This window comes from Corynebacterium sp. MSK122 (assembly GCF_030229435.2).
Lineage (GTDB): Bacteria > Actinomycetota > Actinomycetes > Mycobacteriales > Mycobacteriaceae > Corynebacterium > Corynebacterium marquesiae.
Genome location: NZ_JASPHV020000001.1, coordinates 57,672 through 229,101, shown reverse-complemented (window position 1 = coordinate 229,101; position 171,430 = coordinate 57,672). Strand labels below are relative to the sequence as shown.

The following is a 171,430-nucleotide window of genomic DNA, read 5'->3' as shown; positions in this document are numbered from 1 at the left end:
ATTGCGGTACAGGGTCGGAACTAACATGGAAGACAGATCACGCTGAAGGCACATGAGGAGATCATGGCCAGTCAAGAAGTGGGTCATTCCACGTGGTTCCGATCCTGTATTCCCATTATCAGCGTCAGGAAGTTTGTGTGTGAGGCTCTGATCTAGAAGGAGTTTCACCGATAATGACTACGGTGTCACCGAAGAAAAGCCATGACCCGGCGAGGGTCAACGAGATCAGCGAGAAGCTGATGGAAAACCCTGAGGTCGCCAGCTTGATCAGCGAGCTGTCGGCTTCCGCTGATGATGCAAGCGAGCTGGTCAAAGGCCTGTTACAGGCATCGATCAACGCTGGCCTTAAGGCGGAGATGGATGCGCACTTGGGCTATAGCCACTCCGACCGCAACGCCAAAGCCCAGGTCGAAACCTCACAGGAGAATAACCACCGCAATGGGTCGTACATCAAGACCGTCAATTCTGGATACGGCGCGGTGGAAGTAACTGTGCCCAGGGATCGTGCCGGCACGTTTATTCCCCGCATGGTGCCCAAGGGCGCACGCAGGCTCACAGAGCTCGACGACATGATCGTCTCGCTCTACGCCGGCGGGATGACAGTGCGCGATATGTGCCATCATCTCGCGACCACCCTTGGGGTGGATATGAGCCCCGATACGATCAGCACCATTACCGATGCGGTCTTGGAAGAGGTCATGATCTGGCAAAACCGCCAGCTCGACGAGTTTTACCCGGTGATCTTCCTCGACGCCCTACGCGTGAAGATCCGTGACGGCCACCGCGTGGTCAACAAGGCTTGCTACATGGCAGTTGGTGTCGACATGGACGGCATCAAGCACATCCTGGGATTGTGGATCGCTGAAAGTGAAGGCGCCGCATTCTGGGCATCGGTGTGCGCAGATCTGGCCAACCGCGGGGTCCAGGACGTGTTCATCGTCTGCTGCGACGGGCTCAAAGGCCTGCCAGAAGCCGTGGAGGCAACCTGGCCGAATTCCATGGTGCAGACCTGCATTGTGCACCTGATTCGAGCTGCGAACCGGTGGGTGTCTTATCAGGACCGCAAATCTGTCTCCCGCGCGCTGCGTGAGGTCTACACCGCCACCAATGAGGACACCGCACGCGCCAACCTGGATGCTTTCGAGGCCAGTGAACTGGGCCTAAAATACCCCAGTCGGTCAAAGTCTGGCGCGACGCCTGGGAGCGGTTCGTGCCGTTTCTACAGTTCCCGCCTGCGGCCAGGCGAGTGCTCTACACCACCAATTCGATCGAGTCACTCAACGCGCAACTGCGTAAAGCTACCCGTGACAGGGGCCAATTCCCGAACGATACCGCGGCGCTGAAGACGCTGTGGCTGATGATCTGCAACATCGAAGACAAGCGCGCCGCCCAGCGAGCGAAGAAAGCCAAGCGCAACATTGAATGCAACGGCTATATTGAAGGAGCGAAAGCCACCGGGTGGAAACAAGCCATCAACCAACTAGCCGTGGCTTACCCCAACCGATTCGCGGACTACTTGTAAACCAAGCCCCCGCACACAAACCATCAGACACTCTCCTTAAGGCCGCTACTATGACGGCAGAACTTGCGACCGAAGCCACCCGTGGCTGCCGTGTTATCAGCTCGTACCCATTGCCGGGGAAGAAAAGAAAGCGTAGGGAAGCCGGCGTGGAATCCGCACACGCCGATACCACGCACAAAGCTAGCGTGAGCAGTGCTGCGAGTAACGCGGCGAGAAACCGGCGCCGGACAAAGACACCCAAACCCGCACCGAGAACCGCACACAGCACAACTCACACAAGGCTGCTAATGATGACGAGGAACCATGGCGAGCCGCCCACGGGTGCGGTATAGACAAACCCTGCCAGGATTATGAAGTCGATAAGAATGCTGGCCAGTCCCCATGCCAGCGCTAGGCCGACGAGAAGTACTGCTGTGCGGGCGCGCGAGGTGGATGTGGAGCGTAGAAACGTGGCGTCCTGGCTTCCTGCGTCCCATGCAGCAATACTTGCGAGAAGTACGCCCGTAGCCGCGGCGACAACCGCGCAGATTGCGGTGGCCTCTGGCCAGGAACCGTCGACGTTACTGCCCCGCGCAGAGGCAAAACTCAGCAGTGCGGTGAAGAGTACAACAGGAATGAAGCGAACGTGTCTCACAAAACAGCCCCTCCCCGTGCTCCGTCGGTAGCTTGTTCGGTGACGGCGCAGAATCCTTGTTCTACGGAGCCGTATCTTTCGATGAAATCTGCAACAGAAGAATCGACTGCGATGCACCTACGGTGAAGAATGAGCGCGCGATCGGCGGAGTCCATATCAGCTGCGACGTGCGTAGACATGAGGACAGTGGTGCCGTTCGAGGCCATGTCACGCAGTGCGCGGATGAGTGAGGATCGTTGGTGTGGGTCGAGGCCTGCGGTGGGTTCGTCGAGAAGCAGCACATCTGGCTCGTGGACAATGGCCCGCCGCGACCATGGCGCGGCGCTGCATTCCACCGGACATCGCGCGCAGGCGGGTAGTGCTGTGGTCCTCTAAGCCAATTATCCGCAAGGCATTTACCGCGTGCTGGCGTGCTGTCGCGCGGTCTAGTCCGCGCAGCCAGCCAACGTCTGCTACGAAATCCACTGCGCGTTGCGCCGGATCAAACACACTGCGTTGCGGAACCCAGCCGACACGTTGCCGCCACGAGTCGGAACGGCGGACGTCTTCACCGCCCACGAAGATGGTTCCTGTTGGCGGGCGTAGCTCACCGGCGATGAGCTGCATGAGCGTGCTTTTCCCCGCGCCATTTGCGCCGAGAAGGACGGTGAGCCCTGGGGCGAGGTCGAAGGATATATCGCGAACAACCTTAGTGCGGGCGGAGTAGCCGTAGCTGAGGTGCTGGACAGACAGGAAGGGTGTCATTCCCGCCAGTTTTTCATAAGTGAAAAGTGATTGCAATTGGTTGCTGAAGATCAGGGATTCACCTGCGGTGCGTGCGGCGGAGTACGATACAAAGGTCTCTGAAATCTGAACCGTACGAGGTACTTGATGTCCTTGAATGATGCTGCCGCAGCAGCCGTGACGAAGAAGGTCACGCTCCTAGAGCAATCTTTCTCCCGCTTTGCTGTCCGTTCTACTTTGGCCGGCGTGTACCTGGCGGTCGGTACGGCATTTGCTGCGGTGATGGGTATGGGCGTCGAGAAGCATGTGGAAGGCCTCGGTTCTCTGGTCTTTGCCTGCCTGTTCGGTTTGGGCCTTTTTGCCATCGTCATTCTGGGCGCGGACCTAGCCACCGGCAACATGATGTACATGGTCTACGGCGCCGTGAAGAAGCAGGTGGGCTGGGGAAAGGCGCTGTGGCTCCTCGCAGTCACCACGCTATTCAACCTAGTTGGCGCCGTGCTTTTCGCCGCAGCCATGGGTATGTCCGCCAAGCTCGGCGGCATCGACCCAAATCACCTTATCGTCGACCTCGCGATGGGCAAGCTCCTCAAAGGACCAGGCGGCATGTTCGTGGAGGCCATACTGGCCAACTTCGTGGTCAACATGGCGATTATCGGCGCTATCTTTGCCAAAGACATTGCCTCCAAGTTCTTCGTCATCGTGCCGATCATCGCCTGCTTCGTGGGCTTGGGCCTCGAGCACGTCATCGCGAATTTCTGCCTGATGACCCTGACCTTCTTCTGCGCCAGCCCGCTACCGGAAGGTTTTACCCTTTGGGTGGTGTTGGCCAATTGGTCCATCGTGTGGGTAGGAAACCTCATCGGTGGTGGCTTCCTAATTGGTGGCGTGTACGCCTGGCTTAACTCTGGCCCGGAAGCGTATCGCGACTAAGCTGCGGCGTAGTACGCGAGAAGGCCAACCCCGCACGAGCGGGGTTGGCCTTTACTTATCGCGCCGTCGATTCTGGAGAATGCAACGGGTTGTCCATGTCCCCGGCGTAGATGAGCGAGGACTCCTGGTCGCCCAAGTTCACCATCGATAACGGGTTGCGTAACTGCAAGCGGTTGAGGCACGAGTGCTTGAACTGCGGCGCGAGCACCGGAAGTTTCTCCAGCGTGCCGGGGAAGCGGCGTTCGTAATCCAGTACGACTTCACGGCAGGTGAGCCAAAATTCGGTCTCAGTGAGCAATCCCTCCCGGTCGAAGAGCGCGGCGAGGTGGCGCAGCACGCCGTCGAGGACGTCGGTGTGGATAGATAGCGCGCGCTGGGCACCGGTGAAGTCGCCGTGATCGACCTGCAGGCGCTCTAGTCCCGCAGGCATGTCCACGCCGGCGTCAACGACCGCGGCCTCTTCCCCCAGGTCCTTGAAAAACGCGCCGACGGGCGCGCCGTTGTCGAGCTCGAGGATGACATTCTCGCTGTGCGGCATGAACACGATTCCGTACTGGGCGAGCGCGTGGAGGACTGGGACAAGGTACACGTCGAGCAGCTGACGCAGCCATTCTTGCGGCGGTAGACTCGATTGCGCGATCCACTCGGCGGCGAGTGACTCTCCTGCCGGGTCGACGTAGAGGCAGCCCGCCAGGGTCACGGCCACGCTCGTGGCGGATAGCTGCGGCACGGGCGAGTCGCGCCACAGCGCGGAGAGCATTTTCTCTCGCCCGCTTGTTGAGTCCGCGGGCAACGGGTGGCGGTGGTAGGTGTCGCCGCGGTAGCCTACGGCGACGATTTCTTTGAGCAGACGCACGTTGCAGGCCCGGAATTCCGGATCGACATTGAGCTGTTGGGCTAACCAATCGTTGATGGCGGGCGTGGTTTCCATGTACGCCGGCGAGAGCCCGCGGACGAACCCCATGTTGCGAATGCCCACGGCAGTCTTGACATAGGGCAGCGCCGGGCGCGAGTGGTTGAAGAACGTCCGCAGCGACTGCTGGGGGCGAAATAGGTCGCTGCTGGTGCCGATGTACACCAGATCTCGGGAAATGAGCTGGGCGAAAAAGATCGTGGAGATGCAGTTGTCCCACTGCCACGGGTGCAGCGGCAGCGGCACATAGTCATCCGGGTCGCAGCCCAATTCTGCGAGCGCCTGCTCATAGCGCGGCTCGAGGTCTCCGAGCTGTTCGGCGAAGAACCCGGCTAGGTCCGCGACGTCTTCTGATGTCGCCACCACGCAGTGCTCCCGCTTGGCGGCGAGCCACACGATGTGTACGTCGGCTCCCGCCTCCGGCGCGTAGGCGTGTAGCTCGGTAAGGCTCATCCCGCCGCGCCCCGAATTCGCGAGGAACCCGGGGTGCCCCTCATACATTGCTGACTCAGCGGAGACGAGATAGTCCGCCTGGGCATTCGCGCGCTCCTGGGCGCTGGCGGCGAGCTGCGGTGCGCGCAAGCTTTGCGCGGCGGGGCGAGTCGCGAGGGCGCGGGCACGGCCGGCGAGGGTCGCCTGAATTTCTTCGATGTAGGTGTGCAGGAACCCCGGTTCTATGCCCAGCTGTTCTGCGGCCCCGGCGATGAGCTCGGCCAGGTGCAGCGGGGCGGCATCGGCAGCTTCGATGCTTTCGGGGACGACTTCGAGATGCTCCAGCCCGTACTGGTGGGCCGAAAAGCTCAGCTCCCGCGGCCCCAAGTGGACCGACCATCGTTCTGAGTCCGGGTGAAAGCTCGGCGTCAGCAGTCTTTCATGGCTAAATTCGCGGATGGCCTTGGCGATGAGCTGGCGCTCAGCGGTCTCGGCCGCGCACAGCGCATTCGCCACCGGCGACAGCGAGGCGCGCGCGGCAGCCGCTGAGGAATAGAAGTCTGAGGCAGTACAACGCTGCACCCGTGCCGTCTTCGTGTGCCCGCCTTGAAGCAGGCGGACCTCGTTAAGTCCCGGCACATCAAGGAAGCCGGCCTCGGCGTTCTTGCGGTGAATTGCGCCATTGGCTACGTCGGGCTCCACGAGGAGTTCGCGGAAACCCCGGCAGTCGATGAGCCAGCGGATGACCGCGGCGAAAAGGCTGCTGGTTAGCCCAGAAACGTGGGCACCGGCCGGCGGGGCGACGAGGAAGTGCAGTCCGCGTAGTGGCTCTTCCAGCGTCAACTCCCTGACACCAGCAGCCTCCGAGCTAGCAGCCCCGGCCAACACCGAGTCCAGCACCACGCGGCGCGGGTCGTAGTCCTCGACGATGCCCATCGGTCTGCGCGGGGCGGCAGGGTACGGGCGCAGCTCGAGGATCCAGGCTTCTTCGTGCGGGGAGGCGCGGAGCCGGTCGTATTCGACGGCGACGTCGTTGACGCTGGCCTGTTGCATGCCCCAGAACGCGCAGTGAGGATCGGTGAGCCACCCGTGAACGAGCTCGGTGTCGCCGGGGGTGAGCGGGCGAAGGCGCACCGTGCCGTGGGGAGTGAAGATTTCGTCACGTTCGGTATTGAGCATTACTGACCCCCGAAGGTCTGGAAGGCGACGGAACGCTCGATGGGATAGTACTCGCGGCCGGTGATGGCCTTGAGAATAATGGAGTTCCTCCACGGTCCCATCCCGAGATCCGGCGCGATGAGCGAATGAAGGTGTTCCTCGGCGTTTTGGACGAAGAGCGACTGGGCGGCGTCGATGGCGAACTCGGGATCGATGGCCAGGCGCCCGGCCGTGTCGAACTGGACTTCTTCGCGTGCGGTCTCCAGGAAGCTGGGGAAGAGCGGGGCCTTGTAGCCGGTGGCGAGCACCAGCGCGTTTGTCGCGTGCGTGCGGGTTTCGCCGGTCTCGCCGTGGGTCAACGTCAGCTGGAACGGGGCGGACGCGTCTGCGTCGCATAGCGCCGCGCTCCAGCCGGCTAGGAGCGTCGAGGCGAATGGGCGCGGCAGGCCCTTCGTGATGGACAACCGGTAGTAGGTGTCGTAGATGTGATTGACGAGCTGGCCGGAGATTCCCTTGTAAAGATTGCGCTGCTCGCGGTTGAGCCGGTCGCGCGTCGCGGCGTCCAGGCCGCGGAAGAACTGCGCGTACTCGGGGCTAGTCATCTCGAGGGTGAGCTTGGTGTATTCCATGGGGAAGAAGCGCCCCGAGCGGGTGACCCAGTCCAGCCGCGTGCCCTGGTACGCGGCAGGTTCCATGAGATTGGCGTAAATCTCGGCCGCGGACTGCCCCGACCCGATGATGGTGACGGACTCCTGGGCGAGCAACTCCTCCTTGTGCTCAAGATAGTCCGCCGAGTGTACGGCGAGCCCGGCTTCCGGCGCAGCCCGCAGCTCGGCGGGAATAAACGGTATGGTGCCCACTCCGACCACGACGTTGCGGCTGAGCACCGTGCAGGTGTCCCGTGGCCCGTTGACGGTGACCTCCCACAGATCGTCGACGCGGCGCACCGACGTCACCGTGGAGTTCCACTCGAGCGTGCTCAGCTGCTGGGAGACCCAGGTGCAGTAATCGGAGTATTCCTCGCGCAGCGGGTTGAAATCCTCCTTGATGTAGAACTGGTGGATGCGCCCTTGCTGCTTGCAGTAGTTGAGGAAACTGTACGGGCTCGTGGGGTCGGCGAGGGTGACCAGATCGGCCATGAACGGAACCTGGATCGTCGTCCCAGGAATCATCATCCCGGGGTGCCAGCAAAATTCCGCGCGCGAATCGAAGAACGCCGCGCGCAGCGCGCCGCCGTCAACCAGCGGCTGGCTCAGCGCCGCCAGGCCCAGGTTGAACGGCCCGATCCCGATGCCCACCAGGTCATAGGGCTTAATGCTAGATTCGGCATCAGCGGCGGCGGCAGTGCGGGCGGTGGTGGAAGAAGACATTACAAACTCCTGTTTTAAGTTTCTGTGGGTCGTGGTCTAGCGCGCGGGTTGTACCGCGAGAGCGCTGGGGCTCGGTTGAGCGTTGGCTTGGTCGACGGCGTCCATCTCACGCTCGATGAGCCCGAGGATCGCGTCGATATCTGTGCCACGCAGCTGCGGATCGAGAATGGTGAACTTCCAGCACGGCGCGCCCTCGAAGGTGGTGGTCGCGACAATCACGTCGCCCCGCTCGAGCAAGCGCTGGCGGACGATGTGGACGAGGCTGGCGGGGGCATCGGCAGGCGTAAACAGCACTGTGGAAAGCTCCGGTGTGGCGCGCAGTGCAAAGCGTGGATGGGCGTCGACGCGCCGGGCGGCATCGCGGGCCGCGGCGCAGCAGGCGTCGAAGGCCTCCCCGAGGGCGTCGGCGCCGTGGGTGCGCAGCGTCATCCAGAGCTTGAGCGCGTCGAAGCGACGCGTGGTTTGGAGCGAGAAGTCTGCGAGATTGTGGTCGGTGGCGTCTTCGGGGTTGAGGTAGTCCGCGTGCCACGACACGAGGGCGCAGTCGGCGGGATCGCGCAAGAGAATCGCGCTGCAGGCCACCGGCTGGAAGTAGCCCTTGTGGAAGTCGACGGTGACGCTATCGGCTGCGTCCATGCCGCGCAAACGGTGCCGTTGCGTGGGTGAGAGCAGCAGGATGCCCCCGTACGCGGCGTCGACATGCAAGTGCACCCCTGCGTGGTGGCAGACCTTGGCGATGCTCTCTAGCGGATCGATGGTGCCGCGGTCGGTTGCCCCAGCGGTGGCCACGACGGCCATCGGCGTGTAGCCGTCCGCCACGTCGGCCGCGATGCGCCGGGCGAGATCAGCCGCGTCGAGTCGGTGTTCGGCATCCGATTCGATAGTGATGACGGCGGTGTCCGCGAGCCCAAGGAGGTGGGCGGCGCGCAACACGGAGTAGTGGGCGTGGCTGCTGGTGTAGAGGCGCAACTGGGAAAGTCCCTGCACGCCTTGGGCGCCCAGCGCCTTTTCGCGCGCAATGTAGAGCGCCTGCAGATTGGATTGCGTACCACCGGAGGTAAAGACCCCGCGGGTGCGGGAATGCGGGGCTTCCGGCCAGTGCAGCTTGCGCGCGAAGAACTCGAGGAGGTGGCCTTCGATTGCGGCGGCGCTCGAGGCCTGATCCCAGCTTTCGACCGCGGTGTTAACTGTGGTGGCGAGCAGATCCGCGCCCACGGCGGTGGCGGTGATCGGACAGTTGAGGTGGGCGATGTAGCGCGGGTGGTGGTACCACACGGCGTGGTCGAGCCAGAGTTCGCAAAGCTCAGCCAACGCGGCGTCGAATGTACCAATTGGGTTCTCGAGGTCAACGCGTGTGACGGCCGCTGCTGTCTCATGGGCGTTGCGACCGGAGCGTGGCGCGTCGCCCTCGGCGAGATACTGCGTGAGGGTGTGCTGGCTGTGGTGGATGATTGTGTTTAATGCAGTCGGATCGGCTCCTACGAAGGAATTGACGAAAGGGGTCGGTCTCTCGTGACGAATTTTGTGCATGTTAGGGTACCCTAACATAAAGTAGGCTACGGTAAAAGTATTTAATGGAAAGTGATGCCGCGCGCGGGCACGCTGCGGTGATCCGTGGTCACGGCGGGATGTGTTTGCTGCACCGGCTCGGGGAAGGGTGCGAAAGCACTGGTCTGATGCGCAGTGCGCGGGGTCGACGGCTGAGGTCTCGGGCATAGCAGGAGCGGCACAGGGGTGAGTAGAAGGAATGGGCGTGCGGTGTATTTCTACGGGTTGGTTGCGGGCGCAGGACGTGGCGAGGGTGGGATGTGGAAAAGCGTCTTTCACTCCGGACAAGGCCGAGGCGGGATAAATCAATTCTTGTAGACCTTTTGTGTGGCGGTGGCCATACAACAAACCGTGTGGCCGCGAGCCAGAAGGCCCAGGCTAAAAAACATGAAGACAGCATTGCTTGTAGGTGGCGGCCTGATCGGTTTCTCGTTTGCCCAGCGCTTCGTCGACGCGGGGTGGCAGGTGCGCATGACGGACGTGCGCGCAGAACTCGCGGACGCGGTGGCGCAGGAGTTTGGGGACAAGGTTCGGTTCTCGACAAACCTGGAGGATCTCACGGACAGCGTCGATTTCGTCCAGGAAGCAGGGCTGGAGTCGCTGGAGTTCAAGCACAAGATCTTCGCACGGCTGGCGGGACTTACCGATGCCGCCATCCTCGCCAGCTCGACCTCAGCCATCCTTCCTTCCAGGATCGCGGCAGACAATCCCGCAGCCGAGCGGATCGTCATCGGTCACCCGTTCACCCCGCCGGCACTCATGCCGGTTCTCGAAGTCGTGCCGGGACCGGAGACCGCGCCGGAGACGGTCGAACGCGCGCTGGAGGTCTACCGAGAGCTCGGCTTCGAGCCCAGCGCGATGAAGAAGGAAATCCCCGGATTCGTGGGCAACCGCATTCAAAAGGTCGACATGTGGGAGGCGATCTCACTCGCGCAACAGGGGATCATTGACGCGAAGGACCTCGACACGATTTTGCGCAACTCGCTGGGGCTGCGCTACGCGGCCACAGGCCCGTTCGAGTCCAACCGTTTGGGCGGCGGCCCCGAGGGCATCAAGTCGACTACCGAACATATCGCGGGAGCCTGGGACACCGAGCCTGTCGCCGGAGTGCCCGACATGTCGCATCTCGACGAGGTGTACGCGCAAGTCGATGCCGCCTACGGCAACGACGCCGAGACCTTCGAGTCCGGCACCCGCCGCCGCAATGCGCTGCTGCGCGGCTTCCTCGACGTGCGCGCTGCACACTAGCGTTTACTCGGCGCGCGGAGTTATTCGGGGCGCAGGATGCGCTGGGCGACCTCGACATCAGGGTTCGCCGCGCGCAGGGCGTCAAGGATGCCATCGGCCGCCAGGCGCAGATCGTCGTCCGTGAGCGGATTCAAGGCCTCGAGGATATAGAGCACGCTGGTGGTCTCCGGCGTGGGCTGGACTCGGTGCTCGGGCCGGAAGCGCCGCGCGGCACTACCCGCGGCATCGCGCACCGTAGCGGTGCCTACCTCGATGCGCGCTAGGCCCGCGAAGCCATCGAGGGCGAACGCCGTGACCGGCAGCTCGAAACGGCGGGCGACGGCGTTGCCGAGGGCAACTACAGGGGCATCGGAAGGCTGGGCGCCCAGATCAAAAAGCGCGGGATCGAGCCCGGCGTTCTGCCACGCCGTGCGCCACGCGGCGACATGGGGCTGGAATGCTGACGGGGCGGCGGGGGTTTCGGCAACCGGGGAAGTGACGTTGCGTGCGGCGATGAGCAGCGCGCGGTAGTCGGGGCGCGGGGTGTCCAGCTCGACGTTGACAAGGAAATCGATAAGGCTCATTTCAGGTCTCCCGAGTAAAGGTTGAAGCGGTCGCCGCGTGCGAAACCGACGAGCGCCATGCCGGTTTTGCGGGCAGTGTCGACGGCGAGCGAGGAGGCTGCCGATACCGCCACGAGCTGGCCGAAGCCCGCCATCGCAGCCTTCTGCACGAGCTCGAAGCTGGCGCGCGAGCTCATCACGAGGATGAGATCGCTGGCCGGAAGCAAGCCCTCCATGAGCAGGTGGCCGATGACCTTGTCCGCGGCGTTGTGGCGGCCGACGTCTTCTCGGATGACGATGGGCTCGCCACCCAGCGTGAAGGCGCCAGCGGCGTGGATGCCGCCGGTCTTGCGGAACTGCTTCTGGCCCTCGCGCAGCCTATCCGGCAGCTGGGCGATAACGAGCGGGTCGACCGGCACGTGGGGGATGGGGTAACGGGTCTTCTTGGCTAGCTCCTCGATGGACGAGGTACCGCACACGCCGCATGCGGAGTTGGTGAGTGTTAGGCGCAGCTCTTTGAGTGAGATGACGTTGTCGTCGCGCATCTCAATGTCGAGGAGGTTGTAGGTGTTGACACCGTCGCGGGTGGTGCCCTCGCAGTACTTGGCGGACTCGATGTCGCGGGCGGCCTGGATGTGGCCCTCGGAATGGAGGAATCCATGGGCGAGCTCAACGTCGTGGCCCGGGGTGCGCATGGTCGTGGTGAGAGTCTGGCCATCGACGCGGATTTCGAGCGGCTCCTCGCCAGCGACGGTATCGGCGCGGGTATCGACCTGGGTGACCTGCGTGCGCTCCTCGTTGAGGTGGACCTTGATGACCGCGAACTTGGAGGTGGTGCGGCCCGCCACTACTGCACGGCTTCCTTGAGCTTGGCGATGTTGGCGCGGGCTTCCTCCACGTCTTTGCTGGCCAGACCGACCACGAAGGCGGTGAGCGGGGCGGCCGGGCGGGAGCGATTGTGCGCGACGTCCTTGGTGAGATTGAGCAGCTCGCGCACCAGCGCCGTGGCGTCGTGCGGATCGAGATCCAGCGTCGTTGCGACCTCTTCAAGCCACTCGTGCGCGGTCTGGATGGGGTCTTTGTCTTCAGTCATGAACTCAACTGTAGTCGCGGCCCTGTCTACAACCGCGAAAGTTCCGCTCGCGGCGGGACTAACGGGGGTGCGGCGACTTAGAAGTCGTTCGCGTTCTTGCCGGTCGGTTCCAGACGGACAATGAGGGACTTGGAAACGGGAGTCTCGGCTTCCTTAGTCATCTCTTCCACAGGCACGAGGATGTTGAGCTCAGGGAAGTAGCCGCCCACGTAATCCTTGGCGATGTCGTACTCGACCAGACGGAAGTTCGGCGCGACGCGGCGGCCCGAGGCGTACTCGGAGACAACGTCGACGATGTCGCCGTCCTTGAGCCCGCGCTCGGCCAGGTCCTTCTTACGGATGAAGATGACACGGCGTCCACCGCGCACACCGCGGTAGCGGTCAACCAGGCCATAGAAGATGGTGTTGTACTGGTCGTGGCTGCGCACCGTGGTCAGCAGCAGCTGGTCGCCCTCAAGCTCGATGGTGTCGGTGGCATTGATGGTCAGCTGGGCCTTGCCGTCCGAGGTGTTGAAGATGTGCTCGCGGGCCGCGTGCGGGAGCATGAAACCGCCGGGGCGTTTGAGGTGCTCGTTGTAGTTCTCAAAACCAGGGATGACGTTCGCGATGTGATCACGGATGACATCGTAGTTGTCCATCATCGGGCGCTAGAAGGCGTCGCCGAATGCACGCTCGCCGATGCCGCAGATGAGCTGCATTTCGGAGTGGAGATTCAGGTCGCGGTTTCCGCGGCGCTTCGGGAAGGACGCGGAAACCTTGGAGTCCGATGCCTCGACAGAGACCTTCTGCGGGCCCGAGGCCTGAATGTCGACATCGGTGCGGGAGCGCACTGGCAGGATAAGCGACTTCTCACCTGGCCACGCACACGTGCGGTTGAGCTTGGTGAGCATGTGGGCCGACAGATTGGTGGCAGAAATGCCTTCTTCAAGCGCCGTCGTGTCCGACATCGCGCGGATGTAGTTTCCGCCCAGTGACAGGAAGAAATCGACGTTCTTTTCGCGCAGCTGGATACCCGCGCCGGTGGAAGAAACGCCGTGCTCGCGCGGAACGTCGAAGCCAAATTTTTCTTCCATGTTGGCCAGGAACCACTCCGGCATCTTCTACGAGATGCCCATCGTGCGGTCACCCTGGACATTGGAGTGGCCACTGAACAGGCCGGAGCCCGCGCCGGGCTTGCCGTAGTTGCCGGTGAGCAGCAGGAAGTTCATCATTTCCTGGATGGTGGCCACCGCGTTGCGGTGCTGGGACACGCCCAGCGTCCACGTGAGAACAACCGTCTCGGACTTCTCCACGTATTCGACGATGTTCTTGACCTCGGCCTGGGAGACTCCGGATCCGCGGGAAAGGGCGGCATCGTCAAGCGAATTAAGGTGCGCGATGGTCTCGTCGACGTTGGAACAGAACTCCTCCAAGAACTTGCGGTCGAGCAAGTCGCGGCGAATGACCTCGCGGTTGATCTGCTGAAACAGCGCGCGGTCGCCGTCGAGGCGAACCTGGACGTACTCGTCGCTAATCTTGTCGGCCACGCCGAGGGCGCCTTTGACGGACTGCGGCTCCTTGAACTTCATTAAACCAGTCTCTGGCATGGGATTGATAATGATGAACCTGCCGCCGTTTTCCTTCTGCTTCTTAAAGGCGGTCAGCGAGCGCGGGTGGTTGGTACCCGGGTTCTGGCCCACGGAGATGATGAGTTCCGTGTTGTATATGTCTTGCATGACGATGGAGCCCTTGCCCACGCCCGCGGTTTTGGCGAGCGCGACACCCGTGGAGTCGTGACAGAGGTTCGCGCAGTCCGGCAGGTTATTGGAGCCGTGGCGGCGGCCCAGCACACCGAAGATGAAGGCGGACTCGTTGACGGCCGTGCCGGAGGTATAGAAGATGGCGCGGTTCGGGTCCGTGGCCTTGAGCTGCTCCGCGATGAGGTCGTAGGCCTCGTCCCAGGAGACGGGGTGGTACTTCTCGTCGCCGAGGGAGCGGTCGCGGAGCATGGGCTCGGTGAGGCGGCCGAGCTGGTTGCGCTCCTAGTCCGGCATCTCGCGCACCTGCCGGACGGTGGTGTTGGCGAAGAACTCGCGGGACACGCGCTTGGACGTGGTCTCCTGGGCGATGGCCTTGGCGCCGTTCTCACAGAACTCGACGAAGTTGATGTCGCCCTGCCCCGGATCCGGCCAGGCGCAGCCGGGGCAGTCAACGCCGCCATGCTGGTTCATTTTCAGCAGCGGCACGAGGCCGTTGTTCGGGATTGCCTTCTCCATCGCGTGGTATACGCCGCCCACGCCTGCAGGCGCGGTGACGCGGTGGCCGATGCGTGGGTTGTCGAAGCGGTTAGCGACGGGATTGGCACGAGAAACTGTAACGTTTGGGGTCATGCCGGCAAGCTTGCCGATAAGCAGGGAGAATTTTGGAAAAGGCCAGGTCGACGTGTAATGTAAATGCTTGGACTCGTGCCCGCACGCTGTTTATGCAGCTCACATGGGGGATGAGTACCCGCAATTCAAGAATTTCATTTCAACTTTGTTGTAGGCCCCTCGCCGTAGATAGCGGACCGTTGTCTGAATCAAAGGGTGGCGAGCGCCTTACGGTATTGACCGTAGGGAGCGTGAGTAGCCCGAAATCACACGGAGAACGCTTTGGTGAGCACGGGAACCGCAACGAGAAAGGTACACGGTCACTCATATGACTATGACTGATCCTATTGCCGACATGCTGTCGCGCGTGCGCAACGCAAGTAATGCGCACCATGACACCGTGTCGATGCCTACCTCCAAGCTGAAGGCAAACATTGCTGACATCTTGAAGCAGGAAGGCTACATCGCTGACTACACCGTCGAGGGTCACACCCTGTCCCTCGAGCTGAAGTACAACAACCGCGAACGCTCCCTGTCTGGCCTGCGTCGCGTGTCTAAGCCGGGTCTGCGTGTGTACGCAAAGTCCACCGAACTGCCACAGGTCTTAGGCGGCCTGGGCGTGGCTATCATTTCCACGTCCCACGGCGTGCTGACTGACCGTCAGGCTGAGGAGAAGGGCGTAGGCGGAGAAGTTCTCGCCTACGTCTGGTAAAGGGAGGTTTGACACATGTCTCGAGTCGGTCTAGCACCAATCGCCGTACCGAACGGCGTCGAAATCAAGATCAACGGCCAAGACGTTGAGGTGAAGGGCCCTAAGGGCACCCAGAGCGTTAACGTTCCAGAGCCTATCGCCATCAACCTGGAAGACGGCGTCCTGTCCGTCTCCCGCCCTGATGACCACCGCAAGCACCGTGCTCTGCACGGTCTGTCCCGCTCCCTGCTGAACAACGCCGTTGTTGGCGTGACCGAGGGCTACACCATCAAGATGGAAATCTTCGGTGTTGGCTACCGTGTCCAGCAGAAGGGCAAGGACCTGGAATTCAGCCTGGGCTACTCCCACCCGATCCTCATCGAGGCTCCGGAGGGAATTACCTTCGCAGTGGACGGCGCAACCAAGCTGTCCATTACCGGTATTGACAAGCAACTAGTCGGACAGATCGCCGCTAATATCCGTCGTCTGCGTAAGGACGATCCTTACAAGGGCAAGGGTATTCGCTACGAAGGCGAGCAGATCCGTCGCAAGGTCGGAAAGACGGGTAAGTAAGCAATGGCAAACACTGAAAACACCAAGCGCACTCCAGTCGGCAAGGACATTTCCTCTCGTCGTCGCGAAGCACGCGCACGCCGTCACTTCCGTATCCGTAAGACTCTGCGTGGCACCCCTGAGGCACCGCGTCTGGTTCTTCACCGCTCCTCCCGTCACATGCACGTGCAGGTCATCGATGACCTGGCAGGCCACACCCTGGTCTCCGCATCCTCCATGGAGGCGGACGTTCGTGCACTCGAGGGCGATAAGAAGGCCAAGGCTGCCAAGGTAGGCGAGTTGGTTGCCGAGCGCGCTAAGGCCGCTGGCATCGAGCACGTCGTATTTGACCGCGCAGGCTACAAGTACCACGGCCGCGTCGCTGCGCTGGCTGACGCTGCACGTGAAGGTGGTCTGAAGTTCTAATGATCATCGTCAACGGAAACATCAACGGAAGGAACGCCTAATGTCGGACCGTGAACAGCGTGACGGCGGACGCTCCGCCGAGAACAACAAGAACAACCGCGGTGGCAACGGCCGCCGCAACGATCGTCGTAACCACCAGGACAGCGAGCGCGATAAGTACATCGAGCGCGTTGTGACCATCAACCGCGTCTCCAAGACCGTTAAGGGTGGCCGCAATATGTCCTTCACCGCCCTCGTCGTCGTAGGTGACGGCCAGGGTCAGGTTGGCGTTGGCTACGGCAAGGCCAAGGAAGTCCCAGCCGCAATCCAGAAGGGTGCTGAAGAGGCTCGCAAGAACTTCTTCCGCGTTCCGATGATTGCCGGCACCATCACCCACCCGGTTGAGGGTCGCGACGCAGCTGGCATCGTCATGATGAAGCCTGCCGCACCTGGTACCGGTGTTATCGCTGGTGGTGCTGCTCGTCCAGTGCTCGAATGCGCTGGCGTGCAGGACATCCTGTCGAAGTCCCTGGGCTCCGACAATGCACTCAACGTCGTCCGCGCTACCGTGGACGGCCTCAAGCAGCTGGTCCGCCCTGAAGAGGTTGCCGCACGTCGTGGCAAGTCCATCGAAGAGGTCACCCCGGCCCGTATGCTGCGCAAGCGCGCAGGTCAGGAGGCATAAGCAATGGCTCTGAAGATTACACAGGTAAAGGGCCTGGTAGGCACCAAGCCGAATCACCGCAAGAACATTGAGGCTCTTGGTCTCAAGCGCATCGGTCAGTCCGTAGTTAAGCAGGACACCCCGATCGTTCGCGGTATGGTTCACAAGGTTCGCCACCTGGTCACCGTCGAAGAAGTGGCAGGGGAGTAAACCATGGCTGATATCATCAAGCTGCACGACCTGCGCCCAACCGCAGGAGCAAACAAGCCTAAGACCCGCGTTGGCCGCGGTGAGGCATCCAAGGGTAAGACCGCTGGTCGCGGTACCAAGGGCACCGGTGCTCGTAAGCAGGTTTCCGCTGCTTTCGAGGGTGGCCAGATGCCGATCCACATGCGTCTGCCTAAGTTGAAGGGCTTCAAGAACCCGAACCATGTTGAGTACCAGGTTGTTAACGTTGCTGACCTGGCTGAGAAGTTCGCAGATGGCGGCGACATCACCGTTGCTGACATCGCAGCTGCTGGCCTGGTCCGCGCTAATAAGCCGGTCAAGGTTCTGGGCAACGGCGACATCAACGTTAAGTTGAACGTCACTGCTGATAAGTTCTCCAAGTCTGCTGTAGAGAAGATCGAGGCTGCTGGCGGATCCGCCAACACCAAGTAATCTCTTTCAAGTAGACTTTCGTCCCCCTCTCCGAACCAGTGGAGCAGGGGGACGATTTCGTTTGGTGGGCGCCCTGGTGCCGGTATAGAGCGCAGTACCTTGGTTATGACCACAATTGGTGCTGGAAATAGCTGACAGGAAACCTTTATTAATAAATAAGGTTGCCGGTATGGCCATATATATTCATGAGTGTTAAAGTCGATCTTAGTTGAAAATCATCTACCGTTAAGGAGACTCTTATGTCGTCTATTTCTTCCCTGCTCGCAACCGCAGTCGCTGCCATCATGCCATTTGCCGGCTCTACCGGCCCGGTCGACGCCCAGGAACAGCTCTCCCAGCCGGATCCTGCTGAGACCACTCAGACCGCGCCTGCCGAAGCTGGCGAGCAGACCACTCAGGACCAGCAGCCGGGCGCTCACGCTGAGAAGGGCCGTATCACCGGTGGCGAGGAAGACGTCATCAACGGTGACGCAGAGGGTACCGAAGAGGTCGATCCAGGGTTCAACGGTGGCAACCTGCAGAGCGGTAAACTGGCCGTGCAGCGCGAGCTCGCCCTGGCTACCCAGGAGGCCGGCCACGAGTTCATGAACATCGAGTTTAAGGATGACCACTCTGCTCACCTGACCTTCCCGGAGACCTACAACCCGGAGAAGGATGAGGCAGCTGTGCAGCGCGTCATGGAGGCCCTGAAGATCAACGGCTACGACAACATCACCGCTGCCTACTAAAGCGCGGGTGTCCCAAGACATCGGGACGAAAAAGAGGGTGGAACGCTCGGGGAGGGCGTTCCACCCTTTATGCTTTTCCGACCAGGGTAGGCGCGGGGGAGGAAAGGCCTACGCCTCGTCTACGGCTTTTTCGTACAGGCCAGGGAAGCGGTCATCCGGATCGGTAACCGCTTTGATGGTGGCGGGAAGATTGCCGCCGTAGAGTTCCTCGAACTTTTCCCGGGAATAGAAAGCCTCGGAGTAGAGGGACTTGTGGCCGCCAAGCTCATTGACCTTGGATTCAATGACGCGGTTGAATGCGCCATTATTCGGAGCGGAGGGATCCACATGATCGCCATCCACACCGGACCAAAAGCCAACGTTGACCCAGGTCTGCCCGGGGCGAAGCGGGTAGAGCGGCCAAGGGTCGCTCGGGCTAGAGGCGAGGTCGCCGGTGCCTACCAGCTCGTCCACACCATCGCGCAGTCGGATGGGACAGAGCCACACCGGCTGGATATCGGAAGCATTAAAGAACCAATGGAGGAATTCCGGCAGGTTTTCTGGAGTGACCTCGATATCTTGGACCACGCGTTCAGCACGTGGCTTGCCGTGGGGCTTTTTGATGAAGTTATATTCCAGCTCGTATTTGCGGTCGAGCCGGACCAATTTCCAATAAAAAGAGCTGCGGCGTAATTCGCGCGGCCACACCTTGCGCACCTTCGGGTTCTGCGCACCAAAGGCGCGCGAGCACCAGAACCAGTCGGTATCCCAGCGCCAGATATAGTCGCGGATAGTGAGGCGATCGCGGCGGATGCCAGAGGCGTGCTGGAGGCTGCGGTAGTAAATCTTATCCCGCGTGTAGTCGGAGGTTGGTCCCTCCTCATCGGTAAAGCGGGCAAAGACAAGGTACGCCTCGTCCTCGGAGAAGACCACGCCGTCGAGGCCATGGACGGGCTCGCCGCGGTGGGTGTGGGAAGAGGCGGCGTCGGCAAGCACGCGGCTCGCTTCCTCCACGGTGTGGAAACGCTCCTCGCGCAGCTCTACATAGGCGGGCACGGGTTCCAGCTCAATCTTGAGGCGCACCGCGTAGCCCAGCGAGCCATAGGAGTTGGGGAAGAGGCGGAAGAGATCGACATTTTCTTCGCGGGAGCAGGTGAGAATCCCGCCGGTGCCGGTGAGAACATCCATCTCGAGGACGGACTCGTGTGGGAGACCGTTACGGAAGCTGGTGGATTCCACGCCCATGCCGGTGACCGCACCGCCGAGCGTAATGGTCTTGAGCTGCGGTACGACGAAGGGCATGAGGCCATGGGGCAGGGTAGCATCCACGAGGTCCTCATAGGTGCACATGCCCTGCACATCGGCCGTGCGGGCTATCGGGTCGACCTCGATGACGCCGCCGAGGCCCGAAACATCTAGGCCCGCTTGCTCCTCGCTGCGGCCGCGGAAAAGGTTAGAGGTCTTCTTAGCCAGGCGCACGCGCTTTCCGGCCGGGACAGCACGGAAGCTCGCCAGCAGCTTGTCGACGCCCTCTTGGTGCGCCGTCCATCCCACCGGCTCGATGGGCATGGCATCCACCGGCCGCGGCTGGGCAGCGGCGAGGCGTTGGCGCAGATTATCAATGAGAGTCATAGCACCCCTCCTTAAAAGCGGCTATCTTCCCACCAGCGGCGCTCAGGCACACCGGCGCGGGAGCCGGCCTCGCCCAGCTTGACGCCGAGGAAGTGATACAGGTTGATGATATTTCGCTCAAAGCCCCATTCGGATCCGGCCATATAAATGCCGTACAGGCGGGCGGTTGGCAGGCCCACGGTGGCGCAGGCCTCATCCCAATTTTCCTTCAGATTCTCGCACCAATCGTGCAGGGTGCGCATGTAGTCAAAGCGGAGGGATTCGGTGTGGATGACTTCGAAGCCATTGTCTTGCATCGCCTTGGTGACATTGCCGGAACCGGTGAGCTCGCCGTCGGGGAAGATATAGCGGTCAATGAAGCCGCCCTTGGGAGTCTTGTGGTTATCCGGGTAGGTGATGTTGTGGTTGAGCATCAAGCCGCCGACCTTCAATTTGCCGTGGAGGAACTTGAAGAAGTCGTTGTAGTTCTTCACACCAATGTGCTCGATAATGCCGATGGCGGAGATAGCATCGAAGCCCTCTTCGGTGATATCGCGGTAATCCATGAAGCGGACTTCCGCCAAGTCTTGGAGGCCTTCCTCCTCAATCTTGCGCTGGCCCCACTCGGCCTGTTCCTTGGACAAGGTGACGCCGATGGACTTCACGCCGCGGCGCGCCGCGTAGCGCACCATACCGCCCCAGCCGCAGCCCACATCCAAGTGGCGGTCGCCTTCCTTGAGGCGGAGTTTGTCAAAGATGAGGCGGTACTTATTCTCCTGCGCTTCCTCTAGCGTGGCGTCTGGGGAGGGGTAGTAGGCGCAGGTATAGGTCATTGAATCGCCCAAGAAGAGCTCGTAGAAATCATTGCCCACGTCGTAGTGATCAGAAATGACATCGGCATCGCGCTGCTTCGAGTGCTTGGATAGGCCGTCGTGTAGCTTGCGGCGCAGCCAGGAAGCGCGCTCCACCTCGGGGACCGGCTGGATCTGGAAGGCGCCCATGGATGCGAGGGAACGAACAACGCGGGCCAGGGTCTTGGCGTCCGGCTTTTGGAATTTGTCATACATGGCATGCAGCGCGTCAAAAATGCCATAGGGGTGGGCCGGGTGATCGCCATGCACCGTGATGCCGTCTGTGACATATGCACGCGCAAAACCCACGTCGCCGGGATGGGTGGCGATAAAAGAGAGGCCCTCAAGGCTATTAATAGTCACTTTGTACTGGGAGTCTTCCGGTCCGGTCGCGGACCCGTCGAAGGCCTCCCAGCGGAAGGGGTTGGGGCTAGGGACAAAAACGTCGATGATCTCAGCAACGGTCATCGGCGTGAATTTCTTGCTCATAATTACTTCTTTCGAAACATTAGGTTCACACCAATAACGGCCTCGTGGCGCAGGGACCCGCGAGGTCGGAGACTAAAAAGGGATTTGCGCGCTGGCAATGCCCCCATGGTAAACCCCGCATACAAAAGGTGCGAACGAAGAAGCAATCATGGTCACACTATTGGGGCTTAATGTGGCTATGTGGGGTAAGGCTGGTAGGGTAATGGGGTCATAAGTGTTCAACCGTCCCTGAAGGAAACCTGAAATTCCCCTAAGCTTTCTGGCTCAGGGGGTGTGGTTTCCTAGGGGTAGATGAGTTTCCACCTCCGTGTGTGAACGCGAAACCCTCCCTAGATTTCGCGTTCGGCAGCGGTAGGCCAGGAGGATTTTGTAGTGTCCGCCATTGTCCAGGCTTTCAAGGATGCCGACCTACGTAAGAAGATCATCTTCACCATCGTGATGATCATTGCGTACCGCGTCGGTGCACAGATCCCGTCTCCGGGTGTTGACTATGCGTCTATTGCTGGCCGCTTGCGCCAGCTGACCGAGCAGTCCGGAGACCTTTACTCCGTCATCAACCTCTTCTCGGGTGGTGCGCTGCTACAGCTGTCGATCTTCGCTATCGGCATCATGCCGTACATTACGGCGTCGATTATTGTGCAGCTGCTGACCGTGGTCATTCCTCGCTTTGAGGAATTGAAGAAGGAAGGCCAGTCCGGTCAGGCCAAGATGACCCAGTACACCCGCTACCTGACCCTCGCGTTGGCGTTGCTGCAATCCTCCGGCATCGTCGCGCTGGCAGACCGCGAGCAGCTGCTGGGCCAGGGCGTACCGGTCTTGGCAGAAGACCGTAACTTTTTCACCCTCATCGTCTTGGTCATCACCATGACCTCCGGCGCCGTACTGGTGATGTGGATGGGCGAGCTTATCACCGAAAAGGGCATCGGTAACGGTATGTCCCTGCTCATCTTCGCTGGTATCGCAACCCGCCTGCCAACCGATGGTGTAAGCATCCTGCAGAACAATGGTGGACTCGTCTTTGCCATGGTTGTAGCCGGCCTGGTCATCCTGGTTGTTGGCATTACCTTCATCGAGCAGGGCCAGCGCCGCATTCCGGTTCAGTATGCAAAGCGCATGGTCGGCCGCCGCCAGTACGGTGGTTCCTCTACCTACCTGCCGCTGAAGGTCAACCAGGCCGGCGTTATCCCGGTCATCTTCGCTTCCTCCCTTATCTACATGCCGGTTCTCATTACCCAGATTGTGAACTCTGGCTCCCCCGGCACCCCGGATAACTGGTGGCAGCGCAATGTCATCGCGCACCTGCAGGCACCTTCCTCCTGGCAGTACATCGTGCTGTACTTCGTCCTGACCATCTTCTTCGCTTACTTCTATGTTTCGGTGCAGTACGATCCGGCAGAGCAGGCGGATAATATGAAGAAGTACGGTGGCTTTATCCCGGGCATTCGCCCGGGCCGTCCAACCGCGGAGTACCTTGGTTATGTGATGAACCGTCTGCTGTGCGTGGGTGCCCTGTACCTGGCAGTTATTGCCATCCTGCCGAATATCCTCTTGGATCTCGGCGTGGGCCGCTCCTCCGCCAGCGGCACGTCCGCCTTTGGTGGTACGGCCATCCTGATTATGGTCTCCGTCGCTTTGACTACGGTCAAGCAGATTGAGTCCCAGCTACTGCAATCCAACTACGAAGGACTACTTAAGTAATGCGTCTTGTACTTCTAGGACCTCCCGGTGCCGGCAAGGGTACCCAGGCAGCTATCCTCAGCGAGAAGCTGAACGTTCCGCACATTTCCACCGGCGACCTGTTCCGCGCCAATATCGGCGAAGGCACCCCGCTGGGTGTAGAGGCAAAGTCCTACATCGATGCAGGCAAGCTGGTACCTACCGACGTCACTGCCCGCATGGTCGAGGACCGCCTTAACCAGGATGACGCCAAGAATGGCTTCCTGCTGGACGGCTTCCCGCGTACCACCGAGCAAGCAGACATCCTGGAGGAGCTGCTGTCTAAGAAGGGCGAGAAGCTCGACGGAGTTCTCAACTTCGAGGTCTCCGAGGATGTTGTGGTTGAGCGCATGATGGCCCGTGGCCGCGCTGACGACAACGAGGAGACCATCCGCACCCGCCTCGGTGTCTACCGAGAGGAAACCTTCCCGCTTATCGAGCACTACGGCGATGCCATCATCTCCATTAAGGCCGAAGGCACCGTGGAGGAAATCAATGCCCGTGCGATGGAAGCACTGGGTAAGTAAGCATGGCTTTTCGACGCCGCAGTAAGCGCATCCCCGCTCGCACTCCGGGAGAACTAGACGCCATGCAGGCCGCCGGCGAAATTGTTGGCAAGGCACTGCAGGAAGTCCGCGCTGCTGCGGCGTCTGGCGTATCTACCCTCGAGCTGGACGCGGTAGCTGAGCAGACCATTCGCGATGCCGGCGCCTATCCCACCTTCAAGGGGTACGAAGGATTTCCGGGCTCCATCTGTGCTTCCGTTAATGACGTCATCGTGCACGGCATTCCGGATAAGGAAACCATCCTGGCAGAAGGCGACTTGGTGTCCATCGATTGCGGTGCCACGCTCGATGGTTGGGTAGGCGATAGCGCTTGGTCCTTCGCAGTGGGCGATCTCGATGCTGATGTCGCGGCCCTCAACACGGCCACCGAGTATGTCCTTATGGAGGGCATGCAGGCTATGGTTCCGGGCAATCTGCTTACCGACGTCTCCCATGCCCTCGAGCAAGCCACCCGCCACGCAGAGGAAAAGTTTGGTGTGGATCTTTTCATTGTGGACGGCTATGGTGGCCACGGCATTGGCCGCACCATGCACGAGGATCCTTACCTGGCTAATGAGGGCCGCCCAGGTCGCGGCCCGCTGATCCAAGAAGGCTCTGTACTGGCCATTGAACCCATGCTAACTTTGGGCACAGAGGACTCTGCCGTGCTGGAAGATGACTGGACGGTCGTTACCCTCGACGGTTCCTTTGCCGCCCACTGGGAGCATACGGTGGCCGCGACCGCCGATGGGCCCCGTATCCTCACCCGTCGCTACTGACATCTATTCCCCAATACTGCCTGTTGCACTAGGCATATGCCCCTGAAAGGTTTATACTCACAGTTATGTCTAAATTTAGCTTCCGCAAGATCCGTGCCACGGTTGCAGCGCCCGCAGTTGCTGGCGTGATGGCCTTGAGCACCACCGTTGCGGCTCCTGCCGCTACCGCCCAGGAGATTCCTAGCCTGGAGCAGCTTGGCTCCAAGGCAAACTCCGACCTCGCTAAGCTCTCTTCCCAGTCCGGCCTAGATAACCTCACCGCCGAGGCAAAGAAGCAGCTGGATAACTTCTACGGCCAGAGCCGCGAGCAGGCCTGGAACACTCGCAACCAGATTCTCGACCAGGTAGAGAAGTTCTCCCCGGAACTGGCACCTAACGTCCAGACGGCTGTGGACGGCGCCGTAGAATTCCTCTTCCCAGGCTTGATTGCACAGAAGAACGAGGAAGCACGTAAGGCCCGCGAGGCCGCTGCTCGCGCCAACGCTGAGCGCGTTGCTGCTGAGAAGGCTCGTTCTGAGGCTGCAGCGCGCAAGGCGGAAGCACAGCGCCGCGCTAACCAGTTCGACCGTGGCCCGTGCCCGGCTGACGCGAAGGTTTGCGTTGACCTTGACGGTCGCCGCACCTGGCTGCAGGACGGCGGCAAGGTGTCCTATGTGTCCCCGGCCATGTCTGCTGGCATGCGTGGTCAGGAAACCCCGCGCGGCACGTTCTACGTTGGCCGTAAGGTAGAGCATGACATCTCCCGCGAGTTCAATAACGCGCCGATGCCGTACTCCATTTACTTCACCAACAACGGTCACGCCTTCCACCTAGATGACCCGGCCGTTGATTCCAATGGCTGCGTTCACCTGCCGCCAGAGGCTGCAAAGCGCTACTGGGATAATGTCCAGGTTGGCGATAAGGTCTTTATCTACTAAGGCCCGCGCTTAAGCGCAATCCTCATCCCCCGAACTGAGCTCCCGAAGAGGAGAGTTGGTTCGGGGGATTTTGCCGGCTTAGGGTGAGGGGGCGTGCGAGCTAGCGGGGCGTCGGAAAGCGCAGCGGTTTGGAAAACGTGTCGCTGCAGCGTATGCTGTTAAGTCGGTGTATAGCGTCAGCGAGGCTGGCGTGGATACGCCACCGCAGTAGACAACAAACATGCAGGTGACGGCGCACTTGACCGTCGCCAGAAAAGTAGAGGTTATGGCTAAGGAAGGCGCAATCGAGGTAGAGGGCCGCATTATCGAGCCTTTGCCCAACGCAATGTTCCGTGTCGAGCTCGACAATGGACACAAGGTTCTTGCACACATTTCTGGCAAGATGCGTCAGCACTACATTCGCATCCTCCCAGAGGACCGCGTGGTTGTAGAGCTGTCTCCTTATGACCTGACCCGCGGACGCATCGTCTACCGCTACAAGTAAAAACAGTAAGCCTCCTCACCCAAGGGTGAACCCGTAGGTTCACTCTGTCCACCTCAGGCTACGGTGGCCTGAGCCCGCACTGGTAAGCAACCCAAGGATTCCCGGCACGGCCCGGGCGAAGCGTTGCATGGAGCGGGACGGATGGGGAGAAAACCGCCGTAACAACCCGAAAGGACACGCCATATGGCACGTCTAGCTGGTGTTGACCTCCCCCGCAATAAGCGCATGGAGGTCGCTCTCACCTACATCTACGGCATCGGTCCAACCCGTGCCAAGGAACTGCTAGAAAAGACTGGCATTTCTCCTGACCTGCGCACTGACAACCTGGATGATGACCAGCTGTCGGCGCTCCGTGACGCAATTGAGGCTACCTGGAAGGTTGAGGGTGATCTCCGCCGTCAGGTTCAGGCTGATATCCGCCGCAAGATTGAAATCGGAAGCTACAAGGGCCTGCGCCACCGCCGTGGCCTGCCTGTACGTGGCCAGCGCACCAAGACCAATGCGCGCACTCGTAAGGGTCCGAAGAAGACGATCGCAGGAAAGAAGAAGTAATTCATGCCTCCAAAGACTCGTTCCGGCGCGCGCCGTTCCGGCCGTCGCGTCGTAAAGAAGAATGTGGCTCTCGGCCACGCATACATCAAGTCCACCTTCAATAACACCATCGTCTCGATCACCGATCAGACCGGTGCTGTTATCTCTTGGGCATCCTCCGGCCACGTTGGCTTCAAGGGATCCCGTAAGTCCACTCCGTTCGCCGCTCAGATGGCAGCCGAGAACGCTGCTCGCAAGGCAATGGATCATGGCATGAAGAAGGTTGACGTATTCGTCAAGGGTCCGGGCTCCGGCCGCGAGACCGCCATCCGTTCCCTGCAGGCTGCAGGCCTCGAGGTTTCCTCGATCACGGATGCAACCCCACAGCCGCACAACGGCTGCCGTCCGACCAAGCGCCGCAAGGTTTAAGGGAAAGGAAGAGGTAAGAAAATGGCTCGTTACACTGGCCCCGCTACCCGCGTATCCCGCCGTCTTCGCGTCGACTTGGTCGGCGGCGATATGGCATTCGAGCGCCGCCCGTACCCACCAGGACAGGCTGGCCGCAACCGCATCAAGGAATCTGAGTACCTGCTGCAGCTCCAGGAGAAGCAGAAGGCAAAGTACACCTACGGTGTGCTGGAGCGTCAGTTCCGTCGCTACTACGCAGAGGCCAACCGCCTCCCGGGCAAGACCGGCGATAACCTGGTTATCCTGCTCGAGTCCCGCCTGGATAACGTAGTTTACCGTGCAGGTCTGGCACGCACCCGCCGCCAGGCTCGCCAGCTTGTCTCCCACGGTCACTTCACCGTGAACGGCAAGAACATCAACGTTCCTTCCTACAAGGTCACCCAGTACGACATCATCGATGTCCGTGACCGCTCCAAGAAGATGGAATGGTTCGAAGATGCTCAGGACGCCCTCATCGATGCCAACGTACCGGCATGGCTGCAGGTTGTTCCTGATACCCTGCGCATCCTCGTGCACCAGCTGCCCGAGCGCGCTCAGATCGACATTCCGCTGCAGGAGCAGCTCATCGTCGAGCTTTACTCGAAGTAAACTGTTATACCGCACGGCCTGTAATGGCCTGACGGATAACCAGGAATCTTCAATCCCGAAGATTTTTACCCCTCTACCGGCGTCAAATAGCGGTCGCCGAAAAGGAGAATTTCAATGCTCATTTCCCAGCGTCCTCAGCTCACCGAGGAATTCATCGACTCGTCTCGTTCCAAGTTCGTCATCGAACCGCTCGAGCCGGGCTTTGGCTACACCCTCGGTAACTCGCTGCGTCGTACCCTGCTGTCCTCCATCCCGGGTGCAGCGGTAACCTCCATCAAGATCGATGGTGTTCTTCACGAGTTCACCACCATCAACGGTGTGAAGGAAGACGTTTCCGAGATCATCTTGAATATCAAGAGCATGGTGCTTTCTTCCGACTCTGATGAGCCGGTTGTTATGTACCTGAGCAAGGAAGGCCCGGGCGATGTCACTGCGGGCGATATCCAGCCGCCGGCTGGCGTGGAGATCCACAATCCGGATCTGCATATTGCCTCTCTGAATGACACCGCCAAGCTGGACATTGAGCTCGTCGTCGAGCGCGGCCGTGGCTACGTCCCAGCCGCTCCTACCTCCGGTGAGATCGGCCGCATCCCGGTCGACCAGATTTACTCTCCGGTCCTCAAGGTCTCCTACAAGGTCGAGGCAACTCGTGTTGAGCAGCGTACCGACTTTGACAAGCTGACCATCGACGTCGAAACCAAGAACTCGATTTCTGCCCGCGATGCCCTGGCTTCCGCTGGCGGCACCCTGGTCGAGCTCTTCGGCCTGGCTCGCGAGCTGAACAACGCTGCCGAAGGCATTGAGATCGGACCCTCCCCGCAGGAGACCGAGTACATCGCTGCCTACGGCATGCCGATCGAGGACCTGAACTTCTCCGTCCGCTCTTATAACTGCCTGAAGCGTCAGGAGATTCACACCGTGGGCGAGCTCGCTGAATGCACCGAGTCCGACCTGCTGGATATCCGCAACTTCGGCCAGAAGTCGATCAATGAGGTAAAGATCAAGCTGGCTAACTTGGGCCTGGCTCTCAAGGACACCCCTGAGGACTTCGACCCAACCCAGCTCGAGGGCTATGACGCAGAAACCGGTGACTTTAAGGATCCGGCTGCTGAGGATTCCGAGTAAAGAACCCCGCTGACTTGCGGCAATGACCTAATTGCCGCGCGCTCAACTTTTACCGCATACGAGGAGTACACAATGCCAACCCCTAAGAAGGGTGCCCGTCTCGGCGGCTCCGCCAAGCAGCAGGCTCACATGCTGAGCAACTTGGCAGCCAGCCTGATCGAGCACGGCGCTATCAAGACCACCGATGCCAAGGCGAAGGTTCTTCGCCCGTACATCGAGAAGATCATCACCAAGGCTAAGTCCGGCACCATCGCTGACCGCCGCGCAGTCCTGAAGCTCATCCCGCGCAAGAATGTTGTTTCTTACCTGTTCGACGAGGTTGCGCCGAAGTTTGAGAACCGTGAAGGTGGCTACACCCGCACCATCAAGCTGGACAACCGCACCGGTGACAACGCCCCGATGTCCCAGATCTCCCTCGTTCTCGAGGAGACCGTGACCTCCGAGGCTAACCGCGCTACCCGCGCTGCCGCATCCAAGGCCGCTGAGGCTGAGGAAGCTAAGGCAGACGAGGCTGCTGAGACCGAAGCACCTGCCGAGGAGACCGCAGCTGAGGAGTCCGAGGAGAAGTAATTTCCCTTCGGCCCTAGCGCCTCGCCGCCGCCCTTCCCCATCTGTGGGAGGGCGGCGGCTTTTTCATGTCCGCATCCAACCAAGGCTCAGCGCACGAACGACCCAGACCTAGCGCCGTTAGGCAGAAAACACTCCGGTAGCATAAAGCCCACTATGACAGATGCAGCATCGACTTCCACCGCAGGGCCCGCAGACGGGTTCGTTCGCCTGCGCTTGGACTTGGCATATGACGGCACGGATTTTCATGGCTGGGCCAAGCAGAAGGGCGGTCTGCGCACGGTGCAAGGCGTGTTGGAAGAAAAGCTGGCGATGATTGCGCGCACGGAGGTGCCGCTAACGGTCGCGGGTCGGACGGATGCAGGTGTTCACGCTCGTGGCCAGGTGGCGCACGTGGACGTTCCAACTGAAATGCTGGCGCAGCGCTCGGTGGCAGGGGAGCCGGGGAAGCTGGTGCGTCGGCTAGCAAAGCTTCTGCCAGAAGACGTTCGGGTACACGGGTGCGAGTTCGCATCCGCAGGCTTTGATGCGCGGTTTTCGGCGCTGCGGCGGCACTACGTCTACCGGATTACCACCAACCCGCGCGGCGCGCTGCCGACCCGGGCGCGGGATACGGCCGAGTGGATTAAGCCGGTGGATATCGATGCCATGCAAGAAGCCGCCACCGCCCTGGTGGGCCTGCATGATTTTGCGGCTTTTTGTAAAGCCAAGCCGAATGCCACGACCATTCGTGAATTGCAGGAATTTTCTTGGCGCGACGTCTCTACGCCCGAAGAACCGGAGCTTTTTGAGGCCCGCGTGAGCGCCGATGCGTTCTGCTGGTCGATGGTGCGCTCGTTGGTGGGCTGTTGCCTGCGCGTGGGGGAGGGGCGGCGCGATGCCGACTTCGCCGCGGGACTGCTGCAGGAGACGAAGCGCTCTTCCCACATCCCCGTGGCCCCGGCCAAGGGACTCTCGCTCGTCGCCGTTGATTACCCGGCCGCGGATCAACTGGCGGCGCGCGCCGAGGTCACCCGCGAAAGGCGCAGCGCCGACTAGCGCCCAAGTGGCAGCGGTCGCATGCCTGGGATAACCTGTGTGCTGGGTGTACACAGACTTTTCGGGGGAAAATCATGGCACGTCCGCTGCCTACTACCAAGGCCCAGGTATCGGGCCATAAATTCTTGCGTCGCCGCGTCGAGCATGGGCTCGTGCTGGGAGATATCCGCATGATTCACGATCCTTTGGCAAGACGCCGAAAAGCGCTACTTTTCGGTGGCGTCGGCGTCGCCTTCCTTGCGGTGGGGTCCGGTATGTTGGCATGGCTGCAGCCGAGCCCGCAGCCGGGTGATGCGCCGATCGTGCGCTCGGAGCAGGGCCAGCTCTTCGTGGATGTCAATGACACCTACCATCCAGTCTTCAACCTGGCCTCTGCGCGCATTATCGCCGGGCAGGCGGCCGAGGCGCAGGCCATTGGGGATGAGCACCTGCAAGAGGCGCTACTGGGCTCACCGGTGGGTATCTCGGATGCCCCTGGTTACCTCGCGGCAGCAGGCGAGACTCCCCAGCAGCGTTGGGCAGCGTGTTTAGCCGGCAAGGATGAGGCGCCGACTACAGAAAACCCAACTAGTATCGGCGGCCACCAGGTTGCGTCGCAGGAGGTTATTGTTCTCGCCGAGCCCGAGCAGAAAAGCCTCGGTGAGGAGCGCGCCGCACTGGTGGAATCCGAGGGCGCGCAGTGGCTTATCACAGAGGAAGGCCGCGTGGCGTTGCCAGATTCCTCCAGCACCGAAGGGCGCGTCGTGCGCCGGGCGCTGGGCGTGGACGATAGTACCCACACCTGGCCCGTGCCGCCCGAGCTGCTCAATGCCTTTGCGGAGCTGCCGCCGCTGAACTTTCCGGCTAATCCGCCCGAGGTTGTCGATACTGGGCAGAGCCTGTGGGCGCGTACGCCCGAGGGTGTAGCGGAGCTCACGCCTACGCAGGCGGAGATGCTCACAGGCGTGGGTGCCAAGGAGATGACAGCCACGCCGCAGGAGATTGCCGCGCTTGCCGACGCCCCCTTAAACCTCAACCTTCCCTCCACGTCCTTCCGCTTCTTAAGCCCGGACGATGGCTGGATGTGTGCTGCTAACGAGGGCGGCGGGGTAGTGGTACCTGCCCAAGCAGGCACCGTCGCCTTGGCAGGTGAGTCGGTGGCCCATCGCTTTGGAGGGCTCAACGCCGGTGGCGTAGGCGTAGACAGCGGCCATGGTTATCACGTGGTCTCACCCACGGGGCAGCGGCACGAGGTCAAGGACAAAGAGACTTTGGAAGCCCTTGGCACCGGCGTGGGCGCGCAAGTGCCGTGGGAGATCCTGCGCTTGCTGCCGGAAGGCTCCGCGCTAAACCGTGAGCAGGCGCTGCAGGTTAGTTCTTAGGCCTTAGCCCGCGCCACACGGCCCACGCAGCAAGCGCCAGCGTTAATCCACCTAGCACCCAGGCACTGCGTGTGGGGGCGTGGGAGTCGCCTTCGTCAGTGGGGCGGATGGTCATAGCTCGGGTATCGACGTCCGCGCCCGCTTCCACGTGGGTGAGCACAGTGAGCGGGTCGATGAAGCCATGTCCCGGTTCCGCGGCGTCCTCCAAGCGTTTACGGAGGGCGGCCGGGCTATCGTCGGGAAAGCGCTGCGCCAAGAGGGCAGCGGTGCCGCTGACCACCGGCGCGGCAAAGGAGGTGCCATGGAACTGCGCCGTTCCGTCCGTTCCCTCCTTACCATCGGCCCATCCACCCGCGGGGTTGAGCGCTAGCGGAATGAAACCTTGCGCAGCAAGCTGGGGTCCGTCGGCTGAATTCAGTGAGTAGTCAGCGAGTTCGTGTGAATCCGCTAGGGCGCTTACTGAGAGCACCGTGGGTGAATCCGCCGGAAAGACGCGGTCACCCATCTCGCAGCTGCCAGAGGACGCATTGCCCGAGGCAGCGATCACCACGGCGCCGGAGTCTTCCGCATACGCCAAAGCGCGTTCCAATCGGGAAGTATCGACCTGCGCGGCCACATCCGGCGGAACGCAGGAAACAACCGAAATGTTGATGACGCGGGCACCGGCAGCGGCGGCGTCATCGATGGCGCGGGCCAAGGTGTCCAGGGAGCCGGTGGTACTGTCTTCGGCTTCTTGGCGGTAGTGCGCGCTGGTCTGGCGCACAGCGTAAATCTCTGCTCGCGGGGCGATACCGATATCGTGACCGGCGATGACACCGGCCACGACGGTGCCGTGCAGGTCGCAATCGCGATGCGGCTGCGGTTCCTCTGGCGCGACAAGATCCGCGCCACTGCTGAGATGCCGCAGTTGATTGTGACGGGCCACGCCAGTATCGATAACGGCTACTTTGATGCCTTCCCCGGTAGCAAAGGAATGTAGACGGGCCCGGTAGTCTAGCTGCTCCTGGCTTGGTTGGGGCGAAAGCGGTGAGGAATGTGCGGCGGCGCATTTGCGGTCCGGTTCGCGCGCGGCCGCGTAGGGAGCAGCGGTCAGTCCCGCCGCGAAGGAAATAACCAAAGCGGTAGGTAGCACACGCATTATCCGAGCCCCCTAATGAGCACGAAGATACCGGCTAGGTGTGCGGCCAGCGGCAAGCTAGCGGCAATGGCCAGGGATTCTATGCGCTCAAACCACGCGATGGTGGTGGGCTCGAGCCCAGCCACTTTGGGTGCCCACAGCGGGGCGCTTAGCATGGCGAGGAGAACCAGGCAGGCAACAAGGCTTGGCGCCCAGGCATCGGCAAGCCCGGAATCCGCCACCGCGTGGGTAGCGCACAAGCATGCAGCGAGACAGGCGGCCATCGCCAGCAGCATCAGGGCCCAGCTAGCCAACGCACGACCGTGCCGGGCGGCATGCAGGACCACGGCACCCGCTGTGGTCACGCAGAGTGCTTGGACGAATCCCGCGCCGGTGTGCTCAGCGCCAAAGAGCACCGCAACGTACTCGGCGAGAGCATCGGGCGCGCCGCTCGTCGGCGCTAGAGCCGGACCGCTACCTGTAAGCGAGAGGGCGATAAGTGCCGGGATGAGACAGAGTGCCAGCCCGCAGCACACTCCCTCATAGGTACTGCCGGCGCGTCGGGCACGGATATCGACATCCGGTTGGACGGCATCCGAAACCGCGAGGTCTTGGCCGGCCGTGGGCAACTGCGGGACTTTGAGCCCAGCGGTGGCAACGGTCAACGCAGGAGCTGCGGCCAGCAGGATAATGCCGGCGATCACCACACAGGCGGCTGCCGCCGTACCGTGGCTGCCCTGGAGACCCGTCCCTGGTCCGGGCAGCAGGTAGCCCAATGCTGCGACCAGCAACAGCACTGAGACGGTGAGTGCCACGGCGGTAGTGCGAACCGTGCTCAACCCGGCGACGTGGCAGGCAAGCAGCACGATGAGGAGGGCGACGCAGGCGGTGAGTGCGGCAAAGGGGGCTTCGCCAAGCGAGGGCGAAATCACCACCCAGCCACACGCCATGCCGGCTACCAGGCTAAGGTGCACCAGTGATAGGGCACGGGTCCACAAGGCGAGCAACAGGGCTCCAGCGCTCAACGCCGCCCACGCAGTTAGGGGAAGGGTGCTAACCCACACTAGGGCGAAGGCGGCAAGCAGCCCTGCCCAAGCCCAGATGGTGGGAAGGGCGGCGGTAGTATCCTCTTCAGCCGCGGCGGCGAGCGATTCCGCCGCATCCCGAATCACCGGTGCAGGCCGGCGCTCGCGCGGACTAATAACAAGAATTGAGCCTTCCGTGAGCGCAGTGGTAGCCAACGGGGCGGTGAGATCGATGGCGCGGCCGGAGGCTGTACTGGCGTGCCAAGGTTCAGAAATGGTGGGCGCATCCACCAAGTCAGTGATCTCCGCCAAAAGCTCGCCCACGCTGGAGCTTAGCGGTAGCGCCACGTCTGCCTCCTTGTGGAAGGCGCCGGCATGAATGCGAACGGTAAGGCGCAGATGATGCGCCGTTGCAGTAGTCATGGTGTCCCCCGAAAAATGTATGGATTGTGGGCGTCCCCCTTGCCCAATGCCACATATTGTGGCTTACTAGTGGCGACGTGTCCACCGCAGCGCGGGGAATCTTGGCAGGGGGCCAAGGGCGCTTGGCGCGTGGCTCGGGGGAGGTTATTTAGGCATGCTTGGGATCGGGGATGCCCGCGTCATTGAGCCGTTGACCATGCCATTGCGGGATGCTGCGCCGCCGCTGCCCACCGGCAGCATCGAGGCCGAGGAAGTCCCGGAGGCGGTGCGCCCGCAACCGGTGCCGCTGGTGCGGCTGCTGCTTCCGGTGGTGATGATTGCAGCTATGCTCGGCATGGTCGCCCTCATGGTGTTAGGCGCTGGGGAATCCCGGCAGATTAGCCCTATGGCCTTGATGTTTCCATTGATGATGCTGGCGAGCATGGCCATGATGTTTGGGCCCAATAACAGCGGGCAGGATCCGGATGAAACCCGGCGCACTTACCTGCGCCACATCAAAGCTTTGCGAGAAAAGGCGCTGCGCAATGCCTCGGCGCAGCGTGCACATGAAAGTTATCGCCACCCGGCACCGGTGGAACTCAGCACTCTAGTCGGCTCGCGCCGCATGTGGGAGCGTGGCCCGGATGACTCGGACGCCCTCGAGGTACGCGTGGGAACTGGCCCAACGACTTTGTGCACCCCCATCAACGTGCCGGATTCGGGCGCCACGGAAGACCTGGACCCGGTGTGTGCGGTGAGCATGCGCCAGACCATTAAGGCGGTGGGCACCGTTCCCGATATGCCGGTGGTTATCCAACTGCAGGCCTTTCGCTTCTTGTCCGTGTCCGGAATGGCGTCGACTCGGGGCGAAGAGCCCGCAGATCCCTCCCGCGATATGGTGCGCGCAATGGTGCTGCAGATGGCGTTGGCGCATGGCCCGGAAACCTGCGGTATCGAGGCCATCGGTGGCCAGTGGGAGTGGCTGAAGTGGCTGCCCCATGCGCGCACGCCGGAAAAGGCGCGCTTTCGCATCCTCATCGTCGATGGCGTGCTGACCACGGGAACCGAAGACTTTTTCCACGATGACTCCTATACCACCATCATTGAGGTTGGTGGGGCGCCGTCTTCGGCGCTGGGGGTACGCGCCGAGCACGAAGGGCTAAGCCTCGTGGCAGGGGAGCAGCTGCAGGTGGTCACCGCGGCAGGGGTGGAAGACCTTGGGTCTCCCGACGGGATGAGTGTGGCCGGCGCGACGTTGCTCGCGCGCAGTATGGCCTCTTACCGCCGCCCCGATAGCACTTCTGGCCGGCGCGGCAGTGACCTTATGGGCCTTCTGGGCTATCGCGATGTGGAAGAGCTAGCGGCTAGCGGCATGTGGCATGGCCGGGAGGGCTCGGCGCGTCTCATGGTGCCCATCGGCATCGATACGGCGGGCCAGCCCGTCACGGTGGATCTCAAGGAATCTGCCCACGGCGGTATGGGGCCGCACGGCCTGTGCATCGGTGCGACTGGCAGCGGAAAGTCAGAGCTGCTGCGCACCCTTGTCACCGCGTTGGCGGCTACCCATAGTCCGGACGAGCTTAACCTCGTGCTCGTGGATTTCAAGGGCGGCGCGACATTCTTAGGATGCGACCGCCTGCCGCATACTTCCGCGGTGATTACCAACCTGGAGGAGGAATCTACGCTGGTAGAGCGCATGTACGATGCCATCTCCGGCGAGATGAACCGACGCCAAGAGCTGCTGCGTACCGCCGGAAACTTTGCCAATGTCAGTGAGTACAACGCTTCTGCCACCGCCGTGCGTGACCACGGGCCCTTGCCGGCCTTGGTTATCGTCGTCGATGAGTTCTCGGAGCTTTTGGGCCAGCACCCAGACTTCGCGGAACTCTTCGTCGCCGTCGGCCGCTTGGGGCGCAGTCTCCACGTGCACCTGCTTTTGGCCTCCCAAAGGCTCGAAGAAGGCCGCTTGCGGGGGCTAGATTCCCATTTGTCCTACCGAATCGGCCTGAAAACCTTCTCCTCAGCGGAATCCCGCCAAGTATTGGGCGTGACCGATGCGTATCACCTGCCCGGCCAGCCCGGCGCGGGCTACCTCAAATCCGATGCTGAGGCCTTGACCCGCTTCCAAGCCTCCTACGTGTCTGGGCCCCTGCCGCGCCGGGCGCTTGCCGACGCCTCCGTGGACCACCCCGCCTCAACCCGCGGCCGCGTGCAGCTCTTCCATGGCTGGTCCCAGGAAGAGGACAATACTAGCGCTGCGGTGGTTCTCGATGACTCCACCACTGTGCTTACCGAGGTCGTTCGCGCCGCGGCGGAAGAGGCCCACATGCGTGATCAATCGGCGCACCGCATCTGGCTGCCGCCGCTACCGCCGGTCATTGAGCTATCCGCGCTGCCAGGGCTTTCCGGTGTACATGCTGCGGGTGCAGTCTCGCCCGCAGCGGACCAAAGGCAGCTGTGCGCGCCCATCGGCATTATCGATAGGCCGTATTACCAACGCCAGGATGAGCTGATTATTGATTTCACCCAGCACGGTGGACACATGGCACTGTGCGGTGGTCCACAGTCCGGTAAATCGAGTGCGCTGCGCACGATCGTCTCTGCGCTAGCTCTACGGCATGACCCGCAGACGGCACGCTTCTACGTCATCGATCTTGGTGGCGGTCAGCTAACGTCCCTAGAGCGCCTGCCCCACGTGGCCGGAGTTGCCGGGCGCGAGGAGGGCGAAAAGGTACGGCGCATCGTTGACGAAGTAGCTGGGTTTATCCGCCGCCCAGAACGGTGCGCAACCTTCCTTGTCATTGATGGCTGGCACCACATTGGTACCTCCAACGCCGAGTTTGAAGACATAGCGGAGAAGGTCACCGAGATCGTCGCCGATGGTGCCTCCGCCCACGTGCATGTCATCATTGCCACTTCGCGGTGGACCACGATGCGCCCGGCTATCCGCGACCTCATTGCCAATCGCCTCGAGCTGCGCCTGGGTGAGGCTTTGGATTCGCTCATCGACCGCAAACTACAGCACAAGCTCCCCAGCGCGCCGGGCCGCGGGCTCACCTTGGCGGGTGAGAATATGCTCTTAGCTCGCACCTCCAACCAGGATATCGCCCACATCTGCCGCGCGCATGCTGCGGCTGACCCAGTTCCACAGCTCAAGATGCTGCCCGCCGTGCTTACTCCGTCCGCCCTCGCGGCTCAAGAGGGCGTGCCCACCGGCGAGATCGCCTGGGGCATCGGCGGGCGCGACCTCGATACGCTGACCTGGAATCCGTCTCGTGAGCCGCACCTTGTGGCAATCGGGGCGCAGGGCTGTGGCAAGTCCACCTTCCTGGCGCAGATCATGCGCGGCATTAGCGCCTTTGCGCGGGAAGACGCCCGGCTCGTCGTCATCGACCAGCGCCGAGCCCACCTGGGAACCTTGGACCAGAACATGGTTGCTGCCTACGCCGCGACGCAGTCGAGTGCGCAAGAGGCCATTGTCAATACAGTCCGGACCCTGGAATCTCGCCTGCCTGGCCCGGACATTACCCCGGCGCAGCTCGCCGCACGAGATTGGTGGCAGGGCCCAGACATTTACCTAGTCATCGATGATGCGGACCTGCTAAGCGATATCGCTCTCTCGCCGCTATTGGAGTTGCTTCCCCATGCCCGCGACATTGGCCTGCACCTTGTTATCGCTCGCAAATCCGGCGGCATCGGCCGTGCCCTCTTTGGCCAATTCTTTTCCGCGGTGCGCGATCTGCAGCCGGCGCTGCTGCTTTTCGACGCCGACCGGGACGAAGGAACCATCTTCGGACTCAAGCCCTGCCACCAACCACCCGGCCGCGGTCAGTGGAGCATCCGCGGTGAAAACCTCGGCGTCGCCCAAGCGGTGTACCTAGAAGGAGAAAAGTAAATGACCACCAATCTCAGCGCGAATGCGCCAACCGACACCCCTATCCCTACTGGTGGGGAGACCACCGCCAGCCCCATTACCGTCACCATCCTAGATGCGGCCACCATCTTTGAAGGGCCCGAAACGGTCTACCGCTATGACCTACCGGGAACCGGCATTGTGGAAGGCTGGGCCTTAGGTCAAGTCATGGATCAGATATCCAAGATGGCGGGATCGTCCTGGCCCGACGTGGAAGTCTGCGTGGTGGCAGACTCTTCCGGCACGGGCATCGCGCAGGAAGCTACCACCATCATCTGCCGGCAATTGGAAGTCACTGGGGTGCGCCTCATCGACCCAGAACCAGCCATCTCCCTGCTAGCGGCCCCGAGCCCAGTCGGTCCGCCTCCTCACCCGGTTCCTGAAGTCACGGATTCGGCGCCTCCTACTACGGTGATGGAGTCGCCTACCTACGACGAGTCAGTAACCCCACGTTGGGCCGACCGCCTGCGCGGTTGGCTCGGGGCTATTGATATCTTTCATGTCGCAATCGCGGTGGTCATCATCGCCGTGGCTGGAGCTTCCTGGTGGGCTATCGGTGCCCAGGCTTCCGGCGATGGCGACGCCGCTTCGGATACAGTGCGCCCGCAACCGCGCGCCGCCGAGCCAAGCCGCGAGAACGCAACAGAGTCCGCGTTGGCCTCGCCACAGCCGGGTACGACGACGGGTGCGCCGGAATCCGGCAGTGACGAATTGAGACCAGGTGAAAAGCGCCTAGACGTGGAGGGAATGTCAGTAGTCGTCCCCAGTGGGTTCCACACCAAGGTGGAAGATGGCCTGGTCACCGCCACCGGGGAAGACCCGAACCTACGCATCCTGCTGGCGGCGGATGAGATGTTTAACGTGCCGACGGATGCCTTGTTTAAAGAAATTCACGCGCAGGTGGACGAAGACCCGGCGCTTCGCGATGCCACCAATGAGGCCGGACGACTGACCTACACCGAAGACCCCGGGGACGGCTCCTTGGTGGAATGGACTACCTGGGAAGACCGTGGGCACCAGATGTCCGTGGGATGCCATACCCGGCATAACTCCAACGACGTTCAAAAAGCGGCTTGCCGCATGGCCACAGAAAGCCTAGTCAAAAAATAGTCTCAAAAACTTTGCCTCAGCCAGGAACCGTTTGGCGGAAAGTTCAGTCCAATAAAAGTGAGAAAGCACAGATGCGAAGCACAGCTGCTTTTTCGGGGGAAATACACACAATCTCATCCGCCCTAAGGAGGGGCGCACTCTTATGTCTCAGACTTTCAAGACACAAGCCGATGTCATGATCGCCACCGCCGGCAAAGTCGATAACACCAATGATGAAGTCCAAGGCGAGCTCAGCCGCCTGCAGGGCGTCGTCGACTCCGTCCGCGGCAGCTGGGTTGGCCAGGCCCAGGTCTCCTTCGATGACCTGATGCAGCGCTACAACACCTCTGCACAGCAGCTGCGCGAGGCCTTGGCCTCAATCTCTGACAATATCCGCAGCAACGCCCACAACTTCGACAACGTGGAAGCCGAAAACACCCAGGCCTTCTCCAACGTGGGCGGCGGCCTCGCTCTCTAAACCGCACCGCACACTTCACTAGTCCGCAGCCTCAAAGCTATAGATTCACAGAAGGGAATCCACCACCACATGTCCGAGATCAAATACGAATTCGGTGCCATTTCTTCCGCCGCAGCCGATATCAACGCCACCTCTGGTCGCATCAACAGCACTCTGGCAGACCTGAAGGCGCGCCTGCAGCCGATGGTGAGCACCTGGGAAGGCGAGTCCGCCGTGGCTTATAACCAAGCACAGGCCAAGTGGGATAAGGCGTCGCAAGAACTCAACACCGTGCTCGCCACCATCTCCAAGACCGTCTCGCAGGGCAATGATGCAATGAGCGACGTCAATCGTCGCGCCGCCGCAAGCTGGGGCTAAATCCACACCTTGTTCGCACGGTTCTACGCTGTCCCCGTCGGGGCTGCGGTGCCACTGACCACACCCGCGTGGCAGGAGGCGGACGCAGCCGCAGCCTCGACCAAGAAGCCAGCGTGAATACTCCTTTTCTAGTTCTTTTCTCTTGCTATCTCTTCCATTCTTTGAAGTCGTACCTTTCTAGTCCGTACCCACGAGCCGGCACCTCCCGTTTGAGCCGCGGAAGGCGCCGGTTTCGATGTTTTGGTCTTTGGGCAGGTGAGCAAGTAGGGTAGGAAACCTATGTGTTCGCTCGTCGGCAAGCAGCTGGCGAAGCGCTCCCTGCAGGTCTCCACCGGCCGCTGTACGGGAGTGAATGGATGCTTAGCGCTGGCCGGCAGTTCCGAGACAGACTTTCAAGGAGTCAAATTGTCTACTTTCCACCCAAAGAGCGGTGACATCACCCGCAAGTGGTACGTCATCGACGCTACTGATGTGGTGCTGGGCAAGCTCGCTTCCACCGTTGCAGACCTGCTGCGCGGCAAGCACAAGCCACAGTTCGCACCGAACGTTGACGCTGGTGACCACGTCATCATCATCAACGCTGACAAGATCCACGTTTCTTCCAACAAGCGCGGCCGTGAGATGCGCTACCGCCACTCCGGTTACCCGGGCGGCCTGAAGTCCATGACCCTGGGTCAGTCTTTGGACGCCAACCCGGTTCGCGTTATCGAAGAATCCGTTGCCGGCATGATGCCGCACAACAAGCTCTCCCGCGCTTCCATCAAGAAGCTGCACGTCTTCGCAGGCGAAGAGCACCCGTACGCCGGCCAGAAGCCGGAAACCTTCGAGTTTAAGCAGGTGGCACAGTAATGTCTGAGCAGAACATCGACAACAACGTAGCCGACGCTGCTGACATCGCTGCAGCAAGCGCCGCTACCGAAGAGTTCACCAACACCATCGGTGATTCCATTGCACCGGCCGAGACCGAAGAGGTCGAGGCTGCCGCTCCGGTACACGAGGGCCCGATCCAGACCGTCGGTCGCCGTAAGCGCGCCGTCGCACGTGTTCGCCTCGTTGCTGGCTCCGGCCAGATTGTGGTTAACGGCCGCGAGTTCGGCGAGTACTTCCCGAACAAGCTGCACCAGCAGGACATCCTCACTCCGCTGACCCTGCTGGAGCGCGAGAACCAGTTCGACCTCAAGGTCACCGTTAACGGCGGCGGCCCAACCGGTCAGGCTGGCGCCCTGCGTCTGGCTATCGCTCGTGCACTGAACATCTACAACCCGGCTGACCGCACCGCCCTCAAGAAGGCTGGTCTGCTCACCCGAGATGCTCGTGCAGTTGAGCGTAAGAAGGCCGGTCTGCACAAGGCACGTCGCGCACCGCAGTACTCCAAGCGTTAATCTCGCTTCTACTGCGCGCGCAAGCGCTACGCAAAGCCGCTGCTTCCTTTGGGAAGTAGCGGCTTTCGTCGTTTTGAGCTTCGGCAGAGGAGAAGGACACCTCTACATGGCAGTACTATATGTGTTACTGAATAAATGTGAGGAGCAGCGTAGAAGAAATCTTGGCCAAAATGAAAAGAAGCCCAGCAAACGCCACCTTTCGGAACTTCTTAAAGCTGTACAAAACTACAAACCGAGCAAGAAAGAAGATAAAAGATGGACGTCAGCAAATACACCTATCAAGTCTTCTGGTCTGAAGAGGATAATGAGTTTGTGGCGACGGCTGCCGAGTTTTCTTCACTATCCTGGCTGGCTTCTGACCGTAGCTGTGCAGAGCAGGAACCTCTGATGTTGGTTGCGGAAGTAGTAGAAGATATGCAGGTTTCAGGGGAAGTTATCCCACAACCGTTGGGGCTCGGTCATAATCGGGAAAATTCAACGTTCGAACCTCCCCGACGCTGCATCGCAAGCTAGTGATGGAAGCAAGGAAGGAATTTCACTCAACGCATTGATAAACCAGAAGCTGGCCTTCGCCTAAACCGCCCCAACAGTTAATCGATAGGCACAGGAGTGCATAATTGACTGCATGATTCGACTTTTTGGAACCGATGGCGTTCGCGGCCTCGCGAACAAGAAGCTGACCCCAATTCTGGCCTTGCAACTAGGCCAGGCCGCTGCGGAGGTATTTACCGCCAAGCGTGAATCCTACGAGCGCCAGCCGCTAGCCATTATCGGCCGCGACCCACGTGTCTCCGGCGAGATGCTGGATGCGGCGATTGCGTCCGGTCTGGCTTCCCGCGGCGTGGACGTGGTGCGCGTGGGCGTGCTGCCAACCCCAGCAATTGCTTACCTGACGGATGACTATGGTGCAGATTTGGGCGTGATGATTTCCGCCTCCCACAACCCGATGCCAGACAACGGCATCAAGTTCTTCTCCGCAGGTGGTAAGAAGCTGCCGGACGAGGTAGAAGATCAGATTCAGGCCACCATGGAAAACCTCACCGAGGATGGCCCGACCGGCACCAAGCTGGGCCGCATCATCTCGGAGGCCCCGGACGGACGTGAGCGCTACCTCAACCACTTGAAGGAAGTGGTCTCCACCGACCTCAGCGGCATCAAGGTGGTCGTGGACACCGCCAATGGTGCGGCCTCCAAGGTTGCTCCGATCGCCTACGAGGCGGCTGGCGCAGAGGTTATTGCTATCCACAACAAGCCGAATGCCTTCAATATCAATGAGGACTGCGGTTCGACGCACATTGAAAAGGCGCAGGCGGCCGTCGTCGAGCATGGCGCCGATCTGGGCCTGGCACACGATGGCGACGCCGACCGTTGCCTGGCTGTGGATGCCGAGGGCAATGTTGTTGACGGTGACCAGATTATGGCACTGCTGGCCGTAGGCATGAAGGAGGATAATGATCTGCGTTATAACACCCTGGTAGCAACTGTCATGTCTAACCTGGGCCTGAAGCTAGCCATGCAGGAGCAAGGCATCGAGGTGCGTCACACCGCAGTAGGTGACCGCTATGTTCTGGAAGAGCTCAACCGCGGCGATTTCTCCTTGGGCGGCGAGCAGTCTGGCCACGTCGTGTTGCCAGATGATTGCACGACTGGTGACGGCACGCTTACTGGCCTGTCCATCATGGCGCGCATGGCCAAGTCCGGGAAGTCCCTAAAAGAATTAGCATCGGTGATGACCGTGCTGCCGCAGGTGCTCATTAACGTGCCGGTTTCTGATAAGGGCGTCATCATGGACGCCCCCGAAGTACAAGAAGCCATTGCCCAGGCCGAGGAAGAACTTGGCGAAACCGGCCGCGTCCTGTTGCGCCCCTCCGGCACTGAGGAGGTTTTCCGCGTCATGGTGGAGGCCGCCGATAAGGAGCAGGCTCGCAAGGTTGCCGGGAGGCTTTCCGCCATCGTTTCCTCGGTCTAGGACAACCGCCGGGGCGGAAGAATTTTGGCCTCCTAGGGAACCATTTGGCGTAATCCCCAGTCCAATGAAGGTGAGAACTTTTACCGCATATGGATTTGGGGGAATACACCAGTGTCTGAGGTTTTTCTTCGCCCCTCGGAGGCGATGTCCGCACTACGGCAGGTCGTAGCCGATAACGACGAGCAACGCGATGCCCACTGGGCCGAGGTACCGGATTTTCCGGTGGCCGCGGCTGGACGCAACTTTGGCGGCCACGGTGAGCGCATTCGTGATGTCTTGGCGCGCATCCATGAGCGTGGCGGGCAGAGGTTGGATAATTTATCCGCCACCGCCCACGCCGCCCATGAACAGGTGCGCGCCTTTGCCGATTTTGATGAGTCCTTTGGCAGCTCCTTTGCGCGCGGCGGGGAGGCGAACAGGTGAGTACGCTGACCAAATCCTTGTTGGGGGATTATTCCAACGCGATTTCCCAATTCCAATTCGCATGCTTGGGAAGCTACCCGGGCCCCAGCATGCCGATGAATTTACTGGGGGAGTTAGTCGGTGCGGTCGATGGCATCGCGCCCGAAAACCTGGTGAAAAACACCGTCGCGGCGGTGGGCGGCAGTCGCCCGAAGGCAGGCGGTGCTGGACTAGCGGGCTATTTGCAGCAGGATGATTCCGCGGTGGCTCAGGGCGCCATGCGGGAGCACCTGTGCGGCGTACAGGAAGACTTCGACATTGACCGCCAAGATGCCGCACATCTCACCAGCTCGGCGGAGCAGTGCTCAGGCGCTATTGCCGACGTCGTCGATGTCTCCGACACTGCCCTTACCGAGCTCATCTCTGCGGTCATCCCATTGCTGAATATCCTGTCCATGGTGGCCACCAAGCACCCGCTGGCCCGGTTTATCATCCCGATTCTTTCCACCATCGGCGGGCGCGTTATCGAAGAGACGAATCACAATATCGCTAGCACCTGCCGCGACCGCGATGATGCGATTGAGTCCTGCTATAACGAGTTTGAATCACGCTGCGAATGCGTCTGTGAGCGTCCGATGCCGGAAGAATGCCCGACGCCGGCTAAACCTGCAGATGGTGCCTGCCCTGCACCGGTAGAACAATGCCCGGACACTCCTATTCCCACTAAGCCGATGCCGAAGGAAGAATGCCCGCCTCCGCCCTCGCAGCCCACCGAGCCGGCTCAAGTGGAGTGCCCACCAGAGCCCACGCCCATGCCGGAGCCTTACTCAAAACAAGAATCGAGCCACATCACTTCCGCGCCGCCACAGCCGACGCCTCCTTCGCCACCACCAGTTCCACCAAGGGAATGCCCCGAACCGGAGCCGGAGCGGACTAGCACACCTACTCCCGAGCCTTCAGCCAAGCCGGAAGTGCACATGGAGACCACTGCAGAACACGGTCTCGGCTGCCATTGCCAAGAGTGCACCGAGCAATCATTTACCGAGCGTCCATCGCAGTCCCAGCGCGAAGTAGAGATCACTAGGCCGGCACAGGCGGAGATCATTCCGCCGCAGGAGCCGCCAGAACAGCCACAGCAAGTAGAAGAACCGTGCCCGGAACCTGAACCTCAGCCAGAGCCGAAACCTAAACCAGACTTGGATACGGAGCCCGCTTCTGAATCGGGCGCAGGCGAGGAAACGCTCTGCCCGGAAAGTACCGAAGAATGTGTGGAAACGACCCAAACCAGCTCAGAAGGCTGTGGAATTGAATCCTCTTGCAGCGGCAGCCTCGGCATGGTGGGGGCCGGAATCGCTTTGGTAGGCGTGGGACTCATTGTGGAAGGCGCCGCGCAGTGCTTGGAGATCATGTCGGAGGCGGATTGCCCAGTGCAGGAACCTGAACCGGACCCCGTTCCTGAGGCGGAGCTTGAGCCAGAACCTGATCCCTGCCCGGAACCTAAACCAGAGCCAGAGCCAGAGCCCAAACCGGAGCCAACTGGTGATGATGGCGTCATGACTCCGCCTCCTGAGCTGTCTCAGGTAGAGGAGCCAACGCCGCCGCCAGAGAAGGCGGCACACCTCCCGGCGTCCGGTCCAGCGGAGGCACCGCCACCAGCCCCAGTTCCTGAACCAGCACCGGCACCGTCACCACAGCCGGCACCGCAGCAGGAGGCGGCGCCCGCTCCAGAAGAACCAACCATTAAGGCACGAAAGGCAGGTCAGTGGTAATGAATAATGACTTCGCAGAATTTGCGCAGGGCTTTCGGGAAAGGACGGCTAAACGCCTGCTGGAATTTGAAAAAACGCTGGCGAAAGCGCAGGACGAGCTAGAAAAGTCTGCGGATAAAGCCATGCAGGAGGCGCGAAGGGAGGAGGGCCAGGTGGGGCGTCGGCAAGCGGCGGCGGTACCAAGGCCCCGATATGGCGCTGCCCCGGCGCGCTCACGGAACGCGTCGGGGCAGGTGCAATCTGTGCTGCGGCGGGGCTAATACTTAGGCGTCGCGGGTTACGCCGGCGCGCTCGGCCAGGTCTTCGCCTACCAGGCTTTCTACCTTCTTCGCGCTGGCCTCTGGATCTGCAAAGGCGGCGTAGGTGGAATCGTCATTGAGGGTGGCTAGGAGGAAACCGGTGACCAAGCCGCGGGCGGTTTCGGTGGGGCCGGATTGGAATGCGGCGGTGCCGATGGCCAGCTTGCGCAGGCGATCTTCGGTAAAGCCAGCGTGGGTGCCCTTGTCGATGGCGCGGAAGCAGACTGGGCCATTCCAGTTATGGGCCAGCTTGGCGGGGTTGCCGGCATTGAAAATGTCTTCCTGACCGGCGCCAATGACCAAGCCCGGGGCATTAATGCGGCGGGCTGCCTGCACCGCAGATGGCGCGGTGATGGAAGGATAAATGGCGGCGACGGCGGCGACCTTCTGGTTATCCAAGGCGCCAAGCACGGCCGTACCACCGCCCATGCCGTGGCCAATCATGCCGAGCTTGCCCGGGGAGACCGTAATATTTCCGGCGCCGAGCTTTACCCCGGCGGCAATCTGCAGCGCGGATTCCATATCCGCGGCCAGGTTGCGGTGGTTGGGGAAGGGGCCGGTCTCGGAATCGGGGGCTACCACGACGATGCCCCAGCTGGCTAGGTGGCGCAGGGTGGCGTGGTAATCCTTAATCTTGTGCATCCAGTCATGGCCAAAGGCCACGGCGGGCAGGCTTTGGCCCTCCGCGGGGGTATAAACCTTGCCAGTGATTCCGGCATAGTCAAGGTCGCCAACCAAAACTCGGTTGCGACCACGCTTCGACAACGTTGCTAGATGTTTATTCAAATTCGCAGACACGCATTCCAGGATAGATGAAGATCACCCGCTAGGCGGGAAAGGGTGCGGGTTTATCTGAGAAATGTCTGCGCAGTATCCAGCCGAGCCACGGGTGTGGTGGAAAGGCTTTCCTAAGCCCCTCCTAACTTGCACCTGTGCGCGCAGGGGAGTGCAATGTGTGAACAACTACGTACTCTTTTATTTCTGGGAAGGCAGGCTACGGTACATGACTACCGGTGTCGTTGATGTGGAAGAACTTTCTAACCGCTACGGGATGGAGGTAAAAACCGAGGTTATTGACCGCGTGGCGCATGCCTCCGATGCCTCGCACTACCTGTACACCCCCAAGGCAGTCATCGAGGCTCGCTCCGCCGAGCACGTGGCCGCCATCTTCCGTGCGGGCCGACAGCAGAATGTTCCGGTAACCCTGCGCTCCGGCGGCACGTCCCTTGCCGGCCAGGCCTCTGGCGATGGTTACCTGGTGGACGTGCGCAAGCACTTCCGCGGCATCGAGGTATTGGATGAGGGCAAGCGCGTGCGCGTCCAGCCTGGTGCGACGGTGCGCCAGGTTAATGCTCGGTTGGGCCTGCGCAACCGCAAGCTCGGCCCGGATCCGGCGAGCGAGTCTGCCTGCACCATTGGCGGCGTGGTAGCCAATAACTCTTCCGGCATGGCCTGCGGCACTGAGCTCAATACGTATAACACCCTGGAATCGCTGACCTTCGTGCTGCCCACCGGCACCGTGATTAACACCGCCGATCCGGATGCCGACCGGCAGTTCCAAGAGCAGGAGCCGGAGCTGGTGGACACGCTTATCCGCCTGCAGCGCCGCGTGCGCGATAATCAAGAGTCCGTGGATATTATCCGCCGCCACTTCCAGCTGAAAAACACGATGGGCTATGGCCTCAATTCCTTCCTGGACTTTGATAGCCCGGTCAAGCTCTTTGAGCACTTGCTTATCGGGTCGGAAGGAACCTTGGCCTTTATTGCGGAAGCGGTTTTCCGCACCGTGCCGATTTCTAAGCTGACCACCACCACGGTGGCGGTATTTGATGATCTCACCGCTGCCACCAAGTCCCTGCCGGCTCTGCTGGATACCGGGGCGGCCACCCTGGAGCTAATGGACTCCGCCTCTATTCGCGTGGGCCAAGGCTTTGACAAGGTTCCGCAGGCCATCACCGGTTTCGATGTAGGCAAGCAGGCCGCACTGCTCATTGAATACCATGCGGATGCAGAAGAGGAGTTGCGCGATAAGGAGGGCAAGGGCTCGCAGCTCTTGCGCGAGCTGCCATTGCAGTCCCCGGCCGCTTTCTCTGCAGACACCGCCGCTCGCAATGCCGCGTGGAACTTCCGCAAGGGTCTCTACGCCCAAGTAGCAGAGGCACGCCCCTCCGGTACGACGGCCCTTTTGGAAGACATCGTGGTACCCGTCGGCGATCTGGCTGATACCTGTTCCTCGCTGCAGGAACTCTTTACCCGTTATGGCTATGACGATGCCGTCATTTTCGGCCACGCCAAGGACGGCAATATCCACTTCCTGCTCACGGACCGCTTTGAAGGCGATGACGCCATTGGTCGGTATAACGACTTCAACGAGGGCATGGTGGACTTGGTCCTCTCCGCCGAGGGCAACCTCAAGGCCGAGCACGGCACCGGCCGCGCCATGGCGCCGTATGTGCGCCGCCAGTACGGCGACGAGCTCTATGCGGTCATGCAGGAACTCAAGCGGGCCTGCGATCCCACCAACACGATGAACCCGGGCGTCATCTTGGATGATGATCCGGATGCGCACATTAAAAACATCAAGCTCAATCCCACCGTGGAAGAGGAAGTGGACCGCTGTGTGGAGTGCGGCTACTGCGAGCCGGTTTGCCCGTCGCGCGATCTCACGCTGACCCCACGCCAACGCATTGTGGTGCGGCGAGCCCGCAAGCGCGCGGAAGAAGCAGGCGATAGCCAGCTCGTAGCCGAGCTGGATGAGGCGTACGAGTACATGGGTATCGAGACCTGCGCGGTGGATTCCATGTGCCGCACCGCCTGCCCAGTAGGCATCGATACCGGCAAGTTCATCAAGCGCCTGCGCCGCGAGGAGGCGCAACCAGCGCAGCAGAAGCTATGGGGCGCGGCCGCCAAGAATTGGCAGGTGGTTAGCCAAGGCGCCGGGCTGGCGCTGACCGGCGCGCACTTGCTTCCCACCGAGCTGGTCAAGAAGGTTACCGACGTGGGCCGCAGCCTCATCGGCACCGATAACCTGCCGCAGTACCAGCCGGAGCTGGGCAAGGGCGGCAAGTCCCGCGGGCGCTTGGCCGGGCGCGTGGGCGACCGCTACGCGCAGACCACCGGCATCTACCTGCCAGCCTGCGTGAACACCATGTTTGGCCCGCAGGGCGACGGTAAGGGCACTACCGATTCCTTCGTGGCTCTTCTGGAGCGTGCCGGGGTAGCGCTGGAGGTTCCGGCGGGCATCGACAAGCTCTGCTGTGGCACCCCATGGGCTTCTAAGGGCATGCAGGCCGGCCACGATGCAATGGAACAGCGCGTGCGCGATGTCGTTATGGAGGCCACCGATGGTGCGCGCCTGCCGGTCATCGTGGACGCCAGCAGCTGCACCGCCGGATTTAAGGACATGCTGGAGTCGGTAGGCATTACCGTCATCGACGCCATTAGCTTTACGGCCGATACCCTCCTGCCACAGCTTGAGGTTAAGAACCCCGCGGCCTCCGTGACCGTGCACCCCACCTGCTCTGCCTTCCAGCTGGGCATGATGGAGGACGTAGAAAAGGTAGCCCGCGCCGCCGCGGCCGAGGTCCACATTCCTACTGACTGGAATTGCTGTGGTTATGCTGGCGACCGCGGCATGCTCCACCCAGAACTTACAGAAGCCGCCACCCGCGCCGAGGCAGCGCAAGTCAAGGAAATCGGGGCGCAGTATCACGCCTCGACCAACCGCACCTGCGAGCTCGGCCTGACCCGTGCTACCGGCGAGGATTACCACCACATTCTGGAGCTTTTGGAGCAGGCGACGCGCTAGTTTTCCCAGCGCACTAGCGGGTGGGGTGTTAGGCTTCGCTTGCCGACGCCCCGCCCGCCTAGAGGTTCGCCCCTCGTGCTGTAAAATCAGCAACCATGTGTGGAATTGTTGGATATATTGGTCACGCTGGTGGTGACCGTGATTACTTCGCCCTCGACGTAGTTCTGGAAGGGCTGCGCCGTTTGGAATACCGCGGCTATGACTCCGCTGGCGTAGCAATGTACGCCGACGGGGACATTAGCTGGCGCAAGAAGGCCGGTAAGGTCGCTGCGCTGGATGCTGAGATTGAGGCCCGCCCGTTGCCAGACTCCGTGCTGGGCATTGGCCATACCCGCTGGGCTACCCATGGTGGCCCTACCGATCTGAATGCGCACCCGCACGTGGTCGATGGTGGCAAGCTGGCCGTGGTGCACAACGGCATCATTGAGAACTTTGCCGAGCTCAAGTCCGAGCTTTTGAATAAGGGCTACAACTTCGTTTCCGAGACCGACACTGAGGTTGCCGCTACGTTGCTGGGCGATGTCTTCCACAACGAGGCCGCTGGTGACCTCACCAAGGCCGTGCAGCTGACCTGTTCTCGCCTGGAGGGCGCATTCACCCTGCTGGCCATCCACGCCGAGCAGGCCGATCGCATCGTTGCCGCTCGCCGTGACTCGCCGCTGGTTATCGGCCTGGGCGAGGGCGAGAACTTCCTCGGCTCCGATGTATCCGGCTTCATTGACTACACCAAGTCCGCCGTGGAGATGGACAACGACCAGGTCGTGACCATCACCGCCGACGAGGTAGAAATCACCGATTATGAGGGCAACCCTGCACAGGGCAAGCCATTTGAAATCAAGTGGGATGCCGCCGCTGCCGAAAAGGGTGGCTTCGATTCCTTCATGGAAAAGGAAATCCACGATCAGCCCGCCGCTGTGCGCGATACCCTGCTCGGCCGCTTCGATGAACAGGGCCAGCTGGCTCTCGATGATCTGCGCATCGATGAGACCGTTTTGAAGTCCATTGACAAGATCATCGTCATTGCCTGCGGTACGGCCGCTTACGCCGGCCATGTGGCGCGCTACGCCATCGAGCACTGGTGCCGCATTCCTACCGAGGTCGAGCTCGCCCACGAGTTCCGCTACCGCGATCCCATCGTGAACGAGAAGACCTTGGTCGTCGCACTTTCCCAGTCCGGCGAGACCATGGATACCTTGATGGCCGTGCGCCACGCCCGCCAGCAGGGCGCCAAGGTCATTGCCATCTGCAATACTCAGGGCTCGTCCATCCCGCGCGAATCCGATGCCGCGCTCTACACCCACGCCGGTCCGGAAATCGCCGTAGCCTCCACCAAGGCCTTCCTGGCGCAGATCACCGCCACCTACCTGCTCGGCCTCTACCTGGCCCAGCTGCGCGGCAACATGTTCGCCGATGAAATCCAGAGCGTTCTTGCTGAGCTGCGTCACATGCCGGACAAGGTCCAAAACGTCATCGACGAAGAGGACCAGGTGGCCAACCTGGCCAACTCCATGAAGGATGCGGAATCCGTGCTCTTCTTGGGCCGCCACGTCGGCTTCCCTGTAGCGCTTGAGGGTGCGCTGAAGCTCAAGGAGATCGCCTACCTGCACGCCGAGGGCTTTGCCGCCGGCGAGCTCAAGCACGGCCCGATTGCGCTGATTGAAGAAGGCCAGCCGGTCTTCGTCATCGTGCCGTCCCCGCGCGGCCGCGACTCCCTGCACTCCAAGGTCGTCTCCAATATCCAGGAGATCCGCGCCCGCGGTGCCATCACCATCGTGATTGCGGAAGAAGGCGATACCGCCGTGGAGGATTACGCTAACCACGTCATCCGCATCCCGAAGGCGCCGACCCTCATGCAGCCGCTGCTGGCCACCGTGCCGCTGCAAATTTTTGCTGCCCATGTAGCAAAGTCCAAGGGCTACGACGTGGATCAGCCGCGTAACCTGGCCAAGTCCGTGACCGTAGAGTAATCCACACCGAACGGTACTAGCTAAGCCCCCTTACTTGCCGCGTTTCTTGCGTGGGAGGTAAGGGGGCTTTGGCCTTTCTTTGAAGCTTGAAACTGTTATGCTATGGGGAGCAATTGTTGTCGGTGAAAGGAGTAGGCAATGCTCATCCGTCGTGTTTTTGCATAAAACACTAAAGGAAGAACGGATTTAAGCATGCCTATTTTATTGAACGACCTTTCCCTAGTATGGCCCGATGGCACAACCTGCTTCAGTGGCCTAAACGGTGCCTTTTCCAGCCCTTTAACTGCGCTCATTGGGGATAATGGTGCAGGAAAGACAACTCTGTTAAGCGTCATCCTTGGTAAAATCTTGCCCACTGCTGGAACGGTGGAAAAGCCGGAATCGATAGCGTACCTGCCACAAGACCTTGCTTGGAATGAAACTGATGTAGTAGCAGACATCTTCGGTGTCACCCAAGTGCTCGCGGCGATTTCCGCGGTCGAAGCCGGTGAGTATGAACCAGAACTCTATGAGTTAATTGGGGAGCAATGGGACGTCGGTGAGCGCATTACCGTTGCCCTTTCTGCTGCCGGATTGGATATCCCGTTGGACCGCCCTATCGAAAGTCTCTCTGGAGGGGAAGCGGTCCGCGTCGCTTTGGTGGCGGTGTTCTTGTCTGAGCCAGATTTCATTATCCTTGATGAACCGACCAATAACCTCGACGAAACTGCGAAGAAGCATCTGAAAGATATGTTGGTAAGTGCCGCGGCGCCGGTGTTAGTGGTAAGCCATGACAAAGATCTGTTGGATGTAGTTTCCGAGGTAGCGGAATTAAGGGATGGGAACCTACGCTTCTTCCAAGGCAACTATTCTAACTACCTTGCCACGATTAATGCAGAACAGGAAGTAGCTCAAAAAGCAGTATCTACCGCCAAGGCGACTTATAAGCAGCAACTCCGCGAACGACAAGCAATGCAAACACGGATTGAGCGTGATGCGCGCCGTGGAAAGAAGTTCGCGGAGTCGAAGCGCAAACCAGGCATGACGATGAAGCTTGATATGCAGCGATCCGAAAAGACGGCATCGCGCAGAGCGCAGCTGCATTCAGGCGCAGTTGAAGCGGCCCAACGCTCTTTGGCCCGAGCTGAGCGAAACATACGAGATGATAATTCGGTGTATATCGAGCTGCCACAAACTGAGCTGCCGGAAGGAAGGCGGGTTATTTCGATTCCTGGGCTTTCAATTGTCGGCTCAGAACGGGTGCGTTTGTCAGGACCAAATGGAAGTGGCAAGACCACGCTCTTAAACCGAATTAACTCCGGTGAGGCGGGCTACGTGATCGACAATTCAGGATACTTGCGTCAACGAATTGGATTAGATCCTTCTTTAAGCGTATGGGACGTGGTTACTAACGCGAATCCACAAGAGAATCCGCAGTTCATCCGTGATCAGCTTGCTCAGTTGTTGTTTCAATCTGACTCGGTTCATGCGTTGACAGGGACCCTCTCGGGAGGCGAAAGATTTAGAGCGGAATTCGCCAGAGTGCTCTTAGCGGATCCGGCGCCACAATTTCTAATGCTCGATGAGCCGACTAACAACATTGATATTTCAACTGTTGATTGGTTGGTCTCGGTCTTGAAAAACTATCGGGGCGCGTTGCTAGTGGTGAGCCACGATGAAGATTTCTGCTCGCGGATAGAACTTACGAGACAAGTTTCCATAGAGGACATTGGATGAGCCAACTCCAAGGTGGAGGTATCGCGAGTCAGTGCGCCGCACCCTACCCGAATTCAGCACAAGGGTGAACAGTGGCACAATGGTGGGCATGCTGAAAACCACGATTGATCTCTCCGCTATTGCGCACAACGTCCGCCTCATCAAGGAAAAGGTGGGGCCTGAGGTCAAGCTGATGTGCGTGGTCAAGGCCGATGCCTATGGGCATGGCGCGGCCAAGGTTGTTCCGGTGATGGCGCGCGCCGGCGCGGATTGCTTTGGCGTGGCCACCCTGCGGGAGGCCGTGGACCTGCGCCGCGCGGGCGTGGATGCGCCCATCGTGGCGTGGATTTGGCAGACGGAAGAAATCCTCGAAGAGGCGCTTGCCTGCGGTATTGAGGTGGCGGTTAACTCTCTCGAGCAAGCGCATCAATTGGTCAAGTCCGAAATTCCCGCGGAGATTTACGTCAAGGTGGAAACCGGCATGCACCGCTCCGGTGTGGATGAAGAGGATTGGGCAGAGACCTTTAAGGTGCTGCGCGATGCCCCACACATCAAAGTGCTCGGGCTCATGTCTCACTTTGCGTGTGCCGATGAGCCGGATAATCCGCACAATGATGCCCAAGAGGAGGCGTTTCGCGCGGCCCTGCGGCTCGCGCGCGAGATTGGCCTGGAGTGCCCAGTCAATCACCTGGCCAATTCGCCTGCCGTGCTGACGCGCCCTTCCTCTTATTTCGAGCAGGTGCGCGTAGGCGCCGCCTGCTATGGCTTGGAGCCCATCGAAGGCCGCGAGCACGGCCTGCGCCCCGCCATGACCTGGTCCGGACAGATTTTCAACGTCAAGCCCATTCAACCAGGGGAGGGCACGTGCTACGGATTGACCTGGAAGGCGGATAAGCCGGGATTTTTGGCCACAGTGGACTGTGGTTATGCCGATGGCCTGCCGCGCGGCTATCAGGGCGACCTGCGCGTGGGCATTGGTGGGCACCTCTACCCACAGGTAGGAAGAATCTGCATGGATCAGATCGTGGTGGACTTAGGTGAGAACCCGCATGGCGTGGACACGGGGCAAGAAGCCGTGATCTTTGGCAACGGGGGAGTATCGGCCACGGATCTCGCCGCGGCAGCAGGCACCATCAACTATGAGGTGGTGTGCCTGCCCGATGGCCGCACCGAACGCGAATATATAGGTGAAGATGATGCGCAGTAGTTTTCCGGAATCCGGCAGCCGCGACCTATCCACGGTGGAAGAAACCTATGCCTTTGGTGAAGAGCTGGGTGCGGCGCTTGAAGCCGGCGATGTAGTGATCCTGGATGGGCCGTTGGGGGCTGGAAAGACGACGCTCACGCAGGGTGTCGCCAAGGGCATGCAGGTTAAAGGTCGCGTTACCTCGCCGACCTTCGTTATCGCCCGCGTGCACCGCTCAACGGTGGACGGACCGGACCTTGTGCACGTGGATGCCTACCGCGTGCTCGATGAAGGCGGTGCTAATTCTGGGGATCCGTTAGGGGAGCTTGACGCCCTCGACCTGGACACGGAGCTAGAAGACGCCGTGGTTATTGCCGAATGGGGCGGGGGACTAGTAGAGCAGATTACGGAGCGCTACCTATTTATCAGCATTGACCGCGAGCCGGCGGACTATGCCGGCGCAGATGAGGATGTTCGCCGCTTCACATGGTCCTGGCAAGGTGTTGCTTAGCACATATCTTAGCCTCAGGGGGATAAAGTGATCATTAACACTGAGTGGTTAACTTGATCCGGGTATAACCACTACGTAATTCTATTACGGTGTTGAATTTTCTCGCCTCAAGTCCTTTGCTATCTCTCTTCGTCATCATGGCGGTGGGTCTAGCGATTGGCAAGATCAAGATCTTCGGCATCTCCCTCGGTGCTGCGGCTGCGATGTTCGTGGCACTGGGTCTATCTACTGCCAATCCGGATATCCAAATTCCGCCGCTGGTCTATCAATTCGGTCTGGCTATCTTCGTCTACGCCATTGGCCTTAGCTTCGGTCCTTCCTTTGTCCGCGAGTTTAAAACCCGCGGTTGGAAGCTCACCGTCTTCATGCTGGGCATGTTGGTTGTCTTGGTTGCGGTTGGCTATGGCCTCATCCGTGGCTTTGGTCTAAGCGTGCCAGAGGCCGTCGGTATGTTCGCCGGTTCGCTCTCCTCCACGCCGGGTATGGCCGCCGTGGTGGAAATGGTGGGCGATTCCACCCCGGTCGTTGGTTACTCATTGGCTTATCCAGGCGCGGTAATCGGCGCGATCCTCGTCGCCGCCATCGGTGCCAAGGTGCTCAAGGTCAACCATGAAGAAGATGCCCGCACAGAGGGCATGATTCCCGCCGAGCTTGTGGCCAAGGGCGTGCGTTTGACCAAGAACTTTAATGATACCGCTGGCCATATCTACCGCGTTACTGGCCAGACCGTGGTGGCTACCCGAATCATCTCTGATGAGGAGCGTCACCGCCTAGCTGTTCCGGAAATGCCGTTGTGCGAGGGCGAGGCATACCTGCTCAACGGCTCCGAAGAGGCCGTCGATAAGGCCATTGAGATCTTGGGTGAAGAATACCCGGTGGAGCTTACTGAGGATGCCGGCCTAAAATACGCACGCATTACCGTGTCCAACCCGGATATTGCTGGCAAGTCGGTCCGCGAGATCAAGGCTCTTGATCACGGTTTTATCATCGCTCGTGTCCGCAAGGGTGATAATGACATTGTTCCGCACCCGGATACGGTGCTTAACTATTCGGACCGTGTTCGCGTAGTAACCAGCCCGATCCGCCTGCCGTACGTGCGCAAGTACCTCGGTGACTCTGAAGCGGCTTTGGGCAACGCGGACCTGCTGTCCATGTCTATCGGTCTGTCGCTGGGTATGTTGCTCGGCCTCATTCCGATTCCGATGCCGGGCGGTTCCACCCTGCAGCTGGGCTTTGGTGGCGGCCCCGTGGTTGTCGGCCTGCTCTTGGGCTACCTCAACCGGACAGGTCCGCTTAACTGGCAGATGCCATTTCACACGCGCGAAACCATTTCTAATATGGGACTGACCCTCTTCCTCGCTGGCGTGGGCACCTCGGCCGGCGCCTCTTTCCGCGATGCCCTGATGGATCCATCCTCCCTGACCATCATGGGCGTGGGCCTTATCATTACGCTGGTCTCCGCCATCCTGATCGGCGTCATCGGCATGCTGGTCCTGAAGCTGAAGTGGGACGAGGCCATGGGCTGTGCGGCCGGCATGACCACCAACCCTGCAGTCTTTGCCTATATTCGTGATCAAACCGGCACCGAGCTGGCCGGCCGCGGATGGGCCACGGTCTATCCCACCACAATTATCGGCAAGATCATTGCCTCGCAGGTGCTGCTCCTGCTGTTGCTATAGCGGCAATATCTCGCGTTAATTACTCACCCACAGGGTCGCCCGCCTACACTGGCAGGCACTACCCTGTGGGTTTTGTGTTGCGGTTAACCAGGTAGCATCGATTGCCAGAATTACCGCCGCCCGCCTGAAACTTAAACATCTTTTCAAGGAGCCATACTCACCCCATGACTAAATTCGCTCGCAACCTCACCGCCGCCATCATCGCCATCTTTATCGTTGTCATGATGGTTCTTCTTGCCTCCGCCACGCTGCGCGAGGATGACCACTTGGAGGGAAACCTCGCCTCCACGCTGGACAAGGCACCAAATAACTTGGAGTTTATGACCCTCATGCCCACCGATGTTTATGGTGAGGAATACCCCGCCATCGGTTTCATCTGCCCGGGCATGCGCGAGGACAAGGTCAAGGAAGCACAGATCGACACCGAGAACATCACCTTTGAAGATGGTGCGGTGCCTGAAGGCAAGAGCTACGCAGTAGCTATTTCCCAGAGCGCTAAGCCCTTCATCGAAGAGCTGGATCCGGAAAAGGTCGAGGTGTGCGAGATGATTGACATGCAGGTCAAGGCCATGGAGCAGCAGGGACAGAGCCTTGATGGTGGCGTGCCCATGATCCAGGGCACCCAGCCGCTGGGCTTCCAGCGCGCGGATGGCACCTGGAAGATGGTCGCCTAATGCGCGTCCTCGCGATCGATACGGCTACCACCGCCCTGGTTACCGGGGTAGTGGATACCGCAACTGGGCAGAGCACCGAGCGCGTGTTGGAGGATACCCGCGCGCATAATGAGCTGCTCATTCCTACCATCACTGAGGTCCTCGCAGAGGCGGGCATGGAGTATTCCGACCTCGAAGCGGTGGTCACCGGCGTGGGCCCGGGTCCATTTACCGGGTTGCGCGTGGGTATGGCAACTGCCTCCGCGCTTGCCGACGCCCTTTCTATCCCCCTCCACGGCATCTGCACGCACGATGCCATCGCGGCCGCTGCTGAGCTACACCTAGATCCTGCCGCCGCAGCCGACGAGGCGACCGCCTTGGTGGCCACCGACGCCCGCCGCAAAGAGATCTATTGGGCCACTTACCGTGCCATCGACTCCGGTGTGCAGCGCATTTCTGGCCCCGCGGTGACGAAACCGGCCGAACTCAAGGTGGAACTTGCCTCCACCGCGCAGGTCATTATTCCCGATCGCCTTGCTGAGCAGCTCCCCGAGAAGCTCGCCGCCCTGCCGCACCGCGCGGCCCATCCAACCGCAGCGGCCCTCGTTGCCGCGGCCGACCTAGAGGCAGAACCGGCTCCCGTCGTGCCGCTGTACCTACGCCGCCCAGATGCGGTCCCGCCAAAGCAGCAGCAGCTCTCTGCCGCCATTCCCAAGGTTGAGCTGTGAAGCTGCGCGAGCTGACCCCGGCCGATGCACCCCGGTGTGCCGCGCTGGAAGAGGTCCTTTTCCCCGGAGAGACACCCTGGTCCAGCCGGATTTTCCGGGAAGAAATGGCCCAGCCCTTCAACTTCTATTTCGGGGTGGAAGGTGCGATCGAGGAACCGGAACCCTTGGAACTCCTAGGCTATGCGGGCATCGGCATGATGGGGCCGGCCGCGGACCCGGAGTTTGAAATCCACACCATCGGCGTCGATCCCGCCGCGCAACGCCGCGGCATCGCGCGGATGATGATGGACAATATCTGCCATATCGCGGATCTCAAGGATGCCCCGGTCTTCCTCGAGGTTCGTGTGGGCAACGATCCTGCTATTGGCCTGTATGAGCGCTACGGCTTTGCCAAGCAGGGGATTCGCAAGAATTATTACCAACCCTCCGGGGCGGATGCGCACGTGATGGTGCGCCCGCGCCAGTCCGAGCGCCCAGAAGATAGCCAAGAAGATTAAGGAGTAGTCATGAAGATCATGGGCATCGAGTCCTCCTGCGATGAAACCGGCGTGGGCATCGTCGAGCTGCGCGAGGACGGTCACATGGAGATCCTCGCTAATGCTGTCGCTTCATCCATGGAGCAGCACGCGCGTTTCGGTGGCGTCGTCCCGGAGATCGCCTCCCGTGCCCACCTTGAGGCCATGCCGCAGGTGATGCAGGCGGCGCTGGATGAGGCGGGCATCGCTAAGCCAGATGCCATTGCCGCCACCGTAGGGCCCGGCCTGGCCGGTGCTTTGCTGGTGGGTGCCTCGGCCGCCAAGGCCTATGCCGCGGCTTGGGGCGTGCCTTTCTACGGCGTTAACCACCTCGGCGGCCACGTTGCCGTGGCCAACCTGGAAGGCGAAGAGCTGCCGCACTCGGTGGCCCTCTTGGTCTCGGGCGGGCATACGCAGCTGTTGGAGGTTGAGGCCGTCGGCAAGCCCATGCGAGAGTTGGGCTCTACGCTTGACGACGCCGCAGGTGAAGCCTACGACAAAGTCTCCCGCCTCCTCGGGCTGGGCTACCCGGGCGGCCCGGTGATTGATAAGCTCGCTGCCCGCGGCGAAGCTACCATCGATTTCCCGCGCGGCATGTCCCGCGCCGAGGATCTGCGCGGTCCGCACCGCCACGATTTTTCCTTCTCTGGGCTCAAGACCTCCGTGGCCCGCTACGTGGAGCGCGCCGAAAAGGCAGGGGAGACCATCAGCGTGGAAGATGTCTGCGCCAGTTTCCAAGAAGCCGTGGCCGATGTCCTGACCGCCAAGGCCGTGCGTGCCTGCGAGGACACCGGCGCCCGGGTGCTGCTACTGGGAGGCGGCGTGGTCGCTAATTCCCGCCTGCGCGAGCTGGCCGCCGAGCGCTGCGCCGCGGCCGGGGTGGAGCTGCGCGTGCCGCGCTTTTCCCTGTGCACCGATAACGGCGTGATGATCGCGGCCATCGGTGCGCAGCTCATCCACGAAGGTGCCCAGCCCTCTGGCCTCGGCGTAGGCACCGATACCCAAATGGACGTGGAAGAGCCGCAGTTAACCTAAAGTTCTTCTCGCTCGCGCTGCAGGTGGGGCGCGGGGCCGGTACTCTAAAGGCGTTCATGCCCTCTTGGCTTTCTGAAGGAGCTTTCTCTCATGACCGTCGGTTTCCTTGTCAACCCTGATCTCACCCGCCGCAAGCTCGAGTTCGAGCTGGAGGATGCCAACCAGTTCCTGGGCGGCACCACCGAGGATCGCGTCTCCGTTGTATTCCAAGAAGATGGCACCACCTACGCCGCGCTCTACAACCCCGAAGCCAAGGCCGAAGGCGCCGAGCCTAACCCGGTAGCCTCTCTGGCACGCAACGCGGCCGCCACCGGCAATGCCGCCTTCCTGCAGGACCCCATCCGCTCCATCTGCGGCCCGGTCATTTTCGTCGACGCCCAGGGTGAAGATACCACCATCGATGCCGTTATCGAGTCCGTGGAACAGGGCATTCGCGCCGTCAAGAACTACCGCGAAGATAACCCGGAGGAATACACCCTCTGGCGCGCGGCCGTTATCAACTCCGATAAGAGCCTCTAATCCCCGCCTCTCACAGGTAGGGTTCAAGCGCTTTTCGCACGCCCGTAATACGGTGTTCACATTCTTATGGTGTTCTAGGGAGCCGTACCGCTTCTTCTAAGACTCAAAAGGTGAAAACTGTATGCTCCGTTCATCGCGCTTCGTTGCCTCCTTCGCCACCGCCCTCGCTGTGGGTAGTGCCGCCGCCATCGTGCCCGCCGCTCCGGCGCTGGCTGCTGATGTGCCCATCTACCGCACCATCCTGCAGCCGGGCGAGGATGAATCACAGGTCATGGTTACCTGGCGCACGAAGTCCAAGGCAGACGAGTTCCTCGAGGTTACCGGTCCAGAAGGCACCAAGACCTTCCGCGCCGACGAGCGCGATTACGGCGCCCTGCTGTATAAATCCCAGTTTGCCACCGCTACCGATCTGCAGCCGGATACCGAGTACTCCTACCGCGTTGGCTCCGAGGAAGGCGGCTGGTCCGAGCCAGAGACCTTCAACACCGGCTCCAATGGTGATGACTGGTCCTTCCTTACCGTCGCAGACCCACAGATCGGCGTAGATCTCAAGGTGGATGACCAAGCCGAACAGTGGCGCAAGACCATCGGCCACGCGGCTTCCCATGTACCGAATGCCAGCATGATCTGGTCCCTGGGTGACCAGGTTGAGGGCTGGGGCGCGAAGGTGCCGCAGTACGATGCGTACTTCTCCGCCCCGGAGATTCGCCACATCCCTACCAATACGGTCCCGGGCAACCACGAGACCTATAACCTCACCATGAAGCACCATGATGAGCACTTCTCCAACCCGCACCAGGCGCACGATATCCGCGACCACTACTTCGAGCGCAATAACGTGCTCTTCATCGGTTTGGACTCCAATGCTTCTTCCGACGCCGATATCGCCCGCCACGAGCAGTTCTTGCGCGAGGCCATCGAATCCCGTGGCGCGGATAATGACTGGATCGTCATCGGCATGCACCACGGCCCATACTCCCAGGGCACCCATTATTTTGATAAGGACGTCACCAACCTGCGCGAGAAGCTCACCCCGGTACTCTCTGAGCTCAACGTCGATGCCGTGCTCTCCGGCCACGACCACATCTACACCCGCAGCCACCTGATGAAGAACAATAAGCCGGTCCTGCCGGAAGAAAAGCCGCAGCGCGGCGATGTTCTCGAGCCCAAGAATGGCGAGGCGCTGTACCTGACCACCACCACCGCAGGTGGCGGCAAGTATTACGACTTCACCGATGTCAATAATAAGAAGCACAAGGGCGCGCGCATGGAGACCATCGATCCGAAGCTTGCCCACGAGTCCACCGCCATGTGGCGCCAGGACTACACCGAGGACTACATGCGCGTGGATGTCTCCGATGACACGCTCACCTTCACCACCTTCAACGAAGCCAATAACACGCTGGTGGATAAGGTTTCGCTCAAGAAGAAGGACCGCGGCGCTGCGCCTGCCGACGACGCCACCGACCCCGCCGATTCCATCGAGCCGGACGCTCAAGAGGTGCCCAAGGACCCGCAAAGCGGCAGCTCCCTGAGCTCCAGCGATATTTTCGGTGGGCTCAGCTCGAAGAAGTAACTAGCGTCGGCCCACTGGCTAGCGCTCGGTATGGCGCAGCCACGTCAATACGGCCTTGACCCGCCGGTTAGAGTCCTCGGGCCGAAAGCCGAGCTTCATAAACACATTGGAGACATGCTTGCTTACCGCTCCGGCGGTAAGAACAAGCGTGTCTTCAATTTCTTTATTGCTCAATCCTTGGGCCATAAGCCCCAGTACCTCCCGCTCGCGGGCGGTGAGCTGGGCTAAACCAGTACGCCGCGCTGACAGCAGTGCAGTGACCACCTCGGGGTCCACCACGGTGCCGCCGCGCGCGACCTCGTCTAGCGTGCGCACGAATTCTTCCACAGCAGAAACGCGCTCTTTAAGCAGGTATCCGAATCCGCCGTGCTCCAAGAGCCGGTCGAGGTAGCTTGCCGCTACGTATTGGCTGAGCACCACCACCGGCTGGGTGGGATTGGCCGCTCGCAGGTCATGCACGGCGCGCAGGCCGTCGTCGGTCATGGTCGGTGGCATGCGCACATCGGTGATAATCAGGTCAAAATCTTCCTGCTCGGCAATAGCGCGCAGTTCTTCGGCATCCGTGGCCGCCGTAACGCTATGCCCCAGAGTGCTAAGTAGCTGCTCGAGCCCCGCGCGCAGCAGCGCGGAATCTTCCGCCAGTAGTAGTTTCATTCGGCCTCCTTCAGCGGCAATTCGACCTGCAGCCGGCCACCGCGTTCACCCGCAGCCGCGTCATGTGCGGCGGCAAAGCTCACCGTGCCGCCCAGTGCAGCGGCGCGTTCGCGCAAACCGGCGATACCGGTGCCGGTCTCAGCCGGCTCCTTGGCCGTGGGACCGAGGTCAGCTTCGGGGCCAAGTCTGGGGCCGGTGCCATTATCAACGATGTCTAGGTGCAGCGTGTCCCCAAAAGCAACTATTACCGTCGCCTGGGTGGCCGCGCCATGCTTGGACGCATTGGTAAGCGCCTCGGCCACCGCGTGGTAAGCCAGCAGGGCAGTGGTCTCATCCACCGAGCGCTCGGCACCTTCGACGTGTAGTTCGGTCTCCAGTCCGGAGTGGGCGAGGAGTTCGTCGAGGGCGGGGATTAATCCGGTGTCGAAAAGCACCTGCGGGGCAATGCCGCGCACCGTCGCGCGCAGGGAGGCCAAGGCCAATGAAGCATTATGCTCCGCATCGGCCAAGGCCGATTGCGCCTCGGGAGGAGCTTGCAATTTTGCCGCAGCCAAGTTGAGCTTGAGCGCGGTGAGGTACTGCTGTGGACCATCGTGCAGTTCGCGCTCGATGCGGCGGCGCTCGCCGGAGAAGGCATCGATAAGCGTGGCACGCGAGGCCGCCAACTCCTCGGCCGAGGGGCTCAATGCCAGCCGAGTCAGCGAGGTCGATGCCAAGACCAGCAGGCGGTTGAGCCCCACCAATAAAGCCACCAGCAACGAAGCGGTCAGCCAGCAGGTGAAGAAAATGAGCGGCCGGTTGGATGTAGACCACTCGCCAAAGGAGAATTCGGTCTTTGGCACGAATGGCGCAATTACCAGCACGCCCGCCGTAAACCCCAAGGCAGTCCACGCGGCAAAGCAGGCAGCTGAAAGCAATAGCTGCACAATAAGGTGATAAAACTGCTGCCAATCAAACCAGCGGCCCGCACGCCGGGGTGGGATCTCCACGCCCATCCACTGCGCACCCAACCGGCCGACAAATTCCGCGGCGCGTCCTACCAGCGGAACCCACGGCAGCATCAGCACCGAAACCACCAACGCCGGGATAAATAGCGCGCCGAGGACAAGGCTCCACGCGCAGGCTTTGAGGGTTCGCATAACCCATGAGCCTAGCCGCCTTAGCCAGGGTGAGTCAGTAGAGCTAGCTCTACCATTTTCCGGGTAGCCCGCCCCATGTCTTTCTTCTGCGCGGCCGAGTGGAATCAAAGGCATGTTAAAAGCAGATAGCCTCAGCAAGCGCTACGGCCGCCACACCGTGCTCAACCGCGTCACTGTGTCCATCGCCCCAGGCGAATTCGTCGCCATCATGGGGCCTTCCGGCAGCGGTAAAACCACGCTTCTTAACCTGCTATCCGGGCTGGATAATCCCACCTCCGGCCGAGTCAATGCGCCGGGGCGCACGCAGCGGGCATTTGTATTCCAGGACTATAACCTGCTGGAAGCCCTCACCGCGCAGCGCAATGCCACCTTGACCGCGCGCTTTTCCGGCCGGCGCCCTACACGCGGCCAGGTGGTAGAGGTCTTTGACTCGCTCGGCCTTGCTGGCTTGGAGCGCCGCCTGCCCGGGCAGCTTTCCGGCGGGCAGCAGCAACGCGTGGCCGTCGCCCGGGCACTGCTGGCCCAGGCGCCCTATATATTCGCTGACGAGCCTACGGGCGCGCTTGACGACGCCACCGCATCCACCGTCCTTTCCCACCTGCGCGCCGCCGCCCGCGATGGCGCCAGCGTGGTCATGGTGACTCACTCGCACCTCGCCGCCGAAGCGGCCGACCGGATCATTTCCTTAGAGGAGGTGGCCCATGCTGGTGTGGCTTAAGGACTTACAATCCAATTGGTTATCGTGGCTGGCCGTGGCGCTGACACTGGTGGTGTCTTCCACCTCGTGCACGCTGGCGCTAGCCATGCTGGTGGCTTCCTCCGGAACCGAAGGAGACCCCGCCGGCCCGCTGGGTGGCACGGTGCTGGGCATGGCCCTGTGCGTGGTGGTATTGGTGACGCTATCGCAGATGCGCCTTATCATTGCCGAGCGCGAGCCGGTCTACCGCTCCTGGCGCATGGTGGGCATGCCCGGGTGGATGATCCTCGCGTTCATCCTGGGACAAGTCGCCGTGGTCAGCGCGGGCGCCGGGCTGCTCGGCGTGCTGCCTGCCCGCTCGCTGCTTGCCCCGTGCGTGCGCGCCCTACGCAGCGATGGCATCCCCATGCCAGACATTGCCATTACCGGCCAGGTCGTTGTCATTGCGGTAGCCGTCTGCATGTCCGCGGCCCTGGTTGGTGCGCTCCCTCCACTGCGCCGTGTATTCCGGCCGCGCGCCGCCGCACACCCGGCCTGGCTTCTGGTGAAATTCGCGCTTGCGGCCGCGGCCATTGGCGGCACGGTCTACGGGTGCCTGCACATCGAGGACCCCGGCGACCTCCTCTCGGCCGAGATGGGCTTGGTCATACTCGTCGCCCTCTTCTTACCTTGGCTCATGCCCGGCATCGACCAATGGACCCGCGCGGCCGGCATCGCTGGGGCTAATGTGCGCGTGCGCCGCAACTTTTCCACCCCACACATAGTGCCCTGGGTGCTCGTCGGCGGCTTTATTGTCGCCGTCGGCTCGGGCCTGCGCTTTGCAAGCGACGCAGGCGCCGGTGGCACCTTGTCCTCGTGGCAGGTCTTCGTCGCTCTTTTAGGTCCGGTCTTTGCACCCAGCATCGTGGGCGCTGTGCTTACCTCGCTGCTCATGCGCGGGCGCATCGCCTCCGATATCCGCGGTCTCACCCTGGCCGGCGCCACCGCCTCAGCCTGGGCCCGCGTGCAAGTGGGGGAGGCGGCATGCCTCACCCTGACTGCGGCCAGCGTGGTCTGGGCGCTGTGCTTGGCGACGCTCCTCCCGCTCCACCACCTGCTCATCCCACAGGCTTCCTTCGGCCGAACGCTGGCGGAGGAGCTGTGGTGGTCGGCCTTCACCGTGATTTTTGGTGCCATGTTTATCGCTCTGGGCGTCGTCAAGCTGGCGCTGGCCGGCTTTGTACGCGCCGGGCAACGAGAGCGCTGAAGGGATCGCTGAGGGCGTAGGAATGTGGGCCGGGTCATTGTTGAGGGTTAGCAGTCACGAGGGTAGAGTGCTAATCAGGTTGTTTGACCCACAGTTGTTCACCCGCGACGACGGCTGTGCTGGACATCCACAACCGGCACGCGCGCGCCATACCGGCGTGCATACGAACACTACGGAGGAAACATCATGGCAAACATTAAGCCTCTCGAGGACCGCGTCCTCGTACAGATCGTAGAAGCTGAAACCACCACCGCTTCCGGCCTGGTTATTCCGGATTCCGCCAAGGAAAAGCCGCAGGAAGCTACCGTCGTTGCCGTAGGCCCAGGCCGCACCAACGACAAGGGTGAGGTCACCCCGGTAGGCGTCAATGAAGGCGATACCGTGGTCTTTTCCAAGTACGGCGGCACCGAGCTGAAGTACAACGGTGAGGAGTACTTGCTGCTGTCCTCCCGTGACCTGCTCGCCGTCATCGAGAAGTAGGCCCACTTATGGCAAAGCTGATTGCATTCGACCAAGAAGCCCGCGAGGGAATCCAGCGCGGCGTCGATACGCTGGCTGATGCCGTCAAGGTCACCCTCGGCCCGCGCGGCCGCAACGTCGTGCTGTCCAAGGCCTTCGGTGGCCCCACCGTCACCAATGACGGCGTGACCATCGCCCGCGATATCGACATCGAGGAGCCCTTCGAAAACCTCGGCGCGCAGCTGGTCAAGTCCGTTGCGGTCAAGACCAATGACACCGCAGGTGACGGCACCACCACCGCTACCTTGCTGGCCCAGGCGCTCATCTTCGAGGGCCTGCGCAACGTCGCGGCCGGCGCCAACCCCATTGAGCTCAACCGCGGCATCGCGGCGGCGGCCGAAAAGGCCGTCGAGGAGCTCAAGGCCCGCGCCACCGCGGTCAACTCTTCCTCTGAAATCGCCCAGGTAGCCACCGTCTCCTCCCGCGACCCAGAGGTTGGCGAGATGGTTGCCGGCGCCATGGACAAGGTGGGCAAAGACGGTGTGGTCACCGTCGAGGAATCCCAGACCATCGACTCCGCCGTCGACGTCACCGAGGGCATTTCCTTTGATAAGGGCTACCTTTCCCCGTACTTCGCTACGGAGGAAGAGACCTACCACGCCGTGCTGGACGACGCCGCAGTATTGCTCGTCCGCAACAAGATCTCCTCCCTGCCGGACTTCCTGCCGCTGCTGGAGAAGATCGCCGAGACCAATCGCCCGACCCTCATCATCGCGGAAGACGTCGAGGGCGAGCCGCTGCAGGCGCTCGTCGTCAACTCCATCCGCAAGGTGCTCAAGGTCGCGGCCGTTAAGGCTCCGTACTTTGGCGAGCGCCGCAAGGGATTCATGGATGACCTGGCCGTCGTTACCGGTGCCACCGTCATCGACCCAGAGGTGGGCGTCAACCTCAACGAGGCTGGCCTCGACGTGCTCGGTTCTGCCCGTCGCGTGACCATCACCAAGGATGACACCGTCATCGTCGATGGTGGCGGCACCGCTGAGGCCGTAGAGGAACGCCGCGAGCAGATCCGTCGCGAGATCGAGCGCACCGATTCCACCTGGGATAAGGAAAAGCTCGAGGAGCGCCTGGCTAAGCTCTCCGGCGGCGTGGCCGTCATCCGTGTTGGTGCGGCTACCGAGACCGAGGTCAACGAGCGCAAGCTGCGCGTCGAAGACGCCATCAACGCGGCCCGCGCGGCCGTCGAAGAGGGCGTCATCGCCGGCGGCGGCTCAGTGCTGGTCCAGATTTCCAAGGAACTCGAGTCCTTCGCCGAGGGCTTCGAGGGCGAGGCTAAGGTCGGCGTCCTCGCCGTCGCCCGCGCCCTGACCCGCCCGGCCTACTGGATCGCCGAAAACGCTGGCCTCGACGGCGCCGTCGTCGTCTCCCGCGTTGCCGAGATGTCCAACGGTGAAGGCTTCAACGCCAATACCCTCGAGTACGGCAACCTCATCGATAACGGCATTATCGATCCGGTGAAGGTCACCCACTCCGCCGTGGTCAACGCTACCTCCGTGGCCCGCATGGTTCTTACCACCGAGGCCTCCGTGGTGGAAAAGCCACAGGAAGAGCAGCCTGCTGACGCCGGTCACGGCCACCAGCACTAAACGGCTACCAACATCACCCGCCCCGCTTCCCGCGTGGCGGGTTTTGTTGTACCTGGCTAGGGTCGTGGAATACATCAAGGTCACCGCTGATACCGACCCCATTCGCAAGGCCCTCGCCAAGGCCAATGGCGTTAAACCTGCACTCTTTTCCGCGTATTCCGAGAGTGCCTGCCCCAAGCGCAGCGGTGCGGGTGTGGTCTACGTGGAGCAGGGCGTGATGAGCGGGTGGACTCCGGCCACTCCGTCATCTGCATCGATCACAACTTGGCCGTAATCGCGCATGCGGAGCACGCCATCGGCTTGGGCCCTGGCGCCGGTTCAGCCGGTGGCCAGCTGGTCTATGGTAGCTCACCAGCTGACTTGGCACAGCAGCGTGATTCGGTGACAGGGCGCTTTCTTGCCGACGCCCTCGTCTCCCCCTAGTTTCCCGTCCTAAGCGTTGACAGGGGCAGTGGCGCGGCGGCGCTGGCGAAGCTCTACGACGCGTTCGGATTCGCTCATTCCGCCCCATACACCATAGGGCTCGGCGGATTGCAAGGCATGCTCGCGGCACAAATCAATGACCGGGCAAGAATTGCAGATGGCTTTGGCGCGATTCTCGCGCTGGGCGCGGGCGCGGCCGCGCTCGCCATCTGGGTGATAAAACACATCTGAGTTTTCTCCGCGGCAGGCGCCTTGTAGCTGCCAATCCCACAAGTCAGCGGTGGGACCGGGAAGCAAATGAGGCTGAGACACGTTAATAAGCTCCTTTGTAAGGGCGAGAATTCTTGTGCGGCTTCCGCAGTGTCGCGGAAAGCAACCTCACGTAGTGTTTCGCGCGTGGGTAAACGGTGGGTTACCGATTTTTGACTTTTAAGTATTGTTCTCGCCATTCCTCTTCCTACACCATGGTTTACCAGCGCAAACGTCGAAGGTTAACGGTTTGTGAATTTTCTGTCTCTCAGATTGCATAGGTAATGGGGCTGCGCGTTGTCTTTGCATAAACTTCCTGTGTGCCAATATGGTTAGTTACCGGTCGAAAACATCTCAGAGGGTGCATACGTGAGTGATAAAGAACAGGAGCTAGCGGATCTCGTCCCGCATGCCGTCGACGGCAGCCGTCGAGCGCTGCAAAAAGTCCTGCGGATCATTCACCCGCAGGTGCTGCGCTACTGCCGCGCCCGCATCGGTGGCGGCCGTCAACCCACCGCGGAGGATGTAGCCCAAGAGATCTGTCTTGCAGTGGCCACCTCTATTGGCTCCTACGAGGACAAAGGCCGCCCGTTTATGGCCTATGTCTATGGCATCGCTTTCAATAAGGTCACCGATGCCCACCGCGCCATGGGGCGCGATAAGTCCACCCCTACCGAAGAAATTCCAGAAGACTCCGCGCGTGACGCCACCCCTGAAGAGTGGGCGCTGGAGACCGACGGTAGTAACAGAATGCGCGCCTTGCTCGATACGTTAAGTGACAAGGCGAAAAACATCGTTATTCTGCGCGTGTTCAACGGTTTGTCGGCAGAAGAGACCGCGGAAATTGTGGGTTCCACCCCAGGCGCGGTTCGTGTCGCACAACACCGAGCACTCGCTCAATTGCGAAAGACCCTCCAGGCCGCCCAGGAAACTGCGCGCTAAGGGCCTAGCGGCCGACTCTTACAGCAGATATTTCATAACAGAAAGGAAGGGGGAGAGACACCATCATGGCACCGAAGCACCACGGCGATAACGACGACCTAGCGGAACAGCTCCAGCCCTTGGTCGATGATGATGCATTCCTCACTGAGCTTTCGAAGGGGAACGCCCCTTCCGACCGTCAGGATGACCTGGCGGAGCTGCTGCTGGAGTTAAAGGGGGACGTCGATAAGCAGATGCCTCCAGCTCCGCTGGTAGAAGGCGCCGACGCTGAGCCTGAGGTCATCGACCTAGGCCAGGCCCGCAAGCGCCGCCGCGGCGGCCCGTTCGTACATGGGCTCATCGGCGCTGCCGCCGCAACCCTAGTCATCGCTGGCGCTGGTGGTGCGATGCTGCACGCCGGAACCTTTGACAAGGGTGATAAGACCCGCAACGTGGAGCTGGCCGGGACGCTGGAAGAGATGGAATCTCGCGCGGCCGAAGGCGATATTGAAGGCGCTCGCGAACTGATGAAGGACGCCCGCGCCAAGCTGGACGAGGCCGAAGGCAAAGAAGAAAAGGCCATCGCTGCCAACCGCGAGGCGGAACAAAAGCGCTCTGCGCACCCGAAGCCTACCCCGCACACCGTGACGGAGACCGCCACCGAAACCGTGGCGGAAGAGGCTTCGCAACCGGAACAGCAGCCGGAGCAGGTCACCGTGACCGAAACTCAATACGCTACCGAAACCGTGGTGGTCACGGAACAAGGGCAGCCAAACCCGCAGCCCAACCCCAACGTTGAGGATGGGCCGACGACCACCATCGAGTTGGGCCAGCAGCAGTAGAAGCTAGCGGCCCTCTAGGCCATCCAAGTAACCCAAGGCGTAGTCCCAAGGCACGTAGCGGGAGGGATCTGGCTCGGCGCTTGGCTCGTGCACCGGTGCTAGCTCGCCTTCAAGGGTGGCGCGCATATTGGCGGCCATAATGTCCCACTCATAAAAGTGGTTTTCCTGGCAATCCTCGCACAAGAAGAAGATGCCATCGATGCCGCGCGGGCCGAGGATGGACGCAAATTTCTGCACCAGCGCGAGGTCGTGAATGATGGCGATCCGGTCGTCGTCGGTAAGCGGCATGACCTGCTCGTCTTCCTCCAAGAAGGAGGCGGGGTCATTCGGATCATCGGCGAAAGGATCGCGGGGCATATTGGCGAAGAAGTTCACGCCTGCGAGCCTATTGAACTTACCCTCCCGAGGCAATTTACCCCCTGCCCAAATGGTGTCTTCGGCCGGCAACGCACTACAGTTAGGTTAGCCGCTAAACCTGTTAAGGAGAGACCTCGATGAGCGAGAACCGTATTCATACTGGTGGAGATGACCCGAACAAGGTAGCCCTGCGCGGCCTGACCTTTGATGATGTGCTCCTTTTGCCCGCCGAATCCAATATCGTGCCCTCCGAGGTCGATACTGGCGCGCAATTTACCCGCAATATCCGCCTCGGCGTTCCGCTTGCCTCGGCCGCCATGGATACCGTGACCGAGGCCCGCATGGCCATTGCCATGGCCCGCCAGGGTGGTATCGGCGTGCTGCACCGCAACCTGTCCACCGAGGACCAGGCCGAGCAGGTAGAGATTGTGAAGCGCTCCGAGTCCGGCATGGTCACCGACCCCATCACTGCCCGCCCGGATATGACCATCGGGGAAGTAGACGCGTTGTGCGCCCGTTTCCGCATCTCCGGCCTGCCGGTGGTAGACGAGGACGGCACCCTGGTGGGCATTTGCACCAACCGCGATATGCGCTTCGAACCTGACTTTGACCGCAAGGTCAGCGAGGTCATGACGGCCATGCCGCTCGTCGTTGCGCGCGAGGGCGTATCCAAGAAGGAAGCCCTCGAACTGCTCTCGGCCAATAAGGTGGAAAAGCTGCCCATCGTCGATGCGGATAATAAACTCACCGGCCTGATTACCGTCAAGGACTTTGTCAAGACCGAGCAGTACCCTAACGCGTCCAAGGACTCGGCCGGCCGACTGTTGGTTGCAGCCGGCATCGGTACCGGCGAAGAGTCCTATCAACGCGCCGCCGCGCTTGTCGACGCCGGCGTGGACGCCCTCGTCGTCGACTCCGCCCACGCCCACAACAACCGCGTGCTGGAAATGGTCGCCCGCGTCCAAAAGGATTTCGGTTCCAAGGTCGATGTCATCGGCGGTAACCTCGCCACCCGTGAGGCCGCCCAGGCGATGATCGATGCCGGCGCCGACGCCATCAAGGTCGGCATCGGCCCAGGCTCCATTTGCACCACCCGCGTCGTCGCCGGCGTGGGCGCGCCGCAGATTACGGCCCTGATGGAGGCCGCCGCAGTAGCTGGCCCGGCCGGTGTGCCGGTTATCGGTGATGGTGGCATGCAGTACTCCGGCGACGTCGCCAAGGCCCTGGCGGCCGGCGCCGATACCGTCATGCTGGGCTCCATGTTTGCCGGCACCACCGAAGCCCCCGGTGACATCGTGGTCTACCAGGGCAAGCAGTACAAGCGCTACCGCGGCATGGGTTCCATGGGCGCCATGCAGGGTCGCGGACTTTCCGGCGAGAAGCGCTCCTATTCCAAGGACCGCTACTTCCAGGCCGATGTCCGCAGCGAAGACAAGCTGGTTCCGGAAGGCGTCGAGGGTCGCGTGCCCTTCCGTGGCGATATCGATGCCATCGTGCACCAGATTATCGGCGGTCTGCGCGCCTCCATGGGCTATACCGGATCCGCCACCCTGGCCGAGCTAAAGACCAAGCGCTTCGTTCAAATCACCGCCGCGGGCCTGAAGGAATCCCACCCGCACCACCTGCAGCAAATCGCAGAAGCACCAAACTACCGCTAGGAATATCATGCGTGAATACGCCGAAATCGGCATCGGCCGCGAGGCCCGCCGCACCTTCGATCTAGAGCAACTATCCATCGTGCCGCAGCGCCGCACCCGTTCCTCCAAGGACGTGGACACCACCTGGCACATCGACGCCTATACCTTCGACATCCCCTTCGTATCCCACCCCACCGATGCGCTCGCCACCCCTGAGTTCATCATCGAGATGGGCAAGCAAGGTGGCCTCGGCGTCATCAATGCCGAGGGCCTGTGGGGCCGCCACAAGGACCTCGAGGGAGCTTTAGCCCGCATTTACTCGCAGCCGGGTGATAACTCCATCATCCAAGAGTTGCACGCTGCACCGCTTGACGACGCCCTCCTCACCGAACGCATCTCCCAAGTCCGCGACTCCGGAGTTACCGTCGCTGTGCGCGTTTCTCCGCAGAATGCGCGAGAGATGGCCCCAAAGGTCATCGCGGCCGGTGCCGAATTGCTATTTATCCAGGGCACCTTGGTGTCGGCCGAGCACGTGGCTACCGGCGGTGAGCCGCTGAACCTCAAGGAGTTCATTGGCTCTCTTGACGTTCCGGTCATCGCCGGCGGAGTCACCGACTACACCACTGCGCTACACCTGATGCGCACCGGTGCGGCCGGCGTCATCGTTGGCGCAGGCGTGACCACTAACGCCGAGACCGTAGGCATCGACTCGGCCATGGGCACCGCGATTGCCGACGCCGCCGCAGCCCGCCGCGACTACCTCGACGAGACCGGCGGCCGCTACGTACACATCATCGCCGATACCGAGTTTGAAAACTCCGGCAATATTGCCAAGGCCTTTGCCTGCGGCGCTGACGGCGTTGTTCTCGGCCCACTGCTGGCTCAGGCCCGCGAGGCCGGCGGCAAGGGCTGGTACTGGCCTGCCACGGCCGGCCACCCGCGTTTCCCACGCGGTTTCGTTCAGTTCTCCGGGGCCGATACCGACTTGGACGTCGATTTCCTCACCACCGGTACCCCGGCCGAAGCCACAGAAGAGTCGGCCACCCCGTCGCTGGAAACCGTGCTGCATGGCCCCTCCAGCGAGCCTTTCGGCCGCACCAACTTGGTCGGCGCGCTGCGCCGTTCCATGGCCAAGTGTGGCTACACCGACCTGAAGTCTTTCCAGAAGGTCGAACTCGCCGTTCGCTACTAATCCGTGCGAGAGTTTCCGACGCGGCTGTGCCTTCTTGGCGCAGCCGCGTTTCTTTGCCCTATTACTTCCTTCGCCGCTGAACAGATGCCAGGTGGCGAGGTAGGAGAGTGATTAGGAAATCAATTGCCAGCCGCCTTCGCGCCTCCACGTGGTCTTGCCCGCCGTTGGCCGCCATTGCCCTGCGTTGTGGATTGGGCACACGCGTACTCCCGAGGGATTGAGCTCTACAACCTTCTCTTCGCCGCTCGCGCGTAGAACCACCGAATTTTGCGCTACTTCTGGATGCCCCGCGCGCTCTGCCTGCTGCGTGCCGCACAATGGAACCCACTCATCCCACTCGCTTCCAAAGACTTCCGCGGCCGGAAGTGTCACCTGTTGCGGGCCTTGTTCATCCAGCGTAGACGCCACCTCCGCCGTAGTTGGGGTGGCGTCACAACCGCACAACAACAGGCTCGCGGCGAGCACAATAGCCAAGCGCTTCATAAGCTATCAGTTTAGTGGGTTAGACTATGGGACGTGACTAAGCCAAATACTACCCCGCGCCCCGTCCTCGTTGTGGACTTTGGCGCTCAGTACGCGCAGCTTATTGCCCGCCGCGTGCGCGAGGCCAAGATTTACTCCGAGGTTGTCCCTCACTCCGCGTCTGTGGAGGAAATCAAAGCTAAAGACCCCGCCGCGCTTATTCTGACGGGCGGTCCGTCCTCTGTCTATGCTGACGGCGCCCCGGCTCTGAAGCCGGAGCTGCTTGAGCTCGGCATCCCAGTCTTCGGTATCTGCTATGGCTTCCAGGCCATGAACCATGCGCTTGGTGGCACCGTGTCGTCGACTGGCGAGCGTGAATACGGCCGTACCGATATAAATGTCAAGGGCGGCGTACTTCATGAAGGCCTGGAGGCTACCCACAAGGTGTGGATGTCTCACGGCGATGCCGTATCTGCCGCTCCCGAAGGCTTTGAGGTTACGGCCACGTCGGCCGGTGCTCCGGTTGCAGCAATGGAGTGCCTAGACAAGAAGATGGCCGGCGTGCAGTACCACCCTGAGGTACAGCATTCGCCGCATGGCCAGGAGGTGCTTACCCGCTTCCTTACTGAGGTTGCTGGCCTAGAGCAGAACTGGACGGCCGATAATATCGCCGAGCAGCTCATTGCCGATGTCCGCGCCCAGGTGGGCGAGGAAGGCCGCGCTATTTGCGGCCTGTCCGGCGGTGTGGACTCCGCTGTAGCGGCCGCTCTGGTGCAGCGTGCTATCGGTGATCGTCTCACCTGTGTTTTCGTTGACCACGGCCTGCTGCGTGCTGGCGAGCGTGAGCAGGTAGAAAAGGACTTTGTCGCCTCCACCGGCGCGAAGCTGGTGACTGCCGATGAGCGCGCCGCCTTCCTGGATAAGCTGGCAGGAGTTAGCGACCCAGAAGCCAAGCGCAAGGCTATCGGCGCGGAGTTTATCCGTTCCTTTGAGCGGGCGGTTGCAGGCGTGCTTGACGACGCCCCTGCTGGCTCCACCGTCGACTACCTCGTCCAGGGCACGCTGTACCCGGACGTCGTCGAGTCTGGCGGCGGCGATGGCACGGCGAATATTAAGTCTCACCACAATGTCGGCGGTTTGCCGGATGACGTGGAGTTCGAACTGGTCGAGCCGTTACGCCTGCTGTTTAAGGACGAGGTTCGCGCCGTCGGCCGTGAGCTGGGCTTGCCAGAAGAGATCGTTAGCCGTCAGCCATTCCCCGGCCCAGGCTTGGGTATCCGCATTATCGGTGAGGTGACCGAGGAGCGCTTGGAGACGCTGCGCGAGGCAGACCTCATTGCCCGCACCGAGCTGACCAATGCCGGCCTGGATGACCAGATTTGGCAGTGCCCGGTCGTGCTGCTGGCCGATGTCCGCTCCGTCGGCGTGCAGGGCGACGGCCGCACCTATGGTCACCCGATTGTGCTGCGCCCGGTGTCCTCGGAGGACGCTATGACCGCGGACTGGACCCGTTTGCCTTACGAGGTGCTGGAGAAGATTTCTACCCGCATCACCAACGAGGTAAAGGACGTTAACCGTGTGGTCTTGGATTGCACCTCCAAGCCACCGGGAACCATCGAGTGGGAGTAAAACGGCAGGCGTAGAAGGCGCTCAGTCTAGTGCTGAGCGCCTTCTCGCTCGTTTTAGTGGTGGTACTTACTCGCGCGCGGTAAACGGTGGGCGCCACACAATGCGCCCGCCCACCCGCTCGAGGCGGCCGCGCCGAGGTGGGGCGTTGGGGTCATCGTCGTTGACGCCATTATGGTAGGCGCAGCACATGACCAGGTTTTTCATATTCGTCTCTCCACCGTTTCTCCAGGCTTTGAGGTGGTGGACTTGGGAGAGGTCGGCCGGTTGGTTGCAGCCCGGCCAGGCACAGCGTGGATTTTCTGCAGCGGCCATAATGCGTTGCTTGTCATTGGCCACACGTGCAGTCCGGTACAAGTTGACTGGGCCTTCTTCGGGGTGCACGAGCGTGACGTAGCCGGTTTCTTTATCGCCAGAAAAGCCGACGTCGTTGAGCACACGCCGCAAATATTCTGTGCCGGTGATGGTGGCGCCGTTGGTCAGATCGAGCTCGATATCATCGCCGCGGCCATTGCGGATGCGGATGAATTTGTCCAAGGGCACGATGGCATTAGTGACCACTTTTGCCCGCGCGGCTGCAGCTTGGTCAAAGAATATCTTTTCCACCGCCTCGAGCGATTGCTTTCCGGTCGCAGCCAGCGCGGCGTTGAGATCTGCGATGAAACTAGAGGTTCCGGTGATGGCCAGCGTCCAGTAGTCATTGGGGCGTCGGTAAGTGCGCACGCCTGGGGTTACGGTGTTGTCTTTCATCTCGCGCAGGCGCCGTCGGGCGTGTTTAAGGATATGGCTCATCGAGCCGGTCATCGCGCAACATTCCGCGCGAAGTTGCCAGGCCTGCTTCTTGCTGGGCGCGCGGTTAACAATGCGCTCTAGGGCGGTAAGCGTGGCAATGGAATGGGTGTTGCGGCGGGCGTCGGCAATAGCGCGGCGCTGCAGGCGCGTAAATTTGGTGCGGCCGAAGTAGCTTTCGCACAAAAGAAGCAGATCGGCGGCGATGGCATCGGGCGCGCCGCGGTCCATAAGCTCGGACCCAGACATGCCTTGGCACCCGGCAATGATGTCCATGCCGGGGCCCAAGGCGGTGAGGTAGGTCTCGAGTGCGTTCATGCCTGCAACGCTACGGCGCGCACCTTCACCGGTGCACGGCCGGCGCAACCGCTACAGCGAATTCTGTGGATAACCCGCCCCACCCCCGGCACTAGGGCCGGAAAAGCTGTGGATAACCCCGAAAAGTGTCGTATAGATTAGGCAAACGCGAGCCGGCGCGTGCCATCCACGTGGGGGAAGACGAAAAAGCTCAGCCCAAAGACCACTAGCCACACCAGACCGGCGCCCCAGGCGGGCAGGGCCACGATGGGTGCGAGCATCACCATAAGCCACAGGATCATCAGTGGCACGAGCTGTGCGACGGTGGGAACCAGAGCGACATTGCGCTTGTCGGCATAAGCGCGCATCGCGCGGCGGTAGGGGTGGGCAAAGACGAGAACGAAGGCCGCCACAAGGCATACGAGTGCCCCAACTAGTGCGGCAAAGATATGCGCGCGGCTAGCCAAGAGTGCCACGGCCGCACCGATGAGGATGGACGAGCCCAAGCGCACCCATGGCGGAGTGGGGATGGGGGTGGTGTGCTCGCGCATGGCGCTGTAGGCAGCGTTGAAGTTCATGCCGTTAAGGCTACCATTCGAACATACACTTGCATGTGTCCGGGTGAGAGTTCATACTATTTGGGTGAGTCAAACGAGCGTTCGCCTAGAAAAAGCGGTGACCGGGCTAAGCAGGTCAGACCGTGTGGCGATGCTGCGTACCCGCATGCGCGCTATGGAGCGTGGCTTGGAAGAAGAGCTGGTAGATACGCTCCCTAGCCTGGCACGCTTGCTTCCTGCAGGTGGGCTGGCGCGCCGGCAGGTGGTGCACTGTGCGAACTGTCCAGCGCTTATTGTGGAGCTTATCTGTCACCTCACCGCCCGTGGTGGGTATGTGGGAGTGGTGGGGTGGCCAGATCTCCTCCTCGCACAAGTGGCCGATAAGGGTGATATCGAACGCGTGGTAACCGTGCCGGATCCGGGCCTGGAATCTTGGATGGTGACGGGAGTATTGGCGGAAGGATTGGACCTTGTCATCCACCGTGGGCCGCCCGGCGAGGTGAGCCCCACCAAGGCTCGGCCGGTGCTGGCGAAGGTGCGCGGCGGGCGTGCGGCGGTACTCACGGTAGGAACCCGGCTGCCGGGTACGGCGGTGGGGATAGGGGCGCGGGTGAGTGCTTACCGGGGCGTCGGCAAGGGCAGTGGGCGCATTCGCGGTGTGGACATGGACGTGGAGGTGACCTCGAAGCAGGGGGTCTCGCGTGGGGTGCTTACGGTGGGTGAGCGCCGCCGGTTGGAGGCCGTATGAGGGTAGCGGCCGTGTGGTTTCCGGATTGGCCCATCCAGGCCGCCGGCGGGCAGGGCCCTATGGTTATTGCGCGCAACCACGCGGTGGCGGTGTGCGATAGAGAGGCGCGCCGGGCGGGGGTGCGGCGCGGGATGCGCCTGCGCCAGGCCCAAGCGCTGTGCCCCGAGGCGGCAGTGGTGGAGGCCAATCCGGACCGGGATGGCGCGGCGTTTGCAGAGGTTGCGGCTGGTTTGGACGCGGTGGCGTCCTCGGTGGAGGTGCTGCGCCCGGGCCTGGCGATTGTGGATGCGGGCGCGGCGCTGCGCTACCACGGGGAGAAAGCACTAGAGATGCTTGTCGACGCCTCTTCGTACGCCGGCTTCGACTCCACCCTCGGCGTCGCCGACGAGATTGCCACGGCCGTCATCGCGGCCCGGCATCGTGGTGTGGGCGCGGTGGTGCCAGAGGGCGGCTCGCGGGAGTTTTTGGCCACCCAGCCCATAGAGGTACTGGCGGCCGATGAGGCCTTGGGCTTTGAGGCTGGGTTTATCGCACAACTGGATAAGCTGGGTGTGCGGCGCCTGGGTGACTTGGCTGCGCTGCCGTTTAAGCAGGTAGCCACCCGGTTTGGCGAGCCGGGCCGGCGCGCGCACGAGCTGGCCCAGGCCCGTGCGGATAGGCGCGTGGCACCAGAGCTGGCGCGCCCAGACCTGGCCGTAGAAATGGAAGAGCGCATCGAGCGCGTGGACGCGGCGGCCTTCGCGGCCCGCCAACTCGCGGCCCGGCTGCATGCCCGCTTGGAGGAGGCCGGCAAGGTATGCCTGCGGCTGCGCGTGGTGGCGGAGTTTGGCACCGGTGAGGAGCTGGCGCGGGTATGGCGCACACAGGAAGCGCTGACGGAGCAGGCCACCGCGGACCGCGTGCGCTGGCAGCTCGATGGTTGGCTCACGCGCGCTACTGGTGAGGGTGCGGCCATTCGCCGCCTAGCGTTGGAGCCGGTGGAGGTTGCCGCCCCGTCCGCCACCGGCCTGTGGGGTGGGGAAGGTTCGCAGGAGCAGGTCAAGCGCGTGATCGCCCGCGTGCAATCACAGCTGGGGGTGGATCGTGTGCTGCAGCCGCGGGCGGTGGGCGGCCGCGGGGTGGCCGAGCGCATCGAGTATGTGCCCTATGGTGAGCAGCGCGACGCCCCGCCGGACGGCGAGTGGCCCGGCCGCATTCCCGCGCCCCTGCCCGCGCGGTTGGGTGGTGGGCCGAACCACCCGGCCGCGCGCATTCGGCTTGTCGACGCCGCCGAGCACCCCGTCTTCGTCACCGCTGAGGCACTTCTGTCCGGGGTGCCGGTGGCCTTGAGCTGGGGTGCGCGTCGTTTCCGCGTGCTGGGCTGGGCCGGCCCCTGGCCGGTGGATACGCAGTGGTGGACCGATACTCCACAGCACGTAGCGCGCCTGCAGGTGGTGGGCCAAGCCGACCACGAAGAGCATCAGCGGGCGTGGCTGTTGGTATGGTCCGGTGGCCGCTGGCGGGTTGAGGCGACTTACTAATTGCGAATATCGACCACGAGGCGGGTGGGGTTATTGAGCACCTGCACGGAATAAGGCTTGCGAGAGGTCATGCCGATGACAAATTGGCAGCGGCCCTCGTAGGTGCCGCCGTTGACCACTTGGGTGACAACTCCCTCCGTGGGGGCATCCACCACGCCGATGCGGGGGTCCTCCTTGCCGGCCTCGAAGGGGTAGACCACGCCGTCGATATTGACATTGAGTGCGGTCTCGCCGGAGTAATCAATGGTCTTGCCGGAGCCCTGCTGTGTGGGCGTGTCGGCGTAGTCCACGAACCAGCCGGGAGCGCCGCCGCCGTCGAGTTCGAAGACGACGCGCTCAAAGCCCTCGTGTCGGCCGATGCGCACGTCGGTCACCGTGAGCTCGGAGGGCGCCTGCGGCCGGAGGGTTTTCATCTCCATATTGGCCTGGCCCAGCGGATTGAGCTGGGAGTTATCCGCGGACGCGGCCATGGTGGTGCGGTCCGTCTCGTGGGCGGCGCAGCCGCTGAGAGAAGCAGCGACGAGAAGCGTTGCGGCGAGACGGACTTTCAACATGTCCCCTAGGTTATATTTTCGGTCGTGAACTGTATAGCTGAGGGGGTACTTCGTGGCCGAATTGTTGCCAAGGGTGTGAGCTGAAAAGCAGAAAGGTTAGGCTTAGGTATATGACCGAGTTCTGTTCAGATATCCAGGTAGAGCCGCTGCCAGGCACGGCGAAGAAGGAATCCGTCTATGTGCTTTTCGAGTGGCCGGGCGGATGGTCGCGAGACGTGCTCGACGGCGATACCTTTGGGCCGGAGCTCACGGCGCAGCTCAAGACCAAGCTGAAGGGCGTGGCGGGGCTGCAGCTTATCCGCCGGCCGGGCCGCGACGGCCGCCAGGTAGGCAAGATGCACCGCTGCTACCTGGTGTGGGCCGAGCAGGGCGTGATGGAACTCGTGCTGCTGACGGGCCCGGAGAAGATCCTCGATCTGGACCTGACCGGGCCTGGCCGCAATGGGGGCGGCGCTTTGGACACGCCGCTGGTGCTGGTGTGTACGCATGCGAAGCGCGATACGTGCTGTGCGGTCAAGGGCCGGCCGCTGGCCGCGGAGCTGGTGGCGGATTACCCAGATATGGTGTGGGAGACCTCGCACACGAAGGGGCACCGGTTCGCGCCGTCGGTCATGCTCATGCCATGGGCCTATTCCTTTGGCCGCATGAATAAAGAAGCCGCCGCGCAGATGATTGCGGCGGCGGCGAAGGGGAAGTATTTCTACCCGGTAAATCGCGGGCGCGGTATTTTCGGCCCGCGCGGCCAGGTGGCGGAGTTAGCGGTGGCCCGCTCGCTTATCAACGCCGGCGAGGACCTCTCCTATGGCCAGCTCACCGCCACCGACAGCGGCGAGGTCAGCCACGCTGACGGCCGGCGCTGGCGCGTGGCGCTCGAGGAGCGCGAGGTAGAAGGTGTGGTCTCCTCGTGCGGCGATGCGCCGAAGAAAGGCCAGGCCATCGTAGCGACCGGCGTGGAGCCGGTCGCGGGGTAGGCTGCGCGAAGGCGGCGTCGGCAAGCGGGGGCTAGCGGCGCATGACTTTGGAGGAGAGCCAGTTGCCGAAGAACTGCGCGGCCTGCACCAGCACGATGATGATGAGCGTGGCCACGACGGTGACTTCCCACTCGAAGGCGCGGTAGCCGTAGACGATGGCAAAGTCACCCAAGCCGCCGCCGCCGACGTAGCCGGCCATGGCGGACATATCCACGATGGCGATAAATAGGAAGGTGTAGCCCAGGATCAGCGGGCCGAGGGCCTCCGGAACGATGACGGAGGTAATGATTTTCCACGGCGAGGCACCCATGGAGCGGGCGGCCTCGATAACACCGGGGTCGATGGATACGAGGTTTTGTTCCACCACGCGGGCTACGGAGAAGGTCGCGGCGATGACCATGACGAAGGTGGCCGGTCCGCGGCCGATGGAACCGCCCATCACCATGACGGTCAGTGGCTGAGCAAAAGCCAGCAAGATGATGAACGGGATGGGGCGGACGAAGTTCACCAGCAGGTTGACTATGAAATAGACAAACCGGTTTTGCAGGATGCCGCCCGTGCGGGTGGTATAGAGCAGCATGCCCAGGCCAAGGCCGAGGATGCCGGAGATGATGAGGGTGGTCGAGACCATGATGAGGGTATCGACGATGGCCTCGGCTAGTGAAGGGCCGAGGCGGTCCCAGTTGGCTTGGGCGAGGGTGGTGACGGTCATCGTGCAATCTCCTCAATCTGGGTGGTGGTAGAAAGCGTGCGGTAGAACTCTTCGATGGCGTTATTATCGCCGCTAAGCCGCACAGTCAGCTTGCCAAAGGAATGCTGCTGCAGCGTGGTGATACCGCCGTGGACAACGGCGATAGACACGCCGGCTTCCTTGAGGCGGGCGGCGGCGGTGAAAAAGCCGGATTCCTCGGTGAGGTTGATGGTAAACAGGCGGCCTTCGTGCGCAAGCAGGTCGTCGGTTTCGACAACGTCGGGTTCGTTGCGCAGCGAGGTGGCCACGAACTTGGCGGCCACGGAGGTCTGCGGGTTGGAGAAGACCTCGTAGACGCTGCCTTGTTCCACTACGCGGCCGCTTTCCATCACGGCGACCTTATCGGCGATGGAGCGTACGACTTCCATCTCGTGGGTAATGACCACGATGGTGATGCCGAATTCCTTGTTCACCCGCCGCAGTAGGTCGAGGACTTCCTGCGTGGTGGTGGGGTCGAGGGCGGAAGTGGCTTCGTCGGCAAGCAGTAGCGAAGGGTTGGTGGCCAGCGCACGGGCAATGCCGACGCGCTGCTTCTGGCCGCCGGAGAGCTGCTCTGGGTAGCTCTTGCCTTTGTCTCCCAGGCCGACGAAGTCCAGCAGCTCTTGCACGCGCTTGGCGCGCTCCTGCTTGCCGACGCCCTGCAGCTGCAGCGGGTATTCAATATTGCCGGCTGCGGTGCGCGAGTTCATCAGGTTGAACTGCTGGAAAATCATGCCGATATTGCGGCGAATGCCGCGCAGCTTTTTCTCGGACATGCCGACGATATTGGTGTCATCAAGCAGTAGCTCGCCCGCAGACGGGGTGTCCAAACCGTTGATCATGCGCACGAGGGTGGACTTGCCGGCGCCGGAATAGCCAATGATGCCGACGATTTCGCCGGGCTCGATGGTCATGGAGACATTGTCGAGGGCTTTGACTCGTGCCTTTTTCTGTTTAAAGACCTTGGTGATCTCGCGGAACTCGATGCGGGTGCCGCGTTGAGTGGAATCTGCCACGTGTTTGCGTCCTTAGCTAGGAAAGTGCCAAACCCCGCCGGGGGCTCCGGCGGGGTAAAAGCAAGGGTGATTAGTCCAGATCTGCTTCGAGCTTATCCAGGATCTTCTGCAGATCCTCCTGGCTGCGCTCCACCTCGACGGAGGTACCGGCGGAGTCTTCGTCGACGCCCTCCTGGACGGCGTCGCTGTGCCATAGCTCGGCGAGCTTCTTGATGTCCTCGTTATCGGCGTCTTCCTCGCGGACGGCGAAGACATTGATGTACGGCTCTGCCTCTTCAGAGTTCGGGTCGTCCTGGAAGATGGCAGTGGCTGGGTCGATGCCGGCGCGCTCCAAGAAGGAGTTATTGATAATCGCCGGGGTGCCCTCCCCGTGTGCGGACGTGGTCTGTGCCGCATCTACCGGGGTGACCTTGACCTTGGACTTCGCCTCGTCAATATCCAGCGGGGTGGGCTCCAGGTTCTCCTTGTCCTTCAGAGTGAGAAGGCCGGCCTGAACCAGCACGTTGATGGCGCGTGCTTGGTTGGTGGAGTCATTCGGAATGGCGACCTCTTCGCCCTCGATGCCGTCGAGGGAGTCGTGGTCCTTCCAGAACAGTGCCAGCGGCACGATCTCGGTAGCCACGATAGGCACCAGGTTGGTGCCGTTGCCGTGGTTATACTCCGCCAAGAACTTCAGGTGCTGGAAGTTATTGGTATCCAGCTCGCCTTGGTCCAGAGCCTGGTTTGGGGTGTTGTAATCCGCGAAAGGCTGGATATCGATGTCATAGCCTGCGTTCTTTGCTTCCTGCTCGAACGCTACCCACGCCTTCTTGGCGTCATCGGTGGTGCCGACTGTGATGGTCTTGGAGTCATCGGAGTCGGAAGAGCATGCCACCAGGCTGGTGGCAGCGATGGTTACGGCGGCGGTAGCAGCCACTACGCGACGGATCTGCATGGGGAATCCCCTTCTTGTAGGAGTTGAAATAATTTGTCTGTTTAGCAACTTAGCAATCAGCGAACCGCTTTGTCTATTGCGGGCATCACGTCCCACCAACTTGTCTAGAACAATGATTCGATATTACGCTGTCTGGAGTGGAATTTAATGGCGGAAAGGCACTGTCCTGGTCGCGGGTAGAGCGTATTCTCTCTGGTCGCGAATCTGCTGCGCCCGTGTCGGTTAATCACCTTCATGGGCCAGCGGATTCTGCTCGGTGCGGTCACTCCGCCGTCTCCTTTGCGGAGCTGCACGCGGTAAGTTCTTATAGCTTTCTCGACGGCGCCGCCGAGCCGGAGGAGCTGGTGGCCCGAGCTGTAGAGCTGGGCCTTGAGGGGTTGGCCATCGTGGACCGCGATGGCTTTTATGGCCTGATGAAATTTGCCGAAGCCGCAGCTAAAGCAGGACTTCCCGCCGTATATGGTGCGGAGTTATCGCTCACGGAGGCCCCGGTGACCGTGCTGGCACGCACCCCGGAGGGCTATCGCCGCCTGTCGCGCCTCATCGCGCGTGCTCGGATGGAAGCTGGCGAGAAAGATAGGGTGGTCTATCCACCGTTAGATGAGGTGGCACGCGAACTGGAAGGGGAGTGCTTCTTTCTGGTGGGGCCGGAGGCGCTAGCAGAAATCGATAACTTGCTCGAAAGAATAAAAATAGACAGCATAGTTCTCGAATATTCGTGCAGCATGTCCCCCGAGGATGCGGATCAGCACCGTTTCCTGGATAAATACAATAACCTGCGGGCCATCGCAACCGCACGGCCGGCGGCCGCGACCCGTGACCAAGCACGGCTCGCCGCAGCCAAGCGTGCCCTAGCCCGGCGCGAATCCCTCGCGGCCGCCGCGCCGCACGCCCACCCCATGGGTGCTGGCTGGCTGCGATCCGGCGAGCAGATGGCGCAACTCTTGCCGGATCGGCCGGAGCTCATCGCCGAAACTGTGGCGCTCGCCCGCGAGTGCTCCTTTACCTGGGATGCCCTCGCACCCAACCTGCCGCATTTTCCGGTGCCGGAGGGGCATACCGAAATGAGCTGGCTGGAGCACGAGGTCTGGCGCCGCGCCAAGGGCCGCTATGCTTCGCGCCCGGCCGAGATCCGGCAGGCAGCAAGGAAACAGATTCGGCATGAACTGGGCGTCATCAAGCAGCTGGGCTTTCCCGGCTACTTCCTGATTGTGTGCGACCTAGTGGATTTTTGCCGCCGCGAGAATATTCTGTGCCAAGGCCGTGGCTCGGCCGCCAACTCCGCGGTGTGCTTTGCGCTGGGTATTACCAACGCCGAGCCCATCTCCGCGCAGCTGCTTTTCGAGCGCTTTCTCTCCCCGGACCGCGATGGTCCGCCCGATATTGATATCGACATCGAGTCCGGCCGCCGCGAGGAAGTCATCCAGTATGTCTACCGCACCCACGGCCGTGATCGCGCCGCACAGGTAGCCAATGTCATTACCTATCGCCGCAAGGGAGCCACCCGAGATGCCGCCCGCGCGTTGGGCTACCCGCAGGGCTCGGCCGATGCGTGGTCGAAAGGTACCTCCGAGCCGCCTGCCGATGTCTCCTTATTGGCCGAGCAATTCCTCGGTCAGCCCCGCCACCTAGGAATCCACTCCGGCGGCATGGTGCTGTGCGATCGGCCTATTGCGGACGTCGTTCCGATGGAATGGGCGCGTATGGACAATCGCTCCGTGCTGCAATGGGATAAGGACGATTGCGCGGCCGCCGGCCTGGTGAAATTCGACCTTTTGGGCCTGGGCATGCTGGAGGCGCTACATCACATGATCGACGCTGTGCGCGCCACCACCAGCCGCGAGGTGCACCTGTGGGAGCTCGACCTCGCCGAACCGGAAGTCTATGACATGCTCTGCCGCGCCGATGCGGTGGGCGTCTTCCAGGTGGAATCCCGCGCGCAGCTAGCCACGTTGCCGCGCTTGAAGCCGCGCCGTTTCTTTGACCTGGTGGTCGAAGTCGCGCTCATTCGTCCCGGTCCCATCCAAGGCGGGTCCGTGCACCCTTACCTGCGTCGTCGCGATGGCCTAGAGGAGGTCACCTATGACCATCCCGTGCTGGAAAAGTCTCTGGGTAAGACTCTGGGCATCCCGCTCTTCCAGGAGCAGTTGATGCAGATCGCGGTCGACGCCGCCGGGTTCTCCGGTGCTGAGGCTGATGATCTGCGCCGCGCCATGGGCTCGAAGCGCTCTCCGGAAAAGATGGCCGCGCTGCGCAGTCGTTTCTATGCCGGTCTGCGCGAAACCAATGGCATCGAGGGCGAGGTGGCCGATAAGCTCTGGACCAAGATTGTGGCCTTTGCTGCCTATGGCTTCCCGGAGTCGCACTCGCAGTCCTTTGCCTCGCTGGTGTATTTTTCCGCGTGGTTTAAATATCACTACCCGGCGGAATTTTGTGTGGGCCTGCTGCGCGCACAGCCGATGGGTTTCTATTCCCCGCAGTCACTCATCCAGGATGCCCGGCGCCACGGCGTGCGGGTGCTGCCGGTAAGTATTAATGACTCCGGCGCCCAGGCCCGCGCGACGGGACCTGCCGAGATTCGCTTGGGCCTTAACCTCATCAAAGGGCTGGGGGAGTCCGCCGCCGAGCGTGTGGAGGCGGCCGCGCCTTTTGCTAGCGTGTCCGATCTTTCGCGCCGGGCGGACCTCAGTGTGGAGCAGGTGGAGGCGCTGGCCACGGCCGGGGCGTTGGAGTGCCTTGGGCTGGACCGTCGCCAAGCGTTGTGGCAGGCCGGCGTTGCCGCCACCGAGCGCGAGGGCATGCTGCCCGGCACCTCCGCCCTGGCCTCGCCGCACCTGCCCGGCATGTCTGCTTTTGAGCTTATGGCTACCGACGTCGCCGCCACCGGCGTGACCCATAACCAGCAGCCGATGGAGCTGGTGCGTGCCTCGCTTGCCGACGTCCTCCCTGCCTCCCAGCTCCCCCATATCCCCGATGGCACCCGCGTGCGCATCGCCGGCATTATCACGCACCGCCAGCGCCCGCGTACAGCGTCTGGCCTGACCTTTTTGGGTGTGGAGGATGAAACCGGCCTGATGAATGTGATGGTTTCACCCGGATTGTGGTCGCGGCATAAAGTTCTGGCCCGCACCGCCCGTGCGATGATCATCCGCGGCATCGTGCAAAATGCCACTGGTGCGGTGAGCGTGGTCGCGGACAAACTAGAGCCGCTGGACTTTGGGGAATTCCTCTCCCGCGGCTCCCGCGACTTCCGCTAGTTGCCGCCGCTGCGCAGCTCGTCCGCGTTAAGTTTATTGGCCAATTCCTTGGCTACCGCAAATGGGATCCACAGCAGCTGGATGTAGATGAGCTTGGCAAAGAAGATGGCAATATTAGCCCCGGAGGTTGCCTGCTCCACCGCAACCTGCTCCCCGCCTAAGAAGCGCAGCCCAAATGCGGTGGCGCCGGCGACGAGGAAGAGCACTATGGCCGTGGCCAAGGCAGTTTTAAGGCCTTGGTCGCGGGCGTCGGTATGCAGGCGCAGTTCGTACTCGTCCATCTCCGTGGTGGGAACGTCGAGGTGCCGAATGGACTGGCGCAGCCATGCGGTACAAGTAGTCGCCGCAATGCCAGCTATCGGCCACAGCAGATTAGACAAGCCAAGCGCGAAGAAGTGCAGGGCCGCCGCCATGATGGCCAGGCCGAGAAAAATATCGCCGGCCAGGACAAGGCGCTTGCGGCGAGAAACGGAGGCGGGAATCGGGTTAGCCATTAGGAATTCTTCCTGTAGATTTCAGTGGACATGGGGGAAAATTCCTGGCGGGAAAAGATGGCCTCCACGGGGAGGTCAAAGACCTCGCAGACGCGGAAGGCTAAGTCCAGGCTGGGGGAGTGGTCGCCGCGCTCAAGTGCACCGACGGTCTGGGGGTTGACATCGATGGCCTCAGCCAACTGCGCGCGCGACATGTCCCGCTCGGCGCGCAGCACACGAACCCGGTTATAAATGGGTGCGGAGGGCTTCTTCTTTGGGGACATAAATCAAAGTATTGCATAAACCCAACACGCTGGCAAGGGTTGTTACTCGACGCCGAAGATATCTCCCGGCTGGCAGTCCAGTGCCGCGCACAGTGCTGCCAGGGTGCTAAAGCGTACGGCTTTGGCGCGATTATTCTTCAGGACGGAGAGGTTAACTGGGGTGATTCCTACTTCTCTAGCGAGCGCCGCGCCGGTAATGTCGCGCTCTTGCATAATCCGGTCGAGGTGGCAGACTACTTGGGGTTCATGTATCTCAGACAAGGCCTTCGACCTCCTCTTCCAGCGTGCATCCGCGCTTGATGGCGGCCGAGAAGAGCTGCAAGGTGCAGACAAAGAGGTAGGGCAGGGCGAGCTCGCCAAGGGACGTTCCGTCCTGGCTGGCCCACCAGTCGATTCCAAGCTGTGAGGAGGCCCAGTTATTGCCCAGGCCTTCGAGTACGAATCGTCCGATAAACCAGACGAGGATGCCGGCGGTCATTCCGTTCAGGAGGCGGATATTTTTCGTATTAAAAACCTGCCCGCGAAGCATCGGCTTAACTAGGCGATAGGCAAAGAACGCGATAATTAAGATGGCCGCAATCTTGACGGCGAGCGCTGCGGCGAGCATCCAGAATGGCCCGCCGTCGAGGTTGTGTTTGCCTAGGCCTTCTGGGATGGCCGCGCTCAGTGCGGTGGAAAAGCGGCCGGTGGCAAGGTCGCGCAGGTAGGTGGGTCCGAGGATGATGATGGTGAGGAGGGCAAGACCGGCTGCCGCATTAATTTCGCGGCGCTCGGCCTTAGGGGTGGGTTGTGGGGTGGTCATGACAATCCTTTCCGTCGATAATTTATCGACTTTCGATGTTGTCGTAATTCGATAATATCGAGTAACGATAAGTAGCGCAAGGGGTGAACCCGATTGATACTGTCAATAGCTATGAGCGAAGAAATGAATCCCGTCTCACAGCGACTGGTGACCTCGCGCTATATCCACCACCTGAGCTGGATGTTTCTGCTCGCCGCGGCCGCCGCTGCTGCAGGCTTTTGGTGGACCCCGTGGTTCTATTGGGCGGCCGGAATTTTCGTCGCCCTTTTCTTCTGGCTGCTCTGGCTCATCCCCGCTCAAGTGCGCAACATGGGCTGGCTCGAAACCGACGACGAGCTACTTATCACCCGCGGCAAGCTCTGGTACACCTTCACCGTGGTGCCCTATGGCCGCATCCAGTTCGTCGACGTGACCTCCGGGCCCATCGACCGTGCCCTAGGCTTGAAAAAGCTGGAGCTCCATACGGCCTCGGCCAGCACGGATGCCACCATCAAAGGCTTGGAAGCCCCGCTTGCCGACGCCCTCCGTACCCGCCTTGCCCACCAAGCCCGCGAACGGATGAGCGGCCTATGAGCGATCAGCTCAGCTTCCGGCGCGTCCACCGCCTCACCCCGCTGCTGCGCCTGTGGTCCGTAATCCTAGCCCTCATCGCGGCCTTCGCCCTCAACGTCAACCTGGCAGCCCTGCGCGATATCTTCGCTTTTATTACCGGCGAACACCGCGGCGAGGCCTTGCGCGATACCGCCCTCGCCTTCGCCGGTTTCATCGCGGTCTGCGCGGTGGTGTGGCTCGTCTCAGGCCTATGGTGGCGCCGCATGGGCTATCGGCTCGGCGCAGAAGAGCTTTCTCTGCGCCGCGGCCTATTATCTGTCCAGCTGCGCACCGCACGCTATGACCGCACGCAGGCCGTTGACGTCGTCGAGCCCGTCATCGCCCGACTCTTTCGCCTCGCAGCCGTGCGCGTGGAAACCGCAGGCGGCCAATCTTCTGTCATCGAAATCGCCTACCTGAAGAAGGCCGACGCCGAGGCCCTACGCGATGACATCCTCGCCCGCGTTCACGGAGTTCCCATCTCCCAAACCGAGACACCGGCCGAGGAACCAGCTCTCGTGCCTGAAATCCCCATCGCCCGCTCCCTGATTGCGGCCGCGTTGCGTACATCCACGCTTTTCCTCGTCGGCTTCCTCATCCTCGTGGTGGTTACGCGGTTGCCGCTCTCGACCGCGCTGCCCATCCTCGTTGGCGCGCTTCCCAACGCCTGGAACGTGCTCGATTCTTCCTGGCGCTATACCGCCCACACCGATGGCGAGGTACTCAATATCACCTACGGCCTGGCCGATCGCCGCCGCCAAAGCATTCGCCTCGACCGCATCCACGCCGTGCAAATTACCCAGCCCTTCCTCTGGCGGCCCTTGGGCTGGTACGAGGTACGGGTTTCGGTAGCGGGGTATGGGGCGTCGGCAAGCGGCAAGGCTTCTGGCTCCACCCGCATCCTGCCGGTGGGCACCTTCGCCCAAGCCCAGCAATTCCTCCCGGCCGACGCCGCACCCACCTACGCCTCGCCGGCCCGCGCCAAGTGGGTCTCCCCGCTGGACTACCGCCAACAAACTGTGGCGCTTAACGGCGACTACGTCATAGTGCGCAACGGCCGGCTCAACCGCCGCATCAAGGCCATCCACACCTCCCATATCCAGGAGCTAACCTACCGCCGCGGGCCGATTTCCCAGGCGCTCGGCCTAGCCACAGTCGACCTCGACCTCGTCCAGGGGCCCGTGCGCATGGCCGCGCGCAACCTCACGCTTGCCGACGCCGCCGCACTCCTTGCCCGCCTGCGCTCCCGCCAACTACCGGATTTTAAACCGCCCCGTTAAAGCCCAGCTGGCGCCACGCCTCGAATACGGCCGTCGACGCCGAATTCGACAGGTTCATCGAGCGCCTAGCCGGCACCATAGGAATGCGCACGCGGTCCGTCACGCGCGAATGGTTAATATGCTCCTCCGGCAGGCCGGTCGGCTCCGTGCCAAAGAGTAGGACATCGCCTTCTTGGTATTCGATATCCGTAAACCACTTATCCGTATGCGTGGTAAACGCGAATACGCGCGCGCCCGGCAGCGCGTCCATGCAGGCCTGAAAATCCTTGTGAATCTGCACATCGGCCAGATCGTGATAATCCAGTCCGGCGCGCTTTAAGTGCTTATCGTCGAAATTGAAACCCAGCGGCTCAATCAGGTGCAGGCTCGCGCCCGTCACCGCGGCCGTGCGGATGGCGTTGCCCGTATTAGTAGGAATGACCGGGTTATCAAAGACAATGTGCAGCTGGCTCATGCCTTCAGTCTAGGATGGTGGCTATGAGCGCTACCAAACTAGATGGCACACTGTACCGCGACGAGATTTTTGCTGACCTTGCCCAGCGCGTGGCCGCGCTGAAGGACAAGGGGATTACCCCCGGCCTCGCCACCGTCCTGGTCGGCGAAGACCCCGGCTCCCAGTCCTATGTGAAGATGAAGCACCGCGACTGCGAAAAGCTCGGTATCAACTCCATCCGCAAGGACCTGCCGGCCGACATCACGCAGGAAGAGCTCGAGGCCGTCATCGATGAGCTCAACGCTGATGATGCCTGCACCGGCTATATCGTCCAGCTGCCGCTGCCCAAGCACTTGGATGAAAACGCCATCCTCGAGCGCATCGACCCCGCCAAGGATGCCGATGGCTTGCACCCGGTCAATCTGGGCAAGCTCGTGCTCAACGAGGAGGCGCCCCTGCCGTGCACCCCGAACGGCTGCCTGCACCTTTTGCGACGCTTCGGCGTTGAGCTCAACGGCGCCAAGACCGTGGTCATCGGCCGCGGCGTTACCGTGGGCCGCCCTATTGGCCTGATGCTTACCCGCCGCAGCGAGAACTCCACCGTCACCCTGTGCCACACCGGAACCAAAGACCTGGCCGCTGAGACCCGCGAGGCCGATATCGTCATCGCCGCCGCCGGCCAGCCCCACATGCTCACCGCGGACATGATTAAGGAAGGCGCCGCGCTTCTCGACGTCGGAGTTTCCCGCGTCGACGGCAAGCTCACCGGCGACATCCACCCAGACTGCTGGGACAAGGCCGGATTCGTCTCGCCGAACCCTGGCGGCGTCGGCCCGCTGACTCGTGCCTTCTTGGTGCGCAATATCGTCGAGCGCGCGGAAAAGTTGGCGTGAATCTAGATAACCCGCACGACGCCGGCCTCGCGCCCTCCTCGCTGCCGCCCGCCGCGCAGTGGGCAGCAATCGGCTTCTTCGTGGCCGGCGTGGTTGTCTCCGGTGGCTATGCTGTCTTCGAGTACTGGCGGCGAGCCACATTCCTCCTCGGCTTGGCCTTGCTGTGGCTCACCGTGGTCCGACTGACGTGTGATTCCAGTCGTGTCGGCGTGCTAGCCGTGCGCTCGCGCCGCTTCGACGCCTGTTTCACCGGTCTGCTCGGCGCCACGATGGCCTTTCTGGCCTTTTCCGTGGACTCGCTCGGCAGCTAGTTATCCACAGGTTTTTGTAGAGCCATCACCCATCTCGGCCCTAAATGGTGTAGTTCGGGCGGTTATCCACAGGCCATTGCCCGCCACCGCGCGCTGGGTTGCGCGGCCCACTTAGGCTCGGAGCCATGATTTCGACCTACCTGACAGCCGTGAACTCCCCGATGGTGCTCATCGAGGAGTGTGCTGGGCTGTCGGTAGAAGAGCTCGTCGATAAGGGCTTTAGCGACCGCGAAGCCGCCGAGTTCGCCCGCCTTGCCGATACCTACTTCGGTCGCACCTCCTTTCGCGCCAAGCAGCGCACCGCCCGCCGCACGACGCTGCCGCTCGATGCGCTAAAAATCATCGAGCACTACGCCCAGAAGTTGAAAACTCAGCGTGCGGCCTGGGCGCTGCGCGAAGAACTCTGCGCTCTGCGCGTTGCTACCAGCGAGATTGAAAAGCGCGCCCGCCGCCTTGTGCGCGAGGAACGCACCACCAAGCGCTCCGAGGGCGTGCGCCTAACCCGCCGCCGCGACGACCTGTGGACGCTGACCATTACCGCCGAGTCCGAACTGGTGGCAGAGATTAATAACCATGTCTCCACCGTCGCCGATGCTCGCCGCGTCTTTTCCCAGGGTGCCGCCGCTTCCACAATCACCACCAACGTGGTCCTCACCCTCAATGAGATGGTCAAGGTTACCCACGGCGAGGACGTGACGCTGCAGCTGACCAATGGCGCGCAGATTTCCGGTGCGGACCTTGCCCGCCGTGCGCTTGCCGACGTCGGCCTTATCACCCTCATCCATCCCGTCACCGGACCCGTAAACCTTTACCAATCGCGGCGCCGGGCTACGTGGAAGCAACGGCAGATGGCGATGGCGGAAAATCCAGTGTGCCCGTGGCCCGACTGCCACACGCCAGCGGATGAATGCCAAGTCCACCACCTCACCCCGTGGCTGCTCGGTGGGGACACCAATCCCGAAAACCTCACCATGGCCTGCAAGTATCACAACGGGGTCAATGATGATGACCCCAATGCGCCGCCGCGCCGCGGCCGGCTCGAGCGCCGCCCCGGCGAAGGCATCGTCTGGCGCCCGCCCTGGGCTACACCGCCCGAAGATCGCTGAGCCGCGTCCCGCCTCTGCTCGCCCCGTCAATCCATAGTCCCAGCGCAGCGTGCCGCACCGCTTACCGCTAGTGCGCGCTGCGCGGCTTTGGCGATCCCAGACTTGGCGGGCTCTTAATTGGCGGGTCCTTAAATTGTGTACTCAGTCGGATCGCCGGCCGCAGAATCGATGCGCGGGTCCGGTTGGGAAAGGGTGAGAAAGTTTCGCAAGATGCGATCCATCTGGCGTGACTCGGTAAGAAAGGCATCGTGGCCCACTGGGGAGACAACCTTCGCCATCGCCAACAGATTTCCCAGATTGCGCGAGATGTGTTCTTGCTGATGGTATGGATACAAGATATCCGTGTCGACCCCGACGACCATCGTTGGCACCTCGGACGAGCCCAGCGCGCGGTTGAGGCCGCCGCGGCCGCGGCCGATATCGTGGCGGTTGAGCGCCTCGGTGAGGGTGACATAGGAACCGGCATCAAAGCGATCGGCCAGCTTGGTGCCCTGGTAGTCCAGGTAGGAATTGACGGCAAAGCGCTCATTGCGGCGGCGGTAGGGCCCGAGCGGGTTCTCGCCGGTCTGGGCCTGGACACCGAAGCGCTCGTCGATTTCCTGCTCGCCGCGATACGTCAGGTGTGCAATGCGACGCGCGGCCGCCAGCCCCTCGCGTGGGCGCTGCGCGGAGGCGTAGTAATCGCCGCCATGCCAGAAAGAATCTTGCTCGATGGCCGCGATCTGTGCCGATTGGATACCAATCTGCCAGGCGGAAGCGCGGGCCGATACGGCAATGACGCAGGCCGCATCAACGGCCTCGGGATGCATCAGCGTCCACTCCAGCGTGCGCGCGCCGCCCATCGAACCGCCAATGATGGCGTGGACGTGGGTGATGCCGAGCTCGCGGAGCGCGGCGCGCTCGGCCGAGACGAGGTCGCGCACCGAAAGCGCGGGGAAGCGCGAGCCCCAGGCGCGGCCGTCGTCTGGGTGCGGGGAAGCGGGGCCGGTGGAGCCGGTGCATCCGCCGAGTGCGTTGGTGGCGATAACGCACCACTTCGTCGTATCTAGCGCCTTGCCAGGGCCGACCAGATCGGCCCACCACTCGGCCACATTCGAATCACCAGTCAGGGCGTGTTCAACCACAATGACGTTATTGCGGCCGTGGGGATCGCCGAGGAGGTGGCCGAAGCGGTGGTAGGCAATGTGGGCGTCGGCAAGCGTGGCGCCGGCTTCGGTGCGGAAGTCGCCGATGCTAACTAGCTTCATGCCAGCGCGTTAAAGCCCAGCTCGAGGTCCGCGATGATGTCATCGATGTGCTCGATGCCCACGGACAGACGGATGGTGGACTGGGTAATGCCGGCAGCAGCAAGCGCAGGCTCGTCGGACTGGGAGTGCGTGGTGGTTGCTGGGTGTACGGCCAGGGAGCGGGTGTCACCGATATTAGCGAGGTTGGAGTGGAGCTTGAGGGCGTCGATAAACGCCCAGGCTTCCTCGCGGCCGCCGTCGATGTCGAAGGAGAGGACGGAGCCGGTGTAGGCATAGCCGAGCTTTTCCTTGGTGGCCTTGTACGGCGAAGAATCCAGGCCGGCGTAGTTGACCTTGGTGACCTTGGCGTGGCCTTCCAGGTACTCGGCAACGGCCTGGGCGTTGGCATTGTGCTTTTCGACGCGCAGTCCCACCGTCTCAATTCCATTCAGCGTCAGCCAGGCGTTGAAGGGGGAGATGGCGGCGCCGGTATCGCGTAGCAGGCCGGCGCGGGCCTTGAGCGCGAAGGCTGGGGCGCCGAGATCAGCGTACTTCAGGCCGTGGTAGGCCTCATCTGGAGTGACGAAGTAGGGGAAGACGGGCTCGCCGTTGCGGGTGACGGTCCAGTCGAAGGAGCCGCCGTCGATAATGGCGCCGCCGATGGCCGAGCCATTGCCGGTGTAGAACTTGGTGGTCGAAACCACGACGATGTCCGCGCCGAGGTCCAACGGCCGGGCGAGGGCGGCAGTGGCGATGGTGTTATCCACGATGAGCGGGACTTGGTTATTGTGGGCGACCTCGGCGATGGCCGGGATATCGAGGACATCGGCCACGGGGTTGCCGAAGGTCTCGCCGTAGAAGGCCTTAGTATTCGGCTGGACGGCGTCCTGCCAGGATTGCGGATCATCCGGGTTCTCGACGAGGGTGACGTCGATGCCTAGGCGCTTGAGCGTGACGGTAAAGAGTGTTGAGGTGCCGCCGTAGAGGCGCGGGGAAGTAACGATGTGGTCGCCGGCCGAGGCGAGGTTCAAAATGGCCGCGGTTTCGGCGGCCTGGCCGGAAGCGAAGGCAACGGCCGCGACGCCGCCCTCGAGGGAGGCGAGGCGTTCTTCCAGCGCGTCCTGGGTGGGGTTGGTCAGGCGGGTGTAGATGGGGCCGGCGTCGGAAAGATTGAAGCGGTTGGCCGCGTGCTCGGCGTCGTTAAAGACGTAGGAAGTGGTCTGGTAAATCGGCACGTTGCGGGCGTTGTGGTGCCCGTCGAGGTTTTGGCCCGCGTGTACGGAGCGGGTAGCGAAGGACCAGTTGGAATTGGAGTTATCGTATTTCGTCGTCATGCTTGGCAAGACTAGACCAAGCGGTATGTCTGGCGAACAGATCTTGGAAAACGCGCTGGCAGAACCGAGAATAAAAATAGACCAAGCGGTCGGTGTGTGCTTGGTCTGGTGGGGTGCCTTGCTTAGCGGTGGCGGTCTTGTTTCTCGAGCTGATCAGCAATGCGGCGGGTGTTAGTGCGAGTTTCGTTGCTATTGCGTACGAGCTTGACCACGATGGCGATGATTCCGGCGAGGATAAGAAACGGAATGAGTATGAGTAGGAATTCAAGCGGGCCGAGGGACATGCATTACCTTTCTTTTATGATCCTTGGGGTTACGGTATCACTCGCGTAAGGCGGCCGCGACCGCGGAGAGGCTCGTGCGCAGCTCGGTGTCGCTAAGGTGGCCGAAGCCGAGCACGACTCCGTCTTCGGCGTCGGCGCCTCCCCAATAATCGCGCAGCGGGGTGAGCTTGATGCCGCGGGCGGCGGCGCGGGGAACAACGGCGGGATCACACAACAGCACCGCGTGGAGGCCACCGTGGATGGGCAGGAGTTGCGCGCCATCGATGGTGCCGAGCGTTTCGGCTACCAGGTTGCGGCGGCGTTTATAGGTGCGGCGCATGCGGCCGGTGTGGCGTCGTAAAGCGCCGCTGGCAAGGTAGTGGGCGAGCGCGGCCTGGGGGATGGCGCCGACGGGTTGGCCGAAGACCTCGCGCACGCGGTCCACGGCCGGGCGCAGGCGCGGTGGGACGACGAGGTAGCCGCAGGCAATGGAGGGGGAGATGACCGAGGAGAAGGTGCCCAGCAGCACGGTGTGTTCTGGGGCGAGTGCGGCCAGGGCGGGCAGCGGCTGGCCGACGTAGCGCAGTTCGGAATCAAAGTCATCCTCGATGAGGAGGGCGTCGTGTGCGCGAGCCCATTCGACGAGTTCGGCGCGCCGGGCCGCTGGCAAGGACCCTCCATAGGGGTGCTGGTGGGAAGGAGTAACGATGAGAACGTCGAGGTCAACGGTGGGCACGGTGATGCCTTCGGTGTCGGTGGGGACGTCGACAAGCACGTGGCCCAGGGCCTGGGGGACGCGGCGAAGACTGGGGTAGCCAGGGGACTCCACGCCGACGCGCAAGCGACCGCCCAAGGCGCGCAGCAGCAGCGAGAGGCCGTCGCGGGCGCCGGCGGTCACCACCACATAGGCCGGATCGACGGTGAGTCCACGCATGTGGCGCAGGTGCGCGGCCACCTCGCGGGGGAGATCACCGGAGGGGTCCACTGCGGCCTTGCGCCACGCCGCCCTCCATTCGGGGGTGAGGATGCCGGCGGTATCGGGCAGACCGGGGGTTAGTTCTACACGCGGTGGGGCAGGGGCGGGCCGCGGGGCAGAATGAGACTGCGGCGCGCGGGCGTGGGGGAGGCGCGGGTTGATGACGGTGCCGGAGCCAACCTCCGCGGTGAGGTAGCCCTCGGCCGTGAGTTGCTCGTAGGCGGTGACCACGCTGCCTCGGGAAACGGCGAGCTGCGAAGCCAAGTGGCGGGTCGAGGGAACGCGCTCGCCGGGCAGGAGGACTCCTGCGGCGACTTGGGCGCGCAGGGCCGCGGCAATTTGCACGGGCAGCGGCCGCGTATCAGAGGGATCGAGGCGAAGAGGCACGGGCCCATCATAAGTGGTCTAATCCAACACGCTGAAAATGGCTCTTGTCTTGTACCACTTGTGTGGGCCACTATGGCACCTATGACTGAACAGGTAAATGGACAAGGACGCGCTACCACGCGCGTGAAGCGAGGACTAGCCGATATGTTGAAGGGCGGCGTCATCATGGACGTCGTCACGCCGGAACAGGCGCGCATTGCAGAGGACGCGGGCGCCTCGGCCGTGATGGCGCTGGAGCGCGTGCCGGCCGATATCCGCGCGCAGGGCGGCGTGGCCCGCATGTCGGATCCGGAGCTTATCGAGGGCATCGTCGAGGCCGTCGACATCCCCGTCATGGCCAAGGCCCGTATCGGCCACTTCGTCGAGGCGCAGATCCTGGGCGAGCTGGGTGTGGACTTTATCGATGAGTCCGAGGTGCTCAGCCCGGCCGATTACGTCAACCACATCAATAAGTGGGACTTCGACGTGCCGTTCGTGTGCGGCGCCACCAACCTGGGCGAGGCGCTGCGCCGCATCACCGAGGGCGCGGCCATGATTCGCTCCAAGGGTGAGGCTGGCACCGGCGATGTCTCCGAGGCCGTGAAGCACCTGCGCACCATTAAGGCCGAGATTGCCCGCCTGCGCCACTTGGATCGCGATGAACTCTACGTCGCAGCCAAGGAGCTGCAGGCCCCGTACGACCTGGTCGCCGAGGTTGCGGAGACCGGCAACCTCCCAGTCGTGCTCTTTGTTGCCGGTGGTGTGGCTACGCCTGCCGACGCCGCCCTTGTCCGCCAAATGGGCGCCGAAGGCGTCTTTGTCGGCTCCGGCATCTTCAAGTCCGGGAACCCGGCGGCGCGCGCGGAGGCCATCGTCAAGGCGGCTACCCTCTACGATCAGCCGGCCGAGCTAGCTAAGCTTTCTCGTGGCTTGGGCGAGGCCATGGTGGGCATTAACGTCAACGACGTTCCTGCACCGCACCGCCTGGCTGAGCGCGGATGGTAGCTACCGTCGGGGTCCTGGCGCTGCAGGGCGGCGTCGAGGAGCACCTGCGCATTTTGGACGGGCTCGGTGTGGCTACGCGCCGGGTGCGGGTGCCGCGCGACGTGGACGGGCTCGACGGGCTGGTGATTCCGGGCGGCGAGTCGAGTGTTATCGATAAGCTGGCGCGTAGCTTCGGGCTGGCCGAGCCGCTGCGCGATGCCGTGGCCGCAGGATTGCCGGTGCTCGCGACCTGCGCGGGACTCATCTACTGCGCCCGCGAGCTCGATAACCCCGCGCCGGGGCAACAAACCCTAGGGCTAGTGGACGTGACCGTGCGCCGCAATGCCTTTGGCAACCAGCGCTTTTCCGAGGAACGTACCGTGCCCGTCGCGATGGGGGAGGACACGCTCGACATTGAGGCGAGCTTTATCCGTGCGCCCATCGTGACCCGCGTTGGCGACGGCGTTGAGGTCATCGCGACGGTGCCGGGCGAGAACGGCGACGCGGTGGTCGGCGTGCGCCAAGGCCGCGTGACGGCGCTGAGCTTCCACCCAGAAGAAAATGGCGACGCTCGCGTGCACGCCGCTTGGCTCGAAAGCTTCTAAACCCACGCGCATACTGAAGCCGCCCCGCAGCGAAGCAATCAACGCTGCGGGGCGGCTTTCGCCTGGGAAGACTTACTTCTTCAGGCCGTCGATGATCTCGTTGAACTGAGCAACTGGGCGCATGACGGCAGAGGTCTTCTCGTCATTCGGCCAGTAGTAGCCGCCGAGGTCGGCGGGGTTGCCTTGGGCGTCGACAAGCGCCTGGGCAATCTCGTCTGCCTGGGAGGACAGCTGGGAAGCCACGTCCTTGAACGCAGCGGCGAGGTCGGCATCATCGGTCTGGTTAGCCAGCTCTTCGGCCCAGAAGGTGGCCAGGAAGAAGTGGGAACCGCGGTTGTCGATTTCGCCTGCCTTGCGGGACGGGGATTTGCCCTCATTGAGCAGGCGCTCGGTGGCCTTGTCCAAGGTGGCGGCCAGGACGCCGGCCTTCCCGTTGCCGTTGGTCTGCTTTTCGTGGCGGAAGGACTCTGCTAGGGCTAGGAACTCGCCGAGGGAATCCCAGCGCAGGTGGTTTTCTTCCTCTACCTGCTGTACGTGCTTCGGGGCAGAGCCGCCGGCACCGGTCTCGAAGAGGCCGCCGCCTGCCATGAGTGGAACCACAGACAGCATCTTGGCGGAGGTACCCAGCTCGAGGATGGGGAAGAGGTCCGTGTTGTAGTCACGCAGCACGTTGCCGGTAACAGAGATGGTGTCCTCGCCGCGGCGGATGCGCTCGATGGAGGTCTTGGTAGCGGTGACCGGATCCTCGATGGAGATATCCAGGCCCTCGGTGTCGTGGTCCTTAAGGTACTTCTCCACCAGGGACTTGATATTGCGGTCGTGGCCGCGCTCTGGGTCGAGCCAGAAGATGGTCTTCATGCCGGACAGGCGAGCGCGGTTGACGGCGAGCTTGACCCAGTCCTGGATCGGAGCGTCCTTGGTCTGGCAAGCGCGCCAGATATCGCCTTCCTCCACGTCGTGGGAGATGAGGACCTCGCCCTGGGAGTTGCGGACCTCAACGGTGCCTGCGGCCGGAATCTTGAAGGTCTTGTTGTGGGAGCCGTACTCCTCGGCCTTTTGCGCCATGAGGCCGACGTTCGGCACGGTACCCATGGTGGTTGGGTCGAAGGCGCCGTTTTCCTTGCAGTCCTCGATAACGGCCTGGTAGACGCCGGCGTAGGAGGAATCCGGGATGACGGCGAGGGTGTCCTGCTCCTCGTCGTTCTTATTCCACATGTGGCCGGAGGTGCGGATCATGGCGGGCATGGAGGCGTCAATAATGACGTCGGAAGGCACGTGCAGGTTGGTGATGCCCTTGTGGGAGTTGACCATGGCGAGGTCGGGGCCGTCGGAAAGCGCAGCATCGAAAGCAGCCTTGATTTCCTCGCCCTTATCCAGGTTCTTCAGGCCCTCGTAAATAGCGCCCAAGCCGTTCTCACCGTTGAGGCCGGCAGCCAGCAGCTCTTCGCCGTACTTGTCATAAACATCGGCGAAGAAGGCGCGGACAACGTGGCCGAAGAGGATGGGGTCAGAGACCTTCATCATGGTGGCCTTGAGGTGGGTCGAGAAGAGCACGCCTTCTTCCTTGGCGCGCTTGACCTGTGCGATGAGGAACTCATCCAGGGCCTTGGCGGACATAAAGGTGCCGTCGATGACCTCACCCTTGAGAACCGGTAGCTCCGGCAGCAGGGCTTGTTCGCCATCGGCGGTCTTGAGAACGATGGACAGGGTGTCCTCGTTGTCCAGGATGACGGACTTTTCATTGTGGCGGAAGTCGTTGTCCGCCATGGTGGCAACGTTGGTCTTGGAGTCCTTGGACCACTCGCCCATGCGGTGCGGGTGCTTCTTCACAAAGTTCTTGACTGCCTCCGGTGCGCGGCGGTCGGAGTTGCCCTCACGCAGCACTGGGTTAACAGCGGAGCCCTTGACGGAGTCATAGCGGGCGGCGATGTCCTTTTCTTCCTCGGTGGAAGGATTATCCGGGTAATCAGGCAGGTCGTAGCCGGCAGCCTGCAGCTCGGCGATGGCCTTCTTCAGCTGCACCAGGGAAGCGGAAATATTCGGCAGTTTGATGATATTTGCTTCCGGGGTCTTGGCCATCTTGCCCAGCTCCGCTAGGGCGTCTTCGACCTTCTGCTCCTCGGTCAGGCGCTCTGGGAACTGCGCGGCGATGCGGGCGGCCAGCGAGATATCGCGGGTTTCCACGTCGATGCCCGCGGTGGAAGCGAAGGCCTCCACGATGGGCTTGAGGGAGTAGGTCGCCAGCAGCGGCGCCTCATCGGTACGGGTCCACGTAATCTTTGCCATGATTCTCCTATATAACGTTGGAAAATTGTTCAAGTGCCCAGATTACCGATTTTGTGGGCGACATGTGGGCCAGTTTGCTGATAGTGATCCCCCATTTGCGCCCCTTGAAAAGGGTTGCGTGGCCGCTGTCACCCATGCGCGGGAGGGGTGGAGATATTCACGACCACCCGCTGCGGGCATGCTACAGCTAAACGTGGGGTGTACCCTCACTCTTCATGAAAATCATCGACGAGCTCAGCCCGCGCAGCGCACACGAACACCGCATTCGCCGCCGTCCGCTGCCGTTGCAAACGGAGATTACCGCCCGCCGCCGCGCCATCGTCATGGTCGCCATGGCCCTGGGCGCGTTTGCCATTGGCACGACGGAGTTTGTGTCGATGGGCCTGCTGCCGCTTATTGCAGATGATTTTGGCATTTCGGAAGAAAACGCCTCGACGCTCATCACCATCTATGCCATGGGCGTGGTGGGCGGTGCCCCGCTGATTGCGGCCTTTACCGGCAAACTGCCGCGCCGCCGTCTAATCCTGCTGCTCATTGGGTTCCTCGTGGTGGGCAACCTGCTCTCGGTCTTGGCACCGAATTACGCGATCCTCATGGTGGCGCGCTTTATCGCCGGCATGCCGCACGGTGCTTATTTCTCCGTAGCTAACCTTTCTGCCGCATCTATGGCGCCCCCAGGTGGCCGCGGTAAGGCTATGGCTTATGTGGGCATGGGCCTGGCCATCGCCACGGTGATTGGTGTGCCGGCTGCCCAAGCCCTCGGCTCCGCGCTGGGCTGGCAGGCGGCCTACCTGGTGGTCGTGGCCTTGGGCATTGTCACCGCCATTGCGTTGTTCTTCCTGATGCCGCACATGACGGAGATGAAACAGACCGATATCCGCACCGAATTTGGTGCGTTCAAAAACAGCCAGGTGTGGTTTACCGTCATCATGGGCGTGGTCGGCTTTGGCGGCATGTTCTCCGTCTATACCTATATTTCTTGGACTATGACCGAGGTCGCCGGCATGGACCAGAGCCTCATTTGGGTGGTGCTCATGGCCTATGGAATCGGCATGACCGTCGGCAATGCCTTCGGCGGCTGGCTTGCTGACCGCAATCTGGAGTTTGGCATCATTTTTGCCCTGGCCTGCCTTATCGTTATCCTCACGGCCTTCTACTTCCTCTCCGGCCATGCCATCCCCGCTACCTTGTGCTTTGGCTGCGTGGCCTTTATGGGCTCCACGCTGGTGCCTTCGCTGCAGCTGCGTTTGGTGCATGTGGCTGGCGACGCCCAGACTTTGGCCGCCGCTCTTAACCAGTCCGCGCTCAACATTGCGAATGCAGCGGGCGCTACCATTGGTGGCGCCGTCGTGGGTGCTGGACTGGGCTACTCCGCTCCGGCGCTGGCGGGTGCTGGACTGGCGGCTGCGGGTTGCCTGGTGTGGGCTGCGACGATGTGGGATAAAAAGCGCCTTGCTCGCCGCGCCTAGGCGGACCGATATGCTGTTGGCATGACCCTTACCATCGCGAGCGTAAACGTCAATGGAATCCGTGCTGCGTGCAAGCAGCGCAATGAAAATAATCCTGGAATGAATGCCTGGTTAGAGGCGACTTCGGCCGATATCGTGGTCATGCAAGAGGTACGCGCTACCCCGGAGCAGGCCGAAAAGGCCTTGGCCCCAGCACTAGAGGCGGGATGGCACTTAGCGCTTGCCGACGCCGCCGCAAAGGGCCGCGCCGGCGTGGGCATCCTGTCTCGCACCCCGCTGGCCGACGTCGAAGTGGGCTTCGGCTCCTTTAGCGATGCCGGCCGCTGGATTGCCGCCACCACCCGCGATATTCGCGTCGCCTCTCTGTACCTGCCTTCCGGTGATACGGATTCGCCGAAGTTGGATGAAAAATACCGCTTCTTGGACGAGTTCCAGGACATTCTGGCGGATAATGCGGCGCGGACGAACTCCGATGGCAGCCCGGTCGACATGGTGATCGGCGGCGATTGGAATATCTGCCACCGCGCCCAGGACCTGAAGAATAATAAGGCCAATGAAAAGAAGGCTGGCCACCTGCCGGAGGAGCGCGCCTTCATGGACCACGTCTTTGGTGCGTTCCCGGATGACAAGCCGCAGGAAAAGAAGAACCTGGGGCAGTGGCAGGGCGTGGTGGAGTACGCCGGCGGCGAGCCGTGGTCCCCGGCCACAGATCCGCAGTGGTTTGACGTAGCCCGTCGCCTCCATCCGGATGAAGACGGTCCGTATACCTGGTGGACCTACCGCGGCCAGGCGTTTAATAACAACGCTGGGTGGCGCATCGATTATCAGGCGGCTACCCGCCCGATGCTGGAGCGCGCGCAGCGCACCTGGGTGGAAAAGGCCCCCACCGTAGAGCAGCGCTGGTCCGACCATTCCCCACTATTGGTGGAGTACAGCTGATGACGCCACTATTTAGCGTCCTTTACGTAGTCGGCATTACGGCCGAGTCCATGACTGCCGCATTATCCGCTGGACGCCAAAAGCTTGATCTTTTTGGCGTCACCATGATCGCCTCCATGACGGCGCTAGGCGGGGGTACGGTGCGCGATATGATCCTCGATGACCCTCCATTTACCTGGGTTGAGCACCCCATCTATTTGGTGATCGTCATCGTGGCGGCCGTGGTGACGGTGGGCATGTCCTTCCTCATGCACTATTTCCGCCACCTCTTCCTCATCTTGGATGCGCTGGGGCTTGCGGTCTTTTCGGTGCTCGGCACCCAAATCGCGGTCCACCTGGGACATGGGTTCATTATTGCCTCGGTGTCTGCGGTGATTTCCGGCGTCTTTGGTGGCGTGCTGCGTGACCTGCTTTCAGATCGCATTCCGCTGGTTTTTTCCGGCGAGTATTATGCCGCCATTTCGCTGTTGGCTGCGGCACTATTTATGGCGCTGTACCACGGTGGTCTAGCCGAAGAACCGGCTGCGATCATCACCGCCTCAGTGTGTTTCATCGCTCGCTTGGCCGCGATCTACTTCAAGAAAGGCCTGCCCGTCTTCGAATATCGTGATGCCGAACAGCAGATGGACCCGCGCCTGCGTTTGTCCGCGCGCATCGTGCGCGATGGCGCCCGCAAAGCCAAGCGCAAGGCAGGCGCGGCCACGCGCTATGCCAGCCCCATCACGCGCCCGCTGACTAGGCCTTTAAGTCGCCCGTTTAAGAACAAGACACGAGCTTTTTCTACTGCGGCAGAGAGGGCGGACTACGACGATATTTCGAGCAACCGCATCGCGCGCCGGCCGAAGCAACAATCGATTACGCGGCCGAGTGGCCGGCACTCGCCAGGGGCAAGGGGAGTAAACGTGGAGCAGCAGTGGAGCTTTAATAAGGGGGACGTCGGCAAGCGCAAGGCGCCCAAGCACAAGCAGTAGTGCTACTATAGGTAGGTCAAAAAAATCAGTAATCTGCAACGGAGAAAGTTCATGGCTCGCGCAATTATTTCTTTCGTCCTCGGCGCTGTAATCCTCGGCCTGAGCATCTGGTGGTGGACCGTTGTTGGTCCGTCCTTCGCTTTCCTCGGCCCTATCGTGCTCATGGGCGTGGGCGGCGCGCTGATGGTTGCGGGCTTTGCCATCTTTATGGATGTTGTTAGCCCCACCTCCCGCAAGATTTAAGTTCTTGCGCCGCTTCCCCTGCCCTAAGGGTAGGGGATTTTTTCGATCCGAAAGTGCGGCGCCTAAGTCAAGGAGGTCAACCGCGCACCGAGCTTAGGGGGTAGGATAAAGCACCATGACTGCAGACAATTCCACCGTTTCCCGCGTCCTGTCCGGTATCCAACCCACCGCTGATTCCTATCACCTGGGTAATTACTTGGGAGCGCTCAAGCAGTGGATTGACCTGCAGGACGGCTATGACGCCTTCTACTTCATCCCTGACCTGCACGCGATTACCGTGGAGCAAAACCCGGAGGAGCTGCGCAACCGCACCATCGCAGGTGCCGCACAGCTCATCGCCCTGGGCATTGATCCGGAAAAGTCCACGCTCTTCGTGCAGTCGCACGTGCCCGCCCACGCGGAGCTGACCTGGGTTTTCCAGTGCCTCACCGGCTTTGGCGAGGCCTCCCGTATGACCCAATTTAAGGATAAGTCCGCCAAGCAGGGCTCGGATCGCACCTCGGTGGGCCTATTTACCTACCCGATCCTCATGGCCGCAGATATTTTGCTCTACTCGCCGGATTATGTGCCCGTGGGTGAGGACCAGCGCCAGCACCTCGAGCTGACCCGCAACCTGGCCGAGCGCTTCAACAATAAGTACGGTGAGACCTTCAAGGTACCGGAGCCGTTCATCCCGGAGGGTGCGGCCAAGATTTATGACCTGCAGGAGCCGACCTCCAAGATGTCTAAGTCCGGCGCTAACCCCAAGGGTTTGGTCAATCTCTTGGACGCACCGAAGACCTCAGCCAAGCGCATTAAATCCGCCGTGACGGATGACTTGGGTTCGGTAGCTTTTGACCGCGAAAATCAGCCGGGCGTGTCCAACCTATTGGTCATCCAGTCCGCGCTGACCGGTGAGTCTATCGATTCCTTGGTGGAGAAGTACGCCGGCCAAGGCTATGGCCACCTCAAGGTCGATACCGCAGATGCGCTGCAGGAATTTACCACTCCGCTCAAGGAACGCTACGACGAACTTATGGCAGATCGCGGCCAGCTCGAGCGCATCCTGGCCAAGGGCGCAGAGACAGCGCAAGAGATTGCCCAGCCGCTTGTCGACGACGTCTATAAGAAGGTCGGCTTCCTTCCTCGCCTGTGCAAGTAGTCGGCGGCTGCTTCCCCCGTGCACCACCCCACAAAGGGACAAGTGGGCATTTGCCAGTTACTCTAGGTGAGATAAAAACTGTGCGAGCAAGAAGGGAAGCACGTGCCTACCACCACGCAATCCTCCTCGAAGAAGACGGACCACTACGGCATCGAACGCGCCAATGCCGACGATCCCGGTGCGGTAGATAAGATTCGCGCCAAGTCCGGCTTTGTTGATCACCTGATGCGCATGAACGAGCGCTACGGTGCCGAAGGCGGCAATCAATTTGCCGCCGGTATCACCTATTATTCGGTACTCTCCATCTTCCCGCTTGCCATGCTGATCGTGGCCACCGTCGCCGCCGTCTTGGCTAACCGCGAGGACTTGCTCAATGATTTGCAGTCCCAGATCACCAGTTCTATCGATGGCGATATGGGAGATACGGTCAATGAGATCTTGGATACCGCCATTGACCAACGCGGCGCCATGTTCGGCATCGGTGGTTTGACCACCCTGTGGTCCGGACTCGGCTGGATGAATAACCTGCGCATCGGTATCTCGGCCATGTGGGGCATCGATGCCAACGAGGGCGGTTCCTTCCTGAAGAAGAAACTCTCTGACTTGGTAGGCCTCATTGGCCTCATCCTGGCGTTCCTCATCGCCTTTGGCGTCACCGCCGCCGGTTCTTCCGGACTTACCCAGAAGATTTTCGAGCGGGTTGGCATCGAGTCCTTCTCGGGTATGGACTTTGTGATTTTCTTTGTCGGCTTGGCAGTGGGCCTTCTGGCTAACTTCATCGTCATGTGGTGGCTGATTATGATCCTGCCGCGCACCAAGGTGCCGAAGAAGTCCGGCCTCATCGGCGCGGCCATCGGTGCGGTGGCTTTCGAGCTGCTTAAGCAGCTGTCTACGGTCATCATGTCCTCTGCTACCGGCAGCCCGGCCGGCGCGGTCTTCGGCCCGGTCATCGTGCTCATGGTGGTCATGTACCTGATTTGGCGCGTGGTGCTGTATATCTCCGCGTGGACCGCCACCACCGCCGAGTCCCTGAAATTTGCTCACCCGCCCGTCCCGGAGCCAGCCGTTATTCGCGTTCGCAACGAGGTCAAGGAAGGCGCGCCTGCAGGTGCGACCTTTGGCATTGGTGCCGCATTAGGCGCCGCGGCCGTGGGTGTATGGAGCCTATTGCGCCGGAAGTAAACCTCCTCCTTAGGGGTGAGGACGCAGCGGTCCTTTGGCTTTAAGATGAGTAATTATGTACGCCAATGACATCGCACCGAATCTTTATGAAGAATGGGGACTAGACCGCCGCGATGGCGAGCGGGAACTCTTAGTCTTGCTAGAGTCCAAGGATTTATTGCTAGAGCAGCAAGGGCAGGACATCGAGGACCCGCGGCGCGCGCAGCTGCGCATCGCTGCCAGCGTTGTGGGTTCTGCCGCGAAGAGGGCGGAATACGATAAGGCGTGTGAGGCAGGGTTGCGCCCCACGTGGGGCGATTTAGGTCAGCTAGGCGCGGTAGGGCAGTGGAACCCGCAGCCGCAGCAGCACGTTCAGTCCTTTCAGCCCGGTCAGGCGGCCGGGCCGGGGCGTCACGCTCAGCAGGAACCACGGTTTACGCAGACTGCTAGTCCCTATGGGTCGCCATATTCGCGCAATCCCTTTGCCCCGCAGCACAATCCATTCCCGCCGGCAACGGCGAACGTGGCCGTCCCCGCACCGCTGCTACAACACCCAGCGCCTGAAATTAGCCAGCGCGCCGGTAAAGATGCGCGCATCGGCATGGCCATCTTGGACTTTTTCTTCTTCTCACTCATCAGCGGTAGCTTCGGCGGTGCCTTGCTTTCTGGTGGCGCGGATGAACTCTCGACGTTTATCGGTGGTGTCATCATTTTGTTGCTCTACGTTTTGGGCACCGAGTGTTGGCTCGGCGCCAGCCCGGCCAAGCTGCTGATGGGCTACACAGTGCGCGATGTCGATACCAAAGAGCGGCTTAGCCTCACCCAGTCCGCAAAGCGTCAGTGGTGGCGCCTAGCCAATATTGTGCCGGGCCCCGGTACCTTCGCCAGCTGGGTGGGCGCCGGCGTGCACACCTTCACCATTTCGGAGAAGAATAACCGGCGTGGCTCCCACGATGAGTGGGCTAACGCCGAAGTAGTGAAAAGGCACCCACGCAAATAGCCAGTAAAGCTACAGCGCCAGCGATGACCCAGCCGAGCCACCCCTGCACCCCAGCTAAAGAGGAGCTCGCAGATTGCGCCCGGGAATCGGGCGCCGGTGTGGATGCGGGGGAAGTGGGGGAGGCGGCGTCGGCAAGCAGCTGGCCTACGCCATCGCCAGGGGAAACCTTATAAGCCTCGTGCAAAAGTTTTTGAGCCTGCTCCCAGGCACGCGGTCCGTGCTCTACGGTGGTATCGAGTAAGACCGCCTGCAAGCGCCGACCATGGCGGTCGAGCGCGCCGACGAAGGTATGGTGCGCATCATCGGTAAAACCCGTCTTGCCACCAATACCGTCCGGATCGTTGAGGAAAAGCCCGTTATCGTTTCCTAGTTGGTAGCCTTCATAATCTCCCCAGCCCGGAAAATCTACGGACTCCGTATCGACAATGCGCGCAAAGGTTGGGTTATGGAAGGCCGCGCGGTAAATGCGGGAAATATCCTCGGCCGAGGTAGACATGCCTGGGGCATCGAGCCCGGAGTAGCTGGCCGCGTAAGTGGAATTCGTGCCGATCTCGGCCGCCTTGTCATTGACCTTGCGCAAAGTGACCTCGTCGCCACCCAATTTCTGTGCCAGCGCGTGCGCGGCATCGTTGCCGGAAGCCATAAGCAAGCCTTGCAAAAGCTGCTCCACCGTGTAATCGCCGCCGGGGCCGATGCCCACTGCGGAACCATCGATTTGCGCCGATTCTTCGCCCACCTCGATCTTCTGGTGCAGGTCTAGTTCTTCGATGACTACCAGCGCCAGCAGCGCCTTAATGATGGAGGCCGGCCGGTAGCGGCCGTTTGGGTCCTTCATCGCGATAATCTCGCCGGAATCGATATCGGAGACCATCCATGCTGCGGCCACCACATCCTTATCCACTTTGAATCCTTCAGGCAGGGTGGTGCCGCAGGGCTCATCGCTGTCCACCGGTGGCAGCGGGGTGGGGGAGGCCTGCCCAGGAGCGAGGCGCTCCGAGGTGGTGGTCGCCTTTTCCGGGCGCTCGGCGTGCGGGCACTTATCGGTATCCGGCGCGGCGGTACGCGTAGTGGTTGGAGCGGTCGGCGTTTCCGCCAGTGCTAGCGGCGGGCCGCTCGCCAGCACGGCGGCGAGAGAACAAGCGAGAATTCTTTTCATGACATGACACATCTTAGGCCCGTGCCTACGATGGGACGCATGCATGACGCGCCTTTGATTAGCCCAGAAAATAAGGACTCCGCCGCCGACATGGTGGCCAAGCTTCCTAAGGTCTCCCTTTTTGAAACCATCACCTCCTCGGCCGGCACGCCGGAAGAGCTCACCGCCGCTCTCCGCGAGCGTTACGAAGCTCTGGCTGCCGACGGCGTGGTCTACGCAGAAGTGCACTTAGATCCGGCGGAGTTTGGCGTGGACGCCGCCACGCTTGCTGACGCCGCCGCAGCCGCCCGCATTCCTTCCCTTGACGCCCGCATCGTCCTCGCTGGTATTGCTCCCGAGACCGCTGTTTCCGATGACGCCTCAGTGGTGGGCTATAGCCTGCCGCAGGACCAAGCGAGCGCGGCCGCAGATTTCCGCGCGAATTTCCTGCCCACCCAGATCCTAGTGGGAGAGGACTTCACAGAAGTAGAACGTGCCGCCCAGGCTGGGGTGAATCGCCTCATCCACCCAATCAATATGATCGATGATTTCACTGCAAATATCGATGGCATCCTGCCGGGCAAGGCCTCTGGATACATCCGCGATCGCCACATCCCACTTGTCTTTACTCCACTTGAGGAAGCCGAAGACCTCAATGACCATCCGCTGCCGCTGCTGCAGCAGCTGGGCTTTACCTGCGCCATTTCCTCGGGCAAGACCACTCTGACAAACCAGTTCCTTGCTCTAAGTGAAACCTTTGGTTATGGCCTCGAGGAGTTTTTCGATCTCACCGTCAAAGCAGTGGAGAATTCCTTCGCTGACCAGGAATCACGGCAGCATCTGCTAGAAACGGTTATCCTGCCAGCATACGAGGAATTATCTGATCCGGAGCTTGCTGGCCCGGACACGGAGGAATCCCTCGCTGATGCGGCAGACGCCGCTGAAGAATAGAAACGATTAAAGGAGAGTTAGATGACTTCTGTGCTTTTTGTTGTTACCGCCGCTGAGGAATGGACACTGGCCGATGGCACAAAGCGCCCGACCGGTTATTGGGCCGAGGAGCTTATTGCTCCGCACCGCGTTTTCCAAGGCGCGGGCTGGGATATCCACTTTGCTACTCCGGGTGCGAAGGCTCCTGTGGTAGATGAGTACAGCCTTGAGGTACTGCCCGATAACGTGCGCATGGCGCAGGAAAATTACTTGGCAGAGTTGGGCGTGGCACTAGAGAACCCGATGAACTTGGCCGATGTCAATGAGGAAGATTATGACCTCATCTTCTACCCAGGTGGCCACGGCCCGATGGAGGATCTTGCCTATGACCAGGATTCCGCTAAGCTGCTGCAGGCGCGCATGGATTCTGGCCGCGCCCTCGGCTTGGTTTGCCACGCCCCGGCAGCGATGCTGGCAGTGGATAACGAGAACTGGCCGTTCAAGGGCTACAAGATGACTGCTTTCAGCAACGCTGAGGAAGGCGAGGAGATGGTTGCCGCCGCTAAGTGGGCGCTGGAGACCCGCCTGCGCGAGCTCGGCGCGGATTACCAGGAGACCGATCCGATGTCCCCGAACGTCATCGTGGATCGCAACCTGTACACCGGCCAGAACCCGGCTTCCTCTGAGCCGCTGGCACAGCGCATTCTGCGCGATTTCTAAATGCGCGTTTCGCAAGTCCTCAAGGCCGGGACGGCCCTGACCGGTGTGGTTGGGGTAGCGGGCATGGCGGCGTATGCGCTCAGCCGCCGGCCGTACCTGCGCGAGGTGGCACCGGGGTTGCGCAGCCCGGTTCTGTACCTGCCAATGCATCTGCTTGCCGACGCCACCTTTGCCCGCGCCAGCCGCTTCTTTGCCAGCATCGACTTTTCCCGCCCGATGCGGCACGCGGTGGACGTCAGGGAGTTTTCCGCGTCCTTCGCTGGCCATGCTTTTAGCGCTCGCGTGCTTACCCCACGCGACGATGCCCAGGACGTAGCCGATGCTGGGCCGCGCCCCGTGGTGGTGTGGACGCACGGCGGCGGCCATCTTTATCGGTGGCCCGGCCATGTATGACCCGCAAAATGCACGGATGGCGGCCGAGCTCGGTGCCATTGTGGTGGCCCCGCGTTACCACAAATCCACCCAGGAGCCATTCCCCGCGGACCACGATGAGTGCTATGCCGCGCTGCGCTGGGTACAAGAATACGGCGATAAGCTGGGCGGGGATACCTCGCGCATCGCGGTCGCCGGCGATAGCGCCGGCGGCGGCCTTGCCGCGGGCTTGGTTCAGCGGGCATTTGATGAGGGCCATCCGGTCTGCGCGCTCGGCTTGGTCTATCCCATGCTGGATCACCGCACCACGGATAAGTCCGGTGCGGTGGGCCAATTCATCTGGACGGCGGGCCCGAACCGCGGCGCGTGGTCCATGTACCTGGGAGATGACCACCTGGATGTTGACCTGCCGCCCTATGCTTCGCCAGCCACGCGCAGTGATCTTTCCGGCCTGCCGCCAACGTGGATCGGGGTAGGCGGCATCGACCTTTTCTGCGATGAATCCGTGGCCTTTGCCCAAGCCCTCGATGCGGCCGGCGTGGATACGACCCTCGACGTGTGGGCCGGCGCCTATCACGGCTTCGACCAGATTAAACCCAAGGCGCCACAATCGCGTGAGCTTATCGATGCCCTCATTGACCACCTTCGCCGCCACCTTTAAAGCCACGTACTCAGGGAGGTCAAGCGATGAAATACAACACGCACGTGTCGTGGGTCGTAACTTTCGCCAGCATGATTGTTCTCGGCCTGATTCTGGGCGGAGTCTTTGGGATAGATACCCTGGGCCGATCCATTGTTGGCCTCAGCGTCTTTGTCGTGTGGCTGATTTTCGATAAATACATGCGCGACCGGAGCCGACGCCAAGAGCAAGAAGCACGCGGCGACTAGACGCACAAAGCCGCCCCCTTCTCCTCCCACCTGCTGTGAGTGGGGAGGAAAGGCGAGGCGGCTGATGCCACGCGCGGCCGCGGCCGTGCGAATCGTGCGGGTTTAGAACTTGGAGAAGCGCTTGATGAGCATGTCTTCCAAGCCCTTCCAGGACTCGGCGTGCTCGTTATATGGCTTGGACGGTACGTAGCCGGCGTGTTCGGTGGAGCCGAGCATGTAGCCCAAGTAGTCCTGCAGGCGCGGGTGAGCCAGCATATAGGAGTTAATGGAATCGTCGCCGGCCCAGTCGGCGGCATCGGCGCATACCTCGTAGCAGCGCGCCATCTGATCGGAATCGACGGCCTCTGGGCCCTTTTCGATATCGCGCACGATGCCGTTGAAGGAGTACTGGTTATCCGGGTGGACCTGAATTTCTAGCTCGCCGGCATTAGCGGCGGCAACAACCTCTTCCCAGGTGGATACGCGGGCTAGGTCGTGGTCATCGTTGTCTATAATCCAGCGCACGAGGGTCTTCGGAGAATCGAAGGTGAAAATTTCGCCCCACTTGCCCAAGAAAATGGGCTTGCCGTCTAGGTAGGTGCGCAGGGTGTAGACGGACTTGGACTGCGCGGTGATCTTGATGGGATCGATGCCAGCGGCAGCCCACGGAGAATTATCATACGGGTCAGCGGCCTCGGCGGCGGCCTTGCGCTTTTCCTCGGCTTCCTTGGCTGCTGCAGCGGAGGCGGCGGCAGCAGAAGAGATGCGCTCCTTGGCATCGGAAACCTTGGCCGCATCAAAGTCATCGCTGGAGACCACGCGGACGTGCTCATCCAGGTCCTCGATGACCTTCTTCCAGTTGCCAGCGATGACGTGGCCCACGCCGGACCACTCGCTCATGCCCTGCTCGCCGGAGTAGTGGTCGGCGCCGCGGGAAACATTGCGCAGGATGGAGTGGGAAGCGAAGAAGATGGTGGTGTGCTCTGCACCGGCGACGTCAGCAAGCGCGGAGGCAATCTCCAAGTTGCGGGCCACGGTGGATACGTTCTGGTGGCTCGGGCGACCAGCCAGTGCCTCCGGCATGCCGATGAGGTCATACTCATCGCGCTTCGCCGGGGTAACGCGGTCCGCATCGCGGCCGACAAACTGGTCCCACTGCGGGTGGTCCAGCAAATCGTGCTTGGTGCCAGACTCCACGAAGCACAGCAGCTCGGCCGGCGAGTTAAAAGCTAAGACAGCCTCATCATCGCCCAAAAAGGCCTGCCACTCGGAGCCATTTTGGCGCCACTTGGGTGCCCAGAGGGTATAAAAATCGCCCTCGGTCAGCGAGAGCTTTACAGGTACAATTGCGCGGGTGCTCATGGCGTTTTAGTCTACCCAACGCCCTAAGCAGCGCGCGAGAGCGCACCGGCCTTAGGCCGTGGGGCGCCAAAAGCCTTTGAATTGCATGCCCATATTCGTGGTGCGCAGCGGGTTGGTTTGCACCGGATCACCGGCCTCCACGATTTCGCCATTGCCGGAATACATTGCCACGTGCCCGTCCCATACCACCAGGTCACCGGGCTGCAATTGATCCGCACTGACCTGCTGACCAACCGCCTGCTGGTCCGCCGTGCGCGGCAAGTCCACTCCGGCCTGTGAATATGCCCATTGGGTAAGGCCCGAGCAATCGAAGCCACCGTTTCCGGTGCCACCCCATACGTAGGGCTGGCCCACTTGGCTCTTCGCCGCGGCGACCGCGGCCTGACCGGCGGCCGAACCACCCTCGGCAGAGGGCTCTGGCGCCGGCGGGGGAGAAGGCGCATCGTGTGCGGCAGCATTGGCGTCGGCCCCCTCGCCCGCCGCAGATTGTGCAGGAAGAGCGGTGGCTTGCTGGGCGCCGGTGGGGCTTACGGGGGCGTCGGCAAGCGCGGAGTGCACCGGCCGCTGCGCTACCGGCTGCAAGGACTGAGCGGCCGCGCTGAGATCACCCATCAGGCGTTGCACGCGAGCAGTGGCCATGCCCAGGTGCTGGGAGATAAGCGCGCGAAGCTGAGCCAGAGCGGCGGCACGCGCCGACGGATCCAGGGACAGGAAACCCAGCGCGGTGGGCAGGGCCTGGCGCACCAGCTGCGTGGCGATGCCCACCAGATCCCGGATGGTGCCCGCTACCAAGGTGCGGGCCTGGCCAAGCGCGGCAGAGATGGTTGCATTATCGAGATCGATATTTTTCGCCGACTCGAGTAGGGGAGCGGGATTGCCATGGGCGATGGCGGCTAAAGGCTCGGCGGCGGAAAGATCCGGCACGCGAGGAAGCTCAACCTCCGGAAGCTGCGCCGGTTGCATGGTGGCAATCTGCTTAAGCGCGGTATCGAGCATCTACATCGCCGCCCCAAGGTGCTGGCCTAGCGAGGCATCGGTGTCTTCTGCCTCGCGCGACATCTGGAAACCGGATTGGGCAACCTGCCCCATATCGTTGCGCAGCACGCTCATGCGCGCGCCCACATTATCGAGCGCGGCATGCACCGCCTCATTGAAAGCGGTGAATGCGGAATCTTCGGGCAAAACTGGGTGGGGCGGATTCTCCCCTTGGGACTGGGCGTGCAGGTCGCGGGCGAGGTGGCGGGCATAGTCAGTATCGATCGTGAAAGGTCTCATGCCCTATTGGACTGCCCGATGGCCCATTTGGTTCCCAAAAAGTTTAAAGTGGTGGTCATGGACATCCACGTAGTAGACCACCCGCTTGCCGCCTCCCGCCTGACACTCATGCGCGATGCGCGCAGCGATAACTCCGCCTTCCGCGCCGCCTTGAAAGACTTGGGCGCCATGCTTGTCTATGAAGCATCCCGCGGTCTTGCCGTGGAGAACTTCGACTGCGCCACCCCGGTTTCTACCGCACAGGGCACCCGCCTGCAGGACCCGCCTATCATCGTGCCGATCATCCGCGCCGGGCTCGGCATGGTGGACCCAGCCCTGTCCATGATTCCGGATGCACAGGTCGGCTTCATAGGCATGGCGCGCAACGAAGAGACGCACGAGCCAGTGCCGTACCTGGAAGCACTGCCGGAGGATCTGACCGGCCGCACGGTGTTCGTGGTGGATCCGATGCTGGCCACCGGTGGTTCCCTGCTGCACGCATTGCGCCTGCTTGCCGGCCGCGGCGCCACCGATATCACCGCCATCTGCATGGTCTCGGCGCAGCCGGGTGTGGATGCGCTGGCTGAATCCGATCTGCCGGTGCGCCTAGTCACCGCCGCTATCGATCCTTCGCTCAACGAGGATGCTTATATCGTGCCGGGCTTGGGCGATGCCGGCGACCGCCTCTACGGTCCGCGCAATATCGACCTTTAAGGTAATCTTCTCCCTGGAAAGGCGACCGCGCTTTCCAGGGGGGAGAATATGAGTTTCATTCATCTAATGTGGTCGAGCTACGGCCACGGATTTTCGCAACAATTGCGGCGGGTGCGAAAGCGTCGGGGGATTTCGCAGCAGGCGCTGGCGGAGATTTCTGGGGTTTCCCGCAGCCAAATTTCCAATCTGGAGCGCAACGAGAATGGCGTGCACGCCATGGCCGATCCGCAGCTGTCTACGGTATATAAGCTGGCCTTGGCCCTAGAAATCCCGCCGGCGGTGCTGCTGCCGGCCGGCGGGGACGTGGTGGAAGGGCATTTGACCGATTCCGCGGTGGCCGCCGCCGAGGACGTCGCGCCCTTCCCACAAGGCTATGTGGACCGGCGTCGGTTTGCCGCCACGTGGAATGGCGCCTTGAGCTAGAGCACCCCGCATTACCACCTGAGTTACTGAACCGCATGGTCTAGTTGTAGACTTTGCACCCAGACGTATTTCAACGATAGGGAAGGCACGCGGATGATCTCGGAATTCATCAACGAGTGGTTCAATGCCCACCGTGCGGAGGTCATCGCGTGGCGGCGCCATATCCACCGCCACCCGGAAACCGCGAACCAAGAGGTAGAAACCACCAACTTTCTCGCCTCTATCCTGCAGGACTATGGTCTGGAGCCACAGCGCTTCCCACAGACCGGTCTCATGGTCGACATCGGTCCCGATACGGAACTAGGCCGCTTAGCTTTCCGCGCGGATATTGATGCCCTGCCAGTCACCGAGGTCACTGGCCTGGAATATACCTCTGAGGTGCCCGGCAAGATGCATGCTTGCGGCCACGATGTGCATACGACCGTGGCGCTCGGCCTGGCCTGCGCGTTGGCGGATTTTCAGCGTGTCCACGACCTGCCGTTGGGTATTCGAGTCATCTTCCAACCGGCCGAGGAAGTATGGGTCGGCGGTGCGACCGACGTCATTGAATGGGGCGCGCTGGAGGGAGTGCATTCCATTTTTGCCATCCACGCCGAGCCCAAGCTGCGGGTGGGACGAATTGGTATCCGCGCTGGGGCGATTACCTCCGCCACTGACGTCGTGGAGCTCAATATCAAGGGCCCGGGTGGGCATACCTCCCGGCCACATCTTTCCGCCGATGTCGTCTATGCCCTGGGCAAGGTCATCACTGAACTGCCCGCGCTGCTCTCGCGCCGCGTTGACCCACGCACCGGCACCGTTTTGGTCTTTGGCCAGGTTAATTCCGGATATGCGCCCAATGCCATTCCGGAGACCGGCAGCTTGACCGGCACCATGCGCACGGCGGATATTGGCATCTGGCGCGATATGCAAAGCCTCTTTACCGAGCTGGTGGATCAAATCCTTGCGCCGGTAGGCGTAGAACATGAGCTGACCTATAACCGCGGCGTTCCGCCGGTGCTTAACGACGACGTCGCAACCGCCCTGCTTGCCTCCGCAGCCCAATCCATCGATCCGCAGGCCGTGGTTCAAGCCCCGCAGTCCTCCGGTGGCGAAGACTTTTCTTGGTACCTGGAAAAGGTTCCTGGTTCCATGGCGCGGCTGGGCTGCTGGTCCGGCGAAGGCGAGCAGCATGACTTGCACATGGGCGATCTTATCGTCGACGAGAGGGCCATCGGCGTGGGCATCAAACTCTTTGGCGCCGTGGTTGAGCAGTTCATAGGGGAGAATGCGGAGACAGACTAACGCGCTTTAAGGTCCTACACGTTAGACTCGTAAGCGACTTTTAAAGTGGAGCCGATAAAGGAGCATGTGCGTGTTGAACCAGACCAAGCGAATCGTCATCATCGGCGGCGGCCCAGCCGGCTATGAGGCAGCGTTGGCAGGTGCTAAATATGGTGCAGAAATCACCATTATTGAAGACCAAGGCATGGGCGGCAACAGCGTTATCTTGGACTGTGTTCCTTCCAAGTCCTTCATCGCTGGTGCCAATATTAAAACCGACCTGCGCCGTGCTGAGGATATGGAACTTAACCAGGGCATTGGCCAGGCCCATCTTTCCTTGACCGCACTGAATAAGCGCGTGCAGGATCTCGCAAGCAAGCAGTCCTCCGATATCCGCGCCACCGTGGAATCCCTGGGCGCACGCGTTATCGATGGCCGCGGCTATTTCCCAGAAGACCAGGAGGCCGATGCCTTCGGCGGCCACAAGGTTACCGCCGTATTCAACGAGGACGGCCACGAGGAAACGATTAACGCAGATCTTGTCTTGGTAGCCACCGGCGCCACCCCTCGTATTCTCCCCGGCGCTCAGCCGGATGGCGAGCGCATCCTTACCTGGCAGCAGGTCTACAACCTCACCGAGCTGCCGGAGCACCTCATCGTCGTCGGTTCCGGCGTCACTGGTGCCGAGTTCGTCTCCGCCTTTGCAGAGCTGGGCGTCAAGGTCACCATGGTTGCCTCCCGTGACCGCATTTTGCCGCATGACGACGCCGATGCGGCCGACGTCCTCGAGACCGTGCTTAGCGAGCGCGGCGTGGAACTGGAAAAGAACTGCCGCGTGGAAACCGTCAATCGCACCGAGGACGGCAACGTCCTGGTCACCACGCAGGACGGCCGCGAAATCACCGGCTCCCACGTCATCATGTCCATCGGTTCCATCCCGAATACCAAGGACCTGAAGCTGGAGAACGTTGGCGTGGAAACCGCCAAGTCGGGCCACATTCAGGTCGACCGCGTCTCCCGCACCAATATCGCCGGCATCTATGCCGCTGGCGACTGCTCTGACCTCTTCCCGCTGGCATCCGTCGCTGCGATGCAGGGCCGCGTAGCCATGTACCACGCACTAGGTGAGGGCGTTTCCCCGCTGCGCCTGAAGACCGTGGCTAACGCCGTCTTTACCCGCCCAGAGATTGCCGCTGTAGGCTTCACCCAGGCAGAAATCGAGGCCGGTGAGGTAGCCGCCCGCACCATCACCATGCCGCTGAATACCAACCCGCGCGCCAAGATGCGCTCGCTCCAGCACGGCTTTGTCAAGCTCTTCTGCCGCGCGACCTCCGGCCGCGTTATCGGTGGCGTCATCGTTGCACCGACCGCCTCCGAGCTCATCCTGCCCATCGCTATGGCCGTGACCAATCAGCTCACCGTAAACCAGCTGGCTGATTCCTTCGCCGTATACCCGTCCTTGTCCGGCACCATCACCGAGGCTGCGCGACGCCTCGTGGCTCACGACGATCTGGAGTAAAGTTTCTTTCGGTTCCTTTCTTTTGCGCCCGCCTTGGTAACCAGCCTAGGGCGGGCGCTTTTGCATGCGTTGCTAGAAGGTGGAGTAGGAATGCTCGGCGGTGCGATTGAGAGAAACCTGGATGGGGCGATCTGCTTGTGGAAGGGCACGCTGGGGACAATGTTCACGCGGGCACGCGGTGCAACCAGGGCCGATAGGGGTGGCGGCGGATACATCTAGATTAAGAGCATCGGCGTAGACGATGCGGTCGGCCTCAGAGATATCGCAGCCTAAGCCCACGGCGAATTCCTTGCGTGGGGTGCCCCAAGATTTTGCGGTTCCTTGCACAAAGCGACCTATCCACAGGTAGGCATGGCCATCCGGCATGGCGGCTACCTGGCGGGTGATGCGGTTGGGCGTTTCAAAGGCGCGGTGAACTACCCACAGCGGGCAGGAACCACCCGAGCGGGCGAAGTGGAAGGCCGTGGAGGATTGGCGCTTGGAGATATTTCCGGCGCGGTCGGTGCGGATGAAGGAAAAGGGCACGCCGTTAAGGCCTGGGCGCTGGAGGGTAGCCAAGCGTTGCGCGGTGGTTTCGAAACCGGTGCCAAAGTAGTTGCACAAAAGGTCGATATCGTAGCGGGTTTCCTCAGCCATCGATAGGAACGGTTGGTAGGGCATGGTGACCGCGGCGGCGAAGTATTGCGCGAGCCCTAAAGTAGCTAATTCTTGGGCCTCGCCAGCAGGAAGCTCGGAGACGAGGTTATCGCAGACATCGCGGTAGGCAAGCAGGCAATATTGGAGCGCCATTTCAAAGACTAGCTGGGCTTCGGAGAGGCCGTCGCGAAGTGCAAGCTCCCGGGTATCAGGGTTGAAGCTGCGGCGTGGGCCCGGCCGGGAAAAGCGGACACTAACGCCGAGGTCCTCGTGCATGCGGGAAGCTAAGCGGCCGCGGCGTAATACCCGGTCACCGAGCTGGCCGGCGAGCTCTTCTGCCAGCACATCGAGCTCGTGGATGTAGTTATGGGCGTCGTAGAAAAAATCTCGCACGAGCTCAAAGGGGGAGCGCTCGCGTGCCGGAGCGCGGTTGGCGATATCGACGAAGCGGGGCATGAGCTCTGGGAAGCGTGAGGAGAGGTCGGCCAATGAGTCTTCGGTGGCCTCGGGAAAGATCCGGCGCAGGTCGGTAATGGTGCGCGCATCTCGGTCGTTCGCAAAATAGCCGGGGTCCAAGTTAAAACGCTGAGCTAGTTGCATAAGCACGGTGACGGTAAGCGGGCGCTGATCGTTTTCGAGCTGGTTGAGGTAGCTGGTGGAAAGCCCCAATTGCTTGGCCATCGCTACCTGTGTGAGTCCCCGTTGCTTACGCAGCGCATGGATTCGTGCCCCCGCATAATGCTTGGTCATCGGTTGCTGTGCCGCCTTTCGCCGTTATGAGCAGTAGAAACCACAAACTTTGCAGATTTCACTGACTCATTCCGCTAGATTACACACACCCTACTTATAGCGCGGAGCACATTCAAGCATTTAGTGTGATCTACAACGCATTGCAGAGTGAAGGAGGACTCACCTAGTGAAGAACCACGAGGTTAGAACCCATAAATCCGCCGAGGATTTCCCCTATGAGGAGCACCTGGCGTACAAGGTGGCAGAAGTAGCCGCGGATCCCGTAGAGGTTCCCGCCGAGACCACCGACATGATCATCAACCGCATCATTGATAATGCGGCCGTGGCCATGGCTTCCGTGGCACGCGGTCCCGTAACCTCCGCCCGCGTCATGGCCCAGGCGCACTCGGTAAATAAGGGAGGGGCCACCGTATTTGGCGTGGATGGCACCTACTCGGCTGAATGGGCCGCGCTTGCCAACGGCACCGCAGTCCGCGAGCTGGATTATCACGATACTTTCTTAGCCGCCGAATACTCGCACCCCGGGGATAATATCCCACCGCTGCTTGCTGCCGCCCAGCACATGGGCCTTAGCGGCCGTGATCTTATCCGCGGCATCGCTACCGGCTATGAAATCCAGGTCAACCTCGTTAAGGGAATCTGCTTGCACGAGCACAAGATTGACCACGTGGCACACCTCGGTCCCTCTGTAGCCGCCGGCATCGGCACCATGCTTGGACTAGATAAGGACACTATCTACCAGGCGGTGGGCCAGGCGCTGCACACCACTACCGCCACCCGGCAATCCCGTAAGGGGCTGATTTCCTCTTGGAAGGCCTATGCCCCGGCCTTCGCGGGAAAGATGGCCATTGAAGCCGTTGACCGCACGATGCGCGGCGAAGGTGCACCGGCGCCCATTTGGGAAGGCGAGGATGGATTCATCGCGTGGATGCTGCATTCGCCAGAGCGCACCTACACGGTCCCTTTGCCAGAACCTGGCGAGGAAAAGCGCGCCATCTTGGATACCTATACCAAGGAACACTCGGCCGAATACCAGGCCCAAGCGCCCATCGATATGGCCTTTGCGCTAAAGAAAACCTTGGCAGACAGGGGACTGAAGACTGTGGACATCGAGTCCATTGTTCTACACACCTCGCACCACACGCACTATGTCATCGGTACCGGTGCCAATGATCCACAAAAGATGGATCCCTTCGCCTCCCGCGAGACGCTGGATCACTCGATCATGTACATCTTTGCCGTAGCCCTAGAAGATGGAGAATGGGACCACGAGGCTTCCTACGCGCCCGAGCGAGCCAACCGCCCAGAAACCATCGAGCTTTGGCACAAGATTTCCACTGTCGAAGACCCCGAGTGGACCCGCCGCTATCACTCCAATGACCTGTCTGAAAAGGCCTTCGGTGGCAAGGCTGTGATCACTTTCAAAGATGGCACGGTGGTAGAAGATGAGCGCGCCGTTGCTGACGCCCACCCGCTTGGTGCCCGCCCCTTTACGCGCGAGCAATACATAGGGAAGTTCAGAAAACTCGCAAACGGCATCGTGGACGAAGCTGAACAAGAGCGCTTCCTCAACGCCGTCCAAAACTTGGAAAATCTCACTGACCTTACCGAGTTAAACGTGCGGGTGACCGATGCTCACCTCGCCGCCGCACCCCAGAAACCGGAAGGAATCTTCTAATGGCTGGACTATTTGGCTCTTTGAAAACTTCCGCGGAAAAGCGCCAGCAATTCCGCGCCGACCTTGAATCCGGCACCATTACCCGATTGCCGGGCGCGTTCAATCCCCTGACCGCGCGCCTAATCCAGGATATCGGCGGTTTCGGCGGTGTTTATGTCTCCGGCGCGGTGCTGGCCAATGATTTGGGCCTTCCCGATATAGGCTTGACCACTTTGACTGAGGTGGCACAGCGCTCTGGCCAGATTGCTCGTGCGACGGATTTGCCCGTGCTTGTCGACGCCGACACTGGCTTCGGCGAACCCATGTCCGCCGCCCGCACCATCGCCGCACTCGAGGACGCTGGACTTGCTGGCTGCCACCTAGAGGACCAGGTCAACCCGAAGCGCTGTGGGCACCTCGATGGCAAAGAAGTAGTGGACAAGGACATCATGGTCCGCCGCATTAGCGCCGCGGTCAACGAGCGGCGCGACCCGAACTTCATTATCTGTGCCCGCACCGATGCCGCAGGAGTCAACGGCATCGATGATGCTATCGACCGTGCAAAGGCTTACGCCGATGCTGGTGCGGACCTTATTTTCACTGAGGCGTTGTACCAGCCAGCAGACTTTGAAAAATTCCGCGCTGCTGTCGACACACCGTTGCTGGCAAATATGACCGAATTCGGCAAAACCGAGCTGCTCTCGGCGCAACAGCTAGAAGACCTTGGCTATAACGCAGTCATTTGGCCTGTCTCCACCTTCCGCGTGGCTATGGGCGCCACCGAGGATTTCCTGCGTGATTTGCAGGAAACCGGGATTCAAACCGATTGGCTCGAGCGCATGCAACACCGTTCCCGCCTTTATGAACTGGTGCGCTACGAGGAATACAACGACTTCGATAAATCCGTATTCACCTACTCCAAAGACACCTACCAGCCCACATTCGAAAGCTAAGGAGACTTCCCACCATGTCTGATAAGAACCACACCCCCGAAATCCGCAAGGGCCTATACGGCGTCGTCGTCGATGAGACTGCCGTGTCCAAGGTCGTTCCTGAGACCAACTCGCTGACCTACCGCGGCTATCCCGTCCAAGAGCTTGCCCGCTATTGCTCCTTTGAGGAAGTGGCCTATCTGCTGTGGAACGGCAAACTGCCAGGCCAAGAATCGCTTATCCGATTTTCTGCCCGCGAGAAGGCCCTGCGGCACCTAGAGCGCCACGTCATCGACCTCATCATGTCCATGCCGCTATCGTGCCACCCAATGGACGTCCTGCGTACCGCCATTTCCTATATCGGTTCCCAGGACCCAGAGGAATACACCAAGGATTCCGAGCACATCCGTCGCACCGCGCTGGAGCTTATGGCCAAGATTCCCACCATCATTGCGCTTGATATCCGGCGCCGCCGCGGCGAAGGCTACATCCAACCCTCCCGTAAGAAGGGCTTTGCGGAGAACTTCCTCTGGATGGTCTTCGGTGATGAGGAAGGCTCCCCAGCTACCAACCGCGCCGATATCGAGGCCTTTGATAAGTCCCTCATCCTCTACGCTGAGCACTCTTTTAACGCTTCCACCTTCGCTGCCCGTGTGGTGACCTCCACCATGTCCGATACTTATTCCGCCATCGTCGCGGCCATCGGCGCGCTCAAAGGGCCTCTGCATGGTGGTGCCAACGAGGCCGTGATGAAAAACTTCCTGGAGGTTGCCGATCCCGCTAAGGCCGAAGAGTGGACCAAAAAGAAGCTGGCCAACAAGGAATTGGTTATGGGATTTGGTCACCGCGTCTACAAAAACGGCGACTCCCGCGTGCCAACAATGGAGGCAGCGTTTAAGGAGCTGGCCGAACAGCACGACCAGACCCAGTGGGTTGAGATGTATGACGTCATGGCCAAGACGATGGAGGAAAACACCTCCATCAAGATCAAACCCAACCTCGACTTCCCGGCTGGACCTGCCTATCACATCCTGGGCTTTGACATTGAATTCTTCACACCAATCTTTGTCATGGCCCGCATTACCGGTTGGACTGCGCACATCGTAGAGCAGAACGAGAATAACTCGCTTATCCGCCCGCTATCCGCTTATAACGGCGAGGATCAGCGTTCGGTTCCACCGAAGTCCTTCTAAGACTCACAAGCTCCCCTACCTCCAGAGACAATTTTCATTCTCAGGGTGGGGGAGCAGCCGTTTTTCATGGCTAGTCTAAGGCTGGACGCGCTGTGCTAACTGATGCATCAATAGTGAGAAAACGATGACAGCCAAAGCTGAGAAGAAGAATAAACCCGGCCAAGGGGCGCCGATGTGGACAGTCCCTAGGCTATCAATAAGAATTCCCAGCAGGAGTGCTGCTGCATAGAAGCCGACAAGGATGCCAACAATAAGCAAGAACCGGGTGAACAGAGAGCGTTGTTTGGCGCTACTGACCACTAAGCCGATGAAAGTGCCGATGTATCCGGTAAGGAGGTGGCCACAAATAAAGCTTCCCAAGGTCGCGATTCGAGCGAAGAGAGGCCTGAGACCGGAACTGCCTGGAGAGATAACCCACGATGAGTACATGTCTACGCCAGCGCGTAGCGCGGCATAAAATGTCAGCCAAGCAATGGCGCCGAATACGAACGCGGCGAGCCATAGGGTCGCGTGCATGCTAAACAGCCACCGTCCTGGCTGCATTCCCAGGCCACGAAGGGCCCGGTATTCAGTTGCGGTGAAGGCGCAGTAGAGACCCCAAATGAATACGGCGAGAATTCGCCAGCCAGCAGGGTTAGCGCTAATCGTTGTTGGGTCGGTGGGCAGGAAATAAGGCACGCTCCACAGCAACGCGACGATAATGCAAACGGCAATAAGGGTCTTTGTGGCGTTGAGATTAAAGGTCTTCAGCAGGGACATTTTAGGACTCCTCTTGTGGGGTGCGGGCAGATTCATGAGCGTGGGAAACAAGGGAATCAATGAGTTGACCATCATCGAGGTAGGAAACAGTGACGTGGGCGGCAGCTGCGGTATCAGCTGGAAATGGTACTGGGGACCAAGCATTAACTTTGGTGGTCGAGCCAAGGGAGGATTGGTGGAGGGGGAGGGCGTCGGCAAGCGCGAGTGCTTGCTCCACGTCCTTGGTGCTGCCGCTAAGCACGGGGTAGTGCGGCCGTTGGGATTCCAGGTCGGTGGGCTTATTGACCGTGCCGTCGTGCATGGTGATGACCTGGTCAACCAAACCGATGAGGTCTTCCGCGCGGTGGGAAGAGAGCACGAGCAGCCAATCCGGGGTGGCTGCGGCATGGACGATGATGAGTTCACGCAGGCGCGTGCGCGTCGGCGCATCCAAGCCATTGAAGGGCCCATCGAGGAGGGTGACCGGTGTGCGCGCCGCCAGGGCAGTGGCACAGGCAACCAGTTGGCGCTGGCCGGTGCTTAAAGAGCGGTTCTTGCTGCGCTTATCGACGCCCATCTTATCCAACAGTTCCTCCGCATACCCCACGTCGAATCCCTCACGTACGTGCTTTGCGGCGCGCAGGTGCTGGCGCACGGTGGAACCGGAAAGCAAGATATCGGCTCCGGTGCGCGCGATCACCACCTGTGGGGTATCGATGCTGCCTTTGATGGGCAGGAACCCCGCTACCGCGCGCAAGAGTGTGGTCTTGCCAGCACCATTGGGGCCGATCAGCCCGTACATGCCGGCGTTGAGATCGAGATGCGGCACATGCAGGCGGTGCTTGCAGGTAACGTTCTGCATCTTAAGGTGCGTCATGATGGTCTCCTTCGGCTTCGATGAGGTCGGCGATGTCGCTAGCGCTTAAGCCCAGCGCGGCTCCTTCTTTGAGAAGCGGAAGGATGAAGTCTTCTCTCAGGGCTTCTTGGCGTTGGTGGCGGACCTTGTCGCGCGCGCCTTCGCGCACAAACATGCCCAAGCCGCGACGTTTTTCTAGCAGCCCTTCCTCAAAGAGGACGGTCAGTGCCTTTGCAGAGGTAGTGGGGTTGACGGAGTGGAAAGCTGAAAGCTCATTGGTGCTAGGGGCGCGTTCTCCCTCTGGGAGTTCGCCGGAAATAATCATGTCCCTGATTCCTCCTGCCAGTTGCTGGTAAATAGGCCGGGTGTCACTCATGCTGCGGCCTTTCTAATTCGTGGCATATGACTCCCTTTCTGGTGTATGGGTTAACCACCTATGTGGGTAACCATATAACGGAAGGTGCCCGCGGTCAACGGTGAGGGTAATGCGGGATGGGGTTGCGGTGTAATAGTGGGTGTCCCCGTTGCGTAAGTTGTTGAATTAAAAGTTTGCAATATTTACAGAATCGCTAATCTCGTTATTACTGGTCGCCCTGCAGAAATCGCCACGCGGTGGCTCCGCTGCTGGTAAGTGTGGCGAATTCGGCGCAGAAAAGGGCAGACATTTGAGGGGTAGCCCTCTAAACTGAGATGCGGATCACCCAACAGGAGGCGTTGCACTGCGGCGTCTTCCGAGCTGAAAGGAACACAGAAGTGGCTAATCCCGCGCTTCCATCGTTCAAAAAGATTCTGGTAGCCAACCGTGGCGAAATCGCCGTCCGTGCATTCCGCGCTGCCTTTGAGACCGGGGCAAAGACCGTTGCGGTCTATCCTCGCGAAGACCGAAACTCCTTCCACCGCGCTTTTGCAGATGAAGCCGTGCGCATCGGCACTGAAGGTCAACCGGTTAAGGCTTACCTGAGCATCGATGAGGTCATTCGCGCAGCAAAGAAGTCCGGTGCAGATGCTATTTATCCTGGTTATGGCTTTTTGTCTGAGCGCGCGGATCTCGCTAGGGCTTGTGAAGACAATGGCATCAAGTTCATTGGCCCTACCCCTAGCACCCTTGACCTGACCGGCGATAAGGCTGCCGCGGTGAACGCCGCAAAGGAAGCCGGGCTGCCGACGTTGCAGGACTCGGAGCCATCGACGGACGTCGATAAGCTGGTGGAATACTCCAAGGATTTCAGCTTCCCGGTCTTTGTTAAGGCTGTCGCCGGTGGTGGCGGACGCGGCATGCGCTTCGTTGAATCCGAGGATCAGCTGCGCGAGAAGGCTGCGGAGGCCTCGCGCGAGGCAGAGGCAGCCTTCGGTGATGGCAGTGTGTATCTTGAGACTGCGGTCATTAAGCCACAACACATTGAGGTCCAGATTCTGGGCGATAGCCAGGGCAACGTCATTCACCTCTTTGAGCGTGATTGCTCCGTTCAGCGCCGTCACCAGAAGGTAGTGGAGATAGCCCCAGCGCCGACACTCGACCCAGAGTTGCGTGACCGCATCTGTGCTGACGCAGTGAAGTTCTGTGAACACATCAACTACGAGGGTGCGGGTACCGTGGAATTCCTCGTCGATGAGCGCGGCAACCACGTCTTCATCGAGATGAACCCGCGTGTGCAGGTGGAGCACACCGTGACCGAGGAAATCACCGGCGTAGACATCGTCAAGGCCCAGATGAATATCGCGGCCGGCGCATCGCTAGAAGATATTCAGCTCGCCCAAGACAAGATTTCCATCACCGGTTCTGCTCTGCAGTGTCGCATCACCACCGAGGACCCGAATAACGGTTTCCGCCCGGATACCGGTACGCTGACCGCGTATCGTTCGCCGGGCGGCGCCGGCGTGCGCCTGGACGGTGCAACGTCCGTGGGCGCAGAGGTTTCGCCCAACTTCGACTCCCTGCTGGTGAAGATGACCTGCCGCGGCGTCAACTTTGAGCAGGCTGTGCAGCGCGCCCAGCGTGCGCTGAACGAGTTCCATGTCTCTGGCGTAGCCACCAATATTGGATTCCTGCGTGCCTTGCTGCGCGAGCCGGACTTCACCAAGACGCGCGTGAACACGGGCTTCATTAGTGATCATCCGGACCTGCTCAAGGCTCCACCGGCAGTCGACGAATCTGGTCGCATCCTCGAGTACATCGCGGAGACCACCGTCAATAAGCCCAACGGTACGCGCCCTACGGCCCTGCGCCCCTTTGACAAGCTCCCCGAGCTGGATTCCTCCGAGCCGCTCCCGCGCGGTTCCCGCGATGACCTGCTCGAGTTTGGACCACAGAAGTGGGCAGAAAAGATCCGCCAGCAGAATGCGCTGATGGTTACGGATACTACCTTCCGCGACGCCCACCAGTCCCTGCTGGCCACCCGCGTGCGTAGTACCGCCCTGGTTTCTGCGGCCGAGGCTGTTGCGCGCATGACCCCGGACCTGTTCTCGGTCGAGGCATGGGGTGGTGCGACTTATGACGTCGCCATGCGCTTCCTCCACGAGGACCCTTGGGTCCGCCTGGACATGCTGCGCGAGGCTATGCCAAACCAGAACATCCAGATGCTCCTGCGCGGACGCAATACTGTGGGCTATACCCCGTACCCGGATTCGGTCTGCCGCGGCTTTGTCCAGGAAGCAGCCAAGTCCGGCGTGGACGTCTTCCGTATCTTTGATGCTCTTAACGACGTCTCCCAGATGCGCCCCGCCATCGATGCTGTCCTCGAGACCAATACCACCGTTGCTGAGGTGGCCATGGCGTACTCCGGTGACCTTTCGTCGCCGAAGGAGAACCTGTACACGCTGGATTACTACCTCAAGCTGGCCGAGCAGATTGTAGAGTCGGGAGCCCATATCCTTGCCATCAAGGATATGGCCGGTCTGCTACGCCCTGAGGCCGCTTCCAAGCTGGTTATGGCGCTGCGCAAGGAATTCGACCTGCCGGTGCACGTGCACACGCACGATACCGCCGGTGGCCAAATGGCTACTTACTATGCGGCTGCGCTCTCCGGCGCCGACATTGTGGACGGCGCCTCCGCGCCGCTGGCCGGTACCACCTCGCAGCCGTCGCTGTCCGCCCTTATTGCAGCGTTCTCCCAGTCCAAGCGCGATACCGGTATCGACCTGCAGGCCGTATCGGATCTCGAGCCCTACTGGGAGGCCGTGCGCCAGCTCTACGCCCCGTTTGAGAACGGTATCCCTGGCCCGACCGGCCGCGTCTACAAGCACGAGATTCCGGGCGGTCAGCTGTCCAACCTGCGTGCCCAAGCCGCTGCCCTTGGCTTGGCGGACCGCTTCGAGGTTATCGAGGACACCTATGCTGCGGTCAACGAGATGCTGGGCCGTCCGACCAAGGTCACTCCATCCTCCAAGGTTGTAGGCGACCTAGCCCTTCACCTTGTCGGTGCAGGCGTAGACCCTGATGACTTCGCTGCCAACCCGACCAAGTTCGATATTCCGGACTCGGTCAACCAGTTCCTCCGTGGCCAGCTCGGTACTCCTCCGGGTGGTTGGCCGGAGCTGCGGGATAAGGTGCTCGATGGCCGCGAGGAAACCGGCGCCAAGGTGAGCGAGGTCCCTGCGGAAGAACAGTCGCATCTGGAATCCGATAACTCGGATGAGCGCCGCGCCAGCCTGAACCGCCTCCTGTTCCCGAAGCAGTTCGAGGAGTTCAACGAGTTCCGCCGCAAGTACGGCAACACTGAGGCACTGACGGACACCACCTTCTTCTACGGCCTTACCGAAGGCGAAGAAAAGGTCGTCCACTACTTCCCAGAAGGCTCTACCGATCGCGCCGATCTCAAGCAGGTCGTGGTGCGCCTCGATGCCGTGGGCGAGCCGGACGAGAAGGGCATGCGTAACGTGGTTCTCAACGTTAACGGCCAGATTCGCCCAATGAAGGTGCGCGACGAGAACGCCGAGTCCACTGTCGCCACCGTAGAAAAGGCTGACCCCTCCAACGAGGGCCACGTCGCCGCACCATTTGCTGGTGTGGTCAACCCGACCGCCAAGCCCGGCGACGAGGTGAAGGCCGGCGACCAAATTGCTGTTATTGAGGCAATGAAGATGGAAGCTTCCATCTCCGCCACCAAGGATGGCGTGGTCGAGCGCGTGGCCATTGGCCAAGCTACCAAGGTTGAAGGCGGCGACCTCATCGCCGTCATCAACTAACTTCTGCACACCAGCGCCCCGCTTCCTTCGAATAATCCTCTAGGAAGCGGGGCGCTGTGGTATCTAACTGTGGTAAAAATCAACGATTTCGCCCATCTAAATGACAAAAACCGTCGACGAAATCGTTGGTTTAGATGGACGAAATCGTTGATTGGCGATGATAGCGGAGGTTCGCCTTAACCAAGGATGACGGGCAATGCTAACGAGCCGACCAGGATGAGTATCACGAGGCTGAAAAAGACCTTGGCCTGCCACCGGGCATAATTAAACGACATTCCCGTACCGAAGCGCTTATCTACCAGTACCGCCGGGTCATCCGGGTTGTAATACATTACGCCCCATTTATAGAGGTGGTCATTGTCCGGTGATTCTTTGTCTTCATCAGCGAAGTGAATACCGTGCAATTGCTCGGATAACCGGGATTGTTTGTAGAGAATAAATACAACTAGGCCGATGCTGCCACCGATGGCGAGAATCAGCATTGTGATGATCGCGGCGCTGTTAAAGCGTTGATAGTGCGGGATAGGGCCGGTTACCTGCATGAAGGCCATCCCGGCGCTGATGAGCAGAGTGAGTACTCCCATTCCGGTGTTTGTTAGGGCGAGGTTTGCTTCGTTGCGCACACGAGCTTTAATGTTGCGCTCAGAGCGTGGGGATACCTCACTATGCGCGATAAAAGAGCAGATAATCGCAAACAGTCCCAGCAATGCTAAAGCGAAGAATGAGGAGAAAAACACGCTCCCAATTGATTTGTCGCTCCAATTGTCGGCCTCCATGGATTCATTCCAGTGCACAGGAACGGGGTCAGGAATGGCGGACCAGTGGGAAGCGACGATGATTGCACCGGCCGCGATGCACAACAGGGAAGCGAGCATGGTTACCCACGGAAAGGTCGGGGTAGGGATGCCGCGGAATTCGGGTGAATCACCCGCTTTGGTGGAAACACGGGCAGCGATGCTGGTTTCCACCTCGTCGAACCAGCCGCCTGCCTTTTTAGCGGCGATGATGCGGCGGCGCTGGGATAGATAAGCCCACATGCCACCGAGCGCTACCACGAGGGAAGGTACGGCGGCTAATAGCGGCAGTTTCCAGACAAAGAGGGACAGGACCGTCGCCGCACTGCCACAGGCCCACGTGCGTACCTTGAATCCGGCGAGGGCAGAGGTAACTGCAGGATCGGAAAGATAGGCTTTTGGCACGCGTACACCGAGAGGCGTGCCAGGTGAGGCTAGGGAGGGTGTTTGGGCCATAATCCAAGTGATAGCAAGGGTGGTGGCGGCCATTAAAAGTGTGAAAATCATGACGATACTTCCAAGTCATTAAGGGTGGAGTTAAGTCGAGCGTGGAGCTCATCCGGGCTAAAGCCCTGTGCGCGGGCGAGTGCTACTACGCGGCTTAATTGCTCATTCAGTTGTTTTTCTTGTGTGGCGGTACGAGCACCAGGCCTGACGATGGAGCCGGAGCGGCCGGCGGTTTCTACGAGGCCCTCGGAAACCAAGAGGTCGTACGCCTTCTTCACGGTGGCCGGGTTGATGCCTATGTCTTTCGCGACGCGGCGGACGGGGTCGAGCTTGTCGCCATCAGAGAGCTGTCCGCGAGCGATAGCCAAAACGATTTCATCGTGAATTTGTTGGAAGACGGGGATATCTGAATCGGGGTTGAGGTTAATAAACATCTGTCACCTCCAATCTTTATTCTGTATCACTTATAGTAACACAAACTGTGTTATGTGAAGTGATACAGAATCAACCTCAAAAGAAATCCCCAGGTATGTGCAACTTATTGAAGTGACGTACCTGGGGAAAGTGCAGGGCAACTAGAAAAAGAGGACCACAGCTATGGCCGCAATACCGAAGCCACCGCGCAGGAAGTAACTGAAGACCTCGGGGGAGAATGAAGCACCGAAGCCACCGGTATCGATGATGCTCATAGCGGTCACGCGTGCGGGGCGGGAGCGCTTGAAGGAGGCATAGGTAAGTCCTAAACAGCACGCGGCGAGTACGAGTATCGGCAGCTTCCACACGGTGGCGATGAAGGCGGTACCGAGAACGGCGGCACCGGCTGTCGCGGTCAGGGGAAGTCCCCAGTCGGGCAAGGCACCATCGATGATGCGGCCAAAGGATGCGGCGCGGCCGGTGGCGGCGCCGACGATGGTCCATGCGACAGCGAATCCAATGAGGGCAAGGCTGCCAAGCTGTGGTGCTAGACCTAGGGTTAGGCCCATGACGGCGACCGCGCCGAGCGGGATGTACCAGCGGCGGTACAAGCGCCGGAAGAAGAGGAGACCGGGCGATGCCGTGGCGCGCGAGCGCGGGCGCAGGCGCGCGCACTGGGAGGCGGTGGCATCGGCAGATACCTCGGAATCCAGTAGCCCAAAGGAGGACGAGCCGACGGAACGGGTACGGCCCGCGCGGAGGAGCGAGGCGAGGTTGAAGGAACGCCAGCCGAGCGCTATGCGCAGCAGGGGGAGGGCCATCGCGGCATAGAGCGGAAGGTGTAGCGATGTACACAGGGCTAGGCCGAGGGGGCTCACGCCGGCGAGTTGGGCAATAGACAGCTTATCGACGCCCCGCATACGCCCCTGCGGCCTATCCACGTAGACCCACCGGCCTAGGGAAAGGCTGCGCAGTGGATAGAGCGCTTCAAGGAGAACGATGAGCGCGAGGGAGCCGAACGCAGCGCCAATGGTCGCGGTGGCGGGTAGAGAAGCGGCTGTGCGCTGCGCGAGCGAGGGCAAAACCTCGGCGGCATTCTGCCAAGCGTAGACACTGACGCTCGCGATGAGCGCCGCGATGAAGGCGTAATAGAGGGCTGAAGAGGTGTGAGATAAAAGCTTCATGAAATCTCTACCACCTCGTCGCAGGCAGCGAAGATGGCCGGGGAGTGGGAAGCGAGCACTATGCAGCGGCCCTCTGTGGCGAGGTGGCGCAGCTCCTCGGCCAAGAAGACGGTCCAGGTGTGGTCAAGGTGGCGCTCGGGTTCGTCGATAAGCAGGGCCTTGGCCGGCTGATAGAGCTGGGCCGCAAGGTAGACGCGTTGGCGCTGGCCAGAAGAAAGGTCGCTGACTGCGGAGTTTCGGATGGCGTTATCGATAGCCCAAAGCTCATAGACCTCGGCGAAGTCCACGCCCGTGCGGCGCCCAAGGAGGGCAAAGTGCTCGCCGACGGTGAGGTCCGGCAAAAAGACCGGGTCCGCGACTGCGATAACAAAACCGGCCGCCTCTGCGCTGCCGGGTGCGGCACCGTCGATGGAGACGGTGCCTTTCAGCGGGGCAATTTCGCCGCTCAACGTCTGCAGCAGCGTAGATTTACCCGCACCATTGGGGCCCTTCAAGCCGTAGACGCGCCCGGCGTCGAATGCGTGGCTTAGGTGCCCCAAGGCAGTGGCATGTCCGTAAGTTGCATCTATTTTCAGCATCGCAGTCAGGTTAGCAGGCAGGCGGCCGGTCCTTGGGGACTAGAAGCGGCGGAAGTACTTGCCGGGGGTGAGCTCCTCGAATCCGGGCAAGGGCTCGACGGAAGAGATGCCGGGTGCAGTTTGCTCGGCTGCGAGGTCGATGGCGTTGGCAATAAGCAACTCGCGGGCGGCAGGGTCATCGCTGGAAACGGCGAGCTCGGGAATGTCCTCGGGATCGAAGGGGGTGAGCCAGGCGGCGTCGTCAAGCGGGTGGGCCGAGGGATCGCCAAGGAACGCTGGGCCTTTGTCAGCGGCGGGGTAGTAGCGCAAGAGCGCGGCGCCGCGGGGAACCACGGTGGGATCCTCATTCGCGGACATGGGCAGGGCGATAACCCCGCCGTCCACGATGGGGGACCACTCAGAAATATAAGAAGGGAAGAGGCCCGCGAGATAGTCGCGGTCCTCTTCCTTGGCCAAACGCACGCCGAGAGAAGAAGCAGTCATTCTTCCAGGCTAGCGGTGCGTGCTATTTGATTTCCAGTAGCACGCTTCCCTTGGTGGTAGCAGCGCCTGCTTCTACTGCTAGACCGGTAACGGTGCCGGTCTTATGGGCCTTGACGGGGTTTTCCATCTTCATGGCCTCGAGCACGAGGAGGACCTCGCCTTCGGAAACCTCCTGGCCTTCTTCTACGTTGACCTTGATCACCGTACCCTGCATTGGGGAGGTAACCGCATCGCCGGATACAGCGGCCTTGGCACTGGAGCCCTTGCGCTTTTTCTTTTCACGTGGCGCGCCGTTGATGCCAAAGGAAGCAGGGAGGGCAACCTCGATTCGGCGGCCGTCGATCTCCACGGTGTGTACCTGGGATGGCTCTGCCTCTGCAGCCTCGGCATCGGTGGACTCATCGTGGGCGGGCAGCTGGTTATCCCATTCCTCTTCGATCCATTTGGTGTAGACACTGAAGTTGCCGTCTTCTGCGGTGAAAGCTGGGTCAGCAACGATAGCCTGGTCAAACGGGATAACGGTGGGCAGGCCTTCAATCTTGTACTCGGCTAGGGCGCGGGCGGAGCGACGCAGTGCGGTCTCGCGGTCTGGGCCCCAGACGATGAGCTTGGCCAGCATGGAATCGAATTGGCCGCCAATGACGGAGCCCTGGACGACGCCGGAATCCACGCGCACGCCCGGACCCGCCGGCTCGGAGTATTTCACGATGGTGCCGGGCGCCGGCATGAAGTTCGCCGCGGCATCCTCGCCGTTGATGCGGAACTCGAAGGCATGGCCGCGCGGGGTGGGGTCTTCCTTCAGCGAGAGCTCGTGGCCCTCAGCGATACGGAATTGCTCGCGCACGAGATCGAGGCCGGTAGTTTCCTCGGAAACTGGGTGTTCAACCTGCAGGCGGGTATTGACCTCTAGGAAGGAAATGAGGCCATCGGCGCCCACCAGGTATTCCACGGTGCCTGCGCCGTAGTAGCCGGCCTCGCGGCAGATGCGCTTGGCGGATTCGTTAATGGAGGCGCGCTGCTCCTCGGTGAGGAAAGGAGCCGGGGCTTCTTCCACTAGCTTTTGGAAGCGGCGCTGCAGGGAACAATCGCGCGTGCCGACGACGACTACGTTGCCGTGCTTATCCGCCAGTACCTGGGCCTCGACGTGGCGGGCCCGATCCAGGTAGCGCTCCACGAAGCACTCGCCGCGGCCGAAGGCGGAGGTTGCCTCGCGGGTGGCGGATTCAAAGAGCTCGGGGATTTCGTCTGCGGAGTAGGCCACCTTCATGCCGCGGCCGCCGCCGCCAAAGGCAGCCTTGATGGCTACGGGCAGGCCGTATTCCATGGCGAAAGACTGCACCTCATCGGCGCCGGCTACCGGATCTTTGGTGCCTGGGGCCATGGGGGCTTCGGCGCGCTCGGCGATGTGCCGCGCGGTAACCTTATCTCCCAAGTCACGGATGGACTCGGGAGAGGGGCCAATCCACGTCAGGCCGGCGTCGATGACGGCCTGGGCAAAGTCGGCGTTTTCAGACAAGAAGCCATAGCCGGGGTGGATGGCATCGGCGCCGGATTTTTCTGCGGCGTCCAGAATCTTGTCAAAGACGAGGTAGGACTCGGCAGAAGTGGTGCCGCCGAGGGCAAAGGCTTCGTCGGCAAGCGAGGCAAAAGGTGCCTGGGCGTCTGGCTCGGCGTAGACGGCGACGGAGGCAATGCCAGCGTCGCGGGCCGCGCGGATCACGCGAACGGCGATCTCACCGCGGTTCGCCACGAGAACCTTAGAGATCTTTTTGGTTTCTACTGCCACAGCAGCAACCTCCTGAACACATTAGGTTGAATACGCAATCTATTCTTGCACACAAAAGCATGAGTTAATTTTCACGCACGCGAGTGGGGATGTTTTTGAACAAAAATAAACCCACATCCCTGCCGGATATGGGTTTATGTGGCGAAACCGAAAAAGTTAACGCTCAATCGGCATTTTCACCATATTGCCCCACTCAGACCACGAACCATCGTAGACCTGCGTCTTTGTGAATCCCAAAAGATGCGTCAGCACAAACCAGGTGTGTGCGGCCTGTGCGCCCACGTGGGAGTAGAGAATCGTTGCAGATTCAGGCTCCAACATTCCGTAATTAACCTTGAGCTCCTCGGCCGAGCGGAAGCAGGAGTTGGGATAGATGGAACGGTCCCACTCGAGGTTGATGGCGCCCGGGATGTGGCCGTGGCGCATGGTGGTGCCGTAGGCGGAATCGCCATTGGGATCGTGCTCGGTGGCCTCGCCCGCAAACTCCTCTGGGGAGCGGGTATCCACGAGCGCTCCTTCGGACTCGCGCACCTGGTCTACGAAGGCACGCAGGACGGAATCATCGCGGCTTACCTCGGGGTATTCGGATACGGGGAAGTCCGGCACCATGAAGGAAGTATCGCGTTCCTCGGCCATCCAGGCATTGCGGCCACCATCGAGCAGGCGAACATCCTTGTGGCCAAAGAGGGTAAATACCCACAGGGCATAGGCTGCCCACCAATTGGACTTATCGCCATAAAGCACAATCGTATCGTCGGCATTAATGCCCTTGTCCCGCATCAAAGCAGTGAACTCTTTGCCATCGATGAAATCGCGAGTAAGTGGGCTCAGTAGTTCCGTGCGGAAGTTGATGCGGGTGGCGGTGGGGATATGGCCAATGTCATAGAGGAGCGAGTCTTCATCGACCTCAATGACGCGCAGGCCCTTGATGCCTAGGCGTGCGGACAGCCACGGTGCAGACACGAGGCGCTCGGGGTGTGCGTATTCCTGAAATGGGGGATAGGGATCAACGTCAGCCACTGTCCGCCTGCCTTTCCTATAAGGGTTAGTAATTTGCTGCCACCACTTTAACCCGAATTTTCCTGTGGTGATCACTCGGGGATCATTCTTGTGGTGTGCGATACAGGCCTCGGCCGGGGAAATAGGGGCCCCGGCCGGCGGGGCTAGGCAGAGGGGGCAGTTGGCCGCGCGGCTGAGGAAAAGCTGGGATAAACTCGGGATATGGTGCGACAACGTGCTATGAACACCACCTAAGAAGGGAATTACTAGTGCACAAGGCAATCGTTGTATTTGAGGTAGAGGGCGGCTCCGATAAAGGCGCAGATGGTCACCGTAAGGACACCATGCCGATCGTCAACGCGATCAAGGAACAAGGCTGGGATGCGGAGGTCATCTACTTCCACCCAGACAAGGCAGAGCAGATCTACGCCCAGGTTTCTGAAAACTTTGATGCTTATATCTCTCGCGTGAACCCAGGCAATATCCCCGGCGGCGAGAAGGGTTACTTCGAATTGCTCACCAAGCTGGCGGATGCCGGCCTGGTAGGCATGTCCACTCCGGCAGACATGATGGCCTACGGCGCCAAAGATGCACTGGTCAAACTCAATGACACCCCGCTGGTGCCGGACGATACCGCCGCGTACTACGAGGTAGAAGAGCTGCATAATACTTTCCCCACCTCGCTGTCTTATGGTGAGCGGGTGCTCAAGCAAAATCGCGGTTCCACCGGTGAGGGCATCTGGCGCGTGCGCCTCGCGGACCAGGAGCTTGCCCAATCCGTGGAACCGGGCACCGCGCTCCCGCTCGACACCGCCCTGAAGTGCACCGAGGCAGTAGACAATCAGACTCATGACTACAAGCTGGGAACCTTCATGGACTTCTGTGACCAGTACATTGAGGGCGATAACGGCATGCTGGTGGACATGCGCTTTATGCCGCGCATTGTGGAAGGTGAAATCCGTATTCTCCTCGTGGGCGATGAGCCGGTATTCATCGTGCACAAGAAGCCAGCCGAAGGCGGCGACAACTTCTCTGCCACGCTCTTCTCCGGCGCAAAGTACACCTACGACAAGCCGGAATCTTGGCCGGAGTTGCTCGAGATGTTTAAGAAGGCTCGCCCCGTTATTGCTGAGAAACTCGGCGATACCAAGGACGTTCCCCTGATCTGGACCGCGGACTTTATGCTTGACGATGCCCCCGATGGCACCGACACCTATGTCCTCGGTGAGATCAACTGCTCCTGCGTTGGCTTCACCTCCGAGCTGGACATGGGTATCCAAGAAAAGGTCGCCGCCGAGGCGATTCGTCGCGTTCAGGACGCGAACGCCTAGCGCACGCTGTATTCTGCCAAGTGGCCCCACGGGTGACCGTGGGGCCTTTTCCTACCATCCCCTAAAGCATTTTCTAAGGACCAGATTATGGCTGATAATGATTTCAACTCCGACGGCTTCCCGAAAGATTTTTCTCCGCGCGATTTTTCCGAGACCCCGCGTCACCGGGTCGAGGACGCTGCGAAAAACGCCGAAGACGCCGGCGCCTCCGAGGTGAACGAGACCAAGGAATTCGGCTCTACTGATGCCAAGGAGACGAAGTCTTTCGGCCACACCGATAAGCCTGGTGAGTCTGGGCATTCGAGTGCTCTTTCCTCCCCGCAGCCGAGCGCGGAGGGCAATTCCTCTGACTTCTGGGCCTCCTCGAAGTCCTCCACCCCAGGCGAGGGAGCTGCCTCCCGTGCGCATAATCCATTTACGGATGCGGCGTCGTCGGATGCTGCTGCGAACGGCAACCAATTCGGCTCCGCCCAGTCCGCTCACGATCAGCCGGTTTTCGGTGGTTACACCCAGCAGCAGAGCACGAGCCAGGGATTCGAACAGTTCCCGCCAGCAGGTGAAGCTTCTGCCGATTCTGGCTCGACTCTTGGTGATAAGAAGAGCCAGATGAGTGACACCCTCAAGGGCTTGGGCAAGAAGGACGGCATATTGGGCGGGCTCTTTGAGTTCGAGTTTAAGCACTTCCTGACCCTCACCCATGTGAAGGAAATCTACAAGGTCGCCATGATTCTTGGCGGCATCATGTGGATCCTTCACCTCCTCGGCGCCTTCTTAATCGCCACCGGCATGGGCATTTATGGCATTCAGGAAGATTCCGCGTCCGCCATCTTCGGAAGCATCTTTGCGTTCATCTTCCTGGCGGTACTGAGCACTGTCATCTACTACGCAATCATGGTTGTCATCAGGCTATTCTTGGAAGCCATGGTGGCTAACGTGCGCATTGCGCAAAACACCGGCGACATCCTGGACAAGATAGACTAGCACTGTAATGAGCTGATTGCTCAATTAAGCGAGCAACGACGAGCGCCCCAGCGAAATTCCGCTGGGGCGCATTGTATTGCAGGCCCAGGTGATTAAATGTCGGCCGAAAAGTTAGTCGTAGGTGCCCAGCTGGTAGCTGGGAAGGGCAACCCACATCTTGTTGAATTTCTCGACTTCGCCGGATACCGGTTCAAGAGAATTGCCCTGTGCCTGCAGGCGCACGGTGTGGTGGGCGGTAATGCCCTCCGCGGTTGAGCGGCTGCGCTCTCCCCAGGTGAAATCGACCTCGTTGTCTGAGACTGGGGTGACGCTCTCTACCTTGTCAAAGACGGACATGTCCTTTACCGGAGCGCCATTGACGTAGAAGGCTATGCCATCAGCAATTGAGGCGCCGGTGCCTGCCGGACCATTTAAATCGCCCATTGAGCCGCGGAAGGTGATCCAGCTAATCGTGGCGCACGGGTCATAGGAGTTCTCAATATCGGCGATCCAGTAATTGAAATCGCTGCCGTCATCAGCGGGCATGCGTCCGGGGGCCGTGCCAGAGGCGTAGATCTTGCGCGGGTCGTTGGGCAGCTTCGCGCACGCGTCGTCCTTGCCCTTTTCCTGTTGCTGCGTGGATTCCTTGTCGCCCGTATCGGTGGACTCAGACGGGGAGGGTGCTGCTGCGGAAGCCGCATCGTCCCCGCCGGAGGATTCATCCTCGGCAGGTGCTTGGCTGGAAAAGACTGGCTCTTGGGAGGAAGAAGAATCCTCCTGAGCACCGCAGGCGCTTAGTGCGAGCGGCAGGGTAGTAGCAAGCAATACGGCGGCGGAGAAGCGGCGTAGGCGGCGCGGTGTCACGGCAGGCATACGGGAACTCCAGGATTAGTCGAGGAGGGTGGCGACGGACTCCGGGTCGGCGTCGGAAAGCATCTGGCGAATGCGGTCGTATTCGCCGTCCTCGCCGATGGCCTTGGCGGCGTGGCCGAGTGCGGCGATGGCGCGCAGGACACCCTGGTTCGGCTCATGGGAGAAGGGGACAGGGCCCCAACCCTTCCAACCATTACCACGCAGGCGATCGAGGCTGCGGTGGTAGCCCGTGCGCGCGTAGGCATAGGCGGTGATGAAAGCGGACGGTTCAGAGCCCTTTTGCTGGTTGAGTTCCTGCTCTGCTAGAAGTGCCCACAGCAGCGGGGAATCGGGATGGGCAACAATGCCGGTGGCGAGGTTCGAGGTGGACTCTGCGCCGGGATCGGCCGGCAGCTCAATGGGTTTCGGGGCAAGCATGTCTTTCATTTCCATGCCACCCCACTGTAGCGACGCCGACGCGTGGCTACCAGAAATCGGAGACGTTCAGGTCAAAGGCGTAGAGCGCGCGGCGCACCACTGGCAAGGACAAACCGATAACGGAGGAAGGATCGCCTTCGATGCGGTCAATGAACCAGCCGCCCATTGCTTCCAAGGTGAAGGCACCGGCGCAGTGGAGAGGCTCGCCGGAGTGGGCATATGCTGCGATATCGGCCTCGCTGGCCTGGGCAAAGTGCACCGTGGTGGTGGATGTTTCCACATGGCGTTTATTGCCAAAAATGAGGCAGTGGCCGGTAAGCAGCTCGGCTGTGCGGCCGGCTTGCTGGTGCCAGCGCTCGATGGTGGCTTCCTCGGTATGGGGCTTGCCTTGTAGCTCGTCGTCGAGCAGCAGCATGGAATCGCCGCCGATGACGGGCTCGGTGGGGTAGCGCTCGGCCACCTTTTCGGCCTTGGCGGAGGCTAAGGCCGCCACGATATCGGCCGGTGGGTGGCCCGCGAGCGAGGCTTCGAGGGAGCGCTCGTCTATATCGGCCGGCTCTAAAACGGGCTCCACGCCCGCGCCGCGCAGAATAGACGCGCGCGAGGGTGATTGGGAGGCAAGGATAAGCCGCATTAGAAGTACCGCACGGTATGGAAGGCGGAGGGGTTGTAGACGCGCTGCGCGCCAAAGCGCTCGAAGCGCTCGGCAGGGTTACCCCATTCATTGCGCTCGCCGGTAGCGCCCGAGTGCTTCGCGCTCATCTGCGCCAATACGGTGCGCAGGGCCGCGAGCTCATCCTCGGTGGGATTGCCCTTGACTACCTTGATTTCAGGTGCAGACATTTCCCCTCCTAAACGGTTCCGTGCTTCTTCGGTACCTGGGCTACGGCCTTGCGCTCTAGCAGGCGCAGGCCTTCTACCAGGTAGTGGCGGGTTGCCGTTGGCTCGATAACATTATCGGCCAGCCCGCGCTCCGCTGCGGCATATGGGTGTAAGAAGAGCTCGTCCATCTCCTCTTCCTTGTCCTCCGAGCCATAGATGGCCAGGGAAGCTTGGGAGGCCTGGGTGACGGCAATTTCCGCGGTGGGCCACGCGTAGACCAAATCCGCGCCGAGGTCCTTGGCGCCCATAAATACGTAGGCCGGACCGATGGCCTTGCGGGTGATCACAGTGAGCTTGCCGACGCTCGCTTCAGCCTGCGCATAGGCAAACTTCGACGCCCTGCGCAGCAGGCCGGCCTTTTCTTCTTCCGGGGTAGGCACAAAGCCTGGGGAGTCCACGAATTCCACAATGGGGGTATTGAAGGCATCGCAGGTACGCACGAAGCGTGCGGCCTTTTCTGCGGCGGCGGAATCTAGGGCGCCAGCCAGTGCCAGTGGCTGATTGGCAACGATGCCGACGGCGCGGCCGTCGATGTAGGCAAAGCCGGTAAGGATGTTTTGTGCGGCCTCGGCGGATAACTCGAAGAAGGAGCCTTCATCGACGACAGCCTTGATGACATCGCTCATGTCATAGGCCTGCGCGGCAGTATCCGGGATGACGGCGTTCAAATCAAAGTCTGCGACGCTACCGGCTTCCACTCGCGGCGCCTCGGCCCGGTTATTGGCGGGGAAGTAAGCCAAAACGTCGCGCACGAGGGACAAAGCCTGCTTGTCGTCGCTGGCCACCAGGTGAGCGGTGCCGGACTCTGCGTGGGCTGCGGCGCCGCCAAAGGTCTCTGGCTCCGCACCGGCCACGTGGCTGGCGGCCTGGTGGAGAGCGGTGCCTTGGGTGACTACGAGGACATCGGCAAACGTGGGTGCGAACGCTGCAATGCCGCTGGTATTGCCCGCGATAACGGAAATCTGCGGGATGAGACCCGAAGCCTGGGAGACACGCGCCATGAGGCGGGCGTATCCGGCCATGGTGACGATGCCCTCTTGCACACGCGGGCCGGTGGATTCATAGATGCCGATGATGGGCACGCCGGTCTTGATGGCGAGGTCATATACCTTGGTGAGCTTTTCGGCATAAACCTCACCCATCGTGCCGTCGAAGATTTCGCCGTCCTGGCTAAAGACGCACACGCGGCGGCCATCGATAGTGCCGTAGCCGGTGACCACGCCATCGGTATAAGGGCGGTCATGCTCGCGACCGAAGTCGGTAGAGCGGTGGCGGGCTAGCGCGTCCGTTTCCACGAAGGAGCCCTCATCGAGCAGCTGCGTCACGCGGGTGCGGGCGGCCGGCTCGCCTTCTCCCAGCGGCGCGCGGGACTCGGCGAGCTTGGCGTCCAGGTCCTCGATTTTGCCGGCAGTGGTTTTCAGGTCAGTCATAGGCCTCAACACTACTAGCGCACCCCGCTCAATGCGGAATGGAACGCTGCGGGAACGCGGAGTGGAAAACGGTTGTGTGTCAAATGCCACCACAGTGTGTGCGGTGCATAAAACCTGGGAGTTTGTTGAAAGGAAGCAAGTCATAGGGCCCTAATCTGGGGGTAGAGTCTATTGTAAGTATCCTGCAGTGCTAGGCAGGTGAGCGCTGATTATCGCACCTCAAGGCGGGTGAAGGAAGAAGAAAGATTTTCATTCAACTATTGATGTGAGTCCTGTAAGCCCTTATGATTATCTGAGTCTTCATGAATGTTTCCCCTGATTTTTAACGATCTATTAAGGACGGTCTTCTGGTGATTAAAAAGGGACTGCGTTTGCTCGCACCGCTCGCCGTAGCGGCTCTCTTCACGCCAGTGGCACACGCGGGAGATGTTCCCCCGATGCCGCAGGCATATCCCATTTCCAACCTCTATAAGAGCTGCAGTGCCGCCGGCGATAATGCAGAGCGCGAATGGCGCTTTGCAGAAACCGGCCGCCGCTACATGAGCGACGGCACCCTGCAGTTCAAAAACACCACCAACCAAGAAGTGCCCTACACCGCCGAGGTAGAAACTGGTACCAATCACGAGATTGACGCCAATTCCAAGGCAAAGCTGCCTTCCGGTTGGGACACCACCGCTAAGTCCGATATCGGTCTGAAGATGACCAACGGCTGGCGCGATAAAGAAACCTTCGGCCCTGTGAAGCTGAAGCCGGGTGAGTCCTTCCGCGTCGAATACGGCGTCATTGAAAAGGACTTCATCTCCATGTTCGTAGGCTGCAACGATGACCGCTTGGAAAACATCCCAGGCGCAAATGTCATCCGCGGTAAGGGCCCGGCCGAGCGCTACGCCTTTGCCTACATCATCAAGGCAGACGGCTCCGTGTCCGACCTGGCCATGGAAATTCCATCCCGTTCCCCAGGTGCAAACTCCAAGCCGATCGAGGGTAACTACACCTCTGTATCGGGACCGAGCCTAGAGAAGATCGCCGATCCGAAGAAGGATGAGATCATGCAGCCGTCTGCGGACATGCAGCGCGATCCATCCTGGCCAAAGGAAGGCGATAAGTGTGAAGCCGGCGATACCTCTTGGTACCCGCTGGACATCACCGCGGTAAAGCCGACCTACCGCAAGGCTGGCTACTCCACGGACTTCCTCAACTGGTCCGAGGGTGACTACGAGTTTGCACCGGTCACTGACTTCGTCGTTGGCGCCGAGCACGCCCCATACACCAACTGGCAGGGCAACCGCGGCGATATTCCGAAGGGCTGGCTGGAGTCCGTCGGTGCCGTAAAGCGTGCCTACATGCCGGTCGGCACCGAGCTCAAGCATGTCAACCTCAAGCCAGGCGAGCGCGTACGTGTGGAATATGGCACCACCATGACCCGCATCAACTATCGCGAGATTCACTGCGGCAAGAGCGGAAACTACGACCTCACCTCTAACTACAAGCAGACCTCCGCCCCGAGCGGCTTCTGGGCTGAGGCCAAGATCACCGATAAGGCCGGCAATACCCGCACCGAGGACGTCACTCCGGACGAATTCCGCGACCTGCCTGTTCCGACCCAGACCATCTACTAAATCCCACCACACCTACACAAGGAGAAAGTTCCATGTTCAAGTCCAAGATTGCTTCTACTACCGCGGCTCTCGCCGTTGCTTCCGGCCTCATCTTCGCTCCGGCCGCTAACGCCCTGCCGCAGCGCGACTTGGGTCCGGCTAACCCGACCACCATCGGTGAGCGTTGCTCCAACCCGGGTGACACCGGCCAGACCGTTGACATCAAGCGCACCTACTTCGATGGTTCCGCCGGTTCCTGGACCGTGTCCAATTACAACGATGAGCCGCTGCCTGTTACCCGCTCTATCAAGGAGACTAAGACCAAGACTTGGAACGTGTCTGCTGGCGTCGACTTTAAGCTGTTGGATCTTATCAATTTCACCTTCTCCTCCAGCTACACCGACAGCCAGTCCTATGAGGTTGGCGAGCAGGTCGGCCCTTATGACATCGCTCCGGGCAAGACCGCCGTTCTGCGTGCGGGTTGGGTTGTCTCTGACTTCGAGGGCCAGAAGACCGTGTGTGGCTCCGACCACAAGTGGCAGCCCAACGGTGGCACCTTCACGGCTTCCCTGCCTAAGGAACGTCACGTCGAAGTCTCCACTCGCGATAACAACGATTGGGGCTAAACGTGATCAAGAAGTCCATCGCTAGCGCCCTCGCGTCGCTGAGCTTGGTGGCTGCTCCTGTTGCCCACGCTGCTGATTTCGGTGGGGACTTTGAGCTGCCCCAGCGTTGGAACGACGATTACAAGCCGGGCACGCACTGCTCGACGCCGGGTGAAAACGGCACCTACGTCACTGCAAAGCGACGTTGGTTCAAGCAGACTGATGCCACCAGCGTGGCTAATCGCAACGCTGAGGAAGTACCGGTCAAGCACACCGTCACCAAAGCCCGCACTCAGACCATCGAGGTCTCCGGATCTATTGAAGGTACCGGCGATCTGGCCAAGGTGCTGACCAAGACCTATGGCTTCAACTACGTCAGCGAGCAGCATTGGAAACTAAACCAGGTGGTTGGTCCGTACACTCTGCCTGCGAACTCGCAGGGCAAACTGGTGTGGGGCTTTACCATGCTCGACACTGATGGTCAGGATGTACGCTGCAACTCTGATCAACAGTGGGAAGTCCAGGGTAAGCCGTACTCGGCCTCTGTACCAGAGGCGCGCTATTCCGAGCTCCGCCTCGAAGACACACCTGTGTGGGATTAAAAACGACTGAGGTAACCTCGGTTTAAAGTAGTGCTCCTCCAAGGTAGAACGATAGCTCGTTCTCGCCTCGGAGGAGCATTTTGTCGTTTAGGTCTTCGATCCATTTGCGGGTTACAGCCGTGAGCTTAGTGGGCTAGCGTTCTCACTAGGAGAGGAGAGCGATAGTCAAAAAGACCGGTTCCCACGCCACAAGAGGAGCGTGGTAACCGGTCTTGCTGTGCAGGCCTTTGGGCCGGTACAGATTAGCCGATAGCGTCAATGATGTTGTAGATGCCCTTTGCTGCCTCCGAGGAACCCTCCAGCTTCTGGGAGGAGGCTTCAGAGGAAGCAGAGGCGGCCTCAAAGACGCCGGATAGGTTTTCGAGAACCTCGAAGCCGAGGTCGCGTGCTGCACCGAGGGCTGCCAGAAGGCCTTCTACCAAGATGTCTTCCATGATGTAGTCCTTTCGAGTTGGGTGATGATGTGAATTGACTATGTGCCCAGGGAAGGTTTTCAAATACCTGAACGCTTATTGACTTTAAGGCACCGTGGAATTCTCGCAACTCGAGAATGAGAAAAATCTGAATTTTATTCACTTTAAGTTAATGGCCATTCAATCGCCAGGCTGCGAGCCTTGTAGAGCTGACTGAGACGCACCCTCACTGCCAGTGGGCCGGCTAGGTCGCAGCGGGTGATGAGGCTAAGAACTTAAGCCGGTAGCCAGGCGTAGCCATAAGGGCCAAGCTCCACCGGTCCGAGGTCGATGGAGCGATCGCCGAAGTTATGCAGGCACAGCAGATCACCGCGCTGGTAGCCAAGGATCGCTGCTTCGCCGGTCTCGACCGGCTCACACGGTGCGGTGCCGAGATCAGGGTGGGCATGGCGCTGGGCGATCATAGAGCGGACGGTATTGAGCAACGAGGCAGCGTCCTCAATCTGGGCGGCCACAGACGTTCCGCCTACAACCGGCAGCCGGGATGGTGCGTTGATGCTGAAACCGGCGTGTTCGGAATCGTCCCACTGCATCGGGGTGCGCACCGCATAGCGGTCCGGGAGCGTGGTGTCATCGAGCATGCCAATCTCATCGCCGTAGTAGATAAACGGTGCGCCCGGCAGGGTCATCAGCAGCGAGAACATGAGCTCCACCTTGCGGCGATCGCCATTCATCAGCGGCATCAGCCGGCGGGCAATGCCCACATGGGCGCGCATTTCATCATCGGGGAGGAAAGCTTCATACATCAGCTCGCGCACGTCATCGTCCACCATCTCCAGGGTGAGCTCATCGTGATTGCGCAGGAAGGTACCCCATTGGCAGCCTTCCGGAAGCTGGGGCAGTTCGTCGAGGATGGAGTAGACCGGGGTGGCGTCGCCAAGCGCCAATGATTGGTACAACCGCGGCATAACCGGGAAGTTGAAGACCATGTGGAAGCGCTCGCCCTTGCCATAGAACTGCATGGTTTCGGCCGGAGGCTGGTTGGCCTCCGCGATGAGCACCGCATCCGGGTAGTGGGTGTCCATGAAGGAGCGAATCTTCTCCACAAACTCGATTGTTTCCGGCAGGGACTCGCCGCCTACACCATCGCGCTCAAAGAGATATGCAATGGCATCGAGGCGCAGGCCGTCCAAACCCTTGTCCATCCAGAAGGACAAGATCTTGAATACTTCCTCCTGCACGGCCGGGTTGTCGTAGTTCAAATCCGGCTGGTGGGAGTAGAAGCGGTGGAAGTAATACTGGCCGCGCTTGTCATCCCAGGTCCAATTGGAGGTTTCCACGTCGGTGAAAATGACACGGATTTCGGGATAGCGCTCTGGGTCATCGCCCCAAACATAGAAATCGCCATAGGGTCCGGTGGGATCCGTGCGGGAGGCCTGAAACCATGGGTGATCGGAGCTGGTGTGATTGAGCGCTAGGTCCGTCATAATGCGCATGCCGCGGCGGTGCAGCTGCGCAATGAGCTCTTCAAAGTCTTCCATCGTGCCGTAATCCGGATGGATGGAGTAGTAGTCTGCGATATCGTAGCCATCATCGCGCAAGGGGCTGGCATAAAAAGGCGAGAGCCACAGGCAGTCCACGCCGAGCCATTGTAGGTAATCCAGCTTATCGATGACCCCACGTAGCGTGCCTACCTCCTTATCGCCATCGGCCTTGAAGGAGCCGACGAGGGCCTGGTAGAAGATGGCATTGTGGTACCAGCTCATGAGAGGTCCTTTCTTTTCGCCCGCCAGGTCAGATAGGTAAGGAGGCACAGGGCACCGGCCAGGAGGCCGGGCCAGAGGGCGGGGGAGTCATGGGAGAGATTGAGTACAGCTTGGATAACCGCGAGGACGCTAAAGAATCCGAGGAAGCCTAAGGCGGTATCCCACAGCATGGCCCGGCGCATTAGGCCTTGACACCGCCAGCGGTCAGGCCGGCGACGATGCGGTGCTGGAAGATGAGCACCATGATGACCAATGGGATGGTCACCAATGCGCCGGCGGCCATGGTGGCGGCATAGGGGTACTCGAAAGCGGACGGGCCGGAAAATCGTGCGATGGCTACGGTCACCGGCTCGGTATCGGTAGTGGAAAGCTGCTTGGCCAGCATGAACTCATTCCACGTGGTGATAAAAGCGATGATTGCGGTGGTAAATAGCGCCGGCGCCGCCAGAGGGAGGAGGATGAGGCGGAAAGCCTGGGAGCGCGAGGCGCCATCCACCCGGGCTGCTTCCTCCAGTTCCCAGGGCAGCTGACGGAAAAAGCTCAGCAGCGTGTAGACCGTAAGCGGTAGCGCGAAGGAAATATTGGGGATGATCATCGCGCGGTAGGTACCAATCCATTCCAGGTTGCCAAAGAGCTGGAAGAGTGGGGTGACCAAGGCAATGGCCGGGAACATGGAGGCGGCCAGGATAATGCCGGTGACGATTCCCTTACCAGGGAAGTCATAACGGGAGAGCGCATAGGCGGTAAAGACGCCGATGAGCACGGCCACAGCGGTGGTCACAAGGGAGATAAGCAGCGAGTTTCCCAGCGCCGCCAAGAAGTCATTTCCCTTATCGGTAGCCAAGGCATCGCGGAAATTATCCAGCGTTACGTGGGTGGGCCACGGGGTGGTATCGAAGGTGAATCGCTGATCTCGCAGCGCCGTCACCAGCATCCAGTAAAAGGGAGCTAGTCCCCAGAACATGATGAAAATGATGCCGGCGTAGTGTCCGAATTTACGCATTATTTAGCTGCCTTCCTGCCGGAGACATCCGCGCCAAGGAAGCGGATGAGGATAAAGGCGACGACGAAGATGAGGAGGAAAATAAGGGTGGAAAGCGCGGAGGCGGAGTTGAAGTTGCCTTGGCGCATGTCCTCTACCACCAGCTGGGAAATGGTCGCGGTGGGGGAGTTGGAGGAGCTAGAAATCATGATGGCCGGGAGGTCATACATGCGCAGAGCGTCTAGAGTACGGAAGAGCACCGCCACCATGAGTGCTGGGCGCACCAGCGGGAGGGTGATGCGGAAGAAAGCCTGGATACGGTTGGCGCCGTCCACGCGAGCGGCATCATAAACGTCCTTCGGAATCATCTGCAGTCCGGCCAGGATGAGCAGCGCCATGAATGGTGCTGTCTTCCATACGTCCGCGATGATGACAGCCAGGCGAGCATAGAAGGGATCCGTGGTCCAAGCAATGTTCGCACCAAGCAGCGAGTTGATGATGCCCTCCGGGGCGAACATGAACTGCCATAGCTTGGCCGTGACGGCCGTAGGAATGGCCCAGGGAATAAGTACCGCAGCGCGCACCAGGCCGCGGCCGCGGTACTCACCATTCATAATGAGCGCCATCAGCATGCCCAGGATGGTCTCCAGTAGCACGGTAACGATGGTGAAAAAGAGCGTAATCTTTACCGCCGGCCAAAAGTCCGTGGCGATAACGCCCGGCGGGCAGGTAGAAATCTGGCCAGTGCCGGAAACACACCGGTTATTAATCCAGTACAGGTAATTTTCCAGCCCGGCAAAGCCGCCCTCCTCAAAAAGCCCCGTTTGCGGGTTGAGCTGCCTATTGCCTTGGAAGGACAGGACAATGGCGCGGATGATGGGGTAGCCGATGATTACGGCGAGCACGATGAGCGCCGGAGCAATCAGCCCGGCCACGCGCCCATAATTCTTGCGCTGGGGCTTCGGCGCGCTTGCCGACGCTCCCTTTGGCGCCCCCTTGGACGCAGTCGGCGAAGCTATAGCCACGCTGGACCGCCTTTCTGTTCAAGAAATGCTAAGTATTGGCTCGATTCTATCCCCATTAGGGGAGTGAAAACCACAAAGGGTGAGGCGGCGGTGTGCCCGCCTACCTCACCCGGATTGGGCGTTTAGCCCTGGGAGGCCGATTCGATGGCCGCCTTCATATCGGCGGTGGCATCATCCACCGACTTGCCATCCGTCAATGCGGCGTAGGCATTGTCTTGGATGGCCTTAGAAATCGCCGAGTAGAACGGGGAAACCGGACGCGGTGCTGCGTTCTCCAGAGATTCCTTCAGTGCCGGCAGGTACGGGAATTCCTGCTGCAGCTGCGGGTCATCGTAGATGGAAGCCAAGACCGGCGGGAAGGATTGCTCCGCGAAGGACTTCTGGTTGTCCTCGTTGATGATGAACTTCATGAAGTCGAGCGCGGTGCCCTTATTCTTGGAGTTGATATTGATGCCGTTGTTATAGCCGCCCAGCGTGGACACGCCTACGCCGTCCTTGCCCAGCGGGGCCTGAACCTCGACGTCGATGCCGGCGTCAACCGCATTGGAGTACATATATGGCCAGTTCATGGCGAAGGCGGTCTTGCCTTCGGTGAAGGCCATATTGGTTTCTTCTTCGGTGGCGGCGGTGGAGTCCTTGGAAATGGTCTCCTCCTTGTAGGCATCCACCATGGCCTGCAGGCCGTCCTTGGCCTCCTGGGAATCCACGGTCACGTTGCCGTCCTTATCCAGGACGGAGCCGCCCCAGCCTTCCATAAAGTCAGCGGTGTTGAGCGCTAGGCCCTCGTACTGCTTGAACTGGGTGGTCAGGCAGTTCTTGCCCTTGTCCAGTGCCTCACACGCGGACTTAAGATCCGCAAACTTCTCTGGTGCCTTATCTGCGAGCTCGGTATTGCGGAAAAGCAGCTGTCCGTTGGTGTTTTGCGGCAGGGCGTAGAGTACATCGTTATAGGTAGCGGACTCCACGGTGGCCGGCAAAAGATCATCCGTATTGGTTTCAAAGTCGCCATTGAGCGGCTGGAGCCACTGATTGGCGGCGAACTCCGCGGTCCATACCACGTCCAGCGCCATGACATCGTAGTCATCGCTGCCTGCCTGCAGGGACTGCACCAGGGTTTCGCGCTGGGCATCGGCCTCACCGGCCAGCTCCTTGAGGGTGACCTTCTCGTCTGGGTGCTGCTCGTTCCACTTTTCGATGATGGGGGTTACCTTGTCCGTGTCATTTTTGCCCATGGCAAAGGTGATGGGGCCGCGCGCATCCGCGCCGCCCTCGGAGGAACCGCCCGCAGCGGAATCGGAGGAGGAAGAAGAACAGCCGGCCAGTGCCAAAACTGCGGTTGTCGCAACGGTGGTGCGAAGCAGGAATTTCTTCATGGAATTCACCTTTCGGAAAACTTTCGGTTCTTTAAACCTAAAATACGGAAACCAAAAGGTGGATAATTTTGGCCTATTTAACTCTAAATGGGGGTAGTAAAGGGGCGGCGGGAGGTTGGACTACGTACCTGCGGCGCAGTAGCCCAGCGCCCTTCGCGGGCCTAGTCCTGCGCGATGCGGCGGCCCGTTTCTGGATCGAAGCGGTGGGCCTCGCGTGGATTGAAAGTCAGTACGACCTCCTCGCCGCGCTGTGGCGGGGTGCCTTCGGCGCGAGCAACAAAGCGGTTTTCGCCCACGGTGACGTAGACATAAGACTCGACGCCCAGCTCTTCCACGATGTCTACGACGCCTTGGAAGCCCACCGGTCCCTTATTGATAAACATCTTTTCTGGGCGCACACCTACGCGGCCACCGTTGTAGTCAAAGATATTCATGGCTGGCGAGCCGATGAAACCGGCGACGAATTCGTTCGCGGGGGCGTCATAAAGCTCGCGCGGCGGAGCTACCTGCTGCAGCTCGCCGTCCTTGAGTACCGCCACGCGGTCGCCCATGGTCATAGCTTCCACCTGGTCGTGGGTGACATACACCGTCGTCGTACCCAGGCGCTGCTGCAGGCTGGCCAACTCCGCGCGGGTCTGCACGCGCAACTTGGCATCCAGGTTGGAAAGCGGCTCATCCATGAGGAAAGCCTTCGGCTCGCGCACAATGGCCCGACCCATGGCCACTCGCTGACGCTGACCGCCCGAAAGATCTTTCGGCTTGCGCTTGAGGTACTCGGTCAGGCCGAGCGTTTCCGCCGCCTGGTGTACCTTGGCCTTGATTTCGGACTTGGGGAGCTTCGCGAGCTTCAATGCAAAGCCCATGTTTTCCTCCACCGTCAGGTGCGGATAGAGGGCGTAGTTCTGGAAAACCATGGCGATATCGCGATCGCCCGGTTCCAGGTTGGTCACATCCTTGCCATCGATGGTGATGCGGCCGCTGGATGTAGGTTCCAGACCCGCCAAGGCGCGCAGCGTGGTGGACTTGCCGCAACCTGAAGGGCCAACGAGTACCAGAAATTCGCCGTCCGCGATATCGAGGTCCAAGTCCTTTACCGTGGGCGCGCTCGCACCGGGGTAGGTGATGTTGACCTTTTCAAAAGTGACCTTTGCCATGCGCAACACACTAGCACCATTGGTGGCCGGTATCCTTGAAGCTTATGACTGCACTTGATTTGGAACGCATTCGCACCGCGCTGGCAGACGATTTCACCACCATCGATTTCGTGGAAAAGACCGGCTCCACCAATACCGATTTGATGCAGGCCACCAACGTTGCGGATGGCACCGTACTACTTGCCGACGAACAACTTTCCGGCAAGGGCCGCCTCGGTCGCACTTGGACCGCGCCGGCCGGCTCCCAGGTAATCTTCTCCGTGCTCTTGCTGCCGGAATCCCTCGAGCACTTGGGCACCTTGCCGCTGGCCGCGGGCCTTGCGGTGACCGATTCGATCGAGGGCACCGTGCTCAAATGGCCAAACGACGTGCACATCGACGGCAATAAATTGTGCGGCATCCTCGCCGAGGCCGGTCCTGTGGGCCAAGCTTTCAAAGCCGCGCCGAAGACCGAGCTCACCAAGGTGGAGGTAGGCAAGGCCGAGGTTAATAAGGCTGAGGTCAATAAAGCTGAAGTCAACAAAGCAGAGGTCAATAAGGCCGTAGGTAGTGCCGCACCTTCTGCGCGCGTCGTCGTAGGCATGGGCATCAATGTCACCCTGACGCGTGAGGGCCTACCGATTGAAAAGGCCACCTCGCTCGCGCTCGAAGGCCGCGATACCGACCGTACCGAGCTGACCATTACCGTGTTGAAGAACCTGCGCCGCCGCATCGCGCAGTGGGAGAACCAAGATCCGCAGCTTCTGCGCGATTACCGGGCAGTCTGCTCCTCGCTGGGCCAAGAGGTACGCCTAGAGACTCCGTCCGGCGATGTCACCGGGCACGTCGATGGCATCGGCGAGGACGGCCGCATCATGGTCGCCGGCGAATACTACTCCGCAGGCGATGTCACGCACCTGCGCCCACAACAGTAGACACGCGAGGTAGCATCCGTAGCTATGGGACTAATGAAGATGGGCCAAGGTGAGGTCAAGCGCGCGGATGTCTCCGCGCCGTTTCGCGCGCTGATTTTCCCCTTCCTCGAACTCATCCTTATCACCGGCCTGCTGTGGATCGCCATCGGCTGGTGCGATGTCCAAGCGGTAGACCCGATGCTGCGCAACGGCCTCGTCGTGGTATGGGCACTGCTGGGAATCTGGCGCTTTGTCATTCCCCTTTATAAGGCTCGCCGCAAGCGCTTCATCGTGACTAATAGGCGCGTCATCGCGCGCGAGGGCCGCAATATCGATTCGATTCCGCTGCAGGATATCCGCGGCGCCCGCAAGCGCCGGGGCGGGGTGTCCCTAGCGATTCACGGCTGGGACCGGGCGATGTATTTTCCCAATGTGGCCAAGCCCAAGCGCGTGGCAGAGATTATCAATGATCGCCCTTGGTTTTAACCTCGGTGGTGTGCAGCTGGCTATCTAGATCCTCGGGGGAGAGGTTGGCGCGGCTGAATTCCTGTGTCAACGGCAGGCGCAGCTCTAGGTCGGAGGCGGGGCAGAGCTCAACCGTTGCCTTATCCACTACGTAGTCCAGCACGTGGCCACCGGAGGTGCGGGCGGCGTCGATAAAGTGTACGTGGCAGCCTGGTACCGAGATTCCCTTTTCATACACGGGGGTGCGGAAGCCGCCGATGATGCCCTCGACGTCCTTAAAATGCAGCTCCTTGTCGCCGCCAACGGCCTCGGACATTGGAGGGTAGGGCTTTTCTTGCTTGACTACCGTGCGGGTGGTTACCTCCTTGAACGTGCCCGCGATGCGCACCGCGTACATGTAGTTAGCGGAGGGCTCGAGCTTATCGATAAACTCGGAAAGTTGATCGCGGCGCAGGCCCGCGGGGGCGTCGGCAGTAATGCGCGGGACAAAGTTCGTGGCCACCGCGTAGGGCGTGCGCTGATCCAAGTCCGCAATCTGCGCGGAGCCATCGCCACGCAGTTGGTAGCAGGTGCCATCCAAGATGATCATCTCACCGTCGAGGCCATCAAAGGTGCCTAGGCCGAAGTTGCCCTTGCCTAGCAGTTCTGAAATGGTCATTTCGCCGTCATAAATGCCGTCCAGCAAAGCGGTCATGAGTGAGTTTTGGAAGATGGTATGACGAGTGAACATAGTATCCAGGCTAGTATTGGGGGACGTGAGTGACTTAAAGCCTATTGTAACTGTTTGTGGCGACGGCCAGCTGGCCCGCATGATGCAGCCGGCCGCCGCGGAACTCGATATTCACCTGCGGATTCTGGCTAGCAAGCCGGATTCCTCGGCCGCGCAGGTCACCCCGGACGTGGTGCTGGGGGATTACACCTCCTTGGAGGAGCTGCGCGGCGTGGCAGAGGACGCGGATGCCATTACCTTCGAGCATGAGCATGTGCCCAACGAGCACTCCGCCGCGCTTATCGACGCCGGATTTAACGTCCAGCCCCAGCCCACCGCTCTTATTTACGCGCAGGACAAGCTCAAGATGCGGGAAAAGCTCGCCGCGCTTGGCGCTCCCGTGCCGCGCTTTGCCGCCATTGACTCGGTGGCCGATGCCCGCGCCTTCTTCGACGCCGTCGATGGCCGCGTGTGCCTTAAGGCCCGCCGTGGGGGATACGACGGCAAGGGCGTGTGGTTCCCTACGGCCGAAAATTGCTATGAGCTGGTCTCCGAGCTACTCGAGGCCGGAACCCCGCTGATGGCAGAGGAAAAGGTAGAACTTACCCGCGAGCTTTCCATCCTCGTTGCCCGTCGCCCTTCCGGCGAGGCTAAGGTGTGGCCGATTACCCAGTCCCGCCAGGAAAACGGTATTTGTGCCGAGGCTATCGCTCCCGCCCCCGGCCTCGCACCGGAACTCGCCCAGCGCGCTTCCGAGTTGGGTCTCACCATCGCCGAGTCCCTCGGCGTGACCGGTGTGCTGGCCGTCGAACTCTTTGCCTTCGACGGCCCCGAGGGCGAGGATATCTCCGTCAACGAACTGGCCATGCGCCCGCATAACACCGGCCACTGGACCCAGGATGGCTGTGTCACCTCGCAGTTTGAGCAGCACTTGCGCGCCGTGCTCGACCTCCCCTTGGGCGCAGTCGACACGCTGGCGCCCGTGACCGTGATGGCCAATGTCCTAGGTGCCGACGAGGATCCCGCTATGCCTATGCCGGAGCGCGTTCGTGAAGTAATGGAGCGCTATCCGCAGGCCAAGATTCACCTCTATGGCAAGGATCACCGCCCTGGCCGCAAGATTGGCCACGTCAACGTCACTGGTGAAGATACCGACGAGACCCTGACCATTGCCCGCCAGGCCGCACACTTCCTCGTGCACGCCAAATGGGCTTAAATTCCTGCCTGTAGAAAGGACATTATGCAACCGCACGTAGGCATCATCATGGGCTCCGATTCCGATTGGCCCACCGTTGAACCCGCCGCTCAGGTCCTCGCGGACTTCGGCATCCCCTTCGAGGTCGGCGTGGTCAGCGCCCACCGCACCCCGGAAAAGATGCTGGCTTATGCGAAAGAAGCCCATACCCGCGGGATGAAGGCGATTATCGCCTGCGCCGGCGGTGCTGCGCATCTTCCAGGAATGGTCGCCGCGGCCACGCCGCTGCCGGTCATCGGTATCCCCCGCGCACTGAAGGATCTCGATGGCCTCGACTCCCTCCTATCCATCGTGCAGATGCCCAGTGGCGTGCCGGTAGCCACCGTCTCCATCGGCGGTGCAAAAAACGCTGGCCTGCTTGCTGCGCGCATCCTCGGCGCTGGCGATCCCGCCATCCAAGACAAGATGGTGGATTACCAAAAGCACATGGCCGAAGAGGTCGAGCAGAAGGATAAGAACCTGCGCGACAAGCTGCTGGGAGAGTAGCTCTTCGGAACAGGGGGTGAATGAGGCAAGCACGTTTTAGCCACAACCGCGGAGGTTTTCGGCAAGACGTGCTTGTTGTGTACTGGTGCATCCAGTGGGGTGGAGGAGAGAGCGCCTTAAACTTTCGGGCGGGGAATTGCTTCAAATGGGGTAGGGCGAGGAAGAAGTTCTGGTCTTCCGCGCTGTAGCGTCGACGAATGCTAGAAGGGCACGCCGGAGCGCAAGATGACATTGGCAAACGGCGTCGTGGAACCGGTACGCACGACGAAGGAAGCGCGGGCGACCTCGCGCTTGAGGTCATCGTGGGAGACCTCGGTAAGCGGTACCGCGGGAAGCAGGGAGCGCACCTCGGGCGGGGTGGTATCGGCGATGGTCCCGGCTTCGACCACGACCTCCTCAAGGAGGGCGGCCAGGGTATCGGCAAAGGTGGGGATGCCGAAGGTCAGCGTGAGGTCGATGACGGGAACATCGTGGGGGATGGGAAGGCCGCAATCAGCGATGACAAAGGTATCGGTGTGCCCGAGGCGTGCGACGGCGCTGGTGAGCGCGGGATTGAGCAGGCCGGATTTACGCATCGGTGACCTCCGGCAGGGCGGATTCGGTGGTGGGGTAGGACGGTTGCGCGCCGTTGCCGGTGGCGGCGAAGGCGCCGACGCGGGCGGCGAAAGTGGCGGCATCGACAAGCGAGGCACCGGTGAGGAGCTGGGCGCAGAAGGCACCTGCGAAGGCATCGCCGGCGCCGGTGGTATCCACGGCAGTCACGCGCGGGGTGGGGATATCCGTGCCGCCCTCCGGGGTGGCTACGTAGGCGCCGTGGGCGCCGAGGGTCAGCACGACGGACCGGAAGCCGGCCTCTACTAGGCGGTGGGCGAGCTCGCGCGGGGCGCCTTCAGATGGCAGCCCGAGCTGGTCCAAGATGAGCCCGGCCTCGTGTTCATTGGCTAGTAGGGGATTGGCCTGCAGAAGCGAGTCACGGTCGACCTTGACCACGGGCGCGAGGTTGACCACCACTCGGCCTTGGGCCGCCTCGACCGCGGCCTGGAAACCGGAGGCGGGGATTTCGCCCTGGAGGAGGACTACATCGGCATCGGCGATGGTGGAAGCGCGGGAGGAGACAAAGGGGGCGTCGACAAGCGCGTTGGCACCGGGGGAGATGACGATGGTGTTCTCGCCATCGGCCGAGACAGTAATGACGGCGAGACCGGTATTGGTATCGGCCTGCTCCACAGCGCCGAGATCGATGCCGGAGGTGCGCATATAGTGCATGGCAGGCTCGGCATAAGGATCGGAGCCGACCGCGCCCACGAAGGCCACAGTGGCGCCCAGCTGTGCGGCCGCGACAGCCTGGTTAGCGCCTTTGCCCCCGGCCAAGATGTCGCCGCCAGAGCCCAGTAGGGTCTCGCCGGGTTGCGGGTGGCGCTCGGCGTGCACGATGAGATCGGCATTGATGGAACCGACAACGGTTAGCTTGCTCATTGGAAATCCTCCACATTGTCGCGGGTGACGGTGATGACCTCGACGGGGACGTTCTTCTCCGCCGCGCCACCGTGCAGGAGCGCTGCGGCTTGTTCGATGGCGCGGGCACCGAGCTCTGCGGGCTGTTGGGCGATGGTAGCTTCTAGCTTGCCATCTTTGACCGCCTTGAGGCCATCGAAGGTGCCGTCAAAAGCCACCACCTTGACCTCAGAGCCGGCCCGTGCCCCCAAAGCTTCGACCGCGCCGAGCGCCATTTCATCGTTCTCTGCAAAGATGGCCTTGATATTCGGGTTGGCCTGCAGCAGGTTGGTGGCGACGTTGAGGCCTTCCGTGCGGTCGAAATTCGCCGATTGCTTGCCGACGACCCGAATATCCCCATACTTCGCAATCTGCTCTTCAAAGCCCTTACCGCGCTCGCGCGAGGCGGAGGTACCAGCGGTGCCCTGCAGGATGAGGATATCGCCCGTTTCCCCGATGGCCTCGGCGAGCTTATCTGCTGCCTGCGCGCCGCCGGCGACGTTATCGGAGGCCACCATGGAATCCAGTTCTACGCCGTTGACGTCGCGGTCCACGCCGATGACGGGCACGCCGTCATTTTTGATGCCGCGCACGGCTGGGGCTACGGCATCGGAATCGGTGGGGTTGACCACGACGACCTTGGCGCCCATCGAGGTGGCATTGCCCAGCTGATTGACCTGCTGGGCGGGGTCATCGGAGGCGTCTTGGATATCGAGCGGAACGCCGAGTTCCTTGGCCTTATCCTGCGCGCCGTGGCGCAGTTCGACGAAGAAGGGGTTGGTCTGCGTGGACAGCGCTAGAGTAATGCGGTTGCGGTCTTCTTCCGAGCGATTGCACGAGGCAAGGCCCAGCGCGAGGGCCGGCACGAGGAGGGTGGCGATGAGCTTTTTCATGGCGGGTGCTCCTTAGTTGGCCGTCTTATTGCGGATGACGTCGAAGCCGACGGCCAGCGCGATGACTAGGCCGATGACGATCTGCTGCCAGAAGGAGGAGACGTTGAGCAGGTTCAAGCCATTGCGGATGACCGCTAGCAAGATCGCGCCGACTAGAGTGCCAGTAGCCTTCCCCTGACCACCGGAGAGTGAGGCGCCGCCGATGACGACGGCCGCAATAGCATCGAGCTCGTAGCCGGTGCCGGCCTGCGGCTGGGCGGATTCGAGGCGGCCGGCCATGACCATGCCGGCCCAGGCGGCGAAGAAGCCGGAGAGCGCGAAGACGGCGATCTGGATGCGTTTGACCGGCAAGCCCGAGAGCCGGGCGGCCTCCAGGTTGCCGCCGATGGCATACATGGAACGGCCGAGTACCGTGCGCTCAAGGATGAACCAGCAGATGAGTCCAGCGATCACCATCATGATGATGGGCACGGGGAAGCCTGCGATATCGCCGCCAAAGGCGTTAACGGCTGGCGCGGTTTCAATCGGCGAGCCCTGGGAGATGACCAGGGTGAGGCCACGGGCGATGGACATCATGGCCAGCGTCGCGATGAAAGAGGGGATCTTGCCCCACGCGGTGGCCATGCCGCAGATGGCTCCGGCCAGCGCGCCCACGAAAAGGCCGAGGAGCAGGGTAAGCCAGCCAGGCAGCCCCGCGGTGGAGAACATATAGGCAGAGACCATGGCGCCGAGCGCGGCGACCGAGCCCACTGAGAGGTCGATGCCGGCAGTGACGATGACAAAGGTCATGCCGAAGGCCAAGATGGCCACCGTGGCGGCCTGGATGCCGATATTGAGCAGGTTCGCCACGGTAAGGAAGTATGGCGTAGCGATAAACAGCGCGATGCACAGGGCAATGAGGCCGACGAGCGCGCCATTATTCATCGCCCAGTTAACTACTCGATTCTTGGTCATGCTTCATCCTTGGGGTTGGTGCCGGCAGGTGCGGCAGCAGAGGCAGAGGTAGCGGAGGTCACGTTAGATACGGCAAAGGCCATGACCTCGTCTTGAGTGGAGTCCTTGGGGAGCTGGCCGGCGAGTTGGCCGCCGGACATGACGAGGATGCGGTCGGACATACCGAGCACCTCGGGCAGATCAGAAGAGGCCATGAGAACGGCGCCGCCGGCCGCGGTGACCTCATTGATGATGTTGTAAATCTCTACCTTGGCGCCGACGTCGACGCCGCGGGTGGGCTCATCGAGGAGGAGGACCTTGGAGCCGGCCAATACCCAGCGGCCAAAGACCGCCTTTTGTTGGTTGCCGCCGGAAAGGTTCCGAATGGGCTGGGAGAGATCGGCCATGCGAATGCGCAGCTTCTCTGCTACGTCACCGGCGCGGCGGCGTTGGCCGCTGCGGTCTGCCAGCCCTGCCTTAGCGGTGGGGTAGAGGGTGGCGAAGCCGAGGTTATCGCCCACGGAGGCATCTAGAACTAGCGCTTGGGACTTGCGGTCTTCGGGGATATGACCCACGCCGGCGCGGATGGCGGCACGGATATCGCCGCTGCGCAGCTGCGTGCCGTCGACGCGGATGGTGCCGGAATCGTATGGGTCAGCGCCCGCGATGGCGCGGATGATTTCGGTGCGGCCGGCGCCTACGAGCCCGGCGAGGCCGACGACTTCGCCGGCGTGGACGGTGAAGGTGACGTCGTGAAAGGCGCCTGCGGAAGTCAGCTCGGAGACTTCCAGCAGGGCCTCACCGCGCTCAGGCGGAACCTCGCGCGGGTACTGATTGTCAATCTCGCGGCCGACCATGAGCCGTACCAGCTCGTCTTCGTCCGTATCGGCTGGGACCTCGGCGATGAAAGAGCCATCGCGCAGCACGCTGATGGTCTCTGCAATGCGCGCCAGCTCCTCCAGGTGGTGGCTGATAAAGACCATGGCCACGCCCTTGGCCTTGAGCTCCTCGAGCACGGCAAAGAGTGCATCAACTTCCTTGCCGGTGAGCGCGGCTGTGGGCTCGTCCAGGATGAGAATGCGCGCGTTCATAGACAGTGCCTTGGCGATTTCTACGAGCTGCTGCTTGGCCACACCCAGCTCACCCACCGGCATGTCTAGGTCCACGTCCAAGCCGATAAGGCGCAGTGCCGCTTGGGCTTGTGCCTTGAGGTGCTTGCGATTGACCAACCCGAAGCGGCGTGGGGTGCGCCCGAGCATGATGTTCTCGGCCACGGACATGGTGGGCACAAGGTTGAGCTCTTGGTGAATGGTGGCGATGCCCAGCGCCTCAGAGGCTTTGGTATCTGGGATTTTTACCTCTGTGCCATCTACCAGGATGCGGCCGGAATCTGGTTCGTGCACGCCGGCAATCATCTTGATGAGGGTGGATTTTCCCGCGCCATTTTCACCCAACAAGGCCTGCACCTGGCCGCGGCGGACGGTGAGGTCTACCCCCTTAATAACCTCCACCGGTCCGAAGGACTTGGTGACATTGTCTAGGCGCAAAACGCAGTCACTCATGGCGTGGTCCCATCGAGTCGGTGGGCGGTGGACATGCGCGGGATGTAGCGGGTTTCTAGCACCTCGCCTTCCGGTTGGTGCTTATCATTGATGGCCGCGATGAGCTTGGCCGTGGCGGTCTCGCCCATTCTGGCCACATCTTGGTCTACCACTGAGATAGGGAAGGGTTGGAAGCGCAGGTAGATGAAATCATCGAAGCCGACGAGCGCGATTTCTTCTCCGATGCGCTTGCCCGCATTATGACAGGCCTCCAGCGCGCCGGCCGTCATCATGGAATCTCCGGCAATGAGCGCGGTGACGCCTTCCTGCAGGAGTGCGATAGCACCCTTATAGCCCTCGCGGTGGCGATAGCTGCCGTGGTGGATATGGGTAGGCATACCGCGGGTGGCGGCCTTGAATGCGTGGAGGCGCTGGCGGCCGGTGGAGGTTTCCTGCGGCCCGGACAGGTAGCCGATGTGCGTGTGCCCCTTCCCCTTGAGCTGTTCCACGGCCTGTTGCATTCCCGTGTGCGGGTCTGAGAGCACTGCAGGAATTTGGCCCAGGGCGCGGTCAATGAGCACGAGTGGACGGTAGCTGCGCGCCTGCTCGAGTGCTTCTTCGGCGCCTTCGAGCGGTACGGCGATAATGCCGTCCACCTGGCGTTCCATGAGGGCATCGAGCGCCTTGACCAGCCGCTGTGGATCCTCGCCGCAACTGGTGATCATCGTGGCTAGGCCTTGCTTATCGGCGGCTTCTTCGATGGCTGCGGCCATCGCGGCGAAGTAGGCATTGTCCAGGCTGGGGATAACCAGGCCGATGGCATTGGAGCGGGAGCTGCGCAATGCCCGGGCTTGAGCATTGGGCCTATAGTTGAGCTTGATAGCCGTATCCTTGACGCGTTGGCGCGTGGACTCCGAGATGGCTGGGTTGCCCGAGAGTGAGCGGGACGCGGTAGAAATGGATACTCCGGCAGCAGCGGCCACGTCCTTGAGCGTGGTTCCGGCCATGCTGTCCTCCTTGGTTTGGGCGTGTGAGCCGGTGTCCGGCCCTCCTGGGTGCAATCGATTGCACATTGGAGTTAAAGGTACGGCTATTTCCATCTTCCTGTCAAGAGCTGGCAAGTCTATGCTGGTATCCATGTCTGACCCGCTTCTCGTCTTGGGTTCCCGCGTAACCCATGGCTATCCCGGTGCTATGCTGCGCTCGCGCCTTGATAAGGCATTGGCGCTTTATAGCGGTCAGCGCATCATTGTCTCCGGCCGTGGTGAGGCGGGACCAATGGCTACATACCTCATCGAACGTGGCGTGCCGGCCGAGCGCATTGTGGTGGAACTGGAAGCCACGAGCACTAATGAAAATCTAGAGAATGCCCACCGCTTGGCCCCGGATGCCGTATTGCACGTGGTGACCAATGATTTTCATATCCTGCGCACAGCGTTGTGGGCTTGGCACTTGGGCATTGCCGTGCACCTGCATTCCGCGCGCACCCCGTGGCGGTTGATGCCGCGCAATTACCTGCGTGAAGTCTTGGCTACGCCACACTCCGCGGCGCGAATAGTGTGGCGGCGGATGCAGGGGTAGGGTTCCCGTCCGGTGTGGCGGCCCGCTGTCCACCGGCGCTTCCAACCCCGAAAGAGGTTAACTGGAGGTTAACTCAAGGGCGGTGAGCTGCTGAAACCGTGGGTTTGAGCCGGCAGTTATGCAAACGATTGACCGACGCTTCGCAGTGCTCCTATGCTAAATCCAACGAAAGTTATAGCCAGAAAGGTCTTTGTTATGACCAGTGGAGGAGCGGCTGGCCCTGACGCTGACTACCCCAGCGTCGCACTTGCTCATGGCGATTATGCGGCCGAGATTGGTCTATTCGGCGGTGCACTCAAGGCGCTGACCTATCGCGGTGCGCCCTTGGTAGAAAGCTATGGGGGCAAGCCGCCGCTGATGGCCGGAGTGGTGCTGGCGCCGTGGCCAAATCGCACCGAAGATGGCTGGTTTGAATGGCAGGGGACCGGACACCAGTTGGAGATCGACGAGCCGGAGCGCAATAACGCCATCCATGGATTCGCGGTGGATTGGTGGCGCATCAAGGAACGCTCGGCCAACCGGGTGGCTCTCGCCTTTGATATTGAGCCGCGCCGGGGCTGGCCGTGGGCGATTCAACTAGAGGCCACCTACGCCCTCGATGAGCAGGGATTGCACCACCAGCTGACCGCACGCACCACGGAGCCCGGCGAGGTTCCCTTCGCCTATGGGCTGCACCTCTACCTCTCCCCACAAGGGGCAGGGGCGGAGGAAGCGGTGCTCAGTGTGGACGTCGGCAAGCGCTACCTGCTAAACGCCCGCAACCTGCCTACCGGAAAGACGGAGCAGGTGCGTATCGCTAATCAGCCTATCGCCGAGGTGGACTGGGACGATTGCTTCCACGGCGAAGGCCCACTGACGGCCGTGTATTCGGCCGGTGGAAAGGGCGTGCGCTTGGAGATGGGCGAAGGCCTGAACTGGGTGCAGATGTTTACCCCGGCCGATTTCCCGCGGGCAGGCGGCCCCGGCAAGGCATTAGCCGTGGAGCCCATGAGCGCGCCGCCGAATGCGCTGCGCAGCGGTCAAGACCTCGTGCGCCTGAGCGCTCAGAAACCGCAGAGATTCACGCTGCGCCTTGCAGCAGAGAACAATAATTAGAAAGGTCAGCCATGGAGACTGCTGAATCCGTATTGAGGCTCGATGCCTCCTGGGTGGACTACTTCTTGGTAGCCATCTACTTCCTCTTCGTGCTAGGCATCGGCTGGGCCGCCAAGGCCCGAGTGTCTAGCTCCATCGACTTCTTCCTCTCCGGCCGGGGATTGCCCGCTTGGGTGACCGGCCTGGCCTTCGTCTCGGCCAACCTGGGCGCGGTGGAAATCATCGGTATGTCCGCCAATGGCGTGGAGTATGGCTTCCAAACTATGCACTACTTCTGGATCGGCGCCATCCCGGCCATGGTCTTTTTGGGCATTGTGATGATGCCGTTCTACTACGGCTCCAAGGTGCGTTCGGTGCCGGAGTTTATGCGCAAGCGCTTTGGCAACGCCGCGCACCTGGTCAACGCGATTTCTTTCGCCGTGGCCCAGCTGCTTATTGCCGGCGTGAACCTGTACTTGCTGGCCACCATCGTAGAGGCCCTGCTGGGCTGGCAGATGTGGGTATCGCTCCTCGTGGCCGGACTCATCGTGCTGTCCTATATCACCCTGGGCGGCCTTTCGGCTGCCATTTATAACGAGGTCCTCCAGTTCTTCGTCATCGTCGCTGCACTCGCCCCGCTGACCATCATTGGTTTGAACCGCGTTGGTGGTTGGAGCGGGCTGAAGGACGCGGTGGCCCAGGAATCGCACTTCCACACCTGGCCGGGCACGGATATCTCCGGTTTTGAGAACCCGGTGTGGTCCGTCATCGGCATCGTGCTCGGCCTCGGCTTCGTGCTTTCCTTTGGTTATTGGACCACCAACTTCGTGGAAGTTCAGCGCGCCATGGCCTCGGATTCCATTTCGGCTGCCCGCAAGACCCCGATCATCGGCGCCTTCCCTAAGATGTTTGTGCCCTTCCTCGTGGTCATTCCGGGCATGGTCGCCTCCGTTTCGGTGGCCGATTTGATGGAAGAGCGCGCGGAGCCGAATGACGCCATCCTGCTGCTCATGCGCGACCTTTTGCCTAATGGCCTGCTAGGCGTGGCGATCGCCGGCCTGCTCGCTTCCTTCATGGCCGGCATGGCCGCGAATATCTCGGCCTTTAATACCGTCATCTCCTATGACATCTGGCAGACCTACGTGGTCAAGGACCGCGAGGATGACTACTACCTGAAGTTCGGCCGCATCGCCACGGTTATCGCCACCGCTATTGCCATCTTTACCGCGCTGCTCGCGCAAAACTTTGGCAATATCATGGACTACCTGCAAACCCTGTTTGGATTCTTTAATGCGCCGCTGTTTGCCACCTTCATCCTGGGCATGTTCTGGAAGCGCATGACCCCGCACGCCGGTTGGTCCGGACTCGTAGCCGGTACTGGTTCTGCCATCGCTTTCTGGTACGTCGCATCCTTCACGGACATGATCAACTTGCCCGGCCAAGGCACGGCCTTTGTGGCGGCCGGTGTCGCCTTCGTGGTGGATATCCTAGTCTCCATCGTGGTTACCCTGTTCACCCAGCCCAAGCCGGATAGCGAGCTGGTTGGCTTTGTTTCTTCCGTGACCCCCAAGGATCACTTTGAGGACTACACCGAAAAGTCCTTGCCGTGGTACCAGCAGACCGTCCCGCTGGGCATCATTTGCCTGGTGATGGCCGTAGCCCTCAACGTCATCTTCGCCTAAGGAGCCCAACATGTCTGAGAAAAAGCGCGCGGGCGCATTCGACCTGCGCAACGTCATCGCCGCACTCCTCGGCCTCTACGGCCTAATTTTGCTCGGCTGCTATTTCTTCCTTGACCCAGGCATCAACCCGGATACCGGGCAAGCTAAGAACGCCAGCGATAACCTATGGGCAAGCCTTGCTTTGCTGGCCGTGGCCGCTGCCTTTGTGCTGTGGGCGCGCCTGAAGCCCATCACTATCCCAGGAGAAAACTAATGGTTGAGATTACCTGTGCCGCGCTTGCCGACGGCCGCGAGATCCTCTACTTCGACGACCAACCCCACCCCGACCGCGTGCTTGTCGACGCCCGCGATATCCCCACCGTCGCCCCCGCTTCCGAAATGCGCCGGGATCCCCTTACCGGGGATTGGGTGGCCTTTGCCGCCCACCGTATGAACCGCACCTTCTTGCCACCAGCCAACGAGAATCCGCTGGCGCCCACGCGCGAAGGCCAGCTGCCCACGGAGATCCCCAGCCCCAGCTATGACGTGGTGGTCTTTGAAAACCGCTTCCCGTCCTTTGCCACCACCGCGGACATCGAGCATCCGGAGGACGATAACCTGCTCGGCATGGTGCCGCGCCTTCCTGCCCGCGCCCGCTGCGAGGTGGTGTGCTTTACCGAGGACCCAGCCCTATCCTTCAAGGACTTGCCCGAATCTCGCATCCGCACCGTGATCGAGGCCTGGGCACATCGCACCGCTGCACTATCACAGATTGACGGCGTGCAGCAGGTATTCCCCTTTGAAAACCGCGGCGAGGAAATCGGCGTGACCCTCCAGCACCCGCACGGCCAGATTTATTCCTATCCATTCCTCTCGCCCCGCCTGCGGTCCATCGTGGATTCCGCCCGGGCCTACGACGGCGACCTCTTTCAGGATCTCCTCGATCGTGAGCGCGCCGCTGGTACCCGCATCATTGCCGAGACCGAGCACTTCACCGTCTTTGTTCCCGCCGCCGCCAAATGGCCGCTGGAAGCCATGGTCATGCCCAATGAACAGGTCCCCGATTTCGCCGCGCTTTCCGGCGCCCAACGTGCCGACCTCGCGCCCCTGCTCAAAAAGCTGTACTCCGCGGTGGACCGCTTCTTCGATGGTGTGGAGAAGACCCCGTATATCGCCGGCTGGACCCAAGCCCCGGTTGACCCAGCACTGCGCCCTGGTATCCGCATGCACCTGCAGCTCTTTTCGCTTATGCGATCGCCCGGCCGCATGAAGTACCTCGCCGGTTCCGAGTCCTCGCAGGCCGTGTGGATCAATGACACCACCCCGGAGCGCATCGCCGCCCGCTTTAAGGAGATCTGGGATGCTTAACTGGATTGACACCCGCAGCGATGCGGAGCTTGCCGCCGCAGCCCGCGACCTCTTCGCCACTGCCTTCCCGGACGCGCCCGAGCCCGCCGGCGTGTGGGCCGCTCCCGGCCGCGTCAACCTCATCGGCGAGCACATCGATTACGCCGGCGGCGCCTCCATTCCCTTTGCGCTGGAACAAAACACCGCCGTCGCCGTCGCACCCCGCACCGATGGCCTTCTCCGGATAGCCTCCGAATACGACGGCAGCGTTGCCCAAGCCAGCCTCCCACTCTCCGAAGTCCGCTGCGGCCACCCTTCCGACTGGTCCGGCTACGTCGCCGGCACCGTCTGGGCCGCCACTGCCGCGGACGTTCTGACCTGCACCGGCCTCGATATTGCCATCGTCTCCGATGTCCCCGTCGGCTCTGGCCTGTCCAGCTCCGCCGCCCTCGAGTGCTCCGTGGCCGTGGCCGCCTACGAGCTTTGCCACGGCAAAGCTCCCGATGACGCCGCCCGCGCGCAGCTGGCCCAGGCTTGCATCCGCGCCGAAAACGAGGTGGTTGGCGCCTCTACCGGCGGCTTGGATCAAAACGCCAGTCTCCTCGGCCAGCGCGGCAAGGCGCTATTCCTGGATTTTTCCACCGGTGCCGTCGAGCGCGTGCCGTTCAATATCGAGGCCCAAGACATGGTGCTGCTCATCGCGGACACCAATGCCCCGCACACGCTTTCCGACGGCCAATATGCCTCCCGCCGTGGCATCATCGACGCCGTCCAGGCTGCCGCTGGCCGCTCCATCCGTGAAATCCCGGATGCCGTCGCTTTCGCCGCGACCGTTAACCCCCAGGAGGCTGAACTCTACCGCCGCCGCGTGCGCCACGTGGTGGAAGAGACTGAGCGCACCTTAGCCGCCGCTACCGCGCTCACCTCATCCGACCCGGCAGAGTTCCGCCGCCTCATGCGCGAAAGCCACATTTCCCTGCGCGACCTGTACGAAGTCACGACCCCCGAGCTTGACTCCGCTTTCACCGCGGCCGGCGAAATCGGCGCCCGCATGACTGGTGGCGGCTTCGGCGGCGCAGTCATCGCGCTCATCCCGCGTTCCGACGTCGAGTCCACCGCCCAGACCATTTACGACGCCGCAGCATCCCGCAGCTTCCCAGAACCCACCTTCTTGGTGGCCCGCCCGGGAGACGGGGCCCGCCGCCTCGCTTAACTCTGCAGCCCGGCTCGGCTCAGCCGCGACCCTCCCAGCGCGCCTTTTGTCGTAAGGTCCATACTGATCAGGCTGATCTGAAGACCGGGCCGCCTCAGATCGGCCTTAACTCGCTCAATTCGGCCTGATCAGATCAGCCCCAAAGCCCTAAGCGTTCGGATCACAATGCCGAGAGGGCTTTCTGAATTCCCTCGCGCAGAGTCTCGCGAGACTGCTTCATCGGATGCGCAATCGCGCGCAACCCCATGTACGCAATCTGGTCAGCCGCCCGATTCAGCGGATCGCCCGCATGCCCGAGCACACGGCGAATGTCGACCTCGCATTGGCCTTGGATATCGCCCCAAGCTTGCTGGAATCGGGACCGCGCACCCGAAGACACCCCTCGCCACGTGCGCCCCGGTCGCGATGCTTTAGAGCCGCGCTTATGCACAATCTGCTCGACCGCCTCCAAAGCGGCTACGGAATCGGACTCAATAACCGCCTTGCGCGCACCCACCTTGAGGAGGTATTTCAGCGCGAGCGTCAGTGCTTCGAGCTCGAGCTCATCCGTGCTCGCCTTGGTTTCTCGAGTTCGTAACCGGTAGTCGCCGTTTCCCGCAACGAAGCACATCGACCCCTTGAATACGGTATCCGAGGAAGCATCGGTGGCTATGCGAACCACGTCGCCCTTGGGCCACGAGGAGGCGCGCGAGAAGTTCGGCCACCAGTGTGCTTTCGGCGTCTCTACCTGTGCCGCTTGCTTCTTTTTCGGCGCCTCACCCATCTTGCGCGCTTTTCGTGCGGTGATGCCGGCTTGTTTTCTGCGCACAGAGCTCGCGCTTTTCGAAGCCCTATTTTCTCCCGCAAAGCTTCCCGTCACCGTGAAACCGTCTGCCGTGAGTGCCGCTCGCAACGCATTTTGCCTGCGACCAGTGACAATCCACACCCGCCCGTCGAGTCCCTTGAGTGCGCGTTTGACCTCGCGCACGGCGATATCGACGATATCGCCCTTCTTCGTTTGGCCGCGGCGCACAAAACGCGTCTGTTTAGTATTGACCGCGATGACCCAGCCTTCGATGGTGCCGTTGGGGGCGGAATCCCAACGCTCGTCCCAGAGCGCGACCGCAACGTGGATTGGTGCTGAGACCATATCCAAGGTGATCTTGCGGGTGCCGTAGGTACGCGATTGCGTACCGGTTAGTTCTGAGAGCTCGATGGGTTCCATTATCTCTAGTAAAGCACGGTTAACAGCGCTGCTGAATTATCCCCCACACCGCCGCTTTGAACTACTTCCCCTTAGGTCGAATGCGATCGAGCCGATCTGAGCACAACCCGCCCTCAATTCAGCCTCAACGCCCTCAATTCGGCCCGATCTCCTTCGACCTAAAGTTCCGTCCACCCCCTACTCAAGGTCCTCGGAAGTTCACCTTCCTGAGCCTCATGACGCGTGCTCCGCCCCTCCAGCCGTGAAGATGAAACCATGATTACAGATCACTTCATCAACCTTCGTTACGCCGGAGCCGAAAGTCCGCACCATTTAGCCCTCCAGTGCGGGGAGCTCACCCAGATAGCGCCCTGGGTCGCCGTTCCCACGGCCACTTGGAGGCAATGGGTGCGCCATAAACAACAATTCGCCAAAGTAGTCGCTGCCGGGTGGAGCACTCACCGCGCCGTCCTCATCAGCAAATCGGCCGCGCGGCTGTGGGGAATATGGGTAATTTCTAGGGAAGGGGAGGAGGTTGAGTTAGCGGTGCCTTCGGGAAGCGTTCCCCCACGCAGGCTCACCGCGAAAGGCTACCGGTACCGCCGGGTAAAGTCCCTCCAGGACTCCATGGTGTCGATAGCGGGTGTGCGCGCCACGAATCCCGCCCGCACCTGCCTCGAAATCGCCCGGCTACACGGCTTCCCAGATGGTCTGGTAGCTACCGATTCTGCGCTCAGACAACACGACGTCACCACCTATGACTTGCGCGAAGAACTGGCAAAAATGCGGCGCACTAGGGGACAAGCAGCTATGCGTAAGGTTATCGAGCACGCGTATGGCGGGTCGGAATCGCCCTATGAGTCCTATCTGCGAGCCCTCATTATCGAGGGTTTCCCGCAGGTGAAAATTGAGCCGCAGAAACCGTTGCTCGGGAAGTATCGGGCGGATCTCTGTCTCGATGGCTGGCTGGTACTTGAGGTCGATGGCGATGCCAAATATGACGGTACCTATGGCGAGACACCCGCCCATGTGGTCAAGCAGCAGATAAAGAGGCAGCGAGCGCTAGAAAACCGTGGATACGTGGTGCTGCGCTTTGGTTCCAGCGAGGTGAAAGCGGCGGACGAGGCATTGCGGATAATCTCTAGCCACCTGGGAAAACGCGGCGGGAAAGTTGCCTAGATCACCCCCGCGCCACCCCGTAGTACATAAAAGTTGTTGAACAAAAGGCATAGCAACCTTTAAGATGATGCGCATCACAAACTAATGCGACCTGCATCACGAAAGGTGAAATCTAGTGAGTGCTGAGACATCACACGCCACTCCGGCGCAGGCGGGGGACAAGACTCCGCCCAAAGGCCTCGGCGCCATGGCGGGTGCCATGTTCCTTATGGCCACCTCCGCCATCGGTCCGGGATTTTTGACCCAGACCTCGGTCTTTACCGTGCAGATGGGCGCTTCCTTCGCGTTTGCGATTATGCTGTCCATCCTCGTCGACATCGCCATCCAGCTCAACGTGTGGCGCGTGCTGTGTGTGACCGGCATGCGCGCCAATACTTTGGGCAATACCGTGCTCCCTGGCCTGGGCTGGGTGCTTGCCGTATTCGTGTTTATCGGTGGCGCAGTCTTCAACATCGGCAATATCGCTGGTTCTGGCCTAGGCATTAACGCGATGTTGGGCATCGATTCGCGCATCGGCGGCGTCATTGCCGCGGCCATCGCGATCTTCATCTTCCTCTCCAAAAAGGCGGGTATGGCCCTCGACCGCCTCGTAGCGGTCCTAGGTGCGGTCATGATCTTGCTTATGCTCTACGTTGCGGTGGTCAGCCAGCCACCGGTGGGCGAGGCGCTAAAGAATACCGTCGCACCGGGCGAGATCGACTTCTTCGTCATTACCACCATCATTGGTGGCACCGTAGGTGGTTATATCACCTTTGCCGGCGCGCACCGACTTATCGATTCCGGCCACACCGGCGTGGAAAACGTCAAGAACATTACCTTTACCTCGGTGAGCGGCATCGTGGTCACCGGCATCATGCGTATGCTCCTTTTCTTGGCCGTTCTCGGTGTGGTCGCCACCGGCGTGGCGCTTTCGGAAGACAACACCGCGGCCGATGCCTTCTACAATGCCGCCGGCGAGTTTGGCCTGCGTGCCTTCGGCGTGGTCCTCTTCGCGGCCGGTTTGTCCTCGGTTATCGGCGCCGCCTATACCTCGGTATCCTTCGTGACCTCCCAGGGCACCTCGACGCGCACCCGCAATATCCTCACCATTATCTTCATTGCGGTGTGCACGGTAGTCTTCGTAGCCATCAACTCCGCGCCACAGAAGTTGCTCATCTTCGCCGGCGCCATCAATGGCCTTATCCTGCCCATCGGTTTCGCCCTCGTGATGTGGGTGGCCTGGCGCCGCCGCGACCTCCTACAGGGCTATAAGTATCCCAAGTGGTTGCTGGTTATCGGCGCCCTGGCGTGGGTGCTCACCATCTTCATCGGTTTCAAGGCCTTCTCCGGCATCACCGAGCTGTGGGCATAATGCAGACCCCAGAGCAAGTGCGTGAGTATGCGCGCAGCCATGACATGGCCACCACCGCCGGGCATGCCCGCGGTTTCATGCAGGCTAACCTGCTGGCCGTGCCGCAGGAATACGCCTTTGACTTCTTACTTTTTGCCCAGCGCAATCCCAAGCCATGCCCGATTGTGGGCGTGCTGGAAGCCGGTCAGTACACCTCCGAGCTGCTGCCGGGTGGGGACATCCGCACCGATATTCCGGCCTACCGTGTCTTTGAAAACGGCGAGCATATAGTCACGCTTGCCGACGCCACCCCGTACTACACCCCAGACATGGTCAGCTTCCTCATCGGTTGCTCTTTCACCTTTGAGACTGCGCTGCAGGATAACGGCATTGAGGTCGCGCACATTGCCCAGCAGCGCAACGTGCCGATGTTTAAAACCACGATTCCCACCACCCCGGCCGGTGTCTTTTCCGGGCCCATGGTGGTCTCCATGCGCCCGATTCCGGCCGCGCAGGTCTCCGATGCCGTGCGGATTACCTCCCGTTACCCATCAGTTCACGGCGCCCCGGTCCACGTGGGTGACCCGGCGGCCATTGGCATTGAGGACTTGAACCGCCCGGACTTTGGTGATCCGGGCGAAGTGCCGGAGGGCTGCCTGCCGGTCTTTTGGGCCTGTGGTGTGACCCCGCAGGCCATCGTGATGGAATCTAAGCCGCGCTTAGCTATTACGCACGCACCGGGCCAGATGCTCGTGACCAACGCCCGCGATCAAGATTTTCTCATTCCTTAATCGTCCAGCACGGCGAGGATCTTCTCGCAGGTATTCATGAGGCTGTCATGCGAAAGCGTGGCGGCCTCGAGGCGTTTTCCATCTGCGATAAGCGTGGCCAAGGTGATATTGCCTTGAATATGGTCCGCATGAAGCTGCGGGTACCGCGGGATTGCTAGCAAGAAGGTGAGCCGCATGCGGGCGAGCAGATTATCCATCTGCTCATTCAAGGTAGGGGAGCCTAGCGCGGCCACCAGCGCGCGGTGGAAGCGCTGATTGATGGCGGAGACTTCCTGGTGCTCGCCGCGTGCCGCGTAGTCGAAGGCAGAGGAAGTCAGGGTGACGAGTGAGGGGGCGTCGGCAAAAGCGCCCCAACGTACCGCGGCCGGTTCAATGGCCGCGCGGGCAGCGAAGAGATCGCGGATGTAGTCTGCATCGGGCGTCGCAAGGAATACGCCTCGGTTGGGGATGCGC

173 protein-coding genes and 4 pseudogenes (1 of these 177 running past the window's edge) are annotated in these 171,430 nt (G+C 61.1%); 105 read left to right on the top strand and 72 right to left on the bottom strand.

The features are described from left to right. Nucleotides 1-173: 173 nt before the first annotated feature. Nucleotides 174-1,522 (top strand): annotated as a pseudogene (locus QP934_RS01135) (IS256 family transposase). Between the two features lie 271 nt (nt 1,523-1,793). On the opposite strand, the gene QP934_RS01130 reads toward QP934_RS01135, so the two are convergent. The 3 genes from QP934_RS01130 to QP934_RS01120 are packed head-to-tail and all read right to left on the bottom strand — an operon-like array spanning nt 1,794 to nt 2,900. Further along, complete coding sequence (locus QP934_RS01130; protein ID WP_419126563.1) at nt 1,794-2,156, bottom strand: hypothetical protein; 363 nt, start codon at nt 2,154-2,156, stop codon at nt 1,794-1,796. Continuing rightward, on the bottom strand, nt 2,153-2,437 hold the full coding sequence (locus tag QP934_RS01125; protein ID WP_419126562.1) for an AAA family ATPase: 285 nt from the start codon (nt 2,435-2,437) through the stop codon (nt 2,153-2,155). Before QP934_RS01125 ends, QP934_RS01130 begins: the two co-directional genes overlap by 4 nt. Beyond that, nucleotides 2,364-2,900, bottom strand: a complete 537-nt coding sequence (locus tag QP934_RS01120) for an ATP-binding cassette domain-containing protein (RefSeq protein ID WP_419126561.1) — start codon at nt 2,898-2,900, stop codon at nt 2,364-2,366. The genes QP934_RS01125 and QP934_RS01120 overlap by 74 nt, the downstream gene beginning before the upstream one ends. A 126-nt stretch (nt 2,901-3,026) precedes the next feature. On the opposite strand from QP934_RS01120, the gene QP934_RS01115 reads away from it, so the two are divergent. Beyond that, a complete protein-coding gene (locus QP934_RS01115; RefSeq protein ID WP_419126559.1) occupies nt 3,027-3,812 on the top strand; it encodes a formate/nitrite transporter family protein in 786 nt (261 codons plus the stop codon). A gap of 55 nt (nt 3,813-3,867) precedes the next feature. Here the strand turns inward: QP934_RS01115 and QP934_RS01110 are convergent, their stop codons facing one another. From QP934_RS01110 to QP934_RS01100, 3 genes are read right to left on the bottom strand one after another with little or no spacing between them, the layout of a single operon-like run. After that, nucleotides 3,868-6,336 (bottom strand): GNAT family N-acetyltransferase, encoded by a 2,469-nt coding sequence (locus tag QP934_RS01110; protein ID WP_419126558.1) that lies wholly within the window; start codon nt 6,334-6,336, stop codon nt 3,868-3,870. Further along, entirely contained in the window at nt 6,336-7,685 is a 1,350-nt protein-coding gene (locus QP934_RS01105) for a lysine N(6)-hydroxylase/L-ornithine N(5)-oxygenase family protein (RefSeq protein ID WP_234288129.1), read from the bottom strand. Before QP934_RS01105 ends, QP934_RS01110 begins: the two co-directional genes overlap by 1 nt. Nucleotides 7,686-7,721: 36 nt before the next feature. Further along, complete coding sequence (locus QP934_RS01100) at nt 7,722-9,215, bottom strand: pyridoxal phosphate-dependent decarboxylase family protein (protein WP_419126556.1); 1,494 nt, start codon at nt 9,213-9,215, stop codon at nt 7,722-7,724. A gap of 405 nt (nt 9,216-9,620) precedes the next feature. Between QP934_RS01100 and QP934_RS01095 the strand changes: the two genes are divergently transcribed. Further along, a complete protein-coding gene (locus tag QP934_RS01095) occupies nt 9,621-10,481 on the top strand; it encodes a 3-hydroxyacyl-CoA dehydrogenase NAD-binding domain-containing protein (RefSeq protein WP_419126555.1) in 861 nt (286 codons plus the stop codon). 20 nt (nt 10,482-10,501) lie between these two features. On the opposite strand, the gene QP934_RS01090 is transcribed toward QP934_RS01095, so the two are convergent. The 4 genes and pseudogenes from QP934_RS01090 to QP934_RS01075 all read right to left on the bottom strand — a co-directional run bounded on the left by QP934_RS01090 (nt 10,502) and on the right by QP934_RS01075 (nt 14,485). Further along, on the bottom strand, nt 10,502-11,044 hold the full coding sequence (locus tag QP934_RS01090; RefSeq protein ID WP_419126554.1) for a hypothetical protein: 543 nt from the start codon (nt 11,042-11,044) through the stop codon (nt 10,502-10,504). Next, on the bottom strand, nt 11,041-11,871 hold the full coding sequence (gene fdhD, locus QP934_RS01085; RefSeq protein ID WP_419126553.1) for a formate dehydrogenase accessory sulfurtransferase FdhD: 831 nt from the start codon (nt 11,869-11,871) through the stop codon (nt 11,041-11,043). The genes QP934_RS01090 and fdhD overlap by 4 nt, the downstream gene beginning before the upstream one ends. Then, a complete protein-coding gene (locus QP934_RS01080) occupies nt 11,871-12,116 on the bottom strand; it encodes a DUF6457 domain-containing protein (RefSeq protein ID WP_419126552.1) in 246 nt (81 codons plus the stop codon). Before QP934_RS01080 ends, fdhD begins: the two co-directional genes overlap by 1 nt. Before the next feature lie 77 nt (nt 12,117-12,193). Next, nucleotides 12,194-14,485 (bottom strand): annotated as a pseudogene (locus QP934_RS01075) (FdhF/YdeP family oxidoreductase). 307 nt (nt 14,486-14,792) lie between these two features. Between QP934_RS01075 and rpsH the strand changes: the two are divergent. From rpsH to QP934_RS01040, 7 genes are all read left to right on the top strand, one after another. Next, a complete protein-coding gene (gene rpsH / locus QP934_RS01070; RefSeq protein ID WP_005322799.1) occupies nt 14,793-15,176 on the top strand; it encodes a 30S ribosomal protein S8 in 384 nt (127 codons plus the stop codon). A gap of 15 nt (nt 15,177-15,191) precedes the next feature. Then, a complete protein-coding gene (gene rplF, locus QP934_RS01065) occupies nt 15,192-15,728 on the top strand; it encodes a 50S ribosomal protein L6 (protein WP_005322792.1) in 537 nt (178 codons plus the stop codon). A gap of 3 nt (nt 15,729-15,731) precedes the next feature. After that, nucleotides 15,732-16,133, top strand: coding sequence for a 50S ribosomal protein L18 (gene rplR, locus QP934_RS01060; RefSeq protein ID WP_005322788.1), 402 nt, complete (start codon nt 15,732-15,734; stop codon nt 16,131-16,133). Between the two features lie 40 nt (nt 16,134-16,173). Next, on the top strand, nt 16,174-16,797 hold the full coding sequence (gene rpsE / locus QP934_RS01055; RefSeq protein WP_419126551.1) for a 30S ribosomal protein S5: 624 nt from the start codon (nt 16,174-16,176) through the stop codon (nt 16,795-16,797). 3 nt (nt 16,798-16,800) lie between these two features. Next, complete coding sequence (rpmD, locus tag QP934_RS01050; RefSeq protein WP_023020587.1) at nt 16,801-16,986, top strand: 50S ribosomal protein L30; 186 nt, start codon at nt 16,801-16,803, stop codon at nt 16,984-16,986. Nucleotides 16,987-16,989: 3 nt separating this feature from the next. Then, complete coding sequence (rplO, locus tag QP934_RS01045) at nt 16,990-17,436, top strand: 50S ribosomal protein L15 (protein ID WP_005322777.1); 447 nt, start codon at nt 16,990-16,992, stop codon at nt 17,434-17,436. Nucleotides 17,437-17,675: 239 nt separating this feature from the next. Next, nucleotides 17,676-18,164 (top strand): hypothetical protein, encoded by a 489-nt coding sequence (locus QP934_RS01040; protein ID WP_349819369.1) that lies wholly within the window; start codon nt 17,676-17,678, stop codon nt 18,162-18,164. A gap of 108 nt (nt 18,165-18,272) precedes the next feature. On the opposite strand, the gene QP934_RS01035 is transcribed toward QP934_RS01040, so the two are convergent. Both QP934_RS01035 and QP934_RS01030 read right to left on the bottom strand, forming a co-directional pair. After that, nucleotides 18,273-19,775, bottom strand: coding sequence for an FAD-binding oxidoreductase (locus QP934_RS01035; protein ID WP_419126549.1), 1,503 nt, complete (start codon nt 19,773-19,775; stop codon nt 18,273-18,275). An 11-nt stretch (nt 19,776-19,786) separates the two neighbouring features. Further along, on the bottom strand, nt 19,787-21,094 hold the full coding sequence (locus QP934_RS01030) for a class I SAM-dependent methyltransferase (protein ID WP_049383596.1): 1,308 nt from the start codon (nt 21,092-21,094) through the stop codon (nt 19,787-19,789). 372 nt (nt 21,095-21,466) lie between these two features. Here QP934_RS01030 and secY point away from each other — a divergent pair, with 372 nt between their 5' ends. The 12 genes from secY (at nt 21,467) to eccB (ending at nt 31,213) form a co-directional block, all read left to right on the top strand. Further along, entirely contained in the window at nt 21,467-22,792 is a 1,326-nt protein-coding gene (gene secY / locus QP934_RS01025) for a preprotein translocase subunit SecY (RefSeq protein WP_349819367.1), read from the top strand. After that, on the top strand, nt 22,792-23,337 hold the full coding sequence (locus QP934_RS01020; protein ID WP_293823813.1) for an adenylate kinase: 546 nt from the start codon (nt 22,792-22,794) through the stop codon (nt 23,335-23,337). The genes secY and QP934_RS01020 overlap by 1 nt, the downstream gene beginning before the upstream one ends. 2 nt (nt 23,338-23,339) lie before the next feature. Continuing rightward, complete coding sequence (gene map / locus QP934_RS01015; protein ID WP_340419013.1) at nt 23,340-24,134, top strand: type I methionyl aminopeptidase; 795 nt, start codon at nt 23,340-23,342, stop codon at nt 24,132-24,134. Nucleotides 24,135-24,199: 65 nt separating this feature from the next. Continuing rightward, nucleotides 24,200-25,051, top strand: coding sequence for a L,D-transpeptidase (locus tag QP934_RS01010; protein WP_419126547.1), 852 nt, complete (start codon nt 24,200-24,202; stop codon nt 25,049-25,051). 265 nt (nt 25,052-25,316) lie between these two features. Further along, nucleotides 25,317-25,535, top strand: coding sequence for a translation initiation factor IF-1 (gene infA / locus QP934_RS01005; RefSeq protein ID WP_004566852.1), 219 nt, complete (start codon nt 25,317-25,319; stop codon nt 25,533-25,535). Between the two features lie 183 nt (nt 25,536-25,718). After that, on the top strand, nt 25,719-26,087 hold the full coding sequence (gene rpsM, locus QP934_RS01000) for a 30S ribosomal protein S13 (RefSeq protein ID WP_005322765.1): 369 nt from the start codon (nt 25,719-25,721) through the stop codon (nt 26,085-26,087). A gap of 3 nt (nt 26,088-26,090) precedes the next feature. After that, nucleotides 26,091-26,495, top strand: coding sequence for a 30S ribosomal protein S11 (gene rpsK / locus QP934_RS00995; RefSeq protein ID WP_005322764.1), 405 nt, complete (start codon nt 26,091-26,093; stop codon nt 26,493-26,495). 21 nt (nt 26,496-26,516) lie between these two features. Next, nucleotides 26,517-27,122 (top strand): 30S ribosomal protein S4, encoded by a 606-nt coding sequence (gene rpsD / locus QP934_RS00990; protein ID WP_005322762.1) that lies wholly within the window; start codon nt 26,517-26,519, stop codon nt 27,120-27,122. A 114-nt stretch (nt 27,123-27,236) separates the two neighbouring features. After that, nucleotides 27,237-28,247, top strand: a complete 1,011-nt coding sequence (locus tag QP934_RS00985; RefSeq protein WP_005322760.1) for a DNA-directed RNA polymerase subunit alpha — start codon at nt 27,237-27,239, stop codon at nt 28,245-28,247. Between the two features lie 72 nt (nt 28,248-28,319). Then, a complete protein-coding gene (rplQ, locus tag QP934_RS00980; protein WP_340419010.1) occupies nt 28,320-28,817 on the top strand; it encodes a 50S ribosomal protein L17 in 498 nt (165 codons plus the stop codon). A 153-nt stretch (nt 28,818-28,970) separates the two neighbouring features. Further along, nucleotides 28,971-29,852: a tRNA pseudouridine(38-40) synthase TruA gene (gene truA, locus QP934_RS00975; RefSeq protein ID WP_337888072.1), complete on the top strand. Its 882-nt coding sequence runs from the start codon at nt 28,971-28,973 to the stop codon at nt 29,850-29,852. A 74-nt stretch (nt 29,853-29,926) separates the two neighbouring features. Beyond that, the gene (gene eccB, locus QP934_RS00970; RefSeq protein ID WP_337888071.1) at nt 29,927-31,213 is read left to right on the top strand and encodes a type VII secretion protein EccB; all 1,287 of its coding nucleotides are present in this window, start codon (nt 29,927-29,929) and stop codon (nt 31,211-31,213) included. Here the strand turns inward: eccB and QP934_RS00965 are convergent. Both QP934_RS00965 and eccD read right to left on the bottom strand, forming a co-directional pair. Next, nucleotides 31,203-32,345 (bottom strand): S8 family serine peptidase, encoded by a 1,143-nt coding sequence (locus QP934_RS00965; protein ID WP_419126571.1) that lies wholly within the window; start codon nt 32,343-32,345, stop codon nt 31,203-31,205. The two genes, eccB and QP934_RS00965, sit on opposite strands and share 11 nt — an antisense overlap. A 5-nt stretch (nt 32,346-32,350) precedes the next feature. Continuing rightward, the gene (eccD, locus tag QP934_RS00960) at nt 32,351-33,778 is read right to left on the bottom strand and encodes a type VII secretion integral membrane protein EccD (RefSeq protein WP_337888069.1); all 1,428 of its coding nucleotides are present in this window, start codon (nt 33,776-33,778) and stop codon (nt 32,351-32,353) included. A gap of 154 nt (nt 33,779-33,932) precedes the next feature. On the opposite strand from eccD, the gene eccCa reads away from it, so the two are divergent. The 11 genes and pseudogenes from eccCa to QP934_RS00905 all read left to right on the top strand — a co-directional run bounded on the left by eccCa (nt 33,933) and on the right by QP934_RS00905 (nt 45,376). After that, nucleotides 33,933-37,652: a type VII secretion protein EccCa gene (gene eccCa, locus QP934_RS00955; RefSeq protein ID WP_419126545.1), complete on the top strand. Its 3,720-nt coding sequence runs from the start codon at nt 33,933-33,935 to the stop codon at nt 37,650-37,652. After that, complete coding sequence (locus QP934_RS00950; RefSeq protein WP_284787139.1) at nt 37,653-38,780, top strand: type VII secretion-associated protein; 1,128 nt, start codon at nt 37,653-37,655, stop codon at nt 38,778-38,780. It abuts the gene before it with no gap. Between the two features lie 142 nt (nt 38,781-38,922). After that, nucleotides 38,923-39,237: a WXG100 family type VII secretion target gene (locus QP934_RS00945; protein ID WP_337888067.1), complete on the top strand. Its 315-nt coding sequence runs from the start codon at nt 38,923-38,925 to the stop codon at nt 39,235-39,237. A gap of 69 nt (nt 39,238-39,306) precedes the next feature. Continuing rightward, nucleotides 39,307-39,594 carry a WXG100 family type VII secretion target gene (locus QP934_RS00940; RefSeq protein WP_005322746.1) on the top strand — a complete coding sequence of 96 codons (288 nt, stop codon included), beginning with the start codon at nt 39,307-39,309 and terminating at the stop codon, nt 39,592-39,594. 405 nt (nt 39,595-39,999) lie between these two features. Then, nucleotides 40,000-40,443 carry a 50S ribosomal protein L13 gene (gene rplM, locus QP934_RS00935; RefSeq protein ID WP_049378943.1) on the top strand — a complete coding sequence of 148 codons (444 nt, stop codon included), beginning with the start codon at nt 40,000-40,002 and terminating at the stop codon, nt 40,441-40,443. Further along, nucleotides 40,443-40,976, top strand: coding sequence for a 30S ribosomal protein S9 (gene rpsI / locus QP934_RS00930; RefSeq protein ID WP_204610198.1), 534 nt, complete (start codon nt 40,443-40,445; stop codon nt 40,974-40,976). The genes rplM and rpsI overlap by 1 nt, the downstream gene beginning before the upstream one ends. A 255-nt stretch (nt 40,977-41,231) precedes the next feature. Further along, a pseudogene (locus tag QP934_RS00925) lies at nt 41,232-41,553 on the top strand (type II toxin-antitoxin system HicB family antitoxin). A 48-nt stretch (nt 41,554-41,601) separates the two neighbouring features. Further along, on the top strand, nt 41,602-42,945 hold the full coding sequence (glmM, locus tag QP934_RS00920) for a phosphoglucosamine mutase (RefSeq protein ID WP_284792061.1): 1,344 nt from the start codon (nt 41,602-41,604) through the stop codon (nt 42,943-42,945). A gap of 111 nt (nt 42,946-43,056) precedes the next feature. Then, the gene (locus tag QP934_RS00915) at nt 43,057-43,368 is read left to right on the top strand and encodes a hypothetical protein (RefSeq protein ID WP_284792062.1); all 312 of its coding nucleotides are present in this window, start codon (nt 43,057-43,059) and stop codon (nt 43,366-43,368) included. Further along, nucleotides 43,365-45,116, top strand: coding sequence for a hypothetical protein (locus QP934_RS00910; RefSeq protein ID WP_419126542.1), 1,752 nt, complete (start codon nt 43,365-43,367; stop codon nt 45,114-45,116). The genes QP934_RS00915 and QP934_RS00910 overlap by 4 nt, the downstream gene beginning before the upstream one ends. Next, nucleotides 45,116-45,376, top strand: a complete 261-nt coding sequence (locus tag QP934_RS00905) for a hypothetical protein (protein WP_269954288.1) — start codon at nt 45,116-45,118, stop codon at nt 45,374-45,376. Before QP934_RS00910 ends, QP934_RS00905 begins: the two co-directional genes overlap by 1 nt. 3 nt (nt 45,377-45,379) lie before the next feature. Here QP934_RS00905 and QP934_RS00900 read toward each other — a convergent pair whose 3' ends face one another. Then, entirely contained in the window at nt 45,380-46,213 is an 834-nt protein-coding gene (locus tag QP934_RS00900) for a dienelactone hydrolase family protein (protein ID WP_337888064.1), read from the bottom strand. Between the two features lie 205 nt (nt 46,214-46,418). Here QP934_RS00900 and QP934_RS00895 point away from each other — a divergent pair, with 205 nt between their 5' ends. The 12 genes from QP934_RS00895 (at nt 46,419) to QP934_RS00840 (ending at nt 61,287) form a co-directional block, all read left to right on the top strand. Continuing rightward, nucleotides 46,419-49,223, top strand: coding sequence for an FAD-binding and (Fe-S)-binding domain-containing protein (locus tag QP934_RS00895; RefSeq protein WP_419126541.1), 2,805 nt, complete (start codon nt 46,419-46,421; stop codon nt 49,221-49,223). A gap of 95 nt (nt 49,224-49,318) precedes the next feature. Next, entirely contained in the window at nt 49,319-51,190 is a 1,872-nt protein-coding gene (gene glmS / locus QP934_RS00890; RefSeq protein ID WP_337888062.1) for a glutamine--fructose-6-phosphate transaminase (isomerizing), read from the top strand. A gap of 192 nt (nt 51,191-51,382) precedes the next feature. Next, on the top strand, nt 51,383-52,906 hold the full coding sequence (locus QP934_RS00885; RefSeq protein ID WP_419126539.1) for an ABC-F family ATP-binding cassette domain-containing protein: 1,524 nt from the start codon (nt 51,383-51,385) through the stop codon (nt 52,904-52,906). 82 nt (nt 52,907-52,988) lie between these two features. Next, a complete protein-coding gene (gene alr, locus QP934_RS00880) occupies nt 52,989-54,092 on the top strand; it encodes an alanine racemase (protein ID WP_284792334.1) in 1,104 nt (367 codons plus the stop codon). After that, nucleotides 54,082-54,582 carry a tRNA (adenosine(37)-N6)-threonylcarbamoyltransferase complex ATPase subunit type 1 TsaE gene (gene tsaE / locus QP934_RS00875; protein WP_419126570.1) on the top strand — a complete coding sequence of 167 codons (501 nt, stop codon included), beginning with the start codon at nt 54,082-54,084 and terminating at the stop codon, nt 54,580-54,582. Before alr ends, tsaE begins: the two co-directional genes overlap by 11 nt. Nucleotides 54,583-54,671: 89 nt before the next feature. Next, nucleotides 54,672-56,261 (top strand): aspartate:alanine exchanger family transporter, encoded by a 1,590-nt coding sequence (locus tag QP934_RS00870; protein WP_419126537.1) that lies wholly within the window; start codon nt 54,672-54,674, stop codon nt 56,259-56,261. 164 nt (nt 56,262-56,425) lie between these two features. Continuing rightward, entirely contained in the window at nt 56,426-56,935 is a 510-nt protein-coding gene (locus QP934_RS00865; protein ID WP_340418999.1) for a hypothetical protein, read from the top strand. Continuing rightward, a complete protein-coding gene (gene tsaB / locus QP934_RS00860; protein ID WP_284787150.1) occupies nt 56,935-57,642 on the top strand; it encodes a tRNA (adenosine(37)-N6)-threonylcarbamoyltransferase complex dimerization subunit type 1 TsaB in 708 nt (235 codons plus the stop codon). The genes QP934_RS00865 and tsaB overlap by 1 nt, the downstream gene beginning before the upstream one ends. Then, nucleotides 57,639-58,139, top strand: a complete 501-nt coding sequence (gene rimI, locus QP934_RS00855) for a ribosomal protein S18-alanine N-acetyltransferase (protein WP_225745948.1) — start codon at nt 57,639-57,641, stop codon at nt 58,137-58,139. Before tsaB ends, rimI begins: the two co-directional genes overlap by 4 nt. 9 nt (nt 58,140-58,148) lie before the next feature. Then, nucleotides 58,149-59,192, top strand: a complete 1,044-nt coding sequence (tsaD, locus tag QP934_RS00850) for a tRNA (adenosine(37)-N6)-threonylcarbamoyltransferase complex transferase subunit TsaD (protein WP_284787151.1) — start codon at nt 58,149-58,151, stop codon at nt 59,190-59,192. 90 nt (nt 59,193-59,282) lie between these two features. Then, nucleotides 59,283-59,711, top strand: coding sequence for a hypothetical protein (locus QP934_RS00845; protein WP_284787152.1), 429 nt, complete (start codon nt 59,283-59,285; stop codon nt 59,709-59,711). A 121-nt stretch (nt 59,712-59,832) separates the two neighbouring features. Further along, entirely contained in the window at nt 59,833-61,287 is a 1,455-nt protein-coding gene (locus tag QP934_RS00840; protein ID WP_419126534.1) for a fibronectin type III domain-containing protein, read from the top strand. 18 nt (nt 61,288-61,305) lie between these two features. Here the strand turns inward: QP934_RS00840 and QP934_RS00835 are convergent, their stop codons facing one another. Both QP934_RS00835 and QP934_RS00830 read right to left on the bottom strand, forming a co-directional pair. Further along, nucleotides 61,306-61,941 carry a response regulator gene (locus tag QP934_RS00835; protein ID WP_284792319.1) on the bottom strand — a complete coding sequence of 212 codons (636 nt, stop codon included), beginning with the start codon at nt 61,939-61,941 and terminating at the stop codon, nt 61,306-61,308. Further along, nucleotides 61,938-63,080 carry a sensor histidine kinase gene (locus tag QP934_RS00830; RefSeq protein WP_284792317.1) on the bottom strand — a complete coding sequence of 381 codons (1,143 nt, stop codon included), beginning with the start codon at nt 63,078-63,080 and terminating at the stop codon, nt 61,938-61,940. The genes QP934_RS00835 and QP934_RS00830 overlap by 4 nt, the downstream gene beginning before the upstream one ends. Before the next feature lie 112 nt (nt 63,081-63,192). On the opposite strand from QP934_RS00830, the gene QP934_RS00825 reads away from it, so the two are divergent. The 6 genes from QP934_RS00825 (at nt 63,193) to QP934_RS00800 (ending at nt 67,551) form a co-directional block, all read left to right on the top strand. Next, entirely contained in the window at nt 63,193-63,798 is a 606-nt protein-coding gene (locus tag QP934_RS00825; RefSeq protein WP_419126533.1) for an ABC transporter ATP-binding protein, read from the top strand. After that, nucleotides 63,782-65,023 carry an FtsX-like permease family protein gene (locus QP934_RS00820; protein ID WP_419126532.1) on the top strand — a complete coding sequence of 414 codons (1,242 nt, stop codon included), beginning with the start codon at nt 63,782-63,784 and terminating at the stop codon, nt 65,021-65,023. Before QP934_RS00825 ends, QP934_RS00820 begins: the two co-directional genes overlap by 17 nt. Nucleotides 65,024-65,209: 186 nt before the next feature. Further along, on the top strand, nt 65,210-65,503 hold the full coding sequence (gene groES / locus QP934_RS00815) for a co-chaperone GroES (RefSeq protein ID WP_005322702.1): 294 nt from the start codon (nt 65,210-65,212) through the stop codon (nt 65,501-65,503). An 8-nt stretch (nt 65,504-65,511) separates the two neighbouring features. Continuing rightward, the gene (gene groL / locus QP934_RS00810) at nt 65,512-67,128 is read left to right on the top strand and encodes a chaperonin GroEL (protein WP_337888055.1); all 1,617 of its coding nucleotides are present in this window, start codon (nt 65,512-65,514) and stop codon (nt 67,126-67,128) included. A 64-nt stretch (nt 67,129-67,192) separates the two neighbouring features. After that, nucleotides 67,193-67,402, top strand: coding sequence for a hypothetical protein (locus tag QP934_RS00805; protein WP_284811093.1), 210 nt, complete (start codon nt 67,193-67,195; stop codon nt 67,400-67,402). After that, nucleotides 67,393-67,551 (top strand): daunorubicin resistance protein, encoded by a 159-nt coding sequence (locus tag QP934_RS00800; RefSeq protein ID WP_284792237.1) that lies wholly within the window; start codon nt 67,393-67,395, stop codon nt 67,549-67,551. The genes QP934_RS00805 and QP934_RS00800 overlap by 10 nt, the downstream gene beginning before the upstream one ends. 9 nt (nt 67,552-67,560) lie before the next feature. On the opposite strand, the gene QP934_RS00795 is transcribed toward QP934_RS00800, so the two are convergent. Further along, a complete protein-coding gene (locus tag QP934_RS00795; protein ID WP_198492550.1) occupies nt 67,561-67,863 on the bottom strand; it encodes a WhiB family transcriptional regulator in 303 nt (100 codons plus the stop codon). Nucleotides 67,864-68,169: 306 nt separating this feature from the next. Between QP934_RS00795 and QP934_RS00790 the strand changes: the two genes are divergently transcribed. Continuing rightward, nucleotides 68,170-68,742 (top strand): sigma-70 family RNA polymerase sigma factor, encoded by a 573-nt coding sequence (locus QP934_RS00790; RefSeq protein ID WP_284787160.1) that lies wholly within the window; start codon nt 68,170-68,172, stop codon nt 68,740-68,742. A gap of 65 nt (nt 68,743-68,807) precedes the next feature. Next, complete coding sequence (locus tag QP934_RS00785) at nt 68,808-69,563, top strand: hypothetical protein (RefSeq protein WP_284787161.1); 756 nt, start codon at nt 68,808-68,810, stop codon at nt 69,561-69,563. A gap of 3 nt (nt 69,564-69,566) precedes the next feature. On the opposite strand, the gene QP934_RS00780 is transcribed toward QP934_RS00785, so the two are convergent. After that, entirely contained in the window at nt 69,567-69,938 is a 372-nt protein-coding gene (locus QP934_RS00780) for a DUF5319 domain-containing protein (RefSeq protein ID WP_269946397.1), read from the bottom strand. Nucleotides 69,939-70,057: 119 nt separating this feature from the next. Between QP934_RS00780 and guaB the strand changes: the two genes are divergently transcribed. Beyond that, entirely contained in the window at nt 70,058-71,578 is a 1,521-nt protein-coding gene (gene guaB, locus QP934_RS00775) for an IMP dehydrogenase (RefSeq protein ID WP_005326824.1), read from the top strand. Between the two features lie 7 nt (nt 71,579-71,585). After that, nucleotides 71,586-72,749 (top strand): GuaB3 family IMP dehydrogenase-related protein, encoded by a 1,164-nt coding sequence (locus QP934_RS00770; RefSeq protein WP_225745937.1) that lies wholly within the window; start codon nt 71,586-71,588, stop codon nt 72,747-72,749. 111 nt (nt 72,750-72,860) lie between these two features. On the opposite strand, the gene QP934_RS00765 is transcribed toward QP934_RS00770, so the two are convergent. Continuing rightward, nucleotides 72,861-73,232: a hypothetical protein gene (locus QP934_RS00765; protein WP_337888051.1), complete on the bottom strand. Its 372-nt coding sequence runs from the start codon at nt 73,230-73,232 to the stop codon at nt 72,861-72,863. 33 nt (nt 73,233-73,265) lie between these two features. Between QP934_RS00765 and guaA the strand changes: the two genes are divergently transcribed. Beyond that, nucleotides 73,266-74,840 (top strand): glutamine-hydrolyzing GMP synthase, encoded by a 1,575-nt coding sequence (gene guaA, locus QP934_RS00760; protein WP_198492554.1) that lies wholly within the window; start codon nt 73,266-73,268, stop codon nt 74,838-74,840. 66 nt (nt 74,841-74,906) lie between these two features. On the opposite strand, the gene QP934_RS00755 is transcribed toward guaA, so the two are convergent. Together QP934_RS00755 and QP934_RS00750 are read right to left on the bottom strand one after the other, a co-directional pair. Further along, a complete protein-coding gene (locus QP934_RS00755) occupies nt 74,907-75,944 on the bottom strand; it encodes an HNH endonuclease signature motif containing protein (protein WP_337888050.1) in 1,038 nt (345 codons plus the stop codon). A gap of 137 nt (nt 75,945-76,081) precedes the next feature. Further along, nucleotides 76,082-76,501, bottom strand: coding sequence for a hypothetical protein (locus tag QP934_RS00750; protein ID WP_198492556.1), 420 nt, complete (start codon nt 76,499-76,501; stop codon nt 76,082-76,084). Nucleotides 76,502-76,631: 130 nt separating this feature from the next. Between QP934_RS00750 and QP934_RS00745 the strand changes: the two genes are divergently transcribed. Together QP934_RS00745 and QP934_RS00740 are read left to right on the top strand one after the other, a co-directional pair. Continuing rightward, nucleotides 76,632-77,228 carry a hypothetical protein gene (locus QP934_RS00745; protein WP_419126569.1) on the top strand — a complete coding sequence of 199 codons (597 nt, stop codon included), beginning with the start codon at nt 76,632-76,634 and terminating at the stop codon, nt 77,226-77,228. After that, a complete protein-coding gene (locus QP934_RS00740) occupies nt 77,225-78,748 on the top strand; it encodes a DNA polymerase Y family protein (protein WP_337888049.1) in 1,524 nt (507 codons plus the stop codon). The genes QP934_RS00745 and QP934_RS00740 overlap by 4 nt, the downstream gene beginning before the upstream one ends. Here the strand turns inward: QP934_RS00740 and QP934_RS00735 are convergent. Next, a complete protein-coding gene (locus QP934_RS00735) occupies nt 78,745-79,302 on the bottom strand; it encodes a hypothetical protein (RefSeq protein WP_419126528.1) in 558 nt (185 codons plus the stop codon). The genes QP934_RS00740 and QP934_RS00735 overlap by 4 nt on opposite strands. Before the next feature lie 110 nt (nt 79,303-79,412). Here QP934_RS00735 and QP934_RS00730 point away from each other — a divergent pair, with 110 nt between their 5' ends. Beyond that, nucleotides 79,413-80,273: a sucrase ferredoxin gene (locus tag QP934_RS00730; protein ID WP_419126527.1), complete on the top strand. Its 861-nt coding sequence runs from the start codon at nt 79,413-79,415 to the stop codon at nt 80,271-80,273. A gap of 31 nt (nt 80,274-80,304) precedes the next feature. Here the strand turns inward: QP934_RS00730 and QP934_RS00725 are convergent, their stop codons facing one another. The 3 genes from QP934_RS00725 to QP934_RS00715 form a co-directional block, all read right to left on the bottom strand. After that, nucleotides 80,305-80,985, bottom strand: coding sequence for a methionine ABC transporter permease (locus QP934_RS00725; RefSeq protein WP_049378924.1), 681 nt, complete (start codon nt 80,983-80,985; stop codon nt 80,305-80,307). After that, nucleotides 80,982-82,019, bottom strand: coding sequence for a methionine ABC transporter ATP-binding protein (locus QP934_RS00720; protein WP_049378925.1), 1,038 nt, complete (start codon nt 82,017-82,019; stop codon nt 80,982-80,984). Before QP934_RS00720 ends, QP934_RS00725 begins: the two co-directional genes overlap by 4 nt. A 70-nt stretch (nt 82,020-82,089) precedes the next feature. Further along, the gene (locus tag QP934_RS00715) at nt 82,090-82,953 is read right to left on the bottom strand and encodes a MetQ/NlpA family ABC transporter substrate-binding protein (RefSeq protein WP_419126525.1); all 864 of its coding nucleotides are present in this window, start codon (nt 82,951-82,953) and stop codon (nt 82,090-82,092) included. 137 nt (nt 82,954-83,090) lie between these two features. Between QP934_RS00715 and QP934_RS00710 the strand changes: the two genes are divergently transcribed. Next, nucleotides 83,091-86,210: an error-prone DNA polymerase gene (locus tag QP934_RS00710; RefSeq protein ID WP_419126524.1), complete on the top strand. Its 3,120-nt coding sequence runs from the start codon at nt 83,091-83,093 to the stop codon at nt 86,208-86,210. On the opposite strand, the gene QP934_RS00705 is transcribed toward QP934_RS00710, so the two are convergent. The 4 genes from QP934_RS00705 to QP934_RS00690 are packed head-to-tail and all read right to left on the bottom strand — an operon-like array spanning nt 86,207 to nt 87,769. Then, the gene (locus tag QP934_RS00705) at nt 86,207-86,704 is read right to left on the bottom strand and encodes a hypothetical protein (RefSeq protein ID WP_337888043.1); all 498 of its coding nucleotides are present in this window, start codon (nt 86,702-86,704) and stop codon (nt 86,207-86,209) included. The genes QP934_RS00710 and QP934_RS00705 overlap by 4 nt on opposite strands. Next, the gene (locus tag QP934_RS00700) at nt 86,704-86,967 is read right to left on the bottom strand and encodes a helix-turn-helix transcriptional regulator (RefSeq protein ID WP_023020645.1); all 264 of its coding nucleotides are present in this window, start codon (nt 86,965-86,967) and stop codon (nt 86,704-86,706) included. Before QP934_RS00700 ends, QP934_RS00705 begins: the two co-directional genes overlap by 1 nt. 42 nt (nt 86,968-87,009) lie before the next feature. Continuing rightward, nucleotides 87,010-87,219 (bottom strand): helix-turn-helix domain-containing protein, encoded by a 210-nt coding sequence (locus tag QP934_RS00695; protein WP_419126568.1) that lies wholly within the window; start codon nt 87,217-87,219, stop codon nt 87,010-87,012. A gap of 1 nt (nt 87,220) precedes the next feature. Next, a complete protein-coding gene (locus QP934_RS00690; RefSeq protein ID WP_337888041.1) occupies nt 87,221-87,769 on the bottom strand; it encodes a hypothetical protein in 549 nt (182 codons plus the stop codon). Nucleotides 87,770-87,880: 111 nt separating this feature from the next. Between QP934_RS00690 and QP934_RS00685 the strand changes: the two genes are divergently transcribed. Both QP934_RS00685 and QP934_RS00680 read left to right on the top strand, forming a co-directional pair. Beyond that, nucleotides 87,881-88,342 carry a PH domain-containing protein gene (locus QP934_RS00685; protein WP_337888040.1) on the top strand — a complete coding sequence of 154 codons (462 nt, stop codon included), beginning with the start codon at nt 87,881-87,883 and terminating at the stop codon, nt 88,340-88,342. Further along, nucleotides 88,339-89,640: a PH domain-containing protein gene (locus QP934_RS00680; RefSeq protein WP_337888039.1), complete on the top strand. Its 1,302-nt coding sequence runs from the start codon at nt 88,339-88,341 to the stop codon at nt 89,638-89,640. Before QP934_RS00685 ends, QP934_RS00680 begins: the two co-directional genes overlap by 4 nt. On the opposite strand, the gene QP934_RS00675 is transcribed toward QP934_RS00680, so the two are convergent. Further along, nucleotides 89,624-90,094: a tRNA (cytidine(34)-2'-O)-methyltransferase gene (locus QP934_RS00675; RefSeq protein WP_269954168.1), complete on the bottom strand. Its 471-nt coding sequence runs from the start codon at nt 90,092-90,094 to the stop codon at nt 89,624-89,626. The genes QP934_RS00680 and QP934_RS00675 overlap by 17 nt on opposite strands. A gap of 23 nt (nt 90,095-90,117) precedes the next feature. Here QP934_RS00675 and QP934_RS00670 point away from each other — a divergent pair, with 23 nt between their 5' ends. From QP934_RS00670 to QP934_RS00660, 3 genes are all read left to right on the top strand, one after another. Further along, the gene (locus QP934_RS00670; protein ID WP_049378933.1) at nt 90,118-90,966 is read left to right on the top strand and encodes a bifunctional methylenetetrahydrofolate dehydrogenase/methenyltetrahydrofolate cyclohydrolase; all 849 of its coding nucleotides are present in this window, start codon (nt 90,118-90,120) and stop codon (nt 90,964-90,966) included. After that, nucleotides 90,963-91,277 carry a DUF3017 domain-containing protein gene (locus tag QP934_RS00665; protein WP_337888038.1) on the top strand — a complete coding sequence of 105 codons (315 nt, stop codon included), beginning with the start codon at nt 90,963-90,965 and terminating at the stop codon, nt 91,275-91,277. The genes QP934_RS00670 and QP934_RS00665 overlap by 4 nt, the downstream gene beginning before the upstream one ends. Nucleotides 91,278-91,402: 125 nt before the next feature. Then, a complete protein-coding gene (locus QP934_RS00660; protein WP_340418985.1) occupies nt 91,403-92,383 on the top strand; it encodes an HNH endonuclease signature motif containing protein in 981 nt (326 codons plus the stop codon). A 128-nt stretch (nt 92,384-92,511) separates the two neighbouring features. On the opposite strand, the gene metX is transcribed toward QP934_RS00660, so the two are convergent. The 4 genes from metX to QP934_RS00640 form a co-directional block, all read right to left on the bottom strand. Further along, nucleotides 92,512-93,630 (bottom strand): homoserine O-acetyltransferase MetX, encoded by a 1,119-nt coding sequence (gene metX, locus QP934_RS00655; RefSeq protein ID WP_340418984.1) that lies wholly within the window; start codon nt 93,628-93,630, stop codon nt 92,512-92,514. After that, entirely contained in the window at nt 93,627-94,943 is a 1,317-nt protein-coding gene (locus QP934_RS00650; protein ID WP_317026370.1) for an O-acetylhomoserine/O-acetylserine sulfhydrylase, read from the bottom strand. Before QP934_RS00650 ends, metX begins: the two co-directional genes overlap by 4 nt. A 122-nt stretch (nt 94,944-95,065) precedes the next feature. Beyond that, a complete protein-coding gene (locus QP934_RS00645; RefSeq protein ID WP_162837285.1) occupies nt 95,066-95,227 on the bottom strand; it encodes a hypothetical protein in 162 nt (53 codons plus the stop codon). 37 nt (nt 95,228-95,264) lie between these two features. Continuing rightward, entirely contained in the window at nt 95,265-96,569 is a 1,305-nt protein-coding gene (locus tag QP934_RS00640) for a PLP-dependent aminotransferase family protein (protein ID WP_419126520.1), read from the bottom strand. 81 nt (nt 96,570-96,650) lie between these two features. Between QP934_RS00640 and pdxS the strand changes: the two genes are divergently transcribed. Further along, a complete protein-coding gene (gene pdxS, locus QP934_RS00635) occupies nt 96,651-97,553 on the top strand; it encodes a pyridoxal 5'-phosphate synthase lyase subunit PdxS (protein ID WP_340419318.1) in 903 nt (300 codons plus the stop codon). Continuing rightward, on the top strand, nt 97,547-98,137 hold the full coding sequence (pdxT, locus tag QP934_RS00630) for a pyridoxal 5'-phosphate synthase glutaminase subunit PdxT (protein WP_340419317.1): 591 nt from the start codon (nt 97,547-97,549) through the stop codon (nt 98,135-98,137). The genes pdxS and pdxT overlap by 7 nt, the downstream gene beginning before the upstream one ends. Before the next feature lie 72 nt (nt 98,138-98,209). On the opposite strand, the gene QP934_RS00625 is transcribed toward pdxT, so the two are convergent. Then, the gene (locus QP934_RS00625; RefSeq protein ID WP_419126519.1) at nt 98,210-100,423 is read right to left on the bottom strand and encodes an NADP-dependent isocitrate dehydrogenase; all 2,214 of its coding nucleotides are present in this window, start codon (nt 100,421-100,423) and stop codon (nt 98,210-98,212) included. 215 nt (nt 100,424-100,638) lie between these two features. On the opposite strand from QP934_RS00625, the gene QP934_RS00620 reads away from it, so the two are divergent. The 7 genes from QP934_RS00620 (at nt 100,639) to QP934_RS00590 (ending at nt 107,347) form a co-directional block, all read left to right on the top strand. Further along, a complete protein-coding gene (locus QP934_RS00620) occupies nt 100,639-101,892 on the top strand; it encodes an MFS transporter (protein WP_419126518.1) in 1,254 nt (417 codons plus the stop codon). Nucleotides 101,893-101,913: 21 nt separating this feature from the next. After that, nucleotides 101,914-102,831, top strand: a complete 918-nt coding sequence (locus tag QP934_RS00615) for an exodeoxyribonuclease III (protein ID WP_419126517.1) — start codon at nt 101,914-101,916, stop codon at nt 102,829-102,831. Beyond that, nucleotides 102,831-103,802 carry a trimeric intracellular cation channel family protein gene (locus QP934_RS00610; protein WP_248099788.1) on the top strand — a complete coding sequence of 324 codons (972 nt, stop codon included), beginning with the start codon at nt 102,831-102,833 and terminating at the stop codon, nt 103,800-103,802. The genes QP934_RS00615 and QP934_RS00610 overlap by 1 nt, the downstream gene beginning before the upstream one ends. Before the next feature lie 51 nt (nt 103,803-103,853). Continuing rightward, nucleotides 103,854-104,045: a hypothetical protein gene (locus QP934_RS00605; protein ID WP_049378073.1), complete on the top strand. Its 192-nt coding sequence runs from the start codon at nt 103,854-103,856 to the stop codon at nt 104,043-104,045. Nucleotides 104,046-104,160: 115 nt separating this feature from the next. Further along, nucleotides 104,161-105,186, top strand: a complete 1,026-nt coding sequence (trpS, locus tag QP934_RS00600) for a tryptophan--tRNA ligase (protein ID WP_419126516.1) — start codon at nt 104,161-104,163, stop codon at nt 105,184-105,186. 102 nt (nt 105,187-105,288) lie between these two features. Further along, nucleotides 105,289-106,368, top strand: a complete 1,080-nt coding sequence (locus QP934_RS00595; protein WP_340419312.1) for a YhjD/YihY/BrkB family envelope integrity protein — start codon at nt 105,289-105,291, stop codon at nt 106,366-106,368. A gap of 55 nt (nt 106,369-106,423) precedes the next feature. Next, on the top strand, nt 106,424-107,347 hold the full coding sequence (locus QP934_RS00590; RefSeq protein WP_340419311.1) for an RDD family protein: 924 nt from the start codon (nt 106,424-106,426) through the stop codon (nt 107,345-107,347). Here QP934_RS00590 and QP934_RS00585 read toward each other — a convergent pair. After that, a complete protein-coding gene (locus tag QP934_RS00585) occupies nt 107,310-108,503 on the bottom strand; it encodes a D-alanyl-D-alanine carboxypeptidase family protein (protein WP_419126515.1) in 1,194 nt (397 codons plus the stop codon). The two genes, QP934_RS00590 and QP934_RS00585, sit on opposite strands and share 38 nt — an antisense overlap. Nucleotides 108,504-108,542: 39 nt before the next feature. Here QP934_RS00585 and QP934_RS00580 point away from each other — a divergent pair, with 39 nt between their 5' ends. From QP934_RS00580 to QP934_RS00560, 5 genes are read left to right on the top strand one after another with little or no spacing between them, the layout of a single operon-like run. Beyond that, on the top strand, nt 108,543-109,433 hold the full coding sequence (locus QP934_RS00580; protein ID WP_419126514.1) for an adenosine deaminase: 891 nt from the start codon (nt 108,543-108,545) through the stop codon (nt 109,431-109,433). Between the two features lie 21 nt (nt 109,434-109,454). Next, nucleotides 109,455-110,132: a type 1 glutamine amidotransferase domain-containing protein gene (locus QP934_RS00575; RefSeq protein WP_337888020.1), complete on the top strand. Its 678-nt coding sequence runs from the start codon at nt 109,455-109,457 to the stop codon at nt 110,130-110,132. Next, nucleotides 110,133-110,525 (top strand): hypothetical protein, encoded by a 393-nt coding sequence (locus QP934_RS00570; protein WP_419126513.1) that lies wholly within the window; start codon nt 110,133-110,135, stop codon nt 110,523-110,525. After that, nucleotides 110,452-111,165, top strand: a complete 714-nt coding sequence (locus QP934_RS00565) for an alpha/beta hydrolase (RefSeq protein WP_419126512.1) — start codon at nt 110,452-110,454, stop codon at nt 111,163-111,165. The genes QP934_RS00570 and QP934_RS00565 overlap by 74 nt, the downstream gene beginning before the upstream one ends. A gap of 26 nt (nt 111,166-111,191) precedes the next feature. Continuing rightward, the gene (locus QP934_RS00560; RefSeq protein WP_419126510.1) at nt 111,192-111,392 is read left to right on the top strand and encodes a hypothetical protein; all 201 of its coding nucleotides are present in this window, start codon (nt 111,192-111,194) and stop codon (nt 111,390-111,392) included. A gap of 102 nt (nt 111,393-111,494) precedes the next feature. Here QP934_RS00560 and QP934_RS00555 read toward each other — a convergent pair whose 3' ends face one another. The 3 genes from QP934_RS00555 to QP934_RS00545 are packed head-to-tail and all read right to left on the bottom strand — an operon-like array spanning nt 111,495 to nt 114,008. Continuing rightward, entirely contained in the window at nt 111,495-112,733 is a 1,239-nt protein-coding gene (locus QP934_RS00555; RefSeq protein WP_419126509.1) for a hypothetical protein, read from the bottom strand. A gap of 51 nt (nt 112,734-112,784) precedes the next feature. Further along, nucleotides 112,785-113,729, bottom strand: a complete 945-nt coding sequence (locus QP934_RS00550) for a C40 family peptidase (protein ID WP_419126508.1) — start codon at nt 113,727-113,729, stop codon at nt 112,785-112,787. After that, entirely contained in the window at nt 113,730-114,008 is a 279-nt protein-coding gene (locus QP934_RS00545; RefSeq protein WP_299137901.1) for a chemotaxis protein, read from the bottom strand. 57 nt (nt 114,009-114,065) lie between these two features. Between QP934_RS00545 and upp the strand changes: the two genes are divergently transcribed. The 4 genes from upp (at nt 114,066) to QP934_RS00525 (ending at nt 117,906) form a co-directional block, all read left to right on the top strand. Continuing rightward, nucleotides 114,066-114,701, top strand: coding sequence for a uracil phosphoribosyltransferase (upp, locus tag QP934_RS00540; RefSeq protein WP_299137904.1), 636 nt, complete (start codon nt 114,066-114,068; stop codon nt 114,699-114,701). A 48-nt stretch (nt 114,702-114,749) separates the two neighbouring features. Beyond that, nucleotides 114,750-115,124, top strand: a complete 375-nt coding sequence (locus tag QP934_RS00535; protein ID WP_005322588.1) for a helix-turn-helix domain-containing protein — start codon at nt 114,750-114,752, stop codon at nt 115,122-115,124. Between the two features lie 93 nt (nt 115,125-115,217). Further along, entirely contained in the window at nt 115,218-116,408 is a 1,191-nt protein-coding gene (locus QP934_RS00530; RefSeq protein ID WP_086587867.1) for a M20 family metallopeptidase, read from the top strand. A gap of 70 nt (nt 116,409-116,478) precedes the next feature. Further along, entirely contained in the window at nt 116,479-117,906 is a 1,428-nt protein-coding gene (locus QP934_RS00525) for an NAD(P)H-quinone dehydrogenase (RefSeq protein ID WP_419126505.1), read from the top strand. A 72-nt stretch (nt 117,907-117,978) separates the two neighbouring features. Here the strand turns inward: QP934_RS00525 and QP934_RS00520 are convergent, their stop codons facing one another. Then, the gene (locus QP934_RS00520) at nt 117,979-119,292 is read right to left on the bottom strand and encodes a short-chain fatty acyl-CoA regulator family protein (RefSeq protein WP_419126504.1); all 1,314 of its coding nucleotides are present in this window, start codon (nt 119,290-119,292) and stop codon (nt 117,979-117,981) included. Nucleotides 119,293-119,458: 166 nt separating this feature from the next. On the opposite strand from QP934_RS00520, the gene prpD reads away from it, so the two are divergent. From prpD to QP934_RS00505, 3 genes are read left to right on the top strand one after another with little or no spacing between them, the layout of a single operon-like run. Further along, on the top strand, nt 119,459-120,970 hold the full coding sequence (gene prpD, locus QP934_RS00515; protein WP_419126503.1) for a 2-methylcitrate dehydratase PrpD: 1,512 nt from the start codon (nt 119,459-119,461) through the stop codon (nt 120,968-120,970). Continuing rightward, the gene (gene prpB, locus QP934_RS00510; RefSeq protein ID WP_419126502.1) at nt 120,970-121,902 is read left to right on the top strand and encodes a methylisocitrate lyase; all 933 of its coding nucleotides are present in this window, start codon (nt 120,970-120,972) and stop codon (nt 121,900-121,902) included. Before prpD ends, prpB begins: the two co-directional genes overlap by 1 nt. 14 nt (nt 121,903-121,916) lie before the next feature. Beyond that, the gene (locus tag QP934_RS00505) at nt 121,917-123,074 is read left to right on the top strand and encodes a bifunctional 2-methylcitrate synthase/citrate synthase (RefSeq protein WP_349819407.1); all 1,158 of its coding nucleotides are present in this window, start codon (nt 121,917-121,919) and stop codon (nt 123,072-123,074) included. A gap of 75 nt (nt 123,075-123,149) precedes the next feature. On the opposite strand, the gene QP934_RS00500 is transcribed toward QP934_RS00505, so the two are convergent. The 3 genes from QP934_RS00500 to QP934_RS00490 are packed head-to-tail and all read right to left on the bottom strand — an operon-like array spanning nt 123,150 to nt 125,044. Next, entirely contained in the window at nt 123,150-123,833 is a 684-nt protein-coding gene (locus QP934_RS00500) for a transglycosylase (protein ID WP_419126501.1), read from the bottom strand. Nucleotide 123,834: 1 nt separating this feature from the next. Next, entirely contained in the window at nt 123,835-124,689 is an 855-nt protein-coding gene (locus tag QP934_RS00495) for an ATP-binding cassette domain-containing protein (protein ID WP_419126500.1), read from the bottom strand. After that, nucleotides 124,676-125,044, bottom strand: a complete 369-nt coding sequence (locus QP934_RS00490; protein ID WP_239278886.1) for a GntR family transcriptional regulator — start codon at nt 125,042-125,044, stop codon at nt 124,676-124,678. Before QP934_RS00490 ends, QP934_RS00495 begins: the two co-directional genes overlap by 14 nt. Nucleotides 125,045-125,421: 377 nt before the next feature. Between QP934_RS00490 and QP934_RS00485 the strand changes: the two genes are divergently transcribed. Continuing rightward, complete coding sequence (locus tag QP934_RS00485) at nt 125,422-128,853, top strand: pyruvate carboxylase (protein ID WP_419126499.1); 3,432 nt, start codon at nt 125,422-125,424, stop codon at nt 128,851-128,853. A 254-nt stretch (nt 128,854-129,107) separates the two neighbouring features. On the opposite strand, the pseudogene QP934_RS00480 reads toward QP934_RS00485, so the two are convergent. From QP934_RS00480 to QP934_RS00450, 7 genes and pseudogenes are all read right to left on the bottom strand, one after another. Continuing rightward, a pseudogene (locus QP934_RS00480) lies at nt 129,108-129,728 on the bottom strand (DUF1648 domain-containing protein); the annotation flags it as partial. 422 nt (nt 129,729-130,150) lie between these two features. Continuing rightward, nucleotides 130,151-130,528, bottom strand: coding sequence for a GntR family transcriptional regulator (locus QP934_RS00475; protein WP_340419293.1), 378 nt, complete (start codon nt 130,526-130,528; stop codon nt 130,151-130,153). Between the two features lie 141 nt (nt 130,529-130,669). Further along, the gene (locus tag QP934_RS00470) at nt 130,670-131,692 is read right to left on the bottom strand and encodes an ABC transporter permease (RefSeq protein WP_419126498.1); all 1,023 of its coding nucleotides are present in this window, start codon (nt 131,690-131,692) and stop codon (nt 130,670-130,672) included. After that, nucleotides 131,689-132,270, bottom strand: coding sequence for an ATP-binding cassette domain-containing protein (locus QP934_RS00465; RefSeq protein ID WP_419126497.1), 582 nt, complete (start codon nt 132,268-132,270; stop codon nt 131,689-131,691). The genes QP934_RS00470 and QP934_RS00465 overlap by 4 nt, the downstream gene beginning before the upstream one ends. 39 nt (nt 132,271-132,309) lie before the next feature. After that, nucleotides 132,310-132,753, bottom strand: coding sequence for a hypothetical protein (locus QP934_RS00460; RefSeq protein ID WP_269954128.1), 444 nt, complete (start codon nt 132,751-132,753; stop codon nt 132,310-132,312). Nucleotides 132,754-132,775: 22 nt separating this feature from the next. Then, nucleotides 132,776-134,539, bottom strand: a complete 1,764-nt coding sequence (locus QP934_RS00455) for a biotin carboxylase N-terminal domain-containing protein (RefSeq protein ID WP_419126496.1) — start codon at nt 134,537-134,539, stop codon at nt 132,776-132,778. Between the two features lie 156 nt (nt 134,540-134,695). Beyond that, a complete protein-coding gene (locus QP934_RS00450) occupies nt 134,696-135,559 on the bottom strand; it encodes a sulfurtransferase (RefSeq protein WP_419126495.1) in 864 nt (287 codons plus the stop codon). 248 nt (nt 135,560-135,807) lie between these two features. Between QP934_RS00450 and QP934_RS00445 the strand changes: the two genes are divergently transcribed. Continuing rightward, the gene (locus QP934_RS00445; protein WP_419126494.1) at nt 135,808-136,869 is read left to right on the top strand and encodes a Cj0069 family protein; all 1,062 of its coding nucleotides are present in this window, start codon (nt 135,808-135,810) and stop codon (nt 136,867-136,869) included. Nucleotides 136,870-136,956: 87 nt separating this feature from the next. Next, nucleotides 136,957-137,850 carry a DUF4282 domain-containing protein gene (locus QP934_RS00440; protein ID WP_419126493.1) on the top strand — a complete coding sequence of 298 codons (894 nt, stop codon included), beginning with the start codon at nt 136,957-136,959 and terminating at the stop codon, nt 137,848-137,850. Between the two features lie 111 nt (nt 137,851-137,961). Here QP934_RS00440 and QP934_RS00435 read toward each other — a convergent pair whose 3' ends face one another. The 5 genes from QP934_RS00435 to QP934_RS00415 are packed head-to-tail and all read right to left on the bottom strand — an operon-like array spanning nt 137,962 to nt 141,431. After that, nucleotides 137,962-138,702 carry a hypothetical protein gene (locus QP934_RS00435; RefSeq protein ID WP_337888002.1) on the bottom strand — a complete coding sequence of 247 codons (741 nt, stop codon included), beginning with the start codon at nt 138,700-138,702 and terminating at the stop codon, nt 137,962-137,964. Between the two features lie 15 nt (nt 138,703-138,717). Further along, entirely contained in the window at nt 138,718-139,134 is a 417-nt protein-coding gene (locus tag QP934_RS00430; RefSeq protein ID WP_419126492.1) for a DUF3151 domain-containing protein, read from the bottom strand. A 31-nt stretch (nt 139,135-139,165) separates the two neighbouring features. Then, a complete protein-coding gene (locus QP934_RS00425) occupies nt 139,166-139,753 on the bottom strand; it encodes a Maf family protein (RefSeq protein ID WP_049377993.1) in 588 nt (195 codons plus the stop codon). Further along, nucleotides 139,753-139,962 (bottom strand): acyl-CoA carboxylase subunit epsilon, encoded by a 210-nt coding sequence (locus QP934_RS00420; protein WP_198492599.1) that lies wholly within the window; start codon nt 139,960-139,962, stop codon nt 139,753-139,755. The genes QP934_RS00425 and QP934_RS00420 overlap by 1 nt, the downstream gene beginning before the upstream one ends. A gap of 8 nt (nt 139,963-139,970) precedes the next feature. Further along, complete coding sequence (locus tag QP934_RS00415; protein ID WP_419126491.1) at nt 139,971-141,431, bottom strand: acyl-CoA carboxylase subunit beta; 1,461 nt, start codon at nt 141,429-141,431, stop codon at nt 139,971-139,973. Between the two features lie 350 nt (nt 141,432-141,781). Here QP934_RS00415 and QP934_RS00410 point away from each other — a divergent pair, with 350 nt between their 5' ends. From QP934_RS00410 to QP934_RS00400, 3 genes are read left to right on the top strand one after another with little or no spacing between them, the layout of a single operon-like run. Next, on the top strand, nt 141,782-143,050 hold the full coding sequence (locus QP934_RS00410; RefSeq protein ID WP_284788061.1) for a hypothetical protein: 1,269 nt from the start codon (nt 141,782-141,784) through the stop codon (nt 143,048-143,050). Between the two features lie 32 nt (nt 143,051-143,082). After that, a complete protein-coding gene (locus QP934_RS00405; RefSeq protein WP_284788058.1) occupies nt 143,083-143,655 on the top strand; it encodes a hypothetical protein in 573 nt (190 codons plus the stop codon). Nucleotides 143,656-143,657: 2 nt separating this feature from the next. After that, nucleotides 143,658-144,236: a hypothetical protein gene (locus QP934_RS00400; protein WP_284791989.1), complete on the top strand. Its 579-nt coding sequence runs from the start codon at nt 143,658-143,660 to the stop codon at nt 144,234-144,236. Between the two features lie 242 nt (nt 144,237-144,478). Here the strand turns inward: QP934_RS00400 and QP934_RS00395 are convergent, their stop codons facing one another. From QP934_RS00395 to QP934_RS00365, 7 genes are all read right to left on the bottom strand, one after another. Continuing rightward, nucleotides 144,479-144,670 (bottom strand): hypothetical protein, encoded by a 192-nt coding sequence (locus QP934_RS00395; RefSeq protein WP_284791988.1) that lies wholly within the window; start codon nt 144,668-144,670, stop codon nt 144,479-144,481. Between the two features lie 254 nt (nt 144,671-144,924). Then, nucleotides 144,925-146,415: an alpha-amylase family protein gene (locus QP934_RS00390; RefSeq protein ID WP_419126490.1), complete on the bottom strand. Its 1,491-nt coding sequence runs from the start codon at nt 146,413-146,415 to the stop codon at nt 144,925-144,927. After that, nucleotides 146,412-146,597, bottom strand: a complete 186-nt coding sequence (locus QP934_RS00385) for a hypothetical protein (RefSeq protein WP_419126489.1) — start codon at nt 146,595-146,597, stop codon at nt 146,412-146,414. The genes QP934_RS00390 and QP934_RS00385 overlap by 4 nt, the downstream gene beginning before the upstream one ends. After that, the gene (locus QP934_RS00380; RefSeq protein ID WP_005326715.1) at nt 146,597-147,418 is read right to left on the bottom strand and encodes a carbohydrate ABC transporter permease; all 822 of its coding nucleotides are present in this window, start codon (nt 147,416-147,418) and stop codon (nt 146,597-146,599) included. The genes QP934_RS00385 and QP934_RS00380 overlap by 1 nt, the downstream gene beginning before the upstream one ends. After that, entirely contained in the window at nt 147,418-148,422 is a 1,005-nt protein-coding gene (locus QP934_RS00375) for a carbohydrate ABC transporter permease (protein WP_419126488.1), read from the bottom strand. The genes QP934_RS00380 and QP934_RS00375 overlap by 1 nt, the downstream gene beginning before the upstream one ends. 122 nt (nt 148,423-148,544) lie before the next feature. Next, entirely contained in the window at nt 148,545-149,795 is a 1,251-nt protein-coding gene (locus QP934_RS00370) for an ABC transporter substrate-binding protein (RefSeq protein ID WP_337887995.1), read from the bottom strand. Between the two features lie 161 nt (nt 149,796-149,956). Then, nucleotides 149,957-150,949 carry an ABC transporter ATP-binding protein gene (locus QP934_RS00365; protein WP_419126487.1) on the bottom strand — a complete coding sequence of 331 codons (993 nt, stop codon included), beginning with the start codon at nt 150,947-150,949 and terminating at the stop codon, nt 149,957-149,959. A 44-nt stretch (nt 150,950-150,993) separates the two neighbouring features. On the opposite strand from QP934_RS00365, the gene QP934_RS00360 reads away from it, so the two are divergent. Next, nucleotides 150,994-151,863 (top strand): biotin--[acetyl-CoA-carboxylase] ligase, encoded by an 870-nt coding sequence (locus QP934_RS00360; protein WP_419126486.1) that lies wholly within the window; start codon nt 150,994-150,996, stop codon nt 151,861-151,863. A 24-nt stretch (nt 151,864-151,887) separates the two neighbouring features. Continuing rightward, nucleotides 151,888-152,328 (top strand): hypothetical protein, encoded by a 441-nt coding sequence (locus QP934_RS00355; protein WP_419126485.1) that lies wholly within the window; start codon nt 151,888-151,890, stop codon nt 152,326-152,328. Here QP934_RS00355 and budA read toward each other — a convergent pair. Further along, nucleotides 152,306-153,037, bottom strand: a complete 732-nt coding sequence (gene budA, locus QP934_RS00350) for an acetolactate decarboxylase (RefSeq protein ID WP_340419279.1) — start codon at nt 153,035-153,037, stop codon at nt 152,306-152,308. The genes QP934_RS00355 and budA overlap by 23 nt on opposite strands. A gap of 79 nt (nt 153,038-153,116) precedes the next feature. Between budA and QP934_RS00345 the strand changes: the two genes are divergently transcribed. Further along, nucleotides 153,117-154,232, top strand: coding sequence for a 5-(carboxyamino)imidazole ribonucleotide synthase (locus tag QP934_RS00345; protein WP_419126567.1), 1,116 nt, complete (start codon nt 153,117-153,119; stop codon nt 154,230-154,232). A 24-nt stretch (nt 154,233-154,256) separates the two neighbouring features. Further along, entirely contained in the window at nt 154,257-154,757 is a 501-nt protein-coding gene (purE, locus tag QP934_RS00340) for a 5-(carboxyamino)imidazole ribonucleotide mutase (protein WP_337887992.1), read from the top strand. A 200-nt stretch (nt 154,758-154,957) separates the two neighbouring features. On the opposite strand, the gene rbsD is transcribed toward purE, so the two are convergent. The 6 genes from rbsD to QP934_RS00310 are packed head-to-tail and all read right to left on the bottom strand — an operon-like array spanning nt 154,958 to nt 160,625. Then, on the bottom strand, nt 154,958-155,332 hold the full coding sequence (rbsD, locus tag QP934_RS00335; RefSeq protein WP_259885378.1) for a D-ribose pyranase: 375 nt from the start codon (nt 155,330-155,332) through the stop codon (nt 154,958-154,960). Continuing rightward, nucleotides 155,325-156,233, bottom strand: a complete 909-nt coding sequence (locus QP934_RS00330) for a ribokinase (RefSeq protein WP_005322518.1) — start codon at nt 156,231-156,233, stop codon at nt 155,325-155,327. Before QP934_RS00330 ends, rbsD begins: the two co-directional genes overlap by 8 nt. After that, complete coding sequence (locus QP934_RS00325) at nt 156,230-157,144, bottom strand: substrate-binding domain-containing protein (RefSeq protein ID WP_419126484.1); 915 nt, start codon at nt 157,142-157,144, stop codon at nt 156,230-156,232. Before QP934_RS00325 ends, QP934_RS00330 begins: the two co-directional genes overlap by 4 nt. A gap of 12 nt (nt 157,145-157,156) precedes the next feature. Next, on the bottom strand, nt 157,157-158,098 hold the full coding sequence (locus QP934_RS00320) for an ABC transporter permease (protein ID WP_337887990.1): 942 nt from the start codon (nt 158,096-158,098) through the stop codon (nt 157,157-157,159). Continuing rightward, the gene (locus QP934_RS00315) at nt 158,095-159,639 is read right to left on the bottom strand and encodes a sugar ABC transporter ATP-binding protein (protein ID WP_419126483.1); all 1,545 of its coding nucleotides are present in this window, start codon (nt 159,637-159,639) and stop codon (nt 158,095-158,097) included. The genes QP934_RS00320 and QP934_RS00315 overlap by 4 nt, the downstream gene beginning before the upstream one ends. Beyond that, the gene (locus tag QP934_RS00310; protein ID WP_419126482.1) at nt 159,636-160,625 is read right to left on the bottom strand and encodes a LacI family DNA-binding transcriptional regulator; all 990 of its coding nucleotides are present in this window, start codon (nt 160,623-160,625) and stop codon (nt 159,636-159,638) included. Before QP934_RS00310 ends, QP934_RS00315 begins: the two co-directional genes overlap by 4 nt. Nucleotides 160,626-160,755: 130 nt before the next feature. On the opposite strand from QP934_RS00310, the gene QP934_RS00305 reads away from it, so the two are divergent. From QP934_RS00305 to galK, 6 genes are all read left to right on the top strand, one after another. Beyond that, nucleotides 160,756-161,199, top strand: coding sequence for a YdcF family protein (locus QP934_RS00305; protein ID WP_408920423.1), 444 nt, complete (start codon nt 160,756-160,758; stop codon nt 161,197-161,199). Between the two features lie 195 nt (nt 161,200-161,394). Further along, nucleotides 161,395-162,294, top strand: a complete 900-nt coding sequence (locus QP934_RS00300; protein WP_419126481.1) for an aldose epimerase — start codon at nt 161,395-161,397, stop codon at nt 162,292-162,294. Between the two features lie 11 nt (nt 162,295-162,305). After that, nucleotides 162,306-163,955, top strand: a complete 1,650-nt coding sequence (locus QP934_RS00295; RefSeq protein WP_419126479.1) for a sodium:solute symporter family protein — start codon at nt 162,306-162,308, stop codon at nt 163,953-163,955. Between the two features lie 10 nt (nt 163,956-163,965). Beyond that, a complete protein-coding gene (locus tag QP934_RS00290) occupies nt 163,966-164,208 on the top strand; it encodes a hypothetical protein (protein ID WP_005322508.1) in 243 nt (80 codons plus the stop codon). Then, nucleotides 164,208-165,302, top strand: a complete 1,095-nt coding sequence (gene galT, locus QP934_RS00285; protein ID WP_419126478.1) for a galactose-1-phosphate uridylyltransferase — start codon at nt 164,208-164,210, stop codon at nt 165,300-165,302. The genes QP934_RS00290 and galT overlap by 1 nt, the downstream gene beginning before the upstream one ends. Then, nucleotides 165,295-166,494: a galactokinase gene (gene galK, locus QP934_RS00280; protein ID WP_419126476.1), complete on the top strand. Its 1,200-nt coding sequence runs from the start codon at nt 165,295-165,297 to the stop codon at nt 166,492-166,494. Before galT ends, galK begins: the two co-directional genes overlap by 8 nt. Nucleotides 166,495-166,654: 160 nt before the next feature. Here the strand turns inward: galK and QP934_RS00275 are convergent, their stop codons facing one another. Then, nucleotides 166,655-167,698: a ribonuclease HI gene (locus tag QP934_RS00275; protein ID WP_340419268.1), complete on the bottom strand. Its 1,044-nt coding sequence runs from the start codon at nt 167,696-167,698 to the stop codon at nt 166,655-166,657. Nucleotides 167,699-168,223: 525 nt separating this feature from the next. Here QP934_RS00275 and QP934_RS00270 point away from each other — a divergent pair. The 3 genes from QP934_RS00270 to QP934_RS00260 all read left to right on the top strand — a co-directional run bounded on the left by QP934_RS00270 (nt 168,224) and on the right by QP934_RS00260 (nt 170,977). Beyond that, nucleotides 168,224-168,856, top strand: coding sequence for an endonuclease domain-containing protein (locus tag QP934_RS00270; RefSeq protein ID WP_340419267.1), 633 nt, complete (start codon nt 168,224-168,226; stop codon nt 168,854-168,856). Between the two features lie 187 nt (nt 168,857-169,043). Continuing rightward, on the top strand, nt 169,044-170,207 hold the full coding sequence (locus QP934_RS00265) for an NRAMP family divalent metal transporter (RefSeq protein ID WP_340419320.1): 1,164 nt from the start codon (nt 169,044-169,046) through the stop codon (nt 170,205-170,207). Next, entirely contained in the window at nt 170,207-170,977 is a 771-nt protein-coding gene (locus QP934_RS00260; protein WP_419126475.1) for a putative hydro-lyase, read from the top strand. The genes QP934_RS00265 and QP934_RS00260 overlap by 1 nt, the downstream gene beginning before the upstream one ends. Here the strand turns inward: QP934_RS00260 and QP934_RS00255 are convergent. After that, on the bottom strand, nt 170,974-171,430 hold the 3' portion of the coding sequence (locus QP934_RS00255; protein ID WP_419126474.1) for a GntR family transcriptional regulator. 164 nt of this gene lie beyond the right edge of the window; 457 of the gene's 621 nt are visible here — the last part of the coding sequence; its start codon lies off the right edge, out of view; it ends in the stop codon at nt 170,974-170,976. The genes QP934_RS00260 and QP934_RS00255 overlap by 4 nt on opposite strands.

What these genes read in the sequence shown, in the direction of transcription:
- QP934_RS00505 (WP_349819407.1), top strand. Translation starts at nt 121,917, where the DNA reads ATGTCTGATAAGAACCACACCCCCGAAATCCGCAAGGGCCTATACGGC.
- QP934_RS00845 (WP_284787152.1), top strand. Translation starts at nt 59,283, where the DNA reads ATGACCGTCGGTTTCCTTGTCAACCCTGATCTCACCCGCCGCAAGCTC.
- tsaB (WP_284787150.1), top strand. Translation starts at nt 56,935, where the DNA reads ATGCGCGTCCTCGCGATCGATACGGCTACCACCGCCCTGGTTACCGGG.
- prpB (WP_419126502.1), top strand. Translation starts at nt 120,970, where the DNA reads ATGGCTGGACTATTTGGCTCTTTGAAAACTTCCGCGGAAAAGCGCCAG.
- QP934_RS00555 (WP_419126509.1), bottom strand. Translation starts at nt 112,733, where the DNA reads ATGAGCACCCGCGCAATTGTACCTGTAAAGCTCTCGCTGACCGAGGGC.
- QP934_RS00355 (WP_419126485.1), top strand. Translation starts at nt 151,888, where the DNA reads ATGGGACTAATGAAGATGGGCCAAGGTGAGGTCAAGCGCGCGGATGTC.
- rplR (WP_005322788.1), top strand. Translation starts at nt 15,732, where the DNA reads ATGGCAAACACTGAAAACACCAAGCGCACTCCAGTCGGCAAGGACATT.
- QP934_RS00385 (WP_419126489.1), bottom strand. Translation starts at nt 146,597, where the DNA reads ATGCGCCGGGCCATGCTGTGGGATACCGCCTTAGGCTTCCTCGGATTC.
- rplO (WP_005322777.1), top strand. Translation starts at nt 16,990, where the DNA reads ATGGCTGATATCATCAAGCTGCACGACCTGCGCCCAACCGCAGGAGCA.
- QP934_RS00905 (WP_269954288.1), top strand. Translation starts at nt 45,116, where the DNA reads ATGAATAATGACTTCGCAGAATTTGCGCAGGGCTTTCGGGAAAGGACG.
- purE (WP_337887992.1), top strand. Translation starts at nt 154,257, where the DNA reads ATGCAACCGCACGTAGGCATCATCATGGGCTCCGATTCCGATTGGCCC.
- rpsE (WP_419126551.1), top strand. Translation starts at nt 16,174, where the DNA reads ATGTCGGACCGTGAACAGCGTGACGGCGGACGCTCCGCCGAGAACAAC.
- QP934_RS00680 (WP_337888039.1), top strand. Translation starts at nt 88,339, where the DNA reads ATGAGCGATCAGCTCAGCTTCCGGCGCGTCCACCGCCTCACCCCGCTG.
- QP934_RS00545 (WP_299137901.1), bottom strand. Translation starts at nt 114,008, where the DNA reads ATGAGACCTTTCACGATCGATACTGACTATGCCCGCCACCTCGCCCGC.
- eccB (WP_337888071.1), top strand. Translation starts at nt 29,927, where the DNA reads ATGGCACGTCCGCTGCCTACTACCAAGGCCCAGGTATCGGGCCATAAA.
- groL (WP_337888055.1), top strand. Translation starts at nt 65,512, where the DNA reads ATGGCAAAGCTGATTGCATTCGACCAAGAAGCCCGCGAGGGAATCCAG.
- rpsM (WP_005322765.1), top strand. Translation starts at nt 25,719, where the DNA reads ATGGCACGTCTAGCTGGTGTTGACCTCCCCCGCAATAAGCGCATGGAG.
- QP934_RS00425 (WP_049377993.1), bottom strand. Translation starts at nt 139,753, where the DNA reads ATGCGGCTTATCCTTGCCTCCCAATCACCCTCGCGCGCGTCTATTCTG.
- glmS (WP_337888062.1), top strand. Translation starts at nt 49,319, where the DNA reads ATGTGTGGAATTGTTGGATATATTGGTCACGCTGGTGGTGACCGTGAT.
- QP934_RS00295 (WP_419126479.1), top strand. Translation starts at nt 162,306, where the DNA reads ATGGAGACTGCTGAATCCGTATTGAGGCTCGATGCCTCCTGGGTGGAC.
- QP934_RS00950 (WP_284787139.1), top strand. Translation starts at nt 37,653, where the DNA reads ATGACCACCAATCTCAGCGCGAATGCGCCAACCGACACCCCTATCCCT.
- truA (WP_337888072.1), top strand. Translation starts at nt 28,971, where the DNA reads ATGACAGATGCAGCATCGACTTCCACCGCAGGGCCCGCAGACGGGTTC.
- QP934_RS00835 (WP_284792319.1), bottom strand. Translation starts at nt 61,941, where the DNA reads ATGAAACTACTACTGGCGGAAGATTCCGCGCTGCTGCGCGCGGGGCTC.
- QP934_RS00415 (WP_419126491.1), bottom strand. Translation starts at nt 141,431, where the DNA reads ATGACTGACCTGAAAACCACTGCCGGCAAAATCGAGGACCTGGACGCC.
- QP934_RS00735 (WP_419126528.1), bottom strand. Translation starts at nt 79,302, where the DNA reads ATGTTGAAAGTCCGTCTCGCCGCAACGCTTCTCGTCGCTGCTTCTCTC.
- QP934_RS00315 (WP_419126483.1), bottom strand. Translation starts at nt 159,639, where the DNA reads ATGAGTGACTGCGTTTTGCGCCTAGACAATGTCACCAAGTCCTTCGGA.
- QP934_RS01090 (WP_419126554.1), bottom strand. Translation starts at nt 11,044, where the DNA reads ATGAGCCTTATCGATTTCCTTGTCAACGTCGAGCTGGACACCCCGCGC.
- groES (WP_005322702.1), top strand. Translation starts at nt 65,210, where the DNA reads ATGGCAAACATTAAGCCTCTCGAGGACCGCGTCCTCGTACAGATCGTA.
- QP934_RS00885 (WP_419126539.1), top strand. Translation starts at nt 51,383, where the DNA reads ATGCCTATTTTATTGAACGACCTTTCCCTAGTATGGCCCGATGGCACA.
- QP934_RS00610 (WP_248099788.1), top strand. Translation starts at nt 102,831, where the DNA reads ATGACGCCACTATTTAGCGTCCTTTACGTAGTCGGCATTACGGCCGAG.
- rbsD (WP_259885378.1), bottom strand. Translation starts at nt 155,332, where the DNA reads ATGCGTAAATCCGGCCTGCTCAATCCCGCGCTCACCAGCGCCGTCGCA.
- QP934_RS00290 (WP_005322508.1), top strand. Translation starts at nt 163,966, where the DNA reads ATGTCTGAGAAAAAGCGCGCGGGCGCATTCGACCTGCGCAACGTCATC.
- QP934_RS01100 (WP_419126556.1), bottom strand. Translation starts at nt 9,215, where the DNA reads ATGCACAAAATTCGTCACGAGAGACCGACCCCTTTCGTCAATTCCTTC.
- QP934_RS01095 (WP_419126555.1), top strand. Translation starts at nt 9,621, where the DNA reads ATGAAGACAGCATTGCTTGTAGGTGGCGGCCTGATCGGTTTCTCGTTT.
- QP934_RS00275 (WP_340419268.1), bottom strand. Translation starts at nt 167,698, where the DNA reads ATGGAACCCATCGAGCTCTCAGAACTAACCGGTACGCAATCGCGTACC.
- QP934_RS00840 (WP_419126534.1), top strand. Translation starts at nt 59,833, where the DNA reads ATGCTCCGTTCATCGCGCTTCGTTGCCTCCTTCGCCACCGCCCTCGCT.
- QP934_RS00365 (WP_419126487.1), bottom strand. Translation starts at nt 150,949, where the DNA reads ATGGCAAAGGTCACTTTTGAAAAGGTCAACATCACCTACCCCGGTGCG.
- rpsD (WP_005322762.1), top strand. Translation starts at nt 26,517, where the DNA reads ATGGCTCGTTACACTGGCCCCGCTACCCGCGTATCCCGCCGTCTTCGC.
- QP934_RS00580 (WP_419126514.1), top strand. Translation starts at nt 108,543, where the DNA reads ATGCATGACGCGCCTTTGATTAGCCCAGAAAATAAGGACTCCGCCGCC.
- QP934_RS00730 (WP_419126527.1), top strand. Translation starts at nt 79,413, where the DNA reads ATGACCGAGTTCTGTTCAGATATCCAGGTAGAGCCGCTGCCAGGCACG.
- guaB (WP_005326824.1), top strand. Translation starts at nt 70,058, where the DNA reads ATGAGCGAGAACCGTATTCATACTGGTGGAGATGACCCGAACAAGGTA.
- QP934_RS01030 (WP_049383596.1), bottom strand. Translation starts at nt 21,094, where the DNA reads ATGAGCAAGAAATTCACGCCGATGACCGTTGCTGAGATCATCGACGTT.
- QP934_RS00310 (WP_419126482.1), bottom strand. Translation starts at nt 160,625, where the DNA reads ATGGCCGGAACCACGCTCAAGGACGTGGCCGCTGCTGCCGGAGTATCC.
- QP934_RS00765 (WP_337888051.1), bottom strand. Translation starts at nt 73,232, where the DNA reads ATGAAGCGCTTGGCTATTGTGCTCGCCGCGAGCCTGTTGTTGTGCGGT.
- trpS (WP_419126516.1), top strand. Translation starts at nt 104,161, where the DNA reads ATGACTGCAGACAATTCCACCGTTTCCCGCGTCCTGTCCGGTATCCAA.
- QP934_RS00260 (WP_419126475.1), top strand. Translation starts at nt 170,207, where the DNA reads ATGCAGACCCCAGAGCAAGTGCGTGAGTATGCGCGCAGCCATGACATG.
- QP934_RS00465 (WP_419126497.1), bottom strand. Translation starts at nt 132,270, where the DNA reads ATGCTGAAAATAGATGCAACTTACGGACATGCCACTGCCTTGGGGCAC.
- QP934_RS00620 (WP_419126518.1), top strand. Translation starts at nt 100,639, where the DNA reads ATGAAAATCATCGACGAGCTCAGCCCGCGCAGCGCACACGAACACCGC.
- tsaD (WP_284787151.1), top strand. Translation starts at nt 58,149, where the DNA reads ATGAAGATCATGGGCATCGAGTCCTCCTGCGATGAAACCGGCGTGGGC.
- eccCa (WP_419126545.1), top strand. Translation starts at nt 33,933, where the DNA reads ATGCTTGGGATCGGGGATGCCCGCGTCATTGAGCCGTTGACCATGCCA.
- QP934_RS01115 (WP_419126559.1), top strand. Translation starts at nt 3,027, where the DNA reads ATGTCCTTGAATGATGCTGCCGCAGCAGCCGTGACGAAGAAGGTCACG.
- QP934_RS00395 (WP_284791988.1), bottom strand. Translation starts at nt 144,670, where the DNA reads ATGGAAGACATCTTGGTAGAAGGCCTTCTGGCAGCCCTCGGTGCAGCA.
- QP934_RS00865 (WP_340418999.1), top strand. Translation starts at nt 56,426, where the DNA reads ATGACTAAATTCGCTCGCAACCTCACCGCCGCCATCATCGCCATCTTT.
- galK (WP_419126476.1), top strand. Translation starts at nt 165,295, where the DNA reads ATGCTTAACTGGATTGACACCCGCAGCGATGCGGAGCTTGCCGCCGCA.
- metX (WP_340418984.1), bottom strand. Translation starts at nt 93,630, where the DNA reads ATGAAGCTAGTTAGCATCGGCGACTTCCGCACCGAAGCCGGCGCCACG.
- QP934_RS00830 (WP_284792317.1), bottom strand. Translation starts at nt 63,080, where the DNA reads ATGCGAACCCTCAAAGCCTGCGCGTGGAGCCTTGTCCTCGGCGCGCTA.
- QP934_RS00495 (WP_419126500.1), bottom strand. Translation starts at nt 124,689, where the DNA reads ATGACGCACCTTAAGATGCAGAACGTTACCTGCAAGCACCGCCTGCAT.
- QP934_RS00675 (WP_269954168.1), bottom strand. Translation starts at nt 90,094, where the DNA reads ATGAGCCAGCTGCACATTGTCTTTGATAACCCGGTCATTCCTACTAAT.
- map (WP_340419013.1), top strand. Translation starts at nt 23,340, where the DNA reads ATGGCTTTTCGACGCCGCAGTAAGCGCATCCCCGCTCGCACTCCGGGA.
- QP934_RS00550 (WP_419126508.1), bottom strand. Translation starts at nt 113,729, where the DNA reads ATGCTCGATACCGCGCTTAAGCAGATTGCCACCATGCAACCGGCGCAG.
- QP934_RS00940 (WP_005322746.1), top strand. Translation starts at nt 39,307, where the DNA reads ATGTCCGAGATCAAATACGAATTCGGTGCCATTTCTTCCGCCGCAGCC.
- QP934_RS00475 (WP_340419293.1), bottom strand. Translation starts at nt 130,528, where the DNA reads ATGTTTATTAACCTCAACCCCGATTCAGATATCCCCGTCTTCCAACAA.
- QP934_RS00560 (WP_419126510.1), top strand. Translation starts at nt 111,192, where the DNA reads ATGAAATACAACACGCACGTGTCGTGGGTCGTAACTTTCGCCAGCATG.
- QP934_RS00565 (WP_419126512.1), top strand. Translation starts at nt 110,452, where the DNA reads ATGCTGGGCCGCGCCCCGTGGTGGTGTGGACGCACGGCGGCGGCCATC.
- QP934_RS00700 (WP_023020645.1), bottom strand. Translation starts at nt 86,967, where the DNA reads ATGTCCCCAAAGAAGAAGCCCTCCGCACCCATTTATAACCGGGTTCGT.
- QP934_RS01120 (WP_419126561.1), bottom strand. Translation starts at nt 2,900, where the DNA reads ATGACACCCTTCCTGTCTGTCCAGCACCTCAGCTACGGCTACTCCGCC.
- rpsI (WP_204610198.1), top strand. Translation starts at nt 40,443, where the DNA reads ATGTCTGAGCAGAACATCGACAACAACGTAGCCGACGCTGCTGACATC.
- QP934_RS00535 (WP_005322588.1), top strand. Translation starts at nt 114,750, where the DNA reads ATGAGTTTCATTCATCTAATGTGGTCGAGCTACGGCCACGGATTTTCG.
- QP934_RS00690 (WP_337888041.1), bottom strand. Translation starts at nt 87,769, where the DNA reads ATGACCACCCCACAACCCACCCCTAAGGCCGAGCGCCGCGAAATTAAT.
- QP934_RS00590 (WP_340419311.1), top strand. Translation starts at nt 106,424, where the DNA reads ATGTACGCCAATGACATCGCACCGAATCTTTATGAAGAATGGGGACTA.
- QP934_RS00390 (WP_419126490.1), bottom strand. Translation starts at nt 146,415, where the DNA reads ATGAGCTGGTACCACAATGCCATCTTCTACCAGGCCCTCGTCGGCTCC.
- infA (WP_004566852.1), top strand. Translation starts at nt 25,317, where the DNA reads ATGGCTAAGGAAGGCGCAATCGAGGTAGAGGGCCGCATTATCGAGCCT.
- QP934_RS01110 (WP_419126558.1), bottom strand. Translation starts at nt 6,336, where the DNA reads ATGCTCAATACCGAACGTGACGAAATCTTCACTCCCCACGGCACGGTG.
- rpmD (WP_023020587.1), top strand. Translation starts at nt 16,801, where the DNA reads ATGGCTCTGAAGATTACACAGGTAAAGGGCCTGGTAGGCACCAAGCCG.
- rplF (WP_005322792.1), top strand. Translation starts at nt 15,192, where the DNA reads ATGTCTCGAGTCGGTCTAGCACCAATCGCCGTACCGAACGGCGTCGAA.
- QP934_RS00645 (WP_162837285.1), bottom strand. Translation starts at nt 95,227, where the DNA reads ATGTCCCTCGGCCCGCTTGAATTCCTACTCATACTCATTCCGTTTCTT.
- glmM (WP_284792061.1), top strand. Translation starts at nt 41,602, where the DNA reads ATGATTCGACTTTTTGGAACCGATGGCGTTCGCGGCCTCGCGAACAAG.
- QP934_RS00330 (WP_005322518.1), bottom strand. Translation starts at nt 156,233, where the DNA reads ATGAGCAAGCTAACCGTTGTCGGTTCCATCAATGCCGATCTCATCGTG.
- QP934_RS00500 (WP_419126501.1), bottom strand. Translation starts at nt 123,833, where the DNA reads ATGTCCCTGCTGAAGACCTTTAATCTCAACGCCACAAAGACCCTTATT.
- QP934_RS00750 (WP_198492556.1), bottom strand. Translation starts at nt 76,501, where the DNA reads ATGAACTTCAACGCTGCCTACAGCGCCATGCGCGAGCACACCACCCCC.
- QP934_RS00685 (WP_337888040.1), top strand. Translation starts at nt 87,881, where the DNA reads ATGAGCGAAGAAATGAATCCCGTCTCACAGCGACTGGTGACCTCGCGC.
- eccD (WP_337888069.1), bottom strand. Translation starts at nt 33,778, where the DNA reads ATGACTACTGCAACGGCGCATCATCTGCGCCTTACCGTTCGCATTCAT.
- QP934_RS00615 (WP_419126517.1), top strand. Translation starts at nt 101,914, where the DNA reads ATGACCCTTACCATCGCGAGCGTAAACGTCAATGGAATCCGTGCTGCG.
- QP934_RS01040 (WP_349819369.1), top strand. Translation starts at nt 17,676, where the DNA reads ATGTCGTCTATTTCTTCCCTGCTCGCAACCGCAGTCGCTGCCATCATG.
- QP934_RS00785 (WP_284787161.1), top strand. Translation starts at nt 68,808, where the DNA reads ATGGCACCGAAGCACCACGGCGATAACGACGACCTAGCGGAACAGCTC.
- upp (WP_299137904.1), top strand. Translation starts at nt 114,066, where the DNA reads ATGGACATCCACGTAGTAGACCACCCGCTTGCCGCCTCCCGCCTGACA.
- rpsK (WP_005322764.1), top strand. Translation starts at nt 26,091, where the DNA reads ATGCCTCCAAAGACTCGTTCCGGCGCGCGCCGTTCCGGCCGTCGCGTC.
- QP934_RS00660 (WP_340418985.1), top strand. Translation starts at nt 91,403, where the DNA reads ATGATTTCGACCTACCTGACAGCCGTGAACTCCCCGATGGTGCTCATC.
- QP934_RS00305 (WP_408920423.1), top strand. Translation starts at nt 160,756, where the DNA reads ATGTCTGACCCGCTTCTCGTCTTGGGTTCCCGCGTAACCCATGGCTAT.
- QP934_RS00435 (WP_337888002.1), bottom strand. Translation starts at nt 138,702, where the DNA reads ATGCCTGCCGTGACACCGCGCCGCCTACGCCGCTTCTCCGCCGCCGTA.
- QP934_RS01035 (WP_419126549.1), bottom strand. Translation starts at nt 19,775, where the DNA reads ATGACTCTCATTGATAATCTGCGCCAACGCCTCGCCGCTGCCCAGCCG.
- pdxT (WP_340419317.1), top strand. Translation starts at nt 97,547, where the DNA reads ATGGTAGCTACCGTCGGGGTCCTGGCGCTGCAGGGCGGCGTCGAGGAG.
- QP934_RS00300 (WP_419126481.1), top strand. Translation starts at nt 161,395, where the DNA reads ATGACCAGTGGAGGAGCGGCTGGCCCTGACGCTGACTACCCCAGCGTC.
- QP934_RS01010 (WP_419126547.1), top strand. Translation starts at nt 24,200, where the DNA reads ATGTCTAAATTTAGCTTCCGCAAGATCCGTGCCACGGTTGCAGCGCCC.
- QP934_RS00440 (WP_419126493.1), top strand. Translation starts at nt 136,957, where the DNA reads ATGGCTGATAATGATTTCAACTCCGACGGCTTCCCGAAAGATTTTTCT.
- QP934_RS00985 (WP_005322760.1), top strand. Translation starts at nt 27,237, where the DNA reads ATGCTCATTTCCCAGCGTCCTCAGCTCACCGAGGAATTCATCGACTCG.
- QP934_RS00715 (WP_419126525.1), bottom strand. Translation starts at nt 82,953, where the DNA reads ATGCAGATCCGTCGCGTAGTGGCTGCTACCGCCGCCGTAACCATCGCT.
- QP934_RS00575 (WP_337888020.1), top strand. Translation starts at nt 109,455, where the DNA reads ATGACTTCTGTGCTTTTTGTTGTTACCGCCGCTGAGGAATGGACACTG.
- QP934_RS00325 (WP_419126484.1), bottom strand. Translation starts at nt 157,144, where the DNA reads ATGAAAAAGCTCATCGCCACCCTCCTCGTGCCGGCCCTCGCGCTGGGC.
- QP934_RS00370 (WP_337887995.1), bottom strand. Translation starts at nt 149,795, where the DNA reads ATGAAGAAATTCCTGCTTCGCACCACCGTTGCGACAACCGCAGTTTTG.
- QP934_RS00380 (WP_005326715.1), bottom strand. Translation starts at nt 147,418, where the DNA reads ATGCGTAAATTCGGACACTACGCCGGCATCATTTTCATCATGTTCTGG.
- QP934_RS00585 (WP_419126515.1), bottom strand. Translation starts at nt 108,503, where the DNA reads ATGAAAAGAATTCTCGCTTGTTCTCTCGCCGCCGTGCTGGCGAGCGGC.
- QP934_RS01080 (WP_419126552.1), bottom strand. Translation starts at nt 12,116, where the DNA reads ATGACTGAAGACAAAGACCCCATCCAGACCGCGCACGAGTGGCTTGAA.
- QP934_RS00530 (WP_086587867.1), top strand. Translation starts at nt 115,218, where the DNA reads ATGATCTCGGAATTCATCAACGAGTGGTTCAATGCCCACCGTGCGGAG.
- QP934_RS00625 (WP_419126519.1), bottom strand. Translation starts at nt 100,423, where the DNA reads ATGGCAAAGATTACGTGGACCCGTACCGATGAGGCGCCGCTGCTGGCG.
- QP934_RS00430 (WP_419126492.1), bottom strand. Translation starts at nt 139,134, where the DNA reads ATGGAAATGAAAGACATGCTTGCCCCGAAACCCATTGAGCTGCCGGCC.
- rplQ (WP_340419010.1), top strand. Translation starts at nt 28,320, where the DNA reads ATGCCAACCCCTAAGAAGGGTGCCCGTCTCGGCGGCTCCGCCAAGCAG.
- QP934_RS01020 (WP_293823813.1), top strand. Translation starts at nt 22,792, where the DNA reads ATGCGTCTTGTACTTCTAGGACCTCCCGGTGCCGGCAAGGGTACCCAG.
- QP934_RS00460 (WP_269954128.1), bottom strand. Translation starts at nt 132,753, where the DNA reads ATGACTGCTTCTTCTCTCGGCGTGCGTTTGGCCAAGGAAGAGGACCGC.
- QP934_RS00770 (WP_225745937.1), top strand. Translation starts at nt 71,586, where the DNA reads ATGCGTGAATACGCCGAAATCGGCATCGGCCGCGAGGCCCGCCGCACC.
- QP934_RS00725 (WP_049378924.1), bottom strand. Translation starts at nt 80,985, where the DNA reads ATGACCGTCACCACCCTCGCCCAAGCCAACTGGGACCGCCTCGGCCCT.
- QP934_RS00740 (WP_337888049.1), top strand. Translation starts at nt 77,225, where the DNA reads ATGAGGGTAGCGGCCGTGTGGTTTCCGGATTGGCCCATCCAGGCCGCC.
- QP934_RS00520 (WP_419126504.1), bottom strand. Translation starts at nt 119,292, where the DNA reads ATGACCAAGCATTATGCGGGGGCACGAATCCATGCGCTGCGTAAGCAA.
- QP934_RS00650 (WP_317026370.1), bottom strand. Translation starts at nt 94,943, where the DNA reads ATGACGACGAAATACGATAACTCCAATTCCAACTGGTCCTTCGCTACC.
- QP934_RS00265 (WP_340419320.1), top strand. Translation starts at nt 169,044, where the DNA reads ATGGCGGGTGCCATGTTCCTTATGGCCACCTCCGCCATCGGTCCGGGA.
- rpsH (WP_005322799.1), top strand. Translation starts at nt 14,793, where the DNA reads ATGACTATGACTGATCCTATTGCCGACATGCTGTCGCGCGTGCGCAAC.
- QP934_RS00820 (WP_419126532.1), top strand. Translation starts at nt 63,782, where the DNA reads ATGCTGGTGTGGCTTAAGGACTTACAATCCAATTGGTTATCGTGGCTG.
- QP934_RS00360 (WP_419126486.1), top strand. Translation starts at nt 150,994, where the DNA reads ATGACTGCACTTGATTTGGAACGCATTCGCACCGCGCTGGCAGACGAT.
- QP934_RS00405 (WP_284788058.1), top strand. Translation starts at nt 143,083, where the DNA reads ATGTTCAAGTCCAAGATTGCTTCTACTACCGCGGCTCTCGCCGTTGCT.
- QP934_RS00320 (WP_337887990.1), bottom strand. Translation starts at nt 158,098, where the DNA reads ATGACCAAGAATCGAGTAGTTAACTGGGCGATGAATAATGGCGCGCTC.
- tsaE (WP_419126570.1), top strand. Translation starts at nt 54,082, where the DNA reads ATGCGCAGTAGTTTTCCGGAATCCGGCAGCCGCGACCTATCCACGGTG.
- QP934_RS00755 (WP_337888050.1), bottom strand. Translation starts at nt 75,944, where the DNA reads ATGAACGCACTCGAGACCTACCTCACCGCCTTGGGCCCCGGCATGGAC.
- QP934_RS00825 (WP_419126533.1), top strand. Translation starts at nt 63,193, where the DNA reads ATGTTAAAAGCAGATAGCCTCAGCAAGCGCTACGGCCGCCACACCGTG.
- QP934_RS00745 (WP_419126569.1), top strand. Translation starts at nt 76,632, where the DNA reads ATGCTGCGTACCCGCATGCGCGCTATGGAGCGTGGCTTGGAAGAAGAG.
- QP934_RS00470 (WP_419126498.1), bottom strand. Translation starts at nt 131,692, where the DNA reads ATGAAGCTTTTATCTCACACCTCTTCAGCCCTCTATTACGCCTTCATC.
- budA (WP_340419279.1), bottom strand. Translation starts at nt 153,037, where the DNA reads ATGTTCACTCGTCATACCATCTTCCAAAACTCACTCATGACCGCTTTG.
- QP934_RS00670 (WP_049378933.1), top strand. Translation starts at nt 90,118, where the DNA reads ATGAGCGCTACCAAACTAGATGGCACACTGTACCGCGACGAGATTTTT.
- QP934_RS00895 (WP_419126541.1), top strand. Translation starts at nt 46,419, where the DNA reads ATGACTACCGGTGTCGTTGATGTGGAAGAACTTTCTAACCGCTACGGG.
- QP934_RS00570 (WP_419126513.1), top strand. Translation starts at nt 110,133, where the DNA reads ATGCGCGTTTCGCAAGTCCTCAAGGCCGGGACGGCCCTGACCGGTGTG.
- QP934_RS01105 (WP_234288129.1), bottom strand. Translation starts at nt 7,685, where the DNA reads ATGTCTTCTTCCACCACCGCCCGCACTGCCGCCGCCGCTGATGCCGAA.
- QP934_RS00945 (WP_337888067.1), top strand. Translation starts at nt 38,923, where the DNA reads ATGTCTCAGACTTTCAAGACACAAGCCGATGTCATGATCGCCACCGCC.
- QP934_RS00605 (WP_049378073.1), top strand. Translation starts at nt 103,854, where the DNA reads ATGGCTCGCGCAATTATTTCTTTCGTCCTCGGCGCTGTAATCCTCGGC.
- QP934_RS00490 (WP_239278886.1), bottom strand. Translation starts at nt 125,044, where the DNA reads ATGAGTGACACCCGGCCTATTTACCAGCAACTGGCAGGAGGAATCAGG.
- galT (WP_419126478.1), top strand. Translation starts at nt 164,208, where the DNA reads ATGGTTGAGATTACCTGTGCCGCGCTTGCCGACGGCCGCGAGATCCTC.
- pdxS (WP_340419318.1), top strand. Translation starts at nt 96,651, where the DNA reads ATGACTGAACAGGTAAATGGACAAGGACGCGCTACCACGCGCGTGAAG.
- QP934_RS00345 (WP_419126567.1), top strand. Translation starts at nt 153,117, where the DNA reads ATGATGCAGCCGGCCGCCGCGGAACTCGATATTCACCTGCGGATTCTG.
- QP934_RS00705 (WP_337888043.1), bottom strand. Translation starts at nt 86,704, where the DNA reads ATGGCTAACCCGATTCCCGCCTCCGTTTCTCGCCGCAAGCGCCTTGTC.
- QP934_RS00420 (WP_198492599.1), bottom strand. Translation starts at nt 139,962, where the DNA reads ATGTCTGCACCTGAAATCAAGGTAGTCAAGGGCAATCCCACCGAGGAT.